This window comes from Micromonospora sp. NPDC002717, assembly GCF_040295705.1.
Classification (GTDB): Bacteria; Actinomycetota; Actinomycetes; order Mycobacteriales; family Micromonosporaceae; genus Micromonospora.
Genome location: NZ_JBEOVW010000013.1, coordinates 1 through 217,749, shown reverse-complemented (window position 1 = coordinate 217,749; position 217,749 = coordinate 1). Strand labels below are relative to the sequence as shown.

The 217,749-nt window shown below is 72.3% G+C and carries 200 protein-coding genes, 3 tRNA genes, 1 rRNA gene and 2 pseudogenes; 125 read left to right on the top strand and 81 right to left on the bottom strand.

Going from position 1 to position 217,749, the window contains the following annotated elements:
* Positions 1-308: 308 nt before the first annotated feature.
* Positions 309-926, bottom strand: coding sequence for a DUF4126 domain-containing protein (locus ABT006_RS21000; RefSeq protein WP_350708713.1), 618 nt, complete (start codon positions 924-926; stop codon positions 309-311).
* A gap of 71 nt (positions 927-997) precedes the next feature.
* On the opposite strand from ABT006_RS21000, the gene nucS reads away from it, so the two are divergent.
* On the top strand, positions 998-1,657 hold the full coding sequence (gene nucS / locus ABT006_RS20995; RefSeq protein ID WP_076472317.1) for an endonuclease NucS: 660 nt from the start codon (positions 998-1,000) through the stop codon (positions 1,655-1,657).
* Positions 1,658-1,675: 18 nt separating this feature from the next.
* Here the strand turns inward: nucS and ABT006_RS20990 are convergent, their stop codons facing one another.
* Positions 1,676-3,172: an aldehyde dehydrogenase family protein gene (locus tag ABT006_RS20990; RefSeq protein WP_350708711.1), complete on the bottom strand. Its 1,497-nt coding sequence runs from the start codon at positions 3,170-3,172 to the stop codon at positions 1,676-1,678.
* A 322-nt stretch (positions 3,173-3,494) separates the two neighbouring features.
* Here ABT006_RS20990 and ABT006_RS20985 point away from each other — a divergent pair, with 322 nt between their 5' ends.
* The 7 genes from ABT006_RS20985 (at position 3,495) to ABT006_RS20955 (ending at position 9,947) form a co-directional block, all read left to right on the top strand.
* Positions 3,495-4,040: an FHA domain-containing protein gene (locus ABT006_RS20985; protein WP_350708709.1), complete on the top strand. Its 546-nt coding sequence runs from the start codon at positions 3,495-3,497 to the stop codon at positions 4,038-4,040.
* A 74-nt stretch (positions 4,041-4,114) separates the two neighbouring features.
* Complete coding sequence (locus ABT006_RS20980) at positions 4,115-5,182, top strand: alpha/beta hydrolase (RefSeq protein ID WP_350708707.1); 1,068 nt, start codon at positions 4,115-4,117, stop codon at positions 5,180-5,182.
* 137 nt (positions 5,183-5,319) lie between these two features.
* Positions 5,320-7,110 (top strand): 3-hydroxyacyl-CoA dehydrogenase family protein, encoded by a 1,791-nt coding sequence (locus tag ABT006_RS20975; protein ID WP_350708705.1) that lies wholly within the window; start codon positions 5,320-5,322, stop codon positions 7,108-7,110.
* 40 nt (positions 7,111-7,150) lie between these two features.
* Positions 7,151-7,645, top strand: coding sequence for a SigE family RNA polymerase sigma factor (locus tag ABT006_RS20970; RefSeq protein WP_350708703.1), 495 nt, complete (start codon positions 7,151-7,153; stop codon positions 7,643-7,645).
* Complete coding sequence (locus tag ABT006_RS20965) at positions 7,642-8,688, top strand: hypothetical protein (RefSeq protein ID WP_350708701.1); 1,047 nt, start codon at positions 7,642-7,644, stop codon at positions 8,686-8,688. Before ABT006_RS20970 ends, ABT006_RS20965 begins: the two co-directional genes overlap by 4 nt.
* A gap of 56 nt (positions 8,689-8,744) precedes the next feature.
* Positions 8,745-9,071, top strand: coding sequence for an Rv1322 family protein (locus ABT006_RS20960; protein WP_350708699.1), 327 nt, complete (start codon positions 8,745-8,747; stop codon positions 9,069-9,071).
* Between the two features lie 66 nt (positions 9,072-9,137).
* Positions 9,138-9,947, top strand: a complete 810-nt coding sequence (locus ABT006_RS20955; protein WP_350708697.1) for an alpha/beta hydrolase — start codon at positions 9,138-9,140, stop codon at positions 9,945-9,947.
* 45 nt (positions 9,948-9,992) lie between these two features.
* Here the strand turns inward: ABT006_RS20955 and ABT006_RS20950 are convergent, their stop codons facing one another.
* The 5 genes from ABT006_RS20950 to mce form a co-directional block, all read right to left on the bottom strand.
* Positions 9,993-11,057, bottom strand: coding sequence for an AI-2E family transporter (locus tag ABT006_RS20950; protein WP_350708745.1), 1,065 nt, complete (start codon positions 11,055-11,057; stop codon positions 9,993-9,995).
* Positions 11,058-11,443: 386 nt separating this feature from the next.
* The gene (locus ABT006_RS20945; RefSeq protein WP_350708695.1) at positions 11,444-13,684 is read right to left on the bottom strand and encodes a coiled-coil domain-containing protein; all 2,241 of its coding nucleotides are present in this window, start codon (positions 13,682-13,684) and stop codon (positions 11,444-11,446) included.
* A 175-nt stretch (positions 13,685-13,859) separates the two neighbouring features.
* On the bottom strand, positions 13,860-15,122 hold the full coding sequence (locus tag ABT006_RS20940) for a coiled-coil domain-containing protein (protein ID WP_350708693.1): 1,263 nt from the start codon (positions 15,120-15,122) through the stop codon (positions 13,860-13,862).
* Between the two features lie 276 nt (positions 15,123-15,398).
* Positions 15,399-16,754, bottom strand: a complete 1,356-nt coding sequence (gene ccrA, locus ABT006_RS20935) for a crotonyl-CoA carboxylase/reductase (protein ID WP_350708743.1) — start codon at positions 16,752-16,754, stop codon at positions 15,399-15,401.
* A gap of 281 nt (positions 16,755-17,035) precedes the next feature.
* Complete coding sequence (gene mce / locus ABT006_RS20930; protein WP_350708691.1) at positions 17,036-17,506, bottom strand: methylmalonyl-CoA epimerase; 471 nt, start codon at positions 17,504-17,506, stop codon at positions 17,036-17,038.
* Positions 17,507-17,568: 62 nt separating this feature from the next.
* Here mce and ABT006_RS20925 point away from each other — a divergent pair, with 62 nt between their 5' ends.
* From ABT006_RS20925 to ABT006_RS20900, 6 genes are all read left to right on the top strand, one after another.
* On the top strand, positions 17,569-18,768 hold the full coding sequence (locus ABT006_RS20925) for an acetyl-CoA C-acetyltransferase (protein WP_350708689.1): 1,200 nt from the start codon (positions 17,569-17,571) through the stop codon (positions 18,766-18,768).
* A gap of 179 nt (positions 18,769-18,947) precedes the next feature.
* Complete coding sequence (gene meaB / locus ABT006_RS20920; protein ID WP_502891011.1) at positions 18,948-19,883, top strand: methylmalonyl Co-A mutase-associated GTPase MeaB; 936 nt, start codon at positions 18,948-18,950, stop codon at positions 19,881-19,883.
* Positions 19,884-19,967: 84 nt separating this feature from the next.
* Positions 19,968-20,381 (top strand): Asp23/Gls24 family envelope stress response protein, encoded by a 414-nt coding sequence (locus ABT006_RS20915; protein ID WP_350708685.1) that lies wholly within the window; start codon positions 19,968-19,970, stop codon positions 20,379-20,381.
* A gap of 109 nt (positions 20,382-20,490) precedes the next feature.
* Positions 20,491-22,179 (top strand): coenzyme B12-dependent isobutyryl-CoA mutase large subunit, encoded by a 1,689-nt coding sequence (gene icmA, locus ABT006_RS20910; RefSeq protein ID WP_350708683.1) that lies wholly within the window; start codon positions 20,491-20,493, stop codon positions 22,177-22,179.
* Positions 22,180-22,324: 145 nt separating this feature from the next.
* Complete coding sequence (locus ABT006_RS20905; RefSeq protein ID WP_350708681.1) at positions 22,325-23,242, top strand: tetratricopeptide repeat protein; 918 nt, start codon at positions 22,325-22,327, stop codon at positions 23,240-23,242.
* A 66-nt stretch (positions 23,243-23,308) separates the two neighbouring features.
* Positions 23,309-24,703: an arginase family protein gene (locus tag ABT006_RS20900; RefSeq protein WP_350708679.1), complete on the top strand. Its 1,395-nt coding sequence runs from the start codon at positions 23,309-23,311 to the stop codon at positions 24,701-24,703.
* Between the two features lie 379 nt (positions 24,704-25,082).
* On the opposite strand, the gene ABT006_RS20895 is transcribed toward ABT006_RS20900, so the two are convergent.
* On the bottom strand, positions 25,083-27,047 hold the full coding sequence (locus tag ABT006_RS20895; protein WP_350708677.1) for a penicillin-binding transpeptidase domain-containing protein: 1,965 nt from the start codon (positions 27,045-27,047) through the stop codon (positions 25,083-25,085).
* Positions 27,048-27,333: 286 nt separating this feature from the next.
* Here ABT006_RS20895 and ABT006_RS20890 point away from each other — a divergent pair, with 286 nt between their 5' ends.
* The gene (locus tag ABT006_RS20890; protein WP_350708675.1) at positions 27,334-32,385 is read left to right on the top strand and encodes an NAD-glutamate dehydrogenase; all 5,052 of its coding nucleotides are present in this window, start codon (positions 27,334-27,336) and stop codon (positions 32,383-32,385) included.
* 70 nt (positions 32,386-32,455) lie between these two features.
* Here the strand turns inward: ABT006_RS20890 and ABT006_RS20885 are convergent, their stop codons facing one another.
* Both ABT006_RS20885 and ABT006_RS20880 read right to left on the bottom strand, forming a co-directional pair.
* On the bottom strand, positions 32,456-33,148 hold the full coding sequence (locus ABT006_RS20885; protein WP_350708673.1) for a class F sortase: 693 nt from the start codon (positions 33,146-33,148) through the stop codon (positions 32,456-32,458).
* 1 nt (position 33,149) lies between these two features.
* Positions 33,150-34,220, bottom strand: coding sequence for a hypothetical protein (locus ABT006_RS20880; RefSeq protein ID WP_350708671.1), 1,071 nt, complete (start codon positions 34,218-34,220; stop codon positions 33,150-33,152).
* Between the two features lie 241 nt (positions 34,221-34,461).
* On the opposite strand from ABT006_RS20880, the pseudogene ABT006_RS20875 reads away from it, so the two are divergent.
* Positions 34,462-35,227, top strand: a pseudogene (locus ABT006_RS20875) (glycoside hydrolase family 6 protein); the annotation flags it as partial.
* A 98-nt stretch (positions 35,228-35,325) separates the two neighbouring features.
* On the opposite strand, the gene ABT006_RS20870 reads toward ABT006_RS20875, so the two are convergent.
* From ABT006_RS20870 to ABT006_RS20860, 3 genes are all read right to left on the bottom strand, one after another.
* A complete protein-coding gene (locus ABT006_RS20870) occupies positions 35,326-35,709 on the bottom strand; it encodes a hypothetical protein (RefSeq protein ID WP_350708669.1) in 384 nt (127 codons plus the stop codon).
* A 286-nt stretch (positions 35,710-35,995) separates the two neighbouring features.
* Positions 35,996-37,051, bottom strand: a complete 1,056-nt coding sequence (locus ABT006_RS35140) for a hypothetical protein (protein WP_502891010.1) — start codon at positions 37,049-37,051, stop codon at positions 35,996-35,998.
* Between the two features lie 10 nt (positions 37,052-37,061).
* Positions 37,062-37,655: a hypothetical protein gene (locus ABT006_RS20860; protein ID WP_350708667.1), complete on the bottom strand. Its 594-nt coding sequence runs from the start codon at positions 37,653-37,655 to the stop codon at positions 37,062-37,064.
* A gap of 175 nt (positions 37,656-37,830) precedes the next feature.
* Here ABT006_RS20860 and ABT006_RS20855 point away from each other — a divergent pair, with 175 nt between their 5' ends.
* From ABT006_RS20855 to ABT006_RS20815, 9 genes are all read left to right on the top strand, one after another.
* Positions 37,831-38,253 (top strand): Fur family transcriptional regulator, encoded by a 423-nt coding sequence (locus tag ABT006_RS20855; protein ID WP_350708665.1) that lies wholly within the window; start codon positions 37,831-37,833, stop codon positions 38,251-38,253.
* Between the two features lie 32 nt (positions 38,254-38,285).
* Positions 38,286-39,776, top strand: a complete 1,491-nt coding sequence (locus tag ABT006_RS20850) for a catalase (RefSeq protein ID WP_350708663.1) — start codon at positions 38,286-38,288, stop codon at positions 39,774-39,776.
* Between the two features lie 230 nt (positions 39,777-40,006).
* Positions 40,007-42,643: a sensor histidine kinase gene (locus ABT006_RS20845; protein ID WP_350708661.1), complete on the top strand. Its 2,637-nt coding sequence runs from the start codon at positions 40,007-40,009 to the stop codon at positions 42,641-42,643.
* Complete coding sequence (locus ABT006_RS20840) at positions 42,643-43,065, top strand: roadblock/LC7 domain-containing protein (protein WP_393260927.1); 423 nt, start codon at positions 42,643-42,645, stop codon at positions 43,063-43,065. The genes ABT006_RS20845 and ABT006_RS20840 overlap by 1 nt, the downstream gene beginning before the upstream one ends.
* A complete protein-coding gene (locus tag ABT006_RS20835; RefSeq protein WP_350708660.1) occupies positions 43,055-43,444 on the top strand; it encodes a DUF742 domain-containing protein in 390 nt (129 codons plus the stop codon). Before ABT006_RS20840 ends, ABT006_RS20835 begins: the two co-directional genes overlap by 11 nt.
* The gene (locus ABT006_RS20830; protein ID WP_350708658.1) at positions 43,425-44,027 is read left to right on the top strand and encodes a GTP-binding protein; all 603 of its coding nucleotides are present in this window, start codon (positions 43,425-43,427) and stop codon (positions 44,025-44,027) included. The genes ABT006_RS20835 and ABT006_RS20830 overlap by 20 nt, the downstream gene beginning before the upstream one ends.
* 122 nt (positions 44,028-44,149) lie before the next feature.
* Positions 44,150-45,187 (top strand): lactonase family protein, encoded by a 1,038-nt coding sequence (locus ABT006_RS20825; RefSeq protein WP_350708656.1) that lies wholly within the window; start codon positions 44,150-44,152, stop codon positions 45,185-45,187.
* Positions 45,188-45,319: 132 nt separating this feature from the next.
* Positions 45,320-47,080, top strand: a complete 1,761-nt coding sequence (locus tag ABT006_RS20820; RefSeq protein WP_350708654.1) for a VWA domain-containing protein — start codon at positions 45,320-45,322, stop codon at positions 47,078-47,080.
* 216 nt (positions 47,081-47,296) lie between these two features.
* A complete protein-coding gene (locus ABT006_RS20815; protein ID WP_350708652.1) occupies positions 47,297-48,778 on the top strand; it encodes a sugar transferase in 1,482 nt (493 codons plus the stop codon).
* Positions 48,779-48,793: 15 nt separating this feature from the next.
* On the opposite strand, the gene ABT006_RS20810 is transcribed toward ABT006_RS20815, so the two are convergent.
* Positions 48,794-49,924: a PP2C family protein-serine/threonine phosphatase gene (locus ABT006_RS20810; RefSeq protein ID WP_350708650.1), complete on the bottom strand. Its 1,131-nt coding sequence runs from the start codon at positions 49,922-49,924 to the stop codon at positions 48,794-48,796.
* Positions 49,925-50,021: 97 nt separating this feature from the next.
* Between ABT006_RS20810 and ABT006_RS20805 the strand changes: the two genes are divergently transcribed.
* Positions 50,022-50,561, top strand: a complete 540-nt coding sequence (locus ABT006_RS20805) for a MarR family winged helix-turn-helix transcriptional regulator (RefSeq protein WP_350708648.1) — start codon at positions 50,022-50,024, stop codon at positions 50,559-50,561.
* 125 nt (positions 50,562-50,686) lie between these two features.
* On the opposite strand, the gene ABT006_RS20800 is transcribed toward ABT006_RS20805, so the two are convergent.
* Positions 50,687-51,952, bottom strand: a complete 1,266-nt coding sequence (locus ABT006_RS20800; RefSeq protein ID WP_350708740.1) for an ROK family protein — start codon at positions 51,950-51,952, stop codon at positions 50,687-50,689.
* Positions 51,953-52,001: 49 nt separating this feature from the next.
* On the opposite strand from ABT006_RS20800, the gene xylA reads away from it, so the two are divergent.
* The 4 genes from xylA to ABT006_RS20780 all read left to right on the top strand — a co-directional run bounded on the left by xylA (position 52,002) and on the right by ABT006_RS20780 (position 57,332).
* Positions 52,002-53,189, top strand: a complete 1,188-nt coding sequence (xylA, locus tag ABT006_RS20795) for a xylose isomerase (protein ID WP_350708646.1) — start codon at positions 52,002-52,004, stop codon at positions 53,187-53,189.
* A gap of 12 nt (positions 53,190-53,201) precedes the next feature.
* Positions 53,202-54,683, top strand: a complete 1,482-nt coding sequence (xylB, locus tag ABT006_RS20790; RefSeq protein ID WP_350708644.1) for a xylulokinase — start codon at positions 53,202-53,204, stop codon at positions 54,681-54,683.
* Positions 54,684-54,723: 40 nt separating this feature from the next.
* Positions 54,724-55,836 (top strand): DUF5925 domain-containing protein, encoded by a 1,113-nt coding sequence (locus ABT006_RS20785; RefSeq protein ID WP_350708643.1) that lies wholly within the window; start codon positions 54,724-54,726, stop codon positions 55,834-55,836.
* 71 nt (positions 55,837-55,907) lie between these two features.
* Positions 55,908-57,332 carry an MFS transporter gene (locus ABT006_RS20780; protein WP_350708641.1) on the top strand — a complete coding sequence of 475 codons (1,425 nt, stop codon included), beginning with the start codon at positions 55,908-55,910 and terminating at the stop codon, positions 57,330-57,332.
* A 34-nt stretch (positions 57,333-57,366) separates the two neighbouring features.
* On the opposite strand, the gene ABT006_RS20775 is transcribed toward ABT006_RS20780, so the two are convergent.
* From ABT006_RS20775 to ABT006_RS20755, 5 genes are all read right to left on the bottom strand, one after another.
* Entirely contained in the window at positions 57,367-59,043 is a 1,677-nt protein-coding gene (locus tag ABT006_RS20775) for a glycoside hydrolase family 13 protein (protein WP_350708738.1), read from the bottom strand.
* 64 nt (positions 59,044-59,107) lie between these two features.
* On the bottom strand, positions 59,108-60,187 hold the full coding sequence (locus ABT006_RS20770) for a LacI family DNA-binding transcriptional regulator (protein ID WP_350708639.1): 1,080 nt from the start codon (positions 60,185-60,187) through the stop codon (positions 59,108-59,110).
* Positions 60,188-60,247: 60 nt separating this feature from the next.
* Positions 60,248-61,216 (bottom strand): carbohydrate ABC transporter permease, encoded by a 969-nt coding sequence (locus ABT006_RS20765; protein ID WP_350708637.1) that lies wholly within the window; start codon positions 61,214-61,216, stop codon positions 60,248-60,250.
* A 1-nt stretch (position 61,217) separates the two neighbouring features.
* On the bottom strand, positions 61,218-62,267 hold the full coding sequence (locus ABT006_RS20760; RefSeq protein ID WP_350708635.1) for a carbohydrate ABC transporter permease: 1,050 nt from the start codon (positions 62,265-62,267) through the stop codon (positions 61,218-61,220).
* A 73-nt stretch (positions 62,268-62,340) separates the two neighbouring features.
* On the bottom strand, positions 62,341-63,681 hold the full coding sequence (locus ABT006_RS20755) for an ABC transporter substrate-binding protein (protein ID WP_350708633.1): 1,341 nt from the start codon (positions 63,679-63,681) through the stop codon (positions 62,341-62,343).
* A gap of 248 nt (positions 63,682-63,929) precedes the next feature.
* On the opposite strand from ABT006_RS20755, the gene ABT006_RS20750 reads away from it, so the two are divergent.
* Positions 63,930-64,703, top strand: a complete 774-nt coding sequence (locus tag ABT006_RS20750; protein ID WP_350708631.1) for a peptidoglycan DD-metalloendopeptidase family protein — start codon at positions 63,930-63,932, stop codon at positions 64,701-64,703.
* 176 nt (positions 64,704-64,879) lie between these two features.
* Here the strand turns inward: ABT006_RS20750 and ABT006_RS20745 are convergent, their stop codons facing one another.
* The 4 genes from ABT006_RS20745 to ABT006_RS20730 are packed head-to-tail and all read right to left on the bottom strand — an operon-like array spanning position 64,880 to position 66,713.
* Positions 64,880-65,023 (bottom strand): GPGG-motif small membrane protein, encoded by a 144-nt coding sequence (locus ABT006_RS20745; protein WP_018786997.1) that lies wholly within the window; start codon positions 65,021-65,023, stop codon positions 64,880-64,882.
* Positions 65,014-65,790, bottom strand: a complete 777-nt coding sequence (locus ABT006_RS20740; RefSeq protein ID WP_350708629.1) for a metallophosphoesterase family protein — start codon at positions 65,788-65,790, stop codon at positions 65,014-65,016. The genes ABT006_RS20745 and ABT006_RS20740 overlap by 10 nt, the downstream gene beginning before the upstream one ends.
* Before the next feature lie 9 nt (positions 65,791-65,799).
* Positions 65,800-66,075: a hypothetical protein gene (locus tag ABT006_RS20735; protein ID WP_350708627.1), complete on the bottom strand. Its 276-nt coding sequence runs from the start codon at positions 66,073-66,075 to the stop codon at positions 65,800-65,802.
* Positions 66,072-66,713, bottom strand: coding sequence for a nucleotidyltransferase (locus tag ABT006_RS20730; RefSeq protein ID WP_350708625.1), 642 nt, complete (start codon positions 66,711-66,713; stop codon positions 66,072-66,074). Before ABT006_RS20730 ends, ABT006_RS20735 begins: the two co-directional genes overlap by 4 nt.
* Before the next feature lie 101 nt (positions 66,714-66,814).
* Between ABT006_RS20730 and ABT006_RS20725 the strand changes: the two genes are divergently transcribed.
* Complete coding sequence (locus ABT006_RS20725) at positions 66,815-67,543, top strand: dTMP kinase (protein ID WP_350708623.1); 729 nt, start codon at positions 66,815-66,817, stop codon at positions 67,541-67,543.
* A 41-nt stretch (positions 67,544-67,584) separates the two neighbouring features.
* Here the strand turns inward: ABT006_RS20725 and ABT006_RS20720 are convergent, their stop codons facing one another.
* Positions 67,585-68,277 (bottom strand): SDR family NAD(P)-dependent oxidoreductase, encoded by a 693-nt coding sequence (locus tag ABT006_RS20720; RefSeq protein ID WP_350708621.1) that lies wholly within the window; start codon positions 68,275-68,277, stop codon positions 67,585-67,587.
* A 313-nt stretch (positions 68,278-68,590) separates the two neighbouring features.
* Here ABT006_RS20720 and ABT006_RS20715 point away from each other — a divergent pair, with 313 nt between their 5' ends.
* The 3 genes from ABT006_RS20715 (at position 68,591) to ABT006_RS20705 (ending at position 72,046) form a co-directional block, all read left to right on the top strand.
* Complete coding sequence (locus ABT006_RS20715; protein WP_350708619.1) at positions 68,591-69,505, top strand: MurR/RpiR family transcriptional regulator; 915 nt, start codon at positions 68,591-68,593, stop codon at positions 69,503-69,505.
* A complete protein-coding gene (murQ, locus tag ABT006_RS20710) occupies positions 69,502-70,458 on the top strand; it encodes an N-acetylmuramic acid 6-phosphate etherase (protein WP_350708617.1) in 957 nt (318 codons plus the stop codon). Before ABT006_RS20715 ends, murQ begins: the two co-directional genes overlap by 4 nt.
* Positions 70,459-71,056: 598 nt before the next feature.
* Positions 71,057-72,046, top strand: a complete 990-nt coding sequence (locus ABT006_RS20705; RefSeq protein ID WP_176737563.1) for a sigma-70 family RNA polymerase sigma factor — start codon at positions 71,057-71,059, stop codon at positions 72,044-72,046.
* A 72-nt stretch (positions 72,047-72,118) separates the two neighbouring features.
* Here ABT006_RS20705 and ABT006_RS20700 read toward each other — a convergent pair whose 3' ends face one another.
* Positions 72,119-73,093: a C40 family peptidase gene (locus ABT006_RS20700; protein ID WP_350708615.1), complete on the bottom strand. Its 975-nt coding sequence runs from the start codon at positions 73,091-73,093 to the stop codon at positions 72,119-72,121.
* A gap of 501 nt (positions 73,094-73,594) precedes the next feature.
* Here ABT006_RS20700 and ABT006_RS20695 point away from each other — a divergent pair.
* Positions 73,595-74,122 (top strand): DUF6232 family protein, encoded by a 528-nt coding sequence (locus tag ABT006_RS20695; protein ID WP_350708613.1) that lies wholly within the window; start codon positions 73,595-73,597, stop codon positions 74,120-74,122.
* Between the two features lie 6 nt (positions 74,123-74,128).
* On the opposite strand, the gene ABT006_RS20690 is transcribed toward ABT006_RS20695, so the two are convergent.
* Together ABT006_RS20690 and ABT006_RS20685 are read right to left on the bottom strand one after the other, a co-directional pair.
* Entirely contained in the window at positions 74,129-74,458 is a 330-nt protein-coding gene (locus ABT006_RS20690; protein WP_350708611.1) for a DUF3817 domain-containing protein, read from the bottom strand.
* Positions 74,459-74,484: 26 nt separating this feature from the next.
* On the bottom strand, positions 74,485-74,901 hold the full coding sequence (locus tag ABT006_RS20685; RefSeq protein WP_350708609.1) for a hypothetical protein: 417 nt from the start codon (positions 74,899-74,901) through the stop codon (positions 74,485-74,487).
* 121 nt (positions 74,902-75,022) lie between these two features.
* On the opposite strand from ABT006_RS20685, the gene ABT006_RS20680 reads away from it, so the two are divergent.
* Genes ABT006_RS20680 through ABT006_RS20670 form a run of 3 tightly spaced genes read left to right on the top strand, consistent with a single transcriptional unit; the run spans position 75,023 to position 76,241 of the window.
* Entirely contained in the window at positions 75,023-75,346 is a 324-nt protein-coding gene (locus ABT006_RS20680; RefSeq protein ID WP_350708607.1) for a DUF6158 family protein, read from the top strand.
* Positions 75,346-75,666, top strand: coding sequence for a hypothetical protein (locus tag ABT006_RS20675; RefSeq protein WP_350708605.1), 321 nt, complete (start codon positions 75,346-75,348; stop codon positions 75,664-75,666). The genes ABT006_RS20680 and ABT006_RS20675 overlap by 1 nt, the downstream gene beginning before the upstream one ends.
* Before the next feature lie 38 nt (positions 75,667-75,704).
* Positions 75,705-76,241, top strand: a complete 537-nt coding sequence (locus tag ABT006_RS20670) for a DUF1360 domain-containing protein (RefSeq protein ID WP_350708603.1) — start codon at positions 75,705-75,707, stop codon at positions 76,239-76,241.
* A gap of 97 nt (positions 76,242-76,338) precedes the next feature.
* On the opposite strand, the gene ABT006_RS20665 is transcribed toward ABT006_RS20670, so the two are convergent.
* The 3 genes from ABT006_RS20665 to ABT006_RS20655 all read right to left on the bottom strand — a co-directional run bounded on the left by ABT006_RS20665 (position 76,339) and on the right by ABT006_RS20655 (position 78,432).
* Positions 76,339-76,548: a hypothetical protein gene (locus tag ABT006_RS20665; protein ID WP_350708601.1), complete on the bottom strand. Its 210-nt coding sequence runs from the start codon at positions 76,546-76,548 to the stop codon at positions 76,339-76,341.
* Positions 76,549-76,642: 94 nt separating this feature from the next.
* Entirely contained in the window at positions 76,643-76,891 is a 249-nt protein-coding gene (locus ABT006_RS20660) for a hypothetical protein (protein ID WP_350708599.1), read from the bottom strand.
* A 443-nt stretch (positions 76,892-77,334) separates the two neighbouring features.
* Positions 77,335-78,432 carry a 3-deoxy-7-phosphoheptulonate synthase gene (locus ABT006_RS20655; protein WP_350708597.1) on the bottom strand — a complete coding sequence of 366 codons (1,098 nt, stop codon included), beginning with the start codon at positions 78,430-78,432 and terminating at the stop codon, positions 77,335-77,337.
* A gap of 518 nt (positions 78,433-78,950) precedes the next feature.
* Here ABT006_RS20655 and ABT006_RS20650 point away from each other — a divergent pair.
* A complete protein-coding gene (locus ABT006_RS20650) occupies positions 78,951-79,166 on the top strand; it encodes a hypothetical protein (RefSeq protein WP_350708595.1) in 216 nt (71 codons plus the stop codon).
* On the opposite strand, the gene ABT006_RS20645 is transcribed toward ABT006_RS20650, so the two are convergent.
* Complete coding sequence (locus tag ABT006_RS20645; RefSeq protein ID WP_350708593.1) at positions 79,133-79,873, bottom strand: phosphodiesterase; 741 nt, start codon at positions 79,871-79,873, stop codon at positions 79,133-79,135. The two genes, ABT006_RS20650 and ABT006_RS20645, sit on opposite strands and share 34 nt — an antisense overlap.
* Before the next feature lie 89 nt (positions 79,874-79,962).
* On the opposite strand from ABT006_RS20645, the gene ABT006_RS20640 reads away from it, so the two are divergent.
* The 10 genes from ABT006_RS20640 (at position 79,963) to ABT006_RS20595 (ending at position 90,157) form a co-directional block, all read left to right on the top strand.
* Entirely contained in the window at positions 79,963-81,255 is a 1,293-nt protein-coding gene (locus tag ABT006_RS20640; RefSeq protein ID WP_350708591.1) for a M16 family metallopeptidase, read from the top strand.
* A complete protein-coding gene (locus ABT006_RS20635; RefSeq protein WP_350708589.1) occupies positions 81,255-82,601 on the top strand; it encodes a M16 family metallopeptidase in 1,347 nt (448 codons plus the stop codon). The genes ABT006_RS20640 and ABT006_RS20635 overlap by 1 nt, the downstream gene beginning before the upstream one ends.
* Before the next feature lie 279 nt (positions 82,602-82,880).
* Positions 82,881-83,906 carry an aspartate-semialdehyde dehydrogenase gene (locus ABT006_RS20630; protein ID WP_350708587.1) on the top strand — a complete coding sequence of 342 codons (1,026 nt, stop codon included), beginning with the start codon at positions 82,881-82,883 and terminating at the stop codon, positions 83,904-83,906.
* Positions 83,907-84,020: 114 nt separating this feature from the next.
* Entirely contained in the window at positions 84,021-84,287 is a 267-nt protein-coding gene (locus ABT006_RS20625) for a pyridoxamine 5'-phosphate oxidase family protein (protein ID WP_350708585.1), read from the top strand.
* A 154-nt stretch (positions 84,288-84,441) separates the two neighbouring features.
* On the top strand, positions 84,442-84,858 hold the full coding sequence (locus ABT006_RS20620; protein WP_350708583.1) for a CBS domain-containing protein: 417 nt from the start codon (positions 84,442-84,444) through the stop codon (positions 84,856-84,858).
* A 271-nt stretch (positions 84,859-85,129) separates the two neighbouring features.
* Entirely contained in the window at positions 85,130-85,507 is a 378-nt protein-coding gene (locus tag ABT006_RS20615) for an SCP2 sterol-binding domain-containing protein (protein ID WP_350708581.1), read from the top strand.
* Complete coding sequence (locus tag ABT006_RS20610) at positions 85,507-87,567, top strand: amylo-alpha-1,6-glucosidase (RefSeq protein WP_350708579.1); 2,061 nt, start codon at positions 85,507-85,509, stop codon at positions 87,565-87,567. Before ABT006_RS20615 ends, ABT006_RS20610 begins: the two co-directional genes overlap by 1 nt.
* Positions 87,568-87,719: 152 nt before the next feature.
* The gene (locus ABT006_RS20605) at positions 87,720-88,469 is read left to right on the top strand and encodes a lysophospholipid acyltransferase family protein (RefSeq protein WP_350708577.1); all 750 of its coding nucleotides are present in this window, start codon (positions 87,720-87,722) and stop codon (positions 88,467-88,469) included.
* A 94-nt stretch (positions 88,470-88,563) separates the two neighbouring features.
* Positions 88,564-89,172 carry an isochorismatase family protein gene (locus ABT006_RS20600; protein WP_350708575.1) on the top strand — a complete coding sequence of 203 codons (609 nt, stop codon included), beginning with the start codon at positions 88,564-88,566 and terminating at the stop codon, positions 89,170-89,172.
* Between the two features lie 4 nt (positions 89,173-89,176).
* On the top strand, positions 89,177-90,157 hold the full coding sequence (locus ABT006_RS20595) for a GlxA family transcriptional regulator (protein WP_350708574.1): 981 nt from the start codon (positions 89,177-89,179) through the stop codon (positions 90,155-90,157).
* Here the strand turns inward: ABT006_RS20595 and ABT006_RS20590 are convergent.
* The 3 genes from ABT006_RS20590 to ABT006_RS20580 form a co-directional block, all read right to left on the bottom strand.
* A complete protein-coding gene (locus ABT006_RS20590; RefSeq protein ID WP_502891009.1) occupies positions 90,039-90,566 on the bottom strand; it encodes a hypothetical protein in 528 nt (175 codons plus the stop codon). The genes ABT006_RS20595 and ABT006_RS20590 overlap by 119 nt on opposite strands.
* Before the next feature lie 87 nt (positions 90,567-90,653).
* Positions 90,654-91,478 carry a class I SAM-dependent methyltransferase gene (locus tag ABT006_RS20585; RefSeq protein WP_350708572.1) on the bottom strand — a complete coding sequence of 275 codons (825 nt, stop codon included), beginning with the start codon at positions 91,476-91,478 and terminating at the stop codon, positions 90,654-90,656.
* Between the two features lie 57 nt (positions 91,479-91,535).
* A complete protein-coding gene (locus tag ABT006_RS20580) occupies positions 91,536-92,429 on the bottom strand; it encodes a septum formation family protein (RefSeq protein ID WP_350708571.1) in 894 nt (297 codons plus the stop codon).
* 278 nt (positions 92,430-92,707) lie between these two features.
* Here ABT006_RS20580 and ABT006_RS20575 point away from each other — a divergent pair, with 278 nt between their 5' ends.
* Together ABT006_RS20575 and ABT006_RS20570 are read left to right on the top strand one after the other, a co-directional pair.
* A complete protein-coding gene (locus tag ABT006_RS20575) occupies positions 92,708-93,328 on the top strand; it encodes a hypothetical protein (protein WP_350708569.1) in 621 nt (206 codons plus the stop codon).
* 405 nt (positions 93,329-93,733) lie between these two features.
* On the top strand, positions 93,734-94,969 hold the full coding sequence (locus tag ABT006_RS20570; RefSeq protein ID WP_350708567.1) for a hypothetical protein: 1,236 nt from the start codon (positions 93,734-93,736) through the stop codon (positions 94,967-94,969).
* Positions 94,970-95,263: 294 nt separating this feature from the next.
* Here ABT006_RS20570 and ABT006_RS20565 read toward each other — a convergent pair whose 3' ends face one another.
* On the bottom strand, positions 95,264-95,419 hold the full coding sequence (locus ABT006_RS20565; protein ID WP_350708565.1) for a hypothetical protein: 156 nt from the start codon (positions 95,417-95,419) through the stop codon (positions 95,264-95,266).
* 1,417 nt (positions 95,420-96,836) lie between these two features.
* Here ABT006_RS20565 and ABT006_RS20560 point away from each other — a divergent pair.
* Positions 96,837-97,781: a Shedu immune nuclease family protein gene (locus tag ABT006_RS20560; protein WP_350708736.1), complete on the top strand. Its 945-nt coding sequence runs from the start codon at positions 96,837-96,839 to the stop codon at positions 97,779-97,781.
* Here ABT006_RS20560 and ABT006_RS20555 read toward each other — a convergent pair.
* A complete protein-coding gene (locus ABT006_RS20555; RefSeq protein ID WP_350708563.1) occupies positions 97,709-98,155 on the bottom strand; it encodes an NAD-dependent epimerase/dehydratase family protein in 447 nt (148 codons plus the stop codon). The genes ABT006_RS20560 and ABT006_RS20555 overlap by 73 nt on opposite strands.
* A 368-nt stretch (positions 98,156-98,523) precedes the next feature.
* Here ABT006_RS20555 and ABT006_RS20550 point away from each other — a divergent pair, with 368 nt between their 5' ends.
* On the top strand, positions 98,524-99,351 hold the full coding sequence (locus tag ABT006_RS20550) for a hypothetical protein (RefSeq protein ID WP_350708561.1): 828 nt from the start codon (positions 98,524-98,526) through the stop codon (positions 99,349-99,351).
* A 90-nt stretch (positions 99,352-99,441) separates the two neighbouring features.
* Here ABT006_RS20550 and ABT006_RS20545 read toward each other — a convergent pair whose 3' ends face one another.
* The 3 genes from ABT006_RS20545 to ABT006_RS20535 form a co-directional block, all read right to left on the bottom strand.
* Complete coding sequence (locus ABT006_RS20545) at positions 99,442-100,266, bottom strand: hypothetical protein (protein ID WP_350708559.1); 825 nt, start codon at positions 100,264-100,266, stop codon at positions 99,442-99,444.
* 716 nt (positions 100,267-100,982) lie between these two features.
* Positions 100,983-102,470, bottom strand: a complete 1,488-nt coding sequence (locus tag ABT006_RS20540; protein WP_350708557.1) for a tyrosine-type recombinase/integrase — start codon at positions 102,468-102,470, stop codon at positions 100,983-100,985.
* Positions 102,471-102,538: 68 nt separating this feature from the next.
* Positions 102,539-102,611: transfer RNA gene (locus tag ABT006_RS20535), tRNA-Arg, on the bottom strand.
* 166 nt (positions 102,612-102,777) lie between these two features.
* Between ABT006_RS20535 and ABT006_RS20530 the strand changes: the two genes are divergently transcribed.
* Complete coding sequence (locus tag ABT006_RS20530) at positions 102,778-103,476, top strand: hypothetical protein (protein WP_350708555.1); 699 nt, start codon at positions 102,778-102,780, stop codon at positions 103,474-103,476.
* An 18-nt stretch (positions 103,477-103,494) separates the two neighbouring features.
* Here ABT006_RS20530 and ABT006_RS20525 read toward each other — a convergent pair whose 3' ends face one another.
* Entirely contained in the window at positions 103,495-104,532 is a 1,038-nt protein-coding gene (locus ABT006_RS20525) for an alpha/beta hydrolase (RefSeq protein ID WP_350708553.1), read from the bottom strand.
* A gap of 95 nt (positions 104,533-104,627) precedes the next feature.
* Positions 104,628-105,044, bottom strand: a complete 417-nt coding sequence (locus ABT006_RS20520) for an HPF/RaiA family ribosome-associated protein (RefSeq protein WP_350708551.1) — start codon at positions 105,042-105,044, stop codon at positions 104,628-104,630.
* 344 nt (positions 105,045-105,388) lie between these two features.
* On the opposite strand from ABT006_RS20520, the gene ABT006_RS20515 reads away from it, so the two are divergent.
* From ABT006_RS20515 to ABT006_RS20505, 3 genes are all read left to right on the top strand, one after another.
* Positions 105,389-106,147 (top strand): single-stranded DNA-binding protein, encoded by a 759-nt coding sequence (locus ABT006_RS20515; RefSeq protein ID WP_350708549.1) that lies wholly within the window; start codon positions 105,389-105,391, stop codon positions 106,145-106,147.
* 463 nt (positions 106,148-106,610) lie between these two features.
* Positions 106,611-107,615 (top strand): cobalamin biosynthesis protein, encoded by a 1,005-nt coding sequence (locus ABT006_RS20510; protein WP_350708547.1) that lies wholly within the window; start codon positions 106,611-106,613, stop codon positions 107,613-107,615.
* On the top strand, positions 107,612-109,156 hold the full coding sequence (locus ABT006_RS20505) for a cobyric acid synthase (RefSeq protein ID WP_350708545.1): 1,545 nt from the start codon (positions 107,612-107,614) through the stop codon (positions 109,154-109,156). The genes ABT006_RS20510 and ABT006_RS20505 overlap by 4 nt, the downstream gene beginning before the upstream one ends.
* A 266-nt stretch (positions 109,157-109,422) precedes the next feature.
* Here the strand turns inward: ABT006_RS20505 and ABT006_RS20500 are convergent, their stop codons facing one another.
* Complete coding sequence (locus tag ABT006_RS20500; protein WP_350708734.1) at positions 109,423-109,824, bottom strand: rhodanese-like domain-containing protein; 402 nt, start codon at positions 109,822-109,824, stop codon at positions 109,423-109,425.
* Between the two features lie 212 nt (positions 109,825-110,036).
* On the opposite strand from ABT006_RS20500, the gene ABT006_RS20495 reads away from it, so the two are divergent.
* The 4 genes from ABT006_RS20495 (at position 110,037) to ABT006_RS20480 (ending at position 114,026) form a co-directional block, all read left to right on the top strand.
* The gene (locus ABT006_RS20495) at positions 110,037-110,660 is read left to right on the top strand and encodes a uridine kinase family protein (protein WP_350708543.1); all 624 of its coding nucleotides are present in this window, start codon (positions 110,037-110,039) and stop codon (positions 110,658-110,660) included.
* A gap of 73 nt (positions 110,661-110,733) precedes the next feature.
* Positions 110,734-112,086, top strand: a complete 1,353-nt coding sequence (locus tag ABT006_RS20490; protein ID WP_350708732.1) for a dipeptidase — start codon at positions 110,734-110,736, stop codon at positions 112,084-112,086.
* Positions 112,087-112,163: 77 nt separating this feature from the next.
* Positions 112,164-112,370, top strand: coding sequence for a hypothetical protein (locus tag ABT006_RS20485; RefSeq protein ID WP_350686124.1), 207 nt, complete (start codon positions 112,164-112,166; stop codon positions 112,368-112,370).
* Positions 112,371-112,442: 72 nt separating this feature from the next.
* Positions 112,443-114,026, top strand: coding sequence for an ATP-dependent DNA ligase (locus tag ABT006_RS20480; RefSeq protein ID WP_350708541.1), 1,584 nt, complete (start codon positions 112,443-112,445; stop codon positions 114,024-114,026).
* Between the two features lie 43 nt (positions 114,027-114,069).
* On the opposite strand, the gene ABT006_RS20475 is transcribed toward ABT006_RS20480, so the two are convergent.
* Positions 114,070-114,792, bottom strand: coding sequence for a hypothetical protein (locus tag ABT006_RS20475; RefSeq protein WP_350708539.1), 723 nt, complete (start codon positions 114,790-114,792; stop codon positions 114,070-114,072).
* 131 nt (positions 114,793-114,923) lie between these two features.
* Positions 114,924-115,751 carry an SURF1 family cytochrome oxidase biogenesis protein gene (locus ABT006_RS20470; protein WP_350708730.1) on the bottom strand — a complete coding sequence of 276 codons (828 nt, stop codon included), beginning with the start codon at positions 115,749-115,751 and terminating at the stop codon, positions 114,924-114,926.
* A 278-nt stretch (positions 115,752-116,029) separates the two neighbouring features.
* On the opposite strand from ABT006_RS20470, the gene ABT006_RS20465 reads away from it, so the two are divergent.
* Together ABT006_RS20465 and ABT006_RS20460 are read left to right on the top strand one after the other, a co-directional pair.
* Entirely contained in the window at positions 116,030-117,421 is a 1,392-nt protein-coding gene (locus ABT006_RS20465) for a cobyrinic acid a,c-diamide synthase CobB (protein WP_350708537.1), read from the top strand.
* Positions 117,418-117,987 (top strand): GNAT family N-acetyltransferase, encoded by a 570-nt coding sequence (locus ABT006_RS20460; RefSeq protein WP_350708536.1) that lies wholly within the window; start codon positions 117,418-117,420, stop codon positions 117,985-117,987. Before ABT006_RS20465 ends, ABT006_RS20460 begins: the two co-directional genes overlap by 4 nt.
* Before the next feature lie 47 nt (positions 117,988-118,034).
* Here ABT006_RS20460 and ABT006_RS20455 read toward each other — a convergent pair whose 3' ends face one another.
* The gene (locus ABT006_RS20455; protein WP_350708534.1) at positions 118,035-120,167 is read right to left on the bottom strand and encodes a transglycosylase domain-containing protein; all 2,133 of its coding nucleotides are present in this window, start codon (positions 120,165-120,167) and stop codon (positions 118,035-118,037) included.
* A gap of 121 nt (positions 120,168-120,288) precedes the next feature.
* Between ABT006_RS20455 and cobC the strand changes: the two genes are divergently transcribed.
* Genes cobC through cobA form a run of 3 tightly spaced genes read left to right on the top strand, consistent with a single transcriptional unit; the run spans position 120,289 to position 123,942 of the window.
* Positions 120,289-121,500, top strand: coding sequence for an Rv2231c family histidinol phosphate aminotransferase CobC (gene cobC / locus ABT006_RS20450; protein WP_350708532.1), 1,212 nt, complete (start codon positions 120,289-120,291; stop codon positions 121,498-121,500).
* Positions 121,500-122,612, top strand: coding sequence for a nicotinate-nucleotide--dimethylbenzimidazole phosphoribosyltransferase (gene cobT / locus ABT006_RS20445; protein ID WP_350708728.1), 1,113 nt, complete (start codon positions 121,500-121,502; stop codon positions 122,610-122,612). The genes cobC and cobT overlap by 1 nt, the downstream gene beginning before the upstream one ends.
* Before the next feature lie 46 nt (positions 122,613-122,658).
* Complete coding sequence (cobA, locus tag ABT006_RS20440; protein WP_350708530.1) at positions 122,659-123,942, top strand: uroporphyrinogen-III C-methyltransferase; 1,284 nt, start codon at positions 122,659-122,661, stop codon at positions 123,940-123,942.
* A gap of 140 nt (positions 123,943-124,082) precedes the next feature.
* Here the strand turns inward: cobA and otsB are convergent, their stop codons facing one another.
* Together otsB and ABT006_RS20430 are read right to left on the bottom strand one after the other, a co-directional pair.
* Positions 124,083-126,647, bottom strand: coding sequence for a trehalose-phosphatase (gene otsB, locus ABT006_RS20435; RefSeq protein ID WP_466023548.1), 2,565 nt, complete (start codon positions 126,645-126,647; stop codon positions 124,083-124,085).
* 38 nt (positions 126,648-126,685) lie between these two features.
* The gene (locus ABT006_RS20430) at positions 126,686-128,086 is read right to left on the bottom strand and encodes an alpha,alpha-trehalose-phosphate synthase (UDP-forming) (protein ID WP_350708526.1); all 1,401 of its coding nucleotides are present in this window, start codon (positions 128,084-128,086) and stop codon (positions 126,686-126,688) included.
* A 324-nt stretch (positions 128,087-128,410) separates the two neighbouring features.
* Between ABT006_RS20430 and ettA the strand changes: the two genes are divergently transcribed.
* The 4 genes from ettA to ABT006_RS20410 all read left to right on the top strand — a co-directional run bounded on the left by ettA (position 128,411) and on the right by ABT006_RS20410 (position 132,002).
* Positions 128,411-130,087 (top strand): energy-dependent translational throttle protein EttA, encoded by a 1,677-nt coding sequence (gene ettA, locus ABT006_RS20425; RefSeq protein ID WP_350708524.1) that lies wholly within the window; start codon positions 128,411-128,413, stop codon positions 130,085-130,087.
* Positions 130,088-130,108: 21 nt separating this feature from the next.
* Positions 130,109-130,555: an acyl-CoA thioesterase gene (locus tag ABT006_RS20420; protein WP_350708522.1), complete on the top strand. Its 447-nt coding sequence runs from the start codon at positions 130,109-130,111 to the stop codon at positions 130,553-130,555.
* Complete coding sequence (locus ABT006_RS20415; RefSeq protein WP_350708521.1) at positions 130,552-131,265, top strand: DUF8185 domain-containing protein; 714 nt, start codon at positions 130,552-130,554, stop codon at positions 131,263-131,265. Before ABT006_RS20420 ends, ABT006_RS20415 begins: the two co-directional genes overlap by 4 nt.
* A gap of 149 nt (positions 131,266-131,414) precedes the next feature.
* Complete coding sequence (locus tag ABT006_RS20410) at positions 131,415-132,002, top strand: type III secretion system chaperone family protein (protein WP_350708519.1); 588 nt, start codon at positions 131,415-131,417, stop codon at positions 132,000-132,002.
* A gap of 166 nt (positions 132,003-132,168) precedes the next feature.
* Here the strand turns inward: ABT006_RS20410 and ABT006_RS20405 are convergent, their stop codons facing one another.
* The 13 genes from ABT006_RS20405 to ABT006_RS20345 form a co-directional block, all read right to left on the bottom strand.
* Complete coding sequence (locus ABT006_RS20405; RefSeq protein ID WP_350708727.1) at positions 132,169-132,558, bottom strand: globin; 390 nt, start codon at positions 132,556-132,558, stop codon at positions 132,169-132,171.
* Between the two features lie 91 nt (positions 132,559-132,649).
* Positions 132,650-134,083 (bottom strand): MFS transporter, encoded by a 1,434-nt coding sequence (locus ABT006_RS20400; RefSeq protein ID WP_350708725.1) that lies wholly within the window; start codon positions 134,081-134,083, stop codon positions 132,650-132,652.
* Positions 134,084-134,313: 230 nt separating this feature from the next.
* The gene (locus ABT006_RS20395) at positions 134,314-135,363 is read right to left on the bottom strand and encodes a mechanosensitive ion channel family protein (RefSeq protein ID WP_350708517.1); all 1,050 of its coding nucleotides are present in this window, start codon (positions 135,361-135,363) and stop codon (positions 134,314-134,316) included.
* A 244-nt stretch (positions 135,364-135,607) separates the two neighbouring features.
* On the bottom strand, positions 135,608-136,846 hold the full coding sequence (locus tag ABT006_RS20390) for a tyrosine-type recombinase/integrase (protein WP_350708515.1): 1,239 nt from the start codon (positions 136,844-136,846) through the stop codon (positions 135,608-135,610).
* A 1-nt stretch (position 136,847) separates the two neighbouring features.
* Positions 136,848-137,036, bottom strand: a complete 189-nt coding sequence (locus ABT006_RS20385) for a helix-turn-helix transcriptional regulator (RefSeq protein WP_350708513.1) — start codon at positions 137,034-137,036, stop codon at positions 136,848-136,850.
* Entirely contained in the window at positions 137,033-138,328 is a 1,296-nt protein-coding gene (locus ABT006_RS20380) for a replication initiator (RefSeq protein ID WP_350708723.1), read from the bottom strand. The genes ABT006_RS20385 and ABT006_RS20380 overlap by 4 nt, the downstream gene beginning before the upstream one ends.
* 146 nt (positions 138,329-138,474) lie before the next feature.
* The gene (locus ABT006_RS20375; protein ID WP_350708512.1) at positions 138,475-139,467 is read right to left on the bottom strand and encodes a hypothetical protein; all 993 of its coding nucleotides are present in this window, start codon (positions 139,465-139,467) and stop codon (positions 138,475-138,477) included.
* 6 nt (positions 139,468-139,473) lie between these two features.
* Entirely contained in the window at positions 139,474-140,784 is a 1,311-nt protein-coding gene (locus tag ABT006_RS20370; RefSeq protein WP_350708510.1) for a P-loop NTPase family protein, read from the bottom strand.
* A 162-nt stretch (positions 140,785-140,946) separates the two neighbouring features.
* Positions 140,947-141,183: a hypothetical protein gene (locus ABT006_RS20365; protein WP_350708509.1), complete on the bottom strand. Its 237-nt coding sequence runs from the start codon at positions 141,181-141,183 to the stop codon at positions 140,947-140,949.
* Complete coding sequence (locus ABT006_RS20360; protein ID WP_350708507.1) at positions 141,183-141,458, bottom strand: hypothetical protein; 276 nt, start codon at positions 141,456-141,458, stop codon at positions 141,183-141,185. The genes ABT006_RS20365 and ABT006_RS20360 overlap by 1 nt, the downstream gene beginning before the upstream one ends.
* Positions 141,459-141,549: 91 nt before the next feature.
* The gene (locus ABT006_RS20355; RefSeq protein WP_350708505.1) at positions 141,550-141,672 is read right to left on the bottom strand and encodes a hypothetical protein; all 123 of its coding nucleotides are present in this window, start codon (positions 141,670-141,672) and stop codon (positions 141,550-141,552) included.
* A 193-nt stretch (positions 141,673-141,865) separates the two neighbouring features.
* The gene (locus ABT006_RS20350) at positions 141,866-142,126 is read right to left on the bottom strand and encodes a hypothetical protein (RefSeq protein ID WP_350708503.1); all 261 of its coding nucleotides are present in this window, start codon (positions 142,124-142,126) and stop codon (positions 141,866-141,868) included.
* A gap of 11 nt (positions 142,127-142,137) precedes the next feature.
* Positions 142,138-142,464, bottom strand: a complete 327-nt coding sequence (locus tag ABT006_RS20345; protein WP_350708501.1) for a hypothetical protein — start codon at positions 142,462-142,464, stop codon at positions 142,138-142,140.
* A gap of 160 nt (positions 142,465-142,624) precedes the next feature.
* On the opposite strand from ABT006_RS20345, the gene ABT006_RS20340 reads away from it, so the two are divergent.
* Both ABT006_RS20340 and ABT006_RS20335 read left to right on the top strand, forming a co-directional pair.
* Positions 142,625-143,491 carry a GntR family transcriptional regulator gene (locus ABT006_RS20340; protein WP_350708499.1) on the top strand — a complete coding sequence of 289 codons (867 nt, stop codon included), beginning with the start codon at positions 142,625-142,627 and terminating at the stop codon, positions 143,489-143,491.
* Entirely contained in the window at positions 143,488-144,183 is a 696-nt protein-coding gene (locus ABT006_RS20335) for an HAD family hydrolase (RefSeq protein ID WP_350708497.1), read from the top strand. Before ABT006_RS20340 ends, ABT006_RS20335 begins: the two co-directional genes overlap by 4 nt.
* A 111-nt stretch (positions 144,184-144,294) precedes the next feature.
* Here ABT006_RS20335 and ABT006_RS20330 read toward each other — a convergent pair whose 3' ends face one another.
* From ABT006_RS20330 to ABT006_RS20320, 3 genes and pseudogenes are all read right to left on the bottom strand, one after another.
* Positions 144,295-145,872: an RNA-directed DNA polymerase gene (locus ABT006_RS20330; protein ID WP_350708495.1), complete on the bottom strand. Its 1,578-nt coding sequence runs from the start codon at positions 145,870-145,872 to the stop codon at positions 144,295-144,297.
* Between the two features lie 220 nt (positions 145,873-146,092).
* The gene (locus ABT006_RS20325; RefSeq protein WP_350708493.1) at positions 146,093-147,352 is read right to left on the bottom strand and encodes a PIN domain-containing protein; all 1,260 of its coding nucleotides are present in this window, start codon (positions 147,350-147,352) and stop codon (positions 146,093-146,095) included.
* 574 nt (positions 147,353-147,926) lie between these two features.
* Positions 147,927-148,202 (bottom strand): annotated as a pseudogene (locus ABT006_RS20320) (hypothetical protein); the annotation flags it as partial.
* A 202-nt stretch (positions 148,203-148,404) separates the two neighbouring features.
* Here ABT006_RS20320 and ABT006_RS20315 point away from each other — a divergent pair.
* Positions 148,405-148,635, top strand: coding sequence for a GntR family transcriptional regulator (locus ABT006_RS20315; protein ID WP_350708492.1), 231 nt, complete (start codon positions 148,405-148,407; stop codon positions 148,633-148,635).
* A 56-nt stretch (positions 148,636-148,691) separates the two neighbouring features.
* Here ABT006_RS20315 and ABT006_RS20310 read toward each other — a convergent pair whose 3' ends face one another.
* Entirely contained in the window at positions 148,692-149,201 is a 510-nt protein-coding gene (locus ABT006_RS20310) for a hypothetical protein (protein ID WP_350708490.1), read from the bottom strand.
* A gap of 342 nt (positions 149,202-149,543) precedes the next feature.
* Between ABT006_RS20310 and ABT006_RS20305 the strand changes: the two genes are divergently transcribed.
* The gene (locus tag ABT006_RS20305) at positions 149,544-150,077 is read left to right on the top strand and encodes an HNH endonuclease (protein ID WP_350708488.1); all 534 of its coding nucleotides are present in this window, start codon (positions 149,544-149,546) and stop codon (positions 150,075-150,077) included.
* Between the two features lie 18 nt (positions 150,078-150,095).
* Here ABT006_RS20305 and ABT006_RS20300 read toward each other — a convergent pair whose 3' ends face one another.
* The 3 genes from ABT006_RS20300 to ABT006_RS20290 all read right to left on the bottom strand — a co-directional run bounded on the left by ABT006_RS20300 (position 150,096) and on the right by ABT006_RS20290 (position 152,082).
* On the bottom strand, positions 150,096-150,968 hold the full coding sequence (locus ABT006_RS20300; protein ID WP_502891008.1) for a class F sortase: 873 nt from the start codon (positions 150,966-150,968) through the stop codon (positions 150,096-150,098).
* Between the two features lie 12 nt (positions 150,969-150,980).
* Positions 150,981-151,463 carry a hypothetical protein gene (locus tag ABT006_RS20295; RefSeq protein ID WP_350708719.1) on the bottom strand — a complete coding sequence of 161 codons (483 nt, stop codon included), beginning with the start codon at positions 151,461-151,463 and terminating at the stop codon, positions 150,981-150,983.
* A gap of 163 nt (positions 151,464-151,626) precedes the next feature.
* Complete coding sequence (locus ABT006_RS20290; RefSeq protein WP_350708487.1) at positions 151,627-152,082, bottom strand: Lrp/AsnC family transcriptional regulator; 456 nt, start codon at positions 152,080-152,082, stop codon at positions 151,627-151,629.
* A 168-nt stretch (positions 152,083-152,250) separates the two neighbouring features.
* On the opposite strand from ABT006_RS20290, the gene ABT006_RS20285 reads away from it, so the two are divergent.
* The 14 genes from ABT006_RS20285 to ABT006_RS20220 all read left to right on the top strand — a co-directional run bounded on the left by ABT006_RS20285 (position 152,251) and on the right by ABT006_RS20220 (position 165,419).
* On the top strand, positions 152,251-153,150 hold the full coding sequence (locus tag ABT006_RS20285) for a tryptophan 2,3-dioxygenase (protein ID WP_350708485.1): 900 nt from the start codon (positions 152,251-152,253) through the stop codon (positions 153,148-153,150).
* 19 nt (positions 153,151-153,169) lie between these two features.
* A complete protein-coding gene (gene kynU / locus ABT006_RS20280; protein WP_350708484.1) occupies positions 153,170-154,477 on the top strand; it encodes a kynureninase in 1,308 nt (435 codons plus the stop codon).
* Positions 154,474-155,811 carry an FAD-dependent oxidoreductase gene (locus ABT006_RS20275; RefSeq protein ID WP_350708482.1) on the top strand — a complete coding sequence of 446 codons (1,338 nt, stop codon included), beginning with the start codon at positions 154,474-154,476 and terminating at the stop codon, positions 155,809-155,811. Before kynU ends, ABT006_RS20275 begins: the two co-directional genes overlap by 4 nt.
* A 23-nt stretch (positions 155,812-155,834) precedes the next feature.
* Positions 155,835-157,316 carry a 2-hydroxymuconic semialdehyde dehydrogenase gene (locus ABT006_RS20270; RefSeq protein ID WP_350708717.1) on the top strand — a complete coding sequence of 494 codons (1,482 nt, stop codon included), beginning with the start codon at positions 155,835-155,837 and terminating at the stop codon, positions 157,314-157,316.
* Positions 157,313-158,110: a 2-keto-4-pentenoate hydratase gene (locus ABT006_RS20265; RefSeq protein WP_350708480.1), complete on the top strand. Its 798-nt coding sequence runs from the start codon at positions 157,313-157,315 to the stop codon at positions 158,108-158,110. The genes ABT006_RS20270 and ABT006_RS20265 overlap by 4 nt, the downstream gene beginning before the upstream one ends.
* Positions 158,107-159,057, top strand: a complete 951-nt coding sequence (locus ABT006_RS20260; RefSeq protein WP_350708478.1) for an acetaldehyde dehydrogenase (acetylating) — start codon at positions 158,107-158,109, stop codon at positions 159,055-159,057. Before ABT006_RS20265 ends, ABT006_RS20260 begins: the two co-directional genes overlap by 4 nt.
* Positions 159,054-160,112 (top strand): 4-hydroxy-2-oxovalerate aldolase, encoded by a 1,059-nt coding sequence (gene dmpG / locus ABT006_RS20255; RefSeq protein WP_350708476.1) that lies wholly within the window; start codon positions 159,054-159,056, stop codon positions 160,110-160,112. The genes ABT006_RS20260 and dmpG overlap by 4 nt, the downstream gene beginning before the upstream one ends.
* A gap of 55 nt (positions 160,113-160,167) precedes the next feature.
* Positions 160,168-160,941, top strand: a complete 774-nt coding sequence (locus ABT006_RS20250) for a 2-keto-4-pentenoate hydratase (RefSeq protein WP_350708474.1) — start codon at positions 160,168-160,170, stop codon at positions 160,939-160,941.
* Positions 160,942-161,065: 124 nt separating this feature from the next.
* Positions 161,066-161,497 (top strand): RidA family protein, encoded by a 432-nt coding sequence (locus ABT006_RS20245; protein WP_350708472.1) that lies wholly within the window; start codon positions 161,066-161,068, stop codon positions 161,495-161,497.
* A complete protein-coding gene (locus ABT006_RS20240) occupies positions 161,494-162,018 on the top strand; it encodes a 3-hydroxyanthranilate 3,4-dioxygenase (protein ID WP_350708470.1) in 525 nt (174 codons plus the stop codon). The genes ABT006_RS20245 and ABT006_RS20240 overlap by 4 nt, the downstream gene beginning before the upstream one ends.
* Positions 162,018-163,052, top strand: coding sequence for an amidohydrolase family protein (locus ABT006_RS20235; RefSeq protein ID WP_350708468.1), 1,035 nt, complete (start codon positions 162,018-162,020; stop codon positions 163,050-163,052). The genes ABT006_RS20240 and ABT006_RS20235 overlap by 1 nt, the downstream gene beginning before the upstream one ends.
* Before the next feature lie 148 nt (positions 163,053-163,200).
* The gene (locus ABT006_RS20230; RefSeq protein ID WP_350708466.1) at positions 163,201-164,664 is read left to right on the top strand and encodes an amidase; all 1,464 of its coding nucleotides are present in this window, start codon (positions 163,201-163,203) and stop codon (positions 164,662-164,664) included.
* A 49-nt stretch (positions 164,665-164,713) separates the two neighbouring features.
* Positions 164,714-165,025, top strand: a complete 312-nt coding sequence (gene ctaJ, locus ABT006_RS20225) for an aa3-type cytochrome oxidase subunit CtaJ (RefSeq protein ID WP_502891007.1) — start codon at positions 164,714-164,716, stop codon at positions 165,023-165,025.
* The gene (locus ABT006_RS20220) at positions 165,012-165,419 is read left to right on the top strand and encodes a DUF5130 family protein (protein WP_350708464.1); all 408 of its coding nucleotides are present in this window, start codon (positions 165,012-165,014) and stop codon (positions 165,417-165,419) included. Before ctaJ ends, ABT006_RS20220 begins: the two co-directional genes overlap by 14 nt.
* Positions 165,420-165,538: 119 nt before the next feature.
* Here ABT006_RS20220 and pepN read toward each other — a convergent pair whose 3' ends face one another.
* Entirely contained in the window at positions 165,539-168,088 is a 2,550-nt protein-coding gene (gene pepN, locus ABT006_RS20215; protein WP_350708462.1) for an aminopeptidase N, read from the bottom strand.
* A 212-nt stretch (positions 168,089-168,300) separates the two neighbouring features.
* On the opposite strand from pepN, the gene ABT006_RS20210 reads away from it, so the two are divergent.
* From ABT006_RS20210 to ABT006_RS20195, 4 genes are all read left to right on the top strand, one after another.
* Positions 168,301-168,924, top strand: coding sequence for a mycothiol-dependent nitroreductase Rv2466c family protein (locus ABT006_RS20210; RefSeq protein ID WP_350708460.1), 624 nt, complete (start codon positions 168,301-168,303; stop codon positions 168,922-168,924).
* A 323-nt stretch (positions 168,925-169,247) separates the two neighbouring features.
* A complete protein-coding gene (locus tag ABT006_RS20205; protein WP_350708458.1) occupies positions 169,248-169,745 on the top strand; it encodes a hypothetical protein in 498 nt (165 codons plus the stop codon).
* 169 nt (positions 169,746-169,914) lie between these two features.
* Positions 169,915-171,114 (top strand): DUF1015 family protein, encoded by a 1,200-nt coding sequence (locus ABT006_RS20200; RefSeq protein ID WP_350708456.1) that lies wholly within the window; start codon positions 169,915-169,917, stop codon positions 171,112-171,114.
* 71 nt (positions 171,115-171,185) lie between these two features.
* Positions 171,186-171,653, top strand: coding sequence for a ribose-5-phosphate isomerase (locus tag ABT006_RS20195; protein WP_350708454.1), 468 nt, complete (start codon positions 171,186-171,188; stop codon positions 171,651-171,653).
* 177 nt (positions 171,654-171,830) lie between these two features.
* On the opposite strand, the gene ABT006_RS20190 is transcribed toward ABT006_RS20195, so the two are convergent.
* Together ABT006_RS20190 and ABT006_RS20185 are read right to left on the bottom strand one after the other, a co-directional pair.
* On the bottom strand, positions 171,831-172,154 hold the full coding sequence (locus tag ABT006_RS20190; protein WP_350708452.1) for a hypothetical protein: 324 nt from the start codon (positions 172,152-172,154) through the stop codon (positions 171,831-171,833).
* 109 nt (positions 172,155-172,263) lie between these two features.
* The gene (locus tag ABT006_RS20185) at positions 172,264-173,496 is read right to left on the bottom strand and encodes a GNAT family N-acetyltransferase (RefSeq protein WP_350708450.1); all 1,233 of its coding nucleotides are present in this window, start codon (positions 173,494-173,496) and stop codon (positions 172,264-172,266) included.
* A 109-nt stretch (positions 173,497-173,605) separates the two neighbouring features.
* On the opposite strand from ABT006_RS20185, the gene ABT006_RS20180 reads away from it, so the two are divergent.
* The 7 genes from ABT006_RS20180 to ABT006_RS20150 all read left to right on the top strand — a co-directional run bounded on the left by ABT006_RS20180 (position 173,606) and on the right by ABT006_RS20150 (position 183,330).
* Positions 173,606-174,151, top strand: coding sequence for a hypothetical protein (locus ABT006_RS20180; RefSeq protein ID WP_350708448.1), 546 nt, complete (start codon positions 173,606-173,608; stop codon positions 174,149-174,151).
* A gap of 431 nt (positions 174,152-174,582) precedes the next feature.
* Entirely contained in the window at positions 174,583-175,380 is a 798-nt protein-coding gene (locus ABT006_RS20175) for a S1 family peptidase (protein ID WP_350708446.1), read from the top strand.
* A 454-nt stretch (positions 175,381-175,834) separates the two neighbouring features.
* Positions 175,835-179,464, top strand: coding sequence for a non-ribosomal peptide synthetase (locus ABT006_RS20170; RefSeq protein ID WP_350708444.1), 3,630 nt, complete (start codon positions 175,835-175,837; stop codon positions 179,462-179,464).
* 44 nt (positions 179,465-179,508) lie between these two features.
* The gene (locus ABT006_RS20165; protein ID WP_350708442.1) at positions 179,509-180,492 is read left to right on the top strand and encodes an aldo/keto reductase; all 984 of its coding nucleotides are present in this window, start codon (positions 179,509-179,511) and stop codon (positions 180,490-180,492) included.
* A gap of 61 nt (positions 180,493-180,553) precedes the next feature.
* Positions 180,554-181,291 (top strand): sulfotransferase-like domain-containing protein, encoded by a 738-nt coding sequence (locus ABT006_RS20160; RefSeq protein ID WP_350708440.1) that lies wholly within the window; start codon positions 180,554-180,556, stop codon positions 181,289-181,291.
* Positions 181,288-182,145 (top strand): family 3 encapsulin nanocompartment shell protein, encoded by an 858-nt coding sequence (locus ABT006_RS20155; protein WP_350708438.1) that lies wholly within the window; start codon positions 181,288-181,290, stop codon positions 182,143-182,145. Before ABT006_RS20160 ends, ABT006_RS20155 begins: the two co-directional genes overlap by 4 nt.
* Before the next feature lie 12 nt (positions 182,146-182,157).
* The gene (locus ABT006_RS20150) at positions 182,158-183,330 is read left to right on the top strand and encodes an MFS transporter (protein ID WP_350708436.1); all 1,173 of its coding nucleotides are present in this window, start codon (positions 182,158-182,160) and stop codon (positions 183,328-183,330) included.
* Positions 183,331-183,340: 10 nt separating this feature from the next.
* Here ABT006_RS20150 and ABT006_RS20145 read toward each other — a convergent pair whose 3' ends face one another.
* The 4 genes from ABT006_RS20145 to ABT006_RS20130 all read right to left on the bottom strand — a co-directional run bounded on the left by ABT006_RS20145 (position 183,341) and on the right by ABT006_RS20130 (position 190,133).
* Positions 183,341-184,441: an NAD(P)/FAD-dependent oxidoreductase gene (locus ABT006_RS20145; RefSeq protein WP_350708434.1), complete on the bottom strand. Its 1,101-nt coding sequence runs from the start codon at positions 184,439-184,441 to the stop codon at positions 183,341-183,343.
* A gap of 268 nt (positions 184,442-184,709) precedes the next feature.
* The gene (locus ABT006_RS20140) at positions 184,710-185,936 is read right to left on the bottom strand and encodes a S8 family peptidase (RefSeq protein WP_350708432.1); all 1,227 of its coding nucleotides are present in this window, start codon (positions 185,934-185,936) and stop codon (positions 184,710-184,712) included.
* 115 nt (positions 185,937-186,051) lie between these two features.
* Positions 186,052-189,192 carry an Hsp70 family protein gene (locus ABT006_RS20135; RefSeq protein ID WP_350708430.1) on the bottom strand — a complete coding sequence of 1,047 codons (3,141 nt, stop codon included), beginning with the start codon at positions 189,190-189,192 and terminating at the stop codon, positions 186,052-186,054.
* 200 nt (positions 189,193-189,392) lie between these two features.
* On the bottom strand, positions 189,393-190,133 hold the full coding sequence (locus ABT006_RS20130; protein ID WP_350708428.1) for an AraC family transcriptional regulator: 741 nt from the start codon (positions 190,131-190,133) through the stop codon (positions 189,393-189,395).
* 54 nt (positions 190,134-190,187) lie between these two features.
* Between ABT006_RS20130 and ABT006_RS20125 the strand changes: the two genes are divergently transcribed.
* From ABT006_RS20125 to ABT006_RS20095, 7 genes are all read left to right on the top strand, one after another.
* Entirely contained in the window at positions 190,188-191,393 is a 1,206-nt protein-coding gene (locus ABT006_RS20125) for an MFS transporter (RefSeq protein WP_350708426.1), read from the top strand.
* A 183-nt stretch (positions 191,394-191,576) separates the two neighbouring features.
* Entirely contained in the window at positions 191,577-192,212 is a 636-nt protein-coding gene (locus ABT006_RS20120) for a hypothetical protein (RefSeq protein WP_350708425.1), read from the top strand.
* Positions 192,213-193,876: 1,664 nt separating this feature from the next.
* Complete coding sequence (locus ABT006_RS20115; protein WP_350708423.1) at positions 193,877-194,635, top strand: hypothetical protein; 759 nt, start codon at positions 193,877-193,879, stop codon at positions 194,633-194,635.
* A gap of 430 nt (positions 194,636-195,065) precedes the next feature.
* Complete coding sequence (locus tag ABT006_RS20110) at positions 195,066-195,962, top strand: TIR domain-containing protein (protein WP_350708421.1); 897 nt, start codon at positions 195,066-195,068, stop codon at positions 195,960-195,962.
* Position 195,963: 1 nt separating this feature from the next.
* Entirely contained in the window at positions 195,964-196,428 is a 465-nt protein-coding gene (locus ABT006_RS20105) for a hypothetical protein (RefSeq protein WP_350708419.1), read from the top strand.
* 120 nt (positions 196,429-196,548) lie between these two features.
* A complete protein-coding gene (locus ABT006_RS20100) occupies positions 196,549-196,839 on the top strand; it encodes a hypothetical protein (protein ID WP_350708417.1) in 291 nt (96 codons plus the stop codon).
* 908 nt (positions 196,840-197,747) lie between these two features.
* The gene (locus tag ABT006_RS20095) at positions 197,748-198,455 is read left to right on the top strand and encodes a hypothetical protein (RefSeq protein WP_350708415.1); all 708 of its coding nucleotides are present in this window, start codon (positions 197,748-197,750) and stop codon (positions 198,453-198,455) included.
* 169 nt (positions 198,456-198,624) lie between these two features.
* On the opposite strand, the gene ABT006_RS20090 is transcribed toward ABT006_RS20095, so the two are convergent.
* The 3 genes from ABT006_RS20090 to ABT006_RS20080 form a co-directional block, all read right to left on the bottom strand.
* A complete protein-coding gene (locus ABT006_RS20090) occupies positions 198,625-199,836 on the bottom strand; it encodes a hypothetical protein (protein WP_350708413.1) in 1,212 nt (403 codons plus the stop codon).
* A 584-nt stretch (positions 199,837-200,420) separates the two neighbouring features.
* Positions 200,421-200,894: an NUDIX domain-containing protein gene (locus ABT006_RS20085; protein WP_350708411.1), complete on the bottom strand. Its 474-nt coding sequence runs from the start codon at positions 200,892-200,894 to the stop codon at positions 200,421-200,423.
* Positions 200,895-200,918: 24 nt separating this feature from the next.
* Positions 200,919-202,142, bottom strand: a complete 1,224-nt coding sequence (locus tag ABT006_RS20080) for a helix-turn-helix domain-containing protein (RefSeq protein ID WP_350708409.1) — start codon at positions 202,140-202,142, stop codon at positions 200,919-200,921.
* A 383-nt stretch (positions 202,143-202,525) separates the two neighbouring features.
* Between ABT006_RS20080 and ABT006_RS20075 the strand changes: the two genes are divergently transcribed.
* The 4 genes from ABT006_RS20075 (at position 202,526) to ABT006_RS20060 (ending at position 204,092) form a co-directional block, all read left to right on the top strand.
* Complete coding sequence (locus tag ABT006_RS20075; protein ID WP_350708407.1) at positions 202,526-202,783, top strand: hypothetical protein; 258 nt, start codon at positions 202,526-202,528, stop codon at positions 202,781-202,783.
* A complete protein-coding gene (locus ABT006_RS20070) occupies positions 202,776-203,018 on the top strand; it encodes a hypothetical protein (RefSeq protein ID WP_350708405.1) in 243 nt (80 codons plus the stop codon). Before ABT006_RS20075 ends, ABT006_RS20070 begins: the two co-directional genes overlap by 8 nt.
* Entirely contained in the window at positions 203,015-203,290 is a 276-nt protein-coding gene (locus ABT006_RS20065; protein ID WP_350708403.1) for a hypothetical protein, read from the top strand. The genes ABT006_RS20070 and ABT006_RS20065 overlap by 4 nt, the downstream gene beginning before the upstream one ends.
* Before the next feature lie 76 nt (positions 203,291-203,366).
* Positions 203,367-204,092, top strand: a complete 726-nt coding sequence (locus tag ABT006_RS20060; RefSeq protein ID WP_350708401.1) for a GntR family transcriptional regulator — start codon at positions 203,367-203,369, stop codon at positions 204,090-204,092.
* Here ABT006_RS20060 and ABT006_RS20055 read toward each other — a convergent pair whose 3' ends face one another.
* Positions 204,093-204,554, bottom strand: coding sequence for a hypothetical protein (locus ABT006_RS20055; protein ID WP_350708399.1), 462 nt, complete (start codon positions 204,552-204,554; stop codon positions 204,093-204,095). It abuts the gene before it with no gap.
* Positions 204,555-204,703: 149 nt separating this feature from the next.
* Between ABT006_RS20055 and ABT006_RS20050 the strand changes: the two genes are divergently transcribed.
* The 7 genes from ABT006_RS20050 to ABT006_RS20020 all read left to right on the top strand — a co-directional run bounded on the left by ABT006_RS20050 (position 204,704) and on the right by ABT006_RS20020 (position 210,957).
* Complete coding sequence (locus tag ABT006_RS20050) at positions 204,704-205,132, top strand: hypothetical protein (protein ID WP_350708397.1); 429 nt, start codon at positions 204,704-204,706, stop codon at positions 205,130-205,132.
* Positions 205,133-205,297: 165 nt separating this feature from the next.
* Complete coding sequence (locus ABT006_RS20045; protein ID WP_350708395.1) at positions 205,298-205,525, top strand: hypothetical protein; 228 nt, start codon at positions 205,298-205,300, stop codon at positions 205,523-205,525.
* The gene (locus tag ABT006_RS20040) at positions 205,516-206,991 is read left to right on the top strand and encodes an FtsK/SpoIIIE domain-containing protein (RefSeq protein ID WP_350708393.1); all 1,476 of its coding nucleotides are present in this window, start codon (positions 205,516-205,518) and stop codon (positions 206,989-206,991) included. Before ABT006_RS20045 ends, ABT006_RS20040 begins: the two co-directional genes overlap by 10 nt.
* Positions 206,973-207,617 carry a DUF2637 domain-containing protein gene (locus ABT006_RS20035; protein ID WP_350708391.1) on the top strand — a complete coding sequence of 215 codons (645 nt, stop codon included), beginning with the start codon at positions 206,973-206,975 and terminating at the stop codon, positions 207,615-207,617. Before ABT006_RS20040 ends, ABT006_RS20035 begins: the two co-directional genes overlap by 19 nt.
* Positions 207,614-209,395: a replication initiator gene (locus ABT006_RS20030; RefSeq protein ID WP_350708389.1), complete on the top strand. Its 1,782-nt coding sequence runs from the start codon at positions 207,614-207,616 to the stop codon at positions 209,393-209,395. The genes ABT006_RS20035 and ABT006_RS20030 overlap by 4 nt, the downstream gene beginning before the upstream one ends.
* Positions 209,396-209,416: 21 nt before the next feature.
* A complete protein-coding gene (locus tag ABT006_RS20025; RefSeq protein ID WP_018831717.1) occupies positions 209,417-209,635 on the top strand; it encodes a helix-turn-helix domain-containing protein in 219 nt (72 codons plus the stop codon).
* On the top strand, positions 209,635-210,957 hold the full coding sequence (locus ABT006_RS20020; protein WP_350708386.1) for a tyrosine-type recombinase/integrase: 1,323 nt from the start codon (positions 209,635-209,637) through the stop codon (positions 210,955-210,957). Before ABT006_RS20025 ends, ABT006_RS20020 begins: the two co-directional genes overlap by 1 nt.
* Positions 210,958-211,010: 53 nt before the next feature.
* On the opposite strand, the gene ABT006_RS20015 is transcribed toward ABT006_RS20020, so the two are convergent.
* Positions 211,011-211,084 (bottom strand) — tRNA-Gly (locus tag ABT006_RS20015).
* Positions 211,085-211,286: 202 nt separating this feature from the next.
* On the opposite strand from ABT006_RS20015, the gene ABT006_RS20010 reads away from it, so the two are divergent.
* The 6 genes from ABT006_RS20010 to ABT006_RS19985 all read left to right on the top strand — a co-directional run bounded on the left by ABT006_RS20010 (position 211,287) and on the right by ABT006_RS19985 (position 216,788).
* Positions 211,287-211,360: transfer RNA gene (locus tag ABT006_RS20010), tRNA-Pro, on the top strand.
* 136 nt (positions 211,361-211,496) lie between these two features.
* Positions 211,497-212,843 carry a trigger factor gene (gene tig / locus ABT006_RS20005; RefSeq protein WP_350708384.1) on the top strand — a complete coding sequence of 449 codons (1,347 nt, stop codon included), beginning with the start codon at positions 211,497-211,499 and terminating at the stop codon, positions 212,841-212,843.
* Between the two features lie 169 nt (positions 212,844-213,012).
* Positions 213,013-213,654 carry an ATP-dependent Clp protease proteolytic subunit gene (locus tag ABT006_RS20000; RefSeq protein WP_350685012.1) on the top strand — a complete coding sequence of 214 codons (642 nt, stop codon included), beginning with the start codon at positions 213,013-213,015 and terminating at the stop codon, positions 213,652-213,654.
* 10 nt (positions 213,655-213,664) lie between these two features.
* Positions 213,665-214,327: an ATP-dependent Clp protease proteolytic subunit gene (locus ABT006_RS19995; RefSeq protein WP_350708382.1), complete on the top strand. Its 663-nt coding sequence runs from the start codon at positions 213,665-213,667 to the stop codon at positions 214,325-214,327.
* Between the two features lie 206 nt (positions 214,328-214,533).
* Positions 214,534-215,829, top strand: a complete 1,296-nt coding sequence (gene clpX, locus ABT006_RS19990; protein WP_350708380.1) for an ATP-dependent Clp protease ATP-binding subunit ClpX — start codon at positions 214,534-214,536, stop codon at positions 215,827-215,829.
* Positions 215,830-215,990: 161 nt separating this feature from the next.
* Entirely contained in the window at positions 215,991-216,788 is a 798-nt protein-coding gene (locus ABT006_RS19985) for a carbon-nitrogen hydrolase family protein (protein ID WP_350708379.1), read from the top strand.
* Between the two features lie 3 nt (positions 216,789-216,791).
* On the opposite strand, the gene ABT006_RS19980 is transcribed toward ABT006_RS19985, so the two are convergent.
* Positions 216,792-217,019: a hypothetical protein gene (locus ABT006_RS19980; protein WP_350708377.1), complete on the bottom strand. Its 228-nt coding sequence runs from the start codon at positions 217,017-217,019 to the stop codon at positions 216,792-216,794.
* A 643-nt stretch (positions 217,020-217,662) separates the two neighbouring features.
* Here ABT006_RS19980 and ABT006_RS19975 point away from each other — a divergent pair.
* Positions 217,663-217,749: ribosomal RNA gene (locus ABT006_RS19975) — 16S ribosomal RNA — on the top strand; the annotation flags it as partial.

Below are 217,749 nucleotides of genomic sequence, written 5' to 3'. Positions count from 1 at the left end.
CCCGAGTACTCGACCACGGCGTTCCTGAAGGGCCTCAAGCAGGTCGACGGGTGGCAGGACATGCCCCTGACCGAGGCCGCACAGACCGTGCAGGTATCGGCGTACCCCGACCACTACGCCCAGTGGGAACAGCAGGCCGCCGACCTCGTCGCCAAGCACTGGAACAACTGACACACAGAGACAGACTTTCCACCACAAGGGGGAACGCTGGCCGGCACCCGACACGGGCGCCGGCCAGCGGCACATCTCGACCACCGACGACGGCCGGCACCCCACGCGGGGTGGCCGGCCGTCGGTGCGTACGAGGGTCAGACGCGGAAGCCGGCGGCCCGGGCCGCCTGACGTTCGCGGCGTCGGTCGGACCGGCGGCGCACGAACCAGACGACGAAGAGGACCAGCCCGAGCAGGAACGCCAGTACCAGCACCGGCAGGATGATCGCCACCACCGACATGACCACGCTGGTGGCGTCCTCGGCGGTGCTGGCCACCGGGGCGCCGACGCCGGCCGTGGTCGCGTTGACGACCGGTCGGGCGGCGGACTTCAGCAGGTGCACGCCGAGGGCGATCAGCACCCCGGTCACCACCGGGACCCACTGGTGGGAGGAGAAGAAGCTCCCCGGGTCGCTCACCGTCACCGTCTCCGACGACGAGCCCGCGCCGAAGGCCAGGCCACCCGCGGTGGGCCGGACCACGGTCTGCACCACGTCGTTGACGTGGTCGACCACGGGCACCTTGTCGGCCACGACCTCGATGACCAGCAGCACCGCCAGGATGGCGAGCACCCAGCCGTTGCCGAGCCACTGCCAGCCGGCGGGCAGGTCGATCAGGCTGGTGTAGCGGGCCAGCAACCCCATGGTGAGCAGGGGGATGTAGGCGTTCAGCCCCGCTGAGGCGGCGAGGCCGGTACCGGTGAGAACTTCGAGCACCGTCTCAGCATCCCACCGCCACGCCAGTGCCGCTCGGTGGCGCGGGCTGGGGCCTCGGCTACCCTCGTCGGGTGCGGTTGGTGATTGCGAAGTGCTCGGTGGACTACGTCGGACGGCTCTCGGCCCACCTGCCGCCGGCCACCCGGTTGCTGATGGTGAAGGCGGACGGATCGGTGTCGATCCACGCCGACGACCGGGCGTACAAGCCGCTGAACTGGATGAGCCCGCCCTGCCGGCTGGAGGAGGCCCCCGGTGTCTGGCGGGTCGTCAACAAGGCCGGCGAGGAGCTGCGGATCACCCTGGAGGAGATCTTCCAGGACACCTCGTACGAGCTGGGCGTCGACCCGGGCCTGCGCAAGGACGGCGTGGAGGCGCACCTCCAGGAGTTGCTGGCGGCCAACCCGGAGACGCTCGGCGAGGGGTTCACGCTGGTCCGCCGGGAGTACATGACGGCCATCGGTCCGGTGGACCTGCTCTGCCGGGACGCCAACCAGGGTGCCGTGGCGGTGGAGGTGAAGCGGCGCGGCGAGATCGACGGCGTGGAGCAGCTCACCCGGTACCTGGAGTTGATGAACCGCGACCCGCTGCTCGCGCCCGTCGCCGGGGTGTTCGCCGCGCAGGAGATCAAGCCGCAGGCCAGGGTGCTCGCCACGGACCGGGGCATCCGCTGCGTCGTCGTGGACTACGACAAGCTGCGCGGCATCGAGCGGGACGAACTCACCCTCTTCTGACGCCCTCCGCCCCGTGGCTCACCGGCCGTACATCGTCTTGATGGCCCTGACGAGCCGGGCGACGTCGGCCGGCGTCCGCTCGAAGGTCGTGGAGGCCAGCAGCGACCGGGCCCGCCGGCGGGTGATCGCCTTGGCGCGGCTGAATTCGCGCAGCCCGTCCTCGCCGTGGATGCGGCCGAAGCCGGAGTCGCCGACGCCGCCGAACGGCAGCGTGGACATCCCGGCGAAGGTCAGCGTCGAGTTGACCGACGCCATCCCCGAGCGCAGCCGCCGGGCGATCGCCACCGCGCGCCGCCGGCCGAAGACCGAACCCCCCAGGCCGTACGACAGGGCGTTGGCCCGGGCGACGGCCTCGTCGGCGTCGCGGACCCGGTTGACGGTCAGGGTCGGGCCGAAGGTCTCCTCGCGTACGGCGAGTGAGTCCTCCGGCACGTCCACCAGCACGGTCGGGCGCACGTACGGCGGCTGCACCGCGTCGGCGCCGCCCAGCACCGCCCGGCCGCCCCGGGCCAGCGCGTCGTCGATGTGCCGGCGGATCACGTCGAGCTGGCTCGGCATGGTGATCGGGCCGATGTCGGCGTCGTCGGGGCCGACGGTCAACCGGCCGGCCCGCTCGACCACCTTCCCGACGAAGGCGTCGAAGACCGGCTCGACCGCGTAGACCCGCTCGATGCCGATGCAGGTCTGGCCGGCGTTGGTGAGCGCGCCCCAGACGCACGCCTCGGCGGCGGCGTCCAGGTCGGCGTCGGCGTCGACGATCATCGCGTCCTTGCCGCCCGCCTCCAGCAGCACGGGCGTCAGCGACTCGGCGCAGGCCGCCATCACCTTCCTGGCGGTGGCGGACGAGCCGGTGAAGGCCACCTTGCCCACCCCGGAGCGGCAGAGTGCGGCGCCGACGTCACCGAGCCCGTGCACCGCGGTGAACACCGGGCGTTCCGGCACCACCTCGGCGAACGTGTCGACCAGCCACTGCCCGACGGCGGGGGTGTACTCGCTGGGCTTCAGCACCACCGCGTTCCCGGCCGCGAGCGCGTACGCGACGGAGCCGATCGGGGTGAAGACGGGATAGTTCCACGGCCCGATCACGCCGATCACGCCGTGCGGCTGGTATTCGAGGTGGGCGGAGAACTCGGCCAGGACGAGCCGCGAGCGGACCCGGCGGGGGCCCAGCACCCGGCGGGCGTTGCGGGCCGCCCAGTCGACGTGCTCGACGGCGCTGACGATCTCCACGATGGCGTCGGCCAACGGCTTGCCGCCCTCGGCGTGCACCAGCTCGGCCAGCTCCTCGATCCGCCGGGCGAGCAGGGCCCGCCACCGCAGCAGCTGCTCCCTGCGCGCGGCGAAGCCGAGCCCGGCCCACCACTCGCCGGCCGGCCGGGCGCGGTCGACCGCCCGCGCGACGTCCTCGGCGGTCGCCACCGGCAGGCGACCGACCTCCGCGCCGGTCGCCGGGCTCGTCGACACCAGCCGACCGTCCTCGATGACCGGGGTTCCCGGGGCATGCACAGCCGTCATGACGGAAGTCTAGACCTGAGGATTACTCGCCGGTAGGGTGGCGCGCCCGCTGGTTCCGGTCCGCCGGGCCACCCGTACGGAAGAGGTCATGGCCCGCCGCCCGGCCTCGTTGAACGCGGTGGTGCCCGATTCCGTGGACGTGGCCGGGTGTCCGGCCGGCCGGGACTTGTTCGCGGTTTTGTCAGCCGGTGGACGCCGAACCGGCGAACGGGAGGTGTCCGGCCGGGGGCGTGGAGGTGACCGCCCGGCGGTCGAGGGCGACTACCGTGTGGTGGCAGGCTGACGCGCGGGGTGACCGCGCGGTGTGGGGGGCTGACTGTCCATGGAGGAGCGTCCGGAACTGATGCCGTTGCTGACGGTGGCGGGTGGGGCGATGCGGGGGCTGAGTTTCCGGGTCGGCCCGGTGCGGCAGGTGATCGGTCGGGTGCCGACCGCCGACATCGTCGTGCCCGACGCGCACCTGAGCCGCCGGCACGCCGAGGTCTGGCTGACGGACGAGGGCGCCTGCCTGGCGGACCTGGGCTCGACCAACGGCACCTGGCTGAACGACCGGCGGATCACCGGCGTGGAGCAGTTGGCCGACGGGGACGTGATCCGGCTCGGGCGCACCGAGCTGCGCCTCTTCGACCCGGGCGTGGCGCGGACCGATCCGGTGGGGCTCAGCTTCGGCCAGCCGCGCCGGGACCACCGCCCGACGCTGCCGCTGCCGATCGCGACCCCGGCCCTCCCGGGCGCCGACCCCCTCGTGACCCCCGCCCTTCAGGCTGCCCAGCCGGCGCCGTCGCTGTCGGCCGCGATGCCGGCCCTCCAGGGTCCCGACGCGGTGCCGCCGCTGCCGGTGGGCGCGCTGGGGTCCGCCCCGTCCTGACCTGTCGCCGCACACTTCCCGACCAGGGAACATGGCGGGAGGACCCATGGACGCGGCCGGGGCGTCGTGGCAGCATGCCGCGGATGGAGACCGGACAGCAGCTCGTGTCGGCGAACGGGATCACCCAGGCGGTGCGGGTGGCCGGGCCGCCGGACGGCGTGCCCGTGCTGCTGATCCACGGCAACTGCTCGTCCGCGGCGTTCTGGGAGCCGCTGGTGCGGCGGCTGCCGGACACCCTCCGGGTGGTCGCGCCCGACCTGCGGGGCTACGGGTACACCGACACCGCCCCGGTGGACGCGACCCGGGGGCTGACCGACTTCTCCGACGACCTCGCCGCGCTGCTGGACGAGCCGTCCCTGTTCGCGCCCGGCGCCCGGCCGGTGGTCGTCGGGCACTCGCTGGGCGGGGGAGTGGCCATGCGGCTGCTGGTCGACCACCCCGACCGGGTGGCCGCGTTGCTGCTCGCCGCGCCGGTCTCGCCGTACGGCTACGGGGGCACCCGCGACCTGGCCGGCACCCCCACCACGTCCGACTTCGCCGGCACCGGGGCGGGCACGGCCAACCAGGAGTTCGTCAAGCGGCTGGCCGCCGGCGACCGGGGCGCGGACAGCCAGGCCAGCCCGCGCAACGTGCTGCGGGCCACCTACGTGGCGGACCCGGCCTCGCTCGGCGACGACGAGGAACTGCTGCTGGACACCCTCCTCACCACCGCGACGGGCGACGACAACTACCCGGGCACGGCGGTGGACTCGACGAACTGGCCCGGCACCGCTCCGGGCCGGCGCGGCGTGCTCAACGCGCTCTCCCCGGCGTACTTCCGGGTCGCCGACGAACTCGTGGCCGTCGCCGGCAAGCCGCCGGTCACCTGGATCCACGGGGACGCCGACGTGATCGTCTCGGACACCTCGCTGTTCGACCTGGCGCACCTGGGCTCGCTCGGCGCGGTGCCGGGCTGGCCGGGGGCGGATGCCTGCCCGGCGCAGCCGATGGTGGGGCAGACCCGGGCGGTGCTGGAGCGGTACGCGGCGGCCGGTGGCGCGTACCGGGAGGTGCTGCTGCCCGGCTGTGGGCACAGCCCGCACCTGGAGCGGCCGGCCGAGTTCGTCGCCGAGCTGCTCCGGCTGACCGGCGGGGCGGCCTGACGACGGGCGGGCCGACGGGCCGCGCCGCTCGTGAAATACCCCACCGCGTCTCGACAACCGAACGTCACGTGGCAGACTCGCGCGCATAACCTTAGTGGCCGTTCACGCGGCTGTGCGGAGCATTGGGGAGGCCGGTCGTGGCGCGCGAGTTCACCAGCGTGGGCGTTGTGGGTCTGGGCACCATGGGTGCCGGCATCGTCGAGGTATTCGCGCGCAACGGCGTCGACGTCGTCGCGGTCGAGATCTCCGAGGGCGCGCTGGAGCGCGGTCGGGCCACCCTGACCGGCTCGACGGACCGGGCCGTGACCAAGGGCAAGCTCGCCGAGGCGGACCGGGACGCGCTGCTGAGCCGGGTCCACTGGCAGGTCGGGCTGGACGCGCTGCACTCGGTGGACCTCGTCATCGAGGCGGTGCCCGAGCACCTGGACCTCAAGCAGCGGATCTTCGCCGAGCTGGACCGGGTCTGCAAGCCCGAGGCGATCCTCGCCACCAACACCTCGTCGTTGAGCGTCACCGAGATCTCCGTCGCCACCAGCCGGCCCAACCAGGTGATCGGCATCCACTTCTTCAACCCGGCCCCGGTCATGAAGCTCGTCGAGGTGGTCCGGACGGTGGTCACCTCCGCCGACGTGGTCGCCGACGTGGAGGCGCTCTGCGAGCGGCTCGGCAAGGTCGACGTGACCATCAACGACCGCGCCGGATTCATCGCCAACGCGCTGCTCTTCGGCTACCTCAACCACGCCGTCGGCATGTTCGAGTCGCACTACGCCACCCGCGAGGACATCGACGCGGCCATGAAGCTCGGCTGCGGCCTGCCGATGGGCCCGCTGGCGCTGATGGACCTGATCGGCCTGGACACCGCGTACGAGATCCTGGACACCATGTACCGGCGCGGCGGCCGGGACCGCCGGCACGCCCCGGTGCCGCTGATCAAGCAGATGGTCACCGCCGGGCTGCTCGGCCGCAAGTCCGGCCGGGGCTTCTACACCTACGAGCGGCCGGGCTCCCCGAAGGTCGTACCGGACGAGCGGACGCCCGTGGCCGCGGAGCCGGCGCTGGCCGACGGCGCGCGCGCCACCGCGAAGGTGGGCGTGGTGGGCTCCGGGACGATGGCCACCGGGATCATCGAGGTCTTCGCCAAGGCCGGGTACGAGGTCGTCTCGGTGACCCGGGGCGCGGAGAAGTCCGCGAAGGTCTGCGAAGCGGTCAAGACCTCGCTCAACAAGGGCGTGGTGCGCGGCAAGGTCAGCGAGACCGACCGGGACGCCGCGCTCGGCCGGATCAACTGGTCGGCCACCCTGGAGCACCTCGCGGACGTCGACCTCGTGGTCGAGGCCGTGGTGGAGGAGCTGAGCGTCAAGAAGGCCCTCTTCGCCAGCCTCGACGAGATCTGCAAGCCGGGCGTCGTGCTCGCCACCACCACCTCGTCGCTGCCGGTGATCGACGTCGCGATGGCCACCCAGCGGCCCGCCGACGTGGTCGGGTTGCACTTCTTCAACCCGGCCCCCGTCATGCCGCTCGTCGAGATCGTGCAGACCATCCGGACCTCGGCCGAGACGACCGCCACCGCCCGCGCCGTCTGCGCCGCGCTGGGCAAGACGGGCGTGGTCTGCGGCGACCGGTCCGGCTTCGTCGTCAACGCGCTGCTCTTCCCGTACCTCAACGACGCGGTCAAGATGCTGGAGGCCAGTTACTCCACCGCCGACGACATCGACTACGCGATGAAGCTGGGCTGCGGCTACCCGATGGGCCCGTTCGAGCTGCTCGACGTGGTCGGCCTGGACGTCTCGCTGGCCATCCAGCGGGAGCTCTACCTGGAGCTGCGTGAGCCGGGCTTCGCGCCCGCCCCGCTGCTGGAGCACCTGGTCACGGCCGGCTACCTGGGTCGCAAGAGCGGCCGCGGCTTCCGCGACCACACCCGTCGCTGAGCGGGTCAACGCCCGGCGCCGATGACGGCGTCTGCATGGTGTGACCTTCGAGGAGTACGTCAGCAGCCGCGGGCCGGCCCTGATCCGGCTGGCCCGGCTGCTGACCGGGGACGAGCACCGGGCCGAGGACCTCACCCAGGACGTCCTCGCCCGCGCTTACGTGCACTGGCGGCGGATCGCCCGGGCGGACCGGCCCGACGTGTACGTGCGCCGGATGCTGGTCAACGCCAACAACTCCTGGTGGCGCCGGCGCGCGAGCCGGGAACTGGCGACGGCCGACTTCGCCGAGCGGCCGCAGCGCGGCGACCTCGGCGGGGAGACCGCCGACCGGGACGCGATGTGGCGGCTCGTCCTCGGGCTGCCGGAACGCCAGCGGGCGGTGCTCGTGCTGCGCTACTACGAGGACCTCGACGACGCGACCATCGCCCAGATTTTGGACTGCTCGCCGGTCACCGTCCGCACCCATGCCATGCGGGCGCTCGCCCACCTCCGGGAGCGCTGCGACCTCCCGACGACGAACGGGAGCCGGCCGTGACCGACCTTGACGAGCGGATCGTACGGGTGCTGCGCGAGCGCGCCGAGGGAACGGTCGACACCGACCGGCTGACGGCGCGTGCGGTCGCCGGGGGTAAGGCCCGCCGTCGTCGTCGGGCCGGCGCGGGGGTCGCCGTGGGCCTGGTGGCGGTGCTCGGGCTCGCCGTCGCCACCAGCGCCGGCTGGCTGGAGGAGGTACGCCCACCGTACGCCGCCGCGCCGGGAACCTCCGCGGTGACGCCGGCCCGGGCGGACGGCGTACCGGGAGCCGCGAGCCGGCCCGACCTGGTCGGCACGGATCCGCAGGTGCTGCACTTCGGGTTCGACCCGGCCCGGGCCCGCTACCTGGGCTGGGAGGTCTGGTCGGGGGTGGAGCTGGTCCGGGCCGACGTCGGCGGTGGCCGGGCGGTCACCGTCGAGCTGACCACCTCCGCCGCCGCGCTCATGCACGGTGTGGTCGACGGACTGCCGTTCGACGTGTCGGGGACCGCCGAGAAGGCCTACGACGGCAGCGATCGCCGGCACCGGGGCAGGGGAGAGACGCCCAGCTGGGTCCGGCTCTGGCAACCTGCCCGCGGCCTGTACGCCCGGGCCACCGTGACCGCCGCCACCGCTCGGGAGATCGACGTGGCGCTCCGCGCCCTCCGGCTGGGCGACGCGCGCCGCTGCGACGGCCCGGTGCGGCTATCCACGCTGCCCACCGGCGCCCGGCTCACCGGCTGCCGGATCGACGCGGACTCCTTCCCCGCCACGCTGCAGGTGTCGCTGCGGGTGACCGCGAGCGAGCAGCGGCAGATGACCGTGTCCTTCGAGTACGCGAGGAGTATCGCCAGCAGCCGGACCGAGGGGAACCGGACGATCGCCGGCCGGCCCGCCTACCGTTACCCGCAGGGCGAGCAACTGGAGCTGCTCGGATTCCCGAAGGCCCACCTGGTGGCCGACTTCGGCTGGCCCTTCGACGGCTTCACCGAGCAGGACGCCGCCCTCGTACTAGGCGGGGCGCGGGTCGCCGAGGACCTGACCCGCCCCGAGACCTGGGACTGACCGGGCCGGGCCGGGCCGACTGGCCCTCCCGCCGTCGGCCCGTACGCTTGGTGACCGTGAGCCCCCGTCGCAACCGACCCCGCCGCGATGAGTCCGCGCACCTCGACTCCGACCGGGCCCGTCAGGGCGTCGCCTCGGTGCAGCAGTGGCGCGACGGCGAGTGGCAGGTGCGCGGGATCAGCGGCGGGGCGTCCACCAAGACGTACCGCTGTCCGGGCTGCGACCAGGAGATCCGGCCCGGGGTGGCGCACCTGGTGGCGTGGCCGGCCGACGGGCGGGGCGACCTGACGGACCGGCGGCACTGGCACAGCGGCTGCTGGCGCGCCCGGGACCGGCGCGGGCCGGTCGTCCAGCGCGGTCGCGGCGCCCCCCGGTACGGCTGAGCGATCTGGATCACCCTGTTTCCGCCCCGCCCGGCGGTCCCCGGCCGCACGGGTGAGACTGGACGGGTGAGCACACCGATCCGCGCGTCCACCATCCTGCCCGGGCGTCGCGAGGACATCGAACTGCACACCGCGGACGGACTGCGGCTGGTCGGCGAGCTGGCTCGACCGCTGGACCGGGAGCCGGTGGGCACCCTCGTCTGCCTGCACCCGCTGCCCACGCACGGCGGGATGATGGACAGCCACGTGTTCCGCAAGGCGGCGTGGCGCCTGCCGGCCCTGGCCGACCTGGCGGTGCTCCGCTTCAACACCCGGGGCACCAGCAGCCTGCGCGGCACCAGCGAGGGCGCCTTCGACAACGCCGTCGGCGAGCGTTTCGACGTCGCCGCCGCCATCGAGTACGCCGAGTTCGCCGAGCTGCCGAACATCTGGCTGCTCGGCTGGTCGTTCGGCACCGACCTGACGCTCAAGTACGGCTGCGACCCGGCGGTCACCGGGGCGATCCTGCTCTCCCCGCCGCTGCGCTACTCCACCCCGGCGGACCTCGACCACTGGGCGGCGTCCGGCAAGCCGCTGACCGCCCTGGTGCCGGAGTTCGACGACTACCTGCGCCCCGACGAGGCGCGGGAACGCTTCGCGGCGGTGCCGCAGGCCGAGGTGGTCGGGGTGCCCGGCGCGAAGCACCTCTGGGTCGGCGACGCCGAGACCGTGCTGGACGAGGTGGTCCGCCGGGTCGACCCGGCCGCCGCCGTGCCGCTGCCTACCACCTGGGACGGCCCGGTGGAGACCGGCGACGTCAGCGCGTACGCCGACCGCACGGTGGCCTCCTTCGCCGACCGGCCGGTGCCCGGCCCGCCCGCGGGCCAGGCCGGCTGACCCGCCCGCCCGCGGGCCAGGCGGTCGTCGCGGTCCCGGCCGGGGTCAACGGGACTCCTGCCTGGGCAGGATCACCTCCCGCAGGATGAGCTGGAACGCGGCCACCGCCGGGATTGCGATCAGCGCGCCCACCACGCCCAGCAGGGACACGCCGAGCAGCGCGGCGACCAGGGCGGCCACCTCGTTGACCGCCACCGACCGGCGCATGACCTTGGGATAGATCAGGTAGTTCTCCACCTGCTGGTAGATCAGGAAGAACACCACGCAGGCGATGCCGGCCGGCGGGTCGGTGGCGAAGCCGACCAGGCTGACGATCACCGCGCCCAGCGTGGCGCCGATCTGCGGGACGAGGTCGGTCACCGCGACCACCACGGCCAGCGCGAACGGGTACGGCAGCCCGACGACCAGCGCGAAGACGAACGTGGTCGTCCCGGCCAGCACCGCGATGCTGATCGCACCCACCATGTACGCGCCGACCTTGGTGAGGATCTCGTCGCCGATCAGCCGCACCCGCTCCCGGCGGGACCGGGGCACCAGCGAGTAGCCCAGATCGCGGAGTCGGTCGAAGTAGGCGAGGAAGTAGATCGTCAGCACCAGCACGGTCAGCCCCCGGAGCACCGTGCCGAAGAGCATCTGGGCCCCGCCGAGCACCCCGCCGAGCGCCCGCCCGATCGTGGCCGGGTTCGCCGCGTTCTGTATCCGCTCCATCAGGTCGTACCGCTCCACCAGGTCGTTGACCGTCCGGTTGCGGCGCAACTCCTCCAGGTAGCTCGGCAACTGGTCGACGAACTGCCCGGTCTGCGTGACGATCGGCGGCACCAGGGCGAACACGCCGCCGCAGAGGAGCAGCACGACCGTCAGCGCGACCGTCGCCACCGCCGCGCCGTGCGGGAGCCCCCAGGACCGCAGCCGGACCACGGCGGGGTGCAGGCCCACGGCGAGGAAGATCGCGATGACCACCATGACGAGGATTCCGGCCGCGTTGCGCAGGCCCAGATAGAGGGCGTACGCGAGCAGCACACCGGCCGCCCCCGTGAAGCCGACCAGGAAGCTGCTGCGCCGCAGCGGCCGCCCCGGCGTGCCGAACCGCCCCGTCCCGACGGCCGGCATTTCGTCGCCGCCCAGCGTCGACGCCTCGACCTCGGGCACCGCACCGGCCCGCTCCCGCTCGGCGGCCCGTTCCCGCCCGGGCTCGGCCGTCCGCTCCCGCGCGGCGGCCCGCCTCCGTCCCGGGTCGGGGGCCCGTTCCGGCTCGGCGGCCGTCCCGGCTGGGTCCGGGGTGGCCTCGGGCTCCCGGTCGGCGCCCGACGCCGCAGGTCCGTCCTGTGCCATCCGGACCTCCCTGATCGACTCTCGCCGGCGCCCGCCGGCTTCCCCGGGCGCGGGGAGCCCAGGTCCGGGGGCTCCGATCAGGAGCGTAGTGGTCGTCAGGGCGCCGAACCGACCCCCGTCCGTCCACCGGGTCGCGTCGGCCCGGCCAACGGCCGGGTGGGTGGTCAGTCCTTCTCGACGACGACCTTGCTCGGCTTGGCGCTGCGCTCGTCGGTGGTCGGCTTCGTCGGCCGCTTGCCGTTCTCGCCGGTGCTGGTGATCTTCGTCGGGGTGGCGCCCCGGCCGGCCTCACCCGGCACCGCCGCCACGGTCGGCTCCCCCTCCACGCCGGCGCTGGCGGTGCCGCCGTCGACGGTGGTCACGGACGCGACCTTGCCGCTCTCCGGCTGCCCGGCGTCCGCCGGCTCGATCCGACCCTTGGCCGGCTGGCCGGCCTCCGCCGGCTCGACCTTGCCCGCGCCGGGCCTGCCGTCCTCGACCGTGGCGGCCTCCTTGCCCCCGGCCCCACCCGCCGGAGCCGCTCCCGCTCCGGCCGGCGCGGCCTCCTTCTTCGCCTCGCCCGCCGCGGCCGGGGCGGTGTCCTTACTGGCCCCGCCCGGCCCCGCCGGCGTCCCGTCGCTCCGGGACGCGGACGCCCCGCCCGCCCCGGCGGCGGTCGACGCCTTCCCGCCGTTCGCCGTGGCGGTGCCGGTCCCGGCTCGCCCGCCGTCGGCCACCGGGCCGGCCGCGGCGGTGGCCGTCCCGCCCCGTCCGTCGGCCGCACCGACCAGCCCCAACCGCAGCTCGGCGACCTGCCGCTGCAACTCGTCGGACTCCTGCCGCGACTTCCACGTCTCCTGCCGCAGGTCGGCGAGCTGCTGCTGGGCCTGCGCGATCTCCAGCATCACCTGGGCGAGCTGCTGACGGCTCGCCGCGGCCTCCTGCTGGGTGGCGGCGAGGTGCTGCTGGGTGGTGGCCAGGTGCTGCTGCGTCGTCGCCGCGTACTCCTCGAACTGGCGGCGCGAGGTCGCCACGTGCTCGTCGGCCGTGCGGCGCTTCTCGGCCGCCTCCGACTCGGCCCGGCCGAGCAGCGTCGCCGCCTCCTCCTCGGCCTGGCGGCGCATCGCCAGCGCGTCCCGTTCGGCGGCCTGCCGGACGGCGGCGGCACCCTGCTCGATCTCGTTCTTCCGGCTGGTGTACTCCGACTCCAGCGTGGCGCGGCGCGACTCGAACCCGGTCTCCAGCTCGTCGTGCCGGCTCTTGTGCTGCTGCTCCAGCTCGGCGAGGCGGGTCTTGTACTGCTTCTCCAGGTCGTCGCGGCGCTTGGCGAACTCCTGCTCGGCGGTCGTCCGGCGCTGGGTCAGCTCGCGGTCCGCCGCCTCGCGGCGGCTGTTGACCTCCTGCTCCACGCCGGCCCGCCAGGCGCCCAGCTCCTGCTGCGTCTGCGCCCGGGCCTGCTGCACGTACGCCTCGGTCTCCGTGCGCATCCGCTGCACGTACGCCTCGGTCTCGGCGCGGCTGCGCTTGGCCGCCTCGGCCGCCTGGGTGGTGAGCCGCTCCGCCTCCTGCCGGGCCTTGTCGCGGGTGGCCCGGCCGGCCTGGGCGGCGTCGTCGATGATCTGCTTGGCGTCCCGCTGGGCCTTGGCGTGGGTGGCCCGGCCCGCCTCGGTGGCCTGGTCGACCAGGCGCTTGGCCTCCTGCTGGGCCTTGGCGTGGACCTCCTTGGCGGCCTCGCGGAGCTGGGTGGCCTCCTGCTGGGCCCTGGCGTGGACCTCCTTGGCGGCCTCGCGGAGCTTGGTCGCCTCCTGCTGGGCCCGGTGGTGGATCTCCTTGGCCGCGTCCCGCAGCTGGGCGGCCTCCTGCTGGGCCTTCGCCAGCGCCTCCTGGGCGGCCTTGCCCAGCCGCGCGGCCTCCTCCTTGGCGGTCCGGACCGCGGCGTCCGCCTCGGCCTTGCGGGCCGCGCTGTGCCGCTCCTCCTCCGCCCGGCGGGCGGCCAGCGCGATCTCGAAGTCCTTGAGCGCGGTGGCGGCCTGTTCGCGTGCCTCATCGATGATGTGCTCGGCGGCGGCCCGGCGCGCCTCGATCTCCTGGTTGGCGGCGACCAGGACCGCGTCGGCCTGCTCCTCGGCGAGGGTGAGGATCTGTTCCACCCGCGGGCCGAGGTGCCGGAAGGAGACGTTCTCCAGCGCGCCGGACGACTTGCGCGCCTGGGCGAGGTCCCGCTGGAGCACCTCCACCTGGCCGGCGAGCTTGTGGATCTGTGTGTAGGCCTGTTCCCGCTCGGCCGCGAGGGCCGCGATCTCGTGCTCCGCACGAGCGACGTACCGGTCGACCTGTCGTTTCTCGTACCCCCGCAGAGCGGACTCGAAGCTGGGCTCCGTGGTCACGTCCCCGCCGAGAGCGAACAGTTCCTCGCCGTGCGACATGCCCCCATCCTCACACGCATCCGGCTCTGCTGGGGCGATACGGACGCCCCGGATGGGACCTACTTCACTGCGGCCACGCCCGGGCAATTCCCTGGCGGGAAAACGCATACGGCGCGGGGCACACCGGTCACCCGGTGTCACCCCGCGCCGTCGTCATGCCCCCCGGTCGGGTCGGTCAGTTGGACGTCTCGGCAGCCACCCGCTCGTCCGCGCCGTCGGCCTTCTTCGCCTCGGGCTTGGCCGGCGCGGCCGGCTGCGTGGCCGGCACGCCCGGCACGATGCCGGCGAGGCCGGAGAGCATCTGGCCGAGCTGGGAGGTGACGGCGTCCTTCTGCCGGGTGAGGTCCTCGACCTCGCGGCGAGCCGCCTGGGTGGTCAGCTCGGCCTCGGTGCGCGCCTCGGTGAGCAGCCGCTTCGCCTCGGCCTTCGCCTCGCCGAGCGTCTTCTCGGCCAGCGCCTTGGCCTTGTCGACCGTCTCGTTGGCGGTGCGCTCCGACTCGACCCGGCGGGCCTCGGCGCGCTGCTCGATCTCCTTGGCCCGCTCCTGCGCCGCGTGGGCCCGCTGCTCCGCCTCGCTGACCAGCTTCTGGGTCTGCGCGACCTGCGCCGCGTGCCGCTCCGACTCCTCGCGCTCGGCCTTCTCCCGGCGCTCGGCGAGCTGGAGCTCCAGGGCCTGGAGGTCCTTGTCGCGCTTGTCCCGCGCGTCGGTGAGCAGCTTGGTCGCCTCGGCGCGCTTCTCCTCGGCCTCCCGGGCGGCCTTCGCCCGCTGCTGGGTGATCTCCCGCTCGGCGGTCGCCCGGAGGGTGGCGACCTCGCGCTCGACGGTGGACTTCAGCTCGGCGACCTCGTGCGCGGTGACCGTGCGCAGCTGCTTGGTCTCGCGGTCGGCGTCGGCGCGCAGCGTGTCGGCCTCGCGCCGGGCCTGGACGCGGACCTCGGCGGCCTCGCGCTCGGCGGCGGTGCGGACGCTGCCGGCCTCCCGCTCGGCGGTGGCCTTCATCGCCGCCGCCTCGGCCCGCGCCTTGTCGGTGATCTCGCGGGCCTCGAGGCGGGCGGCGGAGAGGATGCCCTCCGACTCGCGCTTGGCCTCGTTGCGGTGGTCGTTGGCCTGCTCCTCCGCCAGCCGGAGGATCTGCTCGACGCGGGTGCCGAGGCCGGAGAGGGTGGGCCGGCTGTTCTCCTCGAGCTGCTTGTTGGTGTCGGCGAGTTTCTGCTCCAGCGTGCTCATGCGCTGTTCGGCCTGGCGGAGCCGGCGCTGGGCGTCGTTCATGCGCTGCTCGGCCTCGGCCCGGGCCTGCTCGGACTGGGTCAGCGCGGCCGTCATCCGGCCGATGAAGTCATCGACCTGGTGGGTGTTGTAGCCGCGTAGGCCGACGGTGAAATCGGGCTGGGAGTTCGCGTTATCGAAGAACGCAAGAGGGGAGGACTGCTGGGGCATTGGGACATACTCGCAGACTCCCCAGGGTGCTTCGCAAGAGCGGTCCCGAGCTTTCGCGTCCTCTTTACATGGTCAACTGCGGGAGTCCCGGGAGGCGGCACCGATCGGCGATCTTGGCAGGTCCCGGGCGGGTCGGACGGCACGGAGAGTGACTACGGAAAAGGGCCGCGGGAGATCGCCGCGGCCCTTTGTCGCGCATGGCCGGGTCGCTCGAATGAGCGCCCGCGTCGGTGGCGGAAAACGATCGTCGTTCGCCCCAATGACTCGTCGGTGTGGTCAGTGGCCGCGGAACCGGTTGATCGCGTCCTCGTGCCGGGAGCGCAGCTCGCGGTCGCGCACGCCGAGCCCGTCAGAGGGGGCGAGGCAGCGGACGCCGACCTTGCCCTGGTGCGCGTTGCGGTGCACCTCGTACGCGGCCTGGCCGGTCTGCTCCAGGCCGTAGGTCCTGGACACGGTCGGGTGGATCTTGCCCAGTGCCACCAGCCGGTTCGCCTCCCACGCCTCACGGTAGTTGGCGAAGTGGCTGCCGACGATCCGCTTCAGGTGCATCCAGAGGTAGCGGTTGTCGTACTGGTGCTGGTAGCCGCTGGTGGAGGCGCAGGTGACGACGGTGCCGCCGCGCTTGGTCACGTAGACGCTCGCGCCGAAGGTCTCCCGGCCCGGGTGCTCGAAGACGATGTCCGGGTCCTCGCCGCCGGTCAGCTCGCGGATCCGCTCGCCGAAGCGGCGCCACTCGTCCGGATCCTGGGTCTCCTCGTCCTTCCAGAAGCGGAAGCCCTCGGCGGCCCGGTCGATCACCAGCTCGGCGCCCATCCTGCGGCACAGCTCCGCCTTGTCGGGGGAGGACACCACGCAGACCGGGATCGCTCCGCCGTTGAGCGCCATCTGGGTGGCGTACCCGCCGAGGCCGCCGGAGGCGCCCCAGATCAGCACGACGTCGCCCTGCTTCATGTTCGCCCCGTGGTGCGACACGAGCTGCCGGTACGCCGTCGAGTTGACCAGGCCGGGGCTGGCCGCCTCCTCCCAGCTCAGGTGGCGCGGCTTGGGCATCAGCTGGTTGGCCTTGACCACGGCCAGCTCGGCGAGGCCGCCGAAGTTGGTCTCGAAGCCCCAGATCCGCTGCTGCGGGTCGAGCATGGTGTCGTCGTGCCCGGGCGCGTCCTCCAACTCCACCGACAGGCAGTGCGCGACCACCTCGTCGCCGGCCTTCCAGCGGGTCACCCCGGGCCCGGTGCGCAGCACCACGCCGGCGGCGTCCGAGCCGACCACGTGGTACGGCAGGTCGTGCCGCTTGGTCAGCTCGGAGTGCCGGCCGTAGCGCTGGAGGAACTTGAAGGTCGACAGCGGCTCGAAGATGCTGGTCCAGACCGTGTTGTAGTTGATCGCGCTGGCCATGACCGCGACGAGCGCCTCGCCCGGCCCGAGTTCCGGCGTCGGCACCTCCTGCACGTGCAGCGCCTTGCGCGGGTCCTTGTCCCGGGTGGCCAGGCCGTCGAACATCCGGGCCTCGTCGGCGCGCACCACGACGCCCCGGTACGACTCCGGGACCGGCAGGCCGGCGATGCCGCCGAGCTCCCGCTCCGGTTGGTCGGATCCCTCCGCCGCCATGATCGCTTCGAGGATGTCCTGCACGTCGACCTCCCGTTCGTCCGCACCCGCGCACGCGGGCCTGGGTGCTGCCATCGTCGGCGTGAGTGCGGCCGGCCGCCATGTCGGCATCCGACACATCCGGCACGGCCGAGCTCCTGTTGGGGCGGGACGTTACTGAACGGTAGCTAGGGCTGGAAGTCCTCTGTGAAAAACTGCATCGGCCGATGCGTGGAGGTGTCCGGGCGGCGGTCGTACCGCGCAGCGCCGCGCTCGACGCCGGTGGTCACCGGCCCCCGGTCGGTGGTGGGGGCCGGTCGTGGGCGTCAGTGCGCGGCGGGCTCGACCAGCTCGACGAGCACGCCGCCGGCGTCCTTCGGGTGGACGAAGTTGACCCGGGAGTTCGACGTGCCGCGCTTCGGGGTGTCGTAGAGCAGCTTCACGCCCCGCTCGCGCAGCGCCGCACAGGCGGCGTCGATGTCGGCGACCGTGTACGCCACCTGCTGCACGCCCGGCCCCTTGCGGTCCAGGAACTTCGCGATGGTCGACTCGGGCGTCAACGGGGCCAGCAGTTGCAGGCAGCCGCCCTCGGTGGTCGGGCCGACGGCCAGCATCGCCTCGCGGACGCCCTGCTCGGCGTTGGTCTCGGTGTGCACGCAGCGCATCCCGAAGGTGCGCTGGTAGAAGTCGATCGCGGCGTCCAGGTCGGCCACGGCGACCCCGACGTGGTCGATGCGGAGCAGGCCGATGTCTGTGACATAGTCGGCAGCGGTCTCGACGGGGGAGTTCTCAGCCATGGCGCTAGTCTGACCGAACAATCGTTAAGGCGTACAGGTCGGCACCCCCTCGGAGGCAGGCAATGGCTTCGGTGATCGTCAGCGGCGCGCGGACCCCCATGGGGCGCCTGCTGGGCAACCTCAAGGACCTCTCCGCGACCAGGCTCGGCGGCGTGGCGATCAAGGCGGCGCTGGAGCGCGCCGGCGTCGCCCCCGAGCAGGTCCAGTACGTGATCATGGGTCAGGTGCTCCAGGCCGGTGCCGGGCAGATCCCGGCCCGCCAGGCGGCGGTCGAGGCGGGCATCCCGATGTCCGTGCCGGCCCTGACCATCAACAAGGTCTGCCTCTCCGGCCTGGACGCGATCGCCCTGGCCGACCAGCTCATCCGGGCCGGCGAGTTCGACATCGTGGTGGCCGGCGGCATGGAGTCGATGACCAACGCCCCGCACCTGCTGCTCGGTCAGCGCGGCGGCTACAAGTACGGCGACGTCGTGGTCAAGGACCACATGGCGCTGGACGGGCTCACCGACGCCTGGGACTGCTGCTCGATGGGCGAGTCGACCGAGCGGCTCGGCGCGAAGCACGGCATCAGCCGCGAGGAGCAGGACGCGTTCGCCGCGGCCAGCCACCAGCGGGCCGCCGCCGCGCAGAAGAACGGCCACTTCGCCGACGAGATCACCCCGGTGGTCATCCCGCAGCGCAAGGGTGACCCGCTGGTGATCAGCGAGGACGAGGGCATCCGCCCGGACACCACCGTCGAGGTGCTGGCCAAGCTGCGGCCCTCGTTCACCAAGGACGGCACCATCACCGCCGGCAGCTCCTCGCCGATCTCCGACGGCGCCGCCGCCGTGGTCGTAATGAGCAAGGCCAAGGCCAAGGAGCTGGGCCTGACCTGGCTGGCCGAGATCGGCGCGCACGGCAACGTGGCGGGGCCGGACAACTCCCTGCACTCGCAGCCGTCCAACGCCATCCAGCACGCCCTGAAGAAGGGCGGGCTGAGCGTCGAGGACCTCGACCTCATCGAGATCAACGAGGCGTTCGCCCAGGTCGGCATCCAGTCCACCCGTGACCTCGGCATCAGCCCGGACAAGGTCAACGTCAACGGCGGCGCGATCGCGCTGGGCCACCCGATCGGCATGTCCGGCGCCCGGCTGGTGCTCACCCTGGCCCTGGAGCTCAAGCGCCGGGGCGGCGGCACCGGCGCGGCCGCGCTCTGCGGTGGCGGCGGCCAGGGCGACGCACTGGTCATCCACGTCCCGGCCCCCGGCGAGAGCGGTCAGTGAGCGCGGCGCGCCGCTGATCGGGTAGAGCCGCCGAAAAACGAAGGCAGTGCAGTGAGCGGGAGGAGTGAGCCGGTCTTGCGAGCCCCGCAGTCGCGAACAGAGGCAGTGCAGTGAGCGAGATCGTCGACGACGTCCCGGCGGCGGGCGCACCCCCGGTGCGCCGCAGCCGGGACGTGCCGATGCTGGTCGAGCGGGCCCGCGCGGGGGATCCCCGCGCGGTGGCCCGGCTGATCACCCTGGTCGAGTCGGGCGACGAGACGCTGCCGCGGATCGCGGCGGCGCTCGCGCCGTACGCCGGGCAGGCCCAGGTGGTCGGCCTGACCGGCTCGCCCGGGGTGGGCAAGTCCACCACCACCAACGAGCTGGTCCGGGCGCTGCGCGCCCGGGGGCACCGGGTCGGCGTGCTGGCGATCGACCCGTCCAGCCCGTTCACGGGCGGGGCGATCCTCGGCGACCGGGTCCGGATGCAGGACCACGCGACCGACCCGGGCGTCTACATCCGCTCGATGTCCAGCCGGGGGCACCTCGGCGGGCTGTCGGCGGCCACGCCGCAGGCGGTCCGCGTGTTGGAGGGCGCCGGCTGCGACGTGGTGCTGGTGGAGACCGTCGGCGTCGGGCAGGCCGAGGTGGAGGTCGCCTCGCTGGCCGACACCACGCTGGTGCTGCTCGCCCCGGGCATGGGCGACGCGATCCAGGCGGTCAAGGCCGGCATCCTGGAGATCGCCGACGTCTTCGTGGTCAACAAGGCGGACCGGGATGGCGCCGACGCGACGGTGCGCGACATCCAGGGCATGATCGCCCTGGGCGAGCGCGGGCCGGGCCAGTGGCGGCCGCAGGTGGTGCGTGCGATCGCCGCGCGGGGCGAGGGGATCGATGACATCGCCGCCGCCATCGACAAGCACCGGGGCTGGCTGGTCGAGCACGGCGAGCTGCGCCGCCGCCAGGAGGCGCGGGCCGCCGCCGAGATCGAGGCGATCGCGCTGGGCGTGCTCCGCGCCCGGATCGGCTCCCTGCGCGACGGTACGGAGCTGCCGGCGCTCGCCGCGAAGGTGGCCGAGGGCGCCCTCGACCCGTACGCGGCGGCCGACGAGCTGCTCGCTCAACTCGGCTCCTGAGGCGTCCCCTCCCGGACCCGCCGACCTAGTACGCTCGCACCGCTCCACGGACCCGTGGGGCGGTGCGCGGCGAGTGGGGGGACGATGGGCGACGAGGCGACCCAGGAGCTGTCGGTGACGCCGGACGCGGTGGCGGGCGGGAGCACGCACGTCTCCGACGAGGTGGTGGAGAAGATCGCGGTGGCCGCCACCCGGTCGGTGCCCGGGGTGGCCGAGCTGGGCGGCGACGTGGCCCGGTTCTTCAACGCGGTGCTCGACAAGGTCGGGCTGGACCAGGTCGGCGACGCCCGGCGGGGCTGCTCGGCCCACGTCACGAACGGCGCGGCCGTGGTCAACCTGGTCATCGTGATCGAGGCGGGCCGGCCGGTGCCGCAGGTGACCGACGCCGTCCGGGTGAAGGTGACGGAGGCGGTCGAGGCGTACGGGCTGCGGGTCGACGAGATCAACATCCGGGTCGATGACGTGACGCTGGGGGAGCCCGCCGCGCCGACCGCCTGACCGGCACGGGCAGCTCAGGTTACCGGCCGGTACGAGTTGCCTTAGCGATCGTTCAGGCTGGGCTCTACACTCGACGTGCAGGTCGAGGACTCGAGGAGGAGCCCCGCGGATGAACGCCGACGAGATCGCAGCCGGACGGGCACGCTGGCAGGCCCGCTACGACGCCGCGCGCAAGCGGGACGCCGACTTCACCACGCTCTCCGGGATGCCCGTCGACCCGGTCTACGGGCCGCCGGAGGGCGTCGCCTACCCGGGCTTCGAGCGGATCGGCTGGCCGGGCGAGTACCCGTACACCCGGGGTCTGTACCCGACCGGCTACCGCGGGCGGACCTGGACCATCCGGCAGTTCGCCGGCTTCGGCAACGCCCGGCAGACCAACGAGCGCTACAAGATGATCCTCGGCGCGGGCGGCGGCGGCCTCTCGGTCGCCTTCGACATGCCCACCCTCATGGGCCGGGACTCGGACGACCCGCAGTCGCTCGGCGAGGTGGGCCACTGCGGCGTCGCGGTGGACAGCGCCGCCGACATGGAGACGCTCTTCGACGGCATCGACCTGGCCGGCGTGACCACCTCGATGACCATCTCCGGGCCGGCCGTGCCCGTGTTCTGCATGTACCTGGTGGCCGCCGAGCGGCAGGGCGCCGACCTGTCCCGGCTGGACGGCACGCTGCAGACCGACATCTTCAAGGAGTACATCGCGCAGAAGGAGTGGCTCTTCGACCCGGAGCCGCACCTGCGCCTGATCGGCGACCTGATGGAGTACTGCGCCCGGGAGATCCCGCGCTACAAGCCGCTCTCGGTCTCCGGCTACCACATCCGGGAGGCCGGCGCGACGGCCGCGCAGGAGTTGGCGTACACGCTCGCCGACGGGTTCGGCTACGTCGAGCTGGGGCTCTCGCGCGGGCTGGACGTCAACGTCTTCGCCCCGGGCCTGAGCTTCTTCTTCGACTCGCACGTCGACTTCTTCGAGGAGATCGCCAAGTTCCGGGCCGCCCGCCGGATCTGGGCCCGCTGGCTGCGCGACGTCTACGGCGCGACCAGCGAGAAGGCGCTCTGGCTACGGTTCCACACCCAGACCGCCGGGGTGTCGCTGACCGCCCAGCAGCCGGTCAACAACGTCGTGCGGACGGCCGTCGAGGCGCTCGCCGCGGTGCTCGGCGGGACCAACTCCCTGCACACCAACGCGCTGGACGAGACCCTCGCGCTGCCCACCGACGAGTCCGCCGAGATCGCCCTGCGTACGCAGCAGGTGCTGATGGAGGAGACCGGGGTGACCAACGTGGCCGACCCGCTCGGCGGTTCGTGGTACGTGGAGGCGCTCACCGACAAGATCGAGGCCGAGGCGGAGGCGATCTTCGCCCGGATCCGGCAGCTCGGCGGGGAGGGCCCGCACCAGATCGGCCCGATGACCTCCGGCATCCTGCGCGGCATCGAGGACGGCTGGTTCACCGGCCACATCGCCGAGTCTGCCTTCGTCTACCAGCAGGCGCTGGAGAAGGGCGACAAGAAGATCGTCGGCGTCAACTGCCACACCGGCACGGTCGCCAAGGACCTGGAGATCCTGCGCATCTCGCACGAGGTGGAACTGGAGCAGCGCCGGGTGCTGGCCGAGCGCAAGGCCGGCCGGGACGACTCCGCCGTCAAGGCGGCGATCGAGCGGATGGTCGCGGTCGGCCGGACCGACGGGAACATGATCCCGGCCATGCTGGACGCCGTACGCGCCGAGGCCACCCTCGGCGAGATCTGCGACGCCCTGCGCGCCGAGTGGGGCGTCTACCGCGAGCCCGCCCGCTTCTGATCCGCCCGACGGCGCCGGGGAACTCCCCGGCGCCGTCGGCTTTCCGGCAGAAGCCCCACACCTGCGACGACCGGTCGTGACAGTTGCAACTGTCGCCGTCGCGGTTGATCTGAGTTCGGCGGGTCGCGTGCGAGACTAGGTAACCATGAGCGACCCACGGATCACCTCGTCGATCTTCACCCGCGGCGCGGTCGACCTCAGCGCGCTGCGCACCCCCGCACCGGCCCCCGCCCGCCCCACCGCCCCCGCCCAGCCCGGCCCCTCGGGAGGCCTGCCCGGCACCGCCGGCGGCGGCGTCAGCGTCATCGACGTCAGCGAGGCGACATTCCAGTCCGAGGTTCTCGAACGCTCGCTCACCACACCGGTGATCGTGGACTTCTGGGCCGAGTGGTGCGAGCCGTGCAAGCAACTCTCGCCGGTGCTGGAGCGGTTGGCCGCGGAGGGCGGCGGCGCCTGGGTGCTCGCCAAGATCGACGTGGACGCCAACCCGCGGATCGCCCAGATGTTCCGGGTGCAGGGCATCCCGATGGTCTACGCGGTGGTCGGCGGCCAGCCGATCGACGCCTTCTCGGGCGTGGTGCCCGAGGCACAGCTGCGGCAGTGGATCCAGGCGGTGCTCAAGGCCGGTGGCGTGACCGTCGCCGAGCCGGAGGACCCGCGCCTCGACGAGGCCGACGACGCCCTGATGAGCGGCGACCTGGACGCGGCCGAGCGGGCGTACAGGAAGATCCTGGCCGAGTCCCCGGCGGACGCAGCGGCGGAGGCGGGCCTCGCCCAGGTCGGGCTGGCCCGCCGGGTGGCGGGGGCCGACCCGGGCGCGGCGATCGCCGCCGCCCAGGCCAACCCCGACGACGTCGAGGCCCAGCTCCTGGCCGCCGACATCGAGGTGCTCAGCGGTCAGGCCGAGGCGGCGTACGCCCGCCTGGTGGGCCTGGTCCGTCGCACCGCCGGCGACGACCGCGAGAAGGTACGCCAGCACCTGGTCGGCCTCTTCGCGGTCGCCGGGCCGGAGGACCCGGCGGTCGCCTCGGCCCGCCGGGCGTTGGCCAGCGCCCTGTTCTGAGCACGTAGCACGCCAGCGCGGGCCGGCGTTCCGGCCGGCCCGCCCGACACCTGAGGACGGGAGCCCATGATGCGCCGGATCGCCGTCCTCGACGCGCCCAGCAACCTCGGCCTGCGCCCACCCACGCCCACCTCGGTGCCGGGCTGCGCCAAGGCCCCCGGTGCGCTGCGCGACCAGGGGCTGCTCGCCCGGCTGCGGGCCCGCGACGCCGGCTGCCTCACCCCGCCCCGCTACGACCCCGGCGACTGGCGACCCGGCGACGGGGTCTGCCACGCCCGGGAGATCGCCGACTACTCGGCGGCGCTCGCCGAGCGGATCGGCGCCATCATCGACCGCGGGGAGTTCCCGCTGGTCCTCGGGGGCGACTGCTCGATCCTGCTCGGCTCGGCGCTGGCCATGCACCGGCTCGGCGAGGCGGTCGGCGGCCGCATCGGGCTGGTCTTCGTCGACGGCCACTCGGACTTCCGGCACCCCGGCAACGCCTCCTACGTGGGCGCGGCGGCGGGGGAGGACCTCGCCCTCGTCACCGGGCGAGGGCAGGCCGACCTGGCCGCCATCGAGGGGCGCCGGCCGTACTTCCGGGACATCGACGTGGTGGTGCTCGGCATCCGCGCGCAGGACGAGTACCGCCTCGACCTCCAGGCCGCCGGGATCACCACCCGTCCGGTGCCGGCGCTGCGCGCCGAGGGCGCGGCGCGTACCGCCCAGTGGGCGCACGAGCAACTCGCCGACTGCGCCGGCTACTGGGTGCACATCGACGTGGACGTGCTGGACCCGGCTGTGATGCCGGCCGTGGACGCCCCCGACCCGGGCGGCATCGCCTTCGCCGAGCTGGAGATCCTGCTCGCCGGGCTGGTCGACACCCCGCACTGCCTCGGCGTCGAGCTGACCGTCTTCGACCCCGACTACGACCCGGACGGCGCGTACGCGGCCGAGATCGTCAACACCGTCGTGGCCGGGCTGCGCCCCGTCTCCGCCCCGGGCGCGTTGCCGCCCCGGCTGCTGCCGGACTCGTCGGCGGCTACCGCCCCCACGGTCCGCGCCTCGTCGGCCGGCAACTCCTCGGTCCGCGCCCTGTCGGTACCCTCGGCCCGGCGGGGCAACGGCCGTCCGGAGCCCCCGATCATGCCCTCGCCCGTTCCCGCTTCTGCCGCCGTCCCCGCCCCCGAGGACGACGATGACGACCGTCGCCCGGGCGGCGGCGTCGAGGCGCGCGCCGAGGGCGTTCCGCCAGCTCTTCTCGGGTCGGTCGGACCGGTCGGCCCGGTTGACGCGGTCGGGGTGGTTGCCCCGGTGGCCGACGGCACCGGTCCCGGCCTGGCCGCGCCGGAACCGGTCGGTCCGCCTGCCTCCGCCGGGCCTGGCCTCTTGCGCCGGGCGCCGCTCGCGGGCCTGGGCCCGGAGGATTCGCCGTCAGCGACCGACGACGGCACCTCGCCGTCCACCGCCGGCATCGCCTGACGGCTGTCGGGGTCTCCGGCAGAGCCGGTCCATCGGTTCGTCCGACTCGGGCCCCTGTGGTTCTCTCCGCGACTACTGTCGGCCGCGGCGTCGGCCCCCGGCCCCGCCCCCGGCGTCGGCTCCCGCCCCCGGCCCCTGGCGGCCTTGCCCAGCCGCTGCGCGGTGCTGGGCGCTGAGCTGCCCCGTCTGCGAGCCCGGTCTCGTCCGGCGCGGGCTGGCTCGGGAGTGCCGGTGGAACCCCATGGCTGTCACCGTCGACGTTTGACGTCCATGAGGTTCCACCCGTGACGCCTGCCGGAGCTGGTGGGTGTCGGTCCTGTGTCCGCGTCACCCGGTCCGGTCGGGTGCGATCCGTGGTAGGGCGGGGGCGTGGGGCGCGTCAGCGGGCCAGGGCGCGCAGGAAACGCTCGGCGGCGGGGACGGCGGTGGCGGTGCTGGCGCCGCCCTGCTCGACGAAGACCGCGAACGCGACGTCGCCTTGCCAGCCGACGAACCATGCGTGCGTGTGCGCCGGGTTGTTGTCGTACTCGGCGGTGCCGGTCTTGCCGTGCACCGGCGCACCCGGCACGTCCTTCAGCGCGGTGCCGGAGCCCGCCGTCACCACCTCGCGCATCATCGCCTTGACCGCCTCGACCGACTCCGGCTTGAGCTGCGGGCCGGGGGCGGCGGGCTGCGCCGGGGCCGGGTCGAGCACCAGTTTCGGCTGTTCGAAGCGCCCCCGGGCGACCGCCGCGGTGGCGGACGCCATGGCCAGCGGGCTGACGACCGTGGTGCCCTGTCCGATCGCGGCGGCGGCCTGCTCGGTCGCGCCGCCGTTCGCGGAGACCTTGCCCGTGAAGGCGTCGAGGCCCACGTCCCACTGCCCCTCAAGCCCGAGCGACCGGCCGGCGACGGCCAGCCCGTCGGGGCCGAGCTTCGGCGCCAGCGCGGTGAACGCCGTGTTGCAGGACTTGGCGAAGTCGGTGCGGAACGGCACTGCCCCCAGCTCGAAGTTGTCGGAGTTCTTGAACGGCCGGCCGTCCACCGTGAACGTCTTCGGGCAGGCCACCGTCGCGTCCGGCGTCACCGCGCCGAGGTCGAGCAGGCCGAGTGCGCTGACCATCTTGAACGTGGAGCCCGGCGGGACCTGGGCGGTGAAGGCCAGGTTCTCCCCGGCCGCGCCGGGACCGTTGGCGGCGGCGAGCACGGCACCGTCGCTGATCCGCACCGCCACCAGCGCCGCCCGGCGCTTCTCGGCGCGCAGGGCGGCGTCGGCCGCGTTCTGGGTGGCCACGTCGAGCGTGGTCTTCAGCGGCTGCCCCGGCTGCGGCTCGCGGCGGAACACCTCGGTGCCGGTGGGGACCAGCGTGCCGTCCGGGCCGGGCCGCTCGGTGATCACGGTCAGCCCGGGCGCGCCGCGCAGTCGTTCGTCGTAGCGGCCCTGGAGGCCGCCGTGGCCGACCAGGTCGCCGGCCGCGTACCGGTCGGGGTGCTTCGCCAGGTCGTCGGCCTGGGCAGGGTCGACCGAGCCGAGCACCGCCCGGGCGAACTCGCGGGTGGGCGCGAGGTCGAGCTTGTCGCTGCGGAACTTGGTGCCCGGCAGGTCGTAGATGCGGGTCTTGATCTGCCGGTACGCCTCCTCGCGCAGGGTGACCACCTCGACGAACGCGCCCGGGTCGGCGTCGGCGAGCCGCTTGGGCAGGCCGGAGAGGTCCACCGGCGGGGTGATCGCCGGCCGGATCGCCCGGAAGGCCGCGTCCAGCTTCCGGGTCAGGCCCGCCACGTCGGTGACCTCGCTCGGTTGCAGCCCCACCCGCACCACGGGCCGGGGCGCCACGATCGGCTGGCCGGCGGCGTCGAGCACCGCGGCCCGGGGGCCGGGGTCCCGGCGCAGCCCGAGCCGGTCGCCCCGGCTGAGCTGCTCCTGCACCAACTGCGGCTCCCAGATCACCCGCCACTCGTCGTCGCCGCCGCGGCTGAGCCGCACCTGCCGGTCGTACGCCCAGCGGGTCTGACCCGGGAGGCTCCACTCGACCGTGACCACCGCCGTCGCGACGTCCGCGGTGATCTTCGCGTCGCCCTGGCGGCTCAGCGCCGGCGGCGTGGCCGCCAGCTCGCCGGAGAGCTCCTTGATCTCGCGGGACACGTCGGCGGCCGGCACCTTCGCGCCCGTCGGGTCCACGAACCCGACGGCCTGGAGGTCCCCGGACCGCCAGCCGGCCAGGAACGCGTCGACGCTGTGCTCCGGCCCGTCGTTGTCCGAGCAGGCGGTGAGCGCGCCGGCCGCGAGCGCGGTCACGGCGAGCAGCGCGAGCGACGGGCGGAGCCGGTTGCGAGGGTGACGGCTGGGGTACGAGGGGTGCATGGAGCAGTCCTCCGATCTCGGAACTGCCGTCACGCTAGTACGGCCGCGCCGTCCGTATCGTCCCGAGGCGGCTGCGACGTGCGCAAAGACGGGCCTGCGACGGGGTGATGAACAACCGGTGGCGGGGTAACCCCCGACCGGCCAACCTCGTATCCGCAACGGGTGAAAGGACAAAGTCCGGAACCGGACGTCCGCACCGTGGTCCGCCGACGAAGGCGCGGAACGGCAGGCCTAGGCTGGGCGGCAGAGTGACCCACAACGCGGTGGGTCGAGGGGAGTGGCACCGATGGACCGGCGTCCGGCGATCAAACCGGGACCCGACCTCCGGCAGGCTGACACCAGCCGGGACGACAGCTTCGATTCGGCAACCGACGGGGACGGCTTCGGCCGGCCCGACACAGGGGTGACCGGGATGACCGGTACGAGTATCGACACGATCTACGACCTGGGCCTACCCGCTGACGCGCTGGCCGACGACGTGGAGGACAACGAGCTCGACGAGCCGGTACCCAACGCGGAGCGCCTGGTGGCCCAGGCCGTGGCGCTCGCCGGCGACGACCACGACGTGGCGACCCTGGTCAGCCGCTTCTGGCGGTTCGCGCCGGACGAGGAGCTGATCGGCTTCACCGCCGAGGAGATGCTCGAAGCGGCGCGCGCGCACCGGGACCTCGCCGAGCAGCGGGTGCCGGGCGAGTTGAAGCTCCGCATCCACGAGCCCGACGCCGACCAGCACCACACGGTCATCGAGATCGTGACCGACGACATGCCCTTCCTGGTCGACTCGGTGACGGCCCTGCTCAACGCGCGTCACCTGGACGTGCACCTGCTGGTGCACCCGCTGGTGGTGGTGCGGCGCGAGCCGCTGGGCCGGCTGGTCGAGGTCTCCGCCGACGTCGAGCCCGACGACGCGCTCGCCGGCGACCTGGTCGAGAGCTGGATGCACATCGAGATCGACCCGGTCCGGGACGCCGCCGAACGGGAGAAGCTGCGCCGCGAGCTCCAGCGCGTGCTGACCGACGTGCGGGAGGCGGTCGAGGACTGGCCGAAGATGCGCCAGCGGGCCCTCGCCCTCGCCGACGAGCTGGCCGCCGCGCGGACGTCGGACAACCGGCCGCCGGTGCCGGAGAAGGACATCACCGACTCGGTGGAGTTGCTCCGCTGGCTCGCCCACGACCACTTCACGTTCCTCGGCTACCGGGAGTACCGCCTGGCCGACACCGGTGACGGGGGACAGGCGTTGGAGGCCGTGCTCGGCACCGGGCTGGGCATCCTGCGCCAGGACTCCCCGGAGGCCCGGCCGCTGTCGTCGATGACGCCGGAGGCGCACGACAAGGTCACCGAGAAGCGCCTGCTGATCATCACCAAGGCGAACTCGCGGGCGACCGTGCACCGCTCCGCCTACCTCGACTACATCGGCTTCAAGATCTTCAACGAGGCCGGCGAGGTGGTCGGCGAGCGGCGCTTCCTGGGCCTGTTCTCCACCGCCGCGTACCGCACCAGCGTGCGTGAGCTGCCGGTGGTCCGCCGCAAGGTGGCCGAGGTGCTGGACCGCTCCGGCCTGAGCCAGCGCAGCCACTCCGGCAAGGACCTGCTGCAGATCCTGGAGACCTACCCGCGCGACGAGCTGTTCCAGATCAAGACCGACGACCTCTACCATGCGGTGATCGGCGTGCTGCGGATGGCCGGTCGCCGGCAGCTGCGGGTGTTCCTGCGCCGGGACGCGTACGGGCGGTTCATCTCCTGCCTGATCTACCTGCCCCGGGACCGGTTCACCACGCAGAACCGGCTGCGCATGCAGGACATCCTGCTCCGCGAGCTGCACGGCGTCGGGGTCGACTACACGACCCGGGTCACCGAGTCGATGCTCGCCCGGGTGCACTTCACCGTCCGGACCGACCCGACCAAGCCCCCGAGCGACATCGACGCCGACCTGCTCGCCGAGGAGTTGGCCGACGCCACCCGGCTGTGGGACGACGACTACCGGCTGGTGTTGGAGCGCAAGCTCGGCGACGAGCAGGCCAAGCACCTGTTCAGCCGGTACGCCGACGCCTTCCCGGAGGGCTACAAGGACGGCCACACGCCGTACGAGGCGATGAAGGACCTGGCCAAGCTGGAGCTGCTGGAGGAGCCCGGCCAGCTGGAGATGCACCTGTTCCGCAAGCAGGCCGCGCCGCGGGCCGGCGGGCGGGGCCCGGACGTCGACGAGGCGATGGACGTCCGCTTCAAGGTCTACCGGTACGGCGAGCCGATGATGCTCTCCGCCGTGCTGCCGGTGCTGCACTCCCTCGGCGTCCGGGTGGTCGACGAGCACCCGTACGAGGTGGACCGGATCGACGGCCGCGTCTACCTCTACGACTTCGGGCTGCGGCTGCCGGAGGGGCACCAGGAGCTGGCCGAGGTGCGCCCGCACGTGGAGAACGCCTTCGCGGCGGCGTGGCGGGGCGAGGCCGAGGTCGACGGCTTCAACGAGCTGGTGCTGCGTAGCGGCCTCACCTGGCGGCAGGTGGTGGTGCTGCGGGCGTACGCGAAGTACCTGCGCCAGACCGGCGCGGTCTTCTCGCAGGAGTACATGGAGTCGACCTTCATCGCGTACCCGAGGATCGTCACGCTGCTGGTGGAGCTCTTCGAGGTCCGGTTCGCGCCGGGCGCGATGGGTCACGAGGAGCGGGAGCGGCGCAGCGAGAAGCTGGTCGCGGAGATCCGGGGCGCGCTGGACGACGTCGTCAGCCTCGACCAGGACCGGATCCTGCGCGCCTACCTGACGCTGATCCAGGCCACCCTGCGCACCAGCTTCTACCAGAAGCGCGAGGACGGGCGGCCGAAGTCGTACGTGGCGTTCAAGCTGGACCCGCAGGCGATCCCCGACCTGCCGGCGCCCCGGCCGAAGTTCGAGGTCTTCGTGTACTCGCCGCGCTTCGAGGGCGTGCACCTGCGGTTCGGGCCGGTGGCCCGGGGCGGGCTGCGCTGGTCCGACCGCCGGGAGGACTTCCGCACCGAGGTGCTCGGCCTGGTCAAGGCGCAGATGGTGAAGAACGCCGTGATCGTGCCGGTCGGCGCGAAGGGCGGCTTCGTGCTCAAGCAGAAGCCGGGGGACCGCGACGAGGCGGTCGTCTGCTACAAGGAGTTCATCTCGGCGCTGCTGGACGTCGCGGACAACATCGTCAGCGGCGAGATCGTGCCGCCGGAGGACGTGGTCCGGCACGACGGCGACGACCCGTACATGGTGGTCGCGGCGGACAAGGGCACGGCGACGTTCTCGGACATCGCCAACGAGATCTCCACGGCGCACAACTTCTGGCTCGGCGACGCGTTCGCCTCCGGTGGTTCCGCCGGGTACGACCACAAGAAGATGGGCATCACCGCCCGGGGCGCCTGGGAGTCGGTGAAGCGGCACTTCCGCGAGATGGGCCACGACACCCAGACCCAGGACTTCACCGTCGTGGGCGTGGGCGACATGTCCGGCGACGTGTTCGGCAACGGGATGCTGTTGTCGGAGCACATCCGGCTGGTGGCCGCGTTCGACCACCGGCACATCTTCCTCGACCCGGACCCGGACGCCGCCACCTCGTACACGGAGCGGAGGCGGTTGTTCGAGCTGCCCCGCTCGTCGTGGGAGGACTACAACCGGGAGTTGATCTCGGCCGGCGGCGGCGTGTACCCGCGTACCGCCAAGTCGGTGCCGATCTCGCCGCAGGTCCGCGAGCGGCTCGGCCTGGACGCCGACGTGGAGCAGCTCTCGCCGCAGGAGCTGATGAAGGCGATCCTGACCGCGCCGGTCGACCTGTTCTGGAACGGCGGCATCGGCACGTACGTGAAGGCCTCCAGCCAGACCAACGCGGAGGTGGGCGACAAGTCCAACGACGCGATCCGGGTGGACGGCAAGAACCTGCGCTGCCGGGTGGCCGGCGAGGGCGGCAACCTGGGCTGGACCCAGCTCGGCCGGATCGAGTACGCCCAGACCGGCGGCCGGATCTACACGGACTTCATCGACAACGCGGCCGGGGTGGACTGCTCCGACCACGAGGTGAACATCAAGATCCTGCTGAACACGGCGGTCGCCGACGGCGCGCTGACCCTCCCCGAGCGGGACGAGCTGCTCGCCGACATGACCGACGAGGTCGCCGAGCTGGTGCTGCGGGACAACTACGACCAGGCCCGGGCGATCAACAACGCGCAGGCGCAGGCCGCCTCGCTGCTGCCGGTGCACCGGCGGATGATCACCGAGCTGGAGCGTTCCGGGGCGCTGGACCGGGCCCTGGAGGCGCTGCCGCCGGACGACGAGCTGGCGGTGCGGACCGAGTCCGGGCTGACCGCGCCGGAGTTCGCGGTGCTGCTGGCGTACGTCAAGATCGTCCTGGAGACGGAGATCCTTGCCGAGGGGCTCGCGGACGAGGAGTGGACGACCGACGTCCTGGTCAACTACTTCCCGACGCCGATGCGCGAGCGGTTCGCCGACCGGATGGGCCAGCACCGGCTGCGCCGGGACATCGTGACCACCGTCCTGGTCAACGAGGCGATCAACCGGGGCGGCATCACGTTCGTCTTCCGGGTGGTCGAGGAGACGGCCGCCTCGGCGGCGGACGTGATCCGCGCGTACGTGGTGGTCCGCGAGGTCTTCGGGCTGCGCGAGCTGTGGGACGCCGTGGAGGCCCTGGACAACAAGGTCGACCCGGAGCTGCAGACGAGCGTCTACCTGGACAGCCGGCGGCTGCTGGACCGGGCGGTGCGGTGGCTGGTCACCAACCGCCGCTCGCCGATCGACGTGCCGGCGGAGATCGCCCGGTTGCGCGACGGCGTGGCCCGGCTCCTGCCCGACCTGGAGGAGCGCTTCTACGGCAGCGAGCGGGAGTCGCTGGCGGCCCACATCGACTCGCTGACCGAGCGAGGGCTGCCGCGCGACCTGGCCGAGCAGACGACCCGGCTGATGTACAGCTTCGGCCTGCTCGACGTGGTGGAGACGGCGGCGAGCAGCGGGCGCGACGTCGGCGAGGTGGCCCCGGTCTACTTCGTGCTCTCCGACCGCTTCCGGGTCGACTCGCTGCTGTCGAAGATCTCCCTGCTGCCGCGGGAGGACCGCTGGCAGACGCTGGCCCGGATGGCGCTGCGCTACGACCTGTACGCCGCGCTGGCCGCGCTGACCGCCGAGGTGCTCGACTCCACCTCCGGTACCCTGCCGCCGCAGGAGCGGGTGCAGGAATGGGAGCAGTCGAACGCCACGTCGATCCACCGGGCCGAGCGGGCGATGGGGGAGTTCGACGAGTCCCGGGCGGACCTCGCCGCCCTGTCGGTGCTGCTGCGCCAGATCCGCACCCTGGTGCGGACCTCCGCCGCCGCCTGACGCCGGACACGCCGCGTGGTCCGGCCGGTCGGTTCCCCGACCGGCCGGACCGCGTCGTCGTCTTCCCGGATCAGGCGGTCATGGAGGCGAAGACGACCACGTTGTCCGGGTAGCTGCCGGCCGCCTCGTCGAAGATGCCGCCGCAGGTGACCACCCGCAGGCCGGGCCGGTCGCTGGGGCCGTAGACCTGCTCCGTCGGGAACTCGGTCTTCGGGTACGCCTTCACCGACTCGACCGTGAACGTGACCCGCTGCCCGTCCTCGCGGGTGACGGTGATCTTGTCACCGGGTTGCAGGGCGCCGAGGGAGAAGAAGACCGCCGGCCCGATCGCCGCCGAGTCGACGTGCCCGACGATGACCGCGTTGCCGACCTCCCCCGGGCTGGGCCCTGGCTCGTACCAGCCGGCGCGCTGCGCCTGCTCCAGCGGGGGCACCTGGACGGTGCCGTCCGGGTTGGTGCCGAGCGACATGATCGAGGCGTCGACCCCGATCCGGGGGATGCTGATCGTGGTGGGGGTGGAACGGGCCAGCCCCGTGGCGGCCCCGCCGGCGACGTCCGGGTCCGCGCCGTCGAGCCCCGACACCGCCGCCCCGGAGGTGTCCGGTCCGGCCTGCGCCAGGGGCTGCGGCGGGCGGAGGGCGGGGGCGGTCATGACCGACGCGCCGATCATGCCGGCGCCCACCACGGCGAGCAGGACGACGGTGGCCGCGCCGGCGGCGCGCCACGGTTTCCCGTGACGGCCGCCGGCCCATCTCGCCGTCATGTCAGACCAGCGACTCATCGGTCTGACGCCGACGCATCAGCACCAGGCCGCCCAGGGCGGCCGCGCCGAGCAGGCTGGCCCCACCGGCGGCCAGGCCCCGGTCGGTACCGGCGCCGGCACCGCCGTCGCCGCCGTCGACCCCGCCGCGCGGCAGGACGACGAGCTCACCCTCGCCGCACGAGCCCTTGAGCTCGTAGCGGCCCGGCTTGGCGTCCTCGGAGACCTCGGCCTCGCCGTAGTAGACGTAGTCACGCTTGTGCTCCCAGCGGCCCTTGTCCTTGTCGTCCTTCCAGGACTCCTCGTCGGACCAGTCCTTCTTCTCGTGGTCCTTCTTCCGGTCGCCCTCGTCCGAGCCGTACCCCTCGTGGTCCTTGCGGTCCTCCTCGCGGCCGCTGTCGCCACGGTCCGAGCCCCAGCTGTCCGAGCCGTACTTGTCGTGGTCCTTGCGGTCCTCGCGGCCGCTGTCGCCCCGCTCGTCCGAGCCGTACTTGTCCTCGTCCTTACGGTCCTCGCCCTTGCGGTCCTCGCCCTCGCGGCCACCCTCGGCGTCCTGGCCGTGCTCGTAGCCCTTCCAGTCGCCCTCGTCGGCGGCGCCGCCGCCCTGGCCGTAGGTGGTCGTCGGCTGCGGCTTGGCGGTCTCGTCCTTGCCTTCGTGGTCCTTGTCCTTGTCCTTGTCGTGCTCCTTGCCCTTGTCCTTGTCGTGCTCCTTGCCCTTGTCGTGCTCCTTGCCTTCGTGGTCCTTGTCCTTGTCGTGCTCCTTGCCCTTGTCGTGCTCCTTGCCCTTGTCGTGGTCGCCGGAGCCCCGCTCCCCGCGCCAGTCGTCGCGGTCCTCGGCCGACTTGAGGTTGACCTTGCCCGTGACCTTGGACCACACGTAGGCGTGCTCCTGGCGCTCCGAGCAGACCTCGAGCAGCTTGACCGTTTCGCCCGCCTTGACGACGTGGGGCTTGGCGTAGACCTTGCCCTCGTCGTGGTGGCCGTCCGCGAACGCGATACCCGGCGTGAACACGAGCAGGGAGGCACCACCGAGGGCAGCGCCCGCAACGACCTTCCCGAGCATCTTGTTTGCCATGACCTGCGTCACTCCATCCCTGTTGTCCTGGGCTCGGTGGCAACCGAGCTACGAACGACGTTAGACCGTTTCATGAGCTATGCAGGGAAAGATTCGTGTTTTGACCTATGTCGGGCATCCGGGCGACAGGCGTGGTATGCCCAGTTTTGGGCGCTATACGGCTTTCCTGCCCCGGTGGCACTGCCACGGCTGACTCGCGCCGGTCGGGGCCCTCGGTGGGTGTCGTCCTGTTCCGACGATCCCGCCGTCGACGACGTCCCCGGCCGGCCACCCCGCCCCGCCCGGGCAGCGGGTGGACAACCCACCTGAACGCCCAGGGGTACGTGAAACCCGGAGCGGAAGGCCAAGGCGGAGTCGGTGCCGGGCGGCACCCGGGTGCCGAACAACCCGACCGCCGGGTGGCTCGACCGGATCGCCGCCATCATCGGGACCCGGACGGCAGCGCGAACGCCGCGATCCAGGGGCGACCCGGAGCGACGTCTACAACCACATCGACGCCGCCCACCACGGCTGGATCGGCTGGGACGGCAACTTCGGCCCGACCGACGACATGCTGAAGAGCGCCGCGGTCGTCTGTGGCAGCACCGTGGACAACGTGCACGGCTTCGTCGTCAACGCGGCCAACTGCTGGGCGCCTCCCGCAACGGCTGGGGCGGCGCCTCCCGCAACGCTGGGGCGGCGCCTCCCGCAAGCGGCTGGGTCGGCTCCTCCCGGCCCATCGGCCCGGGCACGACGACCAGTGTGGACACCTACGTCAACGGCGGCCGGATGGACCGGCGGATCCACGCCGGCAACTGGTGCCACCAGTCCGGGGCCGGCCTGGGTGAGCGCCCGAAGGTCGAGCCGGAGCCGGGCATCGACGCGTACGCCCGGGTGAGGGCCCGGGTGAGTCGGACGGCTCCAGCGAGGAGATCCCGGACAACGAGGGCAAGGGCCTCGACCGGATGTGCGACCCCGGCAAGGCCCGCAACGGCGACAACCCCAGCGGGGCCCGACACGGACGTCCACCCGCCGCTGGCAGTAGGTGGGGCGCTCCGACGGCGGGTTCCTCCGGGCCCCGGCCCGACCGCTCGACGGCGGGGCCGGGGCCTGTCACGTACGGCGGTCAGGGGACCGTTTTCTCGATCGCCGCCCGGCCCAGCTCGGCCAGGTCCCGGCGGGCCCGCTCGATGTTCTCCGGCGTCAGGTCCTGGCCCCGGGCCGCCACCAGGTCCTCCGGCTCCCAGGGCTGCTCCGCGCCGGTGCGGATGTTGTCCGGCGCCGCCCCCGTGCCGGTGCCGGTGGCCCCGGTGCCGGCGGCGTACGGGTCACCGATCAGCTGGTCGGTCGGCGCGCCGCTCCGCGGCTGGTCACCGGGCTCCGCGAACGACGGAGTGTCCCGGTCGGCGCCGCCGCCGGTCATCAGCTGGGGGATGCCGGTGTCGTCCTCGACCGCCGCGGCCACCTCGGGGCTCTCCTCCAGCGGTCGGTCACGGTCACGATCCGTCATGTCGCTGCCCTCCTGCCGCCAGGTGGTTTCCTGATCCTCCTGGCGTACCCCGCGTGGCGGCGGCCATGCCCGGATGCGGGCTCGATGGCGGCGGCGCCGTCGGAGACGCCGACGAGGGTGACGATCGTCCCCTTACGGCGTGAACGGGCCACCGGCCACCCGCCGGAGGTCGAACGGCCGGGCCCGGCCGTCGCGCCGGGTACGCCGCCGTCGCGGGCCCGCGACGGCGGCGAGCGCACCGCCGGGCGCCCCCGGGCCGGTCCGACCGGGGCGCCCGTGGGAGCGGTCAGCGTCCGAGCACGCGGTCGAGGAAGTCGCGGTAGTGGCGGACCGCCATCCGCAACTGCTCGGTGTCGGCCGAGCCGGCGTCCTGCCAGCCGCCCAGCTTGTTCTTCTGTGCGGACAGCGCCGAGGCGAGCGCCTGGATCGCCTCGTCGACCAGCGACTGCGCCTCCCCGGCCGCCGCGCGGGGGTCGTCCACGAACCGCAGCTGGACGTCCCGCCAGCGGTTCCGGAAACCCTGCGCCGCCGCGGGGTCGAAGAGCGTGGCCGGCTCGGCGGCGACGGTCGACCCCGCCGGCCGGGACGTCCCGGCCGATTCCAGCGAGCCGGCGGCGGCATCCGTGCGCCCGGCCGACGCGTGTTCGGCGTCGGGGTCGACCATGGCAGGGGTGGCGCTGCCGTACCCGGGCCCGCCGGCCGCGGCGGTCTCCGGGTCGCCCGTCCAGCCGGTCAGGTCGGTCCGGCGCTCGGGGCCACCGTCGGTGGCGTCCGGCGGCAGCACGCTCGTGCCGCCCCGTGACCCGCCGCGTTCGTCGGGTCGGCCCTCGCCACGCTCACCGGCACCGCGGAACTCGGCGGTCGGGTCGGCCCGGCGCCCCTCCCGCGCGCCGTCCACGGCCCCGTCGCCCGGACGCGCGGTCGACTCCGTACGCGGGTCGACCTCGTCCTCCGGGCGGGGGCTGGCCAGGGCGGACGCGGCCACCGCGTCGCCGACGGTGGTGGCGCCGAAGGCCGTCGGCAGCGGACCCGGCTCGTGGAACTCCGGCCGCCCGCCGTCGGCGTCCCGGCCGCCGGAGCGCGCCGCGCCGGCGGCCCGGTCGCGGGACCGTGCCGCGTCGGCGGCCCGGTCGCCGGACCGCTCGTCGTCGGCAGTCCCGCGGCGTGGGGCGCGCTCGCCGGCGACCGCCGGGTCGTCGAACGTGCCCCGGTCGTCGAGGGCGTCCTCGGGCACCTCGGCGCGGCCGGCCTGGTCGCCTCGTGGCGGCACCGGCACCGGCACCGGCGTGGAGCGGACGGCCTCGGGGTGCTCGTTGCCCACCCGCTGCTCTTCCTGTCGCATCGCGGTCTCCTCAGCGGCTCGTGACGTCGTGCTGGCTGTCCGGACTGCGCTGCTCGGGCGGCCGGTGCCCGACCGGCTCCTCGCCGAGCAGGTCGGCGAAGAGGGCCCGGTAGTGGACCACGGCCTGGCGGAGCTCCTCGGTGCTGGCCTCGCCGCGCGAGTTGCGCAGGTGGATCTCGTGGGCGTCGCGGTAGTGGCCCAGCGTGCGGGCGTGTTCCACCGAGAGGTGGGCGATCTGGTCGGAGAAGTCGCCGGTCGGGTAGCCCCGTTCGGCGATGAGCCGGGTGACCAGTTCGTCCGCGTCGCCCACGGTCTCGGCGGGGGAGTCCACGAAGCGGACCTGGATCTCCTCCCAGGCGGCGGCGTACCGGGCGCGGGACTCGGGGGCGAGGGGGGTGAGCGTGAGTTCGGCGTGGCGGCGCTCCCGCTCGCGCAGCTCCCGCTCGGCGGCGGTTCGGCTGTCCCGTTCGGCGACGGCGCGGTCGTACTCGGGACCGAACCGCGACCGCAACGCCCGACGGCGGGCGTACGACCGGGCGGCCACGGCCAGCGCCGCGATCACCAGCACGACGAGAACTATGACGATTACCTGCGTGGGCGACATGGCTCCTCCTTCGGCCAGTGGTATTCCCTCCGCTCCGTGATCGCCAATCCCGTTCCTCGGCACTTTCCTGACGAACCCGACCTGGCGGCATTCCCCGTACCGACATGACGAGTCGCACAGAGTGATCGCGGCGCGGAAACTTGACTCATTCCAGAAAAGGCGCTTGGGTGGGGTGATGCCGGTCGAGACCGACGTCGAACGCCTCCGGGCCGCCGGGTTGCGGGTCACGCAGCCCCGGCTCGCGGTGCTCGCGGCGGTACGCGACCGGCCGCACCTGGATGCCGACACGATCACCCGGCTCGCCCGGGTCCGCCTCGGGCGGATCTCGGTCCAGGCCGTCTACGACGCCCTGCACGCGCTCACCGCGGCGGGACTGCTGCGCCGGTTCGCCCCGGCCGGCGGGCCGGCCCGCTACGAGCTGGCCGGGGACGACCACGACCACCTGGTCTGCCGGGAGTGCGGGGCGATCGTCGACACCCGCCGCAACCGGGCCCCCGGGCCCTGCCTCGACCCCGGGGGCGCCACCTTCGCCGTGGAGTCCACCGAGGTCACCTACTGGGGCCGGTGCCCCACGTGCCAGCAGCAGCACCACCGGTGACGTCAGCCGTCACACCGACCAGGAGGAGCGTCATGAGCGACCCGCAGGCCAGCAAGCCGATCCTCACCACCCGTCAGGGTCACCCCGTGCACAACAACCAGCAGCAGCGGACGGTCGGTTCGCGTGGCCCGGCGACGCTGGAGAACTACCACTTCCTCGAGAAGATCAGCCACTTCGACCGGGAGCGCATCCCGGAGCGGGTGGTGCACGCGCGCGGCTTCGTCGCGCACGGCGAGTTCGAGGCGTACGGGACGATCGGCGACCAGCCGGCGTCGACGTACACCCGGGCCAAGCTGTTCCAGACCAAGGGCAAGAAGACCCCGGTCACCATCCGCTTCTCCACCGTCATCGGCGGCCGGGACTCCTCCGAGGCGGCCCGCGACCCGCGCGGCTTCGCCGTGAAGTTCCGCACCGACGACGGCAACTGGGATCTGGTGGGCAACAACCTCCAGGTCTTCTTCATCCGCGACGCGATCAAGTTCCCCGACGTGATCCACTCGCTGAAGCCGGACCCGGTGACCTTCCGCCAGGAGCCCAACCGGATCTTCGACTTCATGTCGAACACGCCCGAGTCGATGCACATGCTGACCTGGCTCTTCTCCCCGTACGGCATCCCGAAGAACTACCGGACCATGCGCGGGTCCGGGGTGAACACCTACCGGCTGGTCAACGCCGCGGGCGAGGGCGTGCTGGTCAAGTTCCACTGGCTGTCGCAGCAGGGCGAGCACAACCTCACCCAGGCCGAGGCGGACGCCATCCAGGCCACCGACCTGGGTCACGCGTCCAAGGACCTCTACGAGGCGATCGAGCGCGGCGAGTACCCGAAGTGGGAACTCAACGTCCAGGTCATGAGCGACGACGAGCACCCGGAGCTGGACTTCGACCCGCTCGACGACACCAAGATCTGGCCGGAGGAGGACTTCCCCTACCTGCCGGTCGGCATGATGATGCTCAACCGCAACATCACCGACCACCACAACGAGAACGAGCAGATCGCCTTCGGCACCGGCGTGCTGGTCGACGGGATCGACTTCTCCGACGACAAGATGCTGGTCGGCCGCACGTTCTCCTACTCGGACACCCAGCGGTACCGGGTCGGCCCGAACTACCTCCAGCTGCCGGTCAACCGGCCGCGCGAGGACGTGGTCGTCAGCACCAACCAGGGCGGCGGCCAGATGTCGTACGGGGTGGACAACCGGGGCGGCAACCCGCACATCAACTTCGAGCCGTCCTCGGTCGCCGGGCTCCGGGAGGCCGACGAGTCCTACCGGGAGTACCGCCCGTTCGTCTCCGGTCAGGTCATGAAGGCCCCGATCGAGCGGCAGAACAACTACTCCCAGGCAGGCCGCCGCTACCGCGAGATGGCCGACTGGGAGCGCGACGACCTGATCCTCAACCTGACCACCCTGCTGGCGCAGTGCGACAAGCACATCCAGGAGAAGATGGTCTGGCACTTCAGCCAGTGCGACGAGGAGTACGGCCGCCGGGTCGCCGAGGGTCTCGGCATCTCCGTCAGCGCCTGATCCGCACCACCCACCGAACGCCCCGCCGGCCCCCGGCGGGGCGTTCGTCCGCTGTGGACGTCCGTCCGGTAGGCCCGACGCGACGGACGGTAGTGCATCGGGCGGGATTTACGTATCCTGCCCAAGGCGTCCGCCGGACGGGCCGGCACCGTGGGCCGTGACCGTCCGACCCGGACGCTGCCCGGCCGGCGCCGGAGCCCCCGCAGCCACACCTTCCGGGCGAGGTCTGATTGAAATCCCGCGACTGGCCGATCCGCTCCAAGCTGACCGCGCTGGTCGTCGTCCCGGTGACCGCGCTGCTGGCGCTCTGGATCTTCGCCACGACGCTGACCTTCGGGCCGGCCCTCGACCTGCTCGCCGCCCGGACCCTCCTCTACGACCTCGGCCACCCCGGCGAGGCGGTGGTGGCCGAGCTGCAACGGGAGCGCCGGCTCTCGGTGGTGCACCTGGCCGGCGGGGACGTCGCGCCCGGGCTCGCCGAGCAGCGCCAGCGGACCGACCGCGCGGTCGCCGAGCTGCGCCGCCGGGTCGGCGGGGAGGAACTGCGCGACGCCGCCGGCGACCACCTCGACACCCGGGTCGACCACCTCGTCACCGCGCTGGACGCGCTGCCCGCCGGGCGGGGGTTCATCGACCGGCGCGAGGTCGACCGGGCTGGCGCGGTCGGGCTCTACAGCGGGATGATCTCCTCGGCCTTCCAGGCGTTCTCGGCCATGGCGAACCTGCCCGACCGGGACCTGAACCGTCAGGCGCTCGCCGTCACCGCGCTCGGCCGTAGCCGGGAACTGCTCGGCCAGACCGACGCCCTGCTGGCCGGGGCGTTCACCGCCGGCCGGTTCGCCGAGGGCGAGCACACCCAGGTCGTGCAGACCATCGCCAACCAGCGGTTCCTCGCCGAGGCGGCGGTCGCGGACCTGCCCGATGCGGAGCGCGCCGCGTTCCAGCGGCTGACCGAGGGGGAGGTCTTCGGCCGGCTGCGGACGATGCAGGACGCCCTGGTCGGCGCCCGGTCGTCGACCCGGCCGGCGGTGGACCCGGCGCAGTGGCAGGCCAGCTACGAGGCCGTGCAGCAGGCGCTGCGGGAGTTCGAGCTGGCCCAGGCCGACGGGCTCGCCGACCGGTCGGTGCCGACGGCCGTCGGCATCCTCGTCCGGCTCGCCGCCGCCGGCGTGCTCGGCCTGGCCGCCGTCGTGGTCTCGGTCCTGGTGGCGCTGCGGGTCGGTCGTTCCCTCGCGCAGCGGCTCACCGGCGTACGCACGGCCGCGCTGGACATGGCCGAACGCCGGCTGCCCGACGTGGTGGCCCGCCTGCGCCGGGGCGAGCAGGTCGACGTCGCCCGGGAGGCGCCCGCGCTGGAGTACGGCGGCGACGAGATCGGCCAGGTGGCGCGGGCCTTCACCGAGGTGCAGCGGACGGCGGTCCGCTCGGCCGTCGACGAGGTCACCCTGCGCCGGGGGCTCAACGAGGTCTTCCTCAACATCGCCCGTCGCAGCCAGGGGCTGGTGCACCGGCAGCTCGCCCTGCTCGACCGGATGGAGCGGCACACCGAGGACCCGGACGAGCTGGCCGAGCTGTTCCGCGTCGACCACCTCGCCACCCGGCTGCGGCGGCACGCGGAGGACCTGGTCATCCTGGCCGGCGCCGCCCCCGGGCGGGGCTGGCGCAACCCGGTCGCGATGGTCGACCTGATCCGGGGCGCCATCTCCGAGGTGGAGTCGTACGACCGCGTCGACATCGCCGCCGTGCAGCCCGGCGGCGCGCTGGGGCGGGCCGTCGGCGACGTGATCCACCTGCTCGCCGAGCTGATCGAGAACGCCACGGCGTTCTCCCCGCCGCACAGCCGGGTGGAGGTCTCCGGACAGCACGTGGCCAACGGCTACGCCGTCGAGGTCACCGACCGCGGCCTGGGCATGACCGCCGCCGCGCTGGAGGACGCGAACCGGCGGCTGGCCCGGTCCCCCGACTTCGAGCCCGCCGAGACGGCCCGCCTCGGCCACTTCGTGGTGGCCCGGCTCGCCGCCCGGCACGGGGTCCGGGTGCGGCTGCGCCCGTCCGACGGAGGCGGGTTGACCGCCGTCGTGCTCATCCCCGCCGACCTGGTCACCGACGAGCCGTCCCTGCTGCCCGAGGGTGTCGCCCCGCCGGAGCACCAGTCCGGGGCGACGCCGGAGGAACGGCGGATGGCCCGGGCGAGCCGGCTGAGCACGCTGCCCCGGCCCCGTTCCGCCCGAGCCGCCGAACCCGGCGCGACGCCGCCCTCCGCAGCCCCGCCCTCCGCAGCCCCCGCCTCCGCCGCGCCGGACCAGCCCGGTCGCACCGCCGCCCCGGCCCCGGCCGCGTCCGGCGTCGGGGGCCCGGCCTCCGCCGACCCGGACCGGGCCGCCTCCGCGTCCCGAGACCCAGCCCTCGCCGGCCGGGTGCCCGGAGGCCCCGGCCCCGCCGAGAGCGCCGGGGAGATCGACGGGCTGCCGCGTCGGGTGCGGCGCCACGGGCCAGCCGTCCGACGGCGATCGACGCCGGACGCCCCCGGGGGCGGTCCGGCGGTCGGGCACCCCGCGGCGGCCCGGCACCCGGCCGTCGACGGCCCGGCGCCGCGGCCACCGGCGATCGAGAGCCCGACCCCGCGCACTCCGGAGGAGGCGCGGCGCGCCATGTCCGCCCTACAGGCGGGCACCGCCCGTGGCCGCGCCGCGGCCGGCGGCGCGACGGCTGACGGGGCCCTGGCCGCCAGCGCCCCGGCGGCCGGCGGCGACGCACCGGAGCAGGCCGCCGAGCCGACCCAGGCCCAGACCCAGACCCCGACCCCGACGCCGGCCGAGCCGCCGGCGGAACCGGACCCCGTGACCGCGACTGAGAGGGACGCCTGATGCTGCATCCGACGAGGCAGAGCGCCGATCTCGACTGGTTGCTCGACGACCTGGTGGAACGGGTGCCGCCCGCCCGCCAGGCGGTGGCGCTGTCGGCCGACGGGCTGCTGCTCGGCTCCTCCACCAACCTGGACCGCGCCGACGCCGAGCACCTGTGCGCGCTGGCGTCCGGCTTCTCGAGCCTGGCCCGGGGCGCGAGCCGGCAGGTGGCCGGAGGGGCGGTCCGGCAGACCGTGGTGGAGATGGAGTCGGCGTACCTCTTCGTCACCGCCGCCGGGCAGGGGGCCTGCCTCGCGGTGGTCAGCGACGCGGATGCGGACATCGGCCTGGTGGCGTACGAGATGGCGATGCTGGTCACCCGGGTGGGGGAGTACCTGAGCGCCCCGGCCCGGTCGGCGGCGGGGGCTGCCGATGCGGGCTGAGTCCCCCGGGCCGCAGCACGAGTGGCTCGACGACGACGCCGGTCCCGTCGTGCGGCCCTACACCCTCACCGGCGGGCGGGTCCGGTCGTCCGCGGACGGCTTCGACCTGGTCGCGTACGTGCTGGCCGACCCGGCCGCCGACCCGGCCGCCCACCCGGAGCTGCACCCCGAGCACCGGCGCCTGGTGTCGCTGGCCGCCCGGCCGGTGCCCGTCGCCGAGTTGGCGGCCGAGCTGGACCTCGCGCTGGGCGTGGTCCGCGTCCTGCTCGGCGACCTGCTGGCCCGGGGACTGGTCGCGGTGCACCAGCCGACGGCCGCCGCCTACCTGCCCGACGACGACATCCTCAAGGCGGTGGTCAGTGGACTCCGTGCGCTGTGACGAGGCCGGTTCCGCTCCCCGGATCCCGCTCGCGCTGAAGATCCTCATCGCCGGGGGCTTCGGCGCCGGCAAGACGACGCTGGTGAGCGCGCTCAGCGAGGTCCGGCCGTTGCAGACCGAGGAGATCCTGACCGGGGCCGGGGTCGACACCGACGACCTGTCCGGCGTCGAGGCGAAGTCGACCACGACGGTGGCGATGGACTTCGGCCGGATCACGATCAACGACGACCTCCAGGTCTACCTGTTCGGCACCCCGGGCCAGGACCGCTTCTGGTTCCTCTGGGACGAGTTGGCCTTCGGGGCGCTCGGCGCGGTGGTGCTCGCCGACACCCGTCGCCTGGCGGACTGCTTCCCGTCGATCGACTACTTCGAGCAGCGGGGCATCCCGTTCGTGGTGGGGGTGAACTGTTTCGACGGTGCCCGGCGGTTCAGCCTGGAGACCGTACGCCAGGCGCTGGACCTCGACCCCGACGTGCCGCTGGTGCTCTGCGACGCGCGGGACCGGCAGTCCGGCAAGGAGGTGCTGATCGCCCTCGTCGAGCACGTGGCCCGGCAGCGGGGCGAGCCGGTGCCGGCGGCCTGAGCCCGCTGGCGCGGCCGGTCCCGTCGACCGGCCGTGACTCGGCGCGGCTTTCCGGGTAAGGAGCCGGCACAGGGGCGAGCCTCTGGTTGGATCGACGGAGGAATCGGCGGAGGGCGGAACCGGTGGCGGAGCAGGACGCGGTCGTCCACATCGGCGGCTACACGGCACACGGCGGGGGCCGGGGCACCGGCATCGTCGCGGCCCGGCGGGACCCGGGCTCCGGCGAGCTGTCCCCGCTCGGCACCGTCGCGGTCACCCCGGCGCCCTCCTTCCTCGCCCGGCACCCGCGGCTGCCGGTGCTGTACGCGGTCAACGAGCTGCCCGACGGCGAGGTCAGCGCCTTCCGGGTGGCCGCCGACGGCGACCTCACCCCGCTCGGCACCCGGTCCACCGGGGGCGCGGAGCCCTGCCACCTGGCGGTCGTCCCGGACGGCGGCCACCTCGTCGTGGCCAACTATGGCGGCGGCAGCGTGGCGGTGTTCCCGCTCGGCCCCGACGGGGTGCCCGGCGAGCGCAGTGACCTGGTGCGGCACGAGGGGCACGGGCCGGACCCGGAGCGTCAGGCCGGCGCCCACGCCCACATGGTCAACCCCGACCCGGGCCGGGGCCCGCTGCTCGCGGTCGACCTCGGCACCGACTCGATCTACCGCTACGACCTGGACGCCGCCTCCAGTCGGCTGGTGCCCCGGGCGCCCCGGGTGCGGGCGGCCGCCGGCTCCGGCCCCCGGCACCTGGCCCGACACCCGGACGGCCGGCGGTGCTGGGTGGCGGGGGAGCTGGACGCCTCGGTGACCGCGTACGAGCTGACCGCCGAGGGTGCCCTGCACCAGCGGGGCCGGGTCGACGCCAGCGACCGGCCCGGGCACGTCCAGCCGTCGGAGATCGCGGTCGGCCCGGACGGCCGCTTCCTCTACGTGGCCAACCGCGGGGTGGGCACGGTCGCGGTCTTCGCCCTCGCCGGCGGGCTGCCGGAGCTGGTCGCTGAGGTGGACACGGGTGGGGAGTGGCCGCGGCACTTCGCCCGGGCGGGGGAGCACCTCTACGTGGCCGACGAGCGGGCCGACATGGTCCGGGTCTTCCGGGTGGACGCGGCCACCGGCGTCCCGGCCCCGGTCGGGGAGCCGGTGGCCGTGCCCAGCCCCACCTGCGTCCTGCCCTGACCAGGACAGATCAACGCGCCGAGGCGAGACGGTTACTCATCGTCGACAATTTGGTGGTCAACTGTATCTCCTGCGTAACTTTCGTCCGAACGGTTGTGGCAGCTACCAGGGCGGGTACGCAGTATGGTCAGCGTGTCAGCAGGCCGCCATCGCATGCGTACCAACGTTCACGCAGCTACCGCCGCCGCTGCCGTCGGCGTGCTCGCCGTGACGGCCGGCGGCTGGTTCGGCTACCAGCAGCTGGCGCAACCGGACTGCTCCGGCAGGATCGAGCTCTCCGTCGCCGTCGCCGACGAACTCGCCCCCGCCGTCGACGCGGCGGCCGCGCAGTGGGTCAAGGACGGGGCCGCGGTCGGCGGAACCTGCATCGCGGTGAAGGTCTCGGCCTCCGACCCGGTCGACGTGGCCGCGACGGTCGCCGCCAAGCACGGTGTCACGCTGGCCGGCGTCGGGCAGGCCAGTGGCACGGCGGTCAGCCCGGACGTCTGGGTGCCCGACTCCTCCACCTGGCTGCTGCGGCTCAAGACCGGCGGCGCCACCGCCTTCGACCCCGGCAACGGCGCGTCCATCGCCCGCAGCCCGGTGGTCGTGGCGATGCCGGTGCCGATCGCCTCGCGGCTGGGCTGGCCGCAGAAGAAGTTCAGCTGGACCCAGCTCCTCCAGCAGGTCCAGAGCGACAAGCCGCTGCGTACCGGCATCGTCGAGCCGACCCGCGACGCGGCGGGCCTGTCCGGCCTGCTCTCGCTGACCACCGCCGCCAGCGCCACCGGCGGCCCGGACGCCGAAAAGGACAAGGTCGCCGCGCTGCGGGCGCTGGCCACCGACCGCTCGGCGCTGCGGCCGGACCTGCTCGCCCGGTTCCCCACCGCGTCGGACGCGACGACGATCGCCAGCAGCCTCGGCGCGGCGGCGCTGTCCGAAGAGGACGTGATCCAGTACAACAGCAAGAAGCCGCCGGTGCCGCTGGCCGCGCTCTACCTGGAGCCGGCGCCCGCGCCGCTGGACTACCCGTACGCGGTGCTGCCCGGCATCGAGCCGGCCAAGGCGTCGGCGGCGCGGGTGCTCTACGAGGTGCTCACCACCGCCGACTTCCGCGACAGGCTGGCGGCGCAGGCGCTGCGGGCGCCGGACGGCAACTGGGGCGCGGGCTTCGACGCCCCGCAGGGCGCACCCAGCCCGGCCGGCGGTTCGTCGGCCCCGCCGGCGACCGGCGGCACCGCGGCGACCGGCGGGCCCGACCCGCAGAACATGGACCGCGCGCTCTCCAGCTGGTCGATCGCCACCCAGTCCGGCCGGATGCTCGCCGTCATCGACGTCTCCGGCTCCATGAAGGAGAAGGTGGCCAACGCCGGCAACGCGACCCGGCAGCAGGTCACCGTGGAGGCGGCCCGGCGCGGGCTGAACCTCTTCGACGACTCCTGGTCCATCGGCCTCTGGACGTTCTCCACCGAGCTGGTCGGCTCCCGCGACCACCAGGAGTTGGTCGCCATCGGGCCGCTGTCGCGGCAGCGCGGCAAGCTGGAGCAGGCGCTCGGCTCGATCCGGTCCTCCAGCGGCAGCACCGGCCTCTACGACACCATGCTGGCGGCGTACCAGAAGGTGCAGGACAACTGGGAGCCGGGCCGGGTCAACTCGATCGTGCTGTTCACCGACGGCAAGAACGAGGACTCCGACGGCATCACCCAGCAGCAGCTGCTGGCCGAACTCAACAAGATCAAGGACCCGGAGCGGCCGGTGCAGGTCGTGATCATCGGTATCGGCGGCGACGTCAGCAAGGCCGAGCTGAAGTCGATCACCGACGTGACCGGCGGCGGCGCCTTCGTCACCGAGGACCCGACCAAGATCGGCGATATCTTCCTCCGGGCGGTCGCGCTGCGCAAGGCCCCGGCCTGACCGACGGAACAGGGCGTGCAGGGCCCCGTCGTACCGCCGGATCCGGTACCGCGGGCCCTTTCCCGCCACCGGCTCCGTCGCGAAAAGTGACGGCAATACGTCGGAAGTAATCGCCCACCATGGTTGTCGGGGCAGGATGTCGTAGTGCTCCACAGCCGGCCCGCGACGGGGTCGGTCGGCGACCGGGGCCGTCGGCATGCGAAGTGGGGAGGGCCGGTGACCTCGGCGACGCTGTTGACCCCCGCCCGAGCGGCGTCGCCGGACCAGCCGTGGTCCGGGCAGGCGGCCCGCACCGACGAGCGCGCCTACGTCCGCTCCCTGGTGGTGCTGGACACCACGATCCTGACCATCGCCGTGCTCATCGGGTACGTGGCCCGCTTCGGCGGTGACACCCCGGGCGGTTCGAAGGTCCCGTACGTCGTGGTGGCTCCGGGGCTCGTCGTCGCCTGGCTGATCTCGCTCCGGGTGCTGCGCTGCTACGACGACCGGGTCCTCGGGTACGGCGCGGACGAGTACCGGCGGGTCAGCGCCGCCAGCCTGCGCCTCGCCGGTGGCATCGCGATCGTCGGCTACATCGCCGACGTCGGCGTCTCCCGAGGCTTCCTGGGCATCTCGTTCGCGGTCGGCGCCGTCGGTCTGGAGGTGGCCCGGTTCGCCGCGCGCAAGCGGCTGCACCGGGCACGGTCCCGGGGCGCGGGCTGGTCGCGCAAGGTGCTGGTGGTCGGCGACACCGCGCACGTGCTGGAGCTGGTGCACACCCTGCGCCGCGAGCCGTACGCGGGCTACCAGGTGGTCGGCGCGTGCATCCCCGACGCGCTGCTCGCCCCGGTCGCCCAGCGGCTGGGCGACGTGCCGGTGGTCGGCTCGTTCCGGGGCATCCCCGAGGCCGCCACCGCCATCGGCGCGGACACGGTCGCGGTGACCGCCTCCGGCGAGCTGACCGCCACCCGGCTGCGGCGGCTGGGCTGGCAACTGGAGGGCACCGGCGTCGACCTGGTGGTGGCGCCCGCGCTGACCGACGTCGCCGGCCCGCGCATCCACACCCGGCCGGTCGCCGGCCTGCCGCTGATCCACGTCGAGGCGCCCGAGTTCCGCGGCGCCCGCAAGCTGGTCAAGGGCTTCGTCGACCGGGCGGCCTCCTCGCTGGCCCTGACGCTGCTGCTGCCGCTGCTGGCCGTCATCGCGCTGGCGATCAAGCTCGACAGCCGGGGGCCGGTGCTGTTCCGCCAGACCCGCGTCGGGCAGGGCGGCCGGGAGTTCGGCGTCTACAAGTTCCGCACCATGGTGGTGAACGCCGACGCCCTGCTGGCGGAGCTGGCCTCTCGCAACGAGACCGACGGCCTGATGTTCAAGATGCGCGACGACCCGCGGGTGACCCGGATCGGCCGGCTGCTGCGCAAGTGGTCGCTGGACGAGCTGCCACAACTGGTCAACGTCCTGTTCGGGCAGATGAGCCTGGTCGGCCCCCGCCCGCCGCTGCCCTCCGAGGTGGCCCGCTACGACGGGGACGTGGCCCGCCGGCTGCTGGTCAAGCCCGGCATGACGGGGCTCTGGCAGGTCAGCGGCCGGTCCGACCTCAGCTGGGAGGACGGCATCCGGCTCGACCTCTACTACGTGGAGAACTGGTCGCTCGCGGCCGACCTGACGATCCTCTGGAAGACCTTCGGTGCCGTGATCAACAGTCGCGGGGCGTACTGACCCGCCCCGGTGGGGTCAATCCTGCGGGCCGGTCCAGTCCAGGCACACCACGACCGCGTCGTCGACCAGGTCACCGGCGACGAACGCGCGCAGGTCGCCGATCAGCGAGCGCACCGCGTCCAGCGGCTCCATCGGCCCGGTCCGGCGCAGGAACCGGTCCAGCGCGGTCTCGCCGTACCGGACGTCCTGCCCGGTGGCGTCGACGACGCCGTCGCTGACCACGAAGAGCCGGTCGCCCCGGCACAGCTCGAACCGCTGCTCGTGGTAGTCGGTGGCCTCGAACATGCCGAGCGGGAACTGCGCCTCCAGCGGCAGCTGGTGGACCTCCCCGTCGCGCAGCAGCACGAGGCGGGGCGACCCGGCGTCGACCACGGTCAGCACGCCCGAGCGCAGGTCGAGGGCCATCAGCAGCGCCGCGAGGTGCTGGTCGCCGCGGTGCAGGTCGTAGATGGCCTGGTCGGCGAGGGCCGCCTGGTCGGCGAGGCCGAGCCCGGCCCGGCGGGCGTTGCGCAGCGCGTACGTGGCGAGCGAGGTGAGCATCGCGGCGGCCACCCCCTCGCCCGTGCCGTTGATGGTGGACAGCCAGACGCGCTCCCCGTCGTCGGACCAGTCGAAGCTGTCGCCGCGCACCGCGTACGCCGGTTCGAGCTGCCCGGCGAGGCTGAACGAGGGCCGGATCCGGCTGCGGCCGGGCAGCATCTCCCACTGCATCTCGGCGGCGAGGGTGAGCCTCCTGCTGCGCCGCGCGGCCCGGTAGACGTCCGTGCCGGCGCTGACCGCGGCGATCTCGTGGGCCAGCGCGGTGGCGGTCTCCGCCAGCTCGTGGAGCGTCCCCGGGTCGTCGGGGGCCGGTGCCACCCGCAGCACCCCCCGGCGTTCCCCACGCATCGACACCGGCAGGTACGCGGTGTCGTCGGCGACGATCGGGGTCTGGTGGTCGAAGCAGCGCCAGGCGGGGTGCCCCGGGCTGGTGACCGTCTCCCCGTCACCGAGCGGCAGCAGCGCCGACAGCCGGTAGTCGACCTGGAGGAGCTGCACCCGGGTGATCCCGTAGGCCCCGGCCAGGGTGTCGGCGACCCGGTCCAGCAGGAGATCGGCGGGCGCCTCGTTGAGGGCGCGCCGTACCCGGTTGACCGGTTCGCTCATCCATCGCTCCTTGGTCGCGAGCCCGCACCAGCGGTTTCGGAGTAGTCTCGGGCGCACCATGGCGGAAGTGCACGGTCCCCAGGGGCCCCAGACGAGTATGGCTGCCGAGCTCGACGCGGTGGCCGACGCCCTGCTGACGGTCTGGGAGGCCGCGCGGGAGCGCACGACCAGCCGTGTCTCCGGCGCCCAGCTGCGCGCGATCATGCTGGTCGAGCAGCACGACGGGATCAACCTCCGCCGCCTGGCCACCGGGCTCGACATGCTGCTCTCCTCCGCCAGCCGGCTCTGTGACCGGCTGGTCGCCGCCGGCATGCTGGAACGCGAGCCCGGCCGCCTCGACCGGCGGGAGATCTCGCTGCACCTCACCCCGGAGGCCCACCGGCTCCTCGCCGAGCTGCGCGACGACCGGCGCCAGCAGCTCGCGGCGATCCTCGGCGACATGACCCCCGAGGGGCGGCAGGCCCTGCTGGGGGGCATGCGGGAGTTCGACGAGGCGGCGCGTCGCCGCCACGCGTCCGTCCAGTCCGTCGAGCCGGCCGGCCCCTGGTCCGACGCGGGCGGCCCGGCGGAGCCTCCGGCCGGCCTACCGAAGCAGGAGTGGCCCGGCGACGAGCCGAGGGTGGCCAGGACGGCCTGACCCGCGGGCGGCACGCACGGACCGGTCCGCACCCACGTGCCCGGCGGGGGGCGGCTTGTCACGCGTCGGGCGCCGCGGCCACCGCGAGCATCGCGATGTCGTCCGCCCATCGGAGGAGGCCGCGCTCAGGGCTGCCGGGTCAGCCAGCCGGCGGGTCGGGCGAGGATCCGGCGGACCACCGAACCGGCCCCGCCGACGGCCGCCGCCGCGCCGCCGAGCGCCGCGGGACGGACGGTGACCGGCGACCAGGCCGCGGTGAGCACCCGGCGGGAGACCTCGGCGAGCACCGGCGGGCGGAGCCAGGGCGCCAGCGGGGCGTATCCGCCGCCGAGCACCACGGTGTCCAGGTCCAGCAGGTTGACCACCCCGGCCACGGCGACCCCGAGCGCCGTTCCGGCGTCGGCTAGGGCGTGCAGCGCCGCCGGGTCGCCCGCCCCGGCCAGCTCCGCGAGCCGGGTCGTCGCGGTGTCCGCCGGGAGGTCCGCGCCGGCCAGGCCGGCCGCCGCGAGGATGGCCTCCTGACCGGCGTACGTCTCCAGGCAGCCCCGAGCCCCGCACCGGCAGGGCCGGCCGTCGGGGCGGACCGGTACGTGGCCGATCTCGCCGCTCCAGCCGCGGGCGCCCCGGAACAGGGAGCCGTCCAGGACGATCCCGGCGCCGATGCCGACCTCGCCGGAGACGTGCAGGAAGCTGGCCGGGACGGCCGGTCCGGCGTGCAGCTCACCCAGCGCGGCGAGGTTGGCCTCGTTGTCGACCACCAGCGGTGGCACGCCGTCCACGTGCGCGGTCAGCGGCGGATGCCCGGCGAGGAGGGCGGGAACGGGCACGTCGCGCCAGCCCAGGTTCGGCGCGAGGCGGACCAGCCCGGCGTCGTCGACCAGGCCGGGCACCGCGAGGGCCGCGCCGGCCAGGGTGAGCCCCTCGCGGGCCGCCTCGGCGCGGGCGTGGGCGGCCAGGTCGGCCAGCCGGGCGACGGCCTCGGCGGGGGAGACCGGCCGGAGGTCGGCGCGGAGCACCGAGTGGTGGCGGACCCGGCCGGCGAGGTCGACCACGCAGGCGGCCAGGTAGTCGACGTTGACCTCCAGGCCGAGCCCGGCCGGGCCGTCGGCGGCGAGCACCAGGCCCCGGGACGGCCGCCCCGCGCCGGTCCGCGGCGTCGGCTCCGCCTCGCGCACGAGCCCTCCGGCGAGCAGGTCCTCCACCACGGCCGAGACGGTGGCCCGGGTCAGGCCGGTCCGGGCGGCCAGCTCGGCCCGCGACGGCGGGCGGTCGGCGGCGGCGATCCGGCCGAGCACCACGGCGAGGTTCCACTCGCGCAGGCTGCCCTGCCGGACCGGCCCGGGCGGGGCATCGGAACGGGGCACTCCTTGACACTGCCACAGGCCGATCAAATAATTCAACCACTGAACAAATAGCGGACGACACCCCCGGAGGTCTGCCATGGCACCCCGTCCCACCCCCGCCGACAAGTTCTCCTTCGGCCTCTGGACGGTGGGCTGGCAGGCCCGTGACCCGTTCGGCGACGCCACCCGCGGTGAGCTGGACCCGGTCGAGGCGGTGCACCGGCTCGCCGGGCTCGGGGCGTACGGGATCACCTTCCACGACGACGACCTGGTGCCCTTCGGCGCGGACGCCGCCACCCGCGACCGGCACGTCGCCCGGTTCCGCAAGGCGCTCGACGAGACCGGCCTGGTGGTGCCCATGGTGACCACCAACCTGTTCACCCACCCGGTGTTCAAGGACGGCGGGTTCACCAGCAACGACCGCGACGTCCGGCGCTACGCGCTGCGCAAGGTGCTGCGCAACGTCGACCTCGCCGCCGACCTCGGCGCCCGCACCTTCGTGATGTGGGGCGGCCGGGAGGGCGCCGAGTACGACCTCGCCAAGGACGTCCGGGCCGCCCTGGACCGCTACCGGGAGGCCGTCGACCTGCTCTGCCAGTACGTCGTCGACCGCGGCTACGACCTGCGCTTCGCCCTGGAGCCCAAGCCGAACGAGCCGCGCGGCGACATCCTCCTGCCCACCGTCGGGCACGCCCTCGCCTTCATCTCCACCCTGGCCCACCCCGAGCTGGTCGGGCTCAACCCCGAGGTCGGGCACGAGCAGATGGCCGGCCTGAACTTCGCCCACGGCATCGCCCAGGCGCTCTGGCAGGGCAAGCTGTTCCACATCGACCTCAACGGCCAGCGCGGCGTCAAGTACGACCAGGACCTGGTCTTCGGCCACGGCGACCTGCTCAACGCGTTCGCCCTGGTCGACCTGCTGGAACACGGCGGCCCCGGCGGCGCGCCCGCCTACGACGGCCCCCGGCACTTCGACTACAAGCCTTCGCGCACCGAGGACACGACCGGCGTCTGGGCGTCGGCGGAGGCGAACATGCGGACGTACCTCCTGCTCAAGGAGCGGGCGGCGGCCTTCCGAGCGGATCCGGAGGTGGCCGAGGCGCTGGCGGCCAGCCGGGTCGCCGACCTCGGCACGCCGACGCTGGCGCCGGGAGAGGGCCACGCCGAGCTGCTCGCCGACCGGTCCGCGTTCGAGGAGTTCGACGTCGACGGGGCCGCCGCGCGGGGATTCGGCTTCGTCCGGCTCAACCAGCTCGCCGTCGAGCACCTGCTCGGCGCGCGCTGAGGGCCGCCGGAGATGCCGCTCGTCGCCGGGGTCGACTCCTCGACCCAGTCCTGCAAGGTCGTCGTCCGGGACGCGGAGACCGGCGCCCTGCTCCGGCAGGGCCGGGCACCGCACCCGGACGGCACCGAGGTCGACCCGTCGGCGTGGTGGTCCGCGCTGGCCGCGGCGGTCGACGCCGCCGGCGGGCTGGCCGACGTCGCGGCGGTCTCCGTCGCCGGCCAGCAGCACGGCATGGTCTGCCTCGACGAGGCGGGCGCCGTCGTCCGGCCCGCGCTGCTGTGGAACGACACCCGCTCCGCCGGCGCCGCCGCCGAGCTGGTCGAGGAGGCCGGCGGCGGGGCGGCCGGCCGCCGGTTCTGGGCGGACGCGGTCGGCAGCGTGCCGGTGGCCAGCTTCACCGCCACCAAGCTGCGGTGGCTGGCCCGGCACGAGCCGGAGCACGCGGCCCGGGTGGCGGCCGTCTGCCTGCCGCACGACTGGCTGACCTGGCGGCTGGCCGGCGCGCCCGGCCTGGCGGCGCTGCGCACCGACCGGGGCGACGCCAGCGGCACCGGCTACTGGTCCCCGGCCACCGGCGACTACCGGCTCGACCTGCTGGAGCGCGCCTTCGGCCGGCGCCCGCACGTGCCGGCCGTGCTCGGCCCGGCGGAACCGGCCGGCGCGCTGCGCCCCGACGCCCTCCCCGCCGGCGGATCCGCGCCCGGCGGGCTGCTGCCCGACGGGGCCGTGCTCGGACCCGGCACCGGAGACAACGCCGCCGCCGCGCTCGGGGTCGGCGCGGGTCCGGGCGACGTGGTGCTCTCCGTCGGCACCTCCGGCACCGTGTTCAGCGTCGCCGACACCCCCGCCGCCGACCCGACCGGCGCGGTCGCCGGTTTCGCCGACGCCACCGGCCGCTTCCTGCCGCTGGTCTGCACGCTCAACGCTGCCCGCGTGCTCGACGCCGCCGCGGCCCTGCTCCGGGTCGACCTGGACGAGCTGGCCACGCTGGCGCTCGCCGCCCCCGCCGGCGCGGACGGCCTGGTCGTGGTGCCCTACCTCGAGGGCGAGCGGACCCCGGACCGGCCGCTGGCCACCGGCGCGGTGCACGGGCTGACCCTGCGCACCTCGACCCCGGCCCACCTGGCCCGGGCCGCCGTCGAGGGCCTGCTCTGTGCCCTCGCCGAGGGCCTCGACGCGCTCACCGCCCAGGGTGCCACGGTGCGCCGGGTGATCCTCGTCGGTGGGGGAGCCCGCTCGGTGGCGGTGCGCCGGATCGCGCCCGAGGTCCTCGGGGTGCCGGTGGTCGTCCCGCCGCCGGGGGAGTACGTCGCCGACGGCGCCGCCCGCCAGGCCGCCTGGGTCGCCCTGGGCGGCGCGGCGCCCCCCACCTGGTCGGTCCGGGACACCGAGGAGTACGCCGCCGCGCCCGTCCCCGCCGTCCGCGAGCGGTACGCCGCCGCCCGCGACCGCTTCCTCGACCGGCTCGACCGCGACCCGGCCGGCGAGGGGTAAACGGCTGTACGGGCGCGCCCCGGCTCGCGATCATCGACGGATGCGAACCACCCCCCAAGCGGACGAGGCGCCGGTGACCGTCGGGACCGGCATCCCCTCGATGCTCCAGTACGACGACGCGGACACCCCCTGCGACGTCATCGACGCGCTGGTCCTGGCGGACTTCGTCACCGGCCGGCACCCGTGGTCGCACACGGTCCGGCTCTCCCGGGTGCGCCCCGACGCGCCCCTGACCGCCCCCGACGGGCGGCTGCTGCGTACGGCGGTGGAGAACCGGCAGCGGTCCCGCCTGCTGGCCGGCGACGGCTGGACGGCCCGGGTGGTCACCTGGAAGGGGCGGGGCGCCGAGGTGACCGTCACGGCGGTGACCGAGGAGGTCGGCCGGGCGGCCCTCGACCGGATCGTCGACGGCGCCGCCGAACCGGAGGACCCGGGTGCCGGCCGGATCGGCTTCTGGCACCAGAACCCCCGCCGCGGCAGCCAGCGGGACGTGCGGTCGATCGCCGCGCCGGAGTGGTCGCAGATCCGGCCGAACTACGCCGCCGGGGCGCGCACCGCGCTCGACGCGCTGATGGCGACCACCCCGGAGCAACTCGCCGGCCGGCTGGTGCTCCTGCACGGAGCGCCCGGGACGGGGAAGACCACCGCGCTGCGCGCCCTCGCCAGGGCGTGGCGCGAGTGGTGCCAGGTCGACGCCGTGCTGGACCCGGACGTGCTCTTCGCGGACCCGGCGTACCTGTCGGAGGTGGCGGTCGGGGACGAGGACGGCGAGCCGGGCACGGGTCGCCGGTGGCGGCTGCTCATCCTGGAGGACTGCGACGAGCTGATCCGGGGCGAGGCGAAGCAGGCCGCCGGCCAGGCGCTGTCCCGGCTGCTCAACCTGACCGACGGGCTGCTCGGGCAGGGGCGCGACGTGCTCGTCGCCATCACCACGAACGAGGATCTGTCCCGGCTGCACCCGGCCGTGGTCCGGCCGGGGCGCTGCCTGGCCCGGATCGAGGTGGGCCCGCTGTCGTACGAGGAGGCGACGGGTTGGCTGGGCACGTCGGCGGGGGTGCCGCCCCAGGGGGCCACCCTCGCCGAGCTGTACGCGCTGCGTGCGGGCACGCCGGCCACGCCCGCGGCCCCGCCCGCGATCGGCGGCTACCTCTGAGCCGCCCGACCCGCCCGACCCGCCCGCGCGCCGTCACCCGGTCGTGACCTGACCCTGGTTGGCTGCCGCTCATGACCTTGATGAGGGGCGGGGCGGCGCGGGTCTGGGGCGGCTCGGCCGCGCACCGGTTCTACAGCGTCGTGGTCTTCGTGCTGCTCGCCTCGCTGGACAACGTGGCGATCGGCCTGGTGCCCCCGCTGTACGGGCCGATCGCCGACGCCTTCGACGTGCCGCGGCGGCTGCTCGGCCTGGTCACCGCCGTGAGCTTCCTGGCCAGCGCGGTGGCGGCGGTGGGCTGGGCGTACGTCGGCGACCGCGCGAACCGCAAGCCGCTGCTGATGGTCGGCACCCTGATCTGGGCGCTGGGCACCGGCGGCAGCGCGGTCGCGGCGAACTACCCCGCGTTCCTGGCCGCGCAACTGCTGGCGGCGATCGGGCTGGGCGCCGTCGGGTCGGTCGGGTTCTCGGTCGTCACCGACCTGATCTCACCCCGCCGGCGGGGGCTGGTGATGAGCTTCTGGGGGCTGTCCCAGGGGGTCGGCACGCTGGCCGGCACGCTGGTCGGCGGGCTGCTCGGGGCGGCCGACTGGCGGCGGCCGTTCCTGGCGTTGACCGTGGTCGGCCTGCTGGCGACCGCCGCCTACCTGTTCACCTACGACATCCGCCGCGGCCAGAGCGAACCGGAGCTGGCCGACGCGCTCGCCACCGGCGCCGAGTACGACTACCGGATCAGCCGGGCGGACCTGCCGAGGATCCTCGGCCGGCGGACGAACCGGTGGCTGATCCTGCAGGGCCTCACCGCGCAGGCGGCCTTCGGCTCGCTGGTCTGGCTGCCCGTGCTCTTCGCCGAGCGGGCCGAGGACCAGGGCTACTCCGCCGCCACCGCCGTGGTGGTGGGCAGCGTCTTCGCCACCCTGTTCCAGCTCGGCGGGGTGTTCTCCATCGTCGGCGGGCTGGTCGGCGACGCCCTGCAACGTCGTACGCCGAGGGGGCGGGCGCTGGTCGCGGCGGTCGGCATCCTCGCGGCGCTGCCGTTCTACCTGGTGCTCTTCTTCGTGCCGATCCGCATCGACGTGCCCGACGGCGCCGGTGCGGGGACGGTGGTCCGGGCGGTGCTGGCCAGCGTGGTCACCGAGCCGACGGTCGGGTTGAGCCTGCTCACGGCCGTGGTGGCGTTGGCGCTGACCTCCGCGAACTCGCCGAACTGGTTCGCCCTGATCGCCGACGTCAACCCGCCCGAGCACCGGGGCACCGTCTACAGCCTCGGCAACCTGGTGAACGGCGTCGGTCGGGCGGCCGGCAACGGGCTGGTCGGGGTCGCCTTCCACGGGCTGCGGGCGGCCTTCCCGCCGCCGCTGAACTACGCCGTCGGGCTGGCCGCCTTCCAGCTCTTCTTCATCCCGACCGGGATCATGTACTGGCTGGCGTCGCGGACCTCGCCGGCGGACATCGCCGACGTCCACGACCTCCTGCACACCCGCGCCGAGCGGCTGTGAGGAAGGGCCCCTGGCAGGGGCCCTTCCTCACCCGTCAGGCCGGCCGGACCCAGACCGTCACGTCGGTGGGCACGGCACCGTCGGTGTCGAGCGGGGCGCTGGCGTGCACCAGTTCGGTGCCGGCCGGCAGCGGCACGGCGGCGTCGCCGAAGTTGGTCAGCACGGTCAGCCCGCCGTTGCGGAAGGAGAGCACCTCGTCGCCGCTGGCGAGCCACTCCAGCGGGCCCGCGCCGAGGTCGTGCTCGCGGCGCAGCCGCAGCGCCGTCCGGTACAGCTCGTACGTCGAGCCGGGCACGCCCCGCTGCCGGTCCAGCGAGTGCTCCGCCCAGACCGGCGGCTGCGGCAGCCAGCTCGCGTCGGTCGGGCCGAAGCCGTACGACGGGGCGTCGGCCTCCCACGGGATCGGCACCCGGCAGCCGTCCCGGCCCCGCTCGGTGTACGCGCTGCGTACCCAGGTCGGGTCCTGCCGCGCCTCGTCGGGCATCGTGGTGTGCTCCGGCAGGCCCAGTTCCTCGCCCTGGTAGAGGTAGGCCGAGCCGGGCAGGGCGAGCATCAGCAGGGTGGCCGCCCGGGCCCGGCGCAGGCCGAGCGCGGCGTCCGGCTGCGGGTCGCCGATGCCGATGCCGTTGGGCCGCTTGCCGCCGACGGGCAACCCGAGCCGGGAGGCGTGCCGGACCACGTCGTGGTTGGACAGCACCCAGGTGGTCGGGGCGCCGACCGCGTCGGTGGCCTCCAGCGAGCGGGTGATCACCGCGTACTGGGCGGGTGCGGTCCACGAGGCGAGCAGGTACTCGAAGTTGAACGCCTGGTGCATCTCGTCGGGGCGCACGTACCGGGCCAGCCGTTCGGCCGGCTCGACCCACGCCTCGGCGACCAGGATCCGCTCGCCCGGGTAGCCGTCCAGCAGCCGGCGCCACTCCCGGTAGATGTCGTGCACGCCGTCCTGGTCCCACATCGGCGGGCGCGGCTTGTCGACCTCCCGCCCGGAGAGGATCTCCTGCGGCTCCTGCCAGTCGGCCAGGTCGGCCTGCTTGATCAGGCCGTGCGCCACGTCGACCCGGAAGCCGTCCACGCCCCGGTCCAGCCAGAACCGCAGCACGTCCAGGAACTCCGCCCGCACCTCGGGGTTGTCCCAGTTGAGGTCGGGCTGCCCGGTGTCGAACAGGTGCAGGTACCACTGGCCGGGTCGGCCGTCGGGGTCGGTGACCCGGGTCCAGGCCGGCCCGCCGAAGACGCTCTGCCAGTCGTTCGGCGGCCGGTCGCCGTCCGGTCCCAGGCCGTCCCGGAACACGTAGCGGTCGCGCTCGGGGCTGCCCGGGGCGGCGGCGAGCGCCGCGGTGAACCAGCGGTGCGCCGACGACGTGTGGTTGGGCACCAGGTCGACGATCACCCGCAGCCCGCGCGAGTGCGCCTCGGCGATCAGCCGGTCCGCGTCGGCGAGGCCGCCGAAGAGCGGGTCGACGTCGCGGTAGTCGGCCACGTCGTAGCCGGCGTCGGCCTGCGGCGACGGATAGAACGGCGACAGCCAGACCGCGTCGACGCCCAGCTCGACGAGGTGGTCGAGGCGGGCGGTGATGCCGGGCAGGTCACCGATCCCGTCGCCGTCGGAGTCGGCGAAGGAGCGCGGATAGACCTGGTAGATGACGGCCCGCGTCCACCAACCGGTGGCGGCGCCGGCAGGCGTGTCCTGGTGTGTCGGGTTGCTGTTCAGGGCCTTCTCCCGTGTGTCGAGCCGTACGGTCGGGTGCGTGGTGCCGGGGGATCGGCGGTCCCCGTCAGTGTGCCCGGGGCGGCGCGGTCGATTCCCGCACGATCAGTCGAGTGGGCAGGATCACGGGCCGCTCCGGCGGGTCGCCGGCTGCCCGGCGGCCCGGGGCGGGGTCCGCGCCCGCGTCGGGGCCGGGCGGCTCCCGCCGCCGGCCGACGAGCGGGTCGAGCAACATCCGGGCGGCCAGCCGGCCCTGCTCCGTCGCGGGCTGGGCGATCGTGCTCAGCCCGACGACGCGGGCCAGGTCGTGGTCGTCGACGCCGATGACGCTGACGTCCTGCGGCACCCGCAGGCCGGCGTCCCGCAGCGCCGTCATCGCCCCCATCGCCATCTCGTCGCAGGCCGCGAAGATCGCCGTCGGCGGGTCGCCGCGGCGGAGCAGCTCCTCGGTGGCGCGCGTGCCGCCGTCGATGGTGAACTGCGACTCCACGTCCAGGCCCGGGTCCGGGGCGAGGCCGGCGTCGCGCAGCGCCTCCCGGTAGCCCCGCCGCCGGTCGAGGTGGGTGGTGAAGGCCAGCTCGTCCTTCGGGTCGCCGGAGATGTGCGCGATCCGGCGGTGGCCCAGGTCGAGCAGGTACCGGGTGGCGGTCCGCGCGGCGTCCACGTCGTCGATGCGTACGCAGGGCCAGCCCGGCACGACCGAGCCGGAGCTGACGGTCACCCCGGGCAGCGCCAGCTTCGTCAGGGCGGTCAGGTCGGCGGGTCGCAGCGGCGTGGCGACCAGCATGATCGCGTCCACCCGCTTGTGCAGGTTGGCGGCGCTCAGCACCCGCTGGCGGGTCTGCTCCCGCCCGCCGAGGTTGTGCAGCAGCAGGTCGTAGCCCGACTGGTGGAGGAACTCCTCGACGGCCTCCACGACGGTGGCGAAGAACCACCGGGTGATCCGCGGGACCACGACCGCGATCGTGCCGGTGCGCCCGCCGGCCAGCCGCGAGGCGCTCGGCGAGACGGCGTACTCCAGCTGCTCGGCCGCTGCGAGCACGCGCCGCCGGGTCGCGGCCGAGACCGCCGGGAGCCCGCGCAGCGCCCTGGAGACGGTGGCCGTGGAGACCCCGGCCAGACGTGCGACATCATCGATCTTCGTCACGGTACCCCCGCTTCGCGCCGGCTCCGCCGCCGCCGGTGTCCCGGCGGCGGCGGAGAGGCGTCAGCCCTTGACGCTGCCGGCGAGCAGGCCCCGCACGAAGTAGCGCTGAAGAGACAGGAAGACGATCAGCGGTACGACGATCGAGACGAACGCGCCGGCGGTGAGCCGCTGCCACTCGTTGCCCCGGGTGCCGGCCATCTCGGCCAGCCGGACGGTGAGCGGAGCGGTCTCGTCGCCGCCACCGGCGAAGATCAGCGCCACCAGCAGGTCGTTCCAGACCCAGAGGAACTGGAAGATGCCGAACGCGGCCAGCGCCGGGGTGATCAGCGGCAGGACGATGGTGCGGAAGATCTTCGGGTGGGTGGCCCCGTCGACCCGGGCGGCCTCCATCAGGTCTCCCGGGAGCTGCGAGATGAAGTTGTGCAGCAGGAAGACCGCGAACGGCAGCGCGAAGCAGGTGTGCGCGAACCACACCTGAGCGAACTTCTGTTCGTCGACCAGGTCCCAGGCGGGCAGCACGGTGACCCCGGCGACGGTGACCCCGGTGGAGAAGAACTTCAGCAGCGGCACCAGCGCCATCTGCAACGGCACGATCTGCAGCGCGAAGATCGCGATGTACACCCAGTCCCGCCCCCGGAAGTTGATCCAGGCCAGCGCGTACGCGGCCAGGGCCGCGAAGGCGAGCGGGAAGAGCACCGACGGGATGGTGATCGCCAGCGAGTTGATGAAGTAGCTGGCGAGCTGCCCGGACGACGAGGAGCGCCCGAACAGCACCTCCTGGTAGTTCTCGAAGGTGAACTGCGGGTCGGTGAAGAAGGTCCACCACCCGCTGGTCTTGATCTGGTCCTCCGGCCGGAACGACGAGATGAACAGGCCGAAGGTCGGGATGGTCCAGAGCACCGCGATGACGATCGACACGAGGGTGGCGGTGCGGCTGTTCAGCCGCTTGCGCACCCGCGCGGCGGCGGTGGACGTGCGGCCGTCGGTCTTCTGGGTGCCGGCGGCGACGGTGGGCGTTGCGGTGGTCATCTCAGCCCTTCCGCTGCTGTCGGAGGTTGCGGATCTGGTAGATCACGATCGGCACCACCAGGACGAACAGGAAGACCGCCAGCGCCGAGCCCTGCCCGTTCTGGCCGTACCGGAACGCCTGGTTGTACATCTCGTTGGCGATGACGCTGGTGTCGTAGTTGCCGTTGGTGGCCGTCCGGACGATGTCGAAGACCTTGAGGGTGGCGATCGACAGTGTCACCACGACCACGATCAGCGCCGGCCGGATGCTCGGCATGGTGATCTGCCAGAACATCTGCCACGGGGTGACCCCGTCGAGGCGGGCCGCCTCCACGATGTCGGCGGGGATGGCCTTGATGGCGGCGGAGAGCACCACCATGGCGAACCCGGCCTGGATCCACACCATGATCACGATCAGCAGCAGCGTGTTCAGCGGTGACTCCAGCAGCCACTGCTTCGGTTCGCCGCCGAGGCTCACCACGATCTGGTTGAGCAGACCGATCTGCTCCTGCCCGTCGCCGCGGTAGGCGTACACGAACTTCCAGATGATGCTGGCGCCGACGAAGGAGATCGCCATCGGCAGGAAGATCAGTGACTTGGCGACCGCCTCGAACCGGGCCTTGTCCACCATGACCGCGTAGATCAGGCCGAACGCGGTGGCGACCAGCGGGACCAGGAGCACCCAGATCAGGGTGTTCAGCAGCACCCGGACGATCGAGTCCTCCGAGAACATCCAGCCGTAGTTGCGTAGCCCCACCCAGTCGTTGCTGCCCGCGTCCATGAAGGAGAGCATCGTGGTGCGGATGGCCGGGACCACCAGCCCGACGGTCAGCAGCAGCAGCGTCGGCAGCAGGAAGAAGAGCGCGAACACGCCCTCCCGCGGCTTGCGGCGGCGGGGGAGCGGGGCGCCGCTCGCGGAGACGGCGACGAGCTGCGCCTCCCGGCGGCGGGCGAACCAGGCCGGCACCACGTCGAGGAGCAGGAGCAGGCCACCCACCACCAGGACGAAGGCGAACAGCCCCCACCCCAGCATGATGAACTTGTCCTTCTCCTCGATGAAGTCGAACTCCATCGACCCTCCTTATAAGGGTTCGGTCACGGAGCGGTGGGCCGGCCCGCGCCTGCGGACCGGCCCACCGTTCAGATCACTTCCAGCTGCTCTCGATGCCGTTCAGCACCGTCGCGGTGTCCTTGCCGTTGATCCAGTCGACCATGCCCTTCCAGAACGTCCCCGCGCCGACCGTGGCCGGCATCAGGTCGGAGCCGTCGAAGCGGAAGACCGAGCTCTTGTCCTGGAGGATCTGGACGGAGAGCTTGTCGATCGGGTTGGCGACGTTGGCCAGGTCGAGCTTGTTGTTCGCCGACACCCAGTCACCGATCTTGGCGCGGCTGTTGGCGTACTCGCCGGAGGCGAGGTAGGTCTGCACCGCCTGGACCTCGGGGCGGTCGGTGAAGGCCGAGACGAACTCGCCGCCGCCCAGCACCGGCTTGCCCTTGGCGGGGTCGATCGCCGGGAAGTAGAAGGCGAAGACGTCGCCGTCCTCGGCCACCTTGGTGCCCTTCGGCCACTGGTTCGCGTAGAAGGACGCCTGCCGGTGCAGCGCGCACTTGCCGGTGGTGATCGGGAGGCCGGCCTCGCCGAAGGCGGTGGTGGCGATGCTCTTCACGCCGCCGTACCCGCCGTTCATGTACTTCTCGTTCTTGAGGATGGTGCCGGCCTTGTCGACGGCCTCGGCGACCTTCGGGTCGTTGAACGGGATGCCGTGGGTGGTCCACTGGTCGTAGACCTCGGGGGTCTGCGTCCGCAGCATCACGTCCTCGATCCAGTCCGTGGCCGGCCAGCCGGTGGCGTCACCGGACTCGATGCCGGCGCACCACGGCTTGGTGCCGGTCGCCGCGATCTTGTCGCTCAGGGCGATCAGCTCGTCCCAGGTGCTCGGGACGGTCCAGCCCTTCTCCTTGAAGGTCTTCGGCGAGTACCACACGAACGACTTCACGTTCGAGCCGAGCGGGGCGCCGTAGAACTGGCCGTTGACGGTGCTGTACTTCAGCCAGTCGGCCGGGTAGTTCTCCTCCGCCATCTTCTTGGTGTCGGCGCCGACCGGCTTGAGCTTGCCGGAGTCGACGAAGCGCTTGAGCAGACCCGGCTGCGGGATGAACGCGAGGTCGGGCGCGTTGCCGCCGTCGACCCGGACGCCGAGCTGCGCCTCGAACTCGGCGCTGCCCTCGTGGTCGATCTCGATGCCGGTGCAGTCCTCGAACTGCTTCCAGGACTCCGCCAGGCGGTCGGCCTCGATGTCCCGGATCGACGAGTAGATCGTGACCTTCTTGCCCTTGTTGTCGCCGTACTTCTCGTATGCGGCGCACTCCGCGGAACCCGCGGCGTCACTCTTCTTGTCGCTGCCGGTGCCGCAGGCGGTGACGCTCAGCGCCAGCCCCAGTACGCCGGCGATCGCGAGAGCCGGGCGTGATCTGGCAAACGCCATGCCGTTCTCCTTCCTTGCCGGCGCGTGGGGGAATCGAACGCGCGCCGGTCCGATTGGGCATCAACACATGTAAGCGCTTGCATCCGACCCGGTCCACCCCAGACCGGACACGAGCGAGTAACAATCCGGAAACCCGGTCGTTGCCGTGTGGGCGCGCTCCCACGACACGCGTCGGCATCTTTTCAGGAGTGGCGATTTCTGTCAGGCTGGAGGTAGGTATAGAAGAATTTCAACATTGGAGGTTCTGGATGCGTAAGCGATGGCTCAGCCTGCTCGCGACCGGCCTGCTGGCCGTGGGCGCGCTGCTCCCGGCGGCCCCGGCGATGGCCGCGCCGACGTTCAAGGTGCCGTTCCCCTGCGGGCAGTCCTGGTCCGGCCAGACGCGGACCGGACACAGCCCGGCGTACGCGATCGACTTCAACCGCACCGACGACCTCGGCGACCCGGTGGTGGCCAGCGCGCCGGGCACCGTCGACCGGGTCACGGACCTCGGCGGGACCAGCTACGGCAAGTACGTCCGGATCAACCACGGCAGCGGCTACACCACCTACTACGCCCACCTCAACGGCTTCAACGTCTCCGTCGGACAGACCGTCGGCTACGGCAAGGTGATCGGCTGGGTCGGCAGCACCGGCGGCTCCACCGGCCCGCACCTGCACTACGAGCAGCGGCTCGACGGCAACGACATCCAGGTCCGCTTCAACGGCGCGCTCGCCCTCTACTGGGGGACGAAGACCTACACCAGCGACAACGGCTGCGGCAGCACCACCGGCTCCGGCACGGTCAACACCAGCGGGACCCCGCTGACCGTCCGCTCCGGCCCCGGCACCGGCTACGAGGCGGTGGGCACCGTCGCCGACGGCACCCGGGTGACCATCTACTGCCAGACCAGCGGCACCACCGTCACCGGCACCTACGGCACCAGTTCGATCTGGGACCGGATCGGTAGCGGACGTTACATCGCCGACGCGTACGTCTACACCGGCCACGACGGCTACATCCCCAACGTGCCCCGCTGCTGAGCGCGGGACGGGGCCCCGGGACCGCCCGGGGCCCCGTCATCCGGCACGCGCCGGGAGCGGCCACCCGCGGACAACACGGCGCCGGGGTCGTCGGGTCCGGACGCTCCCGTCGGGAGGACGGAGTTCCGGTCACGACGACCCCGGCGGGTCCCGGTCGGCGGCGGACGGCCGCCACGTCAACTGAAGATGCTCACACCACCCGGCCCGACCAGCAGGCCCACCACGATGAGGACGATGCCCCACAGGATCTGCCGGCGGAACAGCGCGAGGATGCCGGCGACCACGAGTACGACTGCGAGAATCCAGAGAATCAGCTCCATGGTTGCTGGATACCCGAGCCGCCGACGCGGGAAACCTGCGGTTGATCGAGGTGGTCGCCCAGGTGGAAGACGCTGTAGGCCTGCTTGATCACGGGGTGGGCGACGTTGCGGACGCGTACCCCGCCGGGCGTGGTGCCCCGCTCGCTCCCGGCGTGCGCGTGCCCGTGCAACGCCAGCGCGGTCGGCGCCGAGTCGATCGCCTGACCGAGCTGGTACGACCCCAGGAACGGGTAGATCTCCAGCGGCTCGCCGGCGAGCGTGTCCGGCACCGGCGAGTAGTGGGTGAGCGCCACCAGCACGTCGCAGTCCAGCCCCCGCAGTGCCGCGGCCAGCGCGTCCGCGCTGTCGGTGGTGGTCCGGACGAACGCCTTCATCTCCGGCTCGCCGAAGTCGCTGGCGCAGCGCCCGGCGAACCCGCCGCCGAATCCCTTCACCCCGGCGACGCCCAGCCGGCCGCCGGCGCACTCCAGCACGATGCCGTCGCCCTCCAGGACCCTGATCCCGGCGCTCTCCAGCACCTTGACCACCTGCGGCACCTGGTCGCACTGGTGGTCGTGGTTGCCGAGGACGGTCACCACCGGCACGCCCAGCCCGCCGAACTCGGTGGCCACGCACCGGGCCTCCGACTCCGTCCCGTGCCGGGTCAGGTCACCGGCGAGCAGCAGTACGTCGGCGTGCTCGGGCAGCTCCTCCAGCGCCGGCCGGAACCGGCCGACCACGTCCTCGTCCAGATGCACGTCGCCCACGGCGGCGATCCGGATCACCATGGCACCTCCTCAGGGCAGTTGCTCGATCTCCGTGGGCGCCTGCGTGCGGATCACCCCGATGTCGCTGGTGATCGGCACGTCCGGGAAGCGCTCGGCCACCCGGCGCAGGATCTCCTCCCGCCGGTGCGGGCTCTCCACCTCGCCGTACAGCACGAGGCCGCGTTCCCGGCGGACCACGGTGATCCCCTGCTCGGCCACGTCCGGGTCCTCGGTGAGCAGTCGGTGCACCTCCGCCTCGACGTACTCGTCGGGCGGGCCGGTGGCGACGTCGCGGTGCTCGGTCACGGTGGTGTCCCCTCTCGCTGCGGGGTGCCGGAGTACGGCACCACGTCCAGCCGGTCCAGCAGCACCAGGAACGCCTCCGCGTACGGCGAGTGCTGCGTCTCCTTGCGTACCCGTTCCCAGTCGATCTGCTCCCGCAACGAACGGGCGAGTGGCAGGCCCCGGGCGAAGTCGCAGTAGTGCTGCGAGAAGCTGAGCAGCTTGTGCACCATCAACTGGGTGGCCGAGAGCACCGGCATGTGGATCGCGTCGACCGGCCGGACCATCGTGTCGGCGAACGTCTCCTCGGTCACCGGCGTCTCGATGGGCCGGTGGATGAGGTCGACCATCCGCCCGTCGTCGAAGACCTTGACCAGCCAGTCCTCGGGCGGGCGCTCGGCCGTGAAACCCGCCGCGACCAGGGCCTCCAAGGCGCGTTCCACGTCGACCTCCCGGATGAGGAAGTCGACGTCGTGCTCGCTGGAGTGGCCGCCGTGGGCGTACACGGCGAAGCTGCCGCCGAGCGCGAAGGGAATGTCTTCCTGCTTGAGCACGGCGGCGACCTTCTTCAGCGTGTGCACCAGGCTCTCGTCCCCGCGCTCGGCCATTGGCGTCTCCCGTCGATGGTGGTAGGCGGCTGATCCAACTCCGGTACCCGGCATCCCGGGGGGCCACACCTGGCAGGAGGCGCGGGTGGGGTCAACCGGGAGCAGACGGTACAAATCTCCGGCAACGCGAGCGCGAGTCGGATAGCCTGTGCAGGGTGTCCAGATCATCGGAGGCACGGCGCGGCAGGGCCCGATTGCGCGCCGTCGCCCTGATCGGCATCGACGGCTCGGGCAAGACCACCCAGGCGCACCGGCTCGCCGACGCGCTCACCGCGGCGGGGCACCCCGCCACCTATCACCGCAACGCGGGCGGGCGCCGCTGGCTCGGCCGCGTCGCGCACCGCCTCGGCCGGCCGGACGCCCAGCGTCTCGTCGGGCGCAACGGCATGCTCGCCGTGGAGTCCGTGCTGCGCTGGCTCGCCATCGCCGCCGCCCTGCTCGGCTGCCTGGCCACGGGCCGGATCGCGGTCATGGACCGCTACTCCGCCTGCCAGTACGCGAGCATCCGCGCCCACGGGGGCCAGCGCTGGGAGCGGCTCGCCCGGGTGGGCTACCGGGTCTTTCCGCGGCCGCAGGTGACCTTTCTGCTGACCGTCGATCCGGCCGAGGCGTACCGGCGGATCGAGCAGCGCGGCACCGACCACGAGAGCATGCGGTACCTGACCGCCGCGGACGCCGCGTACCGGGCGCTGCCGGAGCACCCGACCTTTGTGGTGGTCGACGCCGGGCGCCCGCCGGAGGAGGTGGCCCGGCAGATCAGGGGCCACCTCGCCGGCTGGCTCGACGCCGCCCACGGGGATGGCCCGCCCCGCGTGGTGGCCGCCCCCGCCGTCGTGGCCGCGCCGGCCGTCGAGCCGGTCGCGGCGGGCCGCCTGACCGCCTGACCCGCCGGGCGCGGCCGGCTGGCCGCGGGCGACCGGGCCGGTCAGGCGCGGCCGTAGACCGGGATGCTCGCACCGCTGGTCGGCGCCGACTCGTCGGAGGCGAGGAAGCGGACCACCGGCGCGATCTCGGCCGGCGTGACCCAGCGCGAGTGGTCGGCGGTGGGCTGGGCCGCGCGGTTCGCCGGGGTGTCGATGACGCTCGGCAGCACCGTGTTGCAGCGCACCCCGGCCGCCCGGTACTCCACGGCCACCGCGTTCGCGAAGGCGAGCACGGCCGCCTTGGCGGTCACGTAGCCGGCGGCGCCGGGGAAGGGGGCGACGGCCGCACGGGAGGACACGCAGACCACCGCGCCACCGCCGGCCGCGACCAGGCGCGGCAGCGCCGCCCGGGTCACCAGCCAGGTCGGTCGCAGGTTCACCGTCAGCATCCGGTCGAACTCGTCGACCGGGGTCTCGTGCACCAGCCCGCCGCCGGCGTAACCGCCGACGAGGTTGACCACCGCCCGCAGCGGCGCCGCGGGATCGTCGGCGGCCGCCGCGACCGCCCGCTCCGCGCCGGCCGGGTCGGTGAGGTCCGCGACCAGTCGGACCGGTCCGCCCGCCGCCGGCTCCGTCGCCGCCGGCCGCTCCCGCCCGGGTACGACCACCCGCCACCCCGCGTCGAGGAAGGCGGCCGTGACCGCCCCGCCCAGTCCGCCCGTTCCCCCGGTGACCAGCACACTGCGATCCGCCATGCGCCACACGCTAGTGCCGGCCCGGCTCCGGCGTCGCCCGCCGGGACGTCGTCAGGGAGGAGGCGTGGGGCGGCCCGGCCCGGGGCGTCGCCGGGGTGGCGGGACGTCGCGGAAGGCGGAAAGGTGGCATGGTCTTTCCGAGGACGGTGGCCGACGGCGGCCGACCGGCAGGGGCCGGGCCGCCCTCCCGGGGGAGGCGGCGGCGTCGGGGGAGTGGCACCCTGAGCAGATCCGGCGGTCCCGGCGGGCGGTGTTTCCCCCAACACGTGGAGTCATGGTTGACGCTCACGCCTCATGAAAGTAAGTTTCATCCGTGGCGAAGAGTCCGAAGATTTCTGCGAGTCACGAGCCGGGTGGACTGATCGTCCACATCAGCGGCCTGCTCCCGTCGTTGTCGCCGGCCGAGCAGCGGGTCGCCCGGCTGGTCGTCGCCGACCCGGCCGACGCCGCGCGTCGGACCATCACCGACCTCGCCACCGCCGCCGAGACATCCGAGGCGACCGTCATCCGGTTCTGCCGGTCGGTCGGCATGGACGGCTACCCGCAGCTGCGGATCCGGCTCGCCGCCGAGGCCGCCCGCCGGGTCGAGCCGCCGGACGCCCGGGTCGTCGGCGGTGACATCCCGCCCGGCGCCGACCTTGCCCAGATCATCGCCACCATCGCGTTCAACGACGCGCGCGCCGTCGAGGAGACGGCCGAGCAGCTCGACCCGGCGATCTGCGAGCAGGTCGTCGAGGCCATCGCGGGCGCGGGCCGGATCGACGTCTACGGCGCCGGCGCGAGCGGCTTCGTCGCCTCGGACTTCCAGCAGAAGCTGCACCGGATCGGCCGCACCGCCTTCTACTTCCCGGACGTGCACACCGCGCTGACGTCGGCCGCGCTGCTCGGCCGGGGCGACGTCGCGGTCGGCATCTCGCACACCGGCACCACCTCCGACGTGGTCGAGGTGCTGGAGCAGGCCCGGGCCCGGGGCGCCGCCACGGTGGCGCTGACCAACTTCCCCCGCTCGCCGATCACCGAGGTCGCCGACTTCGTGCTCACCACGGCGGCCCGCGAGACCACCTACCGCTCCGGCGCGATGGCGAGCCGGCTCGCCCAGCTCACCGTCGTCGACTGCCTCTTCGTCGGGGTGGCGGCGCGCAACCGGTCGCGGGCCCGCAAGGCCCTCGAGGCGACCGCCGAGGCGGTCCAGTCGCACCGGGTCGGCTCGGGACGGAGGCGGGCATGACGGCCGGCGCGGTGGAACCGCAGGACGTGACCACCCCGATGGCGGCCCGGCCGGTGATCCGGGTCGGCGCGCCGACGGAGCGGCGCAATCCGCACAGCGTCGACCTCGACCTGATGTCGACGCGGGACGTGCTCTCGGTGATCAACGAGGCGGACCGGCGGGTGCCCGGCGCGGTCGCGGACGTCCTGGACGAGATCGCCGCGACGGTGGACCTGGCGGTGGCCGCGCTGCGCGGCGGGCACCGGGTGCACTACTTCGGCGCCGGCACCTCCGGCCGGCTCGGCGTGATCGACGCCGCCGAGCTCGCCCCCACCTTCAACTCGCCCCGGCACTGGTTCTGCGCGCACATCGCGGGCGGGCCGGAGGCCATGTGGCGGGCGGTCGAGGACGCCGAGGACGACGACCGGGGCGGGGCGGCCGAGGCCGCCGACTGCGTACGCGCCGGCGACCTCGTGGTCGGACTCGCCGCGAGCGGGCGCACGCCGTACGTCCTGGGGGCGCTCGCCGCGTCCCGGGCCAAGGGCGCCTCGACCGTGCTGCTCTGTGCCAACCCGGAGGCGGAGGCCGCCCGGTCGGTGGACGTCTTCATCGGCGTGGACACCGGACCCGAGGTCGTCACCGGGTCGACCCGGATGAAGGCGGGCACCGCGCAGAAGCTGGTGCTCAACACCTTCTCCACGGCGGTCATGGTGCGGCTCGGTCGGGTCTACTCGAACCTGATGATCGACATGGTGGCCACCAACGCCAAGCTCCGCGGCCGGATGATCTCGATCCTGATGGAGGCCACCGGCTGCTCCGAGGAGATCTGCCGGCGGGCCCTCGGCGAGGCCGACGGCGACATGAAGACCGCGCTGGTCTCGCTCGTCTCCGGGGTCGAGGTGTCGGCCGCGCGGGCCGCCCTCGCCCGCTCCGCCGACCAGGTCCGCGGCGCCCTGGCCCTGCTGGCCTCCTGACTGCCGTCACCCTTCGGCCCACCCACGCCTCCATCCCGTCCCCACGTCACCCCTGACCTCACCGGGCCGCCCGTATCAAGCCCCGTTGCCCGAGTCACCCCGCACCTCGCCCGCCCCCACGTCACAGCGCCTTTTCGCCGTCGGGCCCACCCCGCGGCAGCGCCGCACCGCCTTCCGTTCGCCCCTCCCTGCGAGCTGCGTCACGTGCCGGGCATAGATCCGGGGCGCGGATTGTTCATCGGGGGGTGGGGTATTACCACGGGCGTGGATGAACCGACCGGTCCACGGGCGCGTATCTGGCAGTGACCAGGATCGCAGCGCTGCGGTGAGCCGGGTCGCTGTGCCACCGGGGTGGGCGATGTTGCCATGTATCGGGGAAACGGCGACGCGTCGACCCGCCGACCCTGCGTGGTGCCCATCGGAGCGCCGCCACACGGGGTGCTGACAGCAAACGTGGATCGTGCTCTCAGCGGATTATCAGGCATTCGTGACACTTTCGACTCACGACATGGAATCCCCGACGCGTCTCATCTGTTGTGTAGGTGTCAGCACCGGTGGGCACAGCGGAAGTTACGGGGGAGGGCTGATGGACGTGGGGATGGCAAGGAACCGGGCAACCGGCGCGAGCGAGGGGACCGTGGGCAACGTGGACAAGAACATCGGCATGCGAACCGACGAGGTTGCCGAGGAGCGCGACCTGGTCGGCGTCTACCTTCACGAGATCTCCCGGACGCCACTGCTGGACGCCGCCAAGGAGGTCGACCTCTCCAAGGCCATCGAGGCCGGCCTCTACGCCGAGCACCTGCTCGGCGAGGACCGCGTCCCCGCCGGTGTCGACCGGGAAGACCTGGAGCGGCTGGTCGCCGAGGGTGAGCGGGCCAAGGACCTGTTCATCCGGGCCAACCTGCGGCTGGTCGTGTCGATCGCCCGCCGCTACGTCCGCTCGGGCATGCCCATGCTGGACCTGATCCAGGAGGGCAACACCGGCCTGGTGCGGGCGGTCGAGAAGTTCGACTACGAGCGCGGCTACAAGTTCTCCACCTACGCGACCTGGTGGATCCGTCAGGCCATCAGCCGGGCGATCGCCCAGCAGGAGCGCACGGTGCGCCTGCCGGTGCACCTGGTCGAGGACGTCAACCGGATGCGCAACGTGGCCCGGCAGCTCACCCGCGAGCTGGGCAGCGACCCGGAGCCGGAGCAGATCGCGGCGGCCCTCGGGGTCACCGTCGAGCGGGTCAACGAGCTGGTCCGCTGGTCGCAGGACACGGTGTCGCTGGACACCCCGGTCGGCGACGACGGCGACACCAACCTCGGCGACCTGGTGGCCGACAGCGACGCCCCGTCGCCGGAGGAGATCGTCCTCACCGGCCTGGAGCGGCAGCGGATCGAGGGCCTGCTCAACCACCTCGACGACCGGTCGGCCGGCATCATGCGGGCCCGCTACGGGCTGGAGGACGGCCGTGAGCACTCCCTCACCGAGGTGGCCTCGCGGTTCTCGCTCTCCCGGGAGCGGATCCGGCAGCTGGAGATCCAGGCGCTCGGCCGGCTCCGCGAGCTGGCCCGCGCGGAGGGGCTGCAGGCAGCCTGAGCTGGTAGGAATGACGGCGAACGGCCGGCGTCCGATAGGGGGACGCCGGCCGTTCGCCGTCTGCGGGTGCGGTCAGCGCACCCGGCCGTAGCCCTGGATGGGCATCAGGTTCATGCCCCGCTTGAGCACGTTGCGCCCCGCGCTCGGCGCGTCGATCACCTGGCCGCCGCCGACGTAGAGCGCGACGTGCCCGAGCCCGCGGTAGAAGACCAGGTCACCGGGGCGCAGCTCGCCCTTGCTGATGTGGGCGACCGCGCCCCACTGCATGCGGGCGTTGTGCGGCAGCGACTTTCCGGCCGCCCGCCAGGCCGCCGAGGTCAGGCCCGAGCAGTCGTAGCCGTTCGGCCCGTCGGCCCCCCAGACGTACGGCTTGCCGAGCGCGCCGTAGGCGTACCGGACGGCGACGCCGGCCCGGCCGGAGACCGCGGGAGCGTCGTCCGCGCTGTCGGGCCGGGCGGCCGGCTTCTCGGTGGCCCGGCCGTACGCCTGGCGGCGCAGCTCGTAGAGCTCGGCCAGGTCGCGCTCGATCCGCTTCCTCGCGGCGGTCAACTCGCGGGCCTGGGCGGCCTGCCGACCGAGCGTGACGTCCAGCCGGGTCTTCTCGGCGAGCAGGCGGCGCTGGTCGTCGGCGAAGGTGGCGATGGTCTCCTGCCGCTGCCGGGTGAGCCGGTCGATCATGTGCAGCCGGTCCAGCAGGGTGTCGGAGCCCCCGGGACGCAGCAGCGCCTCGGTGGTGGACAGGTGGCTGCCGGTCTTGTACGCGGTCACCGCCAGCTCGCCGACGTCCGCCCGGCTCCGCTCGGCCTGCTGCTCCAGCGGCCCGATCCGGCCCTGCACCCGGGTCACGGCGGCCTGGTTCGCCTTCATCTCCTCGCGGAGCTTGTTGTACGCCTCGACGACGTGCTCCAGCTCGGTGGAGGCCTTCTCGATCCGCCGGGTCAGCTCGGCGGGGGAGGGTTCGGCCCGGGCCGGCACCGCGGGCGCGACCAGCGTGGCCGTCACCGCGGCGACCACCAGGGCGCGCAGCGTGTTCCTGAGGGACGACAAGAGCGGAAGGCTCCTCTCCCAGCATGCCGCCGCGGGCTGCTGAGGCCCCCGGCGACACCGGGCGGTGCAGTCCTGGTGGACGGCGGTCGACCGGCCGGCCCGGACAACGTAACCCGGGGCAGGAGTCGCCCGCAGTTGAAGCCGGGGCGAATGTTGGCAAAGTGGCGGGGTGTGTCGGTCGCGCCGGTGGGCGTACGTGCCGGCGATCGTGCACTGTCGCCGGACGATGGCGCTGATTGTTGTCGATCGGGTGGTACGAGGCTTTCGTCGTTCTGGGCTTATGCCGGCGCGGCCTGGGGCGCTATGACCGACAAGACGGACATGGAGGCCGCTACCCGGCGGCCCCGCCGCCGGCCGCCCGTCGCGGTGGGGTGAAAAGCGCCGTATCGGCTGGCACGTGCGCCACACAATGAACCGCAGAGCCGGGAATCCCGTCGACCGGCATTGATGCGATCCGTCGGCGGGAGCCGACCCCGGCACGCAGCCGCGGGAGGTAGCGCAGTGAATCCTCAAGGCGCCACGACACGACAGACGCGGTCACCGGGGGCGACCGGCGGCCGCAACACGTTGCTCTACGCCCGACCCGGGATCATCGTGACGGTCGACCGGTTCACCGTCGGACGCAACAGTTGGCGGGTGACGGAACTGACCCACCTGGAGACCAGCCGCGGGCCGCACGACCGCGTCGCCGTCCGGGCCGTGGTGGTCACGGGCGCGATGCTCGGCGGCGTCGGGCTCCTGCTCGGCTTCACCGGCGGGCTGCAACGGCTCACCGCCGGGGCGTACCTCATCCTGGGTGCCGTCTTCCTGCTGCCGGTGCTGGTCGCCGTGGTGGGGGACCGGTGGCGACCGCCGGCGTACGAGCTGTGGGGTCGGCGGCGCGGCGAGCACGTGCTGCTGTTCAGCAGCGACAACGAGCGGCAGTTCGGCCAGGTCACCCGGGCCCTGCGCCGGGCCCGGGAGATGAACCGGTACGGCGGCTGGGAGGATCCGATCGCCTCCGTGGACCCGTGGCGGCCCCGCCGGTAGCTCGGCTCAGCCGGCCACCGGCTCCGGGGTGCGCTCGGGCCGGCCGGCGGTCACCCAGTTGCTGACCCGGCGCTCGGCGTAGAACGACACGAACGGCACCGTGCCGGCCAGCATGACCAGGACCATCCGCTTCAGCGGCCAGCCGGCCCGGCGGGAGAGGTCGAAGGCGGCCACCAGGTAGAGCATGTAGAGGAAGCCGTGCGCCTGACCCACGGTCTCCACCAGGATCGGGTTGTCGAAGCCGTACTTCATCGGCATGCCGATGACGACCAGCAGGATCAGCGCCACGCCGACGATCCAGGCGATCACGCGGTACCGGGTCAGGGCTGCGCCCACCTTCGTCCGTCCTTCCGCGCCCGGCCTCAGCCGGGGTAGTCACTGGGCTTGGCGCCCGGGTTGTCGGTCAACCATTTCAGGTATCGGTTGTAGGCGGTGAGGTCCGCGTCCTCGCCGTCGACGGCCGCCGCGGGCACGCGGGCGACCCGCACGGGGCGGCGTACGACCGGACGCGCCGGGGCGTCGGCCGGCCGCGACCCGGCAGCGGCCGACGGCTCGTCGGCCGGGGCCTGCGGGCCGCGCAGCGTGTGCCGGACCTCACGCCACCACAGGAACGCCACGAAGCCGGCGAAGATCGGCCACTCGACCGCGTAGCCCCAGCTGATCGCGTTGCCGGCGGCGGCCCGGCTGACCTGCCACCAGCCCAGCCCCAGGAACCCGACGACCAGCACGACCATGGCCACGTGGCGTGCGATCCACGCCGGGGTCCAGAGCCGCTTCATGGCATCGAGAGTACCGGGGCGGCCTGCGGTCTCCGACGCGGTGTCGTAGTGCGGGGAATGGTTTGGTGCCACCCGGTGTGGGCATCCGTTTAGACGCCAGCCCAAAACGACCAGGGGGGCGATGATGACCGGATCGATACGGCAGGACGAGTTCGGGAGCCCGGAGCAGCGGATGCCCGCGTGGGACGGCGACCACGTCCACGACACGGCCTCCGGCGAGGCGGACGTCGACGGCGAGCTGCTCGGCGTCGACCCGGCCGAGCTGGGAGACGAGGACCTGATGCGCGAGATGCACAGCCTGCACCGCACCCGGCTGGACACCTTGCGGCACGCGGCCGACTCCGCGCTCGCCAACCACCTGCGGCGCACGGCCGAACTCGAAACCGAGTACCTCGCCCGGCACCCCGGGCGGGAAGTGGACCCCAGCCGCCTGCGGGAAGCGTGATGGCGCACGCCGAGCGCGGGATGTCCGCGCCCCCGGAGGTGGTGTTCAACACCGCTACCGACCCCGACCGGGCGTCGGCCTGGCTGCCCGACCCGCTGCGTGGCGACGGCAGCCCGGCGGAGGAGGTCAGCGTGGAGGAGCTGCGGGCCCGGTGGAGCGCCGCCGGGGACTGGCGCGCCGAGATCCGGGTGGACCCGGCCCTGGCGGGCGGCGCCCGGACGCGGCTCGACCTGACCGGCGGGCCGGACGCCGACCGGATGGCCGAGGAGGCGTTGGACAGCCTCGCCCGCGAGGTGGCCGACAACCTCCAGGCCGGCTGAGCCGGGCCGGCCGGCGTGAGGAACCGAGGGAGACCGGGGTGACCGACGTAAAGGAGAAGGTGGCGCGGTTACGCCGGGCGTACGCGCCGCACGAGCACCGGCCGCTCGGCGGCTATCTGGTGTCGATGGGTGCCTACGCCGCGGTGACCGGGGCGCTCGCGGGGCTGGTCAGGGCGACCGGCCAGCACGTGCCCGACCGTCCCGCCACGGCCGACGTGGTGCTGCTCGGCATCGCGACGCACAAGCTCAGCCGGCTGCTGGCCAAGGACGCGGTCACCAGCCCCCTGCGGGCGCCGTTCACCCGCTACGACCGGCCGATCGGCAGCGGCGAGGTGATGGAGCAGGTCCGAGACCAGGGCAGCGGCACCCGTCACGCGATAGGGGAGCTGCTGAGCTGCCCGTTCTGTCTCGCCGTCTGGGTCGCCACCGGGCTCACCGGCGGGCTCGTGCTCTCGCCCCGGCTGACCCGGCTGGTCGCGACCGCGCTGACCGCCGTGGCCGCCTCGGACTTCCTCCAGATGGCGTACGCGATGGCGCAGCGGGCCGCCGAGGGCCCCGGGCCCGACGACGACTGAGCACGCGAGGAGGCGGAGACGTCCCGAAGGGGGCCGGCGGTGTGCCGGCCCCCTTCGCGACGTCCCGCCCCAGCGGTCGGGTCTGATGGTGCCCCGGTCACGTCGGGGTCGTGCCGTGGTCCTCGCCGGCCCAGCCCCGGGACGCCTCCGGCTCCCGCTCGTCCTCGTCCGCGCCGGTGATGACCTCCCGGTCCACGGCGGTCCTGTCGTGCTCGCTGGCGAAGTCGGGTTCCGGCAGGGTGTCCGTGCCCTCGGGGGGCTGACCGAGCGCCGGCAGCTTCTTGTGCTGCTCCTCGTGGTGGGACATCTCGCTCTCCTCACTCCTCGTCGGCCGCCCGTGCCGGGAGGCTGCCGGCCCGCCGGTGACGCCACGAGCCGGCCGTACGGGCTGCCGGGGGTCGTCAGGTGACCGATCCGCCGAGCAGGTCGGCCGCCTCGTCGACCGCGTACTCGCCCTCGGGTAGCGCGGCGATCCGGGTGAGGAGCTGCGCGGGAAGCTCCGCGGAGACGGCGCGGCGGTAGATGTCCGCCTGGCTGATCCGTTCCTGGCCGCGGTAGAGGTCCTCGAGCAGGTTGTCGAGGCGCCGGATGTCCGGCTCCTCCGCCGCCTCGGTCACGGGCGCTTCGGTCACGGGTGCGTCGTCGGTCACGTCGGCTCAGCTACCCGCGACCGAATCGGTCAAACGTCACCACGCCGGCCGGCTCCCGGCGCGGCGGACCCGCCGAGCAGGCCCGTCGGGCGACCGGTGGCCGCCTCGGTCGCGGACGAGTCCCCGGCGGGACGCGGAGGGTGTGACGGCGGTCATGGTCGGGGCCGGAACACCGGCGGCGGGGGGCCGGTTGAGTGAGGTGTCGGTGTGTCCAGTGTCCCCGGGCCTCACCCATATTGCCCTCGCGGAGTTCCGTCCGGCTGGAGCCGCGTCGCGCCACTCGCCGAGAGGCGACCTGCACACCGACGCCAGCGCCGCCCCCGAGCCCACAAGGCCCGGGGGCGGCGCTGTCCTTTCCGTCCCCCGGCGTCGACCACGGGCTCGGCGGCGAGGTGGACCTCCTCGACCGCCGCCGACCCCATGATCGACGTCGGGTGGGTGGGTCAGGCGGGCGTGGGGGCGGGGGTGCGGCGGCGGGTGCGGACGGCGGCGGCCAGGTGGGTCAGGACCTCCTCCGTGGTCTCCCAGCCGATGCACGCGTCGGTGACCGACTGGCCGTAGGTCAGCTCGCGGGTCGGGTCGAGGTCCTGGCGGCCGGGAAGCAGGAAGCTCTCCAGCATGATCCCGACGATGCCGCGCTGCCCGGCGGCGAGCTGAGCGGCCACGTCGGCCGCCACCCTGGGCTGGTTGCGGTGGTCCTTGCCGCTGTTGGCGTGGCTCGCGTCGACGACCAGGCGCTCGGGCAGCCCGGCCGCCCGCAGCAGCTCCAGCGCGCCGGCGACCGACTCGGCGTCGTAGTTGGGCCGGCCGCCCCCGCCGCGCAGCACGAGGTGTCCGTCGGCGTTGCCCCGGGTGTGCAGGATCGCCGGGGTGCCGGAGACGTCGATGCCGGGGAAGACGTGCGGCACGCCGGCGGCGCGGATCGCGTCCACGGCCGTGCCGATGCTGCCGTCGGGGCGGTTCTTCATGCCGATCGGCATCGACAGGCCGGAGGCGAGCTGCCGGTGCACCTGGCTCTCCACCGTCCGCGCGCCGATCGCGCCCCACGCCACCGTGTCCGCGATGTACTGCGGGGTGATCGGGTCGAGGAACTCGCAGCCCACCGGCAGGCCGAGGCGCAGCACGTCGAGCAGGAGCGCCCGGGCCGTACGCAGGCCGGTGTTGACGTCACCGGAGCCGTCCAGCCCCGGGTCGTTGATCAGGCCCTTCCAGCCGACCGTCGAGCGCGGCTTCTCGAAGTAGACCCGCATCACCACCAGCAGGTCGTCGGAGACCCTTTCGGCGGCGACGCGCAGCCGGTGGGCGTAGTCGAGCGCGGCGGCCGGGTCGTGCACCGAGCACGGGCCGACCACCACCAGCAGGCGGTCGTCGGCGCGGTCCAGCACCCGGCCGACGGCGCGCCGACCGGCCAGCACGGCCGAGGCGAGCGTGTCGTCCAGGGGCAGCTCGTGGTGCAGCAGGGCCGGGGTGGTCAGCGGCACGACACGGTCGATCCGCTGATCGCTGACCCGATCGGTCTCCGGGGTCGTCACGGTGGGCATCCTTCCGCCGACCGTGCCCCGGGGCCGGTGCCCGGGTACGAGCCGGCTGCTCGTACGCAAAAGGGCAGGAACGAAAGCTCCTGCCCGGCCGGCTCGATGGCGGTGACGTCAGATCATGGTGAAGTCACCGGCGTGCGAGCCGGCTGCCTAAACCATCGATACGAACGCGTCACGCCGCCCAGCGTACCCGACGGCCCGGGAAGGTCCACCCGGTCGTCGGGAAACACTCGCCTCACGTTCGCCTCCATCGATGCCTCCGGCGGTAACTTCATCGACACCGACCGCTACTTTCCGGAGGTTCGATGGATCGTCGTACCGTCCTGCGCGCCACCGTCGCCAGCGGCGCCACCGCCCCGTTCCGTTCCTGAGTGCGGCCCGTTCCGCTTTGAGCGCGGCCCACCCCCCGCCGCGCCACGGTCGCGCCCGGCCGGCGTTGACCCCGCGACGGGGGGAGGTCACCGCGGATGGGCGCGATCATGTGGGCGTGCCTGTCCACCCGGCGGGGTATGTGGGCGGGCATGAGTGAGGAGCAGAACGACCAGGAACGGGTCGAGTCCCGCGCGCACCTGCTGCCCGAGGAGGCGGCCGTCGGCAGCGAGGACCCGCAGGCACAGGCCGAGGTCATCCTCGAGGAGTCGGACATCCGGGAGGAGGACCGCAACGCCGCGCCGGACACCGTGCTGGAGCGGCGTACCTCCGATCAGACGGTGACCCCCGTCGAGCCCCCCGACTGAGGCACGGCGCCGCGCGTCCGCTGGGAGGCCGGGTAGGTGTGCTCCCGCAGCCAGGCGACGGGGCCTGCCGCCCGCAGCCCCGGCGGCAGGTTGCCGACCGGGTCGAAGGCCAGCGCGGCGTCCTCCCCGGCGCCGAACTGCCCGCCGAGGGTGACCTGCCCGAACGGCCGCCACGGCCCGACCGCGGACGCGACCGCCAGCACCAGGCGCGGCGCTTCCGTCCGGGCCGCGGCGGCCACCTCGGCCAGGCTGCGGCCCAGATCGGGCGACTCCGGGTCGGCCAGCGCGGCCAGGAGGAGCCGGCGCCGGCCCGCCCGGAACGACATGATCGTGCTGTACGTCCCGGCGAAGCGCCGCCGCGGCAGCGGCAGGTGCCGCAGCACCGGTGCGGCCCCGCTGGAACTGACCAGCAGGTCGAACGGCTGCCCGGCGTCCCGGTGCAGCCGCACGGCCAGCCCCAGCACGTCCGGCCACCTGCCCGGCGTGGGCACCCCCTTGGAGAGGCGGACGGTCGCCCGGAAGCGACCCGGGTCGTCCAGCAGCGGTACCCCGGTCGGCGGTCCCGGCGTACCCCAGACGGTCACCTCGCCCGCGAAGGACCGGCCCGCCGGGTGCAGCAGGCGGCCCCGGCGGAGCCGGGTCAGGGCGGCGGTCGCGCGGTCGACCGCGACAGCGGCGCGGTCGGTCACGGTGGCGGCAGGCGGCATCCTCCCCCGGTACCCGGCCGCCGACGGTCGATGCCTCGCCCCGAGCGGCGTGTCCCCTTCCGGCCCGCCCGATCGGATAGCGTCGTGCCATGCCCGACAGCGGTTACCCCTGGCCCATCGAGACGACCCGACTGGACAACGGCCTGCGCGTGGTGGTGAGCGAGGACCGCACCGCCCCCGCGGTCGCCGTGAACCTCTGGTACGACGTCGGCTCCCGCCACGAGCCCACGGGGCAGACGGGCTTCGCCCACCTCTTCGAGCACCTGATGTTCGAGGGCTCGGTCAACGTGGCGAAGACCGAGCACATGAAGCTGGTGCAGGGCTCGGGCGGCTCCCTCAACGCCACCACCAACCCGGACCGCACCAACTACTTCGAGACCGTCCCGGCCGAGCACCTCGAACTGGCGCTCTGGCTGGAGGCGGACCGGATGGGCGGCCTGGTCCCGGCGCTGACCCAGGAGACGCTGGACAACCAGCGTGACGTGGTGAAGAACGAGCGGCGCCAGCGCTACGAGAACGTCCCGTACGGCGACGCGTGGCTGCGGCTGCTGCCGCTGCTCTACCCGCCCGGGCACCCGTACCACCACGCCACGATCGGGTCGATGGCCGACCTGAACGCCGCCGACCTGGCCACCTTCCAGGCGTTCCACCAGACGTACTACGCGCCCAACAACGCCGTGCTGACCGTGGCGGGCGACGCCCCGGCCGCCGAGGTCTTCGCGCTGGCGGACAAGTACTTCGGCGCGATCCCGCCCCGCGAGGACATCCCGTCCGCGCCCGACGGGCGGACGGTCCCGGCCACCGGGCGGCCCGCCGTGGAGACGGTCACCGGCGACGTCCCGGCGCCCCGCGTCTACGTCGCGCACCGCACCCACCCCTTCGGCAGCCCCGGCTACGACGTGGTGACCGTGCTCGCCACGGTGCTGGGCAGCGGTCGCGGCAGCCGGCTCTACCAGCGCCTCGCCGACGGGGAGCGGATCGCCCAGCCGGACCTCGTCGGGGCGTACGGGGTGGACCTGGCGCACGCCCCCGCGCCGATGATCGCCACCGCCACGGCCCGCCCCGGGGTGAGTGGCGAGCGGCTGGCCGCCGGGCTGGCCGAGGTGGTCGACGAGTTGGCCACCGTGCCCGTCACCGCCGCCGAGCTGGACCGGGCCAAGTCCCTGCTCAGCACCATGTGGTGGCGGCAGATGTCCACGGTGGAGGGCCGGGCGGACACGCTCGGGCGCTACACCACCCAGTTCGGCGACCCGGCGAAGGCCGCGGAGCGGCTGCCGGCCTGGCTCGCGGTGACCGCCGAGCAGATCGCCGAGGCCGCCGCCGAGGTGCTCGCCGCCGCCGACCGGGTGACCCTGACCTACCTGCCCGAGGAGAAGCCCTGATGACGCTGATCACCGACCGACCCGGGCCGGGCGTCGCCCGCCCCTACCGGTTCCCGCAGGTGGTCCGCCGCACGGTGGCCGGCGGCCAGGTCGTCGCCGCGCACCTGCCCGGGCAGAACCTGGCCGTGGCGCTGCTGCTGCTCGACGCGGGCGCCGGGCGCGAGCCGACCGGCAAGGAAGGGCTCGGCGGGGTGCTCGCCAAGGCGCTGGAGGAGGGGACCGCGCAGCGCGACGCGACCGCGTACGCCCTGGCGATCGAGGCGCTCGGCACCGAGCTGGTGACCGGGCTGGACTGGGACTCCTTCCAGGTCAGCGTGCAGGTGCCGGTGGAGCGGCTGAGCGCCGCCGTGGAGCTGCTCGCCGAGGCGGTCCGCACCCCGAAGCTGGACCCGGAGGACGTCCGGCGCGTCCGCGACGACGAGGCGACCGCGCTGCGGATGGACTGGGCCAACCCCGGCCCCCGCGCCGACGCGGCGCTGCGCGCGGACCTGTTCGGCGCCGAGAACCGCTGGGGCCGCCCCATGTACGGCGACCCGGACTCGGTCGCCGGCCTGGACGTCGAGGACGTCACCGTCTTCCACTCCGAGTGGTTCATCCGCCCCGGCACCCTGGTCGTCGCCGGCGACCTGGACCGGCTCGACCTGGACGCGCTGGGCGCGACGGCGTTCGCCGGCACCGGCGGCGGTCCGGTCGACCGGGGCGGCCCGATCGAGGTGCCGACCCGCCCCGGCCGCCGGATCATCCTGGTGGACCGCCCCGGCTCGGTGCAGTCCACGCTGCGGCTGGGCCACCCGTCGCCGCACCGCGCCCACCCCGACCACGTGCCGATGGCCCTCGCCGGCACGGTGCTCGGCGGAGCGTTCACCTCCCGGCTCAACCACCTGATCCGCGAGGTGCACGGCTACACGTACGGCATCCGGGGCGACTTCGCCTCGTCCCGGCGGTTCGGCCGGTTCGCGGTCAGCTCGGGCGTGCAGACGGCCGTCACCGCGCCGGCGCTGGTCGAGGCGGTCGGCGAGATCACCCGTACGCAGCAGACCGGGGTGACCGAGGAGGAGCTGGCGGTGGCGCGCTTCTGGCGGGCCGGGCAGCTCTCGGTCGAGCTGCAGAGCCCCCGGGCGATCGCCTCCGCGCTGACCACCCTGGTCGTGCACGACCTGCCGGACGACTACCACGCCCGGCTGCGGGAGTCGCTGCTCGCCGCCGACGTGACGCAGGTCTCCGCGGCGGCCGCCACCCACCTGCGCCCGGAGGCGCTCACCCTGGTGGTGGAGGGCGACGCCGCCGTGATCCGCGACGAGCTGGTCGCCACCGGTCTGGGCGAGGTCGTCGACGCCGCCCCCTGACCGTTGCCCCCCGGCCCGGGGGGCGGGCCCGCGATGTGATGTCGGTCGCGGTCGGGGCGGGGCGGGTGCTGCGGCACGGGCCGGCCGGCCGGCGGCAATGCTCCGGCGGGGCGCGGTCGGGGCCCCGGATCTTCTCGCCGCGGGTGCGATCGGGCGGTGACGTTCCGGGCGGGGGCCGCCCCGGGCACGCCGCGGCTGCCGCCCGGCCAGGCGTGACGTCCGTCCGCGCGGTGGGAAAGCGTTCCCGGCCGTGGGCCCGGGCTGGGTAGCCTCGCGGGCATGAGGATCGGCATTGTGGGGGCCACCGGCCAGGTCGGTGGCGTGATGCGGCAGGTGCTGGCGGAGCGGGAGTTCCCGGCGGAGCAGGTGCGGTTGTTCGCCTCGGCGCGGTCGGCCGGGCGCACCCTGCCCTTCCGGGGCGGCGAGGTGACGGTGGAGGACGCGGCCACCGCCGACTACTCCGGGCTCGACATCGTGCTCTTCTCGGCCGGCAAGGGCACCGCCAGGGAGTTGGCGCCCCGGGTCGCCGCGGCCGGTGCCGTCGTCATCGACAACTCCTCGGCGTTCCGGACGGACCCGGAGGTGCCGCTGGTCGTCGCCGAGGTCAACCCGCACGCCGCCGCCGTACGCCCCAAGGGGATCATCGCCAACCCCAACTGCACCACGATGGCGGCGATGCCGGTGCTGCGCCCGCTGCACGCCGAGGCGGAGCTGGTCGGCCTGGTCGTCTCGACCTACCAGGCGGTCTCCGGCGCCGGCCTGGCCGGCGTGGCCGAGCTGGACGAGCAGGTCCGCAAGGTCGCCGAGCACGCCACCGGGCTCGCCTTCGACGGCGCGGCGGTGGAGTTCCCCGCCCCCCGCTCGTTCGCGCGGCCGATCGCGTTCAACGTGCTCCCGCTCGCCGGCTCGATCGTCGACGACGGCTCCTTCGAGACCGACGAGGAGCAGAAGCTGCGCAACGAGAGCCGCAAGATCCTGGAGATCCCCGGGCTGAAGGTCTCCGGCACCTGCGTCCGGGTGCCCGTCTTCACCGGCCACTCGCTCCAGATCAACGCCCGGTTCGCCCGCCCGGTCACCCCGCAGCGGGCCCGCGAGCTGCTCGACGGCGCCCCCGGCGTGGCGCTGAGCGACGTGCCGACGCCGCTGCAGGCCGCCGGTCAGGACCCGACCTACGTCGGCCGGATCCGCGCCGACGAGACCGTCGAGCACGGGCTCGCCCTGTTCTGTTCCAACGACAACCTGCGCAAGGGCGCCGCGCTCAACGCGGTGCAGATCGCCGAGCTGGTCGCCGCCGAGCGCCGCTGACCGACGCGCGTGCGACGGGCCCGCCGACCTCGGCGGGCCCGTCGTGTGGGCGCCCGCTGGGGCGTACGCCGTGGTTCGATAGGGGCATCGGGACCGGTCGAGCGGGAGGATGCCGTGGCGGACGACGAGACCCGGCGGGCGTTGACGGAACTGATCGCCGGTCACCGGCTCGGGGTGCTGGCCACTCTCAAGCGGGACGGTCGGCCGCAACTGTCCACCGTCATCTACGACGCGACCGTGGCGGAGCTGGTCGACCTCTACCGGACGGTGCAGGGCGAGCACCCGGACTGGGCCGACTACCGGCGGGCGATGGTCGCCGAGCGCCGTCTCGTGCTCCGGCTGCACGTCGAACGCCTCTACGGCGCCCCGCCGCACGGCTGAGCCCGCCCGGGACGACGTCGCGGACCTCCCGTTCGTCGTCGGTCGTCCGCGCTGCGGGCGGGCCGGGGCACCGCGTGCCGCCTCGGATCGTGTTCGCGTTACCCCGCTCGGACGGCGGGTAGACGACCCGTGCCGACACCGAGAGGGGAGCACCATGACAACGGTCGGAGAGTTCATGACGACCCGGTTGGTGACGATGGACGGCAACGACACGCTGACCGCCGCGGCGCAGGAGATGCGCGACAGCGCCATCGGCGACGTGGTGGTGACCGCCGGCGACGATGTCATCGGCATCGTGACGGACCGGGACATCACGGTCCGGGGCGTGGCGGAGAACATGGACCCGAACACGACCCCGCTCAACCGGATCACCTCCAAGGACGTGATCACGGTGAGCCAGTACGACGACGCGGTGGCCGCCGCCGACCTGATGCGGACCTACGCCGTGCGCCGGTTGCCGGTCATCGACGACGGGCGGCTGGTCGGCCTGGTCTCGATGGGTGACCTCGCCGTGGAGCGGGAACCGCAGTCGGTGCTCGCCGACATCAGCGCCGACGAACCGAACAACTGACTGTCCGCCGCGGCGCGCCGGCTCCCGTCCCGGGGGCCGGCGTCGCGGTGTGCGCGGAAGGCGGGCGCACCCGCACCGCGCGCCGTCCGCCGGTGGACCCGCCCATGCCGACCTCCGCACCCGACTCGCCCTGCGCGCACGCTACTGCGCGGGGACGACCTCGCCGCCGCCGTCGCCGGCGGGCCCCGGCTCACCCGATCCGGGCGAGGTTGACCCGGCACGGGACGGGGACCCCGTTCGGGACATGACCGACGGGGGAGGAGAGGACCCGATGGTGGACGCGACGACGAGGTTCTTCGAGGACCTCGACCGGCGGGAGTACGAGCCCCTGCTGGACAAGTCCTCCGGGACCCTGCGCCTGGACCTGCACGAGGGGGCGCAGACGACGCACTGGCTGGTGCGGATAGACCGGGGCCGGGTCCGGGTGAGCCAGGAGGACCAGGACGCCGACACGGTGGTCGGGACCACCCCGGCGCTCTTCGAGGACCTCGCCACCGGGCGGGAGGACGGGATCGCGGCGCTGCTGCGGGGGGACCTGACGGTGTCGGGGCAACTCCGGCTGCTGGTGCAGTTGGAACGGCTCTTCCCCGGCCACCCGGACGCCCGCGGCCCCCGCCGGCGTTTCCAGGGCCAGCGGGAGGTGCGGTGATGGCGCAGAACAACACGATCCGGATCCTGGACGGCAGCACCTTCGTCGTGTCGGAGGACACCGGGGACATCGAGGCCACGCCGACCGAGCCGACCGGATTCTTCTCCCTGGACACCCGGTTCCTGTCCACGTGGGTGCTGACGGTGAACGGGGAGCGGCTCACGCCGCTGTCGTACGACGACCTCCAGTACTACGAGGCGCGGTTCTTCCTGGTGCCGGGGATGGCGACGCACTACATCGACGCCAAGCTGTCGATCATCCGGGAGCGGACGGTGGGGGGCAGCTTCCAGGAGCAGCTCACCATCCTCAACCACGACGAGAAGCCGGTCGACCTGGAGATCAGGATGGACGCGGCGTCCGACTTCGCCGACCTGTTCCAGGTCAAGGACGAGATCCTGAACAAGAAGGGCGAGATCTTCACGGAGGTCGAGACCGACCGGCTGCGCCTGGGCTACCGGCGGGGCAACTTCAGGCGGGAGACGACCATCTCCGCGTCCCCGCCGGCCCGGTACGACCGCAACGGCTTCGCCTACACGATCCACCTCGAACCCAACCAGAGCTGGGAAGCCCAGATCGAGGTCGGCACCTTCGCCGGCGCTCAGGGCGGCCGGGACCTGCGGATGGGGCTGGGGGCGCACGGCGACGAGCGGCTCGCCCTCCAGCACGACCTGGAGGAGTGGATGGCCAGGGCGCCCAAGGTGAACAGCCAGCACGAGCGGGTCGCCGCGACCTACCGGCGCAGCCTGATCGACCTGGCCGCGCTGCGCTTCTCGCCGCTGTCGCTCGGCGGGGCGTCACTGCCGGCCGCCGGCCTGCCCTGGTTCATGACCATGTTCGGCCGGGACAGCATCCTGACCTGCCTGCAGACGCTGCCGTTCACGCCGGACCTGTCGAAGACCACGCTGCGGATCCTGGCCTCCCTCCAGGGCACCCGGTTCGACGACTTCCGGGACGAGGACCCGGGCCGGATCCTGCACGAGATGCGGTACGGCGAGACCGCCGCCTTCGAGGAACAGCCGCACTCGCCGTACTACGGGTCGGTGGACGCCACCCCGCTGTTCCTGGTGCTGCTCGACGAGTACGAGAAGTGGACCGGCGACGTCGAACTGGTCAGGGAGCTGGAGCGGGAGTGCCGCGCCGCGCTGAAGTGGATCGACGACTACGCCGACCTGGTCGGCACCGGCTACATCTGGTACGAACGGCGCAACACCGACACCGGCCTGGAGAACCAGTGCTGGAAGGACTCCTGGGACTCCATCTCCTACCGGGACGGCACGCTGCCGCCGTTCCCCCGGGCCACCTGCGAGGTGCAGGGGTACGCGTACGACGGGAAGCTGCGGGCGGCCCGGCTGGCCCGGGAGTTCTGGGACGACCCGGAGTTCGCCGACCGGCTGGAGCGGGAGGCGGCGGCGCTGAAGGAACGGTTCAACCGGGACTGGTGGGTGGAGGACGGCGAGTACTACGCGCTGGCGCTCGACCCGGACGGCCGCCAGTGCGACGTGCTGAGTTCCAACATCGGCCACCTGCTGTGGAGCGGGATCGTCGACCACGAGCGGGCCGAGAAGATCGCCCAACATCTGGTCGGGCCCCGGCTCTTCACCGGCTGGGGGGTGCGGACGCTCGCCGAGGGGGAGGTGCGCTACAACCCGGTCGGCTACCACAACGGCACGATCTGGCCGTTCGACAACTCGTTCATCGCCTGGGGCCTGCGCCGGTACGGCTTCGCCGAGGAGGCGGCGGTCATCGCCAGCGGCATCCTCGACGCGAGTACCTACTTCCAGGGCCGGCTGCCGGAGGCGTTCGGCGGCTATCCCCGGGAGCTGACCAAGTTCCCGGTCGAGTATCCGACGGCGTGCAGCCCGCAGGCCTGGTCGACCGGCACGCCGCTGCTGCTGCTGCGGACGATGCTCGGCCTGGAGCCGCACGAGGGGCACCTCGCGGTGGACCCCCGGCTGCCGATCGGGATGGGCCGCATCGAGGTGCTGGACATCCCGGGCCGGTGGGGCCGGGTGGACGCCTTCGCCCGGGGCCGCCTCGACATGCACCGGCTCACCGAGTGACGACCGGTCCCGGCCGGGCGGGCGACCCGGCCCGTCCCACCATGGCTGCCGGCCGACCGCACCGCGGCCGGCAGGCGACGCGGCTCGGTCGGCCACGCGCCACCGGCCGGCGGGCTGGCGAGCGGCTCAGGTCGGCAGGGTAAGTTCGCGCAATGCCGGAACTCGTGTACCCGCCCGTGATCGCCGCCGCCAAGACGATGTTCCGGGTCCTGGACCTGAAGATCACCGTCGAGGGCGACCACCACGTCCCGCGTACCGGCGGGGCGGTCATGGCCAGCAACCACGTCAGCTACCTGGACTTCATCTTCTGCGGGCTGGGCGCGCACCCGTCGAGGCGGCTGGTGCGGTTCATGGCCAAGAAGTCGGTGTTCACGCACAAGGTGTCCGGCCCGCTGATGCGCGGTATGCGGCACATCCCGGTGGACCGGCGGGCGGGCGCCGGCTCGTACGCGACGGCGGTCAGCGCGCTCAGGCGCGGCGAGGTGGTCGGCGTCTTCCCCGAGGCGACGATCAGCCGCTCGTTCACGGTCAAGGCACTCAAGAGCGGGACCACCCGGATGGCGGCCGAGGCCGGCGTGCCGGTGCTGCCGGTGGCGCTCTGGGGCACCCAGCGGCTCTGGACCAAGGGCCGGCCGCGCACCCTGACCCGCCGGCACACCCCGATCACCATCCTGGTGGGCGAGCCGATGGACCCGGCCGCCTACCCGGACGCCAACGCGATGACCGTCGACCTGAAGACGCGGCTGAGCGCGCTGGTCGACCGGGCCCAGCGGGAGTACCCGGACCAGCCCGCCGGCCCCGACGACACCTGGTGGCTCCCGGCGCACCTGGGCGGCACCGCCCCCACCCCGGAGGAGGCCGCCGCCCTGGACGCCCCCGCCCGCCGCCCCGCCACCCCCTGACCCACCGCGAAGGCCGGGCGGGTGGCCGGATCGGTCCGGGGCGGGGCGGGATGGTGTCTGCCGCGACGGCGTCCGCCCGGTCAGGATTCACCGTATGAGCAGAGCAGCACTCGTCGTCATCGACGTCCAGGAGTCCTTCCGGCAGCGCCCGATCTGGGCGTACGCCTCGAACCCCGACATCGTCGCCCAGGTCGGCCGGCTGGTCGACGCGGCCCGCGAGCGCGGTGACCTGGTCGTCTGGGTCCTGCACGCCGAGCCGGGCAGCGGCGGCGTCTTCGACCCGGCCGGCGGGCACGTGCGGCTGATCGAGGGCCTGTCGGCGGCCCCGGGGGAGCCGACGCTGGTGAAGACGTCGCACAACGCGTTCACCACCACCAACCTCCAGCAGACCCTGACGATGGCGGGCGTCCGCGAGATCACCGTCTGCGGGATCCGCACGGAGCAGTGCGTCGAGACCACCGCCCGGGTCGGCTGCGACCTCGGCTACGAGGTGACCTTCGTGACGGACGCGACGGTCACCTTCCCGACCCCGCACCGGGACCTGCCGGCCACCGCCACGCTGGAGGAGGTCCTCGCCGACCCGCGCACCCTGTCGAACGAGGACATGATCGCCCGCACCGAGTACGCCCTCGCGGGCCGCTTCGCCACCGTCCGCACCGTCGCCGAGGTGACCGGCGCGGTCCCGGCCGGCGTACGGGGCTGAGCCGATGGCCCGGGTCGTCTTCCTGCTCGTCCCGCAGGTGCACCTGCTGGACCTCGCCGGGCCGGCCCAGGTCTTCTCCACCGCCGCCGACCTCGGGCACGACTACCGCCTGCACTACGTCGCCGACCGGGAGGTCGTGCCGACCGTGCAGGGCGTACCGCTGGTGGCCGGGCTGGAATGGCCCGAGCTGACCCGCGACGACCTGGTGGTCGTGCCCGGGTGGCGGCCCCGCGCGCATGGGCCGCAGGGGCCGGTCGGGCCGGACGACCTGCGGCGGCTGGCCGACCACCACGCCGCGGGCGGCACCGTCGCCAGCGTCTGCGCCGGGGCGTACGCCCTCGGCCGGGCCGGCCTGCTCGACGGCCGCCGCTGCACCACCCACCACGAGGTGCAGGACGAGCTGGCCCGGCGGTTCCCGGCGGCGCGGGTGGTGCGCGACGTGCTCTACGTGGTCGACGACCGCGTGGTCACCTCGGCCGGCATCGCCAGCGGCATCGACGTGGCGCTGCACCTGGTGGCCACCCGGCACGGCCCGGCGGCGGCGGCCCGGATCGCCCGCACGCTCGTCGTCCACTCCCGGCGCAACGGCCACGAGCAGCAGGCCAGCGCCATGATGCGGCACCGGTCGCACCTGTCCGACGCGGTGCACCGGGTGCAGGACCTGATCGACCGCCACTTCGCCGAGCCGCTGCCGCTGGCCGACCTGGCCGCCGCGGGCGGGGTGGCCGAGCGGACGCTGACCCGGCTCTTCCGGCAGGCCACCGGGCTGACCCCGCTCGGCTACCAGCAGACCCTGCGGGTGGAGCGCGCCGAGCACCTCATCGGGCACGGCGCCACCGTGGAGGCGGCCGCCCGCACGGTCGGCTTCACCGATGCCCGGATGCTGCGCCGGCTGCGGGCCCGTGCCACCCACGGTCGGAGCGTCCCCGCTGGTAGTAGTCGTCCCGGGAACGGAACTCCACCGGCAGCGACCCCGGCAGGGTGATCCGGGCGACGCCGGCGGACAACCCCGCCCCGGCCCGCACCACCAGCACGTCCCGCTCCGGCGGCGAGAGATCCACCAGCTCGGGGTGGGCCAGCCGGAACGCGGCCACCGCCCGGCGCACCCGGCGGGCCAGCCCGGCGACCTCCTCGGCGGGGCCGGCGAGGCCGAGGGCCGGCTGCTGGATGGTGCGCAGCGCGTCGCAGACCACCAGCAGCCGGGCCTGCTCGTCCGGCCCGGGCGGCAGCAGCTCCAGCCGGGACGGCCACTGCCAGCGGATCTGGCCGCTGACCAGGCCCGGCAGCCGGACGACCCGGCGGTGCCGGGCGGCGTCGCCCGCCCCGTCGGCCAGGGCGAGCCGCGGCCCGTCCCCGACGTACGCGATCCGCCGGTCGGCCGCCACCTGCGTCACCGCCGGGCCGGTCGGCTCCGGGCCGTGCTCGCCGCCGCCCCTCAGCCGCCGGGCCGGTCGGCTCCGGGCCGTGCTCGCCGCCGCCCCTCAGCCGCCGGCTCGGTCGGCTCCGCGTCGCGCCGCCGCCAGCAGGTGCCCGCTGGCGCCGATCACCTCCGGATCGCGCTCGAAGAGCGTCGCGCAGCGCGACACCTCCGCGAACAGCGGCCCGTCGGCCTCCTGCCCGCCAGTCACGGCCAGCAGCGGCCACAGCGGACCCTCGACGCCGTACAGGTCCGGCCGGGGAAGTCCGGCCGCCTCGAACTCGTCGATCACCTCGTCCGGCCGGTGGAAGTAGGCGGTGGTGAAGCCGCTGCCCGCCTCGTTGACGCCGGTCGCGTAGGTGCGCAGCAGGGCGGGACGGGTGTGGTCGTCCACCCGCCCCTGCCGGGTGAGATCCATCAGCGGCGCCTGCCGGCTGATCGTCGCCGTGACCACCAGGCCGCCGGGCCGGGTCAGGCGGGCCGCCTCGCGCAGTGCGGCGACCCGGTCCGCGCGACCGGTCAGGTGGTAGAGCGGCCCGAGCAGCAGGGTCACGTCGGCGCAGCCGTCGGCGAGCGGCAGACGCCGTGCGTCGCCGACCGTGGCGCTCACCCCGGGATGCGCGTGCCGGGCCGACGCCGCGTGCGCGGGGACCAGGTCGACCAGGTGCACCCGGTGGCCGGCGGCCGCCAGCCACCCCGCGTACGCGCCGGGGCCGCCGCCGACGTCCAGCACCGTCGCCGGTGCCGGCGGCAGCAGCCGGGTCAGGACCTGGCGGGTGCGCAGCCCCTCCAGCCGCCCCAGCGGGGTGCGCTCCAGCCGGTCCGCCTCCACGAAGACGTCGGTGTAGTAGCGCACGATGTCCGGCTCCGCCGGTCGGGACCCCGCCATCCGTCGATGCTGGCCACGAGCCGGCAGCGCTGTCACGTCAATTTGTCGGCCGGGCGCTCAGTTGACCGGCAGGGCCCTGGGGCCGCCGCCGGCGATCGACCGGGTCAGCTTCCGTCCACCCGACCAGAACCAGCAGCGCACCCCCCGGTCACCGCGTGCCCACGCCTCCTCCGACGGGAACCGGTAGGTGGTGCCGGTGCGGTAGCGGAGCATGCCGTCGACCGGCACCTTCGCGTAGCGGGCGATGACCGTCCGGCACTTCGCGTGGATCGCGTCCTCGTCCTTCGTCGCGTCGTCGTACCGGCCGTCCGGGGCGGTCCAGATGCCCGCGTACTCGAACCGGTGCGGCTTGCCGCAGGCCACCGGCTCCAGGTTGCCCCAGCGATTCTCCTCGCCGCAGGTGAACGTCAGCGAGGAGGGAGCCTTGAGGACGCCCCGCAGGGTGCCGGTACGGGGCACGACCGGGTCGGCCACGCCGCCGCCGGTGCCGCCTGCGGCGAGCTCAAGCAGGTCGCAGCGGTACCACCGGCTGCCACCAGCCCAGCCGGGCGGCGAGGTGGGCGCCACCTGCACCGACAACCGCGCGCCGCGCCACTCGCCACCGACGAACGCCTTCGCCTTGACGTCGCACTCGGCGAACGCGGTGCGCATCGCCATCGACTCGACGCGGGGCGGGATCGGGCGCGCGGCGAGCTCACCGGTGAACGTGCCGATGTGGAACGTCTCGACCAGGTGCGACTTCGCACAGTCGACCGGCTGGTGGCTCGTGAGGTACGCGGTCGGGTCGGCGACCGCGTGGCACTCGCCTGCCTGCGGCACGAACTGGCGGGCCTCGGCGACGGGCCGCCAGTCGTCGGTCAGGTCGCCGTCGGTGCCCGCCGGGGTGCCGCACCCGCTCAGCGCCCCCGCGATCAGCGCGGCCGAAAACGTGACGCCCAGCCAGCGTCGCATGTCACCATCCCCGTGCCCCCGTGACAATCGGCGCAGCATATGGCACCGGCGGCGGAAGCGCGTGCCGCCGGATTCAGCCCAGTCGCAGGCCGAGGTCGCGCAGCAGCGCGACCTCGGCGGGGTGGGGGACGACCTCCCGGTGACGTGCAGCACGAGCGCCGCCAGCGCCCGGTTCGCGTACGGCACAGGCCGGTCGGCGGGCGCAGTCGTCGCACCGTGCCATTTCGACGCCGGTGCTACGTTCACGCCATCGCCGCCTCACCAGCCAGGAGCCGACCGTGAAGAGGTACGTGAGCCTGTTCGGCGTCATCGTGGCGACGGCGGGCCTCGCCGTCATCGGCACCCTCGGCGGCGCGTACCTGGCCGACCGCACCGCGACCCGGCAGCCCGATCCCACCGCCGCGGTCACCGGCAGCACCGGCCGCCCGTCGACCGGATCCGGGAACGCTGACCCCGGCCACTCGGCGTCGCCGGGCCGGTCGGCGTCGCCGGGCCCGTCCGCGTCGCCCAGCCAGGCGCAGCCCGGGCCCCGGACGTACCGGCTCGACCGGCCGATCTACGAACAGGCGTCGCTGAGCGTCACGCTGGTCAGCGCCGAGACCAGCGGCGGAAAGCTGCGGCTGAACCTCAGGTACCGCAACGACTCGCGGCTCGCGTGGCCGGTGAGCTGCCCGGCCGTCGACGTCGACCTGGTCTCCTCACACCTCACCCTGTCGGACGGGCGGACCGTGCGTCCCGAGAGGACGTGGTGCGCCACGACGCGGGCCGTTCAGTCCTTCAGCATCGGGCCGGGCGAGCAGATCAACAGCTGGGCCGTCTACCCGGTGGTCCCGGAGGCCGCGTCGTCCTTCGAGCTGAGCTGGTACGACTTCCCCACCCTCGACGTCCGGCTCAGGTGACCGCCCGACGCTGCGGCCACGTGTCGTAGCCGTCGCCTGTCCTCAGGGGCTCCGAGGACGTGGCTTGACGTGAGTGCGCCCGGCAGGATTCGAACCTGCGGCCTTGGGATTAGAAGTGGTATTCACATCATGATCTCTGGCTTCAGCACTCTCTCTAGCTGCATGAACTCTTGCTCGGGTTGCCCAGAGTTTCTCCGGTGACCCACATTTCGCACCACGAATAGCTCCACGGTCAGCTCGATCGGCGGGCTCAGGGTTCATAGAGGTAGTGACTCGTTGTGATACCTCGTCTGGTGGATAGCTCGAACGCCCCTACTGCTTGGTCTAGCAGTGTGATGGCGGATCGGCGTAACGGGACACTTGCGTGGGCCATGCTTTGTCCGGGGTGCGTGCTTGAATGTCGCCATGACCGCAGAGCGCGACACCCTACCCGGTCCGAACCATCCTCTTTCCGGCATTGCGACAATAACCTTCGCGGCATCGACTGGAGAGGTTGAAGTGGTTCTCGTTGGCGGGCGCAGTATCCGTGGGCGCGTTGAACCGATAAGCGGACCCACTCTAGTTGCGAAGTCAGTTTTCGATGTTTACTCGTCGACTCTGCGAACGTCGTTGAGTGACGGCACTGTTTTTACCACTCAGATCGGTACGCTCTTGACAGAGGTTGACCGGCCGGTTGTTTACCTGGACCAGAACCATTGGATCGACCTAGCGCGCGTGATCGTCAATCCTCCCGTCGATCCTAATGATCGGGAAATTTCATGCCTGCGTCTCATTGAGTTGGCTCGCAGTCGCGACATCATCTTGCCTCTATCGGGCGGCCATGTTGTGGAAATAGCAAAGAAGGGGGGACGGCAGCGCCTTGACGTGGCGCGTGTGATGGTCGAGCTTTCGCGGGGATGGCAAATGCGCAGCCCCTTATATGTTCGAGCAGCCGAACTGGCCAGAATGTTCAGGCCTGATGCTGGCGGAGGTGCCCTCCTAGACGTTTTTACCTTGGATCCCTGGGCGCTTTGGAATGATCCTTATCGCCGGCCGCAGCGGAGGTCCAGTGTCCCTGAGCTTCCTCCAGAGGTCCGGGGCGTGAGTGAGCGTATCTCGTGGATCGAATCGTTCATCCATGTGCTGCTCGATACCGACCCCGAAGTCTCGCTAGCAGGCCTTGAGATGGCAGGTAAATGGGCGTCTTCTTTCCAGGAGCTTGCCCAGCATATGAGGTCCAATCCGAAGGCCAGGGCCTATGCGCGTGATCTGACGCGGACTAGATTCATTACCGATATGTCTAACGACGTCGCGGCTGCGGCGGCCGGTGGAGGGTTGACCCCCGAGCAATTTACTGGGTGGTTGCAGGATGAGGCTGAAATAGCTTTCTCGTCGCTGCCGGCGCTTGGCCGCATTCGTGAGGTGTTGCATTTGCGGTTAATTAATGCGGACGATAAATGGCATCGTAACGATCTCAATGATATGCTCTTTCTGTGTTGTGCGGCCGGTTATGCGGATGTGGTCATTGGGGAAAAGAAGATGTGCAATTATTTGCAGCGGGCTAACGATAAGGTGTCTGCGGGTGCGGAGGTTTTTCGTCGGGTCGTAGACGCGCTGCCGAGGGTCGAGGCGGCGGTGGCGGTGCGGGTGCCTGTGCGATGAGCGCTTCTTAGGGTTGCAAGACAGCGCTCGACAATCGGAGAGCGGCGGCCGGCATTGTTGGTTGTGGGAGAGGCTGAACCATCTCCGCATCTCTGCAGGAAGGGCCGTGAGCTGGGCGAATGCGTGCGGAGATGCGGAGAGCTTCCGAGGCTCCGTCTCCGCGAGGTGCCGTCATCTCCGCAGCAGGTTGCGGAGTTGCGCAGATCGACCAGGTTCGACGGTCTGATCTCCACAGGGTTCTTTTCCCTGGTGGTGGCGGGTTGGTGCGGAGTTGCGGAGTTGGTTCAGCGGGTTTCACCCGTCGTGCCGCTCGACCCAGAACGCGGCCCGGTCGCCCCGGTCGTTCCGGCCGGTATGGACGATGTGCTGCCCGCGCCAGCGTCCGGCCTGCCCGGTGAGGAGTCGGCCGAGTTGGGGCGGGTTGGGTAGGCGGCCGTTGTGGGTGGTCATGAACTTTTGGCGGGCTGGGCGCTGGCGGCGTCGGACGGCGGAGGGGTTCCGAGCTTTCTGTCCCTTGGTCAAGGCGGCGCTAAACGGGCCCCACGTCGCGCCCCTGTCGTTGCACTCGACCCGTCTGATGCCCGGTGGTTCGAGCGGAGAGCGGGATGCGCAGAAGAACGTCGCGGAACACGGGGCGTCGGCTGGAAACTGGTCGAGGCGGCAGCGGCCGTCGTGCCGCCGCACCGCGGGGCGAGTCATCGCTGGCGGAGGTAGGGATGGGCGGCGCGTGTCTCCAAGGTCAATGGCGCTTCGCGTCGCTTTGCGACGGCCCTACGAGCCGCCTTTGACTCTGTTGCCTCTTGTTCGGCAGTCGCCGGCAGGCCAGGAGACTGCCCGGGGTGCGCGCGCTGCATCCTGCAACGTCCTCTTTGGCGCAGCCCGTCGAGCTGTCAAAGGCGGGTTGATGCCGGTGATGGCAGTGGTGATTGGCCCCTGGAGTTTCCTGGCGAGGGCGAAGGGATGACCCTGGGTGTATCGTTAGCCGCCCGCAGATCATGCGGTTCTAGATGGCCGCAGTCCACTATCTGTTCTAACTTCGGACGCTTCTTTAGTCGAGTGAATTGAACTGTTCGAGTTTCGGCGCTCGCCTCATGCACTAGCCGCACTACTGTTGGTGCAGGCAGCTTCACCCCTAGTGCGTTCCAGTGGAAGTCGCTCAGAGTGAGAACCACGGTTTGAGAGGGATGTACGATGTGAGGGCCCCGCGCAATCCAGCCCACTGCCGCCCAATTCATTCCCCCTAAGATGGAGCCCGAATGGCTGTGCTGGTACAGGGCAACGATTCTGGTGTCGACGATTGGAATATGGGAGTCGTTTGCGATGTGTATCTCCGTCCTGCTGCCATTGTTGGCGACCCAGACACGAACTGCGTTCCGTTCGGCACGGCGACGCCGCGAGACCTCGGTCAGATATACCCGGAGGGCTACGAGAGCTGCCGCGAGGGTGCCGAGCGCCTCAAAGGCGCCCCACCCTGACCAAGACCAAAACGATGTGGACGGCACGCATCAAACATAGTGGACGGTGTCACGTCGGCTGCATGCTGGAAGCGGTCCAGGGCTGACGTCCGCCCTTGTGCCTATGGCTTGTCGAGCGCCGGAGGCGACAGCGCCCAGAGTGGTTGGACGGGTTGCGGCTTAAGTAGCCAAGTCGGCGGTCGTGTGCGACCAAAGTGTGCTGATTGCCTGCGAATTGTGGCGTTTTGTCATATCCTGCTGCTGATGCTTCCGGCCATCTTGTGGGTTGACTCGGGTGGCTGTGGTGCCCGAGGTGCTAGACAACCACACCTGTTCACTCGACAAAGCATGGCCGCTTCGTGTATCGAAGGTTCGTGGATATCGAACCTCGTTTCGAGCAGGCGACCTTGCGGATGCGTCAAGCAGCTGTCCGGGGTGCCTTCATCAAGAGGCTGTATAGCGACTTTGGCGGGACATGTGCCGCTGGTGATTGCCCCTATCCATCTCGGCTTCCGGACGGCACGCCGATTTTGCAGATTGTGTACATAAGGTCTGCTAGGCCCGGAGGGCCTCGGTGGGACCCAACTATGACCCTTTCAGAGGAGGGGGCGTACGAAAACCTCCTTCTGCTTTGCCCCAGTCACCATGAATTAATCGATCGCCTACCCGATCAGTATAATTCAGAGTGGCTAACGTCAATGCGTCAGCGGCACATTGAGCGGGTCACAAGCATTCTCGCTTCCCTTGCTGGCCAGACTGCTCAACCCTCACGTGCTAATCGATTTCGAGAGGCGTTGGCTGTTTGGGAGAGGGAGCGACTTAATGCCTCGGAAGGGTTCTGGCAGAACCTATTCGCGAGCCGACCCGAACTGTTGATGCCAACTCTGAGCGGCCGCCCGTATGTGCTTAACGAGCAGTGCTATGTCGGTGGCAAGTCAATTTCGAATCGTGGCGGCAGAGTCCCCGACTTCCTGGCTCAGTGTCACGGAAATGCTGTTCTTATTGAGCTGAAGACGCCCGCCACCAAGCTTGTTGGGGCTCGCTATCGAAATAATGTTTATCCGCCATCGACGGAGCTGATCGGGGCCTGTGTGCAGGCGTTGGAATATCGCGTGACTCTCATGAACTACCTTCATTCACTTCGCCACGAGACGCCGGAGTTGGCTGCGCACAGCCCTACTGCTGTCGTTATCGCCGGAGACGCCCACCAAACTCGTCTGACGGAGCCGCAGCGGCGCTCATTCGAGATATTCCGAACATCGCTCAAGGATCTCAATATCATCACTTACGATGAGTTGTTCCTTGGAATAGAAAACCTGGCTGCGATGCTTGACCCGTCCTCGGTGTCGGTGCCGTAGTCCGGGCCGGCGTCCGGCGGGCAGTAGAGAACTTCGGACCGCTCGCTCAGTGGTTCGACCGGCCAGTCGCGGTACACGCTGACCGTCGACATGAAGACGTAGCGTCCGGCAACGGGCGCGAGCGCGCGGGCGACGGCAAGGGTGTTGGTCGGCACGTACCCCGAGGTATCGACTACGGCGTCCCAGGGGCCAGCGGCGGCGAGGGCGGCTAGGTCTTTCGGGCGGGTGCGGTCTCCCCGGATGGGCTGCACAGCCTCCAGGAAGGGATCCGAGGTGCCCCGGTTGAAGGTGGTCACCTCCCAGCCGGCGTCGATGGCGGCTGTGACGATCGCATGGCCTACGAACCAGGTTCCGCCGAGCACGAGCAAGCGCATAGGAGCATCATGCCGATCTAGCGACCAGTTGCCGAGTTAGCCTTTGCTCTGATCAAGGCGGCCCGCAAGCGGGCCGCGCCGGTCGCGCTCGGCCTGCTGGCGGCGCAAGCGCCGGCTTCGGCCGGCGCGCCGGCCCAATGGAGGGCATGCCTCCGGCGGGGCCAGACGACTCCGAGATGGAGTTGCCGAACGGTTGCGGTTCGTGGGTGGTGGGATGCCATCCCGCCACCCACCGACCCAGGCGAAGCCGAGCGGACCAGGGCCAGGGTGTGTGGGTCGGCGCAGACGGGATGGCAGGACAGCTGCGGGTGCGACGAGGCTTCGTAACCCGGTAGGCGGATTGGCCAGCCGCACCTAACCTGTTTGGCGTGCGTGAATCTATTCCCACCGGCGAGACGATGGACCTGGGCAACCTGCACCTGTATTGGCAGCTCATTGAGCAGGAGTTCCAGGCAATCGACGGCTTGCCCTCTCTGGAGGGGCGCCACGTACTCTCTGCCCGCGCCTTCGACCAGTCGCAGGTCGCCGGGCCTCGTACCTACATCGAGGTGGCACGATATCTGGGTGTTGCCAGGGACAACCACCAGGCGCTGCTCGCGTTGCTGAAGCATCACGGCGCCACGCTTTGGGCCCCGTGGAGCCTGCTGCGGCCCACCTTCGAGACGGCCTTCTACGCCGCGTGGATCCTCGACCCGGACGATGGGCGGGAGCGCCGGGCGCGAGGGCTTCGGTGCGAGGTCAACGACTACTACCAGCAGCGTAACCATCGTGCTGCCTTCAAGGCTTTCCCTGAGGCCGCGAAGCTGATCGTGGAGCGTGAGCAGTGGGACGCTGCGCATGGGTCGTTGAAGACCTACCGCGAGGAGGCTGCTGCGCTCGGCCGGCGATGGAACGAGGTGCAGCAGAAGGTCAACGTTGTGCAGGAGTTGCCCAAGCTGACCTTCGTCAAGGACCAGCGCGAGTCCGCTCCGTTGTTCGAGGCGATGTGGCGTCTGCTCTCCGGCTACGAGCATGGCCTCGGATGGGCCTTGATGAACGGTAGCAAGCGGAAGGTGGAGGCAGAGATTCCCGGCGGCTCAACTGTCAATTTCACCATCAACGACGAAGCCTTCGTGAACGCAGCTAAGGCCACCTATTTCCTGCTCCTGTCGGCCTGCCGGCTCCTGCGACGCCGTCACCTGGAGCCAATCCGATAGGGAAGTAGTCCCTGCTGAGCCGGGGCACCCCAGAGCCGCCGCCCCGGCCATGCAGTCCGCATCTAAGAAGCCGTTGCTGCCACCCGCCCTTTAGGTGAGCGACAAGGTGATTTCAATGCGCTCAAGAATAGCTTGGAGGGCCGGCGAGTCTGAGCTTTTGATCAAAGCAAGGAGGGAGTTGAAGTGGTGCCAGTCGTGTTCCTTGAGATAGAAAAGGGTGGCCTCGATATCGTCAACTTCGCGCTCCACCATCGTCCGCACGGCGGCTCGCGCCTCGTCGAAGAATCCCCTTCTCTCCAAAGCCACTACCAGTGCACCCATCCACTCCCCATTGCTGGTCGGAGCCTCTGGCAGAGACTTGAGTGTTTCCACGACAGCCTGCACCGTTGGGAGTGAGACCTGATCTAGGTATGCGGCATTCGCGAGGATGTCATTCGCAGCGCGATGCTGAGAAATCGACTGCACCAGTAGCACTGCGCAGGCCACAAGGGCGGCCAGGATAATCCAGGCCTTGCCATTCAAAGGAGCAACCGCAGCCAGGGTTATGAGCGGCGGCACGATCACAACGCGCAGTTCGCCTTCCGACTTTAGCCTGTCGTAATCTTGATAGAGGCTCGGTGCCGTAACCGAGAGTTGGGGGGCGGCGTATCTGATCGAAGGGGCTAGCAGTCCTACTGGAAAAATCTGTGCAGCGCTTCCAGGAACACTGGCGCGACCGAGAGTGTTTGAGATGGCATCGTAGAGTAACGTGTGGGCGGTGTTGCTGATCGGGTTAGTCGCGCTTTCAAGCGCGTAGGCTCTCTTGTATAAGAATTGCGGCCTTGGGTGGCGGAACTCATTTTCGCTGACCCGAATCAAATCTGCATCCGCCATCTTGCGCAGGATCTTGTGAACGCCCCTGCCTGTGCGATTCATGAACGCAAGTGTGAGTGTTGTGGCGACCGTTCCGAGGAGAAATGCGCCGGCAATCGCGACAGGTGCTATTAGCGACGAGGGCCACGATTTGACAAAGTTAATGAGGGCTTTGGTGTCGGGGGAGGGCGCAAGTATTCGACCTGCTCTAGGTGCCAGTAGTACGACAGCCACGCCGAGCCAAAGCAGGCCAGCAGACATGGGCGCACGTAGGTCTCGTAGACCTGGAAGCAAGGAGCTGAGGAATCCCACTCCTCCCATCGTATGGAGGGCCAAGCCGCCAGGCGTCCCCCGAACAGCCACCAGGGCTCTGACGTGGAAGGTGTAGAGCGCGGCCGACTAGCACGGGTGCAGGGTGACCCGCACCAAGGCGGACGGCACCAGCATCGATGCCCCTGTCATCGGCGGGACGGGCTGACCTGACGGGTTGGCGAATGCCGGGCCATCGACGGGCCACAAGGTGGTGTCAGCGAGGGCCAAGCCAGGCCGCGCGGAACTGCATCGAGCGGACGTCAGGCTGCTATCCGGGCCGATCTTGTGCGATTCCCAAGCTGACGCTGCGCCCGGCGAGCGGTCCGCATCTAGTTCCGCAAGAGGTCGACGGACAGCGGGGGGTGGTGAGAGATGTCGAGAGGCGTTTCCGCTGATAGAAGCCCATCCGCACAGCTCGCCGGGTAGCCTATTTGATGACGTAATACGTAGGTCATGGCAGTTGTTGCTTATGCACCCGCGACGGTCGCTCGGCGACCTCGGGCAACGTTTACCAAGCCCTCTGATGCCAGGAGGGCTACAGCGCGGTGGGCGGTACCGACCGAGACGCCGTGCGCCGCAGCGAGGTCGGCAACAGTGGGGAGTTGATCACCGGGCCGCAGTCGGCCATTGGCGATCTGGTCGCGCAGCTCCGCGGTAATTGCTTGGTACGGGCTGCTCGCCACGGTGCGCTGCATTGGCGCGACCGGGCGCGGTGGCATTCGAGCGGCCAACGTCCCAGCAGCTCGCTGGTCCGACTCCGACAGCCAGGCCGCGTAGACCCTGAGCGTCGTCGTCCCACCGCCCCCGTGGCCGAGCCGTCCGGCGACCGTCCTCACGTCGACACCCGCGTTGATTAGCTCAGTCGCCGAGTAGTGGCGTAGCGCGTGAATGTGGCTCTCGATGCCGAGCCGAGTGGCGAGCCGGCCGTATCGCTGGGTGATGGTGTCGGGCCGGTAGCCACGGCTGTTGTCCGGCTCAGGGGAGAAGACGTAGTCGGCGGGGTCGGCGTCCGCGTCGAGCTGCGCCAGGCGCTCGACGTACCGGCCGTGCAGCTCGCGCAGCACTTCGACCGTCTCCGGGTCGAGTGCGACTCGCCGCTGCTGGTGCGTCTTAGTGTCCTTCTCCCGCAGCTCGCCGTGCTCATCCAGGTAGGCGCTGCGCCGCAGCGTCAGCACGCCGGCGGCCAGGTCGAGATGGTGCCAGCGCAGCGCGCACAGTTCGCCGCGTCGGGCGCCCGTCGTCATGGCGAGCCAGACCAGCGCGCCCCAGTCCGGGTCGCGCCACGCCTCGTTGATGATGCGGGCTGCGTCGGCGGGGTTCGGTGGCTGCGGGTCGGGGTGCGGCGGCGCGGGTGGCTCGGCCTGGCCGGCGGGGTTGACGGCGATCCAGCGCCACCGGACGGCGCGGCTGAGGGCACCACTGAGGATCCAGTGGATTTGCCGCACCGACGAGGCGCTCAGCGGCTTGCAGACGTGCGGCCGGCACTTTGCGGTGCAGGTGTGTTCGCCCTCCACGCGGTGCTTCACGTACGCCTTGCCGCCGCACCAGTCGCGGCAGCGGCGCAGGCTCGCGTAGAACGATTCCAACGTCTCGGCGTCGAGCCGGCCGACCGGTAGCTTGCCGAGCACCGGCCGTACGTGCTTGTTGAGCTTGTTCATGTAGCCCATGCGCGTGGTGGCCTCGATGTCGGCCACCTCAAGCCACCGGTCTAGGAGCTGGTCGAGTGTGGCGCGGGTGCGCGGGTTGCGTCGCTCGTCCACCTGGGCCAGCAACCGGGTGCGCGCCTTCTCCGCTTCCTTGGCGGCGGTGCGGCCGGCGGGGATGACTTCGGTCAGGTAGTGCCGCTTGCCACTGATCGGATCCTCGCCCGCATACACCTTCACTCTCAGTGAGCCGCTGGGCAGGGTTTCGATCTCGCCGCGTTGCCGCTTCCGGCGTCCGTTCGAGGTTGCCACGCGGCAAAGCTAGCTCGTTCGCACCACGCGCCGCACCACGCGGCATGATCGGCCGAGAGAAAGTCCTGTGCGCCCGGCAGGATTCGAACCTGCGGCCTTGGGATTAGAAGTCCCCTGCTCTATCCGCTGAGCTACGGGCGCGCGGCGTACGTGTCGCGCGTGAAGGGTACCGCCGACCACGGGGTGGCCGGTGGAACGGGTGGTCGCGTCCCACGTCGTCGATCAGGGTCGCACGCACCCCCGGCGGAGGTCACCCGGGTTCCGCCGTCGGCGCGGCCCGGCGGCCGGCGGGTCGTACCCTCGGCTGGTGCTGCTTGACCCGGACACCGAGAACGACGTCGCCTACGAGCTGTGCCAGCTTCTCGGCCGCGCGATCCTGCCCATCCGCCGGACCGACGCCGGGCCGGCGGACGGCGGCCGGGACGAGGGCACGGCGTTCTTCTTCACCGGGCAGGGACGGGAGTACCTGCTTACCGCCGACGCCCTCACCCACGCCCCGGCCGGGGAGATCGGGCTGCGGGCGAGCGTCACCGAGCCGGCCGGGGTGTCGGCGGACGCCGTGGCCCTGCCGGACTACGCCGCGCGGTGGCATCATCGCGGGGACCTCGGCGTGGCCGTCATGCCCACCGGCGGCCTGCACGAGCACGCCGACGGCGAGGGCTGGCGGTGGCGTACCCAGCAGGTGCCGGACGGGATCGCGGCCGACCGGGACGCGATCGCCCGGATCGGCGTGGAGCCGGGCTCGGCCATCGTGCTCGCCCACGGGGCCGGCGCGGACGGCGCCCGGCCGCTGGAGGTGGCGATCGAGCGGGTGGCGCGCGTGGGCGACGCCGTCCGGATCACCGTGGAACTGCCGCTCGGCTACGTCGGCGCGCCGGTGTTCGGTGTCCAGGCCGGCGACGGTGAGGTGGGCCTGCGGTGCCTCGGACTCGTCCTGCCGGCCCGCGACGGCGGTCACCCGCTGGCCACCTTCGACCGCATCCGCGAGGCCGTCGCCGCCGTTTGAGGTGCGTCGGCCGCCGGCTCAGCCGCCCTGCGCGGGCACGCCCGCCTGGTCGGCCCCGTCTGCGGGCCGCCGGCTCGCCGGTGGCCGCTCCCCGTCGCGGACCGTCGGCCCGGCGTCGAAGAACGCGTCGGCCCAGCGCCCGACCTCCGCGAAGACCTTCTCGCGTACGGCGGGGCCGGAGAGCGTGAGGTCGTGCATGCCGCCGTCGAAGCGTGCCACGGTGACGTGCCGGCCGAGGCGGGGCGCCCAGCGGACCATGTGCTCGACGTCGAGGACTGCGTCGGCGAGCGCGGCCGACTCGTGCCACTTCGTCCCCTTGAACGAGCGCGTCGAGCAGGCGAGCAGCACCGGCACCCGGATGTCCAGCCCGGCGCGGAGCTGCCGCTGGGCGGTGCGGATGGCGTTCAGCCAACCGGCCCGGACGGGGAACCCGGCGAGCGGCTTCCACGCCAGGTCGTAGTTCCACTCGCCGTGGTGGTCGGCGTGGATGGTCTGGCTGTAGACGGTGCCCAGCCCGAACGGCAGGACGCGGCGCGGCGCGCGGCGGCCCAGCGGGGCGACGGCGGCGGCGAGCGGCCGGCGTACCGGCCAGGGGGCGTTGATGTCGAAGAAGGGGCTGTTCAGGAAGAGCCCGTCGATGATCCCGGCGTCGCGGCGGGCGTGCGCCCAGAGCGGCATGATCAGGCCGCCGGTGGAGTGGCCCATCGCGAGCAGGGTGTCGTGCCCGTCGTCCTCGCGGATGATCGTCGCGGCGGCGTCCAACTCCGGGAAGTAGTCGCTGACGTCGCGGCAGAAGTTCGGGGTCTGGTGGGGCAGCAGGCTGCGGCCGTGCTTGCGCAGGTCGACGGCGTAGAAGTCCCACCCCCGCTCGGCGAAGAAGTGGCCGAGGTGGGCCTGGAAGAAATAGTCCGTGAAGCCGTGCGTGTAGAGCACGGCCCGCCTGGTCGGGCGGTCGGCGCGGCGACGGACCAGGGTGGCCACCACCGGCCCCTCGTCGTCGGTGCCCAGGTCGATCGTCTGCCGCTCGTACGGCGGGCCCAGCACGTCCGGTTCCACGAACGCGACGGTACGCCGGCGAGCTACCGGGCGGTAGCCCCGCCGTGCCCCGGCCCCGTCCGCCCGCACCGCGGACGGGGCCTCGGGCGTACGCCTCAGACCGTCTCCACCTCGGCGCGGGCCGGGTCGCTCCCGGTGTCGGTCTCGGCGGCCGGCTGGCCGACGTCCCGCAGGTGCTTGTTGTGCCGCGGCTCCTGCTTGGTCTTCGCGTCGTTGAGCCGCCGCCGCAGGTCGTCCCGGACGTCGTTGAGCGCGGCGTGCAGGTCCTCCTCGGCGGACGTGGTGACGATCTTCTGCCGGCCGGCGATCCAACACTCCAGGGTGACCTTCTGTCCCTTGGCCTCCCGGTCCTTCACCGACAGTTCCAGCTCGGTGGCGTCGGCGTGGAACCCGGCCAGCCGGGCGTCCAGCGTGGCGAACTGTTCCGCGATCCAGTTCCGGTCGCCCTGGGAGAACCCGGCGCCGACCCGCAGGCACTCGGCGACGGTGGCCGGGTTGGCGACGGCGCTCATCGCCGCACCTGGCCGGAGACGAAGGCGGTTGCGGTGCTGGTCATCATCATGATCGCTGACCTCTCGTTCGTCGTGCTGTCGGCGGTGCGGTTGATCGAATCCATACCCCGCCGCCTTCCGTCCGGAACGTGACCTCTCCGGTGTCCCGATCATCTGCCGGACGCCGTGGGTGCCCCCAGGGCCGCTCGGCCCTAGCACACCGGGACCTTGATCAGGTCTTTGTCCACAGGTGGTCCGGCTGTCCACAGGCCGGCGGGCGACGGTGGCGCCGGTCGTGCCCGACGGCCCAGGCTCGACACCGAGTCGACTCGCGATGGCAAGCCCGATCTCCCCCTGGAGGGACGATGTTCGACACCTACGTCACGGTCGTGGGCAACGTGTTGACGGCCCCGGAGTGGCGCCGCACCACCCAGAGCAACACCCTGGTGGCCAACTTCAAGGTCGCCTCCACCGCGCGCCGGCTCGACCGCGACAGCGGTCGCTGGGTCGACGGCAACAGCCTGCGCGTCCGCGTCAACTGCTGGCGCAAGCTCGCCGAGGGCGTGGCCGCCTCGGTGATGGTCGGCGACCCGGTGGTGGTCTGCGGGCGGCTCTACACCCGCGACTGGACCGACGACGCCGGCAACCACCGCACCCTCTACGAGTTGGAAGCGGTCGCCGTCGGTCACGACCTGTCCCGGGGCCGGGGCCGGTTCATGCGCAACCGGCCGAGCATGACCACCAGCACCGTCGAGGACGCGGAGGCCGAGCACCGGGTGCACGGCGAGGCGACCGAGCCGGTGCCGGACGAGGACGCCCCCGCCCTGCCCGACGGCCGGCTGCTCGACGACGGGTTCGAGCTGCCCGACTTCGGCCCGTCCGGGGCCGGCCCCGGCCTGCCGGCCGACGCCGGCTTCGACGGCTCGCTCGACCCCTTCGACGACCCGGCGGACGGCAGCCGCGACGAGGACCCCGACGGCCCCGCGCCGGAGGCCGGCGACCCGACGTCGGTGCCCGAGGAGTCCGACGCGCCAGCGGGCTCGCACCCCGGGGAAACCGACGCGGGCCTCACCCCGAACGGGCGCGGCCGACGGGGTCGGGGGCGGGTGCCGCAGCCGGCGTGACGGGCGGGCCCGGGCGACACGACGGGGGCGGGGTGACGCCGGCCACGCCGTCGTCACCCCGCGTGTCTCCCGCGCCTCCGCCCGGCGATCCCGGCTGGTGTCGGCGGGCGCGTCCCCCGGCAGCGGGCGGGCGCGGCTCGTGGCGGGCGCGTCTCCCGGCAGCGGGCGGGCGCGGCTCGTGGCGGCCGGGGGAACGCCTGTCAGCGAGCACGGCCCTCGTCGGCGTGGCACGGCCCCTGCCGGGGCCCTTGGCCGGCGGGCACCCCTGGAGGCGGCCCTCGTCGGCGTGGCATGGCCCTGTCGGGGGTCCTTGTCGGCGGGCGCCCCCTGTCGGCGGGCCTTTGTCGGTGTGGCACGGTCCCTGTCGGCGGGCCGCCCCGGTCGCCGGCCCGCGAGTTCCGGTCGCTCCCGCCCGAGGGCGGGAAGGCGCTCGGCTAGGCTGGCCGGCCGGAGGTGATGGCGGGTGCGACAGGCGACGCCGGTGGCGACTGCGGCGGGACTGGTCGCGGGGTACGCACTCGACGCGCTCCTCGGCGACCCCCGCCGCTACCACCCCGTGGCCGGCTTCGGCCGCGCCGCCGGAGCCCTGGAGCGGCGGATCTACCGCCCGGACAGGGGCGCCGGTACGGCGTTCGCCGCGCTGGCGGTCGGCGCGCCGGTGCTGCTCGGCGTGGCCGCGACGGTTGCCACCCGACACCGCCCGGTGGCCCGGGCGGCGCTGGTCGCCGCCGGGACCTGGACGGTGCTGGGCGGGCGTACCCTGCGGCACGAGGCCACCGTGATGGGGCGGGCCCTGCGCGACGGCGACCTGCCGGCGGCGCGGCAGCGGCTCGGTCATCTCTGCGGCCGGGATCCGTCGGCGCTCGACGAGCCCGAGCTGGCCCGTGCGACCGTGGAGTCGGTCGCCGAGAACACGTCGGACGCCGTCGTCGCCCCGCTGCTCTGGGGAGCGGTCGCGGGCCTGCCCGGCCTGCTCGGCTACCGGGCGGCGAACACCCTCGACGCGATGGTGGGCCACCGCTCGCCCCGCTACGCCCGGTTCGGCACCCCGGCCGCTCGCCTCGACGACCTGCTCAACCTGGTGCCCGCGCGGCTGACCGGGCTGCTCACCATCGCCGTCGCGCCGACCGCCGACGGCGACCGGGAACGCGCCTGGCGGGTGTGGCGCCGGGACCGCGACGACCACCCCAGCCCGAACGCCGGGCAGTGCGAGGCCGCGATGGCCGGCGCCCTCGGCGTACGGCTCGGCGGGCGTAACGTCTACTTCGGCCGCTCGGAGGTGCGGCCGTTCCTCGGCGACGGCCCCCGGCCCGAGGCGCGGCACCTGAAGCGGGCCGCCCGGATCTCGGGCGCGGTCGGGCTGGCCGCGCTCGGCCTGGCGGCCGCCTATCCGCTGACCGTCGGTCGCCTGGTGACCGCCGTCGGTCGCCGCGTCGCAGCGACGGCGGGGCGGGGGAGCGGCCGGTGAGCGGCGGGCTGCTGGTCGCCGGCACGACCTCCGACGCCGGCAAGAGCGTGCTCACCGCCGGCATCTGCCGGTGGTTGCACCGCCGGGGCGTGAAGGTGGCGCCGTTCAAGGCCCAGAACATGTCCAACAACTCGGCCGTGGTCGTCGGTGCGGACGGCCGGGGCGGAGAGATCGGCCGGGCCCAGGCGATGCAGGCGGCGGCCTGCGGGCTCGCCCCCGACCTGCGGTTCAACCCCGTTCTGCTCAAGCCGGGCAGCGACCTGGCCAGTCAGGTGGTGCTGCTCGGCGAGGCCGTCGACACGGTCACCGCCGGCAACTTCCGCCAGCTGCGGCCCCGCCTCGCCGAGACGGCGTACGCGGCGCTCGCCGAGCTGCGGGAGGCGTACGACGTGGTGATCTGCGAGGGGGCGGGCAGCCCGGCGGAGATCAACCTGCGGGCCGGCGACTACGTCAACATGGGCCTGGCCCGGCACGCCAACCTGCCCACGATCGTGGTCGGCGACATCGACCGGGGCGGGGTGTTCGCCTCGATGTTCGGCACCGTCGCCCTGCTGGACCCGGCCGACCAGGCGCTGATCGCCGGGTTCGTGATCAACAAGTTCCGGGGCGACCTCGGGCTCCTCCGGCCCGGGCTGGACATGCTGCACCGGGTCACCGGTCGGCCGGCGTACGGGGTGCTGCCCTGGGCGCTCGACCTCTGGCTCGACGCCGAGGACTCGCTCGCGTACGGGCGGGTGCTCGGCCGGCCGGCCGCCCCGCGCGGCACCGACTGGCTGGACGTCGCCGTGGTCCGGCTGCCCCGGATCAGCAACGCCACCGACGTCGAGGCGCTCGCCACCGAGCCCGGCGTACGGGTGCGGCTGACCGTCGAGCCGGCCGAGCTGGCCGCCGCCGACCTGATCGTCCTGCCCGGCTCGAAGTCGACGGTGGCGGACCTGGCCTGGCTGCGGGAGACCGGGCTCGCCGACGCGGTGCTGGCGCACGCGGCGGCGGGCAGGCCGCTGCTCGGCATCTGCGGCGGCTTCCAGATGCTGGCCCGGGCCATCCACGACCCGGTGGAGAGCCGGCAGGGGAGCGTGCCGGGGCTGGGCCTGCTGCCGATCGAGGTCACCTTCGACCCGCGCAAGACCGTCCGGCAGTCGGTCGGGACCGCCGGCGGCGACGTCCCGGTCCGTGGCTACGAGATCCACCACGGCTACGTCTCGCACACCGATCCCACGCTGACCCCGCTGCTGACCTGCGCTGACGGCAGCGGCGAGGGCGCGGTGGCGGGCACGGTGCACGGCACCCACTGGCACGGAGCCTTCGAGTCCGACGAATTCCGCCGCCGTTTCCTGACCGAGGTGGCCCGGCTGGCCGGCCGGTCCGGCTTCCGGGTCGCGCCGGACACGTCGTTCGCCGCCGCCCGCGAGCGCTCCCTTGACCTGCTCGGCGACCTGGTCGAGGAGCACCTGGACACCGATGCCCTCTGGCGTCTCGTCGAGACCGGCCCGCCGGCCGACCTCCCCTTCATCCCACCCGGCGCCCCACCGGCCCCCTGACGACGCCCCGCCTCGCGCACGTCCGTGCCGAACGGGCCTTGCCGTGCGCCGTGTGCTTGTGGCGTGTGCCGTGCGCCTGCGGTCCACGCCGCGGCCTACGTGCCGTGCGGCTGACGCTGCGGGCTGGGCGCCGTACCTGCGCCGCACACCCTCGCGCCACCGATGGTGGTCCCATGGACGGGGCAGCTCGACAGTGGCCGGACGGTGGCTGGCGGACCCAGACCATTCGGATCGGACCCGCCGGATCGGACCCGCCGGGTCGGGAGTCAGTAGCGGATGTCGGCCGGGCGGTCGGACATCGGCAGCCCCGCCTCACGCCACGCCTGCACGCCGCCGATCACGTCGGTGGCGCGGTGCAGACCGAGCGCCCGCAGGCTCGCCACCGCGAGGCTGGAGGCGTAGCCCTGCCGGCACACCACGACGATCCGCCGGTCGTAACCCGTGGCCTCGGGGATCCGCCAGGCGCTGGCCGGGTCCAGCCGCCATTCCAGCACCGTCCGGTCGATCACGACGGCACCCGGGAGGTCGCCCTGTTCCCGGCGCTGCACGTCGGTGCGGGTGTCGACCAGCAAGGCCCCGGTGCGGACCGCCTCGACGGTCTGGTGCGGGGTCAGCCGGCGCACGCCGGCGCGGGCCTGTTCCAGCAGGGCGTCGACGCCCGGACTCATCACGCTGTGGGACACCAGCCGATCATCCCGCCCGGTCCGGGGCACCGCCGACCGAACGCTCCGGCCAGCCCGACGACCGCTCGTTCGGGCGACCCCCGATCGGTGTGCCCGCACGGGGTCGCCCCCGACGCCCCGCCGAGGCCGGCCCACGCGCCGTCCGCGCGGCTCGCCCGTCGTCGGCCCGCCCCGCGCCTCCCACTACCGTCGGTCAGGTGGTGGTGGCGGTGGTCGAGGCGTACGACCGGTTGGCCCGGCGGGTGCTCGCCGGGCCGGCGCGGTTGGGGCGGACCCGGCTCGTGGTGGTGGACGGGCCGAGCGGCGCGGGCAAGAGCGTGTTCGCGGCGCGGCTCGCGGACGCCCTCGCCGACCTGCCCGGCGCCGGGCGGCCGCCCGTGGTGCACACCGACGACCTGCTCGACGGGTGGGACGACCAGCTCACCTTCTGGCCCCGGCTCGAAGAGTGCGTGCTGGCGCCGCTGCGCGCCGGTCGGCCGGGGGCGTACCGGCGGTACAGCTGGGTCCGCCGGGCCTTCCTGCCCCGTCCGGTGCCGGTGCCGGTCGCGCCGGTGCTGGTGGTCGAGGGGGTCAGTGCGGCGCGGGCCGCAACCGCAGCGGACCGCACCCTCGCCGTCTTCGTCACCGCCCCGGCGCCGCTGCGGCTCACCCGGGCCGTGCGGCGGGACGGTTCCGGCATCCTGCCGGAGCTGCGCCGCTGGCACCTCGGGGAGCGGGCGCACTTCGCCGCGGACCGCACCGAGGCCCGGGCCGACCTGGTGGTCGACGGCGCGCCGACCCTGCCGCACGACGCCGCCCGCTACTACGTGCGGCGGCCCTGACCAGGGTGGCCATGGCCTCGGGCGAGGCGACCGGTAAGGCCGGCATACGATGCCGGTCATGACCACACCGATCATGTCCGAGTCCGAGGTCCGGGTCGCCGTCGAGCGGGAGCTGCCCGGCGTCCGTGCCGACCTGGAACGCCTCGTCCGCATCCCCGGCATCGCGTTCGAGGGCTTCGACCACTCGCACGTGGAGCGCTCCGCCGAGGCGGTGGCCGAGCTGCTGCGCGGCTGCGGCCTCGACGTCAAGATCGTGCGCTCCGGCGGCCAGCCGGCGGTCATCGGGAAGAAGCCCGCCCCGCCCGGTGCGCCGACGGTGCTGCTCTACGCCCACCACGACGTGCAGCCGGTGGGCGACCTGTCGCTGTGGGAGTCGGACCCGTTCGAGCCCGTGGAGCGGGACGGCCGGCTCTACGGCCGGGGCGCCGCCGACGACAAGGCCGGCATCATGGCGCACGTCGCGGCGCTGCGCGCGTTCGGGGACGCGCTGCCGGTGGGCGTGGTCCTGTTCATCGAGGGCGAGGAGGAGTACGGCTCCGACTCGCTGGAGCGGCTGCTCGCCGAGCACCGCGACGAGATCGCCTCGGACGTCATCGTCATCGCCGACTCCGGCAACTGGGACATCGGCGTGCCGGCGCTGACCACCTCGTTGCGGGGCATCGTCAACTGCTTCGTCGAGGTTCGCACCCTCGACCACGCCGTGCACAGCGGCATGTTCGGCGGTGCGGTGCCGGACGCGCTGACCGCGCTGGTCCGGCTGCTGGCCACCCTGCACACCGATGCCGGCGACGTCGCCGTCGACGGCCTGGTGGGCCGGGAGGGCGCGGTCGTCGACTACCCGGAGGAGCGGATCCGCGCCGAGGCCGGGCTGAGCGAGGGCGTCGACTTCATCGGCACCGGGCGGATCACCGACCGGCTCTGGACCAAGCCGGCCCTCGCGGTGCTCGGCATCGACGCCCCGGCCACCGGCGAGGCGCCGAACGCCCTGGTTCCGACCGCGAAGGCGAAGCTGAGCGTGCGGCTCGCGCCGGGCGACGACCCCAAGCGGGCGTACGCGGCCCTGCGCGCTCACCTGGAGAAGTACGCGCCGTGGGGTGCGCGGGTGACCGTCACCTTCGAGCACGACGGTGACCCGTGTGTCATCGACGCCTCCGGCCCGATGTTCGACGCCGCCCGTTCGGCGTTCCGGACCGCCTGGGACGGCACCGACCCGGTGGACATCGGCGTCGGCGGCTCGATCCCGTTCATCGCCACCTTCCAGGAGATGTTCCCGCGGGCGGCGATCCTGGTGACCGGCGTCGAGGACCCGCACGCCCGGGCGCACGGCCCGAACGAGAGCCTGCACCTCGGCGAGTTCGCCCGGGTCTGCCTGGCCGAGGCGCTGCTGCTGAAGAAGGTCGCCGAGGCGGGCGCCGACGGGCGTTAGGTGTCGGAACCGTAACTTCCGGGTCGATGTGGGAGTTTGCGGTGTGTCGGGCGCGGGCTTGTTATAGCCTCTCGAACATGCGTACGAACGAGGTGATGAGCCGGCTCGAAGCCGCCGTCAGCGCTCTGGGGGACGTCGATGTCTCCGCGTGGCCCGAGGACACGCTCAAGGAACAGCTCGGTGAGCTCTCCGCCGCCCTGGTCGCGCTCGACACGGTGCTCTCCCGGGTCGCCGACGAGATCCGCGCCCGCGGGCTCCGCATCGAGGAGCCCGTCTCGGCCTGACCGCCCGGCCCGCATGACGCCCGGGCACGGCAATGCCCGGGTGGTGTCGGGGGTGGCTGGCAGGATGGACCCGTGCGGTTCATCGACCTGGCAGCCACCTCCGCCGCCGTCGGCGCCACCCGGGCCCGGCGGGCCAAGGTGGAGCTGCTCGCCGAGGCGCTGCGGTCGCTCGACCCCGACGAGGTCGCGGCCGGCTCGGGGTGGCTGGCCGGCGAGCTGCGCCAGCGGCAGACCGGGGTGGGCTGGGCGAGCCTGCGTGACATGCCGCCCCCGGCGGCCGAGCCGACCCTGACCGTGGCCGCCGTCGACGCGGCCGTCGACGAGATCGCGGCGGTGCGTGGGCCGGGTTCGCAGGCCCGCCGCCGGGCGCTGCTCGGTGCGCTCTACGCCGCCGCCACCGCCGACGAGCAGCGGCTGCTGACCGGCCTGTTCAGTGGCGAGCTGCGGCAGGGCGCCCAGGCGGGGCTGCTCGCCGACGCGGTGGCCCGGGCGGCCGACGTGCCGGTCGCCGCCGTACGCCGGGCTCTGCTTCTCGCCGGCGACCTGCGGGCGGTCGCGGTCGCCGCGCTCGACGGCGGCGCGCCGGCGCTGGCCGCCTTCGGCCTCCAGGTCGGCCGCCCGCTCGCGCCGATGCTGGCCCAGAGCGCGCCCTCGGTGGACGAGGCGCTCGCCGCCACCGGGACGCCCGCCGTGGTCGACGTCAAGCTCGACGGCATCCGGATCCAGGTGCACCGCTCCGGCCACGACATCGCCGTCTTCACCCGCAGCCTCGACGACATCACCGCCCGGGTGCCCGAGGTGGTCGCCGCCGTGCGGGCGCTGCCCGCCCGCGAGCTGGTGCTCGACGGCGAGGCGATCGGGCTCGACGCGACGGGCCGGCCGCTGCCCTTCCAGGAGACGTCGAGCCGCGCGGCGCGGCGCACCACGCCGAGCACCACCGGCCGGGCCCCGGTCGCCCCGGCCGTGCTCGCCGCCGCCGAGTCCACCGGCGAGACGGTGCTGACGCCGTACTTCTTCGACCTGCTGCACCTCGACGGCAACGACCTGATCGACCTGCCCGGCCGGGAGCGCTGGGCCGCGCTCGCCGCCGCGGTCGACCCTCCGCTGCTGGTCGGTCGGATGGAGGTCGACGGCCCGGAGCGGGCCGGCGAGGCGTTCGCCGCCGCGGTCGACGCCGGCCAGGAGGGGGTCGTGGTGAAGGCGCCCGACGCCCCCTACGACGCCGGCCGTCGGGGCGCCGCCTGGGTCAAGGTGAAGCCCCGGCACACCCTCGACCTGGTGGTGCTCGCGGTGGAGTGGGGCAGCGGCCGGCGCCAGGGCTGGCTGTCCAACCTGCACCTCGGCGCGCGGGACCCGCGCACCGGCGACTTCGTGATGCTCGGCAAGACGTTCAAGGGCCTGACCGACGAGGTGCTGCGCTGGCAGACCGAGCGGTTCCTCTCCCTCGCCGTCGAGCGCGGCGACTGGGTGGTGCGGGTCCGCCCCGAGCAGGTGGTCGAGATCGCCTTCGACGGGGTGCAGACCAGTTCCCGCTACCCGGGCGGGGTGGCGTTGCGCTTCGCCCGGGTGGTGCGTTACCGCGACGACAAGACAGCGGCCGATGCCGACACCATCGACGACGTGCGCGCCATCCACGCAGGGCGGGCCAGCGGCTGACCGCCCGGCGGGGGTGTGCCGGGCGGCGCGAGCCGTGGGCGGGTCACATGTTCGACAGCGACCGGGCGTAGTTGACCTGGTTGTTGATGTGCTGCACCTGGACCTGGTTCGCGACGGGGATCCGGGCCACGTACTGCTGGGCGCCGTTCGACACGGTGACCTGCACGGTGCCGTGGTGCCGGGTCTCCTTGATCAGCAGGAACAGCAGGCTGAAGAAGGTCAGGCAGAAGAAACCGACGATGGCGCACACCACCGCCCAGGTGGCGGTCTTCTGCTCCTGCTGCCAGTGGTCGACGACGTGCCAGGAGGCGCCGGCGAGCGGCAGCACGCCGGCCGGCGTACGGATCACCGGCGGGCTCACCATGATCTCGCCGATCTGCACCGCCACCGCGCCCTGCGCGGGCGGTGGGTAGCCGGCCGGCAGCGGGCCCGGCTGCCCGGCTGCGGGCGCCATCACCGGCGGGTGCGGTCCCGGCCGGACCAGATCCGTACCGGGCGCCGCCGCGTACGGCTGGGCCGGCGGGGCGGAGTACTGCGCGGCTGCCGGCGGGGCGGAGTAGGGCTGGGCCGGCGGAGCGGAGTAGGGCTGGGCCGGCGGAGCGGAGTACTGCGCGGCCGGTGGGGCGGAGTCCGGGCCCGGGAGCGGCGGTGCGAGGTGGTGCGGCGCTGCCGGCGGCGCCTGGTAACCGGTCGAGACCGGGGCGGATGCCCAGGGATCGGTCGTCGGGTGCGGCTGAGTCGCCGGCTCCGAGGGTGGCAGCGGCATGGTGGGATCAGGGGTCACTGCGAACCCCCACGCAGATTGATCATTGACGGACCCTACAACGGGACCGGTGCGGCCGAGGAACCGCGGATCGACCGTCCAGGGCCCGGGACCGGCGCGGCGGACCGCGTCGCTCAGGCGACGCTGTGCGACGCGGGCTCCGCGGCGCGGTCGGTGGGCCGCTCCTGCCCCACGCCGGCCAGCCGGCGGGCCTCCCGGCGGGCCACCCAGCCGTAGCCGAAGAGGGTCATCGCGGCGAAGATCCACCACTGCACGACGTAGCCGAAGTTCTGCCAGTTGTTGGTGTGCCCGACCGGCACGTCCTTGAAGGTCGGGTCGGCCGCCGGGGTCTGCTCGTCCAGCAGCAGGTACGCCCCGTGCACCGGGTACGGCAGCTCCTGGGCCAGCCGGGGCACGGCGATCCGCCGGGTCTCCAGCTTGCCGTCGCGCCGGGTGACGCCGACCGAGCCGCTCTCGCTCAGGTGCACCCGGCCCGTCACGGTGACCTCACCGGTGGGAGCGGGCGGCACGTTCGGCTGGACGGTCGCGTCACCGCCCGGAGCCGGCGGGATCCAACCACGGTCCACCAGCACCGCCGTGCCGTCGGCCAGCACGAGCGGGGTGAGCACCTCGAAGCCGACCGTGCGCTCGACGGCACGGCCCCGGACCAGGACGACGTTCGCGGAGTCGTACCGGCCCGTCACGGTGACCTTGGTCCAGGACCTCTCCTCGGCGGGCGCGGGGCCGGCCGTGCCGCTGCCGCCGGTCGGGGCGGGCAGCACGTCGCGCAGCGGGACCGGGTCCATCCGCAGGCCGGCGTCGATCCGTTCGTTGATCGCCGTACGCCCGTGGTAGCGGTCCAGCTGCCAGTTTCCGAGCAGCACCATCACCGCTGCGGCGACCAGGGTCAGCGCGAGGATGCCCAGCCAGCGCGGCGTCAGCAGGAACCGGTACACGACCACGAGGCTACCCCTGTGCTCCGGGCCACCGACCTCGGCGGCCCCGATCCGCACCGGTCAGCGACCTCGGCAGCCCCGATCCGCGCCGGTCACCGGCCTCGGCGGCCCCGATCCGCGCCGGGTCACCGGTCCCAGCGGCCCCGATCCGCCCCCCGGCGCCGCGCGCCCGACAGGTCCGCTCGGCATCGGCCGGCCGCCGCCCGCGTCGGCTATCGTCACGCGGGCGGACCGCGCGGTCGGCCCGCCGCAGGGTTCCCCCGCCGCCCCGCAGGGAGTCGATGATGACCGTCGTGCCGCGCCTGGTGCTCAGCGCGCCGTCCTCCGGCCACGGCAAGAACACGCTGGCGATCGGGCTGCTCGCGGCGCTCGCCGACCGGGGCGTCGACGTCGCCGGGTTCAAGATCGGCCCGGACCACGTCGACGCCGCGTACCTCGGGCTGGCCGCGGGCCGCCCCGGTCGCACCCTCGACCCCCGGCTGGTCGGCGCCGACCGGATCGCCCCGCTGGTCGCCCACGGGGCGTCGGGCGCCGGGCTCGCGCTGGTGCAGGGCAGCATGGGGCTGTTCGACAGCCTCACCGGCCGTCCGGAGAGCGAGTCGACGGCCGCCGTGGCGACCGCGTTGCGCAGCCCCGTCGTGCTGGTGGTGGATGTCGCCGCGATGGGGCAGTCGGTGGCCGCCCTGGTGCAGGGCTTCCGGGCGTACGACGAGCAGCTCTGGCTCGGCGGGGTGGTCCTCAACCGGGTGGCCTCGGCGCGGCACGAGGAGCTGCTGCGCGTGGCGCTCGACGACATCGGCGTACCGGTCTACGGGGTGCTGCGCCGCCACGACCTGCCGGCGGTGCTGCCGCCGCGCCGGCACGGGGCGATGCCCGCGCTCGCCCGCACCGGTGAGGCCACCCGCGCCGTACGCCGGCTCGGCGAGGCGGTCGCCGCCACGGTCGACCTGGACCGGCTGCTGGGGCTGGCCCGCTCCGCCCCGCCCCTGCCGACGCCGCCGTGGTCGCCCGCGGCCGACCGGCCCGCCGCCGGCCCGCGCCCGGTCGTCGCGGTCGCCGGGGCGGCGGGCGGCAGCTACGGCCATGCCGAGGCCACGGAGCTGCTCCGGGCGGCCGGCGCGCAGGTGGTGACGGTCGACCCGCTGCACGACGAGGCGCTGCCCGCCGGTGCCGCCGCGCTGGTCGTCGGCGGCGGGCTTCCCGAGTCGTACGCCGAGCAGCTCTCCGCCAACCGTCGGCTCTGCATCGCGGTCGCCGAGCTGGCCCGCACCGGGCGGCCGGTCGTCGCCGAGGGCGCCGGCCTGCTCTGGCTGGCCCGGGAGCTGGACGGGCTGCCCATGTGCGGGGTGCTCGACGCGGTCGGGACCAGCCGGGACGGCCTGGTCGTCGGCTACCGGGAGGCGACCGCCCTGACCGACGGCGTGGTGGCGCCGGCGGGCACGGTGGTGACCGGGTACAAGGAGCACCGTGCCGTACTCACCCCGCGCGCCGGCGCGCGGGCGGCCTGGAGTTGGGACGGCGGGGCGCCCGAGGGCTTCGTCTGGCGGGGCGTGCACGCCTCGCAACTCACCGTGCACTGGGCGGCGTACCCGCAGCTCGCCGCCCGGCTGGTCGACGCGGCGGCGGAGGCGGCGGTCGACCCCGCGACCGCCCGGCTCGGCGGGGTGCCCGCGTGATCGGCCAGGTGGCGGTGCGCCGCTTCCCGGCGCTGACGGTCTCCACGCCCCGCACCGAGGTGCGCGCGCTGACCGCCGCCGACGCGAAGGCCGCCGACGAGGTCTTCGCCGACCGGCAGACCCAGCGGTGGCTGCCGCTGGTCGACACGTCCGGCCAGATCGACGGGCTGGCCTGGTGTACCGACCTGGCCCGGCAACGGCGTGACAGCGGCGACGGCGACCACTACGCGGTGGTGCGCCGGGAGGACGACCGGGTGGTCGGCTGCCTGTGGACCCGGCGCACCGACTGGGGCGCCCGGTGCACCGAGGTCTCCTATGCGATGGCGGCGCACGCGAGGGGCTTCGGGCTGGCCGCCGAGGCGGTCGACGCGCTCGCCATCGCGCTGATCCTCGAACACGGCTTCCAGCGCGTCGAGCTGCGCGTCGCCCCCGGCAACCTGGCCTCCCGCCGGGTCGCCGAGAAGGCCGGCTTCAGCTACGAGGGCCTGCTGCGCAACGCCGGCTTCGTCCGGGGCGGCCGGGTCGACCTGGAGGTCTGGTCCTTCGTCGCCGCCGACCTCCGCTGACCCGCCCGACCCTCGCCCCCGCCGACGGCGGGGGCGGCGGGCGGTGGTCAGCCGACGATGCGGTCCGAGGGCGGGGTGAACTGGCGGGTGGGCTGCCCCTTGAGCGCGTCACGGAGGGTCTCCGCGACCGCGGCGATCGGGATCTGGGACTGGCCGTCGCCGACCGCGTTGAACGGGTTGTCCGGGTCGGAGATGAAGCTCGCCGCCGCCAGCTCCGGGGTGTAGCCGACGAACCAGGCCGACCGGGTGCTGTCGGTGGTGCCCGTCTTGCCCGCGACCGGCCGGCCGACCGTGCCCCGTACGCTGTCCGCCGTCGACCAGCCGCCGCAGCTCCCGCGGGCCGGGGTGTCGCCGGTCGGGCAGCGGGCGGCGTCGGTGGCGGCCCGGGCCGCGTCGGCGTTCACCACCTGCCGGCAGCGCGGCTTGGCGACCTCGCGTTCGATCCCGGAGGCGGTCTTCCAGGTGGTCGGCGTGCCGTCCCGGTTGTAGATCGCCTGCACGGGGATCGCCTCGCAGTACCGGCCGTCCGCGGCGATCGCGGCGTACGCGTTCGCCATCTCCAGCGGGGTGGCGTCGGAGACGCCCAGGGTGAACGCGCCCCACGTCTTCGCCTTGGCCGGGGACGCGTGCTCCCGGTCGACGTCGGTGCGCCAGCGCAGCCCGAGCTGCTCGGCGAGGCGGACCGCCTTGTCGGCGCCGACCTGCTCCTCCAGCCACACGAAGTACGTGTTCACCGACTTGCCGAAGCCGGACCACATGGTCTGGTTACCGGACATCGCGCCGCTGGCGTTGGACGGCGCCCAGCCGTTGTAGACCTCGGAGCGGTACCGGTACGGGGCGTTGAACGAGGTGGACAGCGGCATGCCCGCGTTCAGCGCGGCCAGCATCGGGAACATCTTGAACGTCGAACCGGCCTGGTAGCCCGGCAGGTCGCCGCCGCCGAGCAGGGGCGCCACCGTGTTGGGGTAGTTCGCCTTGACCTTCGGCCCGGCCTCAGGGTTGGAGCTGGGCGGGTTCTCGTCCAGCTTCAGCGAGTACGTCCGGTTCACCGCCATCGCCTTCACCCGTCCGGTCCCGGGCTCGGAGACCACGATGCCGTTGGCGAACGGGCTGCCGGTGTTCTCCTTGCTGCCGACGTTCTGCTCGGCGGCCGCCTGGATCTTCGGATCCATGCTGAGCACGATCCGGTAGCCGCCCCGGCGCAGCTTGTCCATCCGTTCCAGCCGGTTCTCCCCGAACGCGGGCTGCGCGCTCCACCAGTTCTTCAGGTAGTCGCAGGCGAAGCCCCAGCTGTTCCACTTCTCCGGCACCGCCGCGCAGTCGTTCGGCGGGTAGGTCAGCTTCAGCCGGATCGGCTCGGTCTTGGCCTGCGCCACGTCGTCGGGCGAGAGGTAGCCGAGCTGGCTCATCCGGTCCAGCACGTAGTTGCGCCGGCCGGTGGCGTCCTTCTGGTCCGAGGTGGCCGGGTCGTACTCGGACGGGGACTTCACCAGCCCGGCGAGGGTGGCCGCCTCGACCGGCGTGAGGTCCTTCGGGGGCTTGGAGAAGAAGATCTCGCTGGCCGCGTAGATGCCGTACGCCCGGTGCCCGAAGTAGGCGGAGTTGAGGTATCGCTCGAGGATCTGCTCCTTGCTCAGCTCCTTCTCCAGGTCCAGCGCCATCCGCATCTCCCGGACCTTGCGCAGGCTGGTCTGCTGGGTGGCCTCCTGCACCTCCTTCGGCGTCTTCGCGCTGTCGCGCAGCGCCATCCGGACGTACTGCATGGTGAGGGTGGAGGCGCCCTGGGAGACGCCGCTGGAGCGGGCGTTGGCCACGAAGGCGCGGGCGACGCCCTTCGGGTCGACGCCCCGGTGCTGGTAGAAGCGGTTGTCCTCGGCGGCGACGATCGCCTGCTGCATGTTCGGCGAGATGTCCGCCAGCTTCGTGTACTGCCGGTACTCCTCGTAGAACATCGTCAGCACCGTCTTGCCGTCGGGCGCGTAGAGGTACGACGTCTCGGCCGGCAGCGCGGTGGTGAGGATCTTGGTCTTGTGCTCCATGGCGTGCGCCGTGACCTTCGCGCCGAGGCCGGTGGCGGCGGCCACCGGGTAGGCCACGGCGGCGACCACGATGCCGGCGATCAGCCCGGCGCGGAGAAGGGGAACGAGACGACCAGCGGCAGCAAGGGGTCGGTTGCTCACAGGGCCAAGTTATGACAATTCCGATTCGTACCTGAGAAATATTCATAAACGCCCGTGTGGTGACGCGTCCCACGCCGGGATCCGCTGTCCCGTGCGCCGCCTTCCCGGCAGGATCGCGGACATGCGTGGTCAGCCGACCGAGACCCTCCCCGCCGCCGAGCCCGGACCCGACGCCGCGGGGAACGAGCCCGACCCCGCCCGGACCGCACCCGACCCCGCGGGGCCCGCACCCGACCCCGCGGGGCCCGCACCCGACCCCGCGGGGCCCGCACCCGACCCCGCGGGGAACGAGCCCGACCTCACCCACCACGGGGACGCCGAGGTGGGCGACGGGCTGGTCGACCTCGCCGTCAACGTGCGGCGGGACGCCATGCCGGACTGGCTGGCCGACCCGATCACCGCCGCCCTCGGCGACCTCGCCGCGTACCCCGACCCGGGGCCGGCGCGGGCCGCCGTCGCCGCCCGGCACGGGCGCCCGCCGGCCGAGGTGCTGCTGACCGCGGGCGCGGCCGAGGGCTTCGTGCTGCTGGCCCGGGCGCTGCGGGGCGTACGCCGGCCGGTGGTGGTGCACCCGCAGTTCACCGAGCCGGAGGCGGCGCTGCGCGCGGCCGGGCACCAGGTGGAGCGGGTGCTGCTCGACGCGGGCGACGACTTCCGGCTCGACCCGGCCCGGGTGCCCGCCGACGCCGACCTCGTCATGATCGGCAACCCGACCAACCCCACCTCCGTGCTGCACCCCGCCGCCGACCTGGCCGCGCTGGCCCGGCCCGGCCGGGTGCTGGTGGTCGACGAGGCGTTCGCCGACACCACGGTCGCGGCGGGGGTGGCCGGCGAACCGGAGTCCCTGGCCGCCCGACGGGACCTGCCCGGCCTGGTGGTGGTCCGCAGCCTCACCAAGACCTGGGGACTGGCCGGCCTGCGGATCGGCTACCTGCTCGGCGAGGCCGCGCTGCTGGAGCGGCTGGCCGCCGCCCAGCCGCTGTGGGCCGTCTCCACCCCGGCCCTGGCCGCCGCGTCGGCCTGTGCCACGCCCGTCGCGGTCGCCGCCGAGCGCGCCATCGCCGCCCGGCTCGCCGCCGACCGCGCGCACCTGGTCGCCCGCCTGTCGGCCCTGCCCGGCGTACGCGTCGCCGGCCGCCCCGCCAGCGCGTTCGTGCTCGTGCACCTGCCCGGGGCCGCCGAGGTGCGGGCCGCCCTGCGGCAGCGCGGCTGGGCGGTGCGCCGGGGCGACACGTTCCCCGGTCTCGGGCCGGACTGGCTGCGGATCGCCGTGCGCGACCCGGCCACCACCGACGCGTTCACCGAGGTACTGGTGGAGATCCTGGAGGCATGATGCTGGAGACCACGATCGCGGCGATCCGGCCGCCGGACGAGCCGGCGATGGCCGCCGCCCGGGAGTTGCAGGGGCGCCTGACCAAGCCGGCCGGCTCGCTCGGTGCCCTGGAGGAGCTCTCCGTACGCCTCGCCGGCCTGGCCGGGCACTGCCCGCCGCCGCTGCCGGAGCCGGCCGCGGTCGCGATCTTCGCCGGAGACCACGGCGTGCACGCCCAGGGGGTGACCCCCTGGCCGCAGGAGGTCACCGCGCAGATGATCGGGAACTTCCTGGCCGGCGGGGCGGTGGTCAACGCGTTCGCCCGGCAGGCCGGCGCCTCCGTCACGGTGGTCGACGTCGGCGTGGCCACCCCGCTGCCGGTCCCCGACGCGCCGGCGGCGGACCCCGCCGGGGCGGGCGCCACCGGCACCGCGCCGGCCCGGGACGTGCCCCGGCTGGTCGCGGCGAACGTCCGACCCGGCACCCGGGACCTGGCGGTCACGGCCGCGCTCACCAGGGACGAGGCCCGGGCGGCGGTGGAGACCGGCATCCGGGTGGCCGGCGAGCTGGTCGACGCGGGCGCGGGCATCCTGCTCACCGGGGACATGGGCATCGGCAACACGACGCCGGCCGCCGCCCTGATCGCCGCGTTCGCCGGCATCGACCCGGTGGAGACGACCGGCCGGGGCACCGGGGTCGACGACCCCACGTACGCCCGCAAGGTGGACGTGGTGTGCGCCGCGCTGCGCCGGCACGCCCCCGACCCGGCCGACCCGCTGGGCGTGCTGGCCGCCGTCGGTGGCCTGGAGCACGCCGCCCTGGCCGGACTGATCCTGGGCGCCGCCGCCCGCCGGACCCCGGTCCTGCTGGACGGGGTCATCGCGGTCTCCGCGGCCCTCGCCGCGGCGGCCCTCGCCCCGCACGCCGTGACCGCCATGGTGGCCGGGCACCGCTCTGCCGAGCCGGGCGCCACCGTCGCGCTGCGCCGGCTGGGGCTGGAGCCGCTGATCGACCTGGGGCTGCGCCTCGGCGAGGGCACCGGCGCGCTGCTCGCGCTGCCGGTGGTCACCGGCGCGGTCCGGGTGCTGCACGAGGTCGCCACCTTCGACTCGGCGGGGGTGGCCGAGAAGTGAGCGGGCGGAGCGAGCGAGCCATCGGGCTCGGTAGCGAGGCGGCGGCGTGAGCGGCAACCCGTACCCCCTGGGCCTGCGGCTCGCCGGCCGGCGGGTGGTCGTGGTGGGTGGGGGAACGGTGGCCACCCGCCGCGTGCCCGCCCTGCTCGACGCCGGCGCGGACGTCCTCCTCGTCGCGCCGGAGCTGACCCCGGCGCTGCGGTCGCACGTCGACGCCGGACGGCTGCACTGGGCGCCGCGCCGGTTCGCCCCCGACGACCTGGACGGCGCGTGGCTGGTGCAGGTCGCGGTCGACGACCCGCTCGCCGCCGCGTCGGTCAGCGCCGCCGCCGCCGAGCGCCGCATCTTCTGCGTACGCGCCGACGACCGGGCCGCCGCCACCGCCTGGACCCCGGCGGTGACCCGGCACGGGCCGGTGACCGTGGCGGTGCTCGGCGGCGGCGACCCGCGCCGGGCGATGGCTGTCCGTGACGCGGTCCGCGACCTGCTGGATGCGGGGAAGGGCCCCCTACCGCCGCCTGCGGTGGGGGAAGGGACCCGGCGGCGTACCCGGCCCGGTCGGGTGGCGCTCGTCGGGGCCGGGCCCGGCGACCCGGAGCTGATCACCGTGAAGGGTTGGCGGCTACTCACCGAGGCGGACGTGGTGGTCGCCGACCGGCTGGTGCCGGGGTTGCTCCTCGACGAGCTGCGCGCCGACGTGGAACTCGTGGACGCCTCGAAGATCCCGTACGGGCCGTCCCGGGCCCAGGAGGAGATCAACCGGATCCTGGTGGACCGGGCGCTGGCCGGGAAGGCCGTGGTGCGGCTCAAGGGCGGCGACCCGTACGTCTTCGGCCGGGGCGGCGAGGAGTTGCTGGCCTGCGCGGCGGCGGGCGTGCCGGTGACCGTGGTCCCCGGCGTGACCAGCTCCATCGCGGCACCGGCCGCGGCCGGCATCCCGGTCACCCACCGGGCGGTGGCCCACGAGTTCACGGTGGTCTCCGGGCACGTCGCACCCGACTCGCCGGCCTCCCTGGTCCGCTGGGACGCGCTGGCCGGGCTGCGCGGCACGCTGGTCGTCCTGATGGGGCTGAAGAACCTCGCCGCGATCACCGCGACGCTGGTCGCGCGCGGCCGCCCGGCCGAGACGCCGGCCGCGGTGGTGCAGGAGGCGACGACCGGCTCGCAGCGGGTGCTCCGCTCCACGCTCGGCGCGGTGGCCGCCGACGTGGTCGCCGCCGACCTGCGACCGCCGGCCGTCGTCGTGGTGGGAGACGTGGTCACTGCCCTCGCCGGGGCTGGTGTTGACGGATTTCCGGGAAGCCCGCTCGCTCCGGGCGGTCAGGCCTGATCCCTCCGCGAGCGGGCTTCCCGGAAATCCCCGGTGGTCGTGGTCCGTGCGGTGGCTCGGGTCCGGGTCGGGTCTGATCTCGTGGGATGAACGACGGCGGCCGGAGACGTGGTCTCCGGCCGCCGTTTTTGCTGGTCAGGTCACTGCTTGAGCATGTTGTCCAGCAGCAGGGCGCAGCGGATCAACCCGAGGTGGCTGTACGCCTGCGGGTGGTTGCCCAGCCCGCGCTCGGCCAGCGGGTCGTACTGCTCGGGGAGCAGGCCGGTCGGGCCGGCGGTGTCCACCATCAGGGTGAACAGCTCCTCGGCGTCGGTACGCCGCCCGGTGCGCAGGTACGCCTCGATCAGCCACGCGGTGCAGATGTGGAAGCCGCCCTCGCGCCCCGGCAGGCCGTCGTCCCAGTGGTAGCGGTAGACGACCGGCCCGCTGCGCAGGTCCGCCTCGATCCGCAGCACCGTGGAGAGGAAGCGCGGGTCGTCGCCGGGGAGCAGGCCGGACAGCCCGATCCACAGCGACGAGGCGTCCATGTCCTCGTCCCCGTACGCCACGCTGTACGCCTCGACGGCCTCGTGCCAGCCGTACTCCAGCACGTTTGCGCCGATCCGGTCGCGCAGCTCCACCCACTCCGGCCGGTCCTCGCCGCCGTGCTGGCGTACGACGTGCAACGCCCGGTCGACGGTCATCCAGCACATGACCTTGGAGAAGATGTGGTGCCGCGGGGGGAGGCGGGCCTCCCAGATGCCGTGGTCGGGCTCGTGCCAGCGGCGGCGGACCGCCTCGACCATGTTCTCCAGCACCCGCCACTCGTCCTCGCGGACCGAGCCCCGGGCGTCGGCGACGGCGGCGATCAGGTCCGCGATCGGGCCGAAGACGTCGAGCTGGAGCTGGTGGTTGGCGAGGTTGCCGACGCGGACCGGCCGGGAGCCGGCGTAGCCGGGCAACGTGTCGATGACCGCCTCGGCGCCCAGCTCGTAGCCGTCCACCGTGTAGAGCGGGTGCAGCCGCTCCGGGTGCCCGCCGGTGCGCTCGATGCACCCGTCGACCCAGCGCAGCAGCGCCTCGGCCTCCTCGGTCGAGCCCAGGTCGACCAGCGCCCGCGCGGTCATCGCCGCGTCCCGCAGCCAGCAGTAGCGGTAGTCCCAGTTGCGGACGCCGCCCAGCTCCTCGGGCAGCGAGGTGGTCGCGGCCGCGAGGATCGAGCCGGTGGCCTCGTGGCAGAGCCCCCGCAGGGTCAGCGCGCTGCGGGCCACCATGTCCCGCGCGGTGTTGGGCAGCCGGAGCGAGGCGACCCAGTCCTTCCACGGCTGCTCGGCGAGGGCCTGCCGCTCGTGGACCGGCAGCCGGTGGTGTTCCAGGCTGTGCGTGGCGAAGCGCAGCTCCAGCACGACCTGCCCGCCGGCGGCGGAGAGGTCGACGACCGCCTTGGCCGTCTCGTAGTTGCCGCCGTCGCCGCTGACCTGCCACTCCACCCCGGGGGAGTAGAGCGCGACCGGCTCGTTGGAGCCGAGCACCAGCAGGCCGTCGCCGAGCGGCTGCAACTGCACCGCGACCTGGCCGAACTCGGGCCGGGGCGCGAACTCCAGGCGGACCCGGCCGGAGCCGGTGAGCACCCGGACGAGGGTCGAGTCGCCGGTGATGACGGCCGGGCCGTCGGGCGTGGTCTCGGTGGCCGGCTTGTCCAGCCAGTCGGTGACGGTCAGGCCCGACCACCGGGTCTCGACGGTCATCGTGCCCGAGCGGTAGCGCTGGCCGAGCGGGATGCCCCCGCGCTCCGGGGCGACGCTGAAGTGCCCGGCCGGGCTGCCGCCGACGAGGTCGGCGAAGATCGCCGCCGAGTCCGGCTTGGGGTGGCAGAGCCAGGTGATCTTGGCCTCGGGGGTGAGCAGCGCCACCGTGCGGCCGTTGGCCAGCATCGAGTGCCGCTCGATCGGCACCGCCCGCTCGCCGAAGAGCCAGTGCCGGCGGGTCTCGAGCAGCAGGCCGAGGGCCCGGGCGGCCTCGATCGGGTCGGCCACCCGGTAGCCGGCCTGGGTGTCGCCGGGGCCGATCTTGATGCCGACGTCCGGCCCGTGCAGGTTGCCGAAGGCGTTCTCGTCGGTGACGTCGTCGCCGATGAAGAGCACCGCGCTGGCGGAGAGCTGGGTGCGCAGCTGGTCGACGGCCGTGCCCTTGTGGGTGGCGACCACCGACAGCTCGATGACCTCCTTGCCCTGGGTGACGGTGACGTCATCCCAGGTGGCGGGGCCGGTGCGGACCGCCTCGATGGCGGCGGCGGCGACCTGCGGGTCGACCCCGCGGGTGTGCACCGCGACGCTCGCCGGCTTGCGCTCCAGCCGGATGCCCGGGTGCGCCGTGGCGATCTCGCGCAGCGCGTCGCGCAGCCGGGTGCGCACGGCGATCAGCTCGGGGGAGAGCCGCTCGACGAAGCCGATGTCGAACTCGGAGCCGTGGCTGCCGACCAGGTGCACCTCGCTGGGCAGCCGGGAGAGCGCGGCCAGGTCGCGCAGGGCCCGCCCGGAGACCACCGCCACGGTGGTCTGGGGCAGGGCGGCCAGCGCCCGGACGGCGGCCACCGACTCCGGCAGCGGGACGGCCTTGCTCGGGTCCTCCACGATCGGCGCCAGGGTGCCGTCGTAGTCGCAGGCGATCAGGAGCTGTGGCACCCGGGCGATCCGGCCGATGGCGGCGCGCAGCTCCGGGTCCATCGTGCCCGCCGCGGGCGTGACGATGTCGCTGGCGGCGTTCACGCTTCCTCCGCCTCGGGCACACCGAGCTCGGTGAGGAAGGACTTGGCCCAGTGCCCCACGTCGTGGGCGCGTAGATGGCGTTGCATAGTCCGCATTCTGCGGCGGGCCTCCGGCTTCTCGACATGCACGGCCCGCAGCAGGGCGTCCTTGACCGCGTCGGGGTCGTGCGGGTTGCACAGGAACGCCTGACGCAGCTCGGTGGCCGCGCCGGCGAACTCACTGAGCACGAGCGCACCGCCCTGGTCGGCGCGTGATGCGACGTACTCCTTGGCCACCAGATTCATTCCGTCCCGGAGCGGGGTCACCATCATCACGTCGGCAGCGGCGTACATCGCGGCCAGTTCAGTGCGACTGTACGACTGATGCAGATAATGCACCGCCGGCACGCCGACCCTGCCGAATTCGCCATTAATCCGACCAACTTCCCGCTCCACCTTGACGCGAAGCGCCTGGTAGTGCTCGACCCGCTCGCGGCTGGGCGTGGCCACCTGCACCATAACCGCGTCCGGGACTGTCAACTTTCCGTCAGCGAGCAACTCGCGGAACGCCTTGAGCCGCAACTCGATGCCCTTGGTGTAGTCGAGCCGGTCGACGCCCAGGATGATCGTCTTCGGGTTGCCCAACTCCTCGCGGATCTCCTTCGCGCGGGCCTGGATCGCCGGGTCGGCGGCCAGCCGCTCCATCTCCTTGGTGTCGATCGAGATGGGGAACGCGCCGGCCTTCACCTGGCGGCCGTCGACCTGGATCATCTGGCCCTCGTAGCGCAGCCCGAGCAGGTGCCGGGCCAGCCGGACGAAGTTCTGCGCGGCGAGCCGCTGCTGGAACCCGACCAGGTCCGCGCCGAGCAGGCCGCGCAGGATCTCGGTGCGGAACGGCATCTGCATGAACAGCTCGATCGGCGGGAACGGGATGTGCAGGAAGAAGCCGATCCGCAGGTCGGGCCGCAGCTCGCGGAGCATCGCCGGGACGAGCTGGAGCTGGTAGTCCTGGACCCAGACCGTCGCCCCCTCGGCCGCGACCTCCGCCGCGGCCTCCGCGAAGCGGGCGTTGACCAGGCGGTACGCCTCGCGCCAGCGGCGCTTGTAGGCCGGCGTCTCCACCGCGTCGTGGTAGAGCGGCCAGATCGTCGCGTTGGACTGGCCCTCGTAGTAGCGCTCCAGCTCCTCCGCGCTCAGCGGCACCGGGTGCAGCCGGATGCCCTCCAGGTCGAAGGGCTCGGGGGCGGCGCCGGTGCCGCCGGCCCAGCCGACCCAGGTGCCCTGGTGCTCGGCGAGGACGGGGTGCAGCGCGGTCACCAACCCCCCGGGGCTGCGGCGCCACTGCCGTCCCTCGGGTGTGCTCACCTCGTCGACCGGTAGCCGGTTCGCCACTACGACAAAGGAGCTGCGGACGGTCACGTTCGGCCACCTCCGGGTGCTGACGGGTCAACCGCGAATGAGCGTACTGAGCCTAGCTGCGGCGTCTGGGGCCCCGTGCCGGAGTCACCTACCCGGTCCACGTCGGCGCAACCCCGTACGTGATCTTGTCGACAGTGCCGGTCGCCTGCGGCGGCGACGCGGCGCGCCCGGCCGGCGGGGCGGGGTGATGTGGGCGCGGGGGCGCGTACCTGTCAGGATTGACGACGGCGTGCGTGCGGCCGGCCAGCGGCCGGCGGCGGCGGACGGAAGTCGCAGCCCGCGCCCGCCGGCCCCCAGTCGCAACCTACGGAGGTAGCCCGCACCGTGGCCCAGTACATCTACGTCCTGGAAAAGGCGCGCAAGGCGCACGGCGACAAGGTCGTGCTCGACAACGTGACGCTGAGCTTCCTCCCGGGGGCCAAGATCGGTGTGGTCGGTCCGAACGGCGCCGGTAAGTCCAGCCTCCTCAAGATCATGGCGGGGTGGGACCGGCCGAGCAACGGCGAGGCCCGGCTCATGCCCGGCTACACCGTGGGCATGCTGGCCCAGGAGCCGCCGCTCAACGACGCCAAGACCGTCCTCGGCAACGTCGAGGAGGCGGTCGCGGAGACCAAGGCGAAGCTGGAGCGGTTCAACGCCATCGCCGAGCAGATGGCGACCGACTACTCCGACGAGCTGATGGAGGAGATGGGCCGGCTCCAGGAGGAGCTGGACAACGCCGACGCGTGGGACATCGACTCCAAGCTCGAGCTGGCCATGGACGCGCTGCGCTGCCCGCCGCCGGACGTCGACGTCACCAAGCTCTCCGGTGGCGAGCGCCGACGGGTCGCGCTCTGCAAGCTGCTGCTGGAGGCGCCCGACCTGCTGCTGCTCGACGAGCCCACCAACCACCTCGACGCGGAGAGCGTGCAGTGGCTGGAGCAGCACCTGGCGAAGTACGCCGGCACGGTCATCGCGATCACCCACGACCGGTACTTCCTCGACAACGTGGCCGGCTGGATCCTGGAGCTGGACCGCGGTCGGGCCATCGGCTACCAGGGCAACTACTCCACCTACCTGGAGAAGAAGGCCGCCCGGATGGCCGTCGAGGGGCGCCGCGACGCCAAGATGAAGAAGCGCCTCGACGAGGAGCTGGAGTGGGTCCGCTCCAACGCCAAGGCCCGGCAGACCAAGTCCAAGGCCCGGCTCGAGCGGTACGAGGAGATGGCCACCGCGGCGGAGCAGACCCGCAAGCTGGACTTCGAGGAGATCCAGATTCCGCCGGGCCCGCGCCTGGGCAGCACGGTGATCGAGGTCAACGGCCTGGTCAAGGCGTTCGGCGACCGGGTGCTGATCGACGACCTGTCGTTCTCGCTGCCGCGCAACGGCATCGTCGGCGTGATCGGCCCGAACGGCGTCGGCAAGACCACCCTGTTCAAGACCATCGTCGGGCTGGAGGAGCCGACCTCCGGCTCGGTGAAGGTCGGCGACACCGTCTCGCTGTCGTACGTCGACCAGAGCCGGGCCGGCCTGGCGGGGGACAAGACGGTCTGGGAGACGGTCTCCGACGGGCTGGACCACCTGCTGGTCGGCAAGGTCGAGATGCCGTCCCGGGCGTACATCGCGGCGTTCGGCTTCAAGGGGCCGGACCAGCAGAAGCCGACCAAGGTGCTCTCCGGCGGCGAGCGTAACCGGCTCAACCTGGCGCTGACGCTGAAGATCGGCGGCAACGTGATCCTGCTCGACGAGCCGACCAACGATCTCGACGTCGAGACGCTCGGCAGCCTGGAGAACGCGCTGCTGGAGTTCCCCGGCTGCGCCGTGGTCATCTCCCACGACCGGATGTTCCTCGACCGGGTCGCCACGCACATCCTGGCCTGGGAGGGCGACGACGAGAACCCGGCCAAGTGGTTCTGGTTCGAGGGCAACTTCGAGGCGTACGAGAAGAACAAGGTCGACCGGCTCGGCGCCGAGGCGGCCCGCCCGCACCGGGTGACCTACCGCAAGCTGACCCGTGACTGACGCGGCGGAGCGCTGCCGAACATGAGTGACCGATTCGTTTACCACTGCACCCTGCGGTGGTCGGACCTGGACGCGTACGGCCACGTCAACAACTCGCGCTTCCTCACCCTCTACGAGGAGGCGCGGGTGGCGTTGATGTTCGCCGGCGGCCGGGCGTGGGGCGTGGGCTCGCTCGCCGACGGGGTCGTGATCCGTCGGCACGAGGTCGACTACCTGCGCCCGGTCGACTACGCCCTCGGCCGGGCCACCGCCGAGGCGGCTCCGACGGTGCGCATCGAGCTGTGGGTGGAGGAGATCCGGGCCGCGTCCTTCACGGTCGCCTACGAGCTGTACGACGGCGACGTGCTGGCCAGCCGGGCCCGCTCCGTGCTGGTGCCGTTCGACCTGACCCGGCAGACGCCCCGGCGGGTCAGCCCGGAGGAGCGCGAGTTCCTGCTCTCGTACGCGCCGCGGCTCGGGCCGGCGTGACGGGGGCCGGGGGGCCGGCCCCCACTCCGGCGGGGGCGGCCGGCGGCGGGCACGGGATCGTGGACGCGGCCGACGCGGGGGCCTTCCTCGCCCGCCTGGTGCGGCTGGACCGGGACGCGCCGGTGCGGCTGCGGCCGACCGGCGTGGCGGGGCGTACGGCCCTCTGGGGGCGCCTGCCGTGGGGGGTGCTGGTCGTCCGCACCGTGGCCGGCGACGGCCCCGGCGACGTCACCGTCGGGGCCGGCGAGCTGCTCGCCGAGCTGGCGGCCGGCGGCGGGGCGCTGCCCCGGCGTCGGGACGAGCGGTGGCGCTGGCCGCTGCCGCCCCCGGCCAGCCGGCGGGTGGAGACGCTGCCGGCGGGGGAGTTGCGGCGGATCGCCGCGGCGGCGGCGGGCACCCTGCGCGACGCCGCCGCGCACGGCGTGGCCGGCCGGGCGGTCGGCCAGCGGGCGCTGCGCGACGCGCTGCTCGACCACGTGCCGGTGGTGGTCACCCCCGACGACCCGCCCGGCGAGCCGGTCGAGGTGACCCAGCGGATGGTCCAGGGGTTGGTCCGGATGGGCTTCCTGGGCACCGCCGGGGAGGCTGCCGGCGCGACCGGCACGGGCGACGTCCAGGTGCGTACGGTCGGCCGTTGGGTCGGACTCGTGGGACCTTACGGAGCGATCTGGTCGCAGAAGGCTACGGATCTTGCCGTGCGGCCCCTCTGAGGTCATCCGTTCGGATGACCCGCGGTCATTCTTCTGTCCTGGGGCTGTCGTTGGGGGGGTGCTTCAACCCGGCTGTCCGGGTACCGTCCATCCTCGGATCCAACGCACCGTAGGCGGCTGGATCCGCTGGGGAGTGAGGTGCGCGAACGATGCCGTGGTGGTCATGGCGCCCCGGTCCCGCCAACGGTGGCGGCGATCCGGACAGTCGGAGCGGGATCACAGTGGAGGGCACCGTCCGGGTCGGACCACCGGCCCCCCGGCAGCCGGGAGACGACTGCCCGGCGGCCGAGCGACCCGTGATGGCGGACATGCCGGCCACCGTCGAGCCGGTCACCCTGCGTCGTGTCTGCGACGCGCTCGACCTGCTCGACGTGCGCTACCTGGCCGACGGCGACGGGAACCTGCTGGCCATGTGGGAGCGGCACGCGGTGCTGGTCACCCTGGAGGGCCCCGAGGACGAGATCCTGGTGATGCGGGCCCGTCCACACGCGACGGTGCCGCCCGACTGGGCCGACCGGGCCTACCGGGTGGTCAACGAGTGGAACCACACCCGCCGCTTCTGCAAGGCCTACATCGGCGACCCGACGGAGCGCGGGCAGTTGCCGATCTACGCGGAGCTGCAGGTGCCGTTCGGCGCCGGGGCGCACGACGCGCTCCTGGTCGAGATGCTCGACTGTGGCGCGGCGGTCGCCACCAGCTTCGTCGACTGGCTGCACGACGAGGGCGCCCTGCTTTGAGCCGAGGTCGTCCTGCGCCGAGCGGAGGCGGCCGTGCTGCGAGCGGAGGCGGCCGTGCGTCGAGCCGAGGCGGCCGTGCGTCGAGCCGAGGCGGCCGTGCGTCGAGCCGAGGCCGTCCGGTGCCGACGCGGCCTGCCCCGAGCCGACCCCCGTGCCCGGCGCGCGGTCAGGCGGGCCCGGCCGGGTCCTCCATCATGTTGACCATGAAGTACGCGGCCCGCTCAAGGTAGTCCCAGAGCGCGGTGGCGATCTCCGGCGGCAGGTCGAGCCGGTCGACGGCGCGGCGCATGTGCAGCAGCCACGCGTCCCGCTCGGCGGCGCCGATCCGGAACGGCGCGTGGCGCATCCGCAGCCGGGGGTGCCCGCGCTGGGCGGAGTACGTGTGCGGGCCGCCCCAGTACTGCATGAGGAACAGGGCCAGTCGGTCCGCGGCGGGGCCCAGGTCCTCCTCGGGATACATGGGACGCAGCAGTGGGTCGGTGGCGACCCCGGCGTAGAACTCGTCCACCAGCTTGCGGAAGGTGGGCTCGCCGCCCACCGCCTCGAAGAGGGTCATCGACGCGCCGGGACGGTCGGACTCACCTGCGGGATTCACCGTTCCATCCTGCCAGGTGCCATCCGCGGCGTCGGGGGGTGGCGGCTGTGCGTCAGCTCACCGCGTGCCGCTGGTAGTCCGGCTCGCCCGGCCGGCCGCCCACCGGATCGCCGTCGAGCTGCTCCGACGGGCCGCGCCGGCCGTCCCCCGACGGCCCCGTCTCCGTACCGGCACCGCCGACCAGCGGGACCGCCGTGCCCGCTGTCGCCCTGCCCGCCGCCTCGGCCCCCGCGACGGCCGCGTCGACGGCCGGCCGGCTCGGCCAGCGCAGGGCGACGAGCGCCATCAGCAGGACGCCGACCGCGCTCCACACCCCGACCACGATCGGGATCGGGTAGCGCTCGGACAGCAGCCCGGTGATCAGGACGGCCAGGCCCTGGATCACCTGGAGGCCGGTGGCCATCACCCCGAAGGCGCGCGCCCGGAAGCCGGCCGGCAGGGCCCGGACGAAGAGGCCGTTGGCCACGGGGAGCATGCCGGCGACCGCGAACCCGGAGGCCGCGGCGAGCAGCGCCACCACCAGCGCCGGCGGGTCGAACAGGGCGGGCACCAGGGCCAGCGGGGAGAGCACCGCCAACGGCCGCATCATGGTCAGCCGCCGGTCCGGCCCGAACGCCCGGCCGACCACGAGGCCGCCGACGATGAAGCCGACGGGGCTGGCCGCCATGATGATCGCCTGGGCGGTGCCGGGGTCCAGGCGACCGGCGTGCTCGCTGGCCCAGGCGGCAGCCAGGCCCTCCGGCACCACGGAGAAGAGCATGGCGGCGAAGACGAGGACGGCGATGGCCCGCAGCACCGGGGTGCCGAACACGATCTGGAAGCCCTCCGCGGTCTCCCGCAACAGGTGGCTGCGGTGCGCGGCGGTCATCGCCGGCGGGCGGTCCGCCACCCCGAAGCGGACCAGTGCGGCCGACAGGGCGAACGTCGCCGCGTTGATCAGGAGCGCGACCGTGGGGTTGAAGGCGGCGATGGCGGCGCCGGCGAGGTAGCCGACGACCTGGGCGGCCTGGCCCACGCTGCTGTTGATCGACAGCCCCAGCACCAGCCGGTCCCCGGTGAGGATCAGGGGGATCAGCGCGGACTTGGCGGCCTGGCTGGGTGGGTTGGCCAGGGTGGTGGCGAAGAGCAGGGCCAGGATCAGCGGGACGGGAATGCCGGGGATGGCGATGCCGACCATCAGCACCATCCGGACGAGGTCGCAGACCACCATGACCTGCCGGTAGCGGTGCCGCTCCGCGAGCGTCGCGAGCAGGGGGCCGCCGACCAGCCAGGGCAGGTAGCTCACCGCGAACGCGGCCGCGGAGAGCGCGACCGACCGGGTCGCCTCGTAGACCAGCAGGGTGACCGCGGCCTTGGCGATGTAGTCGCCGATCCAGGAGAGAGCGCTCGCCGCGAAGACGGCGCGGTATTCGCGATCGACGAACACCTCACGGAAGGTTGCCGGCCCTTCCGGGGATGGTCGCTCGTCGGGCACCGTCGCCTCCATCGTTCCCGGGGCGGTCCACTCGTGATGGACGGGCCCGGGAACCGTCGTCAGATTCACGGATCAGCGAGGACGTGATCACGCTCTGGGGGAGCGCGTGCACCGGATTCTGCCCGATCGTCTGACAACTGGCTAGGGCGAACGGATTGATCGTCGCATCTCCGACTGAACGAACGGACGATACCCGAGGGGCCGCCCGGACCGCGACCCCCGCCGATGGCCTTCCCGGCCGCTCAGGTCGCGCCGCCCTGCCCGGTCTCGCCGGGGGCGGCGATCGGCACGCCGGGATAGAGCCGGGCGGCCGCGATCTTCGCGGTGATGCCCGAGTTCTCCAGCGCCTCGGCCAGCCGGCGCCGCAGCTCCCGGCCGACCGCGAACTGCCCGTCGGCGGTCGTCTTGACCACCGTACGGATCACCGCGCCCTCGACCGTCATCTGCTCGACGCCCAGCACCTCGGGCGCCTCGACGATCTCCGGCGCCAGCTCCGGGTCCACCGCCACCGAGGCGGCCGCGGTCCGCAGCACCGCCGTGGCCTGCTCGGTGCCGGCGAAGCCGATCGGCAGGTCCACCACGACCAGGGCCCAGCCCTGGCTCTTGTTGCCCACCCGGACGATCTCGCCGTTGCGGATGTACCAGAGCACGCCCCGCCCGTCGCGGACGGTGGTGACCCGCAACCCGACCGACTCCACCACGCCGGTCGCCTCGCCGAGGTCCACCGTGTCGCCGACGCCGTACTGGTCCTCGATCAGCATGAACAGGCCGGCGAGCAGGTCCTTGACCAGGCTCTGCGCGCCGAAGCCGAGCGCCACGCCCGCGATGCCGGCGCTGGCGAGCAGCGGGGCCAGGTCGAAGCTGAACTCCTTGAGCACCATCAGCACCGCGATGCCGAAGATGAACGCCGTGCTGAGGCTGCGCAGCACCGATCCGATCGCCTCGGCCCGCTGGCGGCGCCGCTCCGGGACGAACTCGCCCGGCTCCGCGGCGGCGGTGGGGATCCGCTCGCGCAGGGGCCGCAGCATGGTGGGCACGCCCGCGTCGGTGGTGGTGCGCACCAGCCGGCTGATCGTCCGGTGCACCAGCCACCGGGCGGCGACCGCCAGCAGCAGGATCATGACGATCCGCAGCGGCTTGAGCAGGATCCAGTAGCTGCCCTCGGCGAACCACACCGAGTTGGTGATGTCGAAGACGCTGCGGCAGAGCGCGTCGTCCAGGCAGGTCGGCGACGGGTCCGGCGTCGGCGCCTCGACGGCGGGCAGGGCGAGCGGCAGGAGGCTGGCGGTCACGCTGTCTTCGTACCGCACCGGGGGCCTCGTACTCCCGCCGACCCTCCGGGCCGTGACCCGGGCCCCGCGCGCTGCCGGGTCGCGGCGGCCCGTACGAGGGCGAACCGGTCATCGTGACAGACGGGGGAAACGCTTCCGGAGGGACCCCCGGATTAGTACGTGCAATCCCTGATTGGCCTACCCAAACGGTCGCTGACCTGCGAGAACGTCCAGAGAAGATCATTTGGCACAACCAGGGCACAACCTAGTGCGGATCTTGGTCCGCCGGAGGGGTTGCCTGACTGACCCCGGTCGGCCGTAGGATCTGCCCCACGAGGCCACGCCGCCGGTCCTTCTTCGGCAGCCAATGCACGTAGGTCTCAAGCGTGATCCGCAGGCTGGCGTGCCGTAGCGCCTTCTGCACCTCCTGGGGCTCAACACCGTTGCTCATGAGGGTGGTGGCGAAGAAGTGGCGCAGGGAGTGGAACGTCCCGTCTTTGGGCCAGCCCGCAGCCGCCCGCCAGTCCTCCCACAGCTCAGACCAGTAGCGGTCAGTGATCAGCTTCCCGCGCGAGGTCGTGAACAGCAGAGCCGCCGGGCGAGTCAACTGCTTCCCGCCAGTGATGTCCGGAAGCTCGAACTGGACCGCGCCAACCTCTCTGGCGTGCGCCGCCAGTTCTTCGGCAACTACGGCGTCCAGATCGACCGTTCCCGCCGATCCGCTCTTCGGCGGGGCGAGGTAGAAGCCATCGAAGTGCTCGGCGGAGCGCCGCAACTGCTGAACGACATGCAGCTCTCCACGAGCAACGTCCAGACACCTTGAGCCATCCTCCATGCCCAGCACTTCCCCGATGCGCAAGCCTTCGCCAGCCCCTAGCCATATGGCCGCGCGGAAGCGTCGAGGTACGACGTCGATAAGTTGGAGCACCTGATCCTCAGTTGGCACCCACTTCGGTGCCCTTGACACCCCGCGCAGCAGTTGCGCAAGGTTGACGCCATCGCAGGGGTTTTCGGAGAGCGCCTTATCGATAACCGCAGCGTTCAGAATGGTCTTCAAAACCCCGAAGTACAGACCGATGGACGACTTGGCAACGCCCTCATCGAGTAGCCGACCGAGCCAGGCCATTACGTCAGTCAGGTTGATCGACCGAATGGCGCGGTCTCCGAACGTCGGCAGAAGGCGCTTCCGAAGGTTCTGTGGGACACGCCGCCGCGTCTCGACGCTCCATCCCGCCTCCCGCGATTCCTTCCAGCGCTGCGCGTACTCAGCGAAGGTGAGGCGGTCCATCTCACGGTTGGTTTTTACCTCCGCCGCGACGCCCGAACGACATTGGAGGTCGAAGGCGTCGGCGTCTACCTGGCGTTCAAAGAGCTTTTCTCGGGGCTCACCGCTCGCATCCTCGTATCGCACGCGCCAGCGTTTGCCCCTGCCATGCCGTTTGGAGGGAAGCCGCTTCTTGTCTGGCCCGCGTTTGGTCAGGTACCACAGGTCATCGATGGGCATGTCAGGCCGCCTTCTTGTTGAACCAGGCCCGCACGTCGGCGGGGTCGTAGCGGAGGTGGCGGCCGACGCGGGACGCACGGGGGCCAATCCGGCGGTGCCGCCATTGGTAGAGGGTGCCGACAGGGATGCCGAGGAACGCCGACACGTCGGTAACGCTCCACAGGCGTTCGGTGGTGGGGGTGGTGGTCATCGGGGTTCCTTTCTGGCTTGCTGTCGTGCCGCTCGAATGCGGTCACCGATCGCGGTGGCGAGTTCGAGTTGCTCCGCCGAGTCGTAGCCGATGCCGAGGATCTGCCAGTCGTTGACGACCAGGACGTCGGTGTCTTCGGGCAAACCCGCGTCGGTAAGCGCGGTCTGGATCTGGTGGGTCCGGCGCTCGGCCCGAAGGTTCTTAAAGGTCGTGCTGTAAATACGCGACTTGGTGAGGAAGTGGCCCCGGAAGCCGAGCATGTGCGCCCAGTGACGCAGTTTCAGATCGGCGTACTGGTCGAGTCCGCCGAGGTCCCACGCGGTTTGAATCATCGCGCGGTGGTGAGCGGACACCCGCAGTTGGTCAATGTGCATCTGTGAACGGATGCGCCGATCTCCGGTCTCCGTCGCGCCGGTGCCCTTGGTCGCGTACTTGGCGATGTAGCCGGCGAGCCGGGTGTCGGCTACCGCCTGGTCCCCGTCGTTGTCCCCGTCGTCGATGTCGAGGTCTGTAGCGGTGATGTCCTTGACGTCGACTTGCGCACCCCAGCCGAGGAGCAGCGTGGTCCCGTCAGGTCGCGCGGTTTCCAGCTCGACGGACGAAGCCGCGGAACGCACCGCGTCGGCCAGGACATCGGCGGTGAGCCACACCGGGGGCGACGAGTCCGGGCCGGACGGGCCGTCAGCCCGGATGACGGCGTGGAAGTGGACCAGGCCCCGCCGCTGGTATTCGGCAACCTTGGCGTAGGAGATCCGCAGGTGCGCCCCGGATCCTCGAACGGTGAGGCCACCAGCGGCGGCAACCGCGCGGCGTAGCGCGATGGTGAACCGGTGCCAGAGTTGGCCGCTGTGTGCCTGCCACAGCACAGCCCCGGTGTAGTCGTAGGTTCCGGGGTCGAGCGGGCTACCCAGCAGCGGATACCCCTCGGGGTGCCAGCGTCCGCAGGAACAGGGCCGCTTGCCGGGCCGGTTGTGCACCGCGCCGAACGACGGGGCGGTGAGGGTCACGAACAGCCGCGTGGACCGGGCCACCGTGTCGGGGACGCCCTTGCCGCCGGACATGCCCGCGTGGATCAGGTGCCAGGCGTCAGCGGCGTAGCGGTCGGCGCAGGAGGGGCACACGGCCGATCGGCGGGTGCCGCAGGACGCCCACACCCGACCCTGCCGAGACGCGATCAGGTCACCGCTGCCGGTGTGCCGGACCTCCCACTTGCCGACCAGACGGACCGGTTGTAGGCAGCCCTGGACGCTCTCGACGCCGGCCCGCCACTCCTTGTAGGCCGGGGTACGCATCCAGCGCGCCAGCGCCGCCTCAGCGTCGTACGCGGGCCGTGCGGGACGAGGGGGTGATGCCATGAGGTCTCCTCCGAAGACGGACCTGCCGTGCCCCAGCACGAGGAGCACGGCAGGTCAGAGCGAGCGAGAGAAGGTACGGGGGATCAGTGCGTGTAGCCGTTGGCCGTGGCCGGAGAGAACCGGTCAGCGACCCGCGCCGCGATCGACATCGGTAGCCGGGTGGCCTGTTGGATGTCGACGGCGGTGACCGGCCGGTCCAGGTCGGCAACGAGTCGCCGGATCTGGGCTTGCATGCCGGTCGGAATCCCCAAGCCGTCCAGGGCCGCAGGCTCCACAGCGGCGTCACTCGTCGGCTCCTCCCGGCAAACCGGAACCGAGGCCGGGACCTCCACCGGAGCGGGCGCCGCAACGGAGACCGGAACCGGGGTCGGCGGTGCCGGGGTCGGCGGTGCGGGGGTGGCGGGTTCCGCGAGGACGGCCGGCATAGTCACCGGAGCCGGAGCCGGAGCCGGAGCCGGAGCCGGAGCCGGAGCCGGGGCGGGTTCCGACGCGGGTGCCGGGGCCGGGGCGTTCGCGGGGAGAGTGATGGCCCGCCGCGCTTGGGTGCAGCGTGCCTGCACGATCGGCATGACTTCGGCCAGGAAGAACACGAGGATCGGCACCATGAAGTGCGCGGCCAGCATTCCCGCGCTGATCCCGCCCTCACGGGGCCACAGCGCCGGCACGACGTTCATGACGAGCGTGGAGCCGAGCAGGAACCGTTTGAGCCAGTCGACCGCCTTGGAGTCGATCTCGATGTTCCGGGCGATCATCGCGGCTTCCCAACGCAGGACAGTGATGAGGATGCCGACAAGGCAGGGCTCAACTCCCCAGCAGCCCCACCACACCGGGTCAGCCGGGGTGAGGTGACCGGCTAGAAAGTCCTGGACGCCGGTCGTGGTGAACACCGACCCGATGGCCAGGAACAGCCACAAAGAACGGGTCACGCTCACCCGCAGCCGCTCGATGTCCACGATGTCCAGCGCGGCATCCTGCTCCAGGTCGTGAAGCTGCCGCGCCACATCCAGGCGCTTACTCAGCCGGCGGACCGGGCGGGGCTGCTTCGCCGGCCGCTTACCGGTGTCGTCTTTCTCCACCGTCGATCACCCCGCCGACGTGGTGGTGAGTTCCGTGTGCGGCCATCCCGCGACCCGCACCAGCTCGGTGATGTCGGAGTCGTTGCAGTACGCCGCCCGCACCCGCATCGGGGTCCGCGAGCGCTGCTTGACCACGAACCCGATGCCGGCCGAGTCCGCCACGTTCGGGATCTCGTCCGCGAGCGCGCCCCGGCGTCGCATGTCGTCACCGAGCACCATGTCGACGTGTCCGGCCGAGGTCGCCCGCAGGCACACCCGCAGGGAGAACAGGTCTCGCTGAGGGATCACGTCCTTGGTGGGCTCTTGGAGTGCGCCGATCACGCTGCCGCCCAGCGCGCGAGCCTGCGACAGGATCAGCGGCAACACCGCCTGAACGCCCCGGGTCAACGACCGATCGCCGTAGCCGGTCACCGCCCCCAGCTCATCGATCACCAGCAGGTCCAGGGGCGTTTCGCGGGACAGCTCGAAGGTTCGCCGGCCCTGTTCGGCCAAGGTCTTCTTGCGGGCCTGCATGGTGTCCCAGAAGCCCGCGATCACCTCGACGATGTCGGCATCGGTCTCGGCGTACCGGTAGGACACCGGCCGCAGAGCGTTCAACTCGGTGCCCTTGGGGTTGACCACGTGCACGCGCACCAGGCCGTCACGGATCAGGGGCGCGCACGCCCGCAGCGCCATCCAGGTGACCGAGTTCTTGCCCGACCCGGTGGCACCAGCGACAAGCCAGTGCTGCCCGATCAGCGGTGCATACCAGTCGGTGCCGTGTTCGGTCTCACCCAGGTACACGTTCGCCAGGCTCACGGCGTCTGCGTCGGCGGGGATGTCCGGCGGGATGACTACCTGAGTGAACGGCTCGGACCGCTGCACGATCAGCGCGATGATCTGGGGCCGGACCCGCTCGACGCCCACCCGTTCCGCCTTCAACGCGACCGCCAGCGCTTCGGCCGCCTCTTCCCACAGCTTCGGCGTCTGGCCGAGCAACAGCCGGACGTACACCGTCTCCGTCGACGGGGAGTGCGACCGGACCCGGATGATCCGAGGCACGTTGACACGCTCGGTCCGTCGATTCACCGTGACCAGCCCACACGCTTCCGTCACCCGGCCCCACCACGGACCGAGGTACGTACGCGACAGCCACCGCCGACGCAACGCCCGCAACTGCGGGGCCGCCAACTGGTCCCACGAGTCCGGGTGACCCCGGTACCAGCCCACACCGGCCGCAACGGCACCCGCCATCACACCACCCGTGGTCATCGGCCCGAACTGCACCAAACTCGCGGCGACAGCGGCCGGAGCAGCCATGAAACCCGGGTGACGCATCGCCCACCCCGCAACCCGCCACTCTCCCCCCTGCTTACGCTTCTTCCCCATTGATCGCACCTACCTTCACCGTTTGAAAAGGAATCGTCATGTCATGTTTTAGAGAAAGAAAAGGCCCGGATCGGATTACCAACCCGGGCCTTTCCGTTCGAGCAATTACCGTCAGCGCACGCCCGCAAGCATTTGCTTCGCGAGAGTCGTGGACTCCTTCGCCTCCCGCGTCTCATCCATCCACGGGGCGGCCTCTTCGAGCAGAACCAGCAGCACCGCGACCGCCCGACGAAGTTCGTCGTAGTGCCGCATGTACCGATACCGCTCCGGCATCCCCTTCATCGAAGAACGCATCAGCCGCATAGCCTGATCGATACCGTCATAGGTGTCGCTAATCTGGTACGACATCAACCCACCTTCCACGGCTTCGCGACCAAATCGGCCTCGAACGTCTTCACCCGCGTGTGGAAAGCCCTCAGGGCTTCCGTCGCCTGCTTCTGCGCGTCTTCCAGCTCCTCCACCCGGGCCGCAAACTGGTACAGCGTTCCCGGAGGAGGCTCGCACCCCTTGATCAGGCTCTTCGTGCCATCCAGCAACATCGCCAGACCCTGCACGTTGCCCATCAGGGCTTCATACCGAGACCTACCGGTCCACGACTTCACGATCTCCGGCACCAAATCCATACCGCTCCCTCCGGTCCTTGCCACCATCGGTGGGCACCACCCGCCCCCGGAAACACGCTCCAAGGGACGGATAGAAACCACCGACCGGCGACTACTCCCGACCGGACAGACGCCACACCCGACGCCACCGACGCCCCTCACGACGAATAAGACCGACGTTCAGAGAAACCGACAGCAGCAGCAACCCGATAAGAATCAACTCGAAGTCCGACACGGCAAACCTCCTTTCAGAATATGGGAAATGCTAATAGCAGCATTGGGCCTGTTTTTGGCAAGGCTCTATCCACTGTGGAATTCTCAATGAACGATCTGCCGATGACGCCACCGCAAGAACAGTGGACTCGCCGACATAAGTGCCCCGACCCGACTCGAACGGGTCACCCACCTATGGGGCGGGGCTGAAGTGCCTACGAGGAACGCAATCCATCGCGCCTGTCGACGCGCCGCCGGGTGATCTCCTGCTGAAGCTGCCGCATTACCGCAGCCGGGCTGATCGGCACATCACCGAGACCGTCCAGTCGGGCCGCGACCTCGTGCAGGGTGGCGGCAAGCTCCGAACCGGTCGGGTAACCCCTGTCGACTGCACCCAAGTTCTGCATCTCGGGTTTCCTTTCAGCCTCTACGAACTGGTGTTCGGGGTGTAGAGCCCCCGGCCGTTGCAGCGGCATGGGGCTCACTCCTAGTGGGCCGTCTTCAGCCCCTGCGCCTTCCACGTCAGACCGGAGCGCCCGTCCCGCTCCCAGTGCGACACCGTGGCCCCGATCAGCTCCACCAGGTCGCCTTCCTCCACCGACCCCGGGTCCGCCGAGAGCGTGATCTTCAGTTCCTCACCCTTGCCCCGGTAGCCATCCTCAGTCGCGAGAGGCTTTGCGAACACCGCCACCACGTACAGCGGGTCATCGGTTCCATACGCCGTGAGCACCTTGCCCTCCTGATCCGTCTTGATCGACGGCTCCTCCACCACCCGCAGCTTGAAGCCACCCAGGTTCACCGGGATGTTCCGCATCTCTCGATCTCCCTCGTCTCTCACGCCATGCATCGCTTGCTCCACTTGGCAACCCTGGCTAGCCAAGTGGTGTGCGATGACGGTAACTGGGCTTGGCTAGTCAGGTCAACCCAAGCCCAAGAACTTTCCTTACTTGGCTAGTCAGAGCTACCGTGAGCAGGTGACCGAAGAACTTGACTTCCTGGGCCAGCTAGACCCAGATGATCCGAAGCAGGCGTCGCAGCAGATCGCCAACAAGCTGCGCGCGGCCATCCTCACTAGGCGGCTTGCACCGGGTGACAAGCTTCCATCGCAGCCCGAGCTGGCTGCTCGCTACGGCGTAGCACGGGAGACGGTAAAACGGGCGTTAGAGCTGCTCCGGGCAGAACGGCTGATCGTGTCCCGGCAGGGGAGCGGCGCGTTCGTCCGGGCACAGACACAGCGAGCCGTTGAGCTGCGCCCGCACATCGAAGCCGCGTTCGAGCGGCCCCACGTCACCATCGATTTCGCAGGTTTCTCCGGCGAGACGCTGCGAGACGCGATCTCTGAGGCGCTCGACAAGGTGCGCGTCGGGCGACTCGCACCGGACACGATCGCTGTGCGAGTACTGATCTCCGATATGACGGTGCCAATGGCGCTACCGTCGCGAGCAGAGACGCAGGCCGACGACCCAGCGGTGCGCGAACGCGCGGAGCGGATTACCCGCCGAGCGGCAGACGGGATTATCGATCAGGTCACTGAACTAGGCGACCTCGGCCTAATCCGGTCGACCACCGTTGAAGTGCGGATGCACCGCGCATCACCGCTATTCAAGCTCTACATCCTCAACGGCGAAGAGGTCTTCTATGGCTTCTATCCCGTCGTGGAACGCACCGTTTCGATCAAGGGCGAGCCGGTAGCAATCTACGACCTGATGGGTAAGGACGTGCCGCTGTTCCACTACGCCGCGACGGACGACGACACCTCGCACGGCACACAGTTTGTCGAAGCCTCCCGTCAGTGGTTTGACTCGGTTTGGTCGACCATTGCCTACGGATATGCCGGATGAACGCCGACCTCGGCCGACTGTTCGGTCAGACCCGCGCGCTGTTGCTCGACTTCGACGGCCCGGTGTGCAGCGTCTTCGCCGGGTATCCTGCGCCGCAGGTGGCTACTGAGCTGCTTGATGTGCTCCGGCAGCACGGTGCCGATGTGCCACCAGACCTTGCCAGTGAGCCGGATCCCCTCGAAGTGCTACGGCGAACAGGTGCGGCGGGAAACCACGACATGACGCGAGCAGTAGAGAACGCGCTCTGTGCAGCCGAGCGTCGGGCCATCGAAACTGCCGAGTCAACGCCGTACGGCCGGGAAGTGATCGTCGCGGCCCGACAAGCCGGCCTTCCCGTGGTGGTGGTCAGCAACAACTCTGCGGGTGCGGTGAACGCTTATCTGGCAGTGCATCGTCTTTCCACGCATGTTTCCTCAGTCGTTGGACGTGCGTACGCCGAACCAGAGCGCATGAAGCCCAACCCGCAACCGATTCGGCAAGCCGCACATGCTGTGGACAGTCCGCCGGAATGTTGTGTACTGATCGGTGACTCGCTTGCAGACATTGACGGGGCGCGTGCAGCCGGAGTGCCTGTAATCGGATACGCGAACCGACCGGCCAAGGTCAATAGATTCCGGGCAGCCGGAGCGGATGTAGTGGTCACCAGCATGCGAGAGGTCGCTGACGTTCTAGTCGAGCGACTGGGCACATAAATTCCTGCAAGTTTCCGGCGCCGCTGGTCCTTGCGATGGCCGGAGCGTGTGGCCGACTCGGTCTCATGACGCGGGACCGGCGGGTCAGAACATACGAGACACCACTCTGGTCTATTCGTCATGTCCTGAGTCAAAGTCGTCGGCAACCGCCGGTGGACGCCAGGCTCTATCCTCCAGCATGAGCGAGACGAGGACGTTGCGAGGGTCACGCTCAAGGATCGGACGCACAACGGCACGCCCTGCACCAGCCGTGAGCAGCCCAAGCGCGAATATTCGGAGCAGCAGCGGGTCTGATGTCCTGTCGAGTCTTCCACGAATAATGTCTCGACACTGGGCCGGCGCAACCGAGGACAGTCGCTGTGTAGCTATTGCAACCTTTTGCGCATCGCTGCTATCGGCAAGCCAGCTTCGGAGTACTTCCCGTATGGGTTCAGTAACTCGCTTTACAGGAAAAGTCAGAGCCAACTGAGAACAAACCCAATCCACCCTCGCCCAGTCCGAGTTGCAGTAAGACGGAAACCATTCCTCCAGATGCGCCCAGAAATCCTCTACAGTCGGGCTCTCCTCATCGTGTTCCCCACACCGCCTCAGGTATCGACCTAGTGAGTCAGCGGCATGCGGGATCTTGGGTGCAGCATCAAGCCACTGTTCCCAGTTCCCGAATACGTTTCGCGCCATCAATGCGGTAAGAGTTGCCCGGTGCCAAGTACGCGAAAAGCCATCGGGCTGCGCCAGCAAAGCTTCCTCCACCCTCTGGAGGGCCGGAATGTTTTCCACGACAGTTGGCGCACCTGACTGCGCCCAGACCACGCTCTTTGGTACGGACAGTTCGCGGGTTCCCTCAAAACGCACTTCCCTGACTGCCTCCTCCGCCGTCGTCAGCTTCGTCTTTGCTGCGTTCGGCTCCATTCCCAGATGCCGGATGCGATCCTGAATGTCGAGGTAAGCGGAATACAGCTTAGACTCAGATCCGAGCGCAGTGATGTCGTCCATCCACCTGGTGACCAGCGCCAGCCCGCCGTCGAACGCCGCCTCCAAGGCGTCATCAACAGCCCCCAAATAGAGGTGCGCCAACGCCGCCGACGCGAAGCTTCTCTGCGGGATACCACTTCTCGTCGCCAAGCTGTCGTGCTGCCTCAAGACGCTGTCAATAACGCCAGCCGAGGCGGTTTTACCAATTCTCTCAAACGTCATCTCCGACAGGTCTTCAACACGAATGGACGCGAAGAAGGACGAGATGTCTACCTGCAACCCGTACTGTCCGTCGTCAGGCTCGGCGGGAATCGAATCCAGATAGTGCGCCCACTCAAGCCGATTCTTGGAAGGGACATCACTGTTGCGGGAGCGCCACCCATACACCCAATCGGGAAGCGATCGATGCATCTTTTCGATATTGGAAGCTACTGCAGTGGTATACAGAATCCTCGAAAGCGAATCTTGCAAGACCGCTGGCCGCACCGCGAGACGGTTCTTCGGCACCTCTGCCGGATGAAAGAAGGTCGGATGCCGCGGAACGAAGACCCCACCATCCTTCCGAAGAACATCTGAGATAGGCAGAGAGGCCGGACGGCTCTGCAGCCATTGATATTCGGGCCATGCCCACGGATCGCGGTACCAGTCTCCGTACATTTCCGCCAAGGCGAGCCCGCATCCCTTGACGAGGTCCATCCCCAGGTCAGATCCTGCCATCCGCCGAGATTAACCGAAGCAGCCAGCCGCGTCGTCGTCTTTTCGGGCGCGCTACTGTGGACGGAGGGCTTCTACAGACTCTGGGTGCTGCATGAGCCCAGCGCTGGCCGCCCCCTAGCTGCCGCTGATGCGTTTGACGGGGACGAGGTTGTGCGCCCGGAAAGGCGCTTCACCCTGTTTCCGTTTTCGGCGAAGCTGGCTTGGGGAAGATCACGTTTGCTCATCCCTTGCCGTACTTCAACATATACTCGTGATTCATTCGGTTGATGACCTGGCTGGGAATTGTCACCTTAGCGCCTGATCCTGCCACTGAAAGCCGAGCCAACTCCTCGGCAAGGGACTGGTAGTGCCGCTGCATCATGGCGATCCGATCTCGCTCTCGCAAGTTAACCTCTAATGCTCCGTCAATTACATTCGCTGTATTTGTCTCGTCGGCTACTGCCAGTCGACGTTGCCCTAGATCCATAATCCGTTGGTCGGCTTCTTCGACTTCCTCCTCAAGTGCGGTGGCAAGGTACTGGGCTCTTTCCGAAAGAACGGCCAACCGGCTCGGTGTCAACCGCGCGGCATTCGAGCGATCGTGTGGCACGAAGATGGTGTCAACTTGGCGGAGGGTGTCGTCGCTAACCTTCGTCTTCAAGTGCTTTGAAGCATGGTAGAGGAAGGTGCGTGTTGCCATAATCGACAACCCGACGCCAGCTTCGCGCTTGCATTCATCAACCAGTTCCGGGCGTGCCCCCATTGTCTTCCCGCCGACTCGCCAAAACCAGTCCTCTTTGACGTCCTGAGTCACAATGAGCAGCGGTGTCTTCCGTTTCATGACTTCGTTAAGTGCCTGACGCCATAGGAGGTAATCGCCATGAGGGTCGGTCTTTTTGCGATCCTCGTATCCTGGCGGCTCTTTGCACTTAATTCGCCGCGCCGCTTCGTCTCTCGCAGCCTTCTCGGCGTGCTCGGAGAGGGGCTCGCCGGTTCGCGATGAAAGGAGTCGTTCAAACTTCTCAAGGATGGGATCTTTATGGGCCGCATTCTCCGGAATGCCATGTTCGCTTCTTAATCGCTCTAGTTCCCTAACTGCCTCGTCTAGCCCTCGGAGAGCTACCTGTTGCAAGCGGTCCGACTCGCCGTCCGGCAAAGCTACGCGCTTGCTGAGGCTTTCTAGCTTCTCGCCTAGGTTAGTGGTGACTTGGTCTCGGAAGTTAGAGATCGTTTTGATGGCATCTCGATAAGAGGCGTCATGTTCTGCAATAACTGCAACTCGATTTTTGTGAAATTCGAGGGCAACTTGATGTGGTAACCATAGGCGGTCTTCCAACCTCTCTAACGCTTCGAACAGCTCTGCGCGGGTTTTGGCCGCGAACCGGTAGGCGTCGAGCAGCACGTTGGTATCTAGAACGACCGTGCCTTTTGTTACTGCTTCCTTCGTCTCATCCTCTGACGGCGGCAGCCAGTGCCGGAAGGGCTCGCTGAAACCGGGCATGATGCTCTCTCCCGAGGGCCTTTGGCGTGGCGCGTATGTCGAGCCAGACTGGTTCTTGTTCGTCGCGGCTCTGTCTACAGCATGGCTGAGCGTAGTGTGTTCAGACTTTCTTTACTTGGTCAAGGGCGGGCCGCAAGCGGCCCGCCGCCGTGATCGCGCCGGGGCGCGCGTGCGGCCTGGCGGCCGGTCACGCCCCGGCGCACGGCGTATCAGGGGGAGCCCTTGACAGCCGCAGTGCAGCTCCCCGGCCGACCGGGCAAACCCTCGTGTACCCCGGCGTCAGAACGGGCCGCCGCCGGGGACTGAGCGCCGAGAATGACCCGCAGGGCAGGACCCGCAAGCCCCAAGCATGGGGGCAGCGCCCGCAGTGCCGAGCAGACGACCCCCCGCGCCAGCTACGACCGAATCCAGGTCAGGTCAAAACCATCGCCTGGAAGGGGGTGGGTAGCCGCCGGGGTCGAGGCGATCGGCCAGGAGCCGACTTCGCTGCCAGTCGCGGTTGAGGTCAAAGGCGCTGCTGTGGCGGTGTCCGCCGGGTGCCGGACCGTGACACGAAAGCCGACTCCGACCCCGGGCGCCCATCAGATCGACGGGCAGCGCGCAGGCCGGCCAGCCGAACGTAGATCTCCCGCTTGTCGACGGCGTTGCCCCGCTCATCGAGCTGATAGCCCGTCAGCCACACCCAGCCCGGATAGGTCGGCTTCGGGCACACCGAGATCACCCGGAACATGAACCGCGGCTGCCGTGCGAACTGCACCGACGCTTCCCGGTCGATCCACAGCTCATCACCAGGCTTGGGCGAGCGGGGCTGCGGCCTGGCCCACGTGCGGCCGTGCTGTTCGGCAGGCATGAAGGCCCCTTCCTGCTCGAAGGTTGCCCTGCCCGGCCGAGTCGGAGGAGCCCAGCCGGGCAGGGATGCCACCGCACCAGGGCGAGTTCGGATCCTCTACGACCAGCACAGCGGGTAGCCGCACCATATCCCAGCCGGTACATGGTGGTCCATGGTCTACCAAGCCTGACCAGCGCCGTTCCTGCACACCTACTGTCGAGACGTGATCGACCCCGAAGGGCCGGTGCCGGTCTACCAGCAGTTGGCGGCGATCCTGCGTGAGCAGATCGAGCGCGGGGACTTGCCACCCAACCGGCCGATCCCGAGCGTGGCCCGACTCCAACAGGAATACGGCCTGGCGCGCGGCACCATCCTGCACACGGTTCGGGTGTTGGTCGCTGAGGACCTGGTCTACGTCGTGCCCGGGAAGGGCACGTTCGTCAAACCGCACTGAGCAGGCCGCCGGCGAACGAGGCGCGAGGTCGACCTGTCGCCCTGGGGTCTCAGCCGTCAGCACCGGTCCGGCCGGATGTAGTCGCCACACCAAGCCGGAGCCTTGACCGTCCAGACCCGCCACCCGCCCCGATCTTCTCGGACCTCGAAGCGCCAGGGATGCCGGCTGCCCGTCTGTGACACCTGGTCGTGCCACCAGACCGCGTAAACCTCAGTGGCCACCAGGGCGACGCCGTCACGAACGTGGTCGACCTGCAACGGACCCGATTCCAGCTTGCTGGGCGGCATGGCGGACCCTGACATCTGCGCCCGGTAAGCGCGCCACTCACGCACCAGCTCGTCACGGCGATCGGCGGCAAGCACTCGACGCAGCCCGGCATCATCGCCGCTACTCAGCCGCAGCAGGTAGACGGCCACCGCAGCATCCGGGGCAGGCTCGCCCCGTTCCGCCTCCACCTGAGCCTTCACCGCCCACGCCGCAGGGACGGCCAGCGCACCTGAACACGCCAGAACGACGAGGGACAGGAGAGCCCAGGGCCAGCGTTTCGAGAGGGCTTCCCGCTTCACGGCAGGCACTCTAGTGATCTTGGGTTACCTTGATCAAATTTATCATGCTCAATGCACAAGCATGATCATCGGGCACAGATCCGGCACAACTGAGCCCGAAAACGGGTGTAAAACGTCGAGAGGTGCTGAGGGGTCCGGCCCTGCTCAGGGGCCAGATCTGCCCGTTTCCGGGTGATGCTCAATCGGCTTCCGACATTAGTACGTGCAATCCGGGGGCCGATCAGGGACGATGGGCGCACGGACGTCGGTGATCCGGCCGGCGTCGGCCGCGGTGGGGCGCTGTGCCCGTTTCCCGGTCGGCGGTGGTGAGTGCGGGGCCGCTGAACCGGGAGGGTGATCGCGATGCCTGACATACGACCCACGGTGGGCTCCAGTGCGCTGGTCCTCAACGCCACCTACGAGCCGCTGTGTGTCGTGTCCGTGCGTCGTGCCGCCATCCTCGTGCTCTCCGCCAAGGCGGTCTGCGTCGCCGACGGCGACGGTGTCCTGCACAGCGCCCGCAACGCGCTGCCGGTGCCGTCGGTCGTCCGGCTCACCCGCTTCGTGCGGGTGCCCTACCGCACCCACGTCGGGCTCTCCCGGCGGGCGATCTTCGCCCGGGACGGCTGGCGCTGCGCCTACTGCCGGGGCCCCGCCGAGACCATCGACCACGTCTTCCCGCGCAGCCGGGGCGGCCGGCACGCCTGGGAGAACGTCGTCGCGGCCTGCGCCCGGTGCAACCACACCAAAGGCGACAAGACCCCGGCCGAGCTGGGCTGGCGGCTGCACGCGCTGCCGGCCGCCCCGAAGGGCACCGCCTGGCGGGTCCTCGGCCACCGGGTGCCCGACCCCCGCTGGGCCGACTGGCTCGACCTGCGTGAGCCCGAGGCCGCCTGACCCGCGAGGCCGCCCCGGTCAGGCGGTGCGGGATCGCACGAGGGACGCGAAGACCACCACGTTGTCGGCGTAGCCGGTCTCCCCGCCGACCCAACGCCCGCCGCAGGTGATCAGGCGTAGCCGGGGGCGGCTGAAGTCGCCGAAGACCTCGTCGACGGGCAGCCGCTCCTTGCCGAAGCGCTCGACCGTGTCCACCTCGAAGACCGCCACCGAGCGGTCGGCGCGGGTGACCTCGATGGGGTCGCCCTCCCGCAGGTCCCGCAGCTTGTGGAAGACCGCCGGCCCGGTCGAGGTGTCGACGTGCCCGACGATGACGGCCGGGCCGTACTGCCCGGGGGTCGGGCCCTGGTCGTACCAGCCGGCCTCCTGGGCGCGGGCGGCGTCCGGCACGCCGATGCTGCCGTCCGGGGCGATGCCGACGTTGTGTACGGGCGCCCGGACGTCGATCGGCTCGATGGTGAGGTCGACGGGAGGGCTGGCGGGCAGCACCGGGAACTTCTTCGGCGGTGGCCGCAGCCCCGCGATGAACCGGTCCGGCAGCACGCTCACGCCGGCGACCCGCTCCACGGCGAGCATCGCGATGATCAGCACCATCAGCGTCCCGATCACCAGGACCGGGAGCCCGGGGTTCCGGCCGGGCGCCAGCCGGCGGCCGGCGGCGACCCAGCGGTGCCGGGGTCGGGCGGGCAGCGGCCCGACCGCCGGGTCGGTGGTGGCGACGCTGGCCGACACCGTCTCCCCGGCCACCCGCCGCAGCCGCCGGGCGGTGGCGGCCGCGGCCCGGCGGGACGCCCGCAGCGCCCGCCGGGTGGTCGCCCGGACCCGGCCCGGATCGGATCGTCTGACCCGGCCCGGATCGGATCGCCTGGTACGCCTCTGGGAGCGGGCCATGGCGGCGGCGGGTCAGGAACCGGTCCCGGTCCGACGACGGTTGCCGAAGAATCCGAAGCCCACCGCCAGGGCCACCGCGGCGAGGCCGCCCACCAGCAGCACCGAGCCGGTGCCCGTGCCGCCGGCGGTGCCGCCGCCCCCGGTCGCCGGCCCCTTCGTGGGCTGCTCCATGTTCAGCACCGTGAGCGTGGTCGTCGCGGTGTTGCCGTTCTCGCAGCGCAGGTCGACCGGGAAGTCCCCCGGCTGCTTGTTGCCCGGGATCGTGGCCTGGGCGGTCAGGAAGCCGTTGTCGGGCCGCAGCACCACCGGTCCCCCGAAGGCGTCGGAGCGTACGGTGGCCTGGCGGTTGTTGGCGTTGTCGCAACTGGCCCGGATCCTGACCCGGGTGCCGGCCTGGGCGCTGTTGGGCACCACCTCGACGAAGGTGTTCTCGCCCGCCCGCGCGGGTGCGGGCGCGATCGTGATCAGGACGAACGCCCCGACCAGGCCCAACACGGACAGGGCGCTGGTCAGGGCACGTGTGAACGCTGTGAACACCGGCATGATCCCCCCTTCCGGTGACGATCACCGGAATCCTCCCCGGGCAACAGCGCCTGCTTTCCCGCTGGCTCCGGGGCAAACCCGGATCGCGGTCAGCGCTGGCGGGGGGAGGAGGCGGTCAGCGCTGGCGGGGGGAGGAGGACAGCGGGGTGACGGGGTGCCAGTCCAGCGGGGTGGACAGGACCATCGTGCTGGACGGCTGGCCGTACGGGGCGAGCCGGTCGATGACGGCCTCGAACTCCCCGATCGACCCGGCCGCCACCTTCAGCATGCTGCATGCGTCGCCCGTGATGCGGTGGATCTCCAGGATCTCCGGCCACCCCGCCACCTCGGGGTCGTGCAGGATGCACCGCGAGCCGTAGCAGGACATCCGGATGAACGCGACCACCGTGCGGCCGGCCCGGGTCAGGTCGACGTGGGCGTGGTAGCCGGCGATGATCCCGGCCTCCTCCAGCCGGCGCACCCGCTCGGCCACGGCCGGCGGCGACAGGTGCACCCGCCGGGACAGCTCGCTGAAGGAGAGGCGGGCGTCGGCCTGCAGCTCCCGCAGCAGCGCCCAGTCCATGTCGTCCATGAGGCGACCTTACATTCTTCAAGCCGAATCGCTCTCGCACCTTCCGCGCCGCAGGTCGGAGGGCGGCAGAGCCGTTGATCCGGCATTCCGTCTGCCCGTTCCACCGCGAGATCATGTCGGTCACCCGGCCCGGCCAGGCCGGCGCACCCAGCGAGCAGAGGAGGAGCGGTGGAGCAGACGGACCTGCGGGAGCCCACCCGGGCGGCGGTACGCCCGGTCACCCCGGGGCAGCGCGCCGCCCGAGCGGCCCGCAACGGCGGGGAGCCGACCCTGGAGTTCGCCGAGCGGGTGCCGTACGACGCGTACGTGCAGGCCAGCACGCTGCACCGGCTGCAGCGACCGCTGAGCGACGACCCGGGCGAGATGTCCTTCCTGATGGTCAGCCAGATCATGGAGCTGTACTTCGGGCTGACCTGCCACGAGCTGCGCGAGACCCAGCGGCTGCTGCGCGTCGACCGGGTGTGGGACGCGCTGGCCCCGCTGCGCCGTGCCGCCCTGCACCTGGAGGCGCTGAACGCCGCCTGGAAGGGGCTGCGCTGGATGACCCCGGCCGACTTCAACCGGTTCCGCAACCTGCTGGGCGAGGGCTCCGGCTTCCAGTCGGCGATGTACCGGCACCTGGAGTTCCTGCTCGGGCTCCGGGACGAGGCGCTGATCCGGCCGTTCCGGCGCCAGGCCGAGGTGCACGCCGAGCTGCGGGCCACCCTGGCCGCGCCGAGCGTCTGGGACGACGTGCTCGCGCTGCTCGCCCGGCACGGCCACGACCTCCCGGCCGACCTGCTGGACCGGGACGTCGCCGTCGAGCACGAGCCGCACGCCGCCGTCGAGGCGGCCTGGGTGCGGATCTACGCCCACGCCGGGCCGGACAACCACCTCCGGCTGCTGGGCGAGGCGCTGACCGAGGTCGCCGAGCAGTTCGGCGACTGGCGACAGCACCACGTCAAGGCGGTGCAGCGCACAATGGGCGCCAAGGTCGGCAGCGGCGGCTCCGCCGGACTGGCGTGGTTGCAGCGCAGCATGGCCCGGGTGGTCTTCCCCGAGCTGTGGTCGGCCCGGACCGCGATGTGACCGGAGAGCGAGACACCCCATGAACACCCCCGCACCAGACTCTTCCGGGTTCGCCGCCGGCGAGGCCGAGGCGCGCCGCCGCGACGCCGCCGACCCCGGGCACCGCCACCTGTTCCACGTGCCGGCGGCCGACGGCGGGCGCTACCCCGAGGCCGCGTACCTGGCCGGCAACTCCCTCGGCCTGCAACCGCGGGCCACCCGTGGGGAGCTGCTCGCCGACCTGGACGCGTGGAGCCGCCTGGGGGTCGAGGGCCACCTGGAGGCGGAGCGCCCCTGGCTGCCGTACCACGAGCTGCTGACGGCGCCCGCCGCGCGACTGGTCGGCGCCGCCCCGGCGGAGGTCGTGGTGATGAACTCCCTGACGGTGAACCTGCACCTGCTGATGGTCAGCTTCTACCGGCCGGCCGGGGCGCGGACCCGGATCGTCATCGAGGACAGCGCCTTCCCCTCGGACAGCTACGCCGTGCGCAGCCAGGCCCGCTTCCACGGCCTGGATCCGGACGCCACCGTCGTCCGGTTGCGCCCCCGCGACGGCGAGGACACCCTGCGCACCGAGGACGTGACCGACTACCTGGCCGCCGAGGGCGACCGGGTGGCGCTGGTGCTGCTCGGCGGGGTCAACTACCTCACCGGCGAGCTGATGGACATTCCGGCGATCACCGCCGCCGGCCGCGCGGCGGGGGCCGTCGTCGGCTGGGACCTGGCGCACGCCGCCGGCAACGTCCCGCTGGCCCTGCACGACTGGGACGTCGACTTCGCCGCCTGGTGCTCCTACAAGTACCTCAACTCCGGGCCGGGCGCGCTGGCCGGCGTGTTCGTGCACGAGCGGCACCTGGGCGACCCCGGGCTGCCGCGCTTCGAGGGCTGGTGGAGCACCGACGCGGCGACCCGGTTCGAGATGACCCCGGTCTCCCGCCCGCCGGCCACGGTGGAGGCGTGGCAGGTCTCCAACCCGCCGATCTTCGCGATGGGCCCGGTGCGGACCTCGCTGGAGCTGTTCGACTCCGTCGGCATGCCGGCGCTGCGCGAGCGCAGCATCCGGCTCACCGGCTACCTGGCCGGGCTGCTCGACGGGGTGACCGCGGAGCGCCCGCTGACCGTGGTCACCCCGCGCGAGCCCGAGCGGCGGGGCTGCCAGCTCTCGGTGCGGATCGGCGCGGGCAGCGCCGCCGGGCTGGCCAAGCGGCTGCGGCACGAGCACGGCGTCATCGCCGACGCCCGCGAACCGGACATCATCCGGTTCGCCCCGGTGCCGCTCTACTCCACGTACCACGACTGCTGGCGGGTCGCCGACGCGCTGGCCACCACGGTGGAGGTCAAGTCATGACCGAGGAACGGGACGAGATCGCGGTGGTCGGTGCCGGCCTGGCCGGCTGCCTGCTGGCCTGCTTCCTGGCCCGCCGCGGCTACCCGGTGGCGCTCTACGAGCGGCGGCCCGACCCGCGTACCGGCACCGTCGAGCGGGGACGCTCGATCAACCTGGCGCTCTCCGAGCGGGGTCTCGACGCGCTGCGCCGCATCGGCCTCGACGGGCAGGTGCTCGCCGACGCGCTGCCCATGCGCGGCCGGATGGTCCACCCGGTCGTCGGGGAGCCGCAGTTCCAGTCGTACAGCGCCTCCGGCGACCGGGCGATCAACTCGATCAGCCGGGGTGCGCTGAACAACGCCCTGCTGGACGCGGCCACCGCCCTGCCCGGGGTGCGGACCGCCTTCGACCACCGGCTGGTCGGGCTCGACCCGGCCACCGGCGAGATGACCTTCGAGACCCCGGCGGGCAAGGTCGCGGCCAGCGCGTCGGTCGTGCTCGGCGCCGACGGCGCCGGCTCGGCGGTGCGCGGGCAGTTGCTGGCGTACGGGCTGCTGACCGAGAGCCTGGACTTCCTCGACTACGGCTACAAGGAGCTGACGATCCCGCCGCTGGGCGGGGACTTCGCCCTCGACCCGGACGCCCTGCACATCTGGCCGCGCGGCACCTCGATGATGATCGCCCTGCCGAACCCGGACCGCTCGTTCACCTGCACACTCTTCTGGCCCACCCACGGCACCGCCAGCTTCGCCTCGCTGGGCAGCCCCGCGGCGATCGAGCGGCACTTCGCCGAGCACTACCCCGACCTGCCGCCGCTCGCCCCGAACCTCGTCGACGACTACCAGCACAACCCGGTGGGCGTGCTCGGCACCGTGCGCTGCACGCCGTGGCAGGCGGACGGGCGGGTCGGCCTGCTCGGCGACGCGGCGCACGCCATCGTCCCGTTCTACGGCCAGGGCGCCAACTGCGCCTTCGAGGACGTCGTCGAGCTGGACCGCTGCCTGGACGAGTGCGCCGACGACTGGTCCGCGGCGCTGCCGCTGTTCCAGCAGCGGCGGCAGGCCAACGCCGAGGCCATCGCGCGGATGGCGTTGGCCAACTTCGTGGAGATGCGGGACAAGGTGGCCTCCCCGCTGTTCCAGGCCGGCCGGAAGGTCGAACACGCGCTGGAACGGGCGCTGCCGGGCCGGTACGTTTCCCGGTACGAGCTGGTGTCCTTCTCGACCACCCCGTACGCCGAGGTGGTGCGGCGCGTCCGCCGTCAGCACCGGGTGCTGGCTGCGGTGGCCGCCGGCGCGGCGGCGCTGCTGGCCGGCGCGGTCGGCGTGGCGATCAACCGAGGGAGGCGTCGATGACCGTCACCTGGGATCCCCGGCTGATGACCGGGCGGGCGCCCGACGGTCCGGGCCTGCTGCGCAACTTCGTCGGCGGCGAGTTCGTCGACGCCGGGCGCCGGTTCACCAAGCGCAGCCCGGTCACCGGCGAGCCGGTCTTCGAGGTCGTGGAGGCCGACCGGGCGCGCGTGGACGACGCCGTCGCCGCCGCGCGGGCGGCGCTGCGCGGGCCGTGGGGCCGGATGGGGGAGCGGGAGCGCGCCGAGGTGCTCCGCCGGGTCGCCGACGAGCTGGAGCGCCGCTTCGACGACCTGGTCACCGCCGAGGTCGCCGACACCGGCAAGGCCATCTCGCAGGCCCGCACCCTGGACATCCCGCGCGGCGCGGCGAACTTCCGCGCCTTCGCAGAGATCGTGGCGACCGCGCCGACCGAGTCCTTCACCACGGTCACCCCGGCCGGCGGCCGGGCGCTGAACTACGCGGTCCGCAAGCCGGTCGGCGTGGTCGCGGTGATCGTGCCGTGGAACCTGCCGCTGCTGCTGCTCACCTGGAAGGTCGCCCCGGCCCTGGCCTGCGGCAACGCGGTGGTGGTGAAGCCCAGCGAGGAGACTCCCGCCTCGGCGACCCTGCTCGCCGAGGTGATGGCCGCCGCCGGCGTGCCGGACGGGGTGTTCAACCTGGTGCACGGCTTCGGCCCGGACTCGGCCGGGGAGTTCCTCACCCGCCACCCGGGGGTCGACGCGATCACCTTCACCGGCGAGTCGGCCACCGGCGGCGCGATCATGCGGGCCGCCGCCGACGGCGTGAAGGCCGTCTCCTTCGAGCTGGGCGGCAAGAACGCCGGGCTGGTCTTCGCCGACGCCGACCTCGACGCGGCCGTGGCCGGATCCGTCCGCTCCAGCTTCACCAACGGCGGGCAGGTCTGCCTCTGCACGGAGCGGATCTACGTGCAGCGCCCGGTGTTCGAGGAGTTCACCGCCCGGCTCGCCAAGCGGGCCGGGGAGCTGCCGTACGGCTGGCCGGCCGACGAGGCCACCGTCAACATGCCGTTGATCTCGCACCAGCACCGCGCCAAGGTGCTCGGCCACTACGACCTCGCCCGCGCCGAGGGCGCCGAGGTGCTGGCCGGGGGTGGCACGCCGGCCTTCGGCGACGCCCGCGACGGCGGCGCGTACGTGCAGCCGACGGTGCTGACCGGGCTGGGCCCGGACGCCCGCACCAACACCGAGGAGATCTTCGGCCCGGTGGTGCACGTCGCCCCGTTCGACGACGAGGACGAGGCGTACGCGCTGGCCAACGGCACCGAGTACGGCCTGGCGGCGACGGTCTGGACGCGGGACGTCGGGCGGGCGCACCGGGCCGGGGCCCGGCTCGACGCCGGCATCGTCTGGGTGAACACCTGGTTCCTGCGCGACCTGCGCACCCCGTTCGGCGGGGTGAAGGCGTCCGGGATCGGGCGCGAGGGCGGCGTGCACTCGCTCGACTTCTACTCCGAACTCACCAACGTCTGTGTGGACTTCTCATGATCGATTACGAGGCCGCGGCCCGGGAACTGGTCGACGCGCGGGAGAGCGGGAAGCCCTGCCCGCCGCTGCGCGGGCGGCTGCTGCCCGAGGGGGACGTCACCTCGGCGTACCTCGTCCAGCAGCTCCAGGTGCGGCAGTGGTTGCAGCGGGGCCACCGCCGGGTCGGCGCGAAGATCGGGCTGACCTCGCGGGCGGTGCAGGAGGGCCTCGGCGTCTACCAGCCGGACTTCGGCGTGCTGATTGACGCGATGGCGGTGCCGGACGGGGCCGAGGTGGCGATCGACCGGCTGCTCCAGCCCCGGGTGGAGGCGGAGGTCGCCTTCGTGCTCGGCGCGGACCTGCCCGACGAGCGGGTCACCACCGCGGACCTGGTCCGGGCGGTCGACCACGTGCTGCCGGCGATCGAGATCGTCGACTCGCGGGTCGCCGGCTGGGACATCTCCATCGTGGACACCGTCGCCGACAACGCCTCCAGCGGCCTGTTCGTGCTGGGCACCACGCCGCGCCGCCTCGCCGACGTGGACCTGCGGCTGTGCGGGATGGTCCTCGAACACGCCGGGGAACCGGTGTCGGTCGGCGCGGGCGCGGCCTGCCTGGGCAACCCGTTGCACGCGCTGGAGTGGCTGGCGCAGACGCTGGCCCGCTCCGGCGATCCGCTGCGCGCGGGCGACGTGGTGCTCTCCGGGGCGCTCGGCCCGATGGTGCCGGTGACCCCGGGCGCGGCGTACGAGGCGCGGGTCTCCGGCCTCGGCTCGGTCCGGACGTGTTTCTCGTCGTCGGAGGAGGCGGCATGACTGTCGGGGTGGCGGTGATCGGGTCCGGCAACATCGGCACCGATCTGATGATCAAGGTGCTCCGGCTGAGCGACAGCCTCCGGATGGTGGCGATGGCCGGCATCGACCCGGCCTCCGACGGCCTGGCCCGGGCCCGGCGCCTCGGCGTGGCGACCACCGCCGAGGGCGTCGACGGGCTGGTCGCGATGCCCGAGTTCGCCGACGTCGAGCTGGTCTTCGACGCCACCTCGGCCGGCGCGCACCGGCACAACGACGCGGTGCTGCGGGGGCACGGCCGCACCGTGGTCGACCTGACCCCCGCCGCCGTCGGCCCGTACGTCGTGCCCCCGGTCAACCTCGACGAGCACCTGCACGAGCGCAACGTCAACATGGTGACCTGCGGCGGGCAGGCCACCGTGCCGATCGTCGCCGCCGTCGGCCGGGTCACCCCGGTCGCGTACGGGGAGATCGTCGCCTCGATCGCCTCGAAGTCGGCGGGGCCGGGCACCCGGGCGAACATCGACGAGTTCACCGAGACCACCGCCCGGGCGATCGAGGTGGTCGGCGGCGCCGAGCGCGGCAAGGCGATCATCGTGCTCAACCCGGCCGACCCGCCGCTGCTGATGCGGGACACGGTCTACTGCCTCTGCCCGGACGCCGACGCCGACCGGGCCGCGATCGCCGCCTCGGTGGCGCGGATGGTGGCGACCGTCCAGGAGTACGTCCCCGGCTACCGGCTCAAGCAGGACGTGCAGTTCGACCGGGTCGACACGTACGTGCCGTCGCTGGGTCGGCACCTGACCGGGTTGCAGGTCTCCGTCTTCCTGGAGGTCTCCGGCGCCGGGCACTACCTGCCGGCGTACGCCGGGAACCTGGACATCATGACCTCGGCCGCGCTGCGCACCGCGGAGCGGCTGGTGGCCCTGCGCGCGGCGGACCGCGACGCCGCCGTGGAGGTGACCGCATGACCGACCTGTACATCCAGGACGTGACGCTGCGCGACGGCATGCACGCCATCGCCCACCGCTACACCGTCGACCAGGTGCGCACCATCGCCGCCGCGCTCGACGCGGCCGGGGTGGCCGCCATCGAGGTGGCGCACGGCGACGGGCTCGCCGGCTCCAGCGTCAACTACGGCCACGGCGCGGCCAGCGACGCCGAGTGGATCTCGGCGGCGGCCGAGGTGCTGACGACCGCGAAGCTGACCACCCTGCTGCTGCCCGGCATCGGCACCATCGCCGACCTGAGGGCGGCGAAGGCGCTCGGGGTGACCAGCGTGCGGATCGCCACCCACTGCACCGAGGCGGACATCTCCGCCCAGCACATCTCCTGGGCCCGCGAGAACGGCATGGACGTCTCCGGCTTCCTGATGATGTCGCACATGAACGATCCGGCCGGGCTCGCCGCCCAGGCCAAGCTGATGGAGTCGTACGGGGCGCACTGCGTCTACGTCACCGACTCCGGTGGCCGGCTGCTGATGTCCGACGTGGCCGAGCGGGTCGACGCGTACCGGCAGGTGCTGGAGCCGGCGACGCAGATCGGCATCCACGCCCACCACAACCTGTCGCTCGGGGTGGCCAACAGCGTGGTCGCGGTCGAGCACGGGCGGATCCTCGGCGACGGCCCGCTCGGCGCGCCGCACGGCCGGACGGTGCGTGTGGACGCCTCACTGGCCGGGCAGGGCGCCGGCGCCGGCAACGCGCCGTTGGAGGTCTTCGTCGCCGTCGCCGAGCTGCACGGCTGGAAGCACGGCTGCGACGTCTTCGCGCTGATGGACGCCGCCGACGACGTCGTCCGGCCGTTGCAGGACCGGCCCGTGCAGGTCGACCGGGAGACGCTCTCGCTGGGGTACGCCGGGGTCTACTCCAGCTTCCTCCGGCACGCCGAGCGGGCCTCGGAGAAGTACGGCGTGGACGTCCGGTCGATCCTGGTCGAGCTGGGCCGGCGCCGGATGGTCGGCGGGCAGGAGGACATGATCGTGGACGTGGCGCTGGACCTCGCCGGCAAGGAGGAATCGCTGTGAGCGCGAGGAGTGAGCCGGTTTTGCGAGCCCCGCAGTCGCGAACGGAGGTGGCACGGTGATCGGCCCGGACACGGCGGGGATCGCCGAGCGGTTGGGCGCGGCGGCCGACACCGCCACCGCGATCCCGCAACTGGCGGCCGAGGCCGGCCTGGACGTCGACGCCGCGTACGCGGTGCAGACCGCGCTGCTGCAGCGCCGGCTGGACCGGGGCGAGCGGTTGGTCGGGCTGAAGATGGGCCTGACCAGCAAGGCGAAGATGGCCCAGGTCGGTGTGGACGAGGTGATCTGGGGCCGGCTCACCGACACGATGCGGGTGCCGGACGGCGGCACGGTCGAGGTCGGCGACTACATCCATCCCCGGGCCGAGCCGGAGGTGGCGTTCCTGCTGGACCGGCTCCCCGAGCCCGGCGAGCCGGTCGGCGACTTCACCGACGTGGTCCGGGCGGTCGCCCCGGCGATCGAGCTGATCGACTCCCGGTACGCGAACTTCACCTTCTCGCTGCCGGACGTGGTCGCCGACAACGCGTCGGCCGCCGCGTTCGTGGTCGGGCCGTGGTGCCCGGTGCCGGACGGGCTGGACAACCTGGGCGTGCTGCTGGAGGTCGACGGGCGGGTGGCCCAGGTCGGCTCGACCGCGGCGATCCTCGGTGACCCGCGCCGGGCGCTCGACGAGGGCATCCGCCTCGCGGGCCGGCACGGGGTGCGCCTGCGCGAGGGCTGGGTGTTCCTGGCCGGCGCGGCCACCGCCGCCGTGCCGCTGCGTCCGGGGGCGCACGTCCGGGCCGTGGTGGAGAAGCTCGGCACCGCGTCGCTGCGGGCGTCGTCGTGATCGGGGTGGGGGGTTCCGGGCAGCCCGCCCAGCTCCGGGCGGTCAGGCTTGATCCCTGCGCCGGGCGGGCTGCCCGGAACCCCGTCGTGGTCGCCGCTCCGGCGTCCCTGCCAGGTGGTGGGTCATGAGCGGGACCGAGGCGCGCGTCGTGGCGGGGAAGGCCGTGCCGCGGGGGGCGTTCCCGCACGTCAAGGTGGCGGGTGGGTTCGTCTTCGTCTCCGGTACGTCGTCGCGGCGGCCGGACAACACCTTCGCCGGCGTCGAGGTGGACGAGTTCGGCACCACCAACCTCGACATCCGGGTGCAGACCCGGGCGGTCGTCGAGAACATCCGGGACCTGCTGCGCTCGGTCGGCGCGGACCTGTCCGACCTCGTACAGGTCACCACCTATCTGGTCAACATGAACGACTTCGGTGGCTACAACGAGGTCTGGGCGGAGTTCTTCGACGCGACCGGCCCGACCCGCACCACGGTGGCGGTGCACCAGTTGCCCCACCCGCACCTGCTCATCGAGATTCAGGCCGTGGCCCTTCTTCCCTCGGGAGGTCAGTCATGAGTGAGATCGCCGAGCCGTTCAGCTTTCCGGGCTGGATTGCCGAGAACCAGCACCTGCTCAAGCCGCCGGTGGGCAACAAGGAGATGTTGCCGGGCAGCGACGACTTCATCGTCATGGTGGTGGGCGGGCCCAACCAGCGCACCGACTTCCACGTCGACCCGTACGAGGAGTTCTTCTACCAGGTCAAGGGCAACATGCACGTCAACCTGATGACCCCGGAGGGGCCGCGGACGGTGCACATCCGCGAGGGCCAGATGTGGATGCTGCCGCGCAACACGCCGCACTCGCCGCAGCGGCCGGAGGCCGGCTCGATCGGGATGGTCATCGAGCGGGTACGCGAGGAGGGCACGCTGGAGAGGTTCCAGTGGTACTGCCCGGAGTGCAGCCACAAGGTGCACGAGGTCGAGTTGCAGGTCCGCGACATCGCCGCCGACCTGCCCCCGGTCTTCCAGGCGTTCTACGCCGACGAGAAGGCGCGCACCTGCGACAACTGCGGCGCGCTGCACCCGGGCAAGGGCTGATGGGGGTCCCCGCCGAGGGCCTGCCGGGGCAGGCGCGGTTCCCGGTGGTCGACGTGCACACGCACGTCGTACCGAGGGGGTGGCCGGACCTGGCCGCGGCGTGCGGCGGGTCCGGCTGGCCCTGGCTGCGGGTCGACTCCGAGCGCGCCGCCATGATCATGGTGGGGGAGACGGAGTTCCGGCCGGTCGGCGCGGAGTGCTGGGACGCGCCGACGCGGCTCGGCGACATGGCGGCGGACGGCGTCGACGTGCAGGTCGTCTCGCCCACCCCGGTCTTCTTCGGCTACGACCGCCCCGCCGACCAGGCCGCGAAGGTCGCGCGGATCTTCAACGACCTCACCCTGGAGGTCACGGCCGCCGGCGGCGACCGGCTGGTGCCGTTCTGCCAGGTGCCGTTGCAGGACGCGGACGCCGCCTGCGCCGAGCTGGACCGCTGCCTCGCAGCCGGGCACGCGGGCGTGGAGATCGGCAACCACGTCGGCGACCGCGACCTCGACGACGCCGGGATCGTGCAGTTCCTGACCCACTGCGCCGAGGTCGGCGCGCCGGTCTTCGTGCACCCGTGGGACATGCCGGGCGGCCCCCGGCTGGACCGCTGGATGGCCCGCTGGCTCACCGGCATGCCCGCCGAGACGCACCTGTCGGTGCTGGCGCTGATCCTCGGCGGCGTCTTCGACAAGGTGCCCGACACGCTGCGGATCTGCTTCGCCCACGGCGGTGGCAGCTTCCCGTTCTGGCTGGGCCGCGCCGACAACGCCTGGCACCGCCGGGGCGATCTGGTACGCGGATCCTCCGCCGCCCCGCCCAGCTCCTACGTCGACCGGTTCCGCGTCGACTCGGTCGTCTTCTCCGGGCCGGCGCTGCGGCTGTTGGTCGACACGATGGGCGCCGACCGGGTGCTGCTCGGCAGCGACTACCCGTACCCGCTGGGGGAGCGGCCGGTCGGGCGGGTGGTGCGCGAGGCGGACTTCCTCACCGACGACCAGCGCGCCAAGCTGCTCGGCGGCAACGCCCTGCGCTTCCTCGGTCGGTAACGGGACGGGGCAGGAGTGCCGTACGTCGCACGGGCGCGTTCGGCGAGGGACCGGCCGGTTCCGGCGTGCCGGGGGACCTGGGCCCCTCGCCGGGCCGGCCGGTCGTGTCGTCCGGCAAAGCGGCGGCCGGACCAGGCAGGATGACGGGATGGCCGAGCCGCACGACCTGACCGCGCTGGAGCAGGCCGGCGCGATCGCCCGCGGCGAGCTGTCCAGCGTCGAGCTGGTCGAGCACCACCTCACCCGGGTCGACGCGCTCGGCGACACGGTCGGCGCGTTCGTCACGGTCACCCCGGAGCTGGCCCGCGCGGCGGCCCGCGCCGCCGACGCCGCGCCCGCCGGGGACCGCGGCCCGCTGCACGGCGTGCCGACGGCGATCAAGGACCTCACCCTTACCGCCGGGGTGCGCACCACCTTCGGCTCGGCCGCGTTCGCCGACTTCGTGCCGCCCGTCGACGCCGACGTGGTCCGGTTCATGCGCGCGGCCGGGCTGGTCAGCCTGGGCAAGACCACCACCTCCGAGCTGGGCTGCTCGCTCTACTCCGAGGGGTTGGTCGCCCCGCCGGCCCGCAACCCGTGGGACCTGGCGTACACCGCCGGGGGCTCCAGCGGCGGGGCGGCGGCGGCCGTCGCGGCCGGGCTGGTGCCCGTCGCCCAGGGCTCCGACGGCGGCGGCTCGCTGCGCATCCCGGCGTCGCTGTGCGGGCTGGTCGGCTACAAGCCGAGCCGGGGCCTGGTCCCCGGCGGCCCCGTCGGGTTCGGCGCCTACGGCCTGCCGACCAACGGGCCGGTCGGGCGGACGGTCGCCGACGTGGCGGCCCTGCTCGACGTGCTGGCCCAGCCGGTGCCCGGCGAGCCCTACCTGGCGCCCGCCCCGCCGGCCGGCGGCTTCCTCGCCGCGGCCCGGGCGGCGGAGCCCGGTCGGCTGCGGGTGGGCCGGTTCACCGCCCCGATGCTCGCCGAGGAACCGGTCCACCCCGACTGCGTCGCCGCCGTGGACCGGGCCGCCGCGCTGCTCACCGCCGCCGGCCACGAGGTGGTCGACGTCCCCGCGCCGCTCGGGCCCGCGGTGTGGCCGCTGTTCGAGATCGTCTGGTACGTGCTGGCGCTCGCGCCCGTGCCGCCGGAGCGGGAGGGCGATCTGCTGCCGCTGACCCGCCACCTGCGCGCCCGGGGTGCGGAGGTCTCCGCCGGCACCCTCACCGCCACGCTCGGCGAGCTCCAGGCGCAGGTGCGCCTCGGTGTCCGGCGCACCGCCGGGTGCGACCTGCTGCTCTGCCCGACGCTCGCCGCGCCCCAGGCCCCGGTGGGCTGGTTCGCCGAGGGCGGCGACCCGGCGGAGGATTTCGACCGGCAACGCCGGTTCTCGCCGTACTGCGCCGTCTTCAACGTCACCGGCGATCCGTCGGTTTCGCTGCCGGTCGGCGTCACCGCCGAGGGGTTGCCCGTGGGAGTCCTGCTCACCGGCCGGTACGGCGACGACGCGAGGTTGGTCGCCACCGCTGCGCAACTGGAGAACTCCAGTGGCGGGTGGGAACGCCACCCCGCAATCTGGCGGACCGTCGGCTCCGCTAACGTGAATGGCAGCGGAGTCGGGCGGTCGACACCATGATCGTCCACCCGACCCGGATTTTCGAGGTCTCTTCTTCCGCCTGGGGGCGTTGGGATTGTCTGTAACCGAGACGTTGCTGGTCTTCGTCGGCATCCCGGCCGCCGCTGTGCTGGTGATCGCCGGCCTGGCGTACGCCGGTAGCCGTGGTGGCGGCGGTGGCGGCGACAAGCGCTACCGGCCGGGCCGGCCCTTCGACTTCACTCCGGTCTGGTTCCTGGGCCGTCCGGAGCAGCTGGCCGACTCGGCCGGCACCGCCCTGGCAGCGGGCGCGCAGGCGCCGGCGCTGACCAGCCGCAAGCAGGAGAAGGCCGGCATCGAGGCGCCGGCCGGTGGAACCGGAGGCGCAAGTGACCGTTGGTGAGAAGCAGGTCGGGACGGGGAATCCGCCCGAGGTGCTGGACGGGCCGTTCACGACCCGCCAGCTGCTGCGCATCGACGAGGCCCTGCGCCTGGCCGACCAGGGCACCGGCCTGGTCTTCTCGGTGTTCGTCGGCGGCCTCGACGAGCCGATCCGGGAGCACGCCGAGCGGCTGCACCGCCAGCTCGCCGAGCCGGACCGGTCGGTGCTGATCGCGGTGTCGCCCAACCAGCGCCAGCTGGAGATCGTCACCGGCCGGCACGCCCGCAAGCGCATCCCGGACACGTACGCCCGGCTCGCTGCCCTGTCCATGGTGGCGGCCTTCGGCGGCGGCGACCTGGCCGGCGGCATCATCAACGGCCTCGACCAGCTCGCCAGCCACGCCGGCAAGGGCTGAGCGCCCCCGTTCACACCGAAGCCCGGTCCGCCAGTGCGGACCGGGCTTCGTCGTGAGCGGACCCGGGCGGTCGGGCCGGCGCGGGTCTCCCCACGCCGGCCCCGGCCTGTCGGACCTGCTCAGGCGCTCCGGGCGTCCCTGGCGCGGGCCTTGAGGGCCCGGACGACGCCGTCGCGGCCCTCGGCGACCAGCCGGCGCAGCGGGGCCGGGTGCCCGTCGGCGGCCAGCCACGCGTCGGTCGCCGCCACGGTCTCGTCCTCCACCAGGTACGTCGGGTACGCCAGCTGCGCGAACTCCTGCGCCGGCTCGCTGTCCCGGCTGGCCCACACCTGACCGACCACGGCGAAGTACTTCTCCCGGTACGGCGCGGTCAGCTCGACCTGCGCCGCGTGGGTGAAGCCCTGCAGCAGCGCCCGGTGCCGCCAGTTCGGCAGTGCCTCCGGCCCGGTCAGCTCCGCCCAGACGGCGGCCTTGTTCTCCGCCGTCGGCACCAGCGCGTGCGCGTGCGCCGCCTCCCGGTCGCCGCTGGCCGTCCGGTCGGTGGCCAGCTCGGCCTCGATCTCGGCGGGACCGGCCGCGCCGTTGGCGACCAGCGCGTCCAGCACCGTCCAGCGCAGCTCGGTGTCGACGGTCAGCCCGGCGGGGACGCCGCTGCCGGCAAGCCAGCCGCGCAGGGTCGCCAGGTCCTCGGCGGAGCGGGCCGCCGAGGCGTACGCCCGGGCCCACGCGAGCTGGAAGCCGCTGCCCGGCTCGGCGGCGGCCAGCGCGGTGCGGGCGGTGCGGGCCAGCTCCGCCCAGCCGGTCGGCGCCCAGGCCGGGTCGGCGTAGACGGTGAGGGTCGTGGTGGCCTGCCGCAGCGTCGCGGTGACCAGGTTGATGTCGGTCTCGGCGGGCAGCCCGGCCAGCACCAGCGCCACGTAGTCGCGGGCGGCCAGCTCGGCGTCCCGGGTCATGTCCCAGGCGGCCGTCCAGCAGAGCGCGCGGGCCAGCGACGACTCGAGCCCGGCGATGTGCTGCACCACGGTGGCCATCGACCGCTCGTCCAGCCGCAGCTTGGTGTAGGTGAGGTCGTCGTCGTTGAGCAGCAGCACGTCGGCGGCGCGCACGCCGCGCAGCTCGGCCAGCTCCGTCCGCTCGCCGGTCACGTCGACCTCGATGCGCTCGCGGCGGACCAGCCGGCCGTCGGTCAGGTCGTAGAGGCCGACCCCGATCCGGTGCGTGCGCAGCGTCGGGTGCCCGGCCGGCGCCTCCTGGCGTACCACGACGTTCTCGTAGGCGCCGTCCGTCCCGATGGTCACCTCCGGCCGCAGCGTGTTGACCTGCGCGGTCTCCAACCACTGCGCGGCGAACTTGCGCAGCTCCCGGCCGGAGGCGGCCTCCAGCTCGGTGAGCAGGTCGTCGAAGGTGGCGTTGCCCCACGCGTGCTTGCCGAAGTACGCCCGCAGGCCGGCCAGGAACGGCTCCTCGCCCACGTACGCGACCAGCTGCTTGAGCACGCTGGCGCCCTTGGCGTAGGTGATCCCGTCGAAGTTGACCTCGACGGCCTCCAGGTCCGGCATCTCGCAGTAGACCGGGTGGGTGGAGGAGAGCTGGTCCTGCCGGTAGCCCCAGTTCTTGCGGATGGAGAGGAAGGTCGTCCACGCCTCGCGGAACCGGGTCGCGTGGGTGTTGCACCAGTGGCTGGCCCACTCGGCGAACGACTCGTTCAGCCACAGGTCGTTCCACCAGCGCATGGTGACCAGGTCGCCGAACCACATGTGGGCCAGCTCGTGCAGGATCGTGTTGGCCCGCTGCTCGTACTCGAAGTCGGTCACCTGCGAGCGGAAGATGTAGTGCGCCTCGGCGTGCGTGACGCAGCCGAAGTTCTCCATCGCGCCGGCGTTGAAGTCGGGCACCCAGAGCTGGTCGTACTTGGGCAGCGGGTAGCGGACGCCGAACTGCTCGTGGAAGAAGTCGAAGCCCTGCTTGGTGATCAGGAAGAGGTCGTCCGAGTCCATGTACTGCGCCATGGAGGCGCGGCAGTACGCGCCCAGGTCGATGCCGTCGTGGCTGTCCCGCACCTCGTGGTACGGGCCGGCGCAGAGCGCGGTGATGTAGGTGCTCATCCGCACGGAGGTGACGAAGTGCACCGTCTTGAGGCCCTCGCCCGCCGGTTCCTCGCGCTCCACCGGCATGTTCGAGACCACCTTCCAGTGGTCCGGGACGGTGGCGTGCCAGGTGTAGACGCTCTTCAGGTCGGGCTGGTCGAAGCAGGCGAAGACCCGCTGCGCGTCCGCCGTCTCGAACTGGCTGTAGAGGTAGGTCTCGCCGTCGACCGGGTCGACCGTGCGGTGCAGGCCCTGCCCGCTGTTCGAGTACGCGAAGTCCGCGTCGACCACCAGCGTGTTCTCGCGGCCCAGCCCGGACAGCGTCAGACCCTTCTCCGCCGACCAGCCGCCGAGGTCGACCGGGGCGCCGTTCAGCGTCGCCGACCGCACCGAGTCGGCGGCCACCTCGATGAAGGTGCTCGACCCCGGCTCGGTGCACCGGAACCGGATCTCGGTGGTGGATCGGAAGGTGCGACCCTCGGCCGCCTGGACGGCGGTCGAGAGGTCCAGACTGATGTCGTACCCGGTCACGTCGAGCAGGCGGGCCCGCTCGGTGGCCTCGACCTGCGTCAGGTTGCGCACTCCCGGCACTGTTCGTCTCCATCCCGTCTCGCCGTACGCCTCGTTGGCGCCGTCACCGACCGCTCGTGACGGCCGGATTCGAGTCTTCCATGCACGAACACCCCGCGGTGGGCGAGGTTACGCTCTCATTCCGGTGTCGGTCGATGGCCGGCGGGGTGAAGATCAGGGAAGGCGCCGGAGGCCGGCGCCACCTGTCGTGAAAGGGACCCACCGTGAGCGAGCGTGTCGCCGTAGACATGTGGTTCGACCCCATCTGCCCGTGGGCGTGGATCACCTCCCGCTGGCTGCTGGAGGTCGAGCAGGTCCGGGACGTGGACGTCCGCTTCCACGTGATGAGCCTGTCGGTGCTGAACGAGGGCCGGGAGGTGCCCGAGAAGTACCAGGAGCTGATGCGCACGGGCTGGGGGCCGGTGCGGATCTGCATCGCGGCCGAGCAGCGGTACGGCCAGGAGGCCGTCCGGAAGCTCTACACCGCGCTGGGCACCCGGATCCACCTCGGGGAGGAGAAGCTCTCGCCGGAGCTGTTCGCGGCCGCGCTGGCCGACGCCGGGCTCGACCCGGCGCTGGCCGAAGCCGCCGAGAGCGCCGGTTACGACGAGGCGCTGCGGGCCAGCCACGAGGCCGGCATGCGCCCGGTCGGCACCGACGTCGGCACCCCGGTGATCCACGCGCCCGGCCCGGACGGCGGCATGGTCGCCTTCTTCGGCCCGGTGGTCACCCCGCGCCCGAAGGGCGAGGCGGCGGGTCGGCTCTGGGACGGCGTCCTGCTGGTCGCCGGCACCCCGGGCTTCTACGAGCTCAAGCGCTCCCGCGAGCTCGGCCCCATCTTCGACTGACCTCCACGGCGGTCGCGAGCCGTGCGCCGGCCGGACGGGCGCACGGCTCGCGGGCCCGGGATGCCGCCGGTCGGGCGCCGTGCGCCGACGTGCGCGTTGCGGCCGGGTGCCGCCGTGCCCGCTGCGGCCGGGGTGCCGACGTGCCCGCTGCGGCCGGGGTGCCGCCGTGCGCGCTGCGACCTGGCGGAGCCGCGGCCTGGCGGAGCCGCGGCCTGGCGGGGCGCGGTCCCCGGCGTCACCGGGGGGCCGGCGGACTCGTTCTCTTCGGTGTCCGCCGCAGCGACCCGCAGGGCCGCACCCCGCAGCTCGTGGAGGCAATCCCGATGGCCAAGCACCGTGCTTCCGGTGACGATCCGTTGACCGGGGAGGAGGTGACCGACGGCCCGGAGTCGGCGTACTGGTCGGTCGACGACTCCCGCTGGCCGGCGGTCCGCCCCGACCTTCCCGCACACATGGTGGACCTGCTCGCCCCGCCGATCGTGGTCGGCGTCGCCCGCGTGCCGGCCACCTCCCGGCTCACCCCGCCCGCCGAGCACCGGCGGAACGCGCCCGCCGACCAGCGGCCGACGTCGGCGGCCGAGCAGCGACGCAACGCGCCCGCCGACCACCGGCTCGGCCCGCCGGCCGAGCAGCGACGCAACGCGCCCGCCGACCACCGGCTCGGCCCGCCGGCCGAGCAGCGGCGCAACGCGCCGGCCGAGCACCGGCCGCCGTCGGCGGCCGGGCCGCGGACGATCGTGCCCGCCGCGCCGGGCGGGTCGGGTCGGCGACCGGCGGGCGCTCCCGCGTCGGCCGGCCGGCACCGCCTGCCGGCGAAGTAGCCACCGCCTGCCGGCGAAGTAGCCACCGGCGGGCGGGGACACGGCCTGCCGGCGGCGTGGCCGCCGCACCACCCGAAGCGACGGCCCCGGCACGGCCGCTCTTTCATCTGGTGGACGCCGCGCGGGTCCCGCCGCACCGGCAGTCGCGTCGCCGGTAGCGTGGTCGCACATGACGGTCGTGCATCCGATCGCCCGGGCCTGGATCACCACTGGCGGCACCGGCGCGCAGAACTACGACGAGTTCGCCGACGACGCGGAGATCACCGCGATCATCGAGGCGAACCCGCACAGTGCCCTCGGCATCGAGATGCCGCACCGGGCGCCGGAGAGCCTGGGGAAGTCCTTCCTCGACGCCCTGCCGGACGCGGTGACCCGCCTCGCCGAGGCCAAGGCCGACGGCAGCTACACCCCGGCCGAGCAGGTCGTGGTCCTCTACCGGATCAGCGCGCCGGGGGAGGAGACGGCGTACGGGCTCTGGGCCATGACCGACACCGACCAGATCTCCACCCGGGCCGACGAACCCGGTCTGGTCATCCGCAACGAGGACGTCTTCATCGCCAAGGTGCGGGAGCGGGTGGCGCTGGCCGAGGCGCTGGGTCACCTCCTCTCGCCCGTACTGCTGCTCCAGACCGGGCGCGGCGACGAGCTGCACGCCGCGCTCGCGGCGGCGACCGACGCGGCCGGGGCGCCCGCGGCGACCGACACCGACCAGGCCGGGCGCACCCACGCCATCTGGCTGCTCGGCCCCGGCCCGCAGCAGGACGAGCTGACCGCGCTCGCGGGCGGCGGGGAGCTGGTCGTGGCCGACGGCAACCACCGCAGCCTGGCCGCGCAGACCGGCGGGCTGCCGCGATTCCTGTCGGTGATCACGACGCCGGCGTCGGTGGCGATCCAGCCCTACAACCGGCTGGTCAGCGAGCTGACCACCACCGCCGACGAGCTGCTCGACCGGCTCCGCGCCGCCGGCGCGGAGGTCACCCCGATCGACGGACCGGTCGAGGTCCCGGCGGCCGGCGGCACCGTCCACCTCCGCCTCCCCGGCCGGGGGTACGCCGTCACCCTGCCGCAGGTGGGCGGCGGCCGGCTGGAAAACCTGGACCACGCGCTGGTCGAGCGGCTGCTGCTGCGTGACGCCCTCGGGCTCGACCCGGGCGACAAGCGGATCACCTACGTCGGCGGCGACTACCCGGCGAGCTGGCTGACCGGAGAGGTCGACGCCGGTCGGGCCGAGCTGGCCGTCCTGATCGCCCCGGTGACCGTGGACGACTTCGTGGCCGTCAACCTGGCGCGGGAGAAGATGCCGCGCAAGAGCACCTGGTTCACCCCGAAGGCGCGCGGCGGCCTGGTGGTCGCCGAGCTGTCCCGCTGAGTTGTGACGAATCCGCCCCGGGACGCCGCCCGCGCGGCGTCCCGGGCGCGCGCCCTGACAGACTGCGCGGTATGCGCGTCTACCTGGGATCCGACCACGCCGGTTTCGAGCTGAAGGTGCACCTGGTCAACCACCTGACCAAGGAGGGGTACGACGTCGTCGACGTCGGCCCGCACGCCTACGACCCGGACGACGACTACCCGGCCTTCTGCCTGCACACGGGTGACCGGGTGGTGGCGGACGCCGGCAGCCTCGGAGTGGTCATCGGCGGCTCCGGCAACGGCGAGCAGATCGCCGCGAACAAGGTGACGGGGGTCCGCGCGGCCCTCGCCTGGAGCATCGAGACCGCCCAGCTCGCCCGCGAGCACAACGACGCGAACATCGTCGCGGTCGGCGCGCGCCAGCACACCCTGGACGAGGCGACGGCCATCGTCGAGGCGTTCCTGACCACTCCGTTCTCCGGCAACGAGCGGCACGCCCGCCGGATCGGCCAGATGGCCGACTACGAGCGCACCCGCCAACTGCCCGCCCTTCCCTGACCCGCCGCCTCCCACCCCGCGCCGTCTCCCTGCCCGGCGCACCTGACGGCGCCGGTCCCGGATCCTGGTACGGAGCGGCCCCGTGGGGTCACCTCCGAACCAGGATCGCCGGGCGGGAGCGGGCGGCGCGGGTCGGCGTCGGTTGCGGCACGGTTCGCCGTCGGTTGCGGTCTGGTGTCAGCGGCGGGGAAGGTCCTCGCGGGGCGTCCAGTTCCGGCGGATGACCACCACGCGTTCCTCGGCAGCGGCCAGGTCCTCGTCGGTCGGCTGGGCGGCGTCGCGGGCCCGCATCGCCGCCGTCACGCTCACCTGGGACGAGCCGGAGCCGACCAGGCCGCGCAGGCCGCGCTCCCCCTCGTCGCCCGGGCCGCCCCGGCGACCGCGCGCGGGCTCGGCGCCGCCGTCGTGCACGCCCGGGGTCGTGGCCTGCGGCCCCTCGGGCGCGCCCGAGGGGCCACCCGAGTGCCGTAGCCGGCGGCGCCGTCGCTCCACGTCCCCCATCAGCCGACCGTACCGCCCGAGGCCCACCGCCGCCGGCCCGCCCGCCCGCCGGTGCTCCGGGGGCGGGACGACGGGTCGGGCGCGACGTCGACGCCTGGCCGCCGAGCGGTCAGAACACGTCCATGCCGGCGGGGGCCCGGTGCCAGCCGAAGGCCGGGCCCGCGCCGGCCAACGCGCCGGGGCGCAGCTCGCGTACCCGGCCGGCGGCGGCGAGCGCGGCCAGCCCGGCCCCACCCAGGTACAGCTCGCCGAGGCAGCGCACGTCGCAGGCCAGCTCGGCCGGCCGGTCCGTCGGCGCGCACGCGGCCCGCTCCGGTCCGCCGCTCAGGTGCCAGCGGCCGGCGTTCTCGGGGAGCAGGTCGTCGGTGACCTCGATCACCACGTCGACCCCGGTCGCGTACCGGCGGGCGGCGAGCGCGGCGGGCACGTCCACCACCCGCAGCCAGAGCGCGTCGATCAGTTGCGCGCCCAGCCGGCGCGGCTCGTTGACCAGCCGCAGCAGCGGCTCGTCCACCGCGCCCGCCCCATAGGAGAGCTGCCCGGTCAGGTCGAGCGAGAGCAGCATTTGCCACATCGCCGCGTACGCCGCCGGGGTGGCGGTCACCACCTCGTCGACCGTGGTGATCCCGTTCGGCCCGGTGCTCTCCCAGTTCGCGCGCGTACGGAAGAGCCCGTACCCGTCCACGCCGTCCGGCCCTTCGTGCAGCACCGCCCGGCGCTCGGTGGCGCCGCCCCGTCGGTCGGCCTGGTCGCTGAGCACGTACCGCCACCATGCCTCGTCGCGGCTGGACCAGCCGGGACGCTCGGGGCGCACCCGGTCGTACACCCGGGCCAGCTCGGCCCGGCAGTCGGCGGGCGCGGCCAGGCGCAGCCGGCCCTCCGCGGGCGTCGGGTCCGGCATCCGCAGCGCGACGGTGGCGCACTGGACGGAAAGCCGCTGGGCGGCCAGGCCGTAGCCGAAGCGCGGGTAGATCCCGCCTTCGCTGGCCCACAGCACCGCCACCGGTTCCCGGCCCTCGTCGCGCACCTGCCGCAGCTGTCGCACCATGAGCTGGGTGAGCAGTCCCCGGCGTCGGTGGGTGGGTGCGACGCCCACCCCGCTGACATGGGCGGCCGGCACCCGCGCGCCCGGCACGGTGAGTTCCCGGGTGAACGCCCGTGCGGTCGCCACCACCTCGCCGCCGTCCCGGACGAGCAGCGTGCGCTCGGGCTCGAAGAGTGCCCGCTCGATCTCGTGTGCCTCGGGGTCGGGCGGGGCGTGGAAGAGGTGGCCGAGCAGCCGGGCCAACTCGTCGAAGTCGTCGGCTCGGGCGGTCCCGACCGCGAGTGGGGGTTTCGTCACCCCGCTGTGTCTAGCCGATCGGTGCGGGCTCGGCGACCGATTTGCCGGCTGGCTACCCTCGAAGCCGGACGGTGGCCGGTGGTCGCCGTCGGTCCAGGGGAGGGACGAGATGGCCGACCAGACACAGCCGTGGGCCGAGCGGACCGTCGAGGTGCCGCCGCAGCCCGGTGTCGGGGTGCCGCCGCAGCGCGACGCGTACCGGCGGGGGGTGGCCTCGGTCGGGCAGCCCCGGGCTCCGCGCACCGAACCGTTCCCCGTGGTCGGGCAGGAGCCGACCGGCGCGGGCTGGCCCGACGGGCCGGCGCCGCGGCGCCCGCTGAGCTGGCACGTCGCGCAGCTCAAGCGCGGCGGCGAGTGGAGCGCCGCCGGGGCGCTCTTCGCGTTCGTCTGCTGGGGGATCTGGGCGATCTCGGGCGGCGGCGACCTGGCCGGGCCACTGTTGATCTTCGTGCTGAGCCTGCTGGTGGCGGCCGGTCTCTTCGCGTTGGCCCGGCTGCTCGGCCGCGTGGTGCTGGAGCGGCAGCTGGGCCGGGTGCGCCGCAGCGCGCGCGGGGCGCACATGGTCACGGCGGTCTTCCTGGCCGGCCTCGGCATCGCCTACCTGCAACAGACCGAGTGGGTCGTGTCGGCCTGGAACTGGATCACCGGGAACTGACCGGACCGCGGTCATCACCGGGACCGACCGGAGAAACCGCATCACTCCGGGGCTGACCGCACGCGCGGGCGGGTCGGCGTCCGCCGCCCGCCCGCGCACCCGGTCGCGTGTCGCGACCCCGGTCGTTCTCCACTCCACCAGGTCGGCCGCTGCTTACCCGGCGGGTCGCGGTTCATCCGCGCCCGGGCCGGCCTGACCCGGTGGTCAGTGCTTGCCGCCGTGGCCCTCCGCGTCCGCCTTCGGGTCAATGGGGCTGCGGTACCCCGGGTGGTCCTGGCGCAGAAAACGGGAGGTCGCCGCCCGGTGCGCGGCGGTATGACCGACGCGGGATGGGCCAGGACATTGCCGCTCATCGATATGTGTCCATAGGATTCCGCCATCGGATGCCGGCGCGTCGACCCCCGCGCGCCGCGAAGCTCGGGGAGGCTCCCATGGTCCGTTGGCGCAGACTCATCGGCCGGCTGGCCGCCGCGTTGGTGGCGGTCACCGCCGGCTCGTTCGTCCTGGCCGTTCCGGCCGGTGCCCGGCCCGCGTCGGACGTGACGCCGTACGTCGTCGGCGGCACCCTCGCCGCGCAGGGCGAGTTCCCCTTCATGGTCCGGCTGTCGATGGGCTGCGGCGGCTCTCTCTACAGCCCCCGGCTGGTGCTGACCGCCGCGCACTGCGTCGGCGGGACCGGTGCGAACACCAGCATCACCGCCACCCTCGGCGTGGTGGACCTCCAGTCGTCGAGCCGGATCCAGGTGCGGTCCGACTACGTCTACCGGGCGCCCGGCTACAACGGCAACGGCAAGGACTGGGCCCTGATCCGGCTGGCCACCCCGGTGACCACGCTGCCCACGCTCAAGATCGCCACCAGCACCGCGTACGACAACGGCACCTTCACGGTCGCCGGGTGGGGCGCCACCCGGGAGGGCGGCGCGCAGCAGCGCTACCTGCGCAAGGCGACCGTGCCGTTCGTCAGCGACGCCACCTGCAACTCCTACTACGGCGGCCAGATCATCCCGAACGAGGAGATCTGCGCGGGCTACGCCAGCGGCGGCGTCGACACGTGCCAGGGCGACTCGGGCGGCCCGATGTTCCGGCGGGACGCGTCCAACGCCTGGATCCAGGTCGGGATCACGAGCTGGGGCAACGGCTGCGCCCGGCCCAACTACCCCGGCGTCTACACCCAGGTGAGCACCTTCGCCCCGGCGATCGCCTCGGCGGCGGCGAGCCTCGGCGGCTAGTCGCGGGAATGGTCCGCGGGGACCCGGCCGGCCCGTCCGGCCGGGTCCCCGCGCGTGTCCGCCCTCGCGACGCCGACTACCGGACGTGATCCGCCCTGCGTGGTCGGGTGACGAGAGCGTGCCGCGCGGCCCCGTCCCGGCCCCGACCGCCCGGGCGGCGGCGGGTGCGGAATCGTCGTGCCCGGCCGGCGGGGTCCGGCGGATCGGCTGGTCGCGGGCCGGTTTCCCGGACGGTCGCCTGCCCCGGGGCGCGGCGACCGGCGCCGGCGCAGGCAAGTGACGGACATCGATGTAGCAGAAAGTTGCATATTCCCTACCGTCGATCAGCCCTCTAGTGTCCATGACCAGCGGCCGTCCATCGACCGACGCCGATCATTGTCGGCGTGCGGCGGGCCGGCACAGCGCCGTCCGCGGCTGCGACCGACGGCCGCACGGGCTCGGGACAGGAGGCGTGATGAGGTCGGGCGACAGCGGGTCCGCGGCACCGGTTCCCGTCTCGGACGGGTCGACGTACCGGTATACCGCCACCCGCCCGGCGGCCACCGGGCCGCACCCCCCGGCCGACCCGGGCGGCGCAGCCGACGGCAGCCACGACCCGCTGTCCACGGCCGCCCTGGCCGCCGTGGAACTGCTCGACCGCCTGGGCCGCCAGACACCGGTGCGGGTCCGGGCCGGCGCGGAGATGCTGGACCTGCCGGCCTGGCCGGCGGACCTGCACCGGATGCCCGGCGACCGGGCGCGCGCCACGGTCCGCGCGTGCGCCGCCGCGCTCGACCACGAGGGCGTCGACCACGTCCTCGTCCTCCTCGACGGCGGCGCGCCGGCACCGTCCGCAGGCGCGCCACCCGTGCTGCTCACCGCCGACGTCACCGACACGACGGTCGCGGTCGTGCTCCGCTGCGCCGCCGACGATCCGTGGTCGGCCGATGCCGCCGCCGTGGCGGAGATGTACGCCGAACTGCTCGCCGCCCTGCTCGCCGACCCGGCGTCGCCCACGTCGGCGGCGCCGGCCCTCGGGCCCGCCTCCCGGGCGCTGGTGGAGCGGGCCGGTCGCCGGCACGACGACGGGCCCTTCGTGGCGGTGCCGCGCATGATCGAGCACCGAGTCGACCTGCATCCGCAGCGCCGGGCGGTGTCGTTCCGGGGACGCTCGCTGACCTACCGCGAACTGGACGACCTGGCCAACGGCGTCGCCGCCGTCCTCGCGGCCCGGGGGATCGGGCGGGGCGACGTGGTGCCCGTGCTCCTCGCCGACGGCCTCGAACTCCCCGTCGTCGACCTGGCCCTGATGAAGCTCGGCGCGGCCTTCGTGCCCGTCGACCCCGGCTGGCCGGCGGACCGGCTGCGCGCGTCCCTGGCGGTGATCCGGCCCCGGCTCGCGGTGGTCCGGGGCGGCGACCCGCGTCCCGACACCGGGGACGTTCCCTGCCAGCCGGTGGACCTCGACGACATCACCCCGACCCGACGCCGGCCCGGGACGCCCGTCGGCCCGGCCGACCTGATCTACGGCATCTTCACCTCCGGCACCACCGGCGCTCCGAAGTGCGCCGTCAACCGGCACGACGGCATCGCCAACCGGTTCCGCTTCATGACCCGCTACTTCGCGGCCACCGGCGCAGAGGTGGTGCTGCAGAACAGCCGGCACACCTTCGACTCGTCGGTGTGGCAGATGTTCTGGCCGCTGACCACCGGCGGCCGGGTGGTGGTGCCCGTCGAGGGCGGCTTCCTCGACGTCGAACGGACCGTCCGCACCATCGCCGACGAGGCCGTCACGATGACCGACTTCGTGCCGAGCGTGCTCGGCGCGCTGGTGTCGGTCCTGGACCGGGACCCGGCGGCCCGCCGCGCCGTCGCCACGCTGCGGCACGTGATCGTCGGCGGCGAGGAGATCGACCCGTGGGCGGTGCACCGCCTGGCCGACCTGGTGCCGGGAGTGTCGGCCACCAACGGGTACGGCCCGACGGAGGCCTCCATCGGCATGGTCTTCCACACCGTCACCCGGTCCGACGGCGACGTCATCCCCATCGGCCGGCCCATCGACAACTGCTACGCGGCGGTGGTGGACGCCGAGCTGCGCCCCCTGCCGCCCGGCGCGACCGGCGAGATCGTCATCGGCGGGGTGTGCCTCGGCGAGGGATACCTCGGCGACCCGGCCCGCACCGCCGAGGTGTTCGTCCCCAACCCGCTGCCCGGCATCCCCGGCACCCGGCTCTACCGCACCGGGGACCTGGGCCGTCTCGCCGCCGACGGCCGACTGCACTTCGTCGGCCGGCGCGACTTCCAGCTCAAGGTGAACGGCGTCCGGATCGAGGCCGGCGAGATCGAGACCGCCGCCACCCGGCTGCCCGGGGTGCGGCAGGCGAAGGTCCTCCTCGCCCGGGAGGGCCGGGGGAAGTCGCTGGCCCTCTTCGTCGCCGCCGATCCGGAGGTGACCGAGCCGGCGCTGCGGGCGCACCTGCGCCGGCTGCTGCCCCGGCCCCACGTGCCCCGGCACGTCGTGGTGCGGGACGCACTGCCGCTGACCGGCAACGGCAAGGTCGACCGGCGGGCCCTGGAGACCTGGCTCGACCGTACGCTCGCCGAACGGGCGCGGGCGACCGCCGCGCGCGCCGTGGCGCGTACGCTGCCGGACCGGGTGCTGGCCGTGTTCCGGACCGTGCTCGGCCGGCCGGACCTCGACCCGGACACCGACTTCCTCGACGCCGGCGGCGACTCGCTCCAGGCGCTCGACGTGGTGACCGCGCTCGGCGCCGACCACCACGTCCGGGTCGGCGTCCAGGACCTCTTCGCCCACCCCACCGCCGCCCGGCTCGCCCGGGTGGTCGCGGCGCGCCTGCGCGCGGCCGACCCCGCCGAGACCGAGGCCGAGCTGGTGGAACGCGACGCGGCCGTCCCGGCCGACCTGCCGGTGCGCCCCGTCGCCCGGCGCCGGTCGCCGCGCACCGTCCTGGTCACGGGCGCCACCGGGTTCGTCGGCGCGCGGCTGGTCCACGAACTGCTCGCCACCACCGACGTCCGGGTGCTGTGCCTCGCGCGGGCCGCCGACGACGCCGAGGCCACCGCCCGCGTGGTCCGGGCGTTGGCCGAGCGGGGCCTGTGGCGGCCCGGCCACGGCCTGCGCCTGCACGGGTACGCCGCGGACCTGGCCCGCCCCGCCCTCGGCCTGGACCCGGAGACCTGGGCCCGGCTGGCCCACGACTGCGACCTCGTGCTGCACGCCGGGGCGCTGGTCAACTTCCTGTTCGACTACCGGGCCCACCGCCAGGCGAACGTCCTCGGCACCGCCGAACTGCTCCGGCTGGCGCTGACCGGCCGGCCGAAGCCGCTGCACCACGTCTCCACCCTCGGCGTCCTCGACACCGAGGCCGCCCGCCGCCCCGACCCGCTGCCGGAAGGGTGCGACCCGGCCCTCGTCGTCCCGCCCACCAGTGGCTACAGCCGGTCGAAGTGGGTGGCGGAGCGGTATCTCGCCGAGGCCCGGCGGCGCGGCGCGACCGTCACCGTGCTGCGTCTCGGGGAGGTGATGCCCGCCGCTGACGACGGGCAGCCCAACCCCCGGGCGCTGACCCACCTGCTGCTGGCCGCCTGCCACCGGCTGCGGATGCGCCCCGACGCGCCGGTCCGCTCCGACTGGACGCCGGTGGACTGGGCCGCCCGGCGGATCGTCGCCACCGTCGTCGACCCGCGGCTGTGGGGCGGCACGGTGCACGTCCTGCACCCGGTGAGCGTCGACTTCACCGACCTGCCGCTGGCCGGCGCGGACGCCCTGCCCCGGGTGAGCTGCGTGCGCTTCGTGGCGGCGCTGCGCGAGGCGGCGACCGACGGCGACCGGGCCGCCGCCGTGCTGCTCGCGCTGTTCCCGGCCGGGGCCGGCGCCGACGAGGAGCGGCTGCGGGCGGTCTTCGCGACGCTGCTCACCGACAACCCCCGGCTGTTCCGCCGCGACGGCTGCGCCGAGCTGGAACGGCGCCGGGGCTTCACCGACCACCGGCTCGGGCCGTCCGTCGGCGCCTACCGGGCGTGGCTGGGCGAGCACGAGCGACGGGCGACCGACCGGCTGCTGCTGCCGGCCGGACCAGGGTGACCAGCCGCGCGCGGCGCGGCGACCGGCACGGACGAGGGAGTGGAATGCGATACCGCAGGATGGGTCGGCTCGGCTGGCAGGTCAGCGAGGTCGGGTACGGGATGTGGGGCATCGGCGGGGGACCGGGCGGTTTCACCGGCTGGGACTACGACACCGCGCCGGCCTGCCTGGACGAGGCGGTGGAACGGGGCTGCAACTTCTTCGACACCGCCTGGGTCTACGGGCGGGGCGTCAGCGAACGGCTGCTCGGCGCCCTCGTGCGCCGGCACCCGGACCGCCGGCTCTACCTGGCCACCAAGATCCCGCCGAAGAACCGGGAGTGGCCGCCCGGCCCGCAGGACACCCTGGACGACGTCTTCCCGGCCGACCACATCCGCGAGTACACCCGGCACAGCCTGGAGAACCTCGGGGTGGACCGGATCGACCTGCTCCAGTTCCACGTCTGGGAGGACCGCTGGGCGGCCGACGGCCGCTGGCAGGAGACCGTCGCGGACCTCAAGCGCGAGGGCCTGGTCGACGGCGTCGGGATCAGCGTCAACCGGTGGGAACCGACGAACTGCCACGCCGCCCTCGACACCGGGATGATCGACGTCGTCCAGGTCATCTACAACATCTTCGACCAGGCGCCCGAGGACGAGCTGTTCCCCCGCGCGCAGCGCGACGACATCGGGATCATCGCCCGGGTGCCGTTCGACGAGGGGACGCTGACCGGCACGCTGACCGCCGACAGCACGTGGCCGGAGGAGGACTGGCGCAGCACGTACTTCGGCCCGGAGAATCTGCTGCCCAGCGTGGAGCGCGCCGAGCGGCTGGCCGCCGAGGTGCCGCCGGGGACGACCATGCCGGAGCTGGCGCTGCGGTTCATCCTGCACCACCCGGCGGTGAGCACGGTGATCCCCGGCATGCGCCGGGTCGAGCACGTCCGCGCCAACCTGGCCGTCAGCGACGGCGCGCCGCTGGACGCCGGGCTGCTGGACCGGCTGCGCGACCACCGCTGGGACCGCAAGCCGACCTGGTGGTCCCAGTGAGGCCCGTCCACCGCCCCGGCGGCGCGCCGGTCCGGCAGGCCACGCGGTACGGGGGGCCGGCATGCCGGTGATCGCCATGTGGGCGCATCCGCGGGCGCTCTCCACCGCGTTCCTGCGGATGATGATCGCCCGCGGCGACGTGACGGTCGTGCACGAGCCGTTGGTCACCCTCGTCGACGAGGGGCACGTCGACCTGCCCACCGCCGACGGCGGCACCGTCACCGTGACCGACCCGGCCGACGTCGTCGCGCACCTGACCGGGCTGGGCCGGGACCGGACGGTCTTCGTCAAGGACACCCTCGAGTACCGGTACCGGCACCTGTTCGACGATCCCGAGGCGATCGCCGACGTCACGCACACCTTCATCGTCCGGGAACCGGCCCGCACGATCAGCTCGCACTACGCCATCAAGCCGACGGTGACCTGCCCGGAGATCGGCTTCGAGCACCAGTGGGAGCTGTTCGACCTGGTCCGCCGGACCGCGCGCCGGCCGCCGGTGGTGATCCGGGCCGAGGACCTGCTGCGCCGGCCCGCGGACACGGTGGCGGCCTGGTGCGCCGCCGTGGGGCTGCCGTTCCGGCCGGAGGCGCTGAACTGGGCGCCGGGGGAGCGCGCCGAGTGGCGACGCACCCGCAAGTGGCACCTCGACGTCGAGCGCACCTCCGGCTTCTCGCCGGTCGCCAAGTCCTTCGCGGTGACCGTCGAGAACGACGACACCCTGCGCGCGTACCACGACCACCACCAGCCCTTCTACCAGCGGCTGATCCGGCACGCCATCGCCATCGGGGAGGATTCATGACCACCACCGCCGCGCCGCCCGTGACCGCGTCGTCGACCCTGTCGCCCGGCGAGGTGTTCGCCCGCGCGTACGCCGCCGACCCGACCGGTGCCGAGGTGCGCTTCGACTACACCATCACGGACGCCTTCCAGCCGACCAAGGAACGCCCCCGGGTGACCGTCCGCAACCTGTTCCGTAAGCGGTCGGTGGGGATGGACCCGGTGCGGTTCTGGTGCGAGGGGCGACCCGACGTCGGGGAGGCCGCCGCGGTGCACGAGTCCGGCCTGCGCCGCGAGGCGGCCTTCCGGTTCGGCACCGCCTCGGCCGCCGTGCACCCGATCCGCGCCTGGGTACGCGTCCCCGAGGAACTCGCCGACGACCCGGAGGGGTTGGCCGTCTTCGTCGACTACCGGCTGCTGGTCCGCCTCGCCACGGCGGAGAACCAGGCGCTGACCATCGGCGAGCACGGCCTGCTGCGGCACCCCGAGATCGGGCGGCTGCCGTACCGGCACGACTGGCTGACCGGCCTGCTCGCCGCCTGCGACGAGATCGAGCAGACCGGCGCCACCCCGCACGCGATGATCGTCAACCCGAGGGACTACTACACCCACCTGCTCGGGCGCGACGCGCTGCTGGCGGACCTGCACCGCAACGGCGTCCTGATCAGCCGTACCCGGATGGTGGCGCCGGGCGAGGCGGTGGTGGGCGACTTCGCGATGGCTGCGCGCCTGCTCGACGCCGGGCGCTCCGCGATCCGCGTGGCGACCCCGCCGCCGGGCACCTTCGCCACCGACGGCCCGGCCGTCTGCGCCGAGATCCACGAGGGCCTGGCCGTGCACCTGCCGACCCACTTCTTCCACGTCGTACCGGCCTAGGAGCGTCACCGCATGACCACGACCGGCGGGAAACTTGCGTTCTACCGGCCCATCGTGCCGCTGTTCGGCGCCATCTTCCTCTGCCTGCTCGGCGTCGGCGCGTCCCTGGCCGTGCTGCCCTTCTACGTCCTCGACGAACTCGACGGCAACCGGGTCGAGGTGGGCGTGGTGATCGCCGCGATCGCGGTCTCCGCCGTGATCGCCCGGCCCATCGCCGGCCGGCTCGGCGACCGGCACGGGTACCGGACGGTGATGCTGGCCGGGGCGGCCGTGTGCGCGGCGGCCGCCGCGGCCTACCTGGTGGCCGGCAACGTCGGCGTGCTGGTCGGCGTCCGGGTCCTGCACGGCGTGGGGGAGGCGGCCGTCTACACCGCCGGCGCCGCCTGGCTGGTGGCGCTCGCGCCGGCCGACCGGCGGGGCCGCGTCGTCGGCCTGTACGGCATCCACATGTGGCTGGGCATCACGCTCGGCGCGCTGCTCGGCGCGGTGCTGCTGCGCACCTCGGGCGGCTATCCCGCCGTGTGGCTGTTCGCGGTCCTGGCGGCGCTGGCCGGGGCCGCGCTCGTGGCCGTCCGCCCCCGGCCGCGGCAGCCGGAACCGAAGGGCCCGGCCGGCATCCTGCCGCGCAGCGCGGTCGCCCCGGGCGTCGCGCTCTCCCTGGCCGGTTTCGGGTACGCCGCACTGGCCGCGTTCGTCGCCCTGCACCTGGCCGACCGGGGCATCGAGAACGGGATCGCCGCGTTCAACGCGTTCGGCTTCACCTATGTCGGGGTCCGGCTGTTCGTGGGCGGGCTGCCCGACCGGCTCGGCGCCGGCCGGGTGGCGGTCGCGTCGGCGCTGGTGGAGGCGGTGGGGCTGCTTCTGGTCGCGGTCGCGCCGAATCTCGTGGTCGCGGTCGTCGGTGGGCTGGTGATCGGCGCCGGGCTCTCGCTGCTCTTCCCGGCGCTGGCCCTGCTCGTGATCAACCGGACCGACCCGGCGCACCAGGGGGCGGCGCTCGGCGCGTTCACGTCGTTCTGGGACCTGGGCCTGGTGGCCGGGGCGCCGCTGGCCGGCCTGGTCGCCAGCGCGGCCGGCTATCCGGCGGTGTTCCAGGTGATGCTGCTGGCGGCGCTGGTGTCGGCGGGCATCTCGGCGTGGACGATGCTGCCCCGTCGCTCGCTGGTGGGCCAACGCCCCCACTGACCCACCCGGGTCAGGGGAAGCGGGCGGGTGAGAGCGGGGCCGGGTCGACGGGTGGTGGGGCGCCGGCCGCCAGCGCGGCGAGCAGTGCGCCCGCCGCGGGCGCCGTCTGGACGCCGTAGCCGCTCAGCCCCGCCAGCCAGAGGAAGTCCGGCGCCTCGGGTGCCGGGCCGATCACCGGCACGTCGTCCGGGGCGGCGGTCCGCAGACCGGCCCAGGCCCGGTGGACCCGGCGGAAGCTCAGCGTGGTGGCCTCCTGCACCCGCTCGGCGCCGATCGCCACGTCGAGGTCGTCGGGGCGGGCGTCCCCGGGCGGCGCCGGGGTGGCGTCGGACGGGGAGACCAGCAGCCGCCCCGACTCCGGCTTGAAGTAGAAGGTGCCGGCCACGTCGTTGACCATCGGCCAGTCCGTCGCCGGGACGCCGGCCGGCGCGTCCACGAGGAAGGCGGTACGCCGCAGCGGGATCAGCCCCACCGGTCGTACGCCGGCCGCCGCGGCGACCTCGTCGGCCCAGGCGCCCGCCGCGTTGACGACGACCCGCGCGGTGAACTCGCCGGCGTCGGTGGTGACCCGCCACGCCCCGTCCGCCCGCCGCAGCCGGCGGACCCGGGCGCCGCACACCACCCGGCCGCCGGCCGCGCGGATGCCCCGCAGGTATCCCTGGTGCAGCGCGGCGACGTCGAGGTCCCGGGCGGCCGGCTTCACCATCGCCCGCCGGCACCAACCCGGCCGCACCACCGGGCAGTACGCGGCCACCTCGGCCAGGTCGATCTCGCGGGCCGGCGGGTCCACGTCGGCCCCGTCGCGCAGCGCCGCGTCGAACTCGTCCTCGGCGCCCGGCGGGCAGAGGCTGAGCACGCCGCGCGGGGTGAGCAGCGGATGGTCGGCGAACCCCGGCGGCGGGGCGGTGAGAAAGCCCCGGCTGGCCCGGGTCAGCCCGCGCACCACCGGCCCGCCGTAGTACTCGGAGAACAGGGCGGCCGAGCGGCCGGTGGAGTGCTGGCCGGGGACGTGTTCCATCTCGGCCAGCAGCACGCTGCCGTACGCGGCGAGGTGGTGCCCGGCGCTGGCGCCCGCGATGCCCGCGCCGATGACCATATAGTCGATCGTCACTGGATTCGACGGTAGTCGCAGACGTCTCCAGCGACAAGCGTCGATGAGAATCGATGTTGCGCGCGGCCGTCACCGCGTCGCCGGCGAGGCGTACCCGGTGCCCGGCGGACGGCTCGCCGCCATGCCGGAGGTGCGACCGTCCTCGTGCCGGCGCCGCATCGACCCCGGCCCGATCGCCCGTGTCGGCCGTTCGGGGCGGACGATCCGCCCGCGCGGGCGGGCGCCGGGGATGCCCGGCACCGGTGCCGGTGGCCTCGGCGTTCCCCGGTCAGGCGCCGCAGTAGAGCAGGCGGTTCGGCGTGCCGGCGACCACGCCGCTGACGACCCCGGTGGTCGCCCTGCCGGTCAGGTAGGCCGCCACCTGGGCGGGAGTCCAGGTGGGGTTGGCCGAGAGGGCGAGCGCGGCGCACCCGGCGACGTGCGCGGCGGCCATCGACCCGCCGCTGAGAGTGGCCACCGCCGTGTCGGTGCTGTGCCAGGTGGAGGTGATGTTGGCGCCGGGGGCGTACAGGTCGAGGCAACTGCCGTAGTTGCCGCTCGGCATCCGGCCGTCGGTGATGGTGGTGCCGGCCACGGTGAGCGCCGCCGGCACCCGGGCGGGAGAGTAGTTGCAGGCGTTGGTGTTCGAGCTGCCGGCCGTGACGACGTAGGTGACGCCGGACGAGATCGACCGGTTCACGGCCGAGTCGAGGGCCGTACTGGCCCCGCCGCCGAGCGCCAGCAGCGCCACCGCCGGCCGGACCGCGTTCGCCGTGACCCAGTCCACCCCGGCGATCACCTGGGAGAAGGTGCCGCTGCCGGCGCAGTTCAGCACCCGCACCGGGCGCAGCTGGATCTCCTTCGCCACCCCGTGCCGCGTGCCGCCGACGGTGCCGGCCAGGTGCGTACCGTGGCCGTTGCAGTCGTCCGCCGGGCCGCCGTCGACGAGGTCCACCCCCACGCCCGCCCGCCCACCGAAGTCGGTGTGGGTGCGCCGCAGGCCCGTGTCGATGACGTACGCGTGCACGTTGTGCGCGGTGTTCGGGTAGGCGTACCGGCCGTCGAGCGGGAGGCTGCGCTGGTCGATCCGGTCCAGACCCCAGGACGGCGGGTCGAGCTGGACGCCCGGCCCGACGAGGGTGACCATCCGGTCCCGCTCCACGTACGCCACGGCCGGGTCGGCGGCGAGCCGACGGGCCGCGCGCTCCGGCAGACGCGCCGCGAAGCCGGTCAGTGCGTGGCCGTAGACGTGGCCGAGGGCGGCGCCGTAGCGGTCGGCCAGCCGGTCCGCGACGTTCCTGACCGCGACCTGCCGGTCGCCGCCGTGCCGGCCGACGCTGTCGTCCCGGAGCACCACGACGTAGCCGTCGGTCACGGCGTTCGCGTCGTCGGCGTGCCGGATCTCGCCGCCGGAGGCCGCGGTGGCGGGGGTGCCCACGGTGGCGACGAGCGCGGCGGCGAGGGCGAGTACGCCCACCGGGCGGGCCCGCCACCGCCGGGTACGGGGAAGTGTCATGCCGGTCCTCCTCCTGTCGGCCCCGCGCCGGCTCGTGACCGGACGCGGGGCGGCCTGGCCGTTGAGAGGAGGTTATCGGTTATATAGATCGATCTGAATGACTGTCGGGATCCGGCTAACGGTCGGCGAACCGGTAGAGCACGAAGTCCTCCTTGGCGCCGCAGACGATCACGCTGGTGTTCCACGAGCACGTCTCGCTGCGTACGCCCACCAACTGGCCCATCTCGGTCACCGCGCCCGAGCCGGCCGCCACCCCGGCGACGCTGCGGTCGTCCTCGACCGAGCTCGGCGGATCGGCGAAGACGAGCAGGTTGCCCCCGTCGAGCCGGACCGCCACCCCCTTCCGGTCCCGCAGCACCGCGCGACCGTCCGGGTCGAACAGGGTGCTGACCGACTCCGAGGAGGTTTGCCGGACCAGCAGGTGCTCGCCGAGCGGCACCAGCCGGGTCGCCTCCGGCGCCGGCCAGTGGGCCAGCTTCTCCTCGGTCGCCGCCACCACCTCGGTCCTCTCGTCCTCGCCGCCCGTGGTCTCCAGCAGGCAGGCCCGGTGCTCGCCGCACGGCACCAGCGCCTCCGGCCGCTTGCGGTCGTCCGGGGCGGTGTACAGCACCTTCGGCTGGGCGTCGGTCGCCAGGTCGTACGCGAGCAACTGATAGCCGGCCTCGTCGCGGGCGACGTAGAGGCGGTCCTCGTGCGCCACCACCAGGTCGTCCTGGTCGGCAACGTTGGCGCGGCTGTGGACGGTGCGGCCGCTGCCCATGTCGACCACCCGGACGGAACGGTCCGCGCCCACCTGCACGAGCCGGCGGACCTCGCCGCGCCAGGGGTCGCGCGGCGAGCCGTCGACGAAGGCCGGGCCGCCCAGCGCCTTGTCGGTGGTGACCGGGTGGACGCTGGTGCCGGCGCCGCCGTACTCGTCCTGCGGGCTGGGTTGCACCCACGTCTCCCCGCCGTCGCTCAGGCGCAGCCCGACCAGCTGCTTCCCGGTCCGGTCGACCAGCACCGCGACGTCCTCGCCGAAGAAGACCTCGTCGTCGCCCAGGATCGGCCGGCGCCACCGCTGGTTGCCGGAAGCGCCGTCGAGCAGCACCAGGTCCCGGGGGGTGTCGTCGCCGATCGCGTCGGCGAAGGCCACCACCGCGTCGGGCAGCGCGACGATCCGCTCCCACCGTTCGGCGGACGCCTCGGTCTGCTTCCGCCACTTCACCCCGCCGGAGTCGGCGTCGACCGCCACCACCTCCAGCCGCCCGTCGTCGAGCGGGTACGCGAGATACGCCCGCTCGCCGAGCACCGCGGTGAACATCGCCGACGGCCGCTCGGCCCCGGCATCCACCCGCGCCACCGTCTCGACGGCGGCCCGGAAATCCAGGGCGGGGTAGCGGTCCCGGGCCAGGTAGAGCACCGCCGCGGTCACCACGCCGGCGAGGGCGACGACGGCCCCGGCCGTGATCCACAGCGCCCGGCGGCGGGGGAACGCCGGCGCGGTCGGGCCGGCGCCGGGCGGCGGCGACACCGGCGTGCCGGAGACGGGTACGCCCGGCCACGCCGCCGGCGACGCGCCCGGCCCGGCGGACAGGCTCGCCGGGGGCACCCCGGGCGCCCATCCGCCCGCCTGAGGCGGCCCGGGCACGCCCAACGGCTGACCGCCATGACCGCCGTGCTGGCCGTGTGCGTCGTGGCCGCCGTGCTGGCCGTGACCGGCTGGTACGGCGGCCGGCGGCGCGCCCGGCACCGGGCTCCCGGGCGGGGCGGCGCCCGGCGGTCCGTACGGCGTGGTCGGGGCCGGTACGGTCGGCGTGGTCGACGCACCCGCGACCAGGGTGGGCGCCAGTCCGGCGGGGAGAGCCGGCGTGACGCCTTCCGGCCCGGCGACAACGGTCGGCGTGGGGCCCACGGGCCCGGCGGGCTGGGGCAGCGCCGGCACGGCGGCCTGCTGCGCCGGTACGCCGGACCCGGCCGGCGCCGGCGCGGCGGCTGCGTCCTGCGGCGGTGCGGTCGGTCCGGCCTGCGCCGGCGCGACCGGCCCTGGCTGCTGCGCCGGCGCTGGTCCTGGCTGTGGCGGCGCGGCGGGTCCGGCCTGCGCGGGCGCGGCGAAGGCGGCGGCGCCCCGGGGGCGTCGGGGCAGGGGCAGGTCGGTGAGCGCCCCCTCGGCGACCGGCAGCTCCGGCTGCTCCAGCACGGTCGGGGCGACGCCCAGCTCGGCGTGCAGGAGCCGGGCCACCATCGGCATCCGGGTGGCGCCGCCGACCAGGAACAGGCCGGCGAGCTGCTGCGGGTCGAGGCCGGCCGCGCCGATCACCTCCCGGGTCACCGCCACCGCCCGGCCCAGCAGCGGCGCGGCCACCCGCTCCAGGTCGGCGCGGGTGAGGGTGACGACCGCCTCCACCCCCGGCACGGCCACCGGCGCGGCCGTCGCGCGGGACAGCATCTCCTTCGCGCCCCGGGCGTTCTCCCAGAGTTCGAGCTGCTCCCGCCGCTGCGTCGCCGACCGCGGGTGGACCAGCCGCTGCCACTGCGCCGGATGCTCGCCCGCGACCAGCTCGCCGAGCCGACCCAGCAGCGCCGCGTCGACGTCGAGGCCGCCGAGGTCGTCGGCACCGCCCGCGGCGACCACGCTGAACCCCGAGTCGCCCCACGGGTCGGCACCCTCGTTGCGGAGCACGGCGACGTCCAGGGTGCCGGCGCCGAAGTCGAACACGGCGATCGCCCCGCCGACCGGCACCGGCCGGCGCAGCACCTGGGTGTAGTAGCGGGCGGCGGCGACCGGCTCCCGTAGCAGCCGGGTGCCCGGTGGGGTGGGGCCGGAGAGCGTGTGCTCGGCCGCGGACGGCCACCCGGCCACGGCCAGGGCGTCGGCGAGCACCTGCCGCCGGGCCGCGTTCCAGGTCGCCGGGCAGGTGAGCACCGCCGGGGGCAGGAAGCCGACCGCCTCGACGGCCGCCCGGGCCACCGCGTGCAGCGTCGCGGCCAGCAGTTCGGCCGGCGGATACCGGCGGTCGCCCAGCGACACCGCCGGCTCGTCGATGCGCCGCTTCGGGTTGGGCTCGTACCGGCCCGGATCGGTGCGGGCCAGCCGCTGGGCGTCCCGGCCGGCGTGCAGCAGCCCGTCCTCGTCCGCGTACACGCCGGAGGGGATGATCGGCTGGCCGTCCACCAGCAGCGGGCGGGTGTGCCCGTCCGGCCGGCGCAGCACGGCGACGGTGTGCGACGTGCCGAGGTCGACGCCGAGGGCGTACCCCTCGTGCTGGCCTGCCATCTGCCGATACCTCCGCGGGACGAGGGGATGCCCGGCCCCGCATGGTACGCAGCAGCCGCACCGGCGCCGATCTCGCCCCGAGGCGCCTGGCGGAGCGGGCCGAGTGCGGCCCGGCCGGCGAGGAGTTACCGAGACCTGGCGCCGGCAGCCGGGGCGCGCCTGGTCACACCCCGATGGTCCGGCCGAGCTGACTGCCCGGCTCACCTCCGGTGCGCCCCCGGGGTGTGCCCGAAGGTGCGGCGGAACGCGTCGATGAACGCGCTGGCCGACGACCACCCGCACCGGTGCGCCACCGTGGTCACCGGCATGTCGTCGGCCAGCAGGAGCAGGGCGTGGTGCAGGCGCAGTTGCGTACGCCACTGCGGGAAGCTCATGCCGAGGTCGGCGGTGAAGAGCCGGGACAGGGTGCGATCGCTCGCACCGACCTGCTTCCCGAGTGCGGCGAGGGTGCGGTTGTCGGCCGGATCCGCGTGGAGGGCCGCGCACAGCGCCGCCAACCGGGGGTCGCGGGGAGCGGGCAGGTGCAGGGGCTGCTGGGGGGAGGCTCGCAGCTCGTCGAGCAGGACGACCCGCAGCCGCTCGCGTGCCGGGCTGTCGTCGTGCGGACGACGGGTGTAGGCGAGGATCAGCTCACGTAACAGCGGGCCGACGGCCAACACCGTCGGCCGGTCCAGGCCGAGTGGGTTCTCCGCCGTCGGCAGGCCGACGAGGTGCAGTTCGAGTCGGCCGTGGGCCTGGTGGGCGTGCACCGTCCCGGCGGGTATCCAGATGGCGCGGGTGGCGGGAGTGACCCACGCCCCCGCGTCGGTGCTGACGGCCAGCACCCCTCGCGCGGCGTAGCCGATCTGGTGGTCGTCGTGTCGGTGCGCGTCGATCCCGGAGCCGGGAGTCAACCACAGGGCGCGGGTCGGGGCGACGGGAGAATGGCGGACTTCCGGCATCAGGTGGCAGGTTATCGGAAGCGCGACAACGGTGGTGCTGACGAGCATTGCCGGGTGCCGAGGAACAGACCCGTCGTCCTGCTGTCGGTCGGGCATGCCTGCGTGGACGTCTACCAGGGCGCCGTGGCGTCGCTCGTCCCCTACTTCATCGCCGAGCGCCAGTACGGCTACGCCGCCGCCTCCGGCATCGTGCTGGCCGCGTCCCTGCTGTCCTCGGTGGCGCAGCCGCTGTTCGGCGCGCTGACCGACCGGCGGCCGTCGCCGTGGCTGTTGCCCGTGAGCACCGTCCTCGGCGGGCTGGGCATCGCGCTGAGCGGCATCGCCGGCTCCTACGCGCTGACCCTGCTGTTCGTGGCGGTCTCCGGCATCGGGGTCGCCGCCTACCATCCCGAGTCCGCCCGCCTCGCGCGGATCGCCAGCCGGGGCAGCCACGCGGCGATGGGCTGGTTCGCCCTGGGCGGCAACCTCGGCTTCGCCGCCGCGCCCGTCCTGGTCGCCCTCGTGGTCGCCCACGGCGGGCTGCGGCTCACGCCGCTGCTCGTGCTGCCCGCCCTCGTGGGCAGCGCACTGTGCCTGCCCGTACTGCGCGCGCTGGGTGATCATGGACGCGTCGGCGGCGGCACGTCGACCCCGACCGGGACCGACGACCGCGCGTCGTTCGTGCGGCTGTCGCTGGCCGTGGCCTGCCGGTCGATCCTGTTCGTCGGGCTGAGCACGTTCGTCTCGGTCCACGCCGAGCTGCGCACCGGCGGCGGCCGGTCGGCGGCGCCTTGGCGCTGTTCGTGCTCTACCTCGGCGGCGCGGTGGGCACCGTGCTCGGCGGAAAGCTGGCCGGCCGCTGGGGGCGGGTCACCGTCGCGCGCTGGTCGTACCTGGGCACCGTGGCCGCGACGGCGGGCGTCGTGTTCGTCCCCGGCCCCGCGCTGTACCCTCTTCGTGGCCCTGACCTCCGTGGGCCTCGCCGTCCCGTTCTCGCTACAGGTCACCCTCGGCCAGGACTACCTGCCCACCCGGGTCGGCACCGCCAGCGGCATCACCCTCGGCCTGGCCGTCAGCATCGGCGGCCTGGCCAGCCCCCTGATCGGCAGCGTCGCCGACGCCACCTCACTCCAGGCGGCCCTCGCTCCGCTGCCCGCGCTGCCAGCCCTGGCCTGGCTGCTGTTCCGTGCCCTCCCGGAGCCGGCGTCGGGCGGAAACGCCCGCCCGCCGAGTGCGCCCGAGGTCGGCACGGCCGGTCACCCATCCGCGCGGCTGGGCTGACTCATCGCGTACGACAATGGGGATCTCGGAGGTCTTCGTCCTCGCGGGCCGCCCATCTCGGTCGATCACGTCGTCCACGGCTGGAGAGTCCGTCACGAGCCGACGTACGCGCAGGGTTTCGGCCCACAGCCCCCTGTCCTCGGCAGCAATAGAAGCATCTCAGTGCGCCTATAGTCTGGGCGCATGAGCGCCATGAACCCCCCACCCGGCCCCAATTCGGGACAGCAGCCACCTGCTGGAGCGCCAGCGCCGCCACCTCCGCCCAAGCCGAACACCGGATTGATCGTCGGCCTCGTCGGAGGCGTGTTCGGGCTTGTCGCGATCGCCGTGGCCGTAGTGGTCGTCGTGGTCGGCGTGATTGTCGTCAGGAACAACTCGAACACGGCGTCGCCGTCGCCGCTGACGACCCCGGCCGTCGCCCAGCCCAGCACCTCCGCCGCAGAACAGACACCGACTCCGAGCATTCACACGCCGTCGCACCCGACGCGTACGCCGATGTCGCCCGCCGAGATCGACAAGGTGTTCGGCACCTACATGGACGGGCTCACCGGCCACAACATGGACGTCTTCAAGTCCGGCACCTGCCCGCGGCTGCGGTCCACCCTGCTCGGGTTCGCGTTGAACGGCTACTACATCGGGAAGTGGACGCTGCTGCCGTACGAGGTCCCGGCGGATGCCGACCGGATCATCGTCAAGGCGAAGATGACGCAGCTCAAACCGTCCACGGGGGATCCAGCAGGAGAGGTCACCTACTCGTGGTACGTGGAACGGGACGCGGGCGGATCGTATTGGGTGTGTGGGTGGCTCGGGCAGAAATGAGCGAGCTGCGGCCGCGTACGTGTTCGGCGTGAGGCGGCGACCGAATCAGGCGGGAGCGACGGCCCGGCGGCGGGCCGTTGCGTGACCACAGGACAGCGCTGCCGGAGGGCGTGGTGCGAGCGTGTGAGTTCCGGGACGGCCGGTGGTGCGACGGTTTACCTGTACAGCCGTCTGAGGGACGACCCGTCGTCGTTGTGACCTGAGCGTACGCAGTGGCGCGGCAATCAAGGTCGAGGCGGATCGCGCCCGGCGAGTAGTGGCCCACGGATGGCCCGCAGATCAGATCGGGGGAGTAGTCGATCGGCCCAGGATCGCGGCAGATTGCCGCTGACCTGGGCCGGAAGGTGTGGAGCGGGCGACGGGAATCGAACCCGCACCGTCAGTTTGGAAGATCGTTTCCGGCTGACCTGAGTTGTCCGGAACGCCTGGTCAGCGGCGGCGCCGTGGTGCCCGATCATGCCCGCTGCTGACCGCCTGGGCCACCGGCTACTGGCACGTGGCTGGCACGGCAACGCGCTGGGCGCGGCTGTCCGGCGGCCTACAGCTCACCGCCCTCGGCCCATCGGGCCGGGGGGCGGCTTGCCGTGCCGTCGGCTCCTCCATGCGCCTGGCCCCCGGTACCCGGTGGCAAGCCGCGAAGCGGCGCGGCAGCGGTCGCCCCGACCTCGACGGCGGCCAGGCACCCTCGCGATCGTCACGGCCTGGCGGTGGCCGTGTACGGCTGGCAGGATGTCGACATGAACGCCATTCGAAGGGTTTATGCCGCGTAGAAGACCGGCATCGCTTCGACTGCGGGAGCGAACCTGGCGACAACCATGGGTGCGCTATCGCAGCACTCCCGGGCTGTCCGGAGCAACCAACGCGGCGATTCGGCAGCTTGAAGGCGCGCGACTGATGCCAGGGGTAGTGGCTGCGGCAATCAACGTATGGTCCGTGCACGTACGTGGGCTCCGACGTTCGTGGAAGCAGTGGGAGGCCGAGTTCACCTGTTCCTGCTGCGGTGCGGGATGGGCTCGCGACATGCTCGAAGAGGTCGTGACGATGCTCCCACCGCGCGCCGGGAGTGAGGTGCGTTCCCTCGTTGATGCTCTGGACGCCGTCCTGCTGCGCAGGAGCCTTCACGATCCGCAGACGTCGCCCGAACTACGGTGGTGGCACCGCCGATGCTGACCAGCCGAACGTTCGGCCCGCCGTGCCGGCCGATGCCGGCCGGAGGCCGCCAGCAGGCCGAGTGCGGCGGGCTGCGCCGCGCTTGCGCGGCGCCTTGATCCTAATGAGAACGTTTCGGCAGTGGCGTCGCTGGCAGGGTCCATCCGACGTCTCGTTTACAAGCTCTGTGCGTCGCGTCCGCACGCGTTCGGGAACGGCCGCACGCTCGGAGCCTCGTCCATGTCAGCCCTTGTCAGTGTGCCGCCGTTCGACGCGGTTGCTGTCACCGTTGCTGTCGACAGCCATTCCGCCGGCGAGCCCGGCCGACCTCCGCCGCCCAAGGCGGCCTTCAACTCCCTTGGCTGCTCACCTTGGAGTCTGACGGCTTCCTTACAGGCTTCTTTTCCGTTTGTCCCGCCGCCACTACCGTGGGTCCCCGTCGCTGACCGGCCTAATGTCTCGCTCTACGTGAACCCTGCATTGCACTACCCCGTCGACTCATCGGAAGGAGCCGGATGGCGCCCAGGCCCCGCCCCGCCTTACCACAAAACTGGCAACTGGCGATCGGGGCTTGGTGTCTATCTACCCTGCTCGGCATTGTCGGCATTGCGGTATCGGTCTCGAACCCGAGCCAGGTCACTTGGCTCCGAGCGCTCAGCATCGTGCTGGGCGCAATCGCCCTGGCATCCTTCGTTGCCGCGCTGCACCGCACACTGTCTCTCCTGCGCAGGCTCCCTCTAGGCAACCGCGACCTACCCGGCATGCGCATCGGCATCCACACGACGCGGTGGGCTCAGTCCCCCCGCGACGTCGCGGACGCCTTCGACTTCCTGGCCTCACTGCTGCCGCATGATCCGCCATCACTGGCCCTGATGCAGGGTCTATACCAACGCAACCCACTGTGCATCCGACTGGTAGAGAGCGAACGCGACAACCGGCGACGCCTGGTAGGCATGGTCGTGATCGCCCCGTTGACGGCACGTGCCGTAAAGGACTTCCAGGCAAAGACGATTACGTCGCTTGACTCGACGATGTTAAGCCGCTACGTGACACGCACCTGGCAACGACCGCAGGGTGTCTACCTGGGAGGGGTGGCCGGCACGACGCCCGCCGGACGGGCTTGGGCGTTGAGCTTTCTTGAGTCGTTCCTGATTAGCAGCGGAAGCAAAGGGCTGTTTGCGCGCCCAGTGAGCCCCGACGGTCTACGCGTGCTGAAGACAGCCGGATTCATGCCAATAGGCGAACCAAGCCCCTTCTGGCATCGAGCCCTGTAGTACCACGACCGGGAGACATCTCGGGCAGGAGGTCACCGACGGGAGGCGGCAGAGAGGCAGCACGGTTGCCGAAGGGCGTCAGGCCGCGGACGGGGCCGTATCGTCGAAGATGAGAGGGCATCCCCAGCACAGCACGTCGCCCGGTAGGGACGACCTCCGTCGGGGGGATGCGGACTCAAGCTGTCGGCTGCTGCCGCCTGACGCCGTCCCGTGCCAAGGAGCAGGTGCCGGCCGTCGTCGGTTGACTTCCTGGGCCAACCTGCATCGAGGGTCGCGCTGCCTTCTTGCTGCCTCGTTCCCTGATGCCTCGCTCACAGCCGTGTGCTGCCGGTCCATCCAGGAGCGAGTTACGTCTTGTCGGTATCGGCGGGTACGGTCTGGGCATCTTTGGACATCGAGCAGCTAGCGAGCGTCGAGCAAGGAGCGTCGTGTGACGGAGAAGAGGGATGGGGCCGACCCGCGCAAGGTGTTCGTCATCCACGGCCGGAACGAGGCAGCCAGGAAAGGGCTCTTTGACTTCCTCCGCTCGATCGGGCTCGATCCGATCGAGTGGTCCGAGGCGATCCGCCTGACGGGCAAGGGTTCTCCGTACATCGGACAGGTGCTAGATGCCGCCTTCGGGGCGGCCCAGGCGGTGGTCGTGCTACAGACACCTGACGATGTGGCGTACCTGCACGAGAGTCTCACCTACGTTGGGGACCCGGAATGCTCGCCTCAGATGCAGCCTCGACCGAACGTCCTCTTCGAAGCAGGTATGGCGATGGGCCGGGACGAGGACCGGACCGTGATCGTCGAGATGGGCCACGTCAAGGTCTTCAGCGATATTCACGGCAGGCATGCCGTCCGCCTCGACAACAGCGTCAAGAAACGGCAGGAACTCGCCCAACGTCTGGACACGGCCGGCTGCGCCGTCCGGCTGACCGGCACCGACTGGCACGAGGCGGGAGACCTTACCCCGCCGGTCCCACCCGGCGGCGGCTTGCCGCTCGGCAGGAAACTTCCTTCCTCGAAGGCCACTGGCTTGCCCCGACTTGAGGCCCGGTACATCGACAACGGACGCGGCAAGATCGATGCCGTTCAGATCACTAATCACGGCCCGGGCGACGTGTACGAGTTGGACGTGTCGGCTGACAAGGAGGCCGGGCTGATGCGCGAAAATGACGAGTTCCCGCTCGCCCGACTGCCGCAAGGCAAGTCCATCCGCGTGCGGTGCTATCGGGCCGACTCGTTCGGCTCAACGCAGAAATCGCACTTCTTCGTGACCATCACTGGCAAAACTGCCGACGGCACCCCCATCGACGTCAACGAGTTTGTGAGTGAGACCTGACATGGAGATCCGAGTCAGCCTGCCTCTGGATAGTGACGGCTTCCTCCGCCGTCAGTGCCCCCACTGCAACGGCCTGTTTAAGTGGCACGACGGACCCGCGAACGAGGAGGCGGAAAACGCCGACGACCCCACTGGATACCACTGCCCACTCTGCGGCCGGCCCGCTGAGCCGGACCGCTGGTTGACCGACCAGCAGGTCGAATATATCGAGGGTGTGGCTACACCTGCAATTGCCCGCTACGCCGACGACCTCCTTCGGAACGCCTTCAAGGGCATCAACTCGAAGCACTTCAAGGTCAAGATGACCGGGCACCTTGATGCCCCCGACGAGCCGGCCGCACTCGTGGAGCCGGACGACATGATGATCGTCGTCTCCCCGTGCCACTCCTACGAGCCCGTCAAGGTCCCGGAAGATGCGGACGGGCCGCTGCACTGCCTGATATGCGGGACACCGTTCGCAGTGTAGGTAACTGACAGTTGCGGACTCGTAGCAGGCTATGTCGGAGAGCAGGCAATGCATGACGGCATAGGTTTCGGGCCAGGCCCGTAGGCTGCATTGATGCCGCAATCGAGAAGGGAGCCGCCAATGGCCAAGGAAGTGAGCCTCAGCAGCGACGACGCTGAGGACATCCTACGGATGCTGACCGCGCTATCGGCCATCCTCCACGGGCCGCCATTGCCAGAGCCGTTGTACGAGACTCTTGAGCCTGCCATCGGGCCCGAGGTCATTCGCTACGGCAACCCCCACGGCGTGGCGCTGTTGCTAGAGCAGGCCGACCGGCTCCGCGCGCTTCTGGTTCGGCAGCTCGGCGGCGACCTGCTCGACCAGAGCCTGGCTGCGCAGCCACCAAAAGCGGTCATCGAGGACAAGGACTGAGGCCAGCTACGGTGGCGAGCATGTCCAACGACCTAACAAAGCACTATGAGAGGGCACATCCGATCGGATGTGCCCTCTCACCTGGTCGGGGTGGCCGGATTCGAACCGACGACCGTTTCGTCCCGAACGCGGGTACGGGGCAAGGTTGTGTATCTTCCAGTGCCGTCTTGCACTGTCGAGCAGGGTCCCTCTGCTGCCTGTTGTCGTCTGCTGCTGGCCGCTGTTGGATGTATCGCTGCCTCCTGGCTGCCTCACCCGGTGTTACGCCTCATCCGACACCGATCCGTAACGCGTGAAATGAAGCCTGGTGCGAAGCCCATCGACCTCGGGACTACCGATGTCTAGCATCCGGTCTATGGCGAAGCGGCGGGCGAAGCGGCGGGCGAAGGAGCTGACAGAGGCCGAACGGGCGGAGGAGATCCGGCGCACGTGGGAGACGGTCGAGCAGATCGAGCAGGAGGCCGAGCGGCCTGCTCCGTCTAAGCGAGCGCTGCCGAATTATATCCGGGGCGTTGTCTCCGGCGGCCTACCCACCCTTGGACGTCGCCGACGGTGACCCCTGATCGTGGCTAGCCGGAACCTCCGACCCCTCGGTTGCAAGTTCTGGGCGCTTCGTCCGGCGGGGTCCGTTCACGTCTGCGACCTCGGGCGGCTGTCTGCCCCCGGCAGTCGACGGCTGCCCTCGTCCCGGCCGGTTGCTGTCAGCGCTGCTGTCGGCGCTGCCGACGCACACGGTTTAGGAAGGGTGTAGCGCCTGCTGCGCAACCTCTGGCCCTACCAGGGCATGCACCCGATTGGTCCCCACGGATGCGCTTGATCTTTCCGCGCATGTTCCGGATCTTGCGGGGACCCGGTGCCAGCCCCTTCGGTCGCTAGGGCAAGCCGCCGGCTCGTCTACGCTGTGCTTCGTGGATACCAGCCGGTTCACCATCGGGCCTACTCCGGGGCTCGACACCACTTGGATCACCGCGGGCCTTGTTCCCAAGTTCGACACCAGCTGGATCACCGCGGGCCTTGTTCCCAAGTTCGACACCACTTGGATCACCGCGGGCCTTGTTCCCAAGTTCGACACCACTTGGATCACCGCGGGCCTTGTTCCCAAGTTCGACACCAGCTGGATCACCGCGGGCCTTGTTCCCAAGTTCGACACCAGCTGGATCACCGCGGGCCTCGTTCCCGAGTTCGACACCACTTGGATCACCGCGGGCCTCGTTCCCAAGTTCGACACCAGCTGGATCACCGCCGGCTTCCTGCCCAAGAGCAGGCTAGGCAGGGTTACCGGGCCGGGCCACGTTACGAGCTTCCGCACGGTTCCAGAGATCGCCGTCGACGATCTCCTCCTTCAGGTAGAAGACACGGTCGAGGATCACGTTGATGCGCTACAGGAGGGGGCCCGGCTCCGCACCGTATGGCTAGATGCATTGCGTGATCTGCGCGTGTGGCTGTCGAACGGCCTTGCCAAGGGCGTCACCATTTCATTCGCCTTCTTCATCATCAGCACCTGGTGGGTGATGCTGAAGACCAGTAATCCCGAGTTGGCTGACATTATCGAGGTCCCGCTCTGGGCAGCGATCACCCTCTTAGCTGGAATGGCGGTAAATGCCAGGAAGAAGTAAGTCAGACGCTGAAGCGGAACTGCGATCGGCTATCCGGCCACCAGCAGCCATACTCTTCGACGCCTGCTCAGACGGCGTCTAGGGCTGCCCTGCCCCACACCGGAGAGGGCCGGCGGTCGAACCGCCGGCAGACTGGCATCATACCGTCCAAGCCAGACCTAAAACGATATCAATCCCGATCGCCGGTGCCCCCCTCTAGGCCGGAACCCTCAAGGGCGGCCAGCACCGACACCTTTGCATCCTCTTCCGCTGCACTACTCGGCTTTGGGAGGCGCTCGACAATTTCCGCTATCGTTCGCAAGTCAGAAATTGGCAGTCGAGCGATAGCAACCACACCCTCTTCTCCCGCAGCCATTCGCATTGCCATCTCCTTCCAAACAGCAAGGGCGAGATTCACCCGCTCCGCAAGCTGCTCCTCCCTAGTCCTGCCGTCACGACGACCGCTGTCAGCCACCGCCGAATGGCTGATTTCCTCGACAATTTCGCAGGCTACTTCAACGAAGTCCTCGTTTGAGTTGTACTGACTCAACGTACGACGCAGGTCCTCCCTGTCGTAGTAAGTCCACTGACCCCGCCGCACAACCACATTGGACAGATGATCCGATATGGCTCGGAGCACGGACGATCGATCAGATAGCGGCACGGCTGAGTGCACTTGCATAACGCCGTAGGTTCCTTCAGGGCGAAGCCACCCCTTCCATCGCTCAAGTCGACGAACCCACTTAGGTCGTTGCAGGTTCTCGGTTAGAAGGATCCCCTCAAGAAGGATGGGATCCACTCCCGCCTTTTCAGCCTCCTCGCGAGCGAATCTGAGCAGGTCCTCGCCCACCTCCCGCTTCGACCTTTCCGCCAGAACCGCCGCCGATGTTGTGTCTTTGGAAGCGCGAAGCACGGCCACTGCAAGTAAGGCCACAAAAATGGTTGTCCATAGAGATTTGAAAAACTCATCAATAGGCGGCACCACTGCGGTGAAGGGGCCAGGGCCCAGCCCTCCCAATCCTGCTGAAGCGAGCGTCCCGAGCGCCGCCACAATCGCCACTATCGTGGCGGGCAGCCGAGTGTGATTGCCATTCCGTGCCACATGCTTAAAGTAATGAACACCCTGGGTTCTGCCGACATGAATCAGAGCCCCAGCGAGCGCAGAAATCACCCCCTTCCCGCCGAACCGATCTACTGTAGTAGAAACAATCAGGGTAATGATGTATGCAGGCCCGAACATGAATGCTAAATAGCGAGTAATGTTGCGATTAATAATCAGCCCCACATCCGTCGAGGCTGAGACATAACTTTCAGGCCATCGGGTGCGGACGGCCGCATAGAAAAGATATAGCAAGCCAACAATGGCGACCGCACCCGAGGCGGTAACCAACCAGTCCTTCACAACAGCTCCACTTATCGGCCCTCAGCAATCCGCAAAGATGCTCACATCCTCCCATGCGTGCGCCACTGCCATCCCGTCTGCCATCGACCCGCCCTCCTGGGGAGCGGGCCGCCGCCCGGCCCGCCACGTCAAGCGGACCTTGACGCACGTTCGGACGCTGGCGGGTCGGGCGGTGGTCTGCTCGGCTTGCCCGGGTCGATGGCAGTCGGGATGGCCTACCGCAACCACCCACGGACCGCGACGCGCCGACGGAGCCCCGGCCATCCTGGAGCCGGAGCGCCCCGCCGGAGGCGCACTGACCGCGGGCCCGCGACCGCCGCCAACTCGCCGACGCAGCCGGCGTGCGCTTCCCTACGCCGCGCGGGGCTCGTGGCCGCGCGGCCCGGCCGGCTGCCGGCCCACCACCACCCGGTCAACGCTGCTGTCGTCATGCGGCGGCCCCTCCGGGCATTCCGCTCTCCGCGCCAGCCGCCTGGCGTGTTGCGTGGCCGGAGCGGAGCGACAGCGGAGTGCAGGCCGCGCGCCCTGGCGGCGGCGCGTGCGGCCCGTCAAGGGCCGCCTTGATCGTGTATCGAAACTGTGCTCTAGATTGCGCTGCCGTATTCGGCGTACGCAGAGCTGCCAGTACTACGCGCTGCAATCGCCGAACGGATCCTGCGGGCGAGCCGGGCCGGGCCGTACTGGTCCAAGGACTCTGCGCCCACATAGCGCCATTCGGTGAGTTCACCGTCGGCGAAGCGGATGTCACGCTCTTGCTTGGCGCCGAGTGAACCGCCGTCGAAGATGAACAAGAGCTTGTCTCCCTCGTGCTCGGCGGGCGCCCAGTCAACGACCAGCATCGGTCCCAGCGCGGGCGTGATGCCAAGTTCCTCTTCGACCTCACGTGCGCATGCGGCGCGGGGCGACTCGCCGGGTTCGACGTAGCCGCCGGGGATGTCCCAGTGCTTTTTGTAGCTGGGGCGTACGAGGAGCACGCTGCCGTCGTCGTCGTCGTCGAAGAAGAGGGCGCCTGCGGCGACGCGTGGGGTTGCCATGGGTGGCATCTCGTTGGCCGTCACCAGGGCAGCCTAGATGGGCTGGGCTCAGTCGAGCACCTTGAGCCGGCGGGCCAGTCCGACCAGCTCGGCCGAGGGCTTGCCGCGCTGGCGGCGTATCCAGGTAAGGGCGAGTTGGCGGCTGAGGAAATGGTGTCGCACCTGTTCGGGTGCCATCTGTTCGGCGTCGAGCAGGACGGCCTGGGCGTCGTCGACCCGGTTCCATGAGCTGTAGGCGCGGGCGACTTCGAGGGCGTGCCGTACGCGGCGTTCCATCGGTAGGCCGGCGGTGTCGACGCGCGGGCCGAGGTCGATGGCGACTTGCAGGTTGCCCAACTCGGCGGCGGTGGCGACGCGGTGGATAGCGACGTTGGTCGGGCCGAACGCGGTCCAGAGGTGGTTGGCATCGGCGTCGAGCTGGCCGGCGGCGTGCTCGGCGGTGGCGAGGAAGTTGCGGGTGGTGGTGGCATCGTTGGATCGGGCGGCGGCCATCGAGCCGGACAGGAACAGGGTCCCGTAGACCGAAAGCAGCGCTGGCGTGGCGTGCTTCATGTGGGGCTCAAGGTAGCCGGCGGCGTCCTCGGTAAGGCGTACGGCTTCGGCGTAGCGGCCGGTGGCGTGCAGAGCGTGACCGACGGAGCGGAACAGAGAGCCGGTAACGAGAGGGTCGCCAGTGGGCCGGACGGCGGCCAAGCCACGGTCGGCCGCGATCCAGGCGAGGTCGCTCTCACCGAGCTTGGTGAGCTGGGTGGCGGCGAGCTGGTACGCGAGACCGAGTAGCCGGCGGGCCTGGTCCTGGTCGTCGCCGTCGTGGTGGTCGGCGGCGGCCTGGGCGCGGTGGAGCAGGTCGGGCAGGCGGCCGGTGACGTATCCGAATCGAGAGTCCTGGTAGGCGTCCCAGAGGGCGCCGACCTCCTTCCTGAGCACAGCGACGCTCAATGGTTCCGCGTCCGTGTCGCCGCCGAAGGGACCGAGGGCGCGGTAGTTCATCAGGGCGGCGCGCAGGGCGGGCACGGTTTCGGTGCCGCTGTCGCCGGTCCAGTCGAGCAGCGAGGGTTCGCCGAGCAGGTCGCCGAGGGAGACATCCAGGACTTCGGCGAGGGACTTGATGACGGACAGCCGGTCCAGCTCGATCCGGTTGTTCTCGATCTTGCCCAACCAGTCGGCGGTACGGCCGATGAGCCCGGCCAGGACCTCCTGGGACAGGCCGCGTCGCCGGCGGTACCAGGCGACGCGTTCGCCGATGGTCAGGGTGTTGGTCGTCCCGCGCACCGGTTCACTGTCTCCCCTCGGTCGGCTGCGACCCCGGAAGGATTTTCCGGGTCACTGGGCGGTATGTGCCACAACCTGTCTGCATGACGGGGCTGAACGTATCGAGCAACTGCCAATCCTGCTCGGGCGCGGGCTGGAAGTACACCCTCGCCCGCACCGCCGTCCGGGGGATGGGGCGGGGGTCGGAGCGGATTCGTTCCCTGGCTCGGCGGTCCTGCCTGGACTGCGCGGGTTCCGGTCGCTCGGCGACCTGCTGAGGCTGGCCCGGGGTGGGTGCTGGTGTGGGGCCGCGACCCGAACGACGGCCCGTGAATGGCCCGCCCGCCCCGGCGCCTCGCAAACCAGCACCGCGCCGGCCGGGCGTCCCGGCACCTGGCGACCTGGTGCTGATCGACGGACGGGCCTCGGTGCAGTTTGGCGGTGACCGGGCGCTGTGGCTGCGGGTCACCTCGGTTTGCGACAAACCGACGTACCACGGCTGGGTGTGGCTCACCGGCTACTCCATCAACCCGGCAAGCGGCAAGGCACTGGAACGGCGCGAGGTCTTCGTACAGATCGCCGGCCTACAGATCCGGCCATGCACGACCGACAGCGCGCCGCCTCGCAACGTGGCGCCGGTGATGAGGAGGCGCGGTGTTTGACGTTCGGGTACGACTCGGATCGGTGCTGCGGATCGGCGCAGCCGACCGCTACCGGCCCTCGGACGGACCGGTGACGCTGTGGGTGACCGGGGTCCGGTTGGTGGTCAACCGCCCGGCGCATGAGCCGTGGATCTGGGTCGAGGGGATGAGGCTGAGCCCGTCCGGCGGCCGGGGGCCGCAAGCGCAGATCCTGGTACGCGCGAGCCTTCTACCGCCCGACGGACCGGCCCGGTGACCACGTACCTGTCCGGTGCCGTGCGCGACCAGCTCCGCGCGGCACAGGCGCAGCTCGACCGGCACACGCCGTCGAGCGCGGACGGGCGCTGCGTCGGCTGCGGCGAGGAAGGCCCGTGCCCACAACGGCGGGCGGCGCTGCGCGTGTTCGGCCGGTACGGCTGCCTGCCCCGGCGGTGGCCGGGCGCGTCCCGGCCGGAGCTGATAGACGCGCCGTCGTCCTGGTCAGGGTGGCTGGCCGAAGCGGTGGAGCGTGTAACGTCGGACGGCTGAGCTGACTTGTTCTGTCATGCAAACAACTCATAAGCTGCTGAGATTCATGCAGCGTTCCTAGGTGGGGTGGCCCGCGATGGCGTACGAGATTCCGACGCCGAAATACCTGCGCGTGTTGAACACGCTGCGGAAGCGCATCGAGGGCGGCGACTACGCGCCCGGTGCGGCACTGCCGTCGGAGAACCAGCTCTGCACGGAGTTCGGGGTGTCCCGCCCGACGGTGCTCAAGGCGCTGGGCATCCTCAAGCAGGACGGCTGGATCGAGTCGCAGCAGGGCAAGGGCAGCTTCGTACGCGGCCGGCCCGCCGCCGGCCGCACGTCGCCCGAGTACGCCCGCGACGCGGTCGAGCTGGATGAAACCGGCGCGACCGAGATCCTGCACGTCGGTCCGGTGCTTGCCTCACCGCGGATCGCCGCGGAGTTGAAGATCGAGGAGGGCACGCCGGTCTACGAGCGGCGCCGCCGGACCGTCTCGGAGGCGGGTCCGGTGGACCTGGTCGCCACCTTCGTGCCGGTGGACATCGCGGTCGGTACCGACATCACCAAGCCGGACCCGATCCCTGGTGGCCTGCTCGACCTCATCGCGCGTCAGAAGGGCCTACGGGCCGACTACGCCACCGAGCGGATGACGGCACGCCGGGTGGGCGAGGTCGAGGCTGAGGCGTTGGACGTGCCGGCCGACGAGTCGGTGATGAGCGTCGTCATCACCGTGCACCAGGCATCCGGCGACCCGATCATGACCTCGGTCCTGGTGATGCCTGGCAGCCGTCACGAAATCGAAGACACCTACGCCTTGAGCTGATCAGTTCCACTCGTCGCCGTAGAAGTCCTCGTCATCGTCGTCTGGTGGCAGCGGCGATTGCCACCAGAGGTCGATGAGGAACCTCTCGGTACCGTCGATTGCGCTGCCATGAACCCGGACGCCGTAGACTCCAGCCCCCTGGGGCAGCGCAACCTCAGCCGCCGCGCCGGCGGTTATCTGCTCGACGAGAAGTTCACCGGTTGGGCAGTGCAATTGAAGCTGTCGACAGCCGCTCCATGCGCCGTCGTCCGGCTCGGGTTCGGCGGGCCAAAGTCGCATCTGAAGCTCTGCGTTGGGCGAAAGCGCCCGAACCGTGAGCTGGTACGTGGACGCGCCGGCCACGTGATCCTGCGCGGCCCTGTATGACTCGCCGTCGTCGCCGGCATCGCACCACACGTCACGAAGGACGAAGTGGCCGTAGTGGACGGAGACGGAGATGTTGTGCGCGGCAAGGGGTTCCACGTGGCTGAGGTTCTCAGCGCCCTCTGACACTCCAACATGAACCGACCTCATTAGACCTTGCTTGTGTTTACAAGCTGACGTAGCTTGTTAGCTCAACCGGTTGTCAGGTAGACGACTGGTAAGGCTAGGAGGCTGTCTACGTGGTTCCGATGACGTTGAAGGTGCCGGTCCCGTCCGAGTACGTGTTCCCCGCCGGGGCGTTGTGCCTGGGTGTGTCGCCGCAGATCGATTTTGAGCGGCGTGGTGAGGCGGACAACCAGGCGCGGGACAAGGAGTCCGGGGAGCGGGTCTGGGTGGTGCGGGTGATGGACCTGGATCCGGAGGCGGGGAAGTTCGGTCGGTCGACCGAGGTGAAGGTGAAGGTGGTCGCCGGGCAGCAGCCGGTGCCGCCGCCGTCGACGGTGCCGGGGTATCCGCCGGCGGTGGAGTTCGAGGGCCTGACTCTGACCCCGTATGTGGATTCGCAGCGGTGCAAGCCGGGCCGCTCGTCGGGTGACTGCCGTTCCCGGATGGCGTACTCGCTGCGGGCTACCGCGATCCGGCCGGCGTCGACGGTGCCGGGTTCGGTGGCGGCCTGACCGGTCGTTGTTTGGCGCGCGGGGCGGGTCGTTTCCCCGCCAAGAGTCCCGGCCCGTCCCGCGCTTCTTCCATCCCTCACGTGTGAAGGAGGGCGTGATGCCCACCGTAGTTCCCCCTGCCCTGAACTGCCCTGAGGGCTGCTGCTCGTCGGGGTGGTGGTCCTGATGTCCCGCACCCGTCTGGTCGGCCTGCGTCACGCCTACCGGGAGGCGGAGGCGGCCGTCCGGTCGGCCCTTCACCTGCCGCCGGCTTCGGCGCGGGTGTGCGCGATCCGCTGCCCCCGCTGCGAGGAGTGGGTGAAGCCGCGTCGGTTCGACCTGCGGCGCATGTCGTGCCGCTCGTGCATCGCCACCCTGGCCCGTCCTGGCAGGGGTGATGACCTGTGCCTCTGATCAACATCATTCCGGGCGAGAAGATCCCGGTGGCGCCGATGAACGTGCGCCTTCCGGCGTGGCGGGTCCCGGGCTGGCTGCTGGTGTTCTGGTGGCTGGCCCGGGGCATGTTCCGGCTGACCGTGCTGGCGGTCCGGTATTGGTGGCTCACCGCTCCGACCGTGCTCGCCGCGTGGGTGCGGGCGGAGTACGGCGAGCGGGTCCTGGCCGGCGTCGTCCTGGTCGTGGTTGTCGGCTGTGCCGCCTGGTGGCGGTGGCACCGGGCGTCGTGGTTGCGGTTCGGCTGGTATCCGATCGTCAGCCGTGTCCGGGCTCTGACGGTGTATCGGCGGCGGTGGGCGTCGGTCATGGCGACGTGTGGGCTGGCGACGGCGTTCGCCGGTGACCGGTACGTGCCGCAACTGCTGCGGGTGCGCTGTGACCGCTACGGCGACGAGGTGACCGTCCGGATGCTGCCGGGCCAGATCCCCGACGATTGGGGGCAGGCCGCGGAACGCCTCGCCTACGCCTTCCGCCTCCGCCAGGGTCAGGCCCGGTCGACGGACCGGCCGGATCAGGTCGTGCTGCGGTTCCTGCGCCGTGACCCCCTCGCCGGCACGGTGGCGCCGCTGCCGGTGCCGGCCGTGCCGGACCTGGGCGGGCTGCCGCTCGGTGTGCGCGAGGACGGGCAGCCCTACGCGCTGCGCCTGGCCGGCTCGCATGTGCTGATCGCCGGGGCGACGGGGTCGGGCAAGGGGTCGGTGCTGTGGTCGCTGATCCGCTCCCTGGCCGGCGGTGTCCGCTCGGGGCTGGTGGAGCTGTGGGCGTTCGACCCGAAGGGCGGGATGGAGTTGGCGGCCGGGGTGCCGTTGTTTGCCCGGTTCTCCTACGACGACCCCGACGGCATGGCTGGCGTTCTGGAAGAGGCCGTCAAGCGGATGCGGCTGCGGGCGGCCCGGCTGCGCGGGGTGGCCCGTCAGCACACGCCGACGCCGGATGAGCCGTTGATCGTCCTGGTGGTCGACGAATTGGCGGCGTTGACGGCGTACATCACCGATCGGAAGGTCCGCGACCGGATCAAGGAAGCCCTCGGGCTGCTGCTCAGCCAGGGGCGGGCCGTCGGGGTGCACGTGGTGGCGGCGTTGCAGGACCCCCGCAAGGATGTCCTGCCGTTCCGGGACCTGTTCCCCACCCGCGTCGGCCTGCGGCTGACCGAGCCGGAGCAGGTGGACATGGTCCTCGGCGACGGCGCCCGCGACCGGGGAGCCCTCTGCGACCGCATCCCCGAATCCGCTCCTGGGATCGGGTTCGTCGTCCTCGACGGCGTTCGCGAACCCGTCCGGGTGCGGTTCGCCTACCTCACCGACGACGACATCCGCGAGCTGGGTCGTGACTACCGGCGGCTCTGCGACGACACCAACGACGAGCAGGAGGTGACCCGGTGCAGGCCAACGCGTACGCAGACCGAGTGGAGGGCGCGGTCCTAGTGCTCATCGTCCTCACGGTGGGCGGGCTGGCCGGCGCGGCGTCGTTTACCCACGTCCACGACTGGACCATGGCCAACTCCCCGGCCGGTACCGGGGACTGGTTCGGCTGGGCCAACGCCGCCATCTCCGAACTGCTGCCCCTGGCAGCGCTGCTGACGATCCGGCGGCGCCGCCGCACCGGCGGCCCGATCGGGTACCCGATGTTCCTGCTCGTCTGCGCCGTCGCCCTGTCTCTGTCCGCGCAGCTCGCCGTGGCCAAGCCGGGCGTGTCCGGGTGGCTGCTGTCAGCCGTGCCAGCGCTGGCGTTCCTCGGCCTGTCCAAGCTCATCTTCTCCACCACCCCCGCCCCGGTAACGGTGACCGTCGACAAGCAGGCAGACGCCAACGCTTGGGGCGATATGCCGCCCGGCTACGACCCGACTGAGGAACGGCCGTCCGCCGACCTCGTCAACGAGGACCAGGCGGTAACCGTCGCCGTGGAAACCAACGACGAGCAGCCCCGGCCGATGACTCTCCGCCCGGTGCCTGTGACGCCGGTGGAGCGGCGGCCGGGACTGGTGCCCGTGCCGGCGGCAGCGTTCGCGCCCCGCAACGGCAGCGTCCTCGCCGGGGAGCGTGACCGATGAGCCAACTCGAACTCATCCCCACGACTCCCGTCGAACAGCCCCGGCCGGGATCGCGCGCGGACCGGATGCGCAAGCCCCTGGCCAAGGACGCGCTCAAGCAACTCGCCGAACAGAACGGCGTCTGCGTCCGTCCCCTGGCCCTGCGCCGCACCGACACTGCCACCGGCCTTACCGAAGTGGTCGAGGTGCCCTGCGGGGCGACCCTGGCGGCGAAGTGCAAGCCGTGCGCGGAGCGAGGCCGGCGGCTGCGCATCCAACAGATCCGCGAGGGCTGGCACCTCGCCGACGAACCCGCCGTCCGCCCCGACCAACCCGGGGAAGACGTGCTCGCCCTCGTCCGGGTCCGGGCACACCTGGAGCTCGAACGCGAAGCACTGCACTACCAGCCGATGTCCCCGGACGAGCGGGCCGCGCAGATCGCCGACGTGGACGCCGCGATCGCGGAGCTGGACGAAGCGCTCGCCGAAACCAGCCTGCGCGGCCACCTCACCCCGAAAGAGCGCGACGAGCGGCCCCGGCGAAAGCGGTCGACCAGGCGGCGGCAGGACACACCCGACCTGCCTCGCCTGCCGGTCGACCCGCGCACAGTCGGCCGCGCCTACTCGGGCAAGGCAGGCAAAACCCACCGTCCCTCGATGCTCGTCACGCTGACCCTCGGCTCACACGGCCCGGTCCACTCCCACCTCCGGCGCGGCGCCTACGTCGCCCCCTGCGAGTGCGGCCAGCGCCACGGCCCGTATGACGACGTGCTCGGCACCCCCGTCGACCCCACGACATACGACTACCGGCGCGCCGCCCTGGACGCGATTCACTTCGCGCGGGTGCTCGACCGGTGGTGGCAGAACGTGCGTCGTGCCGCCGGCTGGAACGTCCAGTACGCCGGAGCCGTCGAGCTGCAACGGCGGCTCGCCCCACACGCGCACTTCGCCATCCGCGGCACCCTGCCCCGCCGGCTGCTCAAGCAGATCGCGGCAGCCACGTACCACCAGGTGTGGTGGCCGCCGTTCGACGCGCTGGTCTACCCGGTCGACAAGCCGCCGGTCTGGGACGTCGACCGGCGGGCGTACGTCGACCCGAAGACCCGCGAGTCGCTGCCCACCTGGGGTGAAGCCCTCGACGCCCTGGAGGAACCCGACAGCCGACCCGCCTACGTCGTCCGCCTCGGCCGGATCGACGCCCGGGGCATCGAGCAGGGCACCGAGGACGCCGAACGCTCCATCCGCTACGTGACCAAGTACGTCACCAAGGACCTGACCGACCAGGCCAAGCCGCGCTCCGACGCGCAGAAGGCCCACTTCGACCGCCTCCACGCCGAACTGGCCGTCCTGCCGTGCTCGCCCACCTGCGCGAACTGGCTGCTCTACGGAGTCCAGCCGGACGGGGTCAAGGCAGGCTTGACGCCCGGCCGCTGCACCGGGAAGGTCCACCAACGTTCCACCCTCGGCTTCACCGGCCGGCGGGTGCTCGTCTCCCGGCAGTGGTCCGGCAAGACCCTCGCCGACCACCGCGCCGACAACCGGTCCTGGGTCCGGGCCATCCTCGCGGGCGGCATGGCGGACACCGAGGAGCACGACCAGGCGGCCGACGAGACGGACGGCTCGAAGCGGTACCGGTTCGAACTCGCCCGGCCCGAGGACCCGGACGTGCCACCGCTGGAGCACCGGCTCCTACGCGCGATATCCGCCCGCATCCGCTGGCGTGCAGACCTCGACACCGCCCGGATACGAACAGCCGCCGCCGTTTCGGCAACCGCACAACCCGCCGCGCTCGCGGCCTGAACTCCTGCGAGGAGCAACCGCATGAACGACGAGCTGTTGACCGCTGACGAGGTCGCCGCTCGCCTCAAGGCAACCCCGCGATTCGTCCGCCGGCTGGTCGCCGAACGGCGGATCGCCTTCGTCAAGGTCGGCCGCCTGGTGCGCTTCGAGGCGTCGGCCGTCGCCGCCTACATCGACAGCAACCGGGTCGTGCCGATGACCCGGGCGCACCTGCGCGACTACCTGGGGGAGGTGGCCTGATGGCGGCGAGCAAGGGCCGGCGGCGTTTCGGCAACGTGCGTCGCCTCCCGTCTGGCCGTTACCAGGCGCGGTACCTCGGCCCGGACGGGTTGGAGCGGAAGGCGCCGCACACCTTCGAAACCGAGCGCCAGGCGGCCAAGTGGCTGACCGTGGTGGAGTCCGAGATCATCAAGGGGGAGTGGACGGCCCCGGAGGCGGGCGAGATCAAGCTTGAGCCGTACGGCCGGAAGTGGATCGCCGAACGCAAGCTCCAGCCGCGCACGCGGGAGAACTACGAAGACCTGTTCCGGCTGCACATCCGCCCGCACCTCGGCGCGCTCGCCCTGGGCGCGATCAAGCCGCAGACCATCCGCACCTGGCGCCGCACGCTGCTCGACGGTGGCACCACCGAGCCGCAGGCGGTCAAGGCGTACTCACTTCTTCGGGCGATCCTGAACACCGCCGTGAAGGAAGACGAGTTGATTCGGCAGAACCCCTGCCGCATCCCCGGCTATGACCGCTATCACACGCCTGAGCGGCCGGTGGCGACCGTCGCCCAGGTGCTCGCGCTCGCCGAGCGGATGCCGCCCCGGTTCTCCGCGCTGGTGATCGTCGCTGCGTTCTCCGGGCTCCGTTGGGGCGAGCTGGCGGCGCTGCGCCGCTCGGATGTCGACCTGACGGCGGGCACGGTGCGGGTGCCGCGCAAGCTGGCGGCGCTGCGCAACCGGATGGAGTTCGGGCCGCCCAAGTCGGAAGCGGGCAACCGGACGGTCACCCTGCCGGCTGCGGCGCGTACGGCGCTCGCCGATCACCTGGCCGAGTACGTGGGGGAGGAGTCGGACGCGCTGGTCTTCACCGGGGACAAGGGGGCGGTGCTGCGTTCCGGCAACTTCCGCCGGGCGGTCGGCTGGGCGGCGGCGCTACGGGCGTCTGGCATGCCAGAGGGCTTCCACTTCCACGACCTCCGGCACACGGGAAACAACCTGGCGGCGGCGACCGGGGCCAGCACTCGGGACCTGATGCACCGGATGGGCCACGCGAGCATGCGGGCGGCCCTGATCTACCAGCACGCGAACAGCGAGCGGGACCGGGAGATCGCCGACGCCATGGACCGCCGGATCGTCAAGCAGGCGAAGCGGGCGGCGGCGCCGGCCAAGGCGAGCAAGGCCAAGGACAAGGCGAGCAAGACCAAGGCGGCCAAGCAGAACGCGGCCAAGGAAAAGCCGGCGGCGCGCAAGGCAACCAAGGGCACGAAGCCGAAGCGGCCGGCACGCGAACCCGCCTCGGACGGCACGGCCGGCGCTACTGGCACGCCAATGGCACGCAAGATCAAAGAGGGCTGAAACGAGAACGGCCCAGGCTCGGCGAGAACGCCGTTGACCTGGGCCGGAAGGTGTGGAGCGGGCGACGGGAATCGAACCCGCACCGTCAGTTTGGAAGACTGAAGCTCTGCCATTGAGCTACGCCCGCGTACGCCCCGACGCTGCGGGGCGCGCCGACAGCGTACCCAATGGCCCACCCCGTCCGCTCAGCCGTATCCCGGCGCGGCGCGTGCCGTCGTCCGGTGCAGGGGTGGTCGGCGCACCCGGTGTCCGGTTGGTCCCCGTTCGGCGCGTTGGGTGACGCCCCGGCACGTCGCGCGGGCCGCGACCGCATAGACTGCTCGTCGCCACGGGGTGTGGCGCAGCTTGGTAGCGCACTCGCTTTGGGAGCGAGGGGCCGTGGGTTCAAATCCCGCCACCCCGACTGTCGTCCGCGGCCGGTCGCCGGGGTCGCCCTCCGCGCGGTCCCCGGCCGCTGCCGGTGCGCCCGGCCGGCTCGCCTACACTCGATGGGCTTATCACGCCCAGACTAAAACCGAGATCCGTCAAGGAGTACGCCTGTGAAGAGCACCGTCGAGACTCTGAGCCCGACGCGCGTGCGGCTCGCCATCGAGGTGCCGTTCGTCGAGCTCGAGCCGAGCCTCAAGAAGGCGTACCGGGAGATCGGGCAGCAGGTCCAGGTTCCCGGCTTCCGCAAGGGCAAGGTTCCGGCGGCCGTGATCGACCAGCGGGTCGGCCGGGGCACCGTCCTCAACGAGGCGGTCCAGGAGGCCATCCCGCAGAACATCCTCGCCGCCGTCCGCGAGCACGACCTGAAGACGCTCGGCCGCCCCGAGGTCGAGATCACCGAGTTCAACGACGGTGACTCGCTGAACTTCACTGCCGAGGTCGACGTCCGCCCGGAGATCACCCTGCCGGACCCGGCCACCATCGAGGTGACCGTCGACGAGCTGCAGATCGACGACAGCGAGATCGACGAGCAGGTGAAGAACCTGCGCGAGCGCTTCGCCACCCTGAAGACCGTCGAGCGGGCCGCCCAGGAGGGCGACTACGTCCAGATCGACCTGAACGCGACCGTCGACGGCGAGGACGTGCCGGGCGGCCAGGCGAGCAACATCTCCCACGAGGTCGGCAGCAAGCAGCTCCTCCCGGGCCTGGACGAGGCCGTCGTCGGCCTGTCCGCCGGCGAGAGCACCTCCTTCACCACCCAGCTCGTCGGCGGCGACTTCGCCGGCCGCGACGCCGAGGTGGCGGTGACCGTCCGCACGGTCAAGGAGAAGGAGCTGCCGGAGCTCGACGACGAGTTCGCCCAGATGGCGAGCGAGTTCGACAGCATCGAGGAGCTGCGCGGGGACGTGCGCGAGCGGGTCACCCGGGGCAAGCGGGTCGAGCAGATCTACGCCGCCCGCGACAAGGCCCTGGAGCAGCTCGTCGCCGCCGCCGAGGTGCCGGCGCCGGAGGGGGTCGTCCGCGAGGAGGTCGAGAGCCGCAAGCAGGCGATGGTCGACCAGCTCGAGCGCATCGGGGCCTCCCTGGAGGAATACCTGGCGGCCGAGGAGAAGACCGAGGAGCAGATCGACGCCGAGCTGACCGAGGCGGCGACCGAGGGCGTCAAGATCCAGCTGCTGCTGGACACCCTCGCCGACGCCGAGGAGGTCCAGGTCAGCGACGACGAGTTCGGCCACGAGATCGTGCACCGGGCCCAGCGCGCCGGGATGGCCCCGCAGCAGTACTACGACCAGCTGGTCCGCTCCGGCGCTGCCGGTGCCGTCTTCGGGGACGTGCGGCGCGGCAAGGCCCTGGCCTCGGTCATGGAGCGCATCAAGATCAAGGACTCGGCCGGCAACGAGGTGACGCTCGACGCCCTCCGCGCCGAGAGCGAGGCCGAGCACAACCACGAGCACTGATCGTCGGGTGAGGCCGCCGTCCGCCGCTTGCGGTGGGCGGCGGCCCGATCCCTTTTCCGGGGTACGTCTCCGGGGCTGCGCTGTTAGCGAACACTGCCCGGACCGGGACTCTGCCACCCGGCTGAGCGGTTAGTGTCGGGTAGGACGGTACGGAGAGCGAAGGGCTGCCATGACCGACATGCACATGCAAGCGATGCCGCTCCGGGCTATCGAGGCCCGCGGTGGCGACAACATTGGCAACCTCGATGACTCGGTCTACAACCGGTTGCTCAAGGAGCGGATCATCTTCCTGGGCAGCGAGGTGACCGACCAGGTCGCCAACCGCATCTGCGCGCAGCTCCTGCTGCTCGCCGCGGAGGACCCGGACCGCGACATCAACCTGTGGATCAACTCGCCGGGTGGCTCGGTCTACTCGGGCATGGCGATCTACGACACCATGCAGTTCATCGACAACGACGTGTCGACCGTGGCGATGGGCATGGCGGCCTCGATGGGCCAGCTGCTGCTCTGCGCCGGCACCAAGGGCAAGCGTTACGCCCTGCCGCACGCGCGGATCATGATGCACCAGCCGTCCGGCGGCATGGGCGGCACGGCGTCGGACATCGCCATCCAGGCGGAGCAGATGCTCTACACCAAGCGGATGTTCCAGGAGCGGGTCGCCTTCCACACCGGGCAGAGCCAGGCGCAGATCGAGGCGGATTCCGACCGCGACCGCTGGTTCACCGCCCAGGAGGCCACGGACTACGGCTTCATCGACAAGGTGATCACCGGAGCCACGCAGGTTCCGGAAGGCGCCGGGACCCTGAGCTGAGGAGTTGACGATGACCGACCTGAGCCTGCCGCCGCAGTTCGCGGCCGTGCACAACCGCTACGTCCTGCCGTCGTTCGTCGAGCGCACGTCGTACGGGGTCAAGGAGTCGAACCCGTACAACAAGCTCTTCGAGGACCGGATCATCTTCCTCGGCGTCCAGGTCGACGACGCGTCGGCCAACGACGTGATGGCGCAGCTGCTGACGCTCGAGGGCACCGACCCGGACCGCGACATCATCATGTACATCAACTCGCCGGGTGGTTCGTTCACCGCCATGACGGCGATCTACGACACCATGCAGTACGTCCGGCCGGACATCCAGACGGTCTGCCTCGGCCAGGCCGCGAGCGCCGCGGCCGTGCTGCTGGCCGCCGGCACCCCGGGCAAGCGCATGGCGCTGCCGAACTCGCGGATCATCATCCACCAGCCGGCCACCGAGGGCGGCTACGGGCAGGGCTCGGACATCGAGATCCAGGCCCGGGAGATCCTGCGGATGCGGACCCAGCTCGAGGAGATGCTCTCCCGGCACTGCAACCAGCCGATGGAGAAGGTTCGCAAGGACATCGACCGTGACAAGATCATGACGGCCGAGGAGTCCCGGGAGTACGGGCTGGTGGACACCATCCTCACCAGCCGCAAGAAGGGCCTGCTGGCGGCCAACGCCGCCGGCTGAGCAGTTTTCACGTCGAGGTCGGCCGGGAGTCCGCTCCCGGCCGACCGTCTGACACACCCGTTTTGGGGGTCGGAGAAAACTCCGCCAGCGGGTAACGTCGGGTCTGTACCGCTCCGCCGGTCCTCCGGCTGGGTGAACGAGGCGGGCGGCGCACCGTCCGCAGGTCAGGGCCGGGTCTCCGGCCGATGAGTGCAGGGAGAACGTAGGTGGCACGGATCGGTGACGGCGGCGACCTACTGAAATGCTCCTTCTGCGGCAAGTCGCAGAAGCAGGTCAAGAAGCTCATCGCGGGCCCAGGGGTCTACATCTGCGACGAGTGCATCGATCTCTGCAACGAGATCATCGAGGAGGAGTTGGCCGAGTCCGGCGAGGTGAAGTGGGAAGAGCTTCCCAAGCCGATGGAGATCTGCCAGTTCCTCGACAACTACGTGGTCGGGCAGGACCAGGCCAAGAAGGCGCTCGCCGTCGCGGTCTACAACCACTACAAGCGGATCCAGGCCGATGCGGCCGGCGCGCCGGGTTCCGGCAGCGACGCCGTCGAGCTGGCCAAGTCCAACATCCTGCTGCTCGGCCCGACGGGGTGCGGTAAGACCCACCTGGCGCAGACGCTGGCGCGGATGCTGAACGTGCCGTTCGCCATCGCCGACGCCACCGCGCTCACCGAGGCCGGCTACGTGGGCGAGGACGTGGAGAACATCCTCCTCAAGCTGATCCAGGCGGCGGACTACGACATCAAGCGCGCCGAGACCGGCATCATCTACATCGACGAGGTCGACAAGATCGCCCGCAAGTCGGAGAACCCGTCGATCACGCGGGACGTCTCCGGCGAGGGTGTCCAGCAGGCGCTGCTCAAGATGCTGGAAGGCACGGTGGCCAACGTGCCGCCGCAGGGCGGGCGTAAGCACCCGCACCAGGAGTTCATCCAGATCGACACCACCAACGTGCTGTTCATCTGCGGCGGCGCCTTCGCCGGGCTCGACCAGATCATCGAGGCCCGCACCGGCCACGGCGGCACGGGCTTCGGCGCCCGGCTCCGGTCGGTCAGCGAGCGGTCGACCGACGACATCTTCAGCCAGGTCATGCCGGAGGACATGCTGAAGTTCGGGCTGATCCCCGAGTTCATCGGCCGGCTCCCGGTGATCACCAACGTGCGCAGCCTGGACCGCACCGCGCTGGTGCGCATCCTCACCGAGCCGCGCAACGCCCTCGTCCGGCAGTACCAGCGCCTCTTCGAGCTCGACGGCGTCGAGCTGGAGTTCGAGGAGCCGGCGCTGGAGGCGATCGCCGACCAGGCGATGCTGCGCGGCACCGGCGCCCGCGGCCTGCGCGCGATCATGGAAGAGGTCCTGCTCTCCGTGATGTACGAGGTGCCGAGCAACCCCGACGCCGCGCGGGTGCTGATCACCCGCGAGGTGGTCCTGGAGAACGTGAACCCGACGATCGTTCCCCGCGAGTTCACCGGCCGCCGCGCCCGGCGGGACCGCGAGGAGAAGTCGGCCTGAACCCACCGCCACTGCCACCGCGCCCGTCCGTCGAGGTCGGGCGCGGTCGGCGTTTCCAGGAGGCGGTGAGCGTCGGCAGCGGGTGAGGCGGAGACCGGGGCGGAGTGTTCTACGGTTGCCACCGTCGCGCCGTGGCCCGGTCCGGTCGTACGCTGATCCCCATGCGCGTCGCCGTCTGCCAGCTCAACGCCCGGGACGACCGTAAGGCCAACCTCGCGGTCGCCGAGGCCCTGCTGGAGCGCGCCGCCGCGGCCGGTGCGGACGTCGCCCTCCTGCCGGAGTACGTCGACTACCTCGGCCCCGCCGCCGGCCTGCCCGAGCCGGAGCCGGTGGACGGCGAGGTGGGGCAGTTCTTCGCCGGCGTCGCGCGCCGGCTGGGCATCTGGGTGATCGCCGGGTCGATCCACGAGCGCGGGCCGGACCCGGCCCGCACCTGGAACACCACCCTGGTCCTCGACCGCTCCGGAACGCTCGCGGCCACCTATCGCAAGATCCACCTGTACGACGTGGAGATCCCCGGCCGGGTCTCCTACCTGGAGTCGGCCACCGTCGCCCCCGGCGACCAGCCGGTGGTGGTCGACGTCGAGGGGCTCCGTGTCGGACTGTCGATCTGCTACGACCTCCGCTTCCCGGAGCTGTACCGGCAGCTCGCCACGGACGGCGGCGCCCAGTTGCTGGTGGTGCCGGCGGCCTTCATGCTGCACACCGGGCGCGACCACTGGGAGGTGCTGCTGCGCGCGCGGGCGATCGAGAACCAGTGTTTCGTCGCCGCGGCGGGGCAGACCGGCGACCACGAACCGGGCCGGACCTGCTTCGGGCGCAGCATGGTGGTCGACCCGTGGGGGACGGTGCTCACCCAGGTGCCCGACGGGCCGGGTGTCGCCGTCGCCGACCTCGATCTCGACCGGCTGCGGACGATCCGTGCCGAGTTGCCGAGCCTGGCGAATCGGCGCCTGTAGGCGTCAGCCCTGCAGCAGCACGCCCACCACGGCGAAGCCGGCGATCGCCGCGGCCGTGACGAGGAGGGCCGTCGTCATCCGGGACCGCCCCCGTCGGGCCAGTCGTGCCACCGACACCACGAGGACGAAGAGCACGAAGGCGCCGATGACCAACTGCCAGAACGGCAGCAGCAGCCCGAGCAGCGCGTCCTCGGCGAGCACCGCCGGCCGGGGGCGGGTGAGGTCGTCCATGACGAACACTCTGGCACGGCGGAGCCCCGTGCGGACCCTGTGCTGCCATCACGAATGCGGGACCGTCTCCGCCGGCGGCAGCCGGGCAGCGACGGACGCTGATTTGCCTTCCCGGGGCAGTCCGCGTAACTTTCTCTCTGCACGCGGGATGTCGGGCAAACCGGCTGACAACGGGCACCAGGCTCGTGGCGGAGACGCCGAGCGAGACTGGGAATCGGGCGGTGCGAAGACACTCCGACACGGGGTTGCGATCGCGAGACTGACCGGGTAGAGTGCTGAAGCCGGCAGGAGCCGGGCGGATAGCCGCAGAGCGGCGATCGGCCGGTCTGCGGTTCCCACGACAGAAACGACCGCCGTGATACGGCGTGCGTCATCGTGGATCTGGAGCACCGAACGTTGATCATCTCCGACACGGGGTTGACAACGCGAAGTGAGCCGAGTAAGGTAGAGAAGTTGCCCCAAGCGGGCGTCCACGATGTGGGATGCCTGAGTGGTGTGTGGTTGTTCTTTGAGAACTCAACAGGGTGCTTGATAAGCCAGTGCCAAATTGTTTGATACCCCGGACTGGCAAGCCTTTATGGTTTGTTGGTCTTGGATTCCTTTGGCAACACATGTTGTCGGGATGACTGTTTCAGCAAAGTTTTTGTTGGAGAGTTTGATCCTGGCTCAGGACGAACGCTGGCGGCGTGCTTAACACATGCAAGTCGAGCGGAAAGGCCCTTCGGGGTAC

Coding starts and splice junctions, on each gene's coding strand:
- ABT006_RS20990 (WP_350708711.1), bottom strand. CDS start 3,172: ATGACGGCTGTGCATGCCCCGGGAACCCCGGTCATCGAGGACGGTCGG.
- ABT006_RS20985 (WP_350708709.1), top strand. CDS start 3,495: ATGGAGGAGCGTCCGGAACTGATGCCGTTGCTGACGGTGGCGGGTGGG.
- ABT006_RS20980 (WP_350708707.1), top strand. CDS start 4,115: ATGCCGCGGATGGAGACCGGACAGCAGCTCGTGTCGGCGAACGGGATC.
- ABT006_RS20950 (WP_350708745.1), bottom strand. CDS start 11,057: ATGCCGGCCGTCGGGACGGGGCGGTTCGGCACGCCGGGGCGGCCGCTG.
- ABT006_RS20945 (WP_350708695.1), bottom strand. CDS start 13,684: ATGTCGCACGGCGAGGAACTGTTCGCTCTCGGCGGGGACGTGACCACG.
- ABT006_RS20940 (WP_350708693.1), bottom strand. CDS start 15,122: ATGCCCCAGCAGTCCTCCCCTCTTGCGTTCTTCGATAACGCGAACTCC.
- mce (WP_350708691.1), bottom strand. CDS start 17,506: ATGGCTGAGAACTCCCCCGTCGAGACCGCTGCCGACTATGTCACAGAC.
- ABT006_RS20925 (WP_350708689.1), top strand. CDS start 17,569: ATGGCTTCGGTGATCGTCAGCGGCGCGCGGACCCCCATGGGGCGCCTG.
- meaB (WP_502891011.1), top strand. CDS start 18,948: ATGCTGGTCGAGCGGGCCCGCGCGGGGGATCCCCGCGCGGTGGCCCGG.
- ABT006_RS20915 (WP_350708685.1), top strand. CDS start 19,968: ATGGGCGACGAGGCGACCCAGGAGCTGTCGGTGACGCCGGACGCGGTG.
- icmA (WP_350708683.1), top strand. CDS start 20,491: ATGAACGCCGACGAGATCGCAGCCGGACGGGCACGCTGGCAGGCCCGC.
- ABT006_RS20905 (WP_350708681.1), top strand. CDS start 22,325: ATGAGCGACCCACGGATCACCTCGTCGATCTTCACCCGCGGCGCGGTC.
- ABT006_RS20900 (WP_350708679.1), top strand. CDS start 23,309: ATGATGCGCCGGATCGCCGTCCTCGACGCGCCCAGCAACCTCGGCCTG.
- ABT006_RS20895 (WP_350708677.1), bottom strand. CDS start 27,047: ATGCACCCCTCGTACCCCAGCCGTCACCCTCGCAACCGGCTCCGCCCG.
- ABT006_RS20890 (WP_350708675.1), top strand. CDS start 27,334: ATGGACCGGCGTCCGGCGATCAAACCGGGACCCGACCTCCGGCAGGCT.
- ABT006_RS20885 (WP_350708673.1), bottom strand. CDS start 33,148: ATGACGGCGAGATGGGCCGGCGGCCGTCACGGGAAACCGTGGCGCGCC.
- ABT006_RS20880 (WP_350708671.1), bottom strand. CDS start 34,220: ATGGCAAACAAGATGCTCGGGAAGGTCGTTGCGGGCGCTGCCCTCGGT.
- ABT006_RS20870 (WP_350708669.1), bottom strand. CDS start 35,709: ATGACGGATCGTGACCGTGACCGACCGCTGGAGGAGAGCCCCGAGGTG.
- ABT006_RS35140 (WP_502891010.1), bottom strand. CDS start 37,051: ATGCGACAGGAAGAGCAGCGGGTGGGCAACGAGCACCCCGAGGCCGTC.
- ABT006_RS20860 (WP_350708667.1), bottom strand. CDS start 37,655: ATGTCGCCCACGCAGGTAATCGTCATAGTTCTCGTCGTGCTGGTGATC.
- ABT006_RS20855 (WP_350708665.1), top strand. CDS start 37,831: ATGCCGGTCGAGACCGACGTCGAACGCCTCCGGGCCGCCGGGTTGCGG.
- ABT006_RS20850 (WP_350708663.1), top strand. CDS start 38,286: ATGAGCGACCCGCAGGCCAGCAAGCCGATCCTCACCACCCGTCAGGGT.
- ABT006_RS20840 (WP_393260927.1), top strand. CDS start 42,643: ATGCTGCATCCGACGAGGCAGAGCGCCGATCTCGACTGGTTGCTCGAC.
- ABT006_RS20835 (WP_350708660.1), top strand. CDS start 43,055: ATGCGGGCTGAGTCCCCCGGGCCGCAGCACGAGTGGCTCGACGACGAC.
- ABT006_RS20810 (WP_350708650.1), bottom strand. CDS start 49,924: ATGAGCGAACCGGTCAACCGGGTACGGCGCGCCCTCAACGAGGCGCCC.
- ABT006_RS20805 (WP_350708648.1), top strand. CDS start 50,022: ATGGCTGCCGAGCTCGACGCGGTGGCCGACGCCCTGCTGACGGTCTGG.
- xylA (WP_350708646.1), top strand. CDS start 52,002: ATGGCACCCCGTCCCACCCCCGCCGACAAGTTCTCCTTCGGCCTCTGG.
- xylB (WP_350708644.1), top strand. CDS start 53,202: ATGCCGCTCGTCGCCGGGGTCGACTCCTCGACCCAGTCCTGCAAGGTC.
- ABT006_RS20785 (WP_350708643.1), top strand. CDS start 54,724: ATGCGAACCACCCCCCAAGCGGACGAGGCGCCGGTGACCGTCGGGACC.
- ABT006_RS20780 (WP_350708641.1), top strand. CDS start 55,908: ATGACCTTGATGAGGGGCGGGGCGGCGCGGGTCTGGGGCGGCTCGGCC.
- ABT006_RS20765 (WP_350708637.1), bottom strand. CDS start 61,216: ATGACCACCGCAACGCCCACCGTCGCCGCCGGCACCCAGAAGACCGAC.
- ABT006_RS20760 (WP_350708635.1), bottom strand. CDS start 62,267: ATGGAGTTCGACTTCATCGAGGAGAAGGACAAGTTCATCATGCTGGGG.
- ABT006_RS20755 (WP_350708633.1), bottom strand. CDS start 63,681: ATGGCGTTTGCCAGATCACGCCCGGCTCTCGCGATCGCCGGCGTACTG.
- ABT006_RS20750 (WP_350708631.1), top strand. CDS start 63,930: ATGCGTAAGCGATGGCTCAGCCTGCTCGCGACCGGCCTGCTGGCCGTG.
- ABT006_RS20745 (WP_018786997.1), bottom strand. CDS start 65,023: ATGGAGCTGATTCTCTGGATTCTCGCAGTCGTACTCGTGGTCGCCGGC.
- ABT006_RS20740 (WP_350708629.1), bottom strand. CDS start 65,790: ATGGTGATCCGGATCGCCGCCGTGGGCGACGTGCATCTGGACGAGGAC.
- ABT006_RS20730 (WP_350708625.1), bottom strand. CDS start 66,713: ATGCCGGGTACCGGAGTTGGATCAGCCGCCTACCACCATCGACGGGAG.
- ABT006_RS20720 (WP_350708621.1), bottom strand. CDS start 68,277: ATGGCGGATCGCAGTGTGCTGGTCACCGGGGGAACGGGCGGACTGGGC.
- murQ (WP_350708617.1), top strand. CDS start 69,502: ATGACGGCCGGCGCGGTGGAACCGCAGGACGTGACCACCCCGATGGCG.
- ABT006_RS20705 (WP_176737563.1), top strand. CDS start 71,057: ATGGCAAGGAACCGGGCAACCGGCGCGAGCGAGGGGACCGTGGGCAAC.
- ABT006_RS20685 (WP_350708609.1), bottom strand. CDS start 74,901: ATGAAGCGGCTCTGGACCCCGGCGTGGATCGCACGCCACGTGGCCATG.
- ABT006_RS20680 (WP_350708607.1), top strand. CDS start 75,023: ATGATGACCGGATCGATACGGCAGGACGAGTTCGGGAGCCCGGAGCAG.
- ABT006_RS20675 (WP_350708605.1), top strand. CDS start 75,346: ATGGCGCACGCCGAGCGCGGGATGTCCGCGCCCCCGGAGGTGGTGTTC.
- ABT006_RS20665 (WP_350708601.1), bottom strand. CDS start 76,548: ATGTCCCACCACGAGGAGCAGCACAAGAAGCTGCCGGCGCTCGGTCAG.
- ABT006_RS20655 (WP_350708597.1), bottom strand. CDS start 78,432: ATGCCCACCGTGACGACCCCGGAGACCGATCGGGTCAGCGATCAGCGG.
- ABT006_RS20650 (WP_350708595.1), top strand. CDS start 78,951: ATGAGTGAGGAGCAGAACGACCAGGAACGGGTCGAGTCCCGCGCGCAC.
- ABT006_RS20645 (WP_350708593.1), bottom strand. CDS start 79,873: ATGCCGCCTGCCGCCACCGTGACCGACCGCGCCGCTGTCGCGGTCGAC.
- ABT006_RS20640 (WP_350708591.1), top strand. CDS start 79,963: ATGCCCGACAGCGGTTACCCCTGGCCCATCGAGACGACCCGACTGGAC.
- ABT006_RS20635 (WP_350708589.1), top strand. CDS start 81,255: ATGACGCTGATCACCGACCGACCCGGGCCGGGCGTCGCCCGCCCCTAC.
- ABT006_RS20630 (WP_350708587.1), top strand. CDS start 82,881: ATGAGGATCGGCATTGTGGGGGCCACCGGCCAGGTCGGTGGCGTGATG.
- ABT006_RS20620 (WP_350708583.1), top strand. CDS start 84,442: ATGACAACGGTCGGAGAGTTCATGACGACCCGGTTGGTGACGATGGAC.
- ABT006_RS20615 (WP_350708581.1), top strand. CDS start 85,130: ATGGTGGACGCGACGACGAGGTTCTTCGAGGACCTCGACCGGCGGGAG.
- ABT006_RS20610 (WP_350708579.1), top strand. CDS start 85,507: ATGGCGCAGAACAACACGATCCGGATCCTGGACGGCAGCACCTTCGTC.
- ABT006_RS20605 (WP_350708577.1), top strand. CDS start 87,720: ATGCCGGAACTCGTGTACCCGCCCGTGATCGCCGCCGCCAAGACGATG.
- ABT006_RS20600 (WP_350708575.1), top strand. CDS start 88,564: ATGAGCAGAGCAGCACTCGTCGTCATCGACGTCCAGGAGTCCTTCCGG.
- ABT006_RS20595 (WP_350708574.1), top strand. CDS start 89,177: ATGGCCCGGGTCGTCTTCCTGCTCGTCCCGCAGGTGCACCTGCTGGAC.
- ABT006_RS20585 (WP_350708572.1), bottom strand. CDS start 91,478: ATGGCGGGGTCCCGACCGGCGGAGCCGGACATCGTGCGCTACTACACC.
- ABT006_RS20580 (WP_350708571.1), bottom strand. CDS start 92,429: ATGCGACGCTGGCTGGGCGTCACGTTTTCGGCCGCGCTGATCGCGGGG.
- ABT006_RS20570 (WP_350708567.1), top strand. CDS start 93,734: ATGACCGCAGAGCGCGACACCCTACCCGGTCCGAACCATCCTCTTTCC.
- ABT006_RS20565 (WP_350708565.1), bottom strand. CDS start 95,419: ATGACCACCCACAACGGCCGCCTACCCAACCCGCCCCAACTCGGCCGA.
- ABT006_RS20560 (WP_350708736.1), top strand. CDS start 96,837: ATGCGTCAAGCAGCTGTCCGGGGTGCCTTCATCAAGAGGCTGTATAGC.
- ABT006_RS20555 (WP_350708563.1), bottom strand. CDS start 98,155: ATGCGCTTGCTCGTGCTCGGCGGAACCTGGTTCGTAGGCCATGCGATC.
- ABT006_RS20545 (WP_350708559.1), bottom strand. CDS start 100,266: ATGAATCGCACAGGCAGGGGCGTTCACAAGATCCTGCGCAAGATGGCG.
- ABT006_RS20520 (WP_350708551.1), bottom strand. CDS start 105,044: ATGAGCGCCGTCGCCAACCCGGCCACCGTCGCCGAGTGCCTGCGGGTC.
- ABT006_RS20515 (WP_350708549.1), top strand. CDS start 105,389: ATGTTCGACACCTACGTCACGGTCGTGGGCAACGTGTTGACGGCCCCG.
- ABT006_RS20500 (WP_350708734.1), bottom strand. CDS start 109,824: ATGAGTCCGGGCGTCGACGCCCTGCTGGAACAGGCCCGCGCCGGCGTG.
- ABT006_RS20490 (WP_350708732.1), top strand. CDS start 110,734: ATGTCCGAGTCCGAGGTCCGGGTCGCCGTCGAGCGGGAGCTGCCCGGC.
- ABT006_RS20485 (WP_350686124.1), top strand. CDS start 112,164: ATGCGTACGAACGAGGTGATGAGCCGGCTCGAAGCCGCCGTCAGCGCT.
- ABT006_RS20475 (WP_350708539.1), bottom strand. CDS start 114,792: ATGCCGCTGCCACCCTCGGAGCCGGCGACTCAGCCGCACCCGACGACC.
- ABT006_RS20465 (WP_350708537.1), top strand. CDS start 116,030: ATGACCGTCGTGCCGCGCCTGGTGCTCAGCGCGCCGTCCTCCGGCCAC.
- cobC (WP_350708532.1), top strand. CDS start 120,289: ATGCGTGGTCAGCCGACCGAGACCCTCCCCGCCGCCGAGCCCGGACCC.
- cobT (WP_350708728.1), top strand. CDS start 121,500: ATGCTGGAGACCACGATCGCGGCGATCCGGCCGCCGGACGAGCCGGCG.
- otsB (WP_466023548.1), bottom strand. CDS start 126,647: ATGGACCCGGAGCTGCGCGCCGCCATCGGCCGGATCGCCCGGGTGCCA.
- ABT006_RS20420 (WP_350708522.1), top strand. CDS start 130,109: ATGAGTGACCGATTCGTTTACCACTGCACCCTGCGGTGGTCGGACCTG.
- ABT006_RS20410 (WP_350708519.1), top strand. CDS start 131,415: ATGCCGTGGTGGTCATGGCGCCCCGGTCCCGCCAACGGTGGCGGCGAT.
- ABT006_RS20405 (WP_350708727.1), bottom strand. CDS start 132,558: ATGACCCTCTTCGAGGCGGTGGGCGGCGAGCCCACCTTCCGCAAGCTG.
- ABT006_RS20400 (WP_350708725.1), bottom strand. CDS start 134,083: ATGGAGGCGACGGTGCCCGACGAGCGACCATCCCCGGAAGGGCCGGCA.
- ABT006_RS20390 (WP_350708515.1), bottom strand. CDS start 136,846: ATGCCCATCGATGACCTGTGGTACCTGACCAAACGCGGGCCAGACAAG.
- ABT006_RS20385 (WP_350708513.1), bottom strand. CDS start 137,036: ATGACCACCACCCCCACCACCGAACGCCTGTGGAGCGTTACCGACGTG.
- ABT006_RS20380 (WP_350708723.1), bottom strand. CDS start 138,328: ATGCGTACCCCGGCCTACAAGGAGTGGCGGGCCGGCGTCGAGAGCGTC.
- ABT006_RS20370 (WP_350708510.1), bottom strand. CDS start 140,784: ATGCGTCACCCGGGTTTCATGGCTGCTCCGGCCGCTGTCGCCGCGAGT.
- ABT006_RS20365 (WP_350708509.1), bottom strand. CDS start 141,183: ATGTCGTACCAGATTAGCGACACCTATGACGGTATCGATCAGGCTATG.
- ABT006_RS20360 (WP_350708507.1), bottom strand. CDS start 141,458: ATGGATTTGGTGCCGGAGATCGTGAAGTCGTGGACCGGTAGGTCTCGG.
- ABT006_RS20350 (WP_350708503.1), bottom strand. CDS start 142,126: ATGCCGCTGCAACGGCCGGGGGCTCTACACCCCGAACACCAGTTCGTA.
- ABT006_RS20345 (WP_350708501.1), bottom strand. CDS start 142,464: ATGCGGAACATCCCGGTGAACCTGGGTGGCTTCAAGCTGCGGGTGGTG.
- ABT006_RS20335 (WP_350708497.1), top strand. CDS start 143,488: ATGAACGCCGACCTCGGCCGACTGTTCGGTCAGACCCGCGCGCTGTTG.
- ABT006_RS20330 (WP_350708495.1), bottom strand. CDS start 145,872: ATGGCAGGATCTGACCTGGGGATGGACCTCGTCAAGGGATGCGGGCTC.
- ABT006_RS20325 (WP_350708493.1), bottom strand. CDS start 147,352: ATGCCCGGTTTCAGCGAGCCCTTCCGGCACTGGCTGCCGCCGTCAGAG.
- ABT006_RS20305 (WP_350708488.1), top strand. CDS start 149,544: ATGCCTGACATACGACCCACGGTGGGCTCCAGTGCGCTGGTCCTCAAC.
- ABT006_RS20300 (WP_502891008.1), bottom strand. CDS start 150,968: ATGGCCCGCTCCCAGAGGCGTACCAGGCGATCCGATCCGGGCCGGGTC.
- ABT006_RS20290 (WP_350708487.1), bottom strand. CDS start 152,082: ATGGACGACATGGACTGGGCGCTGCTGCGGGAGCTGCAGGCCGACGCC.
- kynU (WP_350708484.1), top strand. CDS start 153,170: ATGAACACCCCCGCACCAGACTCTTCCGGGTTCGCCGCCGGCGAGGCC.
- ABT006_RS20275 (WP_350708482.1), top strand. CDS start 154,474: ATGACCGAGGAACGGGACGAGATCGCGGTGGTCGGTGCCGGCCTGGCC.
- ABT006_RS20270 (WP_350708717.1), top strand. CDS start 155,835: ATGACCGGGCGGGCGCCCGACGGTCCGGGCCTGCTGCGCAACTTCGTC.
- ABT006_RS20265 (WP_350708480.1), top strand. CDS start 157,313: ATGATCGATTACGAGGCCGCGGCCCGGGAACTGGTCGACGCGCGGGAG.
- ABT006_RS20260 (WP_350708478.1), top strand. CDS start 158,107: ATGACTGTCGGGGTGGCGGTGATCGGGTCCGGCAACATCGGCACCGAT.
- dmpG (WP_350708476.1), top strand. CDS start 159,054: ATGACCGACCTGTACATCCAGGACGTGACGCTGCGCGACGGCATGCAC.
- ABT006_RS20245 (WP_350708472.1), top strand. CDS start 161,066: ATGAGCGGGACCGAGGCGCGCGTCGTGGCGGGGAAGGCCGTGCCGCGG.
- ABT006_RS20240 (WP_350708470.1), top strand. CDS start 161,494: ATGAGTGAGATCGCCGAGCCGTTCAGCTTTCCGGGCTGGATTGCCGAG.
- ABT006_RS20235 (WP_350708468.1), top strand. CDS start 162,018: ATGGGGGTCCCCGCCGAGGGCCTGCCGGGGCAGGCGCGGTTCCCGGTG.
- ABT006_RS20230 (WP_350708466.1), top strand. CDS start 163,201: ATGGCCGAGCCGCACGACCTGACCGCGCTGGAGCAGGCCGGCGCGATC.
- ABT006_RS20205 (WP_350708458.1), top strand. CDS start 169,248: ATGGCCAAGCACCGTGCTTCCGGTGACGATCCGTTGACCGGGGAGGAG.
- ABT006_RS20200 (WP_350708456.1), top strand. CDS start 169,915: ATGACGGTCGTGCATCCGATCGCCCGGGCCTGGATCACCACTGGCGGC.
- ABT006_RS20195 (WP_350708454.1), top strand. CDS start 171,186: ATGCGCGTCTACCTGGGATCCGACCACGCCGGTTTCGAGCTGAAGGTG.
- ABT006_RS20190 (WP_350708452.1), bottom strand. CDS start 172,154: ATGGGGGACGTGGAGCGACGGCGCCGCCGGCTACGGCACTCGGGTGGC.
- ABT006_RS20180 (WP_350708448.1), top strand. CDS start 173,606: ATGGCCGACCAGACACAGCCGTGGGCCGAGCGGACCGTCGAGGTGCCG.
- ABT006_RS20175 (WP_350708446.1), top strand. CDS start 174,583: ATGGTCCGTTGGCGCAGACTCATCGGCCGGCTGGCCGCCGCGTTGGTG.
- ABT006_RS20170 (WP_350708444.1), top strand. CDS start 175,835: ATGAGGTCGGGCGACAGCGGGTCCGCGGCACCGGTTCCCGTCTCGGAC.
- ABT006_RS20165 (WP_350708442.1), top strand. CDS start 179,509: ATGCGATACCGCAGGATGGGTCGGCTCGGCTGGCAGGTCAGCGAGGTC.
- ABT006_RS20160 (WP_350708440.1), top strand. CDS start 180,554: ATGCCGGTGATCGCCATGTGGGCGCATCCGCGGGCGCTCTCCACCGCG.
- ABT006_RS20155 (WP_350708438.1), top strand. CDS start 181,288: ATGACCACCACCGCCGCGCCGCCCGTGACCGCGTCGTCGACCCTGTCG.
- ABT006_RS20150 (WP_350708436.1), top strand. CDS start 182,158: ATGACCACGACCGGCGGGAAACTTGCGTTCTACCGGCCCATCGTGCCG.
- ABT006_RS20140 (WP_350708432.1), bottom strand. CDS start 185,936: ATGACACTTCCCCGTACCCGGCGGTGGCGGGCCCGCCCGGTGGGCGTA.
- ABT006_RS20135 (WP_350708430.1), bottom strand. CDS start 189,192: ATGGCAGGCCAGCACGAGGGGTACGCCCTCGGCGTCGACCTCGGCACG.
- ABT006_RS20130 (WP_350708428.1), bottom strand. CDS start 190,133: ATGCCGGAAGTCCGCCATTCTCCCGTCGCCCCGACCCGCGCCCTGTGG.
- ABT006_RS20120 (WP_350708425.1), top strand. CDS start 191,577: ATGAGCGCCATGAACCCCCCACCCGGCCCCAATTCGGGACAGCAGCCA.
- ABT006_RS20115 (WP_350708423.1), top strand. CDS start 193,877: ATGGCGCCCAGGCCCCGCCCCGCCTTACCACAAAACTGGCAACTGGCG.
- ABT006_RS20105 (WP_350708419.1), top strand. CDS start 195,964: ATGGAGATCCGAGTCAGCCTGCCTCTGGATAGTGACGGCTTCCTCCGC.
- ABT006_RS20100 (WP_350708417.1), top strand. CDS start 196,549: ATGGCCAAGGAAGTGAGCCTCAGCAGCGACGACGCTGAGGACATCCTA.
- ABT006_RS20060 (WP_350708401.1), top strand. CDS start 203,367: ATGGCGTACGAGATTCCGACGCCGAAATACCTGCGCGTGTTGAACACG.
- ABT006_RS20050 (WP_350708397.1), top strand. CDS start 204,704: ATGACGTTGAAGGTGCCGGTCCCGTCCGAGTACGTGTTCCCCGCCGGG.
- ABT006_RS20045 (WP_350708395.1), top strand. CDS start 205,298: ATGTCCCGCACCCGTCTGGTCGGCCTGCGTCACGCCTACCGGGAGGCG.
- ABT006_RS20030 (WP_350708389.1), top strand. CDS start 207,614: ATGAGCCAACTCGAACTCATCCCCACGACTCCCGTCGAACAGCCCCGG.
- ABT006_RS20025 (WP_018831717.1), top strand. CDS start 209,417: ATGAACGACGAGCTGTTGACCGCTGACGAGGTCGCCGCTCGCCTCAAG.
- ABT006_RS20020 (WP_350708386.1), top strand. CDS start 209,635: ATGGCGGCGAGCAAGGGCCGGCGGCGTTTCGGCAACGTGCGTCGCCTC.
- ABT006_RS20000 (WP_350685012.1), top strand. CDS start 213,013: ATGACCGACATGCACATGCAAGCGATGCCGCTCCGGGCTATCGAGGCC.
- ABT006_RS19995 (WP_350708382.1), top strand. CDS start 213,665: ATGACCGACCTGAGCCTGCCGCCGCAGTTCGCGGCCGTGCACAACCGC.
- ABT006_RS19985 (WP_350708379.1), top strand. CDS start 215,991: ATGCGCGTCGCCGTCTGCCAGCTCAACGCCCGGGACGACCGTAAGGCC.
- ABT006_RS19980 (WP_350708377.1), bottom strand. CDS start 217,019: ATGGACGACCTCACCCGCCCCCGGCCGGCGGTGCTCGCCGAGGACGCG.